The sequence below is a fragment of the Nostoc sp. JL31 genome, assembly GCF_017114965.1.
In the GTDB taxonomy this organism is placed as follows: Bacteria; Cyanobacteriota; Cyanobacteriia; order Cyanobacteriales; family Nostocaceae; genus Nostoc; species Nostoc punctiforme_A.
In genome coordinates, this window is the sequence record NZ_JABXKO010000034.1 from 1 (window position 1) to 230,686 (window position 230,686).

Below are 230,686 nucleotides of genomic sequence, written 5' to 3' on the forward strand. Positions count from 1 at the left end.
AAACTTCAATATACCTTATTTCTATTTTTCCTCTGCCTAGAGTGACAAAAGAGGGATAAGCAAGTGCCGAGCTAGCATGATGAACCTCATCAAGAATCAGAAATACTTTACCAGTTACGTCTTGGCTCAAAGCATCCGCCAACCACTTGGCATTACCTGGCTTTGTTAACCATTGGTAGCTAACAACTAATCCGTGATAGCCTGATACTAATAGCTCATTTGGTGTAGGCAACCGACCTAGCCTTTTTTGAGTTCCAGAATAAAAGAGATTAAGACTAAAAAGATTGCGTGCATCTTGAGCGTATTGTCTCTTTAAGTGTTCAGTAGGAACAACAACAACTAAAAAGCGCCAGTCCAAAACACTTTGCAAGGAGACAAAAGCATATAGCGCCCCGGCTGTTTTACCTGCTGCTGTGCAAGCCTCAACCAAAAAATTCTTTTTGAGGATGGTTTGATACTTTCTGACTAGCCTGTCTTGCCAATCTCTCGGTTTGAATCTCGCAGCCATAGTTTACTCCATTACTGATATTCTCTTAATGTCCATGTCACTCTTTGCTCAACTGGACATCCTGTATCTCAAAGATATCACGTCCGTATCTCAAAGATGATATGTCAAATAATGGGTAAAGATAAAGCTATATCGATAAGATTGTCCCAAGCTATGTTAGAGGCTCTGGACGCACGCGCTATTCTGGATGAGAAAGACAGAACTCAGTTAATCCGGGAAGCAATTTCTGTGTACTTAGGCTTACCAGAAGATGAGGACACGGTTGAAGACAGGGTTAGTTCGCTAGAGCGGAATCTATCTAATTTAAGTAAAAAAATTCAGACGACAGAGGGAAAAACCGACTCGTTAGAGATGCGAGTGAACGAATTAAGTCGTCTGATAGCGATCTTAGTGGAGCGATTATAATAAAACTATAAGATGACTCACGGCAAGTTTATGCTTCCAATTTGGACTGGCGGCAAGGTTATCGTTCCACAGGCAAGGTAACGAGGTAATTTTGTCTAACACAATATAGGCATTACAACCTTGTCTGCGGCAAACTTATGATTCCAAGCGCGGCAAAGTTATGGGTAAAGTCACATTCGATAAAAGGTATGGGTGGGTTGTATCTATAGATTTAGATACAACCCGCCCATATCCATATATCTATATATCTATGTATGGTCTTTTCTGGTTATAAATAAGTGATTTCACTGAACTATTTGATGAAGTATTAAACAATTTGTCTTTAATACTTTATTTATAGCCCTATTTAATCAAATTTATGTAAAAAGATGACTGAATTTCCGAATAATAGATTGATGCTCCTGTTCACCAAGGTTAAGCTGGTAATAATATGAACAGGAAGCCTTTTTGTCCTGATAAGTGAAATGACCGCTAATCGTTTATCAATTAGTCAGGAAAATCCCCATTGTGCTACATCTAACTCTAGCCAAATAGATGTGCAAACTACCCAAGAGGAGGTTTATAGCTTCTTTGTGGAAATTGTCAATAAATTGCCACCAGAGGATGTTTTACGTGAATTCAAAAGTTTATTTATAGACGGTCTTGATTCCGAATATTCTGATTATATACCTGGAATATATAGTGTTTTTCTAGATGAGCATGAACAGGAACTATATAATACATTGAAGCGGTGCTGCTACATCATAGTTAATAATTGGAAAAGTAATCGAAAAGACAAATATATCCAAGATTTAGTTAATTTATTTGTTAATGAAAAGCTGAAAATTAAAGATAATAATCCTCCAGTAGTAAAAACTTGTAAAATCTGGTTAGAGAATTTTTCCAAGAGCAAAGATTACAAGGATCTGAAATTATTTGCTACTAAATATGAAGAATCATCTAAAGGTCATTGGGCTAATCGCTACACTTCCTATTTATTGATCGATCAATCTGTTAATAATAAGAACCCTAAAGAACAACAAGAGGCTGCTAGGAGGCTTTCTAAACAGATAAAAGATAAATTTAAGTTTGAACTCGCAATGTATATTGCTCGTTCTCAATCTGCCGTATCAAACACAACACGCTATAAAAATCCCAGTATTTTAGGAGACCAAGCTCTGCGGTTAATAAAAGCAATTGTTTTAAAAAGAGGTGTATTTAGTCATGATAATATTGCCCATATATTTATCAAGCAAACTGAAAATCAAACCCTGAAAGAATTTAAAATAAACCTAGAAAAATATCTATTTATTTCTGTAGAAAATCAAAAATCAGTCGAGACTTGGCGGCAGCAGTTTGCACATAGTTTATCCTTATGGAAGACGGATTATAATCAAGAAATTGTCACTAAGGAATTTTTCTTGAGAACTTGTAATCGAGTGATTGATTACTTTACAATAGAAAATGCTAAAGAGCCTTCGGAATTATTTATATTATTAATTAACCAAGGTCATGCTTTAACCTTAGTAATTATATTATTAAAGATTATTTTGATTTGTAGAAATTCCCGGAGACATTTAGAAACTCGGATTGCTCATTTGATTCGTTTTTACGAAAACTATTCCGAAGAGGAATGCAAAGGGATAATAAATTTTATCGAGATTTTTAATATCACGTTTGCCATTTATGCAGAAAATGTAGAATATAACTTGATTAAGATGGAAGAAGAGGAACAAAGCAGTAATCAGCAATTAAATCTGGATAGTTATCGTGTGTTTTCACAGATGAAAGTAGATAGACAAAAATGAGTTTAACCTGATTCATGATTTTGCAAGGCGTTCATCTAACCAAGCCAGGGCAGCACCCGCAGTTTCAGCTAGAATACTAATGAGGCGATACAGAGCGATCGCACTAAATACTAAGGCAGCTGGAAAGTGGTGTCGTAAAAGTTCATAGGCAGTCGCTTCAAACACACCTAATCCGCCAGGCGCACCCGGTATCACAAACCCTAACAACCAAGCGCAACTAAAAGCCCCTAGCAACAAAGGAATTTGATTCGCATTCAACGAACCCAAGGCGAACATAGTTAGTATAAACCCAGTGGCGCGTAGTCCCATAAAGCCCACTTCTCCTAACAAAGGGCGTAAAGGGTAGCTTTTAAGACTGAAGGGAACAGTTGGTTGAGTGGTAGCAGCAGATTTTTTTGCTTTTAATTTGTACAAAAAGCGAATAACTGGGTTCAAAAACCAGGGATGAATCGCAGCAAGGACTACAGCTAAACTGAGAAATTGTAGTACTTGTATAACAAAGGTAGTATTCGCTGCTGCAAACTGGCTACTGCTGATGACAATGATGATTAAAGCAGCCGCTAACATAAGTAACGGTTCCAGCAAAACGCTTAAGGTGGCTGCACCTGTAGGAATATTGGCATTTTTGGCGGCGACAATTCGCCCGTAATGATGCCAGATATTACCTGGTAAATACTTAGCGATGTTCGTTTTTAGGTAAACCTGGATGAATTGGGGAGATGATACAGGTTGATTTAACTCTTGCAAAATCCAAGTCCAGATCCAGCCTGCCCAAGTATGAGCTAGTAAAGTTACCCCTGTAGCGATCGCCATAATTGCCCATCCTACATCATCAATGCGGATAGCAGTCACTCCAATCCAATTATCCTTCAGAGCTTTTCCTAAAAAAAACAGCGTCCCTCCCAAAATTATCCAGCGTAAAAATTGCTTCATGAATTTAGTCATTTAACGTTGAGAGCAACAAGGGCTGAATACCTCAAAGTTTATGGTGTATCAGCTATATATCCAAATATTTTGAAGTATCAAACAGCTTGATGTGGTTATTTTTACGAAAAGTATATTACTTTATTTTATATCTCTCTAGAGTTAGATAAAAATATTATTTTTATACTCATTAAAATGTAGCCTGCGCTAGAGGTAAAGAGCATTTTATTATTCATATCCTGAATACAGGTTATCGAAAGTGAGCGAACCAAAACAAGCACAATAACTTGCTGACCAATCCAATGATTTCAGCAAATTGTTAGTTTATTAATATTTTGTAAGGAGGACATACGTGAACGCTGTGAGAGTATTCTTGAAACAAATAAGATTGCGCCAGATATTAACTATCTTTTTAGCTGGACTATTGTTGATAGTTAGCACTGCTTGTAGTGGGGCAAATGCTCAAGGTGCAAATCCGCAAAATCCTGCTGTACAAGCCGGTGGAGCAAACAACCCTTATAAGAATGGTGGAGACAAGTATAGCAACTACAGAATGTCTACCGATCCGAAAATAGCCAACCCAAAAGCCAATCAGGGACGCGACCAAGCTAGCTTACAACCAAGTTCGCAATTGTTGATTGCTACAAATAGAGAATCTGAGATACTTTATCCTGGTGGCGAGACACCAGCAGGTCGAGTCCAGAAAGAAGCAGAACTGCCATTCATCACAGATAAAGACTTCCGCCAGCCTGAACCCGGTGGTTTGATTCAGAATGAATCAAATGTAGGAGATCGGGTTAAAGATCGGCTTGAGACTGTAAAAGGGGCTATTGAAGAAGCTTCCGGCTTTTTGAATAACAAGGCAGATGAAGCGGGTGCTAGACCGGAATTACAAAAAAATCCCGCAGTAGGCAGATAGAAGCCTTATTTTGTCTCACTGCTTGAGATTTAAAATAGATTGCGAATGCCATCTTGGTTGAAGTTTAACTTAGTCACAAAAAAGCAAGGACTTAAAAGTATGAAAAAAGCAATGACTTGGCTGAAAAATATTCGTCCCTTAAAAGTTTTAACAGTTTTTTTGGCAGGGATATTCTTATTTCTGACACAAGCTTGTGGTGCCCCAGGAATAGCAACACAGCCACCACAACCTGGTACTCAAGCACCTAATACCGAACGATACGATTCGACAAAAGATTATCCTCTGAATTCTCCTGCTGGTGGGATGAATAACTTTAGTGATGTAGATCCCAGAGCGAGAGATGAAAAGGCAGCTAATGACAGAGCTGATGCACTGGCGAAAAATGCTCAAAGAAATATTGACCAGAAGTCAGTTGACAGCGCAGGGCAATATGGTGAAAATTACAAACAAGGTACACCCCTTGGTGAAAGAGTGAAGAACCTGGGTGAAGATATCGGCAGTTCAGCTGAAGAAGTTCGCAAAGGTGTTGTTAAGGGAACTCAGCGAGGAATTGAAAATCTCAAGGGTAATACCCAAAATGCAGCCGAAGACGTGACAACAAATGTTCAGCGTGGGGCTGAGGATGCTGGAAAAAATGTTCGGCGTACAGCTGACGATGCAGGCAATGCAGTGAAGAGGGCGGTTGATTGAAATTAGTCATTTAATTCTTGTAAAAATTTGAAACCGCCCACAGACTTATAGTCTGGTGCTACTAAAACAAAGCCTGCATAGACAGGCTTTGTTTTGGTTTGAGATGGGGTTTAATTCCCTTAAACTTTATTATTATAGATATCTCTAGAAATTAAATATGCATTATCTAGAACCCTTGTAGAGATATAGCAGTGCTACGTCTCTACATTATTTTTCATATCTCTAATGAGTCTTTTAGCTCCGTGAACGAGTCTTTGAACTCCGTGAACGAGCCTTTGAACTCCATTAACGAGTCTTTAAACTCCGTTAATGAGCCTTTGAACTCCATTAACGAGTCTTTGAACTCCATTATTGAGCCTTTGAACTCCATTAATGAGTCTTTTAGCTCCATTAATGAGCCTTTGAACTCCATTAATAAGCCTTTTAGCTGCGTGAGCAATTTTTTTGTGCTGTCGGTAATTGCCTGCAACTGCGCTGTAGTAGAGTGTAACTAATTGATAGCGCTGTGAATAAAATCCTAATTTGTTGGAATCGCAATCCGCTTTTTATGTGGAACGCTCATCTGATGCACTTACTTTAGAGACTATTGAGCGGCAGGGTGTGACAATTACAATTAAAGTCCCCCGGCAAATGGGCAAAAGTTCCCTGTTAATCCGCACAATTAATACTGCTGTGAATGCAGGGAAGCGCGTTGCTTTGTTGGATTTCCAATTGTTTGATAAAGCCGCCTTAACTAATGCTGACCTTTTCTTTCGCCAGTTCTGTACTTGGTTAACCGATGAACTGGAAATGACTGACAAAGTTGATGAGTATTGGAATATGCCTTTGGGCAATAGTCAGCGTTGTACTCGCTATGTTGGCCGCTATTTGCTTAAGGAGTTTGGCAACCCCATTGTCTTAGTGATGGATGAAGTGGAAAGGGTCTTTGATACAGATTTTCGCTCTGATTTCTTTGGAATGCTGCGAAGCTGGCACAATAGCCGCGCCACTAATCCCATCTGGAAGCAACTGGATTTAGCGCTGGTTACTTCCACCGAACCCTACCAGCTAATTGATAATCTCAACCAATCCCCTTTTAATGTTGGGCTAGTAATTGATTTAGAAGATTTTACAGCAGTACAGGTTGCTGATTTAAACCGCCGTCATGGTTCACCCTTCAACGCTAGCGAAGAAAAGCAATTAATAGCGTTGCCAGGTGGACATCCTTACTTAGTAAGGCTTGCACTTTACTCAGTTGCTAGCGATCGCCTCTATCCTACCGAATTATTTGCCAATGCGATCGCAGATAATGGCCCCTTTGGCAATCATTTGCGTAACCACCTCTTTCGGTTGCATAACAAACAGGAGTTGGTTCAGGGTATGTTCCAAGTAATTCACCAGAACACCTGTGTAGATGAGCGCATCTTTTTCCGCTTGCGGGGTGCAGGTTTAGTGCGCCGGGAAGGGCGTGTGGTGTTTCCGCGTTGTCAACTTTACACCGATTATTTCCGGGAGCATCTTCGTGGGTAATCCAACCATTTACACTGTAGGCGGGACTGTGCAAGCTGGCGGTGGCATTTACATTCCCCGCCAAGCTGATGAGGAATTACTCGGTTTATGTCGGTCAGCAATATTCGCCTATGTTCTTACGCCGCGCCAAATGGGTAAATCTAGCCTGATGGTACGCACGGCGCAAACCTTAACGGACGAGGGAATTTGCTCAGTAATTGTTGACCTTCAGGAATTGGGGGCAAATGTCACAGCCGAACAGTGGTATTTTGGCTTTTTGGTCAAACTGGAAGACCAACTCATGTTTGATACAGATGTGGTGAGTTGGTGGCAAGAAAACGAGCATTTGGGAGTATCACAACGGCTGACACAGTTTTTTGAGAAGGTTTTGCTGGCTGAGGTTGAGGGGCAAGTTGTGATTTTTGTGGATGAAATTGACTCTACCCTCAGCCTGGATTTTACCGATGATTTTTTTATCGCCATTCGTTATCTCTATGTTGCCCGTGCGACTAATCCTGAATTTGGGCGGCTTTCTTTTGTCTTAATGGGGGTAGCGACTCCCGGCGATTTAATCCGCGACGCTAATAGTCTCAAATCACAAAACCTGATGGCATCAAATTTAGAACTTGATGCTTTAGTTACAGGCTTGAAGGTAGGAAAACGACTTAAAACACCAAATAAAACTGTAGAACTAGATACCCGTGTTTTGGCAGTAGCCACACTCCAGCAGGTAATTTATGGAGTCAAAGAACTTAATCGGCTAGAAGATCATAGCAATTCGGTTAGGGGCGTGGCATTTAGCCCCGACGGTGAAACCATTGCCTCTGCAAGTGATGACAAGACGTTGAAGTTGTGGAATCGCCAGGGGCAGGAGTTACAAACTCTCAAAGGTCATAGCAATTCGGTTAATGGCGTGGCATTTAGCCCCGACGGTCAAACCATTGCCTCTGCAAGTGATGACAAGACGGTGAAGGTGTGGAATCGCCAGGGGCAGGAGTTACAAACTCTCAAAGGTCATAGCAATTCGGTTAATGGCGTGGCATTTAGCCCCGACGGTCAAACCATTGCCTCTGCCAGTGATGATAAAACGGTGAAGCTGTGGAATCTCAATTTGGATGATTTAATAGTTAAGGGTTGTGCTTGGGTACGCGATTATTTGCAAAATAACCCCAATGTGAATGAGAGCGATAAGCGTCTATGTGATGATATTGGCACACGCAGGTTTTATTAATTCGTAGCAAATTAAATTTTGCAACCCCCTGCAATGTCAATGCGTCGGCTAACAATGCCATTGCGTTGGCTAACAATGCCATTGTGTCGGCTAACAATGCCATTGCGTTGGCTAACAATGCCATTGCGTCGCCTAACAATGCCATTGCGTTGGCTAACAATGCCAATACATTCCCCTGCATTAAATAACGCTACGCTTTACGCAAAACTGTACCAAGAAACTGCGTAGGCGTAGACATTGCTCAATCACCACCAATACTACAAATACTTCTGCAACAATAACCCTAACTTTTCCTTCGTCGCGGCTGGTGCTTTATCCAACTGAGTTAAAATCGCATACTGCAACGCCGAATGCGCCTCACTGGTTGGCGGATTTTCACTCAAGCGCCGCACAGTTTCTTGAATCACCTTTTGAGCATTCACAGCATTCCGCAGCAAATTGCCAATCACCATCTCTACCGTCACACTGTCATGGTCTGGATGCCAACAATCATAATCTGTCACCAGCGCTAAAGTTGAGTATGCAATTTCTGCTTCCCTTGCCAACTTCGCCTCTGGTAAATTCGTCATCCCAATGATTGTTGCATCCCAACTGCGGTAAAGATTCGATTCTGCCTTAGTGGAAAATGCTGGCCCTTCCATGCACACATAAGTACCGCCGCGATGGAGAGTAACTTCTGGTAAATTGAGAGATGCGATCGCATCTGCCAACACAGCAGCCAAGTTCTTACAAATCGGATCGCCAAAGGCAATGTGAGCCACAATTCCCTCACCAAAAAATGTTGAAATCCGATTTTTCGTTCTGTCAATAAACTGATCTGGCACTACCATATCCAGTGGTTTCGCTTCTTCCTTCAAGGAACCCACAGCACTAGCTGAAATTAAATACTTCACACCCAATTGCTTCATCGCATAGATATTAGCGCGAAACGGTAACTCAGAGGGTAAAAGCGTGTGATTGCGGCCATGACGCGCCAAAAAGGCTACCCGTGTACCATCCAAAGTCCCCAGAATCAAAGCATCAGATGGTGAACCAAAAGGAGTCTCAACTCGCACCTCTTCGACATCTTTGAGGGCATCCATTTTGTAAAGACCGCTACCACCTATAATCCCAATACTAGCTTGAGCCATGATTCTGAACCTGTTCCTTGCCGATCTACTCAGTTATTTTATCGAAAAGGGGAGTAGCAGAAAACAAAGCGATGTCTACGATGAGCTAGGCGATCGCATTTCGTGCCGCTAACACTATTGAATTTTTACCCATTCATTATTTATTCAGGTATAGATAGCAGCGATCGCCCACTTATTCGAACATTAATTAATAATTTTTAGCAATCAAATTTCCGATAATTTTTGCAGATTAAATGCTTATGATTAACCCTTAAGTCAATTGTCACCATAGTGTATAATCGATGCTTTCTGTATACAAATGTTAATTAGATGCACTCCTACGCACGGAAACAAAGCAAGCGTTATACTTTTGGGAAAAGGCTTATTTTAACCTTTGCTTTTAACATTTTCATAAATCAATGACTCTCAATTTTCGCTTTGCGGTAGTCAGCGACTTACACCTGGCACTTCCTCACACAATCTGGGATCACCCTAGCCGCTTTCATCTGGTAGAAGTAAGTATCTCAGCATTTAAAAGTGTACTAGAACATTTAACACAACTCGATTTAGATTTCTTGTTGTTGCCAGGAGATTTAACTCAGCACGGCGAACCAGAGAACCACGCCTGGTTGCAACAATGTTTAGCCCAGCTACCTTTTCCCGTCTATGTTGTACCTGGCAATCATGACGTTCCTGTAGTGTTGGCCGATCAGCAATCGATTGCTTTTGCAGATTTTCCCTACTATTACACGAAGTTTGGCTATGATGACCCCCAGCAAATGTACTACATTCGTCAATTGCTGCCTGGAGTTAAGCTGATTGGACTAAATTCTAACTCCTTTAATGAGCAAGGTGAGCAGGTGGGGTGTTTAGATACCAAACAGCTACGGTGGTTAGAAGAGGTGCTGGCGGCATCTGGTGATGAATTAGTTTTGGTGATGGTGCATCATAATGTGGTGGAGCATTTGCCCAATCAATCGAACCATCCACTAGCAAATCGCTATATGTTATCCAATTCAGCAGAACTATTGCAGCTGCTGAGGCGCTACGGAGTCAAGCTAGTATTTACCGGGCATTTGCACGTTCAGGATATTGCTTACTCAGATGGAGTATATGATATTACCACTGGTTCTTTAGTGAGCTATCCTCACCCTTACCGAGTGCTAGAGTTTCATCGGGATAACCAAGGTAAAGAATCGCTGCAAATTTTATCTCATCGAGTAGAGTCAGTGCCTGATTTCCCTGACTTACAACAGTCATCAAGGCAGTGGATGGGCGATCGCTCTTTCCCTTTCCTAATCAAGCTACTAACTCAGTCTCCATTAAACTTACCATTATCACAGGCAAAAAAATTAGCCCCTGGTTTGCGCGATTTCTGGGCAACTATTGCCGATGGTGATGCGGTATTAGATTACCCTCATTTTCCCCCAGAAGTGCGGCGCTACATTCAAACATATAGTGCATCACAGTCTAACTCAGCGATCGCCACTGCTGGAAGTTTGACGATGATTGATAATAACAGCACACTTTTGCTGAATAAGAGTTAGGAGTTAGGAGTTAGGAGTTAGAAGGTGATTCAACACTCAACACTCAGCACTCAGCACTCATTACTGATTTTGGCGACAAATTCCAAATGCTGAAGTGTAGGCGTGTAAAAAGGTTCTGCCACCTACAGGGCCAATTTCACCGCCACAGAAAAAACCACCTACAGGAATACCGTTGAGGTAGCGCTGAAATAGTTCAGAATCGAAGTTGGGTTTACCATAAAGTCCTTCACCTCGTCCCAGACAAGAAAACATCAAAGCAGCTACGGCAGAGGGTTCAGATTCTCGTTGGTGTTGATAACTTTGGAGGAGTAATTCGAGGTCTTCAGCAGAGGCTTGGGCATCGCGGAGGTGGAATTGCAGCCTTTGACCAGGACGAACGCGATCGCCAATTGCGATCGCCCCAGCATTTGGATCGACCCCAAGAATACCACGTATTAAAAAGTCTCCTTGCTGCAAAGCCAGCTTAAATTCATCCATTGCCACACCAACAAACAGAGAATGCTGTGCTAAAATCCTTTCTTGTTCGCTGAGACTAGCAATCAAATCTCGCAATACCACTAAAGGTACTTTCTCATCTAACTCTAAAATAATATTGCGATCGGCCTTTGTAACTTGCAATGGCTGGCCAATTGGTCGACATCCTTGGGCGACAATCGTTTCCAAAACAATATTGCCAGTCAAAGCTATACCAATAGTACCCTCACGATACAAGTTTTGCTGTTTTTCACCGTTAGTATCGTTACAAAAAAGCGCAACGCGACCACCCATACCTCCACCACTAGCCTGTCCCCCCACGATCGTCGATCCTGGATAAGCAAAATCCAGCCCTTGCAACAAATCGTTGATTCCAGATGCGAAAGAACTAGACAGCAAGATGAACTGCGGTGTCGGTGATGGTGGTACACCGATCAAATCAACCCAAGCATCTGGTGAACTATCTAAGTCAGGTAATTCTTCCGCAACAATATGAAAAACTTGAATCTTTACTCCTGGAAGGTATGCTAAAGTCAAGCTAATAGCTGGTTCAGCTTCCAATTCTTGGGTTTCTCCGCTCACTGTCGTCCCAATTACACCACCACCACTACAGCCAATTAGCACAGGCACAGAAAGTTTTTCAGCTAACAAGGGTAACAGTCGGGAATACTCACTCGCAAAAGCAGACGAAATGAATACCAGTCCTAGATCCGCAGGTGCTGTTAACGATGAAACAGCTCGTTCTACCACATCTGTAACAGCGGCTTCCAGAGAATGACGGGTTGATAGGGCATTTGCCCACTGCATTTGGTCTGCCATTAGTTTTGAGCTTCTTTCTCTTTTTAGGCTAGTAGATTTTGACTTTTTATTTTGGGAAGAATTGCATCTTACAAGAATTGATGCCAGCCCTTTGTCTCCTCCATCCCAAGAAGCTGGGGTTGTCATTCCCTAATATAGGCATCTAAATATATTGTATGATTATTTATCTATGCTACTAATTCCACAAAATCTTAAAAAATAAAGGTAAATGTATTATAGATACGGTAGCTTGCTGTATTGGTTATAAATCAATAGGCTAAAACACTAACTTATGATTGGCTAAATGGTTAGAATGGTTAGTAATCAAGAGAAAAACTGCCATTTCTGAACATTTTCTATACTAGTATTAACAACACACAACGAGACTAAAGCTAATGACCAACATCCAAGAAACAGCAAAAGGCGACATCCAAGAGAAAATCCAAGAAGAAGTGGAACAAGCGCGTACTGTCTGTGATATTAACGGTAGCAACTCACCAGAGTGTGCTGCTGCTTGGGATGCAGTAGAAGAATTGCAAGCCGAAGCTTCCCACAAGCGCCAAAGCAAGCCAAAAAATTCTCTAGAACAGTATTGTGATGACAACCCAGATGCAATTGAATGCCGGGTTTACGACGACTAGAAATTGAGGCAACTGGATTTTCTGTTGTTTGGTCAGCAAACAACCAACATTGACCAAAGAAGACGCCCAGAGTGGAGGACGCAGGGACTCACCAATGTCCTCCACTTGCAAGCGTTTTATTTAGAGCTACCAATTTTAGTTGTGGAAACAAAAAATAAATTCCTTATTTGAATCAATAGGCTTCTTCCAAAGGGATAAGTTGCGATTTCCATAAATTAAACAACCAATTAATTGGTATTAGGGGCGTACAGATGTACGCCCCTATAAATTTTTTATAATACTCGTGACTTCTAGTCATACGAGGTTCAATAAACTATTATCAAGAAGAATTCAGGATGAACGGGAGTTCGACTGACTGCTGAATAAAAGGGTTTAATATCCCTGCCTTATTTAGCAGTCTAGAATCCATTAGTAGTATAAAATTTTACTTGATTGATTATTTGAACTCCTGACTTCTTTTTTATCTATTGTTTGAGAAAAAATATGGACTATGATATTTGGTTTCGACCTTTCGTCTGGATTGATTACCGACTGGCAGTATTATTTCTGGTAATTATTCCGCTAATTCTTCTGATTTGGGCATTCGTACAAAAAACAGAAGGCATACAACGCTTATTGGCTATATACTGGCGAGTATCAAGCTTGGTGGCAATCACGATTTACTTAATGATTGCCCAGTATCCAGTTAGCTTTCTCTGTGGGTTGATGGCTCAGATTTTGATCCCGATTTCGCTGTGGTTCTGGGTGGATATCAACGATGAAATTGAGTATCAAACCAGTGGATCTTTGAAATTTATTTTTACCTCTTGGCGCTGGGCGACAACTGTTTATTGTTTTTTGGGCGCACTAGCCTTTATCCCTTTTTTGGGTTGTGCTTTTTCTGCTAGTGTGATGAAGAGTGCTTATTGTCGCGTCTGGTTTGAGATTCCGTTATTATTCAAAGAATATTTTCATGCTAATAGCAAAGCTGAGTTCTTAGGTTTTCTTGGTATAACTAGTTTAGTCATTTATGTGGTTTACTTAAGCTATTTTGTTCTGATTAAGCTGGGCAAACAGGGACGCTCGGCTACACCACAGTAACCCTCGCTGCGCCACTTTACTCCTACTCTTAAAACAATGAATTCTATTGGTAAGCGACTGGAACAATACACCGCTAAACGCACCAAAGAAGTCCTAATTGTAACGGTGGAAATTGCCGATGAGGAAGATACAATTGCTATTTTCAAAGGCTTTTCTAGTTCTTTGATGCGTCCAACGGCATTTGATGCAGATGTACCAGTTCTACCAGATGGGGCAAACATCCTCAACATTGACCGAGTAGCCAGTCCTTACAATCCTGAAGCACCCCGTTATATTCAACAAGGAATTTCTTGGAAAGCTATGGAAGCTCTATTCTCAGAAGTGGGAGTTTAACTAATTCGTAATTTTGCGTCACGGCTAACTTTGAGATTGTTGATGGAGCGATATGGTTTCTTGTTTGAAGTTGAGGAACTTATTGTTGAAATGGCAGACCTTTGCATAGGATTGCTTGGCTCTGTGAATAATCAGATATGATTTAGACATGGAGTTTGAGTGGGATGAGTCAAAAGCAACAGCTAACCTAACAAAGCACGGTATCAGCTTTGAAGAGGCTAAGACCGTCTTTGATAATATGCTGGCAGTTATTTTTGATGATGAAGCTCACTCAGTAAGTGAGAAGCGAGAGATTATTATTGGGCACTCCCGAAACAATCGCTTGCTATTGATTTCTTTCACCGAACGTTCTAATGCCATTCGCATTATCAGTGCCCGTTTAGCCACTCGAAGGGAGCGTGAAGATTATGAGCAAAACGCCTTTTGATGAGTCACACAATTCAGATGACGAGCTTTTAGCTGAGTACCACTTTGATTATAAAAAGGCGAAGCCCAACCGCTTTGCTGCTCAAAGTAGAAAGCAACTGCTAAAAGTTGTGGTTCTAGATGAAGATGTAGCTCAAGTTTTTACAACACCAGAATCGGTCAATAAGGTGCTAAGGGCACTAATTGAGTCAATGCCACAAGTTGCAGACGGCGACAAAGCCTAACAAGCGCAATACAGCGGACGGACGAAAGCCACTGGTGCTGAGTTTAATGTTGCTTATATCCTTTGACCAGGAACGTTACCTTGAAAAAAGCAAGCTACAGATTGGTCTAAATTGCCGTGTGAAACTGTCTTCTCTACGAGACGCTGCGCGAACAATTTTAAATAATTATTTTGACTTTTAAACTTACAAAATGTCCCGTTCTGGATACACACTTCCCGTCTTTGCGTGCGCTGCTGCTGTTGCAGCTTTACACTGGTTACACGATCGCAAACCCCTAACTTTAGCATCTGTAGATTTGATTGAACCGGCTCAAATCGCAGAAATCCCCATTGAACAGGTAGCGGGAATATCTGATAATACAGCTCTGGCGATCGCTCGCAGCGATCCCGGTGATAATCTCGATTTGACTAAAGATACACCGATTTGGGCATTGGTGGAATGGCGCGAACAGGGTGATGATGCAGTAATTATTAAAGGTGGCGAAGGGATTGGTAGGCAATTAAACGCTGATGACAAGCCTGCTATTTATGCTTACGCTCAAAGACTGTTGCAAGAGAATTTGCAACGAATGCTAGCACCGGGAGAAAAAATCACGGTGACGATTATTTTACCCCAAGGGCGATCGCTTGCTGTTCGGACTTCCAATTCTGCCTTTGGTGTGGTTGAAGGACTTTCGCTTTTAGGCACAACCGGTATTTCTCAACCCTTAAGTACACCAGATCAGCTTGCGGTTTTTCGGGCGGAATTACAAAATAAAGCCAGTCGTTTTGAGAGTTTAGTATTCTGCATTGGGGAGAATGGCCTAGATTTGGCGCGTAAACTAGGGATTAACCCCGAACAATTGGTCAAAACTGCTAACTGGCTTGGACCAATGTTAGTAGAAGCTGATGTGCTGGGTGTCAAAGAAATCTTATTATTTGGCTATCACGGTAAGCTGATGAAGTTGGCTGGGGGAATTTTTCACACCCATCACTACTTGGCTGATGGACGGCGAGAAATTTTAGCAGCCCACTGTGCGATCGAAGGTTTAAAATCACCTGATATCCAAGCTGTATTTAACAGTGCAACTGCTGAAGCAGCACTAACATACCTAAAATCCCTAGATGCTGCAACTGGTAATGATTGGGTAAATAAAGTTTACAGTGCGATCGCCGAAACTATCGATGTTCGTTCCCAAGAATACATTCAAAGTCATAGTGAAAAAGGCACAAAAGTAACAGTCTGTGGCTCTATTCTCTTTGATCGTGATCGCAAAATTATCGTGAAGAGTAAAACTGCTGGTCTGTTGATGGGAAAATTATGTTAATTTATTATGAATAATCGTAAACAATCCAAAAAAATAATCCTTTAAGTAACCACTCTAGGGTAGATTTATCGTTTTAATACCATCTCCACCTCCGGGGCTTGACAAATGCACGTAAACTAGCTTTTGTCAAGGCTTTCTATACCATTATCAGCCTATCCAGGCTGGATAATAGCATCACCATAGACCACAAAGCATCTATTTATCCTTAACAGATATAACACTCCCGTCATGAATACAGCGGTGACTCTACCAACAGAACAAGCGCCCCAAACATTGGAAACTTTTGGGCGGCTTGATCGCCAATTGATTGTAATTCTGGATTTTGGCTCTCAATATTCTGAGTTGATTGCCCGTCGCATCCGCGAGACTCAAGTATACTCCGAAGTTTTATCGTATCGCACTACTTCTGAACATTTGCGCCAACTCAATCCCAAGGGAATCATCCTCTCAGGTGGCCCAAGTTCAGTTTATAGTGATAACGCTCCCCATTGTGACCCAGAAATCTGGAATTTGGGAATACCCATTTTGGGTGTTTGCTATGGGATGCAGTTGATGGTAAACCAACTTGGTGGGGAAGTGGCAAAGGCAGATCGAGGTGAATACGGCAAAGCCTCATTATATATTGACGATCCCACAGATTTGCTTACTAATGTTGAAGATGGCACTACCATGTGGATGAGTCATGGAGACTCAGTAACTCAAATGCCATCGGGGTTTGAATTGCTAGCACATACAGAAAATACTCCCTGTGCTGCCATTGCCGACCACGAAAGGAAACTTTACGGCGTTCAGTTCCATCCAGAGGTGGTGCATTCTGTTGGTGGTATAGCATTAATCCGCAATTTTGTCTACCATATCTGCGATTGCGAACCCACTTGGACAACAGCAGCTTTTGTCGAAGAAGCAATTCGAGAAATTCGCGCCAGAGTTGGTGAAAAACGGGTGCTGTTGGCGCTGTCTGGTGGAGTGGATTCTTCTACCCTGGCTTTCTTGCTATACAAAGCAATTGGTGAGCAACTGACTTGCGTGTTTATCGATCAAGGCTTTATGCGAAAATATGAGCCAGAGCGATTGGTAAAGCTGTTTCAAGAGCAGTTTCACATTCCTGTTGAATATGTTAACGCCCGCGATCGCTTTTTAGCTAGAGTTGCTGAGATCACCGATCCTGAAGAAAAACGCCGCCGCATCGGACACGAATTTATCAGTGTATTTGAAGAAACATCCAAGCGCCTCGGTCACTTTGATTATCTAGCTCAAGGAACTCTTTATCCAGATGTCATCGAATCTGCTGACACCAATGTAGATCCGCAAAGTGGTGAGCGGGTAGCGGTGAAAATTAAGAGTCATCACAATGTTGGCGGTTTGCCCAAAGACCTAAGATTTAAATTGGTCGAACCACTGCGGAAACTATTTAAAGATGAAGTTCGCAAACTTGGACGTTCCATTGGTTTACCAGAAGAAATTGTTCAACGGCAACCTTTTCCTGGGCCTGGTTTAGCAATTCGGATTCTGGGGGAAGTTACATCTGAGCGGTTAAATATTTTGCGCGATGCTGATTTGATTGTACGGCAAGAAATTAACCAACGCGGTATGTATCATGATTTCTGGCAAGCATTTGCTGTATTGCTGCCAATTCGTAGTGTTGGCGTTATGGGGGATCAACGTACTTACGCTTACCCCATTGTTTTGCGGATTGTTACCAGTGAAGATGGCATGACTGCTGATTGGGCGAGAGTGCCTTATGATGTCCTGGAAGTGATTTCTACTCGAATTGTGAATGAGGTGAAAGGGGTGAATCGGGTGGTTTACGACATCACCTCTAAACCGCCTGGAACCATTGAATGGGAGTAATCAAGTTTTGAGTTGACTTAACTAAAAGCTCATTACTTTTTGCTATGCTTCAGATTACTTCCAGGAGTTTAGATTCGCATACAGCAGTTTGCAAGTTAATAGTCAAGTATATTACTTCTGACTCCTAATTCCTGACTTGATCTGGAGCGTCTTTACCTACGTTTCAATGAGCTTGAGTTAAGGGTTATTGGTGTAGATAATTGGTCTTTCAAGACGCAATTTATCGCCTCTCTACATCTGGGTTTTGACCTTATCTGAACTGTATTGATTTAAAAATGACAATGCCGACCTGACTCGTTTTAAGACTCGGTATTGTCTATTTTTTTGACTTTTTTCAAGCTCCATCAAAATCCAAACCTGTTAGTAATAAAGCAGTCAGTAGCTAGTCAAATTATTTTTGAACTTAAACTATTCGTTAAAGTTAATTTTTTAATGTAAAGGAATTTAAACACTAACATAATTTTATCCAGTCGATAATTATAAATGCCAGTGAATAATTAAGCATCAATTGCATGGTGACAAGACAAATTGAGTTATTTTCTAGGAAAATCGGCGCGATCGCAGTAAAATTACCAATGGTATGGTGACAGAGAAAAAACAAGCAGCTCAAAATTAGAAATACATTTCATTCGATCAACATTAATGGAGATGTTATGGAACCTGCTCTTCCCCTTGCTGGCTTAAACATCCTCGTAGTTGATGATGATGATGATAGCCGCTTTTACATTACTACTGTGTTGGAAGCTGATGGAGCCACCATTATGGCAGTTTCATCGGCGGCGGTAGCATTAAAAGTATTACCTGAGTTGCAACCAGATGTCTTGATTTGTGATATTGCTATGCCTGATGAAGATGGCTACACCCTGATCCGCAAGATCCGGGCACTGAAGCCTGAAATTTATGGAAAACTTCCGGCGATCGCTTTAACTGCTTATGGCGATAGCGAGTATCGTAGCCGTGCTTTGGAAGCGGGTTTTCAGACTCATGTACCTAAACCAGTCGATCCCGGAGAACTAGTTGCGATCGTCGCAGAATTGGTTGCTTCTTATAAGAGTTAATGCAAAGATACAGTTATTTGTCGGTCGTTATTTGTTATTTTCCCGATCGTATTTTTTAAACGAAGAAATTAAGGTTATAGAACATCACTTTTGGTAAGGTATTGGCTTGGGAAAAAATGTTGGAAATAATACAATATACTTCGATTCAGGCTTGATCCTCCCTAACTCTCCTTTTTAATGAGGGAATTAAAGCAAGCCTTTTTAAGGGAAACCAGCATAGTATAGGGCATGATTTAGAATTTCTGAGACTACTTTGCTCCAGTTTCAAAGCTAATTTGCTCAGACTTATATGCTGGTGGCTCGACGTGAATTAAAATTCTCACTGGACGAAATCGTTCTTCTAATCGGCTTTCTACTTCTTCAGTGATGTGGTGGGCGGTTTCTACGTCTACTGCATCCACTATTAAATGCATTTCAATGAATACTTGACGACCAAGAACGCCGCGAGAAGCGATCGCATGACAGTTAATAACACCTGGAACAGAAGTAGCGATCGCATGTATTGCTTCTGGTGCGATCGCCATTTGATCCACAAGCCAAGGCAAATTCTCTTTTAAAACTGACCAGCCACTCCAAAATACCAACAAGGCGACAGGAAAAGCTAAGACCAAATCCATCCATTGATAACCTAGCCAAACTCCTATCAAGCCACCGATTACAGAGATTGTCACCCAAATATCGCTCATGGTATGTGTCGCATCAGCGATGAGAATTGAGCTACCTACCCGCTTACCCACAGCACGTTCATAAAACGCCACAAAAATATTCACGCCCAGCACAATTAGTAATAACCACAACTCAGGTGGCGATATTTTTATCGGTTCACCACCACCTTTGAGAATTCGTTCGATTGCTCCTTGCAGAATTTCAAAACAGGCTATTCCTAAAAATGAGGCAATTCCTAGAGCGCCCACAGCTTCAAACTTGCTGTGTCCGTAGGGATGCTCGCGATCGGGTTGTGGAGAAGAAAATTTACTCGCAACTAATCCTAAAACATTGTTGGCACTATCTGTCACACTATGCAAGGCATCAGCTAATAAACTCAAAGAACCTGTCCAGTAGCCCACAAGTGCTTTCAATCCCATTACAAACAGGTTGAGCAATAAGGTAATAATTAAAACCTTTCTTACTTCGGCGCGGTTATCGTAAGTCATAGATAATTTATCACATCAAGTTCTATGACTTCTAATGTAGACATCAAAACATCAATAAACACAAATAAAATGTATCAAAGTCTTACGCAGTAAGAGTTAAGTCTCTCTATAATCTCTAGATTTTATGCCAATTATTGAGATAGTTTTTAACTAACAATGGCTATAAGCTAGATAGACATTAGTAATAGCTTTAAAGATGACAGCGGATATTTAGCATTAATTCCAGGAATATTTTCATTAACTTTGTTATTAATACATCAACTGAGATCGTATTGAATTGTATTCAAAGATATTATGCCGACCATCAGTGGTCTGTATTTACTCTAAATTACCGATCGGCTTAATGAGTGTTATTTACTGCCTGATAAGGACAAGTAAGCTCATGGTTTATTCAGAAAATTGTCAAAATTTGAGGAGCGCAATCTGACAGTTTCCACCTCAGATGTCCATGTGATACCAAATAGGCACTATCTTTACTGCGGCCACGCTTGCAACGCTGTCTCCACAACCTGCAGGAGTTCTGTTCGGGTAGCTCCGGTTGCCGCCAGAACTGATATTCCACAATTGACCGTCACAACAAAGCGAGCGAGAACTGCTGGATCTGAATCGGCTGGTAAATCCCCCTCCGAAATCGCTTGCTCGAAACGCTTACGCAGAGAAGCTTCACTCGATTCTCGGCGTGCGGACAATTCCTGCCGGATCGGATCGGCTGGATCTCCGCATGAAAGCGTGCCATGAACCCAGAGACATCCGGGTGGATTACGTGGATCGGTTCCTAAGTCAACGACCCCGTGCATCATCCTCTCAGCGACCTGGCGCGCAGTTGGCTCTTTGAGAGCTTCACGAAGATAAGCTGATGGCCCGTCGGCATAGCGATCCAGCACTTTGCGGAATAGAGATTCCTTATTACCAAAAGCGGCGTAAAGGCTAGGACGATTAATGCCCATAGCCTCAGTTAGATCCGAGAGGGATGTGCCTAGATAGCCCTTGCGCCAGAACACATACATTGCAAGATTGAGCGCGTCATCGGTATCGAACTCGCGGGGTCGGCCTATGGCCGCAGTGGTTTTTTCCTGTTTCATACTCATCAGTATAATAATTTCTTGACAGGCTTACCCCCATGCTTTATATCTATACCAGACGATACAAAACTTTAACGACAAAAGAATACTATGAGCAACAAAAAACTTACAGGTAAGGTGGCATTGGTAACAGGTGGCTCACGCGGTTTGGGGGCAGCGATCGCTAAACGTCTCGCACAGGATGGGGCAGCTGTTGCCCTCACCTACACTAGTTCGCCGCAAAAAGCTGATGAGGTGGTGCTTGCGATCGAAACAGCAGGTGGGCGAGCCTTGGCTATCCACGCCGACAGTGCCAATGCTGAAGCGGTGAAAAATGCTGTCACCGAGACTGTGAAAACCTTTGGTCGTCTCGATATCCTCGTGAACAATGCGGGGATCGCCACCTTGGCCACTATCGACGAGTTCTCACTAGATGATTTTGACCGAATCATCGCGGTTAATATTAAGGGCGTGTTTGTGGCAACTCAAGAGGCTGTCCGCCATATCGGCGAGGGGGGACGGATTATTATGATTGGCAGCGTCAATAGTGACATCATGCCATTTGCTGGTGGTTCCGTCTATGCTTTGACCAAGGGTGCGATCGCTAGTTTTACGCGCGGTCTGGCCCGCGATCTCGGACCTCGTGGGATCACAGTAAATAATATCCAACCCGGCCCGGTGGATACCGACATGAACCCAGCGGAGGGTTCCTTCGCCGACACCATGAGAAGTATGATTGCCCTCCAGCGCTATGGTCGGAGTGAAGAAGTAGCCGACATGGTTTCCTATCTCGCCAGTGCAGAAACCGGTTTCGTCACTGGTGCGAGTCTGAAAATTGATGGCGGCTTCGCAGCCTGATTCGGCGGTAACAGAACGACCAGGTAATACTGTGATTGCAAACTGATGAGAACCTGCTACGTAGTAAGCACTTCAGTGCTTAACACAAGGACTAAAGTCCTTACTACAAACTTATTTACCCAGGAAAAAATACTTGTCTTGACAGACTAACGAATTACGCCAAGCGGTACTAATGGTCTTTGAAGAAGACACCGAGAACTATCAGAGTAGGATTCAGACCCCTTCTTCCGGTAATATAAGGACTTATCAAGAAGTTTTAATAAAAAAATATGTCTTCAATTCCTCTAACCTTGAACTTAATTGAAGGTTCAGTCTCCTTCAGTTTTTCACCCCAAGCAGCACAAGAATTAAAGACAGCGACGGATCAACTGATGGAACGCCTAAAAGCGATCGCCGCTAAACCCACTCCTGGCGGTGGTAGAGTCACTCCCCAGCCTCCCCTGGAATATCGTTATACGGGTGAAGTATTTTTAGAAGTTTTTTGTAATCCTAATATCTGGCCAACGCCCTTCGCAGCCAAAGTTTTGCTGACTGTCCGCAATGTCAACATTCGCTTGACTACTGAAGCTGAACTTACTCGCATCATTGAAGACATTAATCAATATTTAGAGCAAGTAGGATAATAGTCAAGTAAAGGAGGTAGGAGAGGGAACCACCTATTAGGGGTGGAAATATCAAGATGATTTTTTATGCTTACCGAGATTTTTTCTGAAAAAATACTATACAAATTTTGGATTTTGTGGAGGTTGAGCCAGTTGCTGGCGGAGCTTCCCTTTGTAGTTGCAACTGGTGTCGGTTAGCCCGACTTAGCAAACTTTTCTAGACGGATTTTGGTTTTGCACAGGAAGCAGGTTATCACTTGCTTGAGGAAAGCGATGCAATAAATTGCTAGTCAAAAGTGAAGTTCCTACACTTCTGTCGGATCGATGTAGGAACTTCGCAGAATCTACAGACTAAGCTCAAGTCGTGACACCAGATGTACGGAACAAATGGTTTTGATGCCTTCTTTAACTTGAAAAGTTGTATAAATTCAGACTCAAATGCTTCTGTAGTTAATCAAAAACGCAAGATTCTGTATAGGGCAATGCTCATTCAAAATTAGAGATTATCCCCCAGATTGAGCCTTGAATCGTTGATGGTGACATCTACACATCAAAAACAAGCTCCCAATCCCAAACCGGAAATCAAACATTGATTAGTCGTTGTCCCACTGTTCGCGACCAATTAGGTCGCCAATGCGATCGCGTAACAAAAAGTCACATTTTTCTAATTCACATTCAACGCAAACCCACTCTCTCGCTGGAATGTATTGGCAGAGGCTATATATTGGCTGTTGTCGGCTAACCATTCCCTTTTGCACCAGTCGGCGTGCTTCGTCTTGAATCACATCTAGAGAGTAGTAATTGATAGAAGGCACCGTATTCACACTCATGTTTTTTACTCACAAATTAACACTTACGATAGTGTTCCCGTTAATAATTAGGAACAAACATTACAGAAATTAGACTTGTGGCTAGGATTTTGTAGTTTGCTATACGGAACTATTTTTATTTTGACGCTACATCTCCTGAAATTATCTCAAGAAATGTTAAGAAAGTCAACGAATCCTGACATTTTTCGAAAATCCGCTTTACAAAAAAAATTCCAAGTAGTTAACTTAACCTGCTTATGTAGCTGTATGGTTTTGATGCCACAAGTATGAAAGTCTTGCCATTACTGTATTTAGGCAAGATTTGGTAGGTGGGAAGAGTTTATATTGCTATCGCTTACATATCAAATAATCACCTTAAAAGCTGGATTTATAACTGCGGGTATTCATCTAAGGTAAACAACACAATAATATTTGTCAGTTACTAGGGTATAAACTGTTGCAAAACATAACGGACAAAGTATACTACGAAGGCTTTAACCATAGCATCTGTTAACAATTTCTTAAGTAAGCCTGTAATTTATTAGTTAATTTCAGCACTAACACCATCCAGTTTTGTTTTGAAAAACATCTGTAAAAGGGTCGAGTAATACTCTAATTCGTAATCAGGACACACTTAACAATTCAAAATTCAAAATGACGCTCTCTACGAGACGCTGCGCGAACGCGGACTCGCTCTAAGCGTTCGCGCTAGCGTCTCTAAGAGTTGCCATGCCGTTGGCGTTCGCGTTAGCGTCTCTAAAAGAGAAGCCTCTCGTTCGCGTAGCGTCTCCCTTTGGGAGAAGAGAAGGCTTTACGCTGCGCTAACAAAATTCAAAATTAAAGACATTTTCAGACGGGGATTTAAACCCCGATTGAAACTGGCGCTACCTGTATTTTTGGGGTCTTAAACCCTTTGATTTGCGATAAACAGGAATCAGAATTTCAGAATTAGTGAATATTCCACCCATAAAAGAATGGAGTTTTAGCAAGGAAGAATGTTTAAACCTTGTTTCGCCTACAAGAAGAGAAGTGTCTTGCTGAATTGGGTTATGTTCACATTAAAACAGACGCGATCTAGTCACGTCTGTAAACTGTTTGGCGGATTTGCTGAGATTAATTGTTCTGAAGTTACATTGTTGTTTTAGTTACTTATTCGGAGAATTCTTCATCATTTTGAACAGTGCTGTCTTCTACTGCTACCAGATTTTCTGGCGGGCGATCGTGGTTAAGTTGGTTTAGTAGTGCCAATACTTTATTACCGCGTTCTATAGAGCGATCTTCGAGAAATATCACCTCTGGTGTACGACGTAGGCGTACCCGCGCCCCAAGTTCGCTGCGGACATAACCTGTAGCCGACTTTAAGCCTGCCATTGTTTCTACCTTAGCTTCATCTGTACCATAGATGCTGACGTAGATTTTGGCGTGTTGGAGATCGCCGGAAACATCAACATCAGTCACACTGACCATTCCAGTACCCACACGGTCATCTTTAATTCCGTTGAGTAGCATTTGGCTAACTTCCCGTTTGATCAGTTCAGCAACGCGGGAAACCCGACGATTTGTAGCCATAAAAATTTCGCCTCATCACAGAGGTTGTACGACAAAAATAGATGCAAGTTCGGTAGACAGTACTCAGCGCGAGCAACGCCAAGAGTAACCGTCTGTGGGGCATAGCCCCGATATAACGCTAGTCTAGATTGTACTCAAGCCCAGCATTGCCCGTAGGGTAAGAGTAAGAAAGACTAGGCTGCTCACAAATAAACCCAAGATAGCGATCAAGGTGATAGGGCGTTTCAACAATGGCATTAATGGCGCAAAGGTGTTTAGAAACAAGCCTAAGACGATCGTAATTAAGTATCGGGGGTAGCGAAAGACGTTATCCCAAAATCCGTCAAACATCTGAATGTAAACTGCCTTGTTATATACTTACGTTTGTTTTGATATGCTTTATCTACTCAATTGTAATATATGCGGCTGGAAAATTAGCCAGTTAATCTAAAATTTGGCTTGTCGGTTATATTGGCTTTATTTAGTCATAATTATTTTCAGTTAAATTGTAAGTAAATGGTAATTCAAGTCTCGAAGGAAACTAGCCCGCGTCCATTTTTGAAGTGGGCAGGGGGTAAAAGTCGGTTGATACAGCAATATATTCCTTATTTTCCCAAGAGTTATAAAAATTACTATGAGCCATTTTTAGGTGGTGGTGCTGTTTTTTTCTATCTCCAACCAAGTGCAGCCATTTTAACTGATATTAATGCCGAATTAATTAACACTTATTGTTGTGTTAGAGATCGTGTAGAAGAATTAATTTATCTATTAAAAGAGCATAAAATCCGACATGATAAAGATTATTACTATAGTGTCAGAAACAATTATAATGGTACTGATATAGAAAAAGCGGCTCGTCTAATTTATCTTAATAAGACTTGTTTTAATGGTCTTTATCGAGTCAATTCACAGGGAAAATTCAATGTGCCATTAGGCAGATATGACAATCCCAATATTTGTGATGAGGTTTTACTAAAAGCAGCCTCCGAAGCACTTTCCCATGCAGAAATTAAACAAGCATATTTTACAGAAGTCCTAAATCATGCTACTAGCAGTGATGACTTTGTATTTTTTGATCCGCCTTACCATCCTATCAGTGATACTAGCTATTTTACTGCTTATAGTCAAAATTGTTTTAGTAAAAAAGACCAAGAAATTTTAAGAGATACTTGTGCAGAGTTAGCAAGTCGTGGTGTCAAAGTTATGGTATGCAATTCTGATAGTGAATTTATTCAAAAAATTTATACTGATATCAATTTTGAAACCCATAAAATTAAAGCAGCGCGTTCAATTAACTCAAATATAAAAAATAGAGGCGCTATTAACGAGCTATTAATTACATCTTTCTTTTAAAGATTTTTATTTGCCCAAGCAATGAATCTATCTAAGCTATAGACTGCTAATAAATTATGGTTATCATTAACTCTTGCTTTCAACCATTTGCTTGCGCCTTCTCGCATACCTTCACCGCCTAAAATTACGATAGTTGGTGCTGGGTAATAGTGCTGAATATTCATGTTTAAGTAAGGAAACTTTTCATCAACCGAACCGGGGCTTTCTTGCCATTTGCACTCGAAAATTAAACCAGATGGCATTGCAGATGAGCCGACAACATAAAAATCAACCTTCAGATAGGTCTGATAAATTCCAGTTCCAATATAAACTTCTTTGCCATAACGTTTTGGCAATAAAGTAGCATTTAGTATAAATTCTTTTTGGACATAGTTCCCTACTTGGAAATAATTATACCCATGCAAGATTGCTTCTACATTTGCTTCTAAAATATTCCCGGACTTATTTGCCCGTCCGCCTTGAGTCAGAGCCATCTTCAATCCCTCTGCCAAAAGTCCCGCTTATTATAGGATTTCACAGAAGCAGTAAAAAAGGTTCAGTTGCTTAATATGAATTTTTGATTTTGGCTAAATCTGGTTAGATTAATACGGTAAAAAATCTGAATTAATTGGTATTTTTGTACTAAACAAATACAAATGTATTAATAATTTGGATTAGGAACGAGTTACTAATTCAGGTAATAGTTAAAATAATGGATTTATCTTTAGTCTCAAAGAGCAACTATTGCAAGCGACTCCCCCATTTTTCTGGGTCTTGGGAACAGTGGAAAACAGCGTAGATAATAATCTTCTGTTCATTAAACTCGTAAAAAACGACGTAGGGAAAACGCCTAATTGTAGCGCGGCGATAGGTTTCATGAACAATCTGGTATGTGTTGGGGTGACGCTGAATTAAATTCAGGCAGGCATCAATACAGCGTAGGAACTCAGCGCCTAACCCTAATTCGCGCCCCTCGTACCAGTCATAAGCTTCAATAATGTCCAATTCTGCGGCTGTAAGGATAGTTAAGTTTCTAGCCATGCCGTTGATAGATTCTGGCTTTTATATCTTCCCAACTGTTGCCAATAGCTGGATTTTGCAGATATTCGGCTTTGCGACGGGCTAGCTCTTGTTTCTGCCAATCTAAAACTGGGAGTGCTGCTGGTGTAGCGGCAATTTCATCCCATAAGTCTTCTACCAGTTGAAGTTTTTCCGCTCTCGAAAGACTAGAGAGTTCGGGAAATACTGGGTTCATGGTCTTCTCTATATTTTATTCACCTTTATTTTAGCCTGTCTGGGCTTCAGTATGACCGTTGCGGATAGACCATGCTATTTCTAAAAGTTGAGTCCAGCGCTTTTGCAGTTGTTTGGGGGTGCATTTGATAGCTTTGGCGATCGCAACGTCGTTTTCCCGTGCAGTTTTTAACTGTAATATTTGCTGTTGCTGTTCTGTGAGTTGATTTACAAAGATTTCCCACTGCTGGGAAGATAAACCCAACTTTTGCTCTAAACCCGCACCTAACCATTGATGTACTAATTGCCAGTGGTGTTGCTTGGCAAACTTCTCTACGTGGTATTTAAATCGTTGTTGGAGATAATCGCGCTGACGGCTGGTTAAACCGAGAATTTGGTCAATTTCTGGGGCTGAAAGGTCTTGAAGTTTCAAGCTGAGGTAGTTCATACAATCAGATTGACCTTGAGACTCCAGGTATTTCATCAATTCAGTGATGACGCGATCGCGTTCTGATTCTTCAGATGGATCGAAATTAGTTTGAGCAATCATCTGCGATCGCAGCTGTTGCACCGCCGAGTTACGCTGGTAAGATTCTGCTTCTTCACCTTTAGCAGACTCTACCGCCATTTCAATATCCACGGTAGTTTCTTGGGGCTGACGACGAGCAAAACCTTGGGCGCGCAAGATAATCAATTGCTGATTTGCACCACCAGGTAAATTGATCCGGCGTTTGGCATACTGCTCTGTAAAGGCCATATATTCAGCTAATTGCAGCTGAGTACGCGGCGTGTGATTTTCTGGTAGTTCGTTTTCTCTACGGAAAGCTTTAATTGCTTCGATGTAAAATGCTTGTAAAAAATCTTCAATCAGGCTGTAACGAGCATCAAAGCCCAACTCAGAGCCGGACATAGTTACATGACGGTAAACCATAGCACCCAAATTGCTATGTAATTCCACCCGCCCTTGTTTGGAGCCTAGTTGGTAGTAACGTAAGCACTTTTGCATCCGATGCCTTCCCAACGTCATCTGCCAGGACTTGATTTCCCCAGATGTTTGAATGCGGGAGCTTTTATCGCAAATGCGTTCTACTTCTACGGCTATGCGCTTTGCTAAAGCTTCTACACACTTGGGTGTTGCTTTCACTTGCGCTTGCATTTCCTCAGACAGCAATTGAATCAAGCGATCGCTGCTGCTATCTGAAAATTCTTCAGTTGAAACGTGGTTCTCAAAAATGGGTGTAGAGTTTGGTAGATTGACGACGTTAGCTTTCATGACTTTTCCAGTAGTATTGCACCGTAATTACAACGCAGACACAGCAATCAAGACCGTCCAAGGCTTGTGAATCTTTAGGCATTCATCCATCAAGACTTGCCGTATATAATGCTCACATCTAAAGCTCATATATCAAAACTATAGGAAATACGAAAGAGTTACAGTTCTGGCAATGTGTCGGTTTTCTTCACAAGCCACCATATTAACGCTGGCACACGAGTACCTGCCATTTTCTTAAAGTTGTCAAATACCTTACTGTGCCAAGTTTTGCCCCCATCCTCTTATATCCACTGTTTCACCAAACAGCCCATCCTAGACATCGCTTTTAAATATGACAATTTTAAAACTGGAGTTATTTTTATCACAATTTCCGAAACGGAAAGGTGCGCCTGTGAAGTGGAATTCTTATACCCATGCGGCTGCTGTTTCCCAACCTAAACCCCTCCGTATAATTGCTGCTTCCTCTCCAGTCATATCCAGGATGGTAGATACTTCATAAGTAGGTTCCTCACCAGTGTCTACAATTATGTCTACCAACTTGTCCAAACGATCAAATAGCTCTACCCGCGACTGAATCATTTCTGGATCTATCCGAACTATGCCATTATCTGCTTCATCTGGTGGCAGATGTGCTGAAGTTGAAATAATCGGATTGCCCAATGCTGCCAGCAACTCCAAACATACAGTATGGTTTGGTACTCTAATTCCAGTAGTTTTCCGCTTGGGGCTTTGCACCAATCGCGGTACTAACTTCGTAGCTGGGAGCAAAAACGTGTATGGCCCTGGAATCAGGCGTTTCATAATCCGATAAGCTGTGTCACTTACGAAGGCATAAGTTGCCACATTTGAAAGCGAGGGACATAAAAATGTCAATGGTTTATCGTTTGCTAGCTGTTTAATTTGCCGCACTCGTTCTACCGCCGACTTAGCATTCAAATCACAACCGATGGCATAGACTGTATCAGTAGGGTAAAGCATGACTGCGCCACTAGAGAGCGCCGACTTTATTTCCTCTATTCGGCGAATTTGAGGATTATCCGGATGAACTGGGAAAATTTTTGCCATAACTCGGTGAGTGGGGATTGGGGAGGGGAGTAGGGGAGCAGGGGGAGTAGGGGAGCAGGGGAAGCAGAGGAGAATAACCAATGCCCAATGCCCCATGCCCCATAACTAATGACTAATGACTAATGACAAATTTATTATGAATAAAATCGCTTATCTTCAATGTCCGACAGGAATTTCTGGTGATATGTGCCTGGGTGCTTTGGTAAGTTTGGGTGTTCCTGTGGAGTATTTAATTGAAAAACTGAATGGGTTGGGTATTGAACAGGAATATCAGTTAAGGGCAGAACTTGTCCAACGGAATGGTCAACAGGCGACTAAAGTTCATGTGGATTTAGTACACGATCACCATCATCACCATCACCACGATGGCGAACACAGTCACGATCACACACGCCATTTGCCAGAAATAGAGCAGATGATTCTCAAAGCGGGGTTGCCATCACGGGCAGAAGCTTGGAGTTTGGCGGTATTTCGGCAGCTAGCGGTGGCAGAAGGGGCGGTGCATGGCATTTCGCCTGAAAAAGTTCATTTTCATGAGGTGGGTGCTATAGATGCGATCGTAGATATTGTGGGTACTTGCCTGGGGTTGGATTGGTTGGGGATTGAGAGCAATCAGGAAGGATTGCCCCTACTTTACTGCTCGGCGTTTCCGACTGGTGGCGGCACTGTTCGGGCTGCACATGGTCAGATGGCAGTACCAGTTCCAGCGGTATTAAAGCTGTGGGAAATGCGGGGTTGTCCAGTTTATAGTAATGGCATTGACAGAGAATTAGTAACACCAACAGGAGCCGCGATCGCCACTACTTTGGCAAGAGATTTTGGTTCACCACCTGCGATCGCTATCAAGCAGATAGGATTGGGAGCAGGAACCATAAATTTACCCATTCCCAATATTTTACGCCTCTGGTTGGGTGAAAGCACAAGTTTACAGTCAAATTTCAGTGATTATGAAGAAACTAGCTCAAATTTGGAAACCATCTCGGTATTAGAAACCCAAATTGATGATTTAAGTCCACAAGCGATTGGCTATGCGTTTGAGGCGTTGTTTGCGGCTGGTGCGCTGGATGTTTTTACCCAAGCGATCGGTATGAAAAAGTCCCGTCCGGGGATTTTGCTAACTGTGATTTGTCATCCAGAAAATTTACTCAGTTGTGAAGCCGTCATATTCCGTGAAACTACAACTTTAGGCATTCGGCGAACAACTCAGCAACGCGCCATTTTACAACGGGAAATTCAAGAAGTGGAAACGGAATATGGCAAAGTGCGTGTCAAGATAGCATGGAAAGGGCAATCACCAGAAAAAGTTATTGCAAATGTGCAGCCAGAATATGAAGATTGTGCAGACTTAGCTCGAAAGCATAATATTCCCTGGCGCGAAATTCAGCGGTTGGCTCTACAGCATTGGTATTTAGTCAATACCTGATCCCAATTCCTCATTCCTCGTTCCCAGTCTCCGACTGGGAACGAGGAATTTGACTAAGTTAGAGCTTTCATCAAATATTGTGTCAATGTAAACGCATCTACACCTAACTCGGTACGCTCTTGGGCTGCTAGAATACCTGCTTGGGAATGCCACCATGCAGCAGTTGCCACTATCTCTTCTACAGGAATCTGTTTAGTTGCTGCTTGTGCCAACAAGCCACCCAGTAGTCCAGTTAACACGTCGCCGCTACCGCCACGCGCCAAGGCGGGTGTGCTTTCAGGAACAATCCAAACAGCACCTTGAGGGTTTGCGATCGCAGTTCTTGCTCCTTTCAACAATACTACTGCCTCACTTTGTGCGGCTGCTTCTTGTACTGCTTTCACTCTGTCGTGTTTGGCATCGGCGACATCAGGAAACAATCGCTCAAATTCGCCAGTGTGGGGCGTGAGTACGGTTACTGCTTGGCGTTTTTTTAATGTGGCGATCGCTCCCATTTGTGCCAAGATATTTAAACCATCGGCATCGAGAAGCAAAGGGCGTTCGCTGTTGATCGCTTCTTGCACAATGGGCGTAGCATCTCGTGTTAAACCAGGGCCACAAGCGATCGCATTAAAAGAACTTAGATTGGTGTTTTCTGGTAGTTGTAGGTGGGCTATCGCTCCACTTTCCGTCTCTGGGCAACCGACAATTAGCGCTTCTGGTAAGTGTGACACCAAAAGAGGTTTTAGGGATTCGGGTACGGCAATCGAAAGCATTCCTACACCACTAGCCCTAGCACCCAAACCAGTTAAAATTGCCCCACCTGCATAGCGCCGCGAACCGCAAATCAGCAGTAAATGTCCTTCTTTGTATTTGTGAGTAACTGCTGGACGGCGTAAAGGTAAAGTAGCAAGTGCCTTTGCTCGTGTAATAAGTTTAATTTTAGGTTCATCTTTGAGAACAGCTTCTACATCAGCTAAAGGAATATCAAAATCGATTAACTCAGCTTTACCAAGATATTCCAACGCTCGATCTTGGAAGAAAGCGAGTTTCCATAAACCTAAGCAAAATGTGTGAGTGGCGCGAATGGCAGTTCCCAATACTTCGCCTGTGTCGGTGTGTAAACCTGAAGGTAAATCGATACTATAAATCGGTATAGATAATTCATTTAGCTGATTAATTGCAGAGGCAATGGGATCGGTCAGGTTTCTTTCTAAACCAAATCCAAACAAGCCATCAATCAACAAATCAGAATCTGGCAGTTGTTCAATTGTTTGATAAATTGGAATGCCCAAACTCTGGGCATATTGCAAGTGCTGCGAAGTTAATTCTTTAAGCTTAGAAAAAGGAGAATAAATCCAAACCTTATACCCGCGAAAGTATAATTCACGGGCTACCACTAAAGCATCGCCACCATTATGACCGGGACCGACAAGAATTCCCACACGAGATCCCTTTAACAAAGGGGTGTTGGCAGGAATCTCTGGAATGCGACGAGCAATTAATCCCGCCACCTTTTCCATCAAAGCAACTACAGGCATTCCCGCTGCAAAGATTTGCTTTTCAATATCGCGCATCTGCCCAGCAGTCACTACCACTTGCGAAATTTGTTCTTGCCTATCTTGCATTAGTCTTGAGTGGTGAGTTATGAGTTTCGTATTAACTCTTATTTTGAGACTACCAAAATTGACTCATATTCCACTCAAAAAAGTTACAAACCGATTTCCACATCTTCAAGGATGCCGAGTGCATCGGGGATGAGGACAGCTGCGGAGTAGTAAGCGGTGACGAGGTAAGAGATAATGGCTTTTTCGCTGATGCCCATGAATCGGACAGACAAACTGGGTTGGTATTCGTCCGGGATACCAGTTTGATGTAAGCCAATCACACCCTGATCTTTCTCACCAGTGCGGAGTATAAGGATAGAACTGGTCTGATTCTTGGTAATCGGAATCTTGTTACAGGGAAGAATTGGTACATTGCGCCAGGTGATTATTTTGCTCCCATCCATATCGATGGTGTCTGGATAAATGCCTCGACGGTTGCACTGGCGACCGAAGGCTGCAATAGTCCGGGGATGAGCCAGGAAGAACCTCGACTTCCGCCGACGGGTGACTAATTCATCAAGGTCATCGGGAGTGGGGGGGCCGCTGCGGGTATAGATGCGCTGTTTGAGGTCGGCGTTGTGCAACAATCCAAATTCGCGGTTGTTGATCAACTCGTATTCTTGACGTTCCCGCAATGCCTCAATCGTCAACCGCAATTGTTCTTCCGTCTGGTTGTATGGTTGATTGTACAGATCCGCAACACGAGTACTTACTCGCAACATAGTCTGAGCAATGCTTAACTGATATTCGCGGGGTGAAAGTTCGTAGTCAACAAATGTTCCCGGTAATGTCGTCTCTGTGCTATGACTGGTTGACAACGCGATCGCAGCTTCTCCATACTTGTTTTGTGGAAGTTCTGCGCGAGTCCTAAATTGCTCAAGTTGAGCCTGCAACGCCTGCGACTGGTTGAGCTGTTCTCGAAATGCCTGTTGTGGTAGCGCCAATACCGTGCATCGGGTAACAGCTTTGACCGTGAATTTCCAATTACTTTCTGACTCCACTAACACGCGATCGCCAAAATAATCACCGTCAGCTAGCATATCCAATAGAGGCTGCTCGTCATACTTGCCAATACCAATCTTGTTTACCTTGCCATGTGCGATCAAGAAAAGCTGATTGGCTGGCTGACCTGACTGGACTACGATATCACCAGGCGCGAACTCCTGCTGAACAAACCGACTTGCCAACGCCCTCAGCACCTCGGTGTCTTCAAATCCTCGCAGCAAGGGCAACTCACCAAGTTCTTGGGGAATCACCTGCACCTCGGCTCCGGTGTTAGAGAAACTTAACCGTCCATCACCCACCGTATAGGTCAACCGACGGTTCAGCCGATAAGTGCCACCCTTCGTCTGCACCCACGGCAACATCTTCAACAACCACCGCGACGTAATTTCCTGCGTCTGCGGTGCAGATTTGGTGGTCGTGGACAAAGTACGCGCAGCATCTTTACTCAAACTCAGTTGAGGTTGTCCACTCTCAACATTTAAATTTGATTCAATAAAATCCGTCATCACCCCATCCTCTAGTTACTAATAAAAGTGCCATTCAGTGCCAATACGGTTCGGTTAAGGTTTTTTGATGAAAATTCTAGATCCAAAGACGCGATAAATCGCCGTCTCTACAAAAGATTGATCCTTGTAGAGACGGCGATTTATCGCGTCTCTTGCCTTAACCAAACCGTATTGCATTCAGTGCTGAGTGCTGAGTTCCATTAGCGGTAGCGGTGCGTTGAGCCAGTGCTGAGTCAAAAGACCGCCCACTTTCTTGCAGGGTATCAACAGTCAGCTATAATTTTTACTCACTCAGCACTTAATACCCACATTCCTGATATTTAGCGCCCGATTTCAACATCTTCGAGGATGCCAAGTGCGTCAGGAGTGAGGACGGCTGCGGAGTAGTAGGCGGTGACGAGGTAGGAAATGATCGCCTTTTCGCTGATGCCCATGAATCGAACAGACAAACTGGGTTGGTATTCATCGGGGATACCAGTTTGATGTAAGCCGATCACTCCTTGTTTTTCTACACCAGTGCGGAGCAAAAGGATAGAACTGGTGCGGTTATTGCTGATGGGGATCTTGTTGGAAGGAAAGATAGGTACGCCGCGCCAAGATGTTACCTGAACGCCGTTCACATCTACGCTTTGTGGATAGAGACCCAGGCGGTTGGCCTCACGACCGAAGGCAGCGATCGTGCGGGGGTGAGCTAGGAAGAATCCCGGCTCTTTCCATACTGTCGCCAACAGTTCGTCGAGATCATCGGGGGTGGGTGCGCCACTACTGCTGTAAATACGCTGTTTGAGGTCGGCGTTGTGCAGCAATCCGAATTCGCGGTTGTTGAGCAATTCGTGTTCTTGACGTTCCCGCAATGCCTCGATAGTGAGCCGCAGTTGTTCTTCTGTCTGGTTGTACGGTTCGTTGTACAGATCGGCTACCCGCGTACTGACTCGCAACACTGTTTGAGCAATGCTCAACTCATATTCCCTGGGTGTGAGTTCGTAATCGGCGAAGGTTCCCGGCAACTCAGCCTCTTGGGGATGATCGGCTGCCAGCTCAATGGCAGCTTCACCTTGGGGAGTCTGTGGCTGGCTCAGGCGGGTGCGGAACTGTTCAACATGGGTTCCTAACGCCTCAGACTGAGCGATCGCCCTTTCAAATGCCGCTTGAGGTAGTGACAAAACGATGGTTCTGGTAATCGCCTTGAGGGTGTACTGCCAAGTATCCTCCGACTGCACCACAGTTTCATCGCCGAAATGGTCGCCATCAGCTAGTACATCGAACACGATCTGCTCGCCATACTTGCCAACACCAATTTTGTTTACCTTGCCACGAGCAATCAGAATCACGCGATCGGCAGGCTGGCCAAGTTCAACGATTACATCATCTGGAGCGTACTCCTGTTGAACAAACTGGTTTGCTAACCCGATCAATACGTCAAGGTTGTTAAACCCTCGCAGCAAGGGCAGCTCAGTCAGTTCCAGAGGAATCACCTGCACCGTTGCTCGTTGCTCCGGTGTTGGTGAAAGTCACCCGTCCATCACCCACGGAATAACTCAACCGACGGTTGACTCGATAAGCACCACCTTTCGTCTGCACCCACGGCAATAACTTCAATAACCACCGCGATGTAATTTCCTGGGTTTGCGGTGCAGATTTGGCCGTTGTCGCCAAATTACGCGCCGCTGCTGTACTCAAGGTTAAATGGGGCTGCTGATCTTCTACCAAATTGGGATCGTTAGAATACGTCACAACTTAATCCTCCACTTTTTAGTTACTAAAAAACCGATCTCACGCGATCGCATACTGACCTTGAATTAACTCACCGACAAAAAAACCTGACTTTATTGACCGAGTAATGACCTTAAACCCTCACCGATCCAATACGCCTAGCTGAAGTACCCAGCCCTCTGGGACCGCTAAGTAGCCGCCCTGCTAACGAATTACGCAATTCAAATTCCTTATAGCGGTCTACTGTTATATGCCACTTGAGTACGCCACACATCCACTGCTCTAGTTTCTTGACGTATCCGAGCAGTTTCTTGCGGGTACTTGCATCCAGGTCGAAATCATCGAAAAGAACTGGCAGTTCGGTAGCGACGATGTGTTGAAACTGGAGCGCCCGAGCGGTCATCAGGTTGTTGACGACCTCAACGGCCTGTGGTTTACCGCAATTGAGGAAATTCTGAACGACCAGCACGCAGTTATGGATTTCACCCTCGAATTCGATTTCTTTCTGATAGGAGAAGATATCATTTGTAAAACAGGCGAAGTCGGCGGCGGAATTATCGAGCGATCGCATCGTTCGGGTACGGTAAATCTCCTGCGGGATCTCGTTGCCCTGAGCTAGTCGCGACAGACTCATGGTCAGATCCGAGCCAAAGGTCTTACGGCGCATCTCAATATAATCTATTGGGTCGGGAATCCGATTTTGGATCTGGTTGGCGAGTTCCCACACCCAGCTGTCAGTCATATCCTGGATTGCGCGGCGGAACTCACGCCGAGCATTTGCGGACATCGGGCCAGCTGTGCGAGACCAAATATCTGCCAAGCCTGCTTCCACCGGATTGGTCGGAACCTCGCTGGGGGTGGAGTCATCCAGAGGCATAAACGCCGACAGTCGGGCATTGAACACTTTCGCACCAGCCATGTTGCGGTTATTCCCGTAGAGTGCCGGGAAGTAATCGTCGGCATAGGTTCCCCAAACAAGCCAGCACGCTGTCAAATTCAGTTCAGCACCAGACCCATTCGGATGGATCAACGCACCGCATAGAGCTACGTCGGCAACATCAAACTTGTGGTCATCCCAGATGACGGCATCAGGAATCCCAGGTAGTGATTCCAGCATCCCCATCTCGCGCGCCCATTCCTTGGAATGCTTCCGCGCAGCATTCAGATGGGGATTCAAGCTTGTAGTGAAGGGCATGTAAAACTTCGGCAGTGTTACTGGCCCGACAGCCTGGTATGGAACGTGAGTAAAGCTTTTGAACCTTCCCAAACCCAAGGCGGCGTATAAGGATTGAATACGCGCAGCCGATGTACCTAGCCCTGTGGGGCCTCCCAGAACTGTAGATGTCGAAGAATTGTCTCCTCCCTTGTTCATATAACGGCTCGATCGCATATGCCACTCGTGACCGCCCGATTGCCAGTCCTGAAGTCCTTTGATGTAAAGAAGAACGTTCACACGAGCCACTGGGTCTAGTCCGTACTCCTCAAAGAGGGGGGGCAACTCGGTGACGGCAGTGTTATCAAACTGGTATAACCGCGAGGTTAGCAGTTCGTTGGTAAGGTTAGCCGCCTCCTGGGTACTCACATTTAAAAAGCGCTCCAAGACCAGCACGCAGTTGGCGTTCTCACCTTCATCCTCTACTTCTCTCTGGTAGGAAAATAAATCGTTGCGAAGATGCACTCCATCGGCAAATGTGTCTTTGAGGATACGCATTGGCCGAGTCGAGGCGATTTCGGCTGGAATCTCTATAAACACGGCGTGTTCGACGAGATCCGCTGACCACGGAGCGCCGCCAACTTTGCGGCGCATCTCGATGTATTCGATGGGGTTGGCGACTCGATCTTGGTTGATATTGGCGAGTTCCCACAGAGACTCTTCTAGGAGGTTCTTGGTACTTTCAAAGAATCGAAGTCGCCAGTCTACAGATTTAGTAAAGGCAGTGCGAGACCACAGGTCAGCCAAGCCGCGCTCTACTGGGTTGGTTGGAACCGAAGGGGTATCAGTGGGATGCACTGGCATAAACGCTGGCAATCGGTCAAGGTACTCCTTTGCCCCAGCCATGTCTTGGGTGCGCTTATAGATTTCCAGGAAGTGATCGTCGAAGAAAAACACCCAAACATACCAGTCGGTTACTAGGTCAAGCTCCGCTCCCGGCGCATCTGGATGAGTATAAGAGCAAAGCAAGGCGTAATCGTGGGAGTCAAATGTATGTTCATCCCAGATCACCGAGGTTTGCGCTTCCTCTTCTGAGCCAAGTATCCCCATCTCGTAGGCCCATGCTTTGGAATGGACTCGTGCCGCTTCCAGGTTTGGGTTCAGCCGTGCGGGCCAAGGCGTGTAAAATTCTGGCAGTTCAAAGGGTTGCATGATCTGCGCTAAACCTCCTCTGGGGTCTTCTTGCTATCTTTGTTTCGTGGCCGATCTGAGCATCGTTGCAGTTCACAAGTATCATCACTACCCAGCTAGATCCCTACATCTGGTTTGCTTGTGGTGGCTCGTTTCAAGGCGATAATATTAAGATGCTCCTAATCTAAAGAATGAGTTATGTATGTTTTGTTTGAAGTTTCCCATAGCGAAAGATCAAGCATTTGAAAAAGCTGTTTAAGTCATTACTTATTTCCGATGTTGGCAGATAAATTTTTAATACTGGATCGTCGTGTTCTCATAATTTTTCATAGTTGTAAATAAAAAGCAATCCGTACATTAAAGCCGTTAAGCAGATAGTTAAATCAAAAATTGAAGAATTAGGAGACAGTTAAGACAGTTAAGACAGTTAAGCAGATAGTTAAATCAAAAATTGAAGAATTAGGAGACAGTTAAGACAGTTAAGACAGTTAAGCAGATAGTTAAATCAAAAATTGAAGAATTAGGAGACAGTTAAGACAGTTAAGACAGTTAAGCAGATAGTTAAATCAAAAATTGAAGAATTAGGAGACAGTTAAGACAGTTAAGCAGATAGTTAAAAGATTTAAGATAGTTATTAAAGAATAATTACTAATTATTAATTTTTGCAACTAATGTCCATTAAGCCATCACCGTGCCAAAACCGGAAAATTACGCGTTCACCTGAAACCACATCAGGATAAGCATTTGTGGCTTATAGCAATTCAAAAATATTTGCATATCCTGCGCACCCTCCCTGATGTCTTGGCTACGGTGTACACACAAGTCGAATTACCCCACTTAATCCCCCGATATATTGCTACGGTGTATACAGAAGTCGAATTACCCCCCTTGGAAAGAAGGGAAACCAGAAAATCTAGTTTCCTCCCCAATACATACGGGGAGGGTTAGGGTGGGTAAAACCGTAATTTATCAGCTATTTTAGACTTGTGTATACACGGTAGGACATATTGCGAGAAAACATGAAATTTAGTTTTCTCACGTTCACAAAGGTAGAGAAAAAACTGACGCAAAAACCTTTGTATTCTTTTTTAAAATTGGTATTAGCGATTTCCAAAAAATAAACTACTACTATTTAGAGAGTGGGCCGGAAAGCCCGCTTTCTAGAACTAGCTCACAATAAATAATTGGATATTTTTTATTTGAAATGTGACTAATATGCCTGTGAAATGCTTATAAGGTTTTAAGACGAATGGCACGAAGAAAAGCCCAAAGGCTTGTGTTGTCTTGTTCCCAGCCTCCAGGCTGGGAATATATTTAAAGTGGGCTTCTGCCTCTTGTCAAGCTACTGGAGGCGGAGCCTCCCAGAATGGGTTCCCTGCCTAGAGGCAGGGAACCAGTCAGAGTAAGGGCTGTATTTTTTCTTAGTGCCATTCGGTTTTAAGACAGCTAATCATCGGAAAATCCCAAAAGGGCTGAAAAAGTTTTCTTCTCCTACTCCTCACTTGCTTTTTCAGGGTAACTGAAAGTTTAGGGTTCAAGCTAGTAGTAAAAAAGTATTGCTGTCACTTTGGCTGAAAGCTAGATACCATTAGATTCGTCGTGTTTACTGCTCGGGAGTGCCAAAATGTCTAAACAGCTGGGTCAAAAAATTGCACCCACACCGATATCAAATGATATCAATGTGGTGGATTTGATCGATCAATACTTCACCGCTTACAATTCAGCGCGGTTGCGGGAAATCTGCCAACTACTGAGTCGCGATGTACTAACGGAAGGTGTCACGGTGGGAGTTAGCCTTTCCGGTGCGATGACGCCAGCAGGATTTGGGGTTTCAGCGCTTGCACCCTTAATTCGCAACGGCTTTATTGACTGGATGATTAGCACTGGTGCAAATCTTTACCACGATATGCACTATGGTTTGGGTTTTGAACTTTTCGCTGGTAATCCATTTTTGGATGATGTGAAACTGCGCCAAGAAGGCACTATCCGCATTTATGACATTATCTTTGGTTACGATGTGCTGCTAGAAACTGATGCGTTCATCCGCAAGATTCTCCAAGAAGAAGCGTTTCAAAAGCGGATGGGAACGGCTGAATTTCACCATTTACTAGGTAAATATGTCCGAGAAGTAGAAAAGCAATTGGGTGTGCAGCATTCCTGCTTGCTAGCTACAGCTTATGAATATGGCGTACCGATTTATACGTCTTCTCCTGGAGATAGCTCAATTGGGATGAATGTGGCGGCTTTAGCATTGGAAGGTTCGCAGTTGGTGATAGATCCATCAATTGACGTGAATGAGACAGCAGCGATCGCATATAATGCCCGTGAATCAGGAGGAAAAAGTGCGGCTGTAATTCTCGGTGGTGGTAGCCCTAAGAACTTTTTGCTACAAACTCAACCGCAACTTCACGAGGTTTTGGGATTAGAAGAACGAGGACACGATTACTTTGTGCAGTTTACCGATGCGCGTCCAGATACAGGCGGTTTGTCTGGAGCAACCCCATCGGAAGCCGTCAGTTGGGGTAAGATTGACCCGGAGGAGTTACCTAATACAATCGTTTGTTATACCGATAGCACGATCGCTTTACCACTAGTGACAGCGTATGTTCTTAACAAATGCCAACCTCGTCCCCTGAAACGTATATACGACAGGCGAGAAGCCATTTTAGATAAACTGCAAAAAGACTATCTAGCAGCCAAAACCCAACCATCAGATCAGGTTCCAGCAGCAGTTGCTGAAAATGCTTCACAGCCAACAGCGACTTATCCCTGTGGTCGGATGATTCCGAATTCTCACTAGGGAATAGGCAGGGGGAGAAATCAATTCAAAATTCAAAATTCAAAATTCAAAAACTTCTGCCTCCTGCCTCCTCTTTCCCAATGCCCTCATCTCTTCTGTCCAATCAACAAATAAGTTGTCATCTTCCCTTTGCTTTTAACTTCAATTTCGCCTTGTTTTTCAAATAGAAATTCATCACACAAGTACTTATAAGTATTTTCTGTAACTTGGATTTTACCAGTAATACCTTGGTATTCCATACAGCTAGCGATATTTACTGTGTCTTTACAGAGTTCATAAGTAAACTTATTCGGATCAATGACTCCCCCCACTACCGAACCGCTATGGATGCCGATACGGATGCTGAAATTTTGGTTATTCTCAGTATTAAATAGAGCGATCGCAGTTTGCATATCCAGTGCCATCAGAGCGATCGCTTGAGCATGATCTGGGCGGTGTGTGGGTAAGCCACCAACTACCATATAAGCATCGTTAATGGTCTTGATTTTCTCTAAACTATGTTGTTCGGTGAGGCGATCAAAAGCTGAGAAAATTGAGTTGAGTAAGTTCACTAGTTGAATGGCACTCATAGAAGTAGCAATTTCAGCAAAGCCGACGATATCTGCAAATAAAACTGTGACATCAGTAAAGTCTTCGGTAATCCTAGCTGGTTGTTCTTTGAGTTCTTTAGAGATTGCACCTGGCAAAATATTCAGCAATAAACATTCGGTTTCTTTCTGCTGATTGCGAAGTGTTTTTTCTGCTACTATTCTCTGGGTTACATTGCGAAAAATGCCGCGAATCGCAACTGGATGACCTTCAACAAATTTACAATTAATATTACCTTCTAGAAATATTGTTTGACCGTCTTTAGTGACGAATATAGCTGTTACTTGCCCAAGCTTTTCTCCTGATAGCACGCGATAAAATCTTTGCAAACAGCTTTGTTTAAACTCTGGATGTATAATATCGAAAATACTCATATTCGCAATTTCAGCTTCGCTATATCCCAAAGTTTCTCGCCATGCACGATTGACATACAAAAAACGACCAGATGGGTTGACAGATTGAATCAAGTCATTAGCATTTTCAAATAAATCTCGATATCGTTCTTCACTTTCTACAAGAGCATTTTCTGCTTGTTTGCGTTTGATAAATTGAGCAATTTGGCTACCAATAGAACCCATCATTTGCAATAGGTCTTTATCTTTTGGTAGTAACTCCCGACTAAAGAAAACCATCACTCCTAAGATTTCACTATCGTCTAAAATGGGGAAGCCAAAAGCTGCGTGTAATCCAGCCTCTACAGCAGGTAGCGATCGCCTTTGATCTCCATCTACTGTGATATCTTTAATCCACAAAGGCAAACGTCTGATCCAAATTCTACCAGGTAAGCCAACACTAGGTGTATAAGTAGTTTGCCAGGTGATTGCTTTAAACTCTCGGACAGAAACTAATCGACTTGACCAAATTTCCACACACCTTAGTACTGCATTGAGACTATCTCCTTGTACCGAAGTGCCAATATATTGGCTTGGTGTCCAAAGTTCGCCTAAATCCCATCCCAAGTTTTGACAAATCGACTGCAAAATTTGCGGAATCGCCTGCTTGATGCTCTGTGATTCTGATAATATGCGAGTAATAGAATACTGGGCGCTTGTACGCTGTTCCCGGCGTTGCCAAGCAGTAATATCCCGACCAATATAGACAATATCTTCTAGCCCTTCTGTTTTTTTTGGAATCACTGAGCAAGAAAAAGCAATCAACAGTTTTTCTCTAGTTTTTGTTCGACAAACTACTTCTAGATTCTGTGAATTACGCTTTAAATAAGAATGCTGATAAATAGCTTTAATTAAAATCTGATTGTCATCAATAATTAGTGATATTGGTTGATTTATTAACTCTTCTTCCTGAAAACCAAATAACTTTTGAGCGGCACGATTTACTTTTTTTATTTTTCCGGAATTACTGGTTACTAACAAAGCATCTGCCATTGAAGTAATTACTTGTTCCATGTAATTTCTGTATAAGATTAAAGTACTTGATAGCAAATTCGCTTTTTTGGCTTGCTGTGCTAATTTTTGCTTTAAAATAAACCTATCGGTAACATCTTCAATTAGGACTATTAATTTATTTTCCTGCTGTTCACCGATAATATATATATCTATATATAGACGGAGTTTATCCTCTAAACATCGTTCAATCGCTTCTAATTCAAACAGTTCTTGCTCCCCTTGTACAATAGCTTTCAGAATATCTTCAAGTCCGATAAACTCAGGAAAACTTAACCGGACATCTTTTCCCTGAATCACCTTATCAGGACGCTTTGCAAACCGTTGTACTTGCTCGGATGTATCTATGATGCAGAAATTATCATCTAGTTCTAAGCGTTCAAATTTAAGGATAAAAGAAGGTTTGTTAAAAATCTGATCTAGTACTTGGCCTTTCATTATGGTATAGAAACAAGCTTTAGAGTTATCTTTAAAAGAAAGATTCTGAGGAAAGAGAATATTTCAAGCGATAGGAAAATAAAACCTCTAATCTTTGCCAGATTAAGCTATCATCATAGTAATAAATAATAGCTCATTAATCACAACTACGATTTAATAATTAAGTATAACTAATGATTATTGTAGCTATTCTTGTAAATGTTTGATTAATATAAGCCTATTTGTCCAAAATCTGCATAAGTTACTATTACTCAGTTTTTTTACTAAATGCTATTTTTTCACATCAATCGAGTATTGTTGAGTAAAAACTACTAGTTCGCTGTGGCGGAAGCTTACCAACCTTTAACAAGTTGTTCAGAGTAACTTAATCTGGTTAATTGAGATAGTAGCTAGATTTCCGTCATGCTGTACTAGTACTTTGTCAAGGTAGTGGAAGAGGGTTTGTAGTGAGTTAGCGTGGTCTTCTCTACGAGACGCTTCGTGATCGCATAGCATCTCGTAGAGAAGGGGCTTTCCTATGAGCGACTAACAAACCCATTCGCACAGCATCTCCGTTAGTAGAAGGGTAAGTACTTTAGTCCTTACTACAAACTTGCTTACCCATTAATTTAAACTAAATAAGCTTGATTAATATTTATAATATACTTCTTTTGGAGGATTGACAGCTGAATATAAGATTGCTGTTTGACTCAGCTTATACTTAACAGTTGCCTTCATATTTAATTTTAATCCTATGTGGTATTTTACAAAAGGGCGAATTAGATTAATATTGCAACTAAATATTGCTGGAAACACCTTTTATTAGTTTCGCTATCTTGAAAAATGAACTTTCAAGATAGTGCGATCGCCACTAGGAAATTTGAAACCCGTCACTTTGTAAGAGAGTAGCGAATCTGTAGGAAAATCTCGCCACTCCTTATTCTTCAATTCCATCAATGAAGTTTATGATTCTGCGCTGGCTACGATTTGATTCCAGGCTTTGACTGCTGTCTGTAAATTCTTTGGCAGGTTATTTTGAGAAATATCATTGTACTGAACCGTACCTTCTTGGCTGGTGAGCGTATAGGTGATATAATCAGCAGCACCACTGGGAGCTGGGTAACTCAGATTTCGAAATTTACTAAAGTGAGAACGTTTTAGCGATCGCAAAAATTCTTGTACCTGTTGCACAGAAACACGGCGAATACTACGTTCAGAATCATTGGCATCACCAATCCGCACGCGAATCAGTCGCCCATCTGTGAGTAAAACAGTCTCATAGGTTCTGCCAGCAAAACCCCCACTGGAGATTTGGCGAAATACTATACCTCGATCTAACGGTGGTGGTAACTCGCTAGCTGGAATTTTTATAGGTCCCAGCGTAGTTTCGTTAGTTTTTTGATTCAGTCTGAGTGCGGAACCTGTTTGATTAGTATGATAAACCAAGGTTTGGTCAACTCCGCCGACAACCACCCGCCAGCCTGATACCAAAGCTTGGGTACAGAATTCATCAGCATTAGCTAATTCTAAACAGCTATCTTTCCAAGTTTGCTGTTGAGCCTCAATAATGGTTAACTGAGAAATTGGCTGTTGCAAACGTCTGGATGCGGCTTGTAAAACCGCATTTTTTACAGATGTAGATAATTTATTTGGCAGATTTTCTGAGGGAGTGTTTGCCGAAGCTAAACGTAGCGATCGCCCATTATTATTGGTATGATAAACCCAGTTTTCTCTGCCATTAGATACCACAATCCGCCAACCCGGAACTAACGCTTGGGTGCAAATTTCATCAGCTTGAGGTAGTTCTAAGCAACCATTGCGCCAAGTCTGTTGATTGTAGTCAATAATTTGCAGTTGTCTAGTAAAAACTCCCTGTCTGCGCGCTAAATCTTGCAGTACTGCATTAGCTACTGGACGTGGCAAGCGGTTTAGTTTAATATTGTCTTTAACAACTTCATTGCTTGTTTCTAAAGAGAAGTTCGCAGAAGCGCCTGTAGCACTTTTAATAAGTGTTAAACTGCTACTAACAGACAAAATCCCAGTCAAAATTAAAGCAGTGAAAATTCGTGTTTTATTGATGTTAAAGTAGTTTTTCAGCATGATTTTCATAGTAAAAAATAAATAGTATTCAGCCACTAATAGACAATAAAATATATAATTCTATAACTTCACTATGGGCAATTAGTTTAGTATCTATATTATGAAACAGATATAAAGACAGACGCTGATGTACTGATTGTTTGTTCCTTATATAAATTCTGCTTGAAGAAGAATTCAGGAGTCAGAAAATCAGTGGGGGATACCCTGTGGGATCTTACTACAGACCCGCCACTGATTGAAAACCACTAAATCTTCTCTTTCAGAGACGCTGTTCGCGTTTAATTTAGTGGGGTTTTAAACCCTCTTATTCAGACGCTTGATGACTCGCTACCGCTGCGCTATCCGCCAGTCGTACAGAATTAATTCTGTTAGCGGATAGCTAAGGTTTAGCCCATTCTGACTCCTGACTCCTGAATTCTATTTGATAAATCCATAAAATTTGCCAGCTTGTAAACTACCCGCGCTCCAACATTACCATCCCACTCCGCATCACCGACTTCGCAGATATCAAAGCCAATTATTTTTCTTCCACTATTGACCAATTCTCGGAACAGACAAAAAGTTTGCTCTAATTCCAACCCACCTGGAACAGGAGTACCCGTACTCGGACAGAGTTTTGGATCTAAACCATCTACATCAAAGCTAATATAAACATACTCAGGTAAATGACTGATCATTTCTCGGCATAAATCAATCCAAGTTGTGCCAGAGTAAAGCTTTTGCTTAATAGCCGGATCATAATAAGCAATAATGCGACTATCAGATTGGTCAATCATTTGCACTTCATCATGACTAATATCACGCAAACCTACCTGTACTAACTTAGAAATTTGCGGTATTTTCATCGCATTAAACATAATCGACGCATGGGAAAATTCAAATCCCTCATAAGCATCGCGTAAATCTGCGTGGGCATCAATGTGCAAAATGCCATAGTTTGAGTATTTAGCTGCTAATGCTTGGAAATAACCTAAAGGCGAACTGTGATCTCCACCAATTACTGCAACTCGCTTACCATTATTAATTGCTGCCTGACAATTTTCAAACAGCCATTGATTTACCTGTTGACCAGCCTGATTAATTTCTGTCAAGACAGGTGTTAAATCTGGTGTATCTGAGAGTTGTTTACCTTGGGCTAATCGCTCGATAATTTTTGCTGCTAAGGTGCGGTAATATGTGTTTTTCTCTAAAATACCTTGGGGAATTTCTTCCATAAAAATTCCCTGCTTCCAACCATCAGGGTTATCAAAATCGAACAAATCTAATTGAGTCGAAGCATCTAGAATTCGCTGTGGGCCATTAGCAGTGCCAGCACCATAGGAAACAGTGACTTCCCACGGTACACCAAAGACAATCAAGTTTGCAGACTCATAATCGCAGGGCAAACCTAAGAGGTTGCCATTGATTTCACCTACGCCGCTGGGATTGTAGTCTTTTAATTGATTACTCATTGAGTATCTTCTAGATTTACGTGGATAGACAGCACGCCGCCTAGTGGACATCTGCATTGTAATCAAAATTTTTCACAGACAGTAAACTGCTTCAAAGGATGAACAGGAAAAAACCATGAGTATACATATCGCTTCAGCATAGTTTATAGGGTACAGAGGATAGTTTTTGTTTCCTATGCCCTTGTTAACTCCCTACTCAACCCGCTTAACTTTAAATCCTCGCAACCCTTCTGGTACTTCATACTCAACCACAACATCTTTAACTACAGCAGCTGGTGGTCCAGAGTGACACCAGCGAACCATGTCATCTACAACCTCTCGCGCCCCTTCAAAAACTGCCTCGACTCGATTATCGGGGAGATTCCGCACCCAACCGGTTAATCCCAACTGGCTAGCTGTATCGACAGTGGAATAGCGATAGCCGACTCCTTGGACTCGGCCAGAAATGAATACATGGGCGCGGATAATCTTTGGCAGTGCTGTGGAATTCTGCATAGACTGGTCTAATCTTTACGATTTCCAGTCTACCTAGTTTGTGTATACACAATCTGTTTTTAACTCCAATTAGCGAAATTAATTTCAGTCTTTCTTAATACCTACTAGTTTTTGTATATCTCTAGCGCTTTTCAAGTAATTAAACTACCCTACTCCCCATTTAAGTTCTAGTCTAAATACCTAAAAACTGCTGTAATTTAATCAGTAGTAAGTTTTCCACTTGGAATTTTAAATTGTTTATGTCTAACCTGCCACCACTTAATACAGAAACAATTTGGGCAATTCTTAACGATAAACTTGATGATGCCACAGTCAACCAGTTGCTATGGCATTATTTAGGCTATCGCTATGACTCATCAATTGCACAATGGGACACTAGCCAAGTTGCACCAGAATGGCAGGGTGAGTACCCACAACCACCAGATTTCATTGAATCTCGCCCCGCAACTGTCAAGCTGACTCGTTCTATTCCTGCTGAAAATAAACAAATGCTAAAAGAAAAGCTGGGTTTCAAAGGTTACAAGATTGGGGAATTTGGGCCTCGGCAAACTCGCAGGGCAACAGCTGCGAATTGGTTGTTAAGTTATCTGCAACAAACTAACAATAAAAAAGAGTAATCTTACAGTAGATATTTGGTAAAAAACATCCTATTCCTTTCACCAAATATCTAGTTGTTTGAATATTACAAAAACTATTGTATGATTGAAAAATTGTTTGCAGCTAGATGCAATGTTTTAAAAGTATTAGTTTTATCTACCATGTTTACAATGTAGCAAATCCGTATCTTAGTGAATAACTAAATACTAGAAACAGTCAAAAATAAAAAAATACAATTAAGTTTTATAAAATAATTATAAATTATTCCTGAAGATAGAAGCACTCGCTATTTAATTATTTCTCTAGAGCTATTTGCAAATTCAATTGAGCATCAGAGAATATTTCTATCAACCCTTGATATTACAAACACGTTCTATGGCAAAGCCAATTGAATTTAATTTATTTGCACCTTACAACAAAGGAGCCGCATTAATTGGTTCTTTTTCTGATTGGCAAGAAATTCCAATGAAAAGAGGTGATGATGGTTATTTTCGCACAAGTGTTGAATTAGAAGATGGCGTTTATAAATATAAATTCCGCGTTCAATCAAATTCATGGTTTTTTGAACCAGAACAATGGGTTGATGTTACAGACCCTTATGCAACTGACATAGATGAACAAAGTGGAAAAGATGATGGCGTTATCCGAATCAAAGATGGGAAGAGGATTACTGATACTTATGTTTGGCAACATGATGATAAACCTTTACCTGCTGACCACGAATTAGTAATTTATGAATTGCACGTTGGTGACTTTTCTGGTGGCGAGGACGATCCTTATGCACGAGGTAAATACAAACACGTCATTGAAAAGTTAGATTATTTGTGTGAACTGGGAGTCAATGCTATTGAGTTGATGCCACTTAAAGAATATCCTGGTGATTATAGTTGGGGCTATAATCCGCGCCACTTTTTTGCAACAGAATCAAGTTATGGTTCTACGGCTGAATTAAAAAAATTGATTGATGAGTGTCACGGCAAAGGTATTCGTGTAATTCTTGACGGTATTTATAACCACTCAGAAGCATCTGCTCCCTTAACACAAATTGACCACGATTATTGGTATCATCACGAACCTCGTGACCCTGATAATAATTGGGGGCCTGAGTTTAATTACGAACATTATGATGAAAAATTAGATATTAAGCCAGCCTGGAAATTTACTGGTGAGGCAATCCGTTTTTGGATATCAGAATATCATCTTGATGGTATTCGCTATGATGCGGCGCGGCAAATTGCTAACTACGACTTCATGCACTGGATTGTTCAGGAAGCTAAAAAAACTGCTAGCATGAAGCCTTTTTACAACGTTGCCGAACATATTCCTGAAACTCCCAGCATTACCAATGTCGATGGGCCAATGGATGCTTGCTGGCATGACAGTTTTTATCACTGCATTCTAGAACACATTTGCGGTGATACATTTGATTTAGAGCGTCTCAAAGATGTCATTGACTGCAAGCGCCAAGGCTTTTTGGGTGCCACCAATGTGGTAAATTACCTCACTAACCACGACCATAATCATGTCATGGTTGAACTGGGGAACCGTGAGATTTTTGACGAAGAAGCCTTTAGGCGGGTTAAATTAGGAGTAGCCATCCTAATGACTGCTGTTGGTGTGCCTTTGATTTGGATGGGAGAAGAATTTGGCGAGTATAAACCCAAACAACCTGAATCATCCAAAATTGATTGGACGCTGTTAAGTAATGATTTAAATCGTAGTTTATTTGATTCATACAAAGGCTTAACCAACCTGCGTAAAAGTAATCATGCTCTCTACACGGAAAATATTGATTTTATCCACGAAAATGCAGAGGCAAAAGTATTAGCTTATACTCGTTGGAATGATGAAGGTTCTCGTGTAGTTGTAATTGCAAATTTCTCAGGAGATTTTCTAGCTGGCTATCATGTTCCTAACTTTCCTAGCGCTGGTACATGGCACGAGTGGACAGGCAATTATGATGTCGAATCTGGTGATGATGGGATCATCACAGACTTGGGGCCATACGAAGCGAAAGTGTTTGTATGGCAGTGATTATATACACTACCACTGAATCAGTAGTCTAATAGCAAAGAAAAGGGGAAATATCTTTTCCCCTTTTCAGTTATTATCTTAGTTCACTCATAGCTTAATTAGAAATTTGTCAAGTAAAAAATAAGCTATTTTAAAATTTCATGGGTTTGTGTTACACTTCTGAGTTGAAGTGCGTATATAAAATTGCCAGAGCATCCCCATGCACAACAAATTATTTAATAGTAATATCGACAACGCTAACATTGAGAACGATCGCATTTTATTAACTCCCAATGAAGTAAAGTCAAAATTACCTTTAACACAATTAGCCGAACAAAGAGTTTTAGCATATAGACAGGAAATAGAAGATATCCTCGATTTTCAGGATCGCAGGAAATTTATAGTAGTTGGCCCATGCTCAATCCACGACCCAAAAGCAGCGCTCGAATATTCTGAGAGATTGAAAATATTGTCCGAGCGAGTCAAGGATAACTTGCTATTAATTATGCGAGTATATTTTGAAAAACCAAGAACAACCGTAGGCTGGAAAGGTTTAATTAACGATCCAGATATGGATGATTCTTTCCATGTAGAGAAAGGTTTATTAATTGCACGGGAGCTACTATTAAAAATTACAGAGTCGGGATTACCTGCTGGCACAGAAGCACTAGACCCAATCATCCCTCAATACATCAGTGAACTGATTACATGGTCTGCCATTGGCGCACGCACAACTGAATCACAAACTCACCGCGAAATGGCAAGTGGACTTTCGATGCCTGTGGGTTTTAAAAACGGTACTGACGGCAATATTCAAGTAGCTTTGAATGCCCTCCAATCAGCTGGAAACCCGCATAATTTTCTAGGAATTAATCAAAACGGACAGGTCAGCGTCTTTCAAACTAAAGGTAATGGGTACGGTCACGTAATTTTAAGGGGTGGTAGTCAACCCAACTTTGATCCAGCAAATGTCAAACTGGTAGAAGAGAAATTAAAACAGGCAAATTTACCACCGAGAATTGTGATCGATTGTAGCCACGGCAATACTAATAAAGATTACAAATTACAAGGTGCTGTCTTAGAAAATATTATTCAGCAAATAGTTGATGGTAATACATCAATTGTTGGCATGATGCTGGAATCGCATTTGTATGAGGGTAGTCAACCAATTACAGGTAAACAAGAAGAATTAAAATATGGTGTTTCTGTAACTGACAAATGTATTAGCTGGGAAGAAACTGAAAAAATTATTTTGGCTGCTCACGAAAAACTTAAATGAGTAGTCAGAAGTCAGAAGTCAGAATTCAGAATGTAATGAATGGGAGCATCCCGTTTTGGCAGATCGCCGGCGCACGCTACGCGAAGAGAAGTGAAGTATGGGGCTATAACAAACTTTCGTCCGCCTGCGCGGACTCTATAAAACCCAAAGCAGGCGGGTTTAGTCTGTATAGCCGCGATTTCCAATCGCCCAGTGTTTCTTCCAAAAGTGGATGCTCCCTAATGAATGGGGGATTTAGAGGATGTTTGTCAAGTCTGAAAGTATACTAAAAACCCCGTTTTCATTCCTCTCACTGTTTCGGCTACAGTCAGAAAATGGAGATAAATCTAATGTTTTCTGCTTTTTCCTAATGTACAACTTTAGGCTTGCCAAGCCACTACTGGCGTGACGCAGCTAAAATGTTGCAAAAAAATTTGTAGGTTGGATTGAGCAACGCGAAACCCAACCTACATTTCATACATCATTTTAAGCTTGCCACGCCACTACAAAACTAATGACCTGGAAAAACGCCCAAGTGGTGGCAATAAATTTTATCTGTCGAGAGAAAAGTTTTAGATTTGCAGCGTCAGCTTCTTGCAGGGTATGAGAGTTCAGTGGCCCCAAATCAGTAGCAGTCGAATCCCCAACAGAAGAGCTACCTCCTGCCATCTTTAACCTTTAAGATATACCCAAGATAGATGTAATAGGATCTAAGATGTGCTAGTTACTCAATACTACCAACTGTAGGATTGAAAATTAGTATTTTTCTACATAAAATTAAAAATCTAAAATTAAAAATTGGTAACACTGATGGTTAGGAGTGTTAGAGTTTCAAGAAATTCACCGAAACTTTTCAGCGGGTATTCATGCTGAAGAAACTACAGAAAAAGCAAATTTCGATAATTGCGGGTGCGGCACTGTTTGCCTTTTTAGCTGGGGCAATGGTATCAGCACCTCAGATTGGCAAGTCTCTGGGGAAATGGCTCAAACTGAGTCAAAATCAAACAGAGCAAACATCAGAGGGTAGCATTGCTCAATCAGCCGTCTTTCCACTGATATCACAATCTCTACCAGAACGGGCGGCAAAACTAGCAGCGATCGCTCAAGAATCGCGATCGCCCGATCGAAATCGCGCTCGTTATCTTTTGGCGAGTGATTATATTGAAAGAACTCAAGGGCAAAAAGCTCTAGTTTTACTCCAAGGACTAGAGAAAGACTATCCCATCCTCGCGCCCTACATTTTGCTCAAACAAGCTCAGGCAGAGGATATGCTGGGCGAGGACGGCAAAGCCTCGGATCTCAGGCAAAGGGTGCTGAAACAGTATCCCAAAGAAGCGGCCAGTGTGAAAGCGCTATATCTGATTGCTCAACCAAAGCAACAAGAAACTGCGATCGCTCAATTTCCTTCTAATCCTCTAACTTGGGAAATTATCCGCAAACGCTTGCAAGAAAATCCCAATCAGCCACAATTACAATTGATTTTGGCTAAGTATGCCTACGATCAACCAGGTATAGTGGGCGTTTTGGATCAGCTAGTAAAACAGCCCAACCTCAAACCTGAAGACTGGGAACTCATTGGTACAAGCTATTGGGAAAATAGTCAATTTCCCAAAGCGGCTAATGCTTACGCCAAAGCACCCAAAACATCGCGCAACCTCTACCGTACTGCACGGGGGTTACAGGTGGGAGGCAAAGATAAAGAAAAAGCGATGCCTGCGGCGGGCTACGCCTACGCCACCTATAAACAATTAGTGCAGCAATTTCCCAATAGTGAGGAAGCTGGTACGGCACTACTGCGGTTAGCAGAAACCGCAAAAACACCTAAAGACGGTTTACCCTATCTTGACCAGGTAATTAGTAAATTTCCCAAACAAGCTGGTACTGCACTGGCACAAAAAGCCAAAATCCAAACTCTCAAGGATCAAAAGTCAGCTAGCGCAGCGTGGCAATTACTCATAAGTAAATACGGTAACTCTGACGAAGCAGCAGAATACCGTTGGAAAATTGCCCAAGATAAAGCCGAAGCCAAAGATTACGTCGGTGCTTGGCAATGGGCAGAACCAATCGTCACTAATAATCCCAATAGTATTTTGGCTCCAAGAGCGGGCTTTTGGGTAGGTAAATGGGCGGCTGCACTGGGGAAACAGCAAGAATCTAAAACTGCTTATGAGTATGTGATTAGTCAGTTTCCCTACTCTTACTATGCATGGCGAGCCGCGACCATGTTGGGGCTAAATGTTGGCAACTTTGACAACGTGCGCGTTATGAACCCAGAAGTAATCGCACCCCAGCGTCCAGTACCGCCTGCTGGTTCTGAAACTTTCAAAGAATTGTATCTGCTAGGTCAAGACCGCGATGCCTGGTTACAATGGCAAACAGAATTTCAGAACAAAATTCAGCCAACGGTAGCAGAGCAATTTACTGAAGGGTTGATGCGGCAGGCTAAAGGAGAAAATCTCATCGGAATTGATGAAATTTCTAAATTAGAAGACCGGGAAATACCAGCCGAACTTGCCCAATATCAGATTCTGAGTAAACAAATTACCTACTGGCAAGCGCGTTATCCATTTCCTTATCAGCGAGAGATTGAAAAGTGGTCTATTGACCGTAAACTTAATCCTCTGCTAGTAACTGCTTTGATGCGTCAAGAGTCACGGTTTGAACCAAAAATCAAGTCTGTCGCTGAAGCTACTGGTTTAATGCAGGTGTTGCCGAGTACAGCTAAATGGATCGCCCCACAAATCAAGGTGGATTTCAAAACAATAAACTTAGAAAATCCCAACGATAACATCATGCTGGGTACATGGTATTTGGGTCATACCCATGATCAATATAACAATAACTCTTTGCTGGCGATCGCTAGTTACAATGCTGGCCCCGGCAATGTCTCCAAATGGTTGCAAACTCTAACTACAAAAGATCCAGATGAGTTTGTTGAACAAATTCCCTTTGATGAAACTAAAAACTATGTGCGGCAAGTATTTGGCAACTACTGGAATTATCTAAGGCTTTACAACCCTGAGATTTCTGGCATAGTGACAAAATATTCTGTTCAACACCCACAGCTACTGGCGCGATAAAGTTAAAAAGTTACAGCTATTTTCAGGTAAATAGACCACGCGCTAGGGGCGCAAGGCATTGCGCCCCTACTGGAAATTGTGCTGGAAATGGGGTTAGGAAACACACTTTTTGCAGAGGCGATCGCTAATAGGTTGAGTTTATTTCATGTGTAGGCGTTAATATATCTTAATGTATTTAGTATTGCTTATTTAGCGCCCCAATGGAGTTAACTTCAAAAGAATTTAAATCAGAACTGATATTAGAAGCCCAAGCCTGCCTGCAATTAGCAGTTCCCTTGGTAATTACTCAAATATTAGAAGCGGGCATTCCTTTACTGGATGGGGTGATGATGGGTTTACTTAACAGCCAAGCTTTAGCTGCGGGTGCTTTAGGTGCTGTTACCTTTTCTACCCTAGCTTCCGTTTGTCGTTCTGTTCTTTCAGCTGCGGGTGTCAGCGTCGCCAATGCTTTTGGTGCAGGAAAGATAGACCAAGTGAGCCGTGCTACCGGTCAAGGAATTTGGTTAGCCGTGACGATGTGCTTACCTGTGATGTTTATCATTTGGCACTTTGACTATATCCTGCTGCTGACTGGTCAAGAAGAAAGCAATGTGTTATTAGCTCAAACATATTTGCGGTCTATTGTTTGGGGTTTTCCGGCTGTACTCGGTTTTTGTATCTTAAAAGAAGTTAGCTCTGCCCTAAATCGCCCCCAATTCTTAACAGTAATTACGGTAGCTGGACTATTATTAAATGGGATTGCTAATTATGTGTTAATGTTCGGCAAATTTGGTTTACCAGCCCTTGGTTTAGCTGGTATCGGTTGGGGAAGCACACTCATTTTTTGGCTAAATTTTCTCGCTGCTGCCAGTTGGATTTGCTTTGATAAGTACTTTAAAGACTATCAGCTTGATTGTGCTTTGCATCAGTTTGATAAAGATATGTTTATAGATATCTTCCAAACTGGGTGGTTTTTGGGCTTGCAGTATGGGGCAGAAATTGGAGTATTCACTGCCACTGCTTTAATGATGGGGTGGTTTGGAACAGAGACGTTAGCAGCCCATGAAATTACCGTCGAGACAGAAAGTTTTGTCGAAACAGTGTCTATAGGTATTTCCTATGCCGTCACGATGAGAGTAGGACAGTTGAGGGGACAAAATGATCTCAAGGGTGCAAGCAGAGCGGGATTAGTCTGCATTGCGCTTGTTACTCCTTTTGTGAGTATTGTGGCACTAATTTTTTGGCTGTTTCCCAACTATATTGTGGCAATGTATTTGGACACCAGTAATCTAGATAATATCGAGATAGTTAAAACGGCAACTTCTTTCCTCGCTGCGGGGGCAATAGTTCAAATATTTTATTCTATTCAGACTATTGCTGCTGGTGCTTTAATCGGGTTGAAAGACACCAAAGTGCCAGTGTTAATTACTATGTTCGCTTACTGGGTAGTAGGTCTAGGTGGTGGCTCTCTGATGGCATTCACTTGCGGCTGGGGTGCTATAGGTTTATGGTTGGGTTTAGTACTAGGGCTACTTATGGGTGCAATGCTTTTAACTGGGCGTTTTTATCTTTTGACTTCTGAGATTGAGTCTGTTTGACTAAAAAATGTAGAGAGACAAGGGAGGAGAAGTATAGTTTATTACACAACTCTCGGAAAATAAAGCATAGAAGTAAGTGAGATAGGTAACTCAAATGCTGAGAAATGAGTACCTCAAACAGTGGCCGCGCATTGTATCAAAAATGCCCACTTCTCATTACTTTCTCATTACTATTGAGGAGGTCTAAGTCTATCCCGCCAAGATGGTGGTGACGATGAAGAACCTGAAGAACCTGAACTATTTGCAGGAGACGACTCTCGCCGAGTTCTTCTCGGCGGGGGTGAATCAGATTCTACTCTTCTAGAACGTCGCCGTGGAGTAGATGATTCTGAGGAGGAGTTACTAGAACTTGATTCGCTGCGATCGCGCCTTCTGCGTTTTGGGGTATAATCGCTCGATTGCTGTTCTTCTTGAGAATAGCTTCTTCTGCTTCTACGTCTGCGAGATGAACCACTCTCATCAGAATTTCTCGCGCTTTCCCCTTCTGAGTCATCATCATTAGAGGCAATAGAACGATTCAGCATTTGTTTGGGCTTGATAGACTGGGCTTTGATAGTGCCTTTGCGACCGTCTAACTTGGGTCGTTTGGGAAACTTTTCTACAGGCATCCCCTCTACAGCTTTTTCCATAAATTCGTGCCAAGTGTAAGCGGCACTACTACTACTGCCATAAGTGGGGCGGTTATCATCGTTACCTAGCCATACCCCTGTCACCATTTGAGGAATGTAGCCAATAAACCATAAATCGCGGGCTTCGTCGGAGGTGCCGGTTTTGCCTGCAACTTGTCTATTATCTAATTGGGCAGCACCGCCAGTTCCCGCTTCGACGACGTTGCGTAGCATCCAAGTCATGATGGCGGCACTGTCAGCATCAAGGGCACGTTTTGACTTGAAATTAGCTGACCAGATGACTTTGCCTTGGCGGTTGAGGATGCGGGTAATACCATGAGGTTCTGCGTGCAATCCCTGAGTCGCAAAACTGCCATAAGCGCTGGTTAACTCTAACAGATTGACTTCATTTGAACCCAGAGCCAAAGAGTAGGTGGGCTTGAGTTCAGATTTTATCCCCATCTCATGAGCAAGTTTAATGGTTGGTGTAAATCCCACATCAATCAACACCTTGACCGCAACAATATTAACAGAGCGAGTGAGGGCATCTCGGATGTTCATTGAACCCCGGAAGTTTTCACTATAGTTTTTCGGTTCATAGCCGTCTACGACAAAGGGCGCATCCTCGTAGCTATCGTAGGGGCTCTTGCCGGTAGCGATCGCAGTGGCATATACAAACCCTTTAAATGTCGATCCTGGCTGCCGTTGTGCTTGGGTAACTCGATTAAACTGGTTTTTACCAAAGTCTTTTCCCCCAACCATTGCCTTAATTTCACCGTTGCGGGGGTCTATGGCCACCATTGCCGCTTGCTTAAAGTTTTCCCAGCGTCCTTGATTTCGCAATGTTTTTGCAACTGCCTCTTCTGCCACTTTCTGCCAACTTGGGTTGAGGGTGGTTTCTACTAGTAAACCCCCACTTTTTAGCACATTAGCAGAAACATACTTGGGCAATTCTTTTTGGATATAGCTGGTAAAGTAGGGTGATTCTACTTGGACTCGTTTGGGTGAACTGCTTTTGAGGGTTAATGGCTCCTGAACGGCTGCTTGCCTTTGCTCTGGTGTAATTACTTTATCTTCCTGCATCCGTAGCAATACTAAGTCCCGCCGCCGTTTTGCCGCTTCGGGATTTTTGTCTGGGGCGTATAAGCTCGGAGCAGGAGCTAATCCCGCAATCGTTGCCATTTGGGCGAGAGAAAGTTGATCTGGCGACTTACTAAAGTATACCCAGGCGGCATCTGCCACACCATAAGCTCCAGATCCCAAATAAACCAGATTCAGGTAACGCTCTAGAATCTGATCCTTGGTTAATTCTTGCTCCATTTTTTGGGCTAGGCGGACTTCCTTGAGTTTGCGCCAGATTGTCTGCTCTTGTTTTAAAAATAGAATCCGCGTTAGCTGTTGAGTGATGGTGCTACCACCTTCTACCACACCTTGCGATCGCAAATTATTCAAACCCGCTCTGACAATCCCTTGCGGATCAACTCCGTTGTGTTGCCTAAATCTTCTATCTTCTGAGGCAATGAAAGCTTTTTTTAAATTATCTGGTATTTGTTCCAGCTTTAGCTGTTCTCTGGTTGCTTCGCCTTGTTGTTGTAATATGCTGCCATCAGCAGCTTTAATAGTCAGTGTTTGCTCTCGAAACACAGCATTCAGCTCGGACTGATCTGGCAAAGTCCGATCTATTAAACTGATGCCGTAGATCGAGGCAGCTATCCCACCACTAACACCTAAACCTGCCCAAAACCAGAAGCGGCGATAGAGTGGTTTAGTGCCAGTTGCCCGATTGGCCCTCATCTTAGATGGTAAAATTTTCATTTTGCTCAGTAACTGCCTCGTCTGCGCCAGATGTGTTGGTGGTAAGCTCTCATTCGTTCCTCCTTGTCCAGAGTCACTCAAATATAGTTGGTCTTCGCTTGAACCAGGAGGTAAGCTTCCCCACGTCAGTTCCTCGCTCAAAGTAGTAAGCAGCAATTATATAACCACTATCAATCAACTTTGGGGTTATAGCACTACCATTGTGTTAGTATAATATCCTATAAATAATTAACTGAATTCACCATAAAATAATGTTTTTTAAATTTGGTTAATTTAGTTTTGTAAAAAAGCTTTAATTTCGATAAATACTGGGAATATAAAAGCTATTGACAAGCATCCGCAAAGACAGCCCTAAAACGGCTTATTTTAGGAAAGTATGATGCCTACACCGGGCTACGACGAAGCATTAAGACGAAGCGCCGTTGCTCTTGGTAGTAATATCGGCGATTCCCAGACAATTTTAGAAGCAGCTATAGAGACTTTAGCCCAAACGCCAGGTATTGTTTTAGAAGCCAGATCCCATTGGTATCAAACCAAAGCTGTCGGGCCACCACAGCCAGATTACCTCAATGGCTGCGTCACCTTGCAGGTAGAAATACTCCCCCAGCAGTTATTAGAAATTTTGTTAGGAATTGAACAACAATTTGGGCGTGTGCGTCAGGAACGCTGGGGGCCACGAATTCTAGATTTGGATTTGTTATTATATGATGACATTACTTTGGATACACCAAATCTCCAGATTCCCCATCCACGAATGCGGGATCGGGCCTTTGTATTAGTCCCACTGGCAGAAATTGCCCCAGATTGGATAGAACCAGTTTCCGGGTGTGTTATTAAAGAGCTGCTGAAAGAGGTAGACTGTTCTGATGTACATTTATGGATGGACAATTAAAAACACCATCCTTAAAACCAGAAGAACACTGATTTTTCCTCTGTATTCACAGATAATCAGATTTTACTATGCCATTAGGTAGAGAATTACCACAACTGCTGAGACAACGCCTGTTTCATAAAGGACGCAAGTTTGATTTTGAAGTTAATCGCTTGCGTTTACCGAATAAATCGGAAGGAGAATGGGAATGTATTCGTCACCCTGGCGGTGCTCTAGCTGTGCCAGTGACAGCGGAAGGTAAACTTATACTGGTGCGCCAGTACCGTTTTGCGATTCAGGGACGGATATTAGAATTTCCGGCGGGGACATTGGAAGGAAATGAACAGCCTTTAGAAACAATACAGCGTGAAATTGCCGAAGAAACTGGCTATAGTGCCCATAAATGGGATAAATTAGGCGAATTTTTCCTAGCTCCTGGCTATTCTGATGAAATTATCTATGCTTTTCTGGCGCGAGATTTAGAAAAGCTGGAGACACCACCACCACAAGATGGAGACGAGGATATCGAAACTGTGTTTATGACTCCTGAAGAATTAGAAAAAGCTATTCTGGAGGGAGAGCCGGTAGATGCAAAATCAGTTTCTAGCTTTTTTCTGGCGCGTCCGTTTTTAGTTTAATACCCTTATGCTGCTAGAGTTAGCGATCGCAGATGCCTACGGTGCAGGCTTTGAATATGCAGACAAAATGATCGTTAATAACGATTTGAGTCGATACGTTCAACATCCGCGTTTTCGACTCAATCCTGGCAGCTACACCGACGACACCCAAATGAGTATTGCCATTGCGGAAGTGATTGTCGCTCAAGCACCGTGGACGGCAGAAGTTTTAGTCGATAGCTTTGTTACAGCCTTCAAACGTGATGAGAGAGAAGGTTATTCTCGAAACTTCTACCATTTTCTCAGAGAAATTCAGGATGGGGAAGAGTTTTTAAAGAAAATTAACCCTGATAGTGACAAAAGCGGGGGAGCAATGCGTGCAGCACCCATTGGCATCTATCCCACACCAGAAAAAGTGATTGAGGCAGCAACAATTCAAGCGGCAATTACCCACAATACAACCGATGGGATCAATGCTGCCGTTGCGGCTGCCTTAATGTCGCATTATTTTATCTATCGACTGGGAGCAAAACGCAAATTAGGACGGTTTCTGGAAGGTTATGTATCTGGAGAGTGGAATAAACCGTGGGAAGGTAAAGTCAAGTCTAAAGGCTGGATGAGTGTCAGAGCAGCGATTACTGCGGTGATGCGAAATGACAGCATGAGCGAACTTTTACAAGATTGTATCGCTTTTACTGGGGATGTAGATACAGTAGCCACAATCGCTTTGGCTGCTGGTTCTTGTAGCGAGGAATATTACTCAAGACATTCCTAATCATCTTGTCACAGCGTTAGAGAATGGAGCTTCCGGTAGAGATTACCTCATCGAACTGGATAAGCAGTTAATGAGTTTGGTGGGTAAAAAGATTGGCTAAATCTAATACATCAGAGTAGCACTAGTAATCTTAGTTTTCTAATTTTGGAGCGAGTTGAGTTCAGATGCTCAAAAGGCTAGATTTTAGTGTTTAAAGTTATATATCACCTCTTTTTTCAACATTTAAAACCTTTGGGTTTAAGTTATTTATTTACAGATATACAACTAACATATTATATGTTAAATATCGGCAAAGGTCGTAATTTGCGCGATATAGAAATAACTCAAGAAAATGCTACAAAATATTGGATACAATTATTGAAATGTAATATTACCAAATATCCATATTTAGGTTAATTTGGTGTTTTTTAAAATATTTAAAGAAGCAACGCATAGCATTTCGTAGAGAAAGTGATTTGATAAATTAAGCTTTTTAGTGAATTGCGCGTAAATCGTGGTTTTGTTTGTATCGTTGCAGTTGACAACCACCTTTTTAAAGTTCTTATACCAATTCTGTATGAAGATGCGCCAAACTATATGAGGAACGAACCGCAAAGGGCGCATACTCCTACGGATAAGCAAGCTACGCGCAGCGTCTCGTAAGAGTTGGACACAAAGAAGAAAGAAAATTTGGCGCAGCCTCACAAAGAAATGGTATTACTCATTCCCTACGTAGTCAAGAAAGCTGAAAATTACTGTAATCTTCAAAGACTCAGCTAGTTTTAGTGTCAAATAGCTATTTGTTTAGTATTTAGCCGTCCTTCTATATTTGCAGATATATATCGAGATAAACACTCTTATAGATAGAAACATATATTTCTTATATAGCCTAGTTTAAATATCAATTTATACCTTGTGTTCTTTCAAAAAAAGCTCCATGATTGAGAAAGCTCATAACTATAGGTTGGTTAGTTAATAAGTATGCCGATATAGTTCATAAATATTTCTGGTTCATAGCAAGAAAATATCTGATATTTATCTCAAATTTACTTAGGTTGGAGTTTGATTAACTCATGCTAGAAGGATGGATTCAAATTATATTAACGCTACTAATTGTAGTAGCAATTACTCCTGTTTTTGGGCGCTATATGGCGCGTGTCTACCTAGAACAAAGTACTTTTCTCGACCCAATTTTGAATCCCCTTGAGCGAGTGCTTTATTCTTTGGTTGGCGTTAAAACTAAAGAAAATATGACTGGCTGGCAGTATGGCCGGGCAATCCTATACAGCAATGTAGCAATGGGGTTGCTGATTTTCTTGATTATTATGAATCAAGGATGGCTGCCATTAAACCCAACCAAGATAGATGCCCCTACTTGGGATACAGTGCTGCATACGACTATTTCTTTTATTACTAACACCAACCAGCAGCACTATTCTGGTGAAACCTACATGAGCTATGGCAGCCAAATGTGGGGACTTGGCTATCACATGTTTACCTCTGCTGCCACTGGTTTAGCGGTGGGAATTGCCTTTATTCGCGGATTGACGGGGAGATCGTTAGGCAACTTTTATGTAGATTTAATTCGCTCGATTACCCGAATTTTGCTGCCTATTTGTATTGTGGGTGGCATTGCCTTAATGGCAGCTGGCGTTCCCGAAACACTGGCGGGTGCAGTTGTATTCCCTACCTTGGAAAATCCGAATATTAGTCAAGCGATCGCTCGTGGCCCTGTTGCCCATTTTGAAATTATCAAGCAATTAGGGGAAAATGGCGGCGGTTTTTTCGCCATCAACTCCGCACACCCCTTTGAAAATCCCAACGGATTTTCTAACTTGATTCAGATTGTCGCCATGCTTTCGATTCCTACTTCCCTAATTTACACTTACGGGTTGTTTGCGAATAACACCAAACAAGCTTGGTTAGTCTACGGTATGGTAGGCGTTCTCTATTTAGTATTTATCATCGTCACTGCCATTGGTGAATACAACGGCAATCCGGCTGTGAATGCACTGCTGGGTAGTCAGCAACCAAACTTGGAGGGAAAAGAAGTCCGGTTTGGTTGGGCACAATCTGCATTATTTGCAACGAGTACAACTGGTACTATGTGCGGTGCAGTCAACAGTTTACACGACTCCTTCATGCCCAACGGCGGTTTTATTACCCTTTCCAATATGTTCCTGCAAATTATTTGGGGTGGACAGGGTACAGGAACCGCTTATCTATTTGCTTACCTGATTTTGGCTGTGTTCGCCACAGGGTTGATGGTGGGACGCACACCCGAATTTCTCGGACGCAAAATTGAGAAGCGCGAGGTTGTCCTTGCTAGTTTCCTGATTTTGCTAGTTCACCCGATCGCAATTATGATTCCCGCAGGTATCGCCTTGGCGTTTCCCGATCAACTAGCAGGAATTAGTAATCCCGGTTTTCACGGCTTTGCTCAAGTCATCTATGAATATGCCTCCGCTGCTGCTAACAATGGTTCTGGCTTTGAAGGTTTGGGAGATTCACAACCTTCACCATTTGCGATCGCTACAGGTACAGCACCAACTTTAACCGCTCTGTGGTGGAACTTGAGTACCTGTTTCAGTTTAATTGCAGGGCGTTATGTTCCCATCATCGGTTTGCTGTTTTTAGCAGATAGTATGTCTCGTAAACAAGCGGTTCCTTACACCACTGGTACATTGCGAACCGATACCGGACTATTTACAGGCGTTACCGCAGGCGTGATTTTAATTCTGGGCGCACTTACATTTTTCCCAGTCTTAGCATTGGGGCCCATCGGTGAAGCTTTCTTTATTGCCAAAGGTATCGGCTAAGGGGATGGGGATGAGGAGACAAGGGGACAAGGGGCATTGGTGTTAACTTAAGCTCAAACGCTTATTCTACAGGCGTTTTACCCCCCTTAATCCCCCCTTATAAAGGGGGGAAACAAGAAAATCCAGTTCCCTCCCCTTTATAAGGGGAGGGTTAGGGTGGGGTAATACAGATCGTGATGGGAAGCCCGTTTGGACAAGGGTTTCACGTTAAGTTGACACCAATGGACAAGGGGACAAGGGACAGGGGGAATTAGAGACTGATTCATCACTTCGGAACTCCATTCATCGACCTCAGAACTCCATTCATTGACCTCAGAACTCCATTCCTTGATCTCAGAACTTCATTCATCGACCTCGGAACTCCGTTTATCGATTTCGTCACTCCGTTTATCGATCCCGGCACTCCGTTTATCGATTTCGTCACTCCGTTTATCGATCTCGTCACTCCGTTTATCGATTTCGTCACTCCGTTCATCGACCTCAATGACTCATGCTCAAAATTTAATGTATGCCAATTACTACTGATTCTCCCTCCTCCCGTATTCCATCTGGAACTCGTGACTCGCGCAAACACACCCCCAAGACAGATATGGGGGGACTTTACCAGAGAGCAATTCGTGAGTCATTTATTAAGCTCGATCCGCGAATTACTGTCAGAAACCCAGTGATGTTTGTTGTTTGGGTAGGGACAATTGTCACCTTGCTTGTTACCCTTAACCCAAATTTGTTTGGCACAATCCAAGCAGATGTTAACCAACAACGCGTCTTAAATGGGTTAATTACCTTTATTCTTTTTTTCACCCTCGTTTTTGCCAATTTTGCCGAAGCCGTAGCTGAAGGACGCGGTAAAGCACAAGCTGATTCACTGCGATCGACGCGATCGGATACGATCGCTAATAAAATCCTCCCCGATGGTTCGATACAACAAGTCAATTCTACGGAACTGCGACGGGGCGATTTGGTAAAAGTCAGTGCTAATAATATGATTCCCGCCGATGGGGATGTAATTAAAGGCATTGGTTCAGTGGATGAGTCGGCAATCACTGGGGAATCTGCCCCGGTACTGAAGCAACCAGGTACAGATATAGCCAGTTCAGTGACAGGCGGTACACGCCTACTTTCCGATGAGTTGACAATTCGCATTAGTGCTGACCCTGGACAAGGCTTTATCGATCGCATGATTGCCCTAGTAGAAGGAGCAGAACGCAGCAAGACTCCCAATGAGATTGCTTTGACGGTATTGTTGGCTGTGTTAACGCAGGTGTTCTTAATTGTGGTGGCGACAATGCCCCCATTTGTCGGTTACATCGCCAGCTTTATCAGCACAGCCTTTGGAGTTGAGGCAGGAAACAGTTTGCGGGCGGGTGCTAGCGTTGCTATTCTCATCTCGCTACTGGTAGCTTTAATTCCCACAACTATCGGTGGTTTACTCAGTGCGATCGGCATCGCTGGCATGGATAGAGTTGCCCAATTTAACGTCATTGCTACCTCTGGTCGAGCAGTAGAAGCTTGCGGTGACATCAACACCTTGGTGCTGGATAAGACAGGCACAATCACCTTGGGAAATCGGATGGCTGACGAGTTTATTCCCCTGGATAACCACTCAATAATAGATGTGGCGCGAGTCTCCCTAGCTGCTAGCTTATTTGACGAAACGCCAGAAGGCAAATCGATTGTGATATTGGCAGAAAAGTCCCAGGCTGGGGTAGATTTTAACATTGATAAAGCCGAAGGTGTAGAATTTTCTGCGAAAACCCGGATGAGTGGCACGAATCTACCCGATGGTAAACAAATTCGCAAAGGTGCAGTAGATGCCATTAAGGGATTTGTCCGTTCTCGTGGCGGTAATGTTCCTGATGATATAGATGCAGCTTATGAGCGAGTTTCCCGGTTAGGCGGTACACCCTTGGCTGTTTGCCAAGATGAGAAAATTTATGGTGTCATCTACTTGAAAGATATTGTCAAACCTGGTCTGCGGGAACGATTTGACCAACTCCGGCGCATGGGTGTTCGCACCATCATGCTCACAGGTGACAATCGAATTACCGCTTCGGTGATTGCCCAAGAAGCTGGGGTGGATGATTTCATTGCCGAAGCGACTCCAGAAGACAAAATTGAGGTGATTCGCTCGGAACAATCTCAGGGTAAACTGGTGGCAATGACCGGGGATGGTACGAACGATGCGCCTGCTTTGGCTCAAGCAAATGTGGGTGTGGCGATGAATTCGGGGACGCAAGCTGCCAAAGAAGCTGCTAACATGGTGGACTTAGACTCAGATCCCACGAAGCTAATTGACTTAGTAACCATCGGTAAACAGTTGCTAATTACTCGTGGAGCCTTGACAACATTCTCCATCGCTAACGATATTGCCAAGTATTTTGCGATCATTCCGACTATTTTTGCTGCTGCTGGAATCGGCGCACTGAATATTATGGGATTAAAGAGTGCCCAATCTGCGATCGTCTCAGCGCTAATTTACAACGCCTTGATTATTCCGGCACTAATTCCGCTGGCACTTAAAGGGGTGAAGTTTTTACCTTTAACAGCAGATCAACTGCTACGTCGCAACATCTTCATCTTTGGTCTTGGCGGTATCGTTGCTCCGTTCATTGCCATCAAACTGATAGATATTATCCTACCTTTGTCTTAATTTACTATGAAACCTATTCAGATCCGACGCACTATTCTTGCATCCCAAGTATTAGAAGAAATAACTGAAATCTGGTGTCAATGGCGTAGACAAAAGCTGCCACTGTATTTGTTCTTGGCGATGTGTTTCAACCTAGTGGTTGCACCTCTAGTCTATGCCGCTACTGGCGAACAACTTTCCCGCAGTCAATCTTGGGGATTGGGGTTGTTAGGACTGGTGACACTAGGGCTTTCCATCTATTTATTTTTTGTAATGTTTGTACCGGAGAAATTCTAATGAGTTTTGCACGTGAAGCCGGTAGAGCTGTTCGGTCTACCTTAGTACTCTGGGTTATTGGAGCGATTATTTATCCTTTTGCGATGATTGCCATTGGGCAGATTGTGTTTCCATTTCAAGCAAACGGTAGTCTCCTGAAAAATAGCACAGGTCAAGTTGTCGGTTCTGCTTTGATTGGTCAACCTTTTAGTAGCGATCGCTATTTTAACAGCCGTCCCAGTACCACCAGCTACAGCACAGCCGATCCTAAAAAAGATGATGCGGGAGTTTTGCAAACCGGAGTTTCTGGTGCTAGCAACTTAGCTCCCAGTAATCCTGCATTAATGGAACGCATTAAAGGTAAAGATGACCCAAACCCCAGCAAAAAAGTTGAAGGTGACTTCAATCGTCTGAAAAAAGCAGGTGTGCAGCCGACTGGCGATTTAATCTACACCTCCGGTTCTAGCCTTGACCCTCACATTACTCCCGAAGCTGCGATCGCGCAAGTTGCACGAGTCGCCAAGGCGCGGGGAGTTCAACCAAACCAACTCGAAACTTTAATTTCTCAAAACACCGATGGTCGCTTTCTTGGCATCTTTGGCGAGCCTGGAGTTAATGTGTTAAAGCTGAATTTAGCTCTGGATAAGATTAAGGGGTAAAGGCTTGGAAAAAAAGTGAGTCTTCTTGATTATTGCTACGTCTCATATTCGGAATAGTTATCTATAGTAATCGTTAATGATTACTTAAAATCTCAAGGCTTAGATTCTCGGCTTATTTAATAGGTCGAGAATCTTGTTTTTAGTAAAGATATATCACATCTATATCTCTAAATATATAACTGTCTAGCTAATTAATAAACATATATTTTATATAATTAATACATTTTATATATCTTCAAAATATATCCTAAAAAAAGCATATTTTTCCTGAAAAGTATTGCACAATACTATGAGAGTTAAAAAACATTTTGTCTTGAGAAACGAAAAAGCTTTAGAACCAAGCCTATTTGGGGTTTTAATCCAAACAAATAGTATTTACTGCGGCATCCATTTAGCTGAAATTCAGTTACCCGAAAAATGTTCTTTCTTGGGAATTTTAAGAGAAGCTAAAGTCATTTCAGCAACAGATAATCCTACTATTTTCAGCGGAGATTACATTTTAGCAATAGCAACCCATCCCATGATGGTTCCCGCTCTCAAAGTTACTCTTAAAAAAATCCATTCAGTTTACTATTCCCTGAACAGTTGCTTATTGGAAGCTAGACCAACAGACAGCCAATCTGTTAATTCAGATTACTCAGACCTATTAAGTACTTTCAATTCCACATATTATTAGACAGATGAAAATTTACCATAGAAATGTAGAGGACAGTTCGAGCTTGCGGCAGCAGGAATAAAATATGTTTTTGCCTCCTGCCTCCTGCCTCCTTAACTTTACTGAACCTGATTTCGACTAACTAAAGGTTTTTAATATGCATACTTCGGAGCTTTTCCGACTTTATGTATCTGCTCAAAAAAATGTTCATCAGTCCACCCTGATTGAAGCTAACCTGGCTAAGGCAACACATAGTGATACCAAACCCCAGGACGGAGACATTCCTTTTATAGCAGTGTTTTTGGCTCACATTTCCTTCATGATTGTTTGGGCAATTGTTGTTTTTATCGTTTCATCTGTCTGCAAGGCATTAGAAGATCCACCAGAAAATGCGGCACAAGATAAAGATGAAATAGTAAGCATCAAACATTCAGAGCAACATACCTGTAAAAAATGCCAATTTTTTAACAATAATTATTTTCTAAAGTGTGCAGTACATCCTACCACTGCTCTAACTAAACAAGCACTAAACTGCTCTGACTACAAACCTAAGTAATCCTAAAATAACTGTAGCCACAGCGATGCAGTGATTATTAAACCGATAAGGTTTGAATTGAGTTTAAAGCCTTAAAACTTCGTTTGAAAAACCTGAACAAATTTTATGAAAACCAAAGAAACAGTATTTGTTATTCCGACTCATCGACTGAGAGATGTGGCACAGACCATCGAAAAATATGATGAGAATTTCTGGGCAAATGGTCATGCTTTAAAAATTATCATTTTTGACGATTCCAGCATTGCCAACCACGAGAAATATTATCCACTTTTAGAGCAGACTAAGACAGTCAATGACGTGTTTTATGTTGGGCCACAACAGAAAGAGCAATTTATTACATTTTTAAACGAAAGACTGCGCGATCGCAAGCTAGAATCACTAGTCAAAAACTTATTCCGACCTAGTTATGGAGGAAATCGCAACTTCACGCTGATGTATACCCTTGGACATTTAATGGTTAGCGCAGATGACGATATGCGCCCAGATGCCTTAATTGAAACTAGCCCAGAATCTTTATCAGGTGATGAAATATGTCGAGGAAAATTAATCAAGTCTAGCCAACAAGGTGGCTACGTCCATAAATCTTTTGACTTACTCACGGCTTTTGGTGATGTTCTAGGTCAAAAAGCCAGCCATGTACCAGAAAACTTCGAGGCTGGAGAATTGGTTCTTGATACAGCAATGGATTTAGAAACCAATACAACTAAAGGTTACTTTCGAGAGAACAGCCTTTTATTACAACAGGGGAGAGTATTGAATAATGCGATCGTTAAGATTGCCCAAACTTTTCGCACAGGAACTAATGATATCGATACACTTGATTTTATTCACATGTATCTCAATGATGAAAACCAAATTAGTCCAAATGACTTAAATGATTTTTATATTCTTACCAATTTTCGACCCGTTATTACTAATAAAAACTGGAGAATGGATTGTGGAGTCGCTGGATATGATAATCAGCTAGGTTTACCACCATTTTTTCCCACTCGACTCAGGTTTGAAGATTATATCTACAGGATTTGGATACAGCAAGAAGGGATTGCAGCTGCACACGTTGATGCTGTCCAAAACCATATTAGAAATAACTATATGCGTAATCCTTTAGCTAGCGAACTATTTAATGAAGAAATATGTAGCTTGCTGAAAAAGAAGATTAAAAGTAGTGTTTATCATCTTGACGATTTGGGAATCAAGTTTGATTACTCTGGCGAAGTCACTTTACAAGATTCTGAGGAAATCCTGGAAAAAATCTCTGCTATCCACAGGCAGGTAGTCAAAGCATCAATATCTACTCAGAATGACGAACGCAAGCAGTCACTTCAATTATTTGCTGAGAACTTATCGAGAGTCTTTTATGGATTTGAACCGGACTTTTTTCAGCAAAATGTTTCCAGAATTATCGATGATGTTATTAGCCAATTTCACGGTTCTCTAGAAATATGGCCAACTCTAGTAGAAATCTGTTACTTTTACAAAGACAAAAAAGATTTACCACAAATTAGGGTAAAAAACAAGAAAGTAAAGTCTAGAAATGGCACAAAATCGAGCGAAATTATTGTATAAATATGACCTTTGGCAAATAAGCAATCTGTAAGATTTTATGATTCTTCATCCAGGGAAATTCTCTTAGTACACAGTTTCGTAAATTCGTTACCAATTCAGGGTTTAAGTTTTAACGCAGAGGGACACAGAGTATGGCGCAGAGGAGCGCAAAGTTTGTTTGAGTCCATTTGCTACGAACTTAGGCAAAGCTGTACTTAGACATATTCTTTCAATACTTGGGGATTTGCAAATAAAAAAATATCCCAAATTTTCTTGTGATATGGGTGTCCTTACTCATCTCATATTCAGGGTGGGCAGGACTTCGGCGTGAGCGCTGAGTCAAATACTGCCCACCCGACAAGATTAGATAATTTATTTGTTGGAAATACCTTATGCTAGGATACTTTATAGGTAGTAAAGACAAGCTTAACCAAAATCAATAACTGCAAAGTGGATGACAACATAACTTATTAACAAAGATAGAACCGAAAAATTTAAAGTAGCAGATAAATTATCTAGGTGCTATTCTAATTGCAAAAATGTTCTATAAAGTCGTTAATTAAGTATGTATGCAAACATTAATTATTGATAATTATGACTCTTATACTTTTAATCTTTACCAGATGATTGCTGAGGTAAATGGTAAACTACCTCTGGTAATTTATAACGATCGCCTTAACTGGGATGAATTACAAGAAATTGCATTTGACAACATTGTGATTTCACCTGGCCCCGGTCGTCCAGAAAGATCAGAAGATTTTGGAGTCTGCCGACAGATAATTGATAATGTGGATCTGCCCTTGCTGGGAGTTTGTCTGGGGCATCAAGGACTTGGCTATCTACATGGTGCAAGAGTGATTCATGCACCGGAAGTTCGACACGGTAGACTCAGTAAAATTTATCATAATAATTCGGAATTATTTCAAGGTATTCCTAATCAGTTTTCTGTAGTGCGCTATCATTCGTTGTTAGTTTCTGAAGAACTACCTGAGTGCCTAGAAAAAATTGCTTGGACTGAAGAAGGGCTAGTAATGGCATTGCGTCATCGCCATCTACCTTTTTGGGGCGTGCAGTTTCATCCAGAGTCTATCTGTACAGAATATGGGCAAAAATTACTAACAAATTTTCGAGATATGACGCTGCAATTTACAGAGAAATCGTCAAGGAGGCAGGAGGCAGAAGGGGCGGGGCTTGAAAGCCTCTTGGCAGAGTCAAGAAGTCCACAAAAGCAATATTGGATTGGATTTGGATCTGTTACTCCTGTTATAGATCAACCCCGCCTTCGCGCAGCGTCTCGTAGAGAAGAACTGGAAGAGAAGTTTGAATTGTATACACGTAAGTTAGATATCTGCCCAAATACAGAACAAATATTTGTACAGCTGTTTGGGGATGCAGCAAATGTTTTTTGGCTAGATAGCAGCCGTGTAGAACTTGGTCTATCTCGCTTCTCGTTTATGGGTGATGGCAGTGGGGTAAACAGTCTATTGGTGCGATATCATACCCAAAACCAAGAACTCATCATCACACAGTCAGATACCGTGATTCATCGCACCGAAAGTATTTTTGAGTATTTGAAGCGGGAAATAGACTGCCGATTTTGTCAATCTGATGAGTTACCTTTTGATTTTAACTGCGGATTTGTTGGCTATTTTGGCTATGAACTCAAGGCGGAATGTGGCTCGTCATTGGTGCATTCTTCACCATTACCTGATGCAATTTTCTTACTTACCGATCGCATGATTGCGATCGATCATCAAGAACAGTGTCTTTATTTGCTGCAATTAATCAAAAAAGGACAAACAGAACAGGTAGAAACTTGGTTTGATACTATCCAGGAACAACTCGAAACTCTAGATCCTCTTTTTTCTCTTGTTCCCCAAGAAAATTGTCAGCCAGTTAAGTTTCGTTTGAGTCGCAGTTATCAAAATTATATCCAAGATATTTGCCAATGCTTAGACGAAATTCACGAAGGGGAAACTTATCAAGTTTGCCTGACAAATCAGCTTTACACCGATGCAACCCCCGATCCATTGACGTTCTATCGCACATTACGTAAAATCAATCCGGCTCCTTATTCTGCATTTTTACGCTTTGGTGAAATTGCGATCGCCTGCTCATCTCCAGAAAGATTTCTACGGATTGATCGCCAAGGTTGGGTAGAAACTAAGCCTATAAAGGGAACCCTACCACGAGGAGAAACCCCCGAAGCCGATTTCGTCCTCCGTGAGAAGCTACGCAACAGCGAAAAAGACCGGGCTGAAAATCTCATGATTGTCGATCTGTTACGCAATGATTTGGGGCGAGTCTGTGAAATTGGTAGTATCCACGTACCAAAATTAATGGATGTGGAAACATACTCAACAGTACATCAGTTGGTGACAACAGTACGCGGGCGCTTACGTTCAGATTTACAAGCGGTGGATTGCGTGCGGGCTGCATTTCCCGGAGGATCGATGACTGGTGCGCCGAAAATCCGCACCATGCAAATTATCGATCGCTTGGAACAAGAGGCGCGGGGAGTGTATTCAGGTGCGATCGGTTTTTTAGGCTTGAATGGTTCAGCCGATTTGAATATTGTAATTCGGACTGCTGTTTTGACTCCCAATCAAACCTCCATTGGTATCGGTGGCGGAATTATAGCCCTTTCTGAGCCGGAGATGGAATTTCAAGAAACGCTGCTTAAAGCCAAAGCCTTAATTGATGCTATGCTTCTGACGATGCACGGAACATCTGAACCAGATGTGTATCCCATTTTGGGATTAGAAGCAACAACTTCTGATAGTTATGAAAAATTATCTGCCTAAATTACGGGCTTAACAAAGTCCCAAAATAATTAATCATCAATACAGCAGATTTCAACTAAAGGAAGTACACAAATCGTCTCAAAGCCAGGTATAAAGCCTGTTTTGCTTCTGTTAGCGCAGCGGGGCGTAGCCCATTCTGACTCCTGAATTCTGAATTCTCCTGTAATTACTAATTTATAATCAAAACCCCATATTAACAATTCAAAATTCAAAATGACGCTCTCTACGAGACGCTAAAAGCGAACGCGGACTCGTTAACGTTGCGCTAACAAAATTCAAAATTAAAGACATTTCAGACGGGGATTTAAACCCCGACTGAAATGGGTGCTACATATAGATTGCAGGTTCTTAAACCCTTTAATTTACGATAAATACACTTCCTTGATTCAGGAATAAATTTAAAGATAAAAAGCAACTAACGCAAATCAGGGTTAAAAACAAGAAGCTAAAGTCCATAAATAGCACAAAAACGACCGAAATTCCCTTATTATAAACTCAACCTTTGGTCAATAAGATATCTGCAAAACTTGACAATTCCCGATCTGGAAAAATTTTCTTAGATATATAGCTTAGGTAACAGCAATCTGATAAGATTCCCAACAAGTAGAATAATCACTTGTTCTCTTTTTCTTGAACCAACTGATTTTGGTTATTTTTTGGGAAAGGAAAATAAAAATGTCTCATCTATTGTGGAAAACTCTGGTACTAAGTCCAGTAGTTTTGGGAGTGACGGTGTTGGTTTCCGCTAAGGCTATGGCTGCTGCTGAAGTAGCAAGTTCTTCTGAAGATACAAAGCTAAAAGCTGCTCAGACAGAAGCACCAATAGCTGCTAATGCTTCAATATTGATTCAAACAGAGCAACCAAAATTTAATCAGCAATTGGTTGCTCAAAAGACTGATGAAAATAAGGTTTTAGAAGAGGTTAATCGCTACAGCAACGAAGGCAAAAATCAGAATTCACTGTCTCAAGTCACATCAGTTTCTCAATTTTCTGATGTACAGCCGACTGATTGGGCATTCCAAGCTTTGCAATCCTTGGTTGAGCGCTACGGTTGTATTGCAGGATACCCCAATAGCACTTACCGTGGCAATCGGGCACTGACTCGTTATGAGTTTGCCGCAGGTTTGAATGCTTGTTTAGATCGAGTTAATGAACTGATTGCCACAGCAACTGCTGACTTGGTGACAAAACAGGATTTGGCAACCCTCCAACGTTTGCAAGAGGAATTCTCGGCAGAACTGGCAACTCTACGCGGTCGAGTAGATTCTGTAGAAGCACGGACTGCTGAACTAGAAGCTAATCAGTTTTCCACTACCACAAAATTGGTGGGTGAAGCTATTTTTGCCGTTACTGATATTTTTGGCAATAATACTGGGGATGTTAACAATACTGTCTTCCAAGATAGGGTACGTTTAGACTTGCAAACCAGCTTCACGGGTAAAGACGTTTTACACACCCGTCTTGCAGCCGGGAATGCACTAGCCTTTACTCAAGTAGGGAATAATGGTGTTGGGATCGATACTGCTGAAGGTACGCAAACATTTCAAATCGGCAGCACTAGTAACAACAGTGTCATTATCGACTGGTTAGCTTATTATGTACCCATAGGCCCAGCCCAAGTTTACTTTGCGGGCACTGGAGGTATTCATAGCGATTATGTGCCTACTAATAACCCTTACTTTGAGGATTTTGATGGCGGTAATGGTGCTTTGTCTACCTTTGCTTCTGAAAGTCCGATTTATCGGATTGGTGGTGGTGCAGGTGCGGCACTGACTTTACCCTTTGGTAGTAGTGGCAGTTTTTTCAAACCTTCATTGACTATAGGCTACTTGGCATCAAATGCTAATAATCCTGGGGCAAATCAAGGTTTGTTAGAGGGTAACTATGCAGCTCTTGGACAGTTGAACTTTAGTGTTGGCGATCGCTTATCTATAGGTGCTACCTACGTTCACGGTTATCATGGTGCTGGAGGCGGTAATTTATTCGATCTAGGTGGTGGTTTGGGTAGTACTAACCGCGTCGTAGGTACCGGTCAAGCTAACACTCTAAGTGCCCTAAACGGATCTTCCAGTAATTCTTATGGGATATCGGCAGCCTTCAAACCCAGCGACAAACTCTCAGTTAGTGGCTTCATTTCTTACCACGATATCACAGGCTTTGGCGCTGGTGATGATTATGAAGCTTGGAGCTACGGTCTTGGGGTAGCCTTACCTGACTTCGGTAAAAAGGGTAACGTTTTAGGGATTTTTGCTGGTGCAGAACCTTATGCCCGTAACCGAGGAGGAGTTTTTGCTGGTACTGGTAATGATATACCTTATCACTTTGAAGGCTTTTACAAGTATCGCTTGTCAGATAACATCTCAATCACTCCTGGTGTAATCTGGTTGACTTCTCCTGGTCAAAACAGCAATAACGATGATGCAATTATCGGTACGCTGAGAACAACTTTCACCTTCTAAAGGTTTACAGCCATTTGCTTTAGGGACGCATAGTTATGCGTCCCTTTTGACTTCCACCTTGCGCTACTGGGGATCTTTTTCACAGCCAATTACCGATCGCTTCTTCTTTTCGCTTCTGTTCATCTAATACCAATTTGAAAAATGATTGCGACAGCTGGAAAACTGAAACACTTATCCAATGGATGTTTCACAATCCAAAATCTAAAATCTAAAATCCAAAATGGTATTAGCTCTTATTTGTCTGGGAAGCCAACTAAATGAAATTTAAAAGCGAGATTTCTAGATTGAGGGCGTTTATAATTCAGGCTTGATGTGAATTATAAATTTCAGGGTTGACACAATTAGCCAAGCGATCGCCTCTCAGTCCCGCGATTAAGTTAACGATCGCCATTGTTGCCATTTTTGAGCGCGTTTGACGGCTGGCACTGCCAATATGCGGTGCAATAATTAGATTTTCTAAGGTCAACAACAGGCTATCGCTGGGAATCGGTTCTGGTTCGGTGACATCTACAGCCGCAGCAGCGATTTGACCACTGGCAAGGGCGCGATACAGAGAATCTGGATCTACAATAGTTCCCCGCGCTGTGTTAATCAAAATAGCCGATCGCTTCATCAATTCAAATTGGCGATCGCTAATTAGATGATAAGTATCATCAGCCGATGGTGTATGCAGTGTCACAAAATCTGACTCTTGCAGTAAGTGTTCTAACGTAGCAAACTCCACACCTAGAGATTGTTCTAATTCTGGGCTGCATCGTTGCCTACTCGTATACAAAATCCGCATTTCAAACCCTTTGGCACAACGAGCGATCGCTTGACCAATTCGCCCAAAACCAACAATCCCCAAGGTAGCACCTGTAACATTTGGCCCCAATAACAAATCTGGTTCCCAAGTCTGCCACAAACCTGCACGGGTAAACCGATCTGCCTCCACTACGCGCCGTGCAGCTGCCATTAGTAATGCCCAGGCAAAATCTGCGGTAGCATCGGTTAACACCCCAGGAGTATTACCGACGGGAATTTGTCGTGCTGTAGCGGCGGCAATGTCAATGTTATCGTAACCCACCGCCATTTGACTGATGACTTTGAGTTTCCCGGTTTCTATGAGTTGCCGATCGATTTGGTCAGTCAGCAGACATAGCAATCCATCTATTTCCTTGACTTTTTCTAGTAAAATTTCGTATGGAGGGGGTTGGCGTTCTGGCCAAACTTCGACAGTAGCGAGCGATCGCAGTTGCTCTAATTCGATGGGTAGGCGACGAGTAATAAAGACTTTAGCCTGAAGCATAGTTTTAAAATAATTTTTGGATAAAGGGACGCTTCTTGCATCAGTTCTCCTTAAAATATCATGGCGTAAATTCAAAACCTGATAAAGTTGGTTTTTGTTCTGTGAAAATGAGCCGTGATGTTCCAATCAAGCAGTAGAAAGTCTACAGACAATCATCACAAGCCATTGGAATTCAAAAGCTTGTCGAAATGTTCTGCCAGAAACTTACTTGGTGAAGTAGACCTTCTGAGGATTGCTGCAACCTTGAAACAGGATCAAAAGCAAAAAGGAAAACTAGGCCAATTTTTGACTCCTGCTCCAGTCGCAGAATTAATGGTTGAGATGTTTTGCAAATTCGATCGTCCTCAAATATCTCTACTTGATGCTGGAGCAGGAGTTGGCTCATTACTTGCAGCTTTTGTGGCTAAACTTTGTCACAGCCAAAAACGCCCAGCCAATTTAGATATTGTTGCCTATGAAATCGATCCTTTTCTAATTGGGTATTTGCATCAGACATTGAAATTATGTGATAGAGAATGTCAAATAGCTGGGATCTCTTTAAACTATGAGATCCGAGATACGGATTTTATTGAGGATGCAGTTAGACTTCTTCAGCCTAGTTTGTTCGATAATCCTGACAATTACAGATTTACCCACGCTATTCTCAATCCCCCATATTTAAAAATTAACGCTCATTCCAAAGTTCGTGATTTGTTACGTTCTATAGGATTAGAAGCCAGCAATCTATATACAGGTTTTATCGCTGCTACGGTTCAGCTTCTTGAATCAAAAGGAGAGCTTGTAGCTATTTCGCCGCGTAGTTTCTGTAATGGGCCATATTTTAGAGATTTCCGTAGAATGTTTTTGGAAATGATGGCTTTAGACCAGATACATCTTTTTGATTCCAGACAGGAAGCTTTTAGTGATGATGAAGTTTTGCAGGAAACAATTATTATTCATGCTGTTAAACAAAAACCAAAATTTGACAATGTAATCATCAGTACAAGTTCAAATGCTGATGATGATTTTATTCTCTCAAATTCCTTAGCTTATACAGATATAGTTATTCCTAACGACTCGCAACAATTTATCCACATTATCCCCGATACACTAAGTCAACAGGTCATTGAAAAAATGGCTAATTTTACCTGCACATTAAAAGACCTAGAATTAACTGTATCAACGGGGCGGGTAGTAGATTTTCGTGCTAAAGAATATCTTTGTTTAACACCAAAAGAAGATACTGTTCCCTTGATTTATCCCTTGAATTTTTCAGCAGGATATATTGATTATCCCAAGGTAACGAAAAAACACCAAGCTCTGGTATATGCAGAAGAAACTATATCTCTTTTAGTACCCAATGAACATTATGTTTTGACTAAACGATTCTCCTCCAAAGAGGAAAAAAAACGAGTTGTTGCTGTTGTATATGATGCTAACAAAATAAATTGTTCTTGGGTAGGTTTTGAAAATCACCTGAATTATTTTCACAAGGATGGAAGAGGGCTTAATCTTACCCTAGCACGCGGTCTTGCTGCTTATCTTAACTCTAGCCTCGTTGACGCATTTTTTCGGCTATTTAATGGACATACTCAGGTTAATGCAACTGATTTACGAAATTTAAAATATCCGACAATAGCACAACTAATGACTGTAGGGCTATATATTACTGAGCATTTTCCATCACAGAAAGAAATTGATCAACTTCTGCAAGAAGAGTTACTGAGTATGAGCAATCAGTCTGAAAACAACCCCTTAATAATTAAAACCCGTATTGATGAAGCACTGCAAATTCTAATTGAACTTGGACTTCCACGGGCACAACTTAATGAGCGTTCAGCCTTAACCCTGCTGGCTCTACTTAACTTAAAGCCAACAGATCCTTGGGAAACTGCTGCATCTCCCCTAATGGGAATTACGCCAATGATGGAATTTATGGCACTGCACTATGGCAAAACATATAAACCTAATACACGGGAAACTGTTCGCCGCCAAACAGTCCATCAATTCTTAGATGCGGCTTTGATAATTGTAAATCCAGATGCACCTGAACGCCCCGTTAACAGTCCGAAAACAGTATATCAGATTGAAGAAAGTGCGCTTGAACTCTTACGTACTTATGGAACTACTGAATGGAAAAAGAGTATTCATACTTATCTGGCTTCAGTTGAAACTTTGAAAAAACGATATGCTCAGGAGCGGGAGCTATCACGTATTCCGATAGTGATTGAAGGAGAGGTGAAAACTCTATCGCCAGGTGGACAGAATATTCTGATCGAAAAGATTATTAAGGAGTTTGCAGAACGTTTTACACCTGGAGCAAAACTGATTTATGTTGGTGATACAGATGAAAAATTCGCGCATTTTAATGAAGTGGCATTGAGAGATTTAGGCGTTACTATCGATTCGCATGGGAAAATGCCTGATGTGATTATCCATCATCTAAAAAACGATTGGCTAGTTTTAATTGAAGCTGTAACTTCTCATGGGCCAATTAACCCTAAACGGAAGAAAGAACTTGAAGTTATCTTTGCTGATATCAAAATTCCCCTTGTAATGGTAACAACCTTTTTAAGTCGGAAAGCAATGGTGGAGTATTTGGCTGAAATTGCTTGGGAAACCGATGTTTGGGTTGCGGAAGATTCTACTCATCTCATTCACTTCAATGGAGAATATTTATTACAGGCTTACAAAGTGGATAGAGATTATAAAACAGAATAAACTATTCTTAAAAATAAGCGATCACTAGCTTAGAAATTGTCCTTAAAGCGATATCGCTATCAACAATATTGTCATATAGATCCAATAGTTCATGCAAAGCGTAGTAGAGTTAAAGTAAGAAATCTGAAGGTACGTCGATCGCTCCCAAAGCAAGATTGTCGCCATGACTAACTCAACTCCAATGGATGACGAGAAAAAGCTCCCCAAGAAGAAAGGCAAGTCGCTTCCTCCCAAGCTGATTATCTGGGTAGGAAAGTTTGTCTGGACGACTATGTGGCAGATAATGATGTCAAATCTTGCTCCTCGCAATCAGTCTGGAGCATATATTCGTCCTAATAGCCAGTTTCGCAAATTCATCGGCACAGACGAAGGAAATCCCCACCCACCAGCAACGGGGCGCTACAAACTCTATGTTGGATTGGGTTGTCCTTGGGCACATCGAACTTTGGTTGTGCGATCGCTTAAAAAACTCGAAGCGGTAATATCAGTATGTATCGTCTCTCCTTCGCCCATTGAAGGCGGTTGGATATTTAACGATGAAGAAGAAGGTTGTCGCACACTGGCTGAATTTTATCAAAAGGCAGAACCCGGCTACAGTGGGCGCTCTACAGTGCCAGTACTATGGGATAACGAAACAAAAACTATTGTTAATAATGAAAGTTCAGAAATTATCGTCATACTGAACTCTGAGTTTAACGAGTTCGCCAACAATCCGACGTTAAATCTCTACCCAGAAGAACTTAAAGAGAAAATTGACTGGTGGAATGAAAAGATTTATCACGCGGTAAATAACGGTGTGTATCGCTGTGGCTTTGCCCAGACTCAAGAAGCATACAATCAAGCCTGTAATGAACTGTTCGCAACTCTCGATGAGATTGAACTTGCATTGCAGACTAATCGCTATCTCTGCGGTGAACATCTGACACTTGCAGATGTGCGGTTATTTACGACATTATTTCGGTTTGATAGTGCCTATTATGGGCTGTTTAAATGCAATAAGCAGCGAATTCGAGATTATCAGAATCTCGGAGCTTATCTACGTGACTTGTATCAGCTTCCAGGTGTGGCTGACACTTGCGACGTAGAAAGCGTGAAGCGGGACTACTACGGGAACCTATTCCCACTCAATCCCGGCGGAATTATTCCCAATGGCCCTGATATGTCTTATCTTAATCAACCACACGATCGCGATCGCATCGGCAAGGTGAATGCTTCATGAATCAGATTAATCGGGTTGCAATTGTCGGTGGAACTCATGGCAATGAGTTTACAGGAGCCTACCTAATCCAAAAATTTGCCCAATTTCCCAATATAATTACTAGACCGAGTTTTGAGACAGTCACCCTGTTAGCAAATCCTCATGCTTTTGCCGCCGGGAGACGATATTTAGAAAAGGATTTAAATCGCTGTTTTCTCAAGCAAGATTTACAAAATCCGACTCTGAATAGTTACGAAGAGTTGCAAGCTAAATTAATCCAGAATACCCTAGCATTAAATGGGGATAAACAAGCAGATTTCATCTTAGACTTGCACAGTAGTACAGCTAATATGGGTCTGACAATTATTCTTGATAACAGTCATCCCTTAAATTTAAAATTGGCTGCTTATCTAAGCCAGCTTAATCCTTTAGTTAAGGTTTATCGCTGTTCTTTTAAATCAATTGCAGAAAACCCATTTGTAAATTCTCTGTGCGAATTAGGCTTTGCGTTTGAGGTTGGCCCAATTGCCCAAGGAATTTTAAAAGCAACGCTGTTCCAACAAACCGAAGAACTTGTTTATTCAGTTCTGGACTACCTAGAACAGTTTAACCAGGGTAAAATTCCATCAAATAACGAAACCTTGATTCTCTATGACCACTTGTCAGTTGTAGACTACCCAAAAAAATCTGATGGTTCAATCTTTGGAATGATTCATCCAGAGCTTCAGGATAAGGATTATCAAGCCTTAAACCCAGGAGATCCAATCTTTATAACTTTTGACAATAAAACAATTATTTATGAAGGTGCATCTACTGTTTGGCCAATTTTTATTAATGAGGCAGCTTACTACGGAAAGGGAATTGCCATGTGTTTGACTAAGAGGCAGCAAATCAACATCTAGGATGTGGCTAAACTTTTTTGGATAATTGCTTTTAACTGGAAGTGATGATAAAAATGGAATATCTAAATTATTAATAACTTCATATATCTAGCGCGATTACTAAAAATTACTTGTGTAAGTTTATATGTATCTTGGTTATAATATATTAATGAACAGTAATTAAATATCAGGGTAAAAAGTTGTCAAAGGGTTCGATAAATCGATATCGAAGGAGCGCTGAAAAACCATTATCTAATTCATTGGTAATATTTTTTAGAGAAGCAGATATAAATTTGGTTCACTAATCTGGGCAATGTTTATGAAATGCTGCTCTTAAAGTAACTCTTTATTTTGAAAAGGAGGAAATGCAAACATTTTGGCTTGAGGTTTCTTCTAAACTCAGCCCTGAGATTAACTATGGAACTTTACTGATAAAATTCAACTCTAACAATATAATTTACGCTTAAAATTGTCTAAATACTTGAACTCATAATGAAAATTAAGCAAAAAAGAAATAAACCAATAGCCAGTCTTTCTTTAGATTTGGATAATATTTGGTCTTATTTAAAAAATCAGGGCGCTCCGGGTTGGGAGACTTATCCTTCTTACTTGGATATTGCAGTACCTCGTTTCTTAGATATTCTCAAGCAATGGGATTTGACAATCACAGTATTCATTGTCGGTCAGGATGCAGCACTAGAAAAGAATACCAAACCAATACAAGCGATCGCTAGCGCCGGTCACGAAATTGGCAACCATTCATTTTATCACGATCCTTGGCTACATCTGTATTCAGAGAATGAGATTGAAGAAGAGGTGGCACTGGCCGAAGAACATATCAAGCGCGTCACTCATCAACATCCTATTGGCTTTCGGGGGCCAGGATACAGTTTTTCTCCAGCAGTCTTGAAAGTCTTAGCACGACGGGGATACGAATATGATGCTTCGACTTTTCCGACATTTTTGGGGCCCATAGCACGAGCATATTATTTAATAACTTGTAAATTGAGCAAGGAAGAACGTAAAAAACGGGAAGCGCTGTTTGGCGGTTTTAAAGAGGGTTTGCAGCCTCTAAAACCTTACAAGTGGCAACTAGATAAGGATAAACTGACTGAGATTCCTGTTACTACCATGCCAATTTTTAAAGTGCCAATTCACTTCAGTTACATAATGTTTCTGAGTACATTTTCTTCGGAAGTGGCTTTACTCTACCTGCGAATTGCCCTGTGGCTGTGTAAAGTTACACGCGTCCAGCCTTCTTTGCTACTCCATCCTACAGACTTTGTAAGTCAAGAAGATGTGCCAGAACTCTCATTCTTTCCTGGTATGAGTATTCCCACCTACAAAAAGCTGGCAATAGTAAACAAAAGTTTAGAAATTATATCGAGTCAGTTTAATGTTTTGACTGTTGGACAACACGCTAAATTTGCAGCCGATGGACGTACATTGCCTGTATTAGTGCCTCAAAAGAAGTAAAAATATCATTTATGCGATTATATTAACAAGAATTCAGAACTCAGGAGTTATATCATGTCCGGTTAAAGACTTATCATTAAGAAGGCAGGGGAGCAGGGTGCAGAGAGAAAGAGTTAGAGACAAATCGTTTGTATCAAGTATTTCGTGAAATGGTATCACGCTAAGTCGCAATGAGTATTGCTGTGCCCCTACCGCATGGTATATTTACCTGAAAATCGCATCTAAACTTGCACAACAAAATCTGATGCACTCAGAGTTGGCGCACCAGTCAGAGTTGCAAATAGACCGCCACTACCAAAACCAGCTGCACTGCCATTTTGGTTGTAAAATAACTGTCCACTCACAGCGTCGTAGATAATTAATTTTCGCTGTGCTGGTTCCCCTATGAGAAGTGATTTGAAAATCACTCTTGTTACTAAAACCTGTTCCAACAGTTGAAGCGATTACACTAAAGGTAGTTTTATCTAAAACAATCTTATCACCTTGGGAACTGTTGAAGTCAGCGTAGGCGTAGCCCGTCGTAGACATCGCATCTATACCAACAGCAGTCGCGCCAAAAACTGCATCGGTGTTGTAAACGAAATAGTCAGCGCCAGCACCGCCAACGAGAGTATCATTGCCAGCACCGCCGACGAGAGTATCATTACCAGCACCGCCTCGCAATAGATCGTTGCCACTCAAGCCATAGATAATATCATTACCCCCTTGAGCATTAATCACATCGTTGGAGTTTTCAAAACCTGTGATGCGATTATTCAGGTCATTGAGGAAAGTAACTGTGTTCTTGTTAAATAGTGTAGTTTGAGTGGAGTTGTCATCGAAGACATCAAAGCTGTCGGCGATGTTGGTTTGCCCATCAAACTCTATATTGCCAATCGCAGGTCTTGCTCCAGAAGCAGGCAGATTATCGAGGCTTTCTAATTTGAAGTTTTGCAGAGTGACTTTGGTATTAGCAACATTTTCAAAGGTAACTTCTAAGTTGTTAGCATTTTGAGTTAATTGCAGATTTTGGGCAGTTAAACCTGAACCTATAAATTGTAAGGTGTCCAAAGAGGCGATCGCTGCTGCCGTCGGCTTTGTGCCTTTACCAATGCCACTAAAATCGGTAATGGTATCATTGCCATCGCCAGGGCGAAACACAAATTTATCTTGACGGCTGTTGGCCGTCAGGGTTAGATTACCAGGAGTTACCGTCGGGTTAAAGGCATCGTCACTGTTTATATTCGTTCCCCCAAACACCACATAGCTTTGCCCAGAAGAATCTTTGCCGTTGGGGGAGGCAAATGGTACCCCAATAATCACGTCATCAATACCATCACCGTTGATGTCCGCCGCATTGCTGAGTGAGTTGCCTGAAGAGAAAATAAAGCCATTAGTGCCATTCAGGTCAGACAGGTTAAAAGTGCCGCTACTGCCCAGATTCGTTCCCCCAAACACTACATAGCTTTGCCCAGCACCAGAGTTGCCGACATTATATGACCCAATAATCAGGTCGTCGATGCCATCGTTGTTGGTGTCCCCCGCGCTGAGTGAGTAGTATGGGTACTGAATATTAGCCTTAATTAAAAAGCCATTAGTGCCATCCAAATCAGAGAGGTTGAAGGTGCCTCCACTACCCAGATTCGCTGCCCCGAACACCACATAACTTTTCGCAGCCTCATCCACACCACCTTCTGCGCCAATAATCAAGTCGTCAATGCCATCATTGTTGATGTCTCCTGCATTGCTGACTGAGTAACCTAATCCGGCAATATCAGAAAAGCCATTAATTAAAAAGCCATTAGTGCCATCTAAATCAGAGAGGTTGAAGGTGCCGCCACTGCCCAGATTCGTCCCCCCAAACACTACATAGCTTTGCCCAGGACCAGAGCTGCTCTCGGGGTAGCTATTTTCTGCTGCCCCAATAATCAGGTCGTCAACGCCATCGTTGTTGATGTCCCCCGCATTGCTGACTGAGTTGCCTAAGTTGTCACCTTCTGCAATGCCGTTAATCAAAAAGCCATTAGTGCCATCCAAATCAGAGAGGTTGAAGGTACCGCCACTGCCCAGATTTGTTCCCCCAAACACTACATAGCTTTGCCCAGGATTATATTCGCCGTTGCGGTCGGCACTACTTGCCCCAATAATCAGGTCGTCAACGCCATCGTTGTTGATGTCCCCCGCATTGCTAAGTGAGCCGCCTGAAAAGTCATCTGCTGCAATGCCGTTAATCAAAAAGCCATTAGTGCCATTCAAATCAGAGAGGTTGAGGGTGCCACCACTGCCCAGATTATTTCCCCCAAAAACTACATAGCTTTGCCCAGCATTATCAATGCCGTTGGGGTCGGCACCTGATGCCCCAATAATCAGGTCGTCAATGCCATCGTTGTTGATGTCCCCCGCATTGCTGACTGAGCCGCCTGAAGAGTCATCTGCTGCAATGCCGTTAATTATAAAGCCATTCGTGCCATTCAAATCAGAGAGGTTGAGGGTGCCGCCACTGCCCAGATTCGTCCCCCCAAACACTACATAGCTTTGCCCAGCACCAGAGTTGCCATTAGGGTCGGCACCAAATGCCCCAATAATCAGGTCGTCAATGCCATCGTTGTTAATGTCCCCCGCATTGCTGATTGAGAAACCTGAGTTGTCACGTTCTGCAATGCCGTTAATTATAAAGCCATTCGTGCCATTCAAATCAGAGAGGTTGAAAAAAGAGTTGGCACCCGCATTACCAACAAGGGTATCATTGCCTGCACCACCAACAAGGGTATCATTACCTGCACCACCTCTGAGCATGTCATTGGCACTCTTGCCGTCGATGATGTCGTCACCCCCCTGACCATTAATCACATCAGCAGAGTTGTCAAAACCCGTGATGTTATTGTTGAGTTCATTGAGGAAAGTCACTGTGTTCTTGTTGAATAGCGTAGTTTGAGTAGAGTTGGCATCGAAGACATCAAAGCTGTCGGCGATGTTGGTTTGCCCATCAAATAAGATATTGCCAGAAGCTTTGAGATTATCCAAGTTTTCTAACTGAAAGTTTTGCAGAGTGATGGTATTAGGTACATTTTCAAAGCTGACTTTTAAGTTGTTACCATTTTGAATTAATTGCAGATTTTGGGCAGTTAAACCTGAACCTATAAATTGCAAGGTGTCAGCATTGGCGATCGCTGCTGACGTTGGGGTTGTGCCTTTACCAATGCCACCAAAATCGGTGATGGTATCATTGCCATCGCCAAAGCGAATAATAAATTTATCTTGACCACCGTTACCTGTTAGGGTGTCATCACCAATTAACCCATCAATGATGTTGTTACTAGGTGTGCTAAATAAGGTATCTGCATAGGGAGTTCCAGTCAGGTTAAAAGAGATGTTGCTACTGGCAATATTCGTCCCTCCAAACACCACATAGCTTTGCCCAGCACGATAGTTGCCGTTGCCAAAGGCAGATGGTGCCCCAATAATTAAGTCGTCAATGCCATCGTTGTTGATGTCCCCCGCATTGCTGACTGAGATGCCTGAAAAGTCATCTGCTGCAATGCCGTTAATGAAAAAGCCATTAATGCCATTTAGGTCAGAGAGGTTGAGGGTGCCGCTACTGCCCAGATTCGTCCCCCCAAACACCACATAGCTATTGGGGAAGGCATTTCGTGCCCCAATAATTAGGTCGTCAATGCCATCACCGTTGATATCCCCAGCATTGCTGACTGAGATGCCTGATTCACGACCTTTAACAATACCGTTAATGAAAAAGCCATTAGTGCCATCCAAAGAAGAGAGGTTGAAACTGCCGCCACTGCCCAGATTCGTCCCCCCAAACACCACATAGCTTTGCCCAGAATCTATGATGCCGTTGGGGGAGGCATTGAATGCCCCAATAATCAGGTCGTCAATGCCATCACCGTTGATATCCCCAGCATTGCTGACTGAGTTGCCTAAACGGTCACCTTCTGCAACGCTGTTAATCAAAAAGCCATTACTGCCATTCAAATCAGAGAGATTGAGACTGCCGCCACTGACCAGATTGGTTCCCCCAAACACGACATAGCTTTGCCCAGTAAAATTTTTGCCGTTGGGGGAGGCATTGAATGCCCCAATAATCAGGTCGTCAATGCCATCGTTATTAATGTCCCCCGCATTGCTGACTGAGTTGCCTGAGTTGTCAGTGAGTGCAATGCCGTTAATCAAAAAGCCATTACTGCCATTCAAATCAGAGAGGTTGAGACTGCCGCCACTGCCCAGATTCGTTCCCCCGAACACCACATAGCTTTGCCCAGCCAAATCTTTGCCGGCATTCTTTGCCCCAATAATCAGGTCGTCAATGCCATCGTTATTAATGTCCCCCGCATTGCTGACTGAGTTGCCTGAGCTGTTACCTTCTGCAATGCCATTAATCAAAAAGCCATTACTGGCATTCAAATCAGAGAGGTTGAGACTGCCGCCACTGCCCAGATTCGTTCCCCCAAACACCACATAGCTTTGCCCAGCACCAGTGTTGCCGTTAGGGGAGGCACTATATGCGCCAATAATCAGGTCGTCAATACCATCACCGTTAATGTCCCCCGCATTGCTGACTGAGTTGCCTGAGTTGTCACCTGGTGCAATGGGACTAATTATAAAGCCATTAGTGCCATTCAAATCAGAGAGGTTGAGGGTGCCGCCACTTCCCACATTGGTTTGCCCAAACACTACATAGCTTTGCCCAGGATCGCGGATACTGTTAGGGTCGTAATTCTTTGCCCCAATAATCAGGTCGTCAATGCCATCGTTGTTAATGTCTCCCGCATTGCTGACTGAGATGCCTGAGTTTTCCTCTACTGCAATGCCGTTAATTATAAAGCCATTTGTGCCATTTAAAGAAGAGAGGTTAAGCAGGTTGAATGATGAATTAGCCATAATTTTCTCCTGTGTTTATTTGTTGTTAATCAGCGAGTGGGCTTTAAGGTTTTATGCTTGAAGTTCCGTGTTCTAAGTAGGGGCGTATAGATTATCCAGCAGCTAAAACACAATGAAATTCTCAGGAATTTTACTGAACCATCAAAATAATAAATATTACTAAGATATACATAAATATTGTCAGGATGCTGAATATGTCAGATATGCCGCTTCAATGCAAAAATTTGAAAGAGCAGGTTGAATCTATATTACAACTATTACAACAAGAACCAACGCTACGTTCCCCAGATATTACACCTGTACGAACTTCTTTAATTAAAGCGATTTCTCCGAAGTTTGAAATTGTATTTGCAGGTGCTTTTAGTGCTGGAAAATCAATGCTAATCAATGCACTATTAGAAAGAGAATTACTCTACAGTGCAGAGGGACACGCTACAGGTACAGAATGCAAAATCGAGTATGCAGAAGTAGATAAAGAACGTGTTGTTTTGACGTTTTTAAGTGAAGCAGAGATTCGGGAACAAGCAGTTTCTTTGTGTCAGCAACTAGGATTTCAGACAGTCACTAATATTAACCAAGCTGAGGTAATTAGCCTACTACGTCAAGGTTCTGAAGCGATTATTCAACAGGAGGGTGGTGAGAGTAAATCAGAACGTGCAAAACAGGCGAAGGCGTTAATGTTGTTGCTAGAGGGATATATGGCAAACCGCGATCGCATCTACACGGTTAATAATGCTACATATTCAATGGAGCAATTTAACTTTTCTAACCTTAAGGAAGCGGCTGGATATGCCCGCCGTGGTAGTAATAGTGCGGTATTGAAGCGGATAGAATATTACTGCAATCATCCTTTGCTACAAGATGGTAATGTAATTATTGATACGCCTGGTATAGATGCGCCAGTAGAGAAAGATGCCCAACTAACTTATGCCAAAATTCAACATCCTGAGACTTCGGCGGTGGTGTGTGTGCTAAAACCTGCTTCGGCGGGTGACATGACAAAAGAAGAAACCGAACTTTTAGAATTAATGCGGGAGAATGGGGGAGTACGCGATCGCGTTTTCTATGTCTTCAACCGGATCGATGAAACTTGGTATAATACTCAGCTACGGCAAAGATTAGATAATTTAATTAGCGGGCAATTTGGTAATTCAAACAAGGTTTATAAAACCAGTGGATTATTAGGATTTTACGGTAGTCAAATTAAACAGACAAGCCCACAAGAGAGATTTGGTTTAGATTCTGTTTTTGCAGAAAGTATTAAAGGTTTAGATGGTAAAGAAGAAACACCACAATTTGTCTATGCGTTTAACAACTACTGTGTAAATTCAGGAAAGCTATCTTCCAGTAAATTCCGTGTCTCTGTTAATGGCTTTGAAACTCCAAATCAAAATTATGTGCGAATTCTGGGAGATTGGGGAAATGAACTGATAGAAAAGCTAATTCAAGATAGTGGTACTGAAGAATTTCGCACAGCTATTACTCGTTACCTTACAGAAGAAAAGCGTCCCCAATTATTTAAAAACCTTGCTGATGATTTGGAAGATATTTGTATTAAGCTCAAAAAACATTATCAGAGTGTCCAACGCGATTTAGATAGTCAGCCCCAAGAAATTGAGACAATGAAGGCGCAAGAGTTACAACGCCTAAATCAGCAACTACAGCAAATTGGGAGAGAATTTAGCGAGCATATCACAGAAGAAGTTAACCATGTAATTAATAATTCTTGTGATGCTTTTGAAGCAGATTTTAAGCAATTGCAATCACGAATGATTCTCCGTTTAGATGAATTGTTAGATACTTTTTCTGTAGCTTATGCTTATCGACGTGCAACTATCAGCCATCCTCGCAATGCTACTGCACCTTTGATTGCTATTTTAGTAGAGGCATTTTATTACTTAGCAAATCAATTGGAAGATATTTTGATTGAATCTTCTCAGCAAGTAGTGGCGAATTATTTCCAGCGATTGATTGATAAGATTCGCAAGTCAGAATATTATCGCCAGTTGTATCGTTTATTAGATAATGATGGCGGCATTGAACAAGAGATTAGAAATTTAGAAAAAAGCGTTACTCAAGCATTAGTAAGTGCAGCTAGTGTAGAGTGCGATCGCTTTGTGCGAGAAAGCCCTAGATTTTACGATGAAGGCACTTTTTCAATATATCAATGTCGCCAAACTTTATCACAAACTTCTCAAGGTTACGACGCTGAAAGCATTGTGGAAGTAGAACCAGCAATTAGACAATTATTGAAATTGGATTTTGAGCCAAAAGTTTCCCAAACTATTCGTAAATCTTTTCGTCAAACCATTAATCAAACATTGAAAACTCAATTGATCCCAATGGCAAATCAACAAGCAGATGAGATATTGCAGCAATACCCCCAGGCGCGTGCTTATTTAGAAAAAACATTAGAGCAAGAAGCTGAAGAAAAAATTGCGAATAATCGCCGATTATTGAATAGTCTCGAAGAAAATATTTCAGTATATAATTTAGCAGCTTTTAGTATCAATACTTGTTTACAAGATATGCAATTATCTGACCATCTTTTGCCTGTAATTGGTAATACAGATATATCTATTACCAATGATTTATTAGACACTAATGGCAAATTTGCTAATAATGGATTTGTCAACTCAGATGGATTAGCTGGTAAGGCCGCAGAGGTTTAGTATGAATCGCAGATAAACTACAGATAATTTTGAATTTTTGTAGCTTGTAGTTAGTAGACTTCTTGGCATTGTGGGGAAAAGGGTAAAGGTATGGAATTTTCCTTTACCCTTTAACCTTTAACATGCATCCCAATATCTTGCAAAAGTTACTTTTGCAAGATGTCTTTTTATGAATAGATTTAGGCGTTGCTATAACCTATTAAAATTCGTCACTATCCCAATCTCCAGTCTCCAACTAAATGGTTATGAATATCAAGCGTCGGGAATTTCTTGCAACCTGTGGGCTGGCTACCTTAGCCACTCAAATACCAACACTTAGCGCCCAAGGTAAGCCATCTCCAAACACCATCCGCAAGCCGCCCCGCCTGCAAGCTGGCGATACCGTAGGGTTAATCGCCCCTGCGGGGATCGTTGACGCCAAAGACATCGAAGCAGCGCAGAAATCAATTTCGCAGTTAGGGTTAAAAGTCAAGCTGGGGAAGCATATTTTAGACCGTTACGGCTATTTAGCAGGTAAAGACAGCGATCGCGCCCAGGATGTAAACTTGATGTTTAGCGATCGCACCATCAAAGCAATTATCCCCATGCGTGGTGGTTGGGGTTGTAATCGCATTTTACCCCTACTCAACTACTCACTGATCAGCTCAAATCCGAAAATTATCATCGGTTACAGCGATATTACGACGCTATTGTTAGCAATTAATGCCCGTAGTCAGATGATTACTTTTCATGGGCCAGTTGCTACGTCTACCTGGAATCAATTTACAGTCGATTACTTCAAGCGCATCCTATTTAGTGCTGAAGCGGTGACTATGCAAAATCTCAACCCTAGCGAAGTGCGGATGGAGATCATAGCACCGGGAAAGGCGAGAGGTAAACTTGTGGGTGGAAACTTGTCAGTCCTATCAGCAATGCTAGGTTCACCTTACCTACCTACTTGGAACAAAAGCATTCTGTTTGTGGAAGAAGTTGGCGAGGATGTTTATCGTATAGATAGGATGCTGACGCAGTTAAAAACTGCTGGGATACTTCATCAAATTGCTGGCTTTATCTTTGGGCAATGCACTAAATGTAGTCTTGGAGATGAACCGTCATTTACATTAATGCAAGTATTGCAACAACACATACTTCCTTTAGGTATTCCTGCTTGGTATGGTTCAATGATTGGTCATATTAAGGATAAATTTACCTTGCCAATCGGCGTGGAAGTGGAAATAAATGCTGAACTTGGGACAATACGAATGTTAGAGGCAGCTGTTAGCCTTGTGTGAATGAGCCAGAAGGTTGGAATAAAAAATAGTGGCTCACATTTTATCTAAATTGCAAGCCACTAAATTTCAGACAAAGAACTATGTGTATCAAGTTTGGAAATGCTTACTTATGACGACCAAACCATTTAGAGGCAATCGCTCCTAAAGCTGCTCCAACCATTGGATTACTGAGAAACTTAAGAATCGCTGGTTGTTCAGCCATCACCTCTTGGAAGATGTCAGGATGGCTATGATATGTGAAAGATGCCAGCTTGCTGAGGTCATCTGCACTTATGCGGTTAGGGTTGTGGGTAGAAAGCCCCAAATCTCGCTCCAGATGCCGCTCGTCTAGACCTCTTTGCTTTAAGTGCTTGAAAAATGCCCGTGCAACATCATCCCGTTCGTTAGGCTTAATCTGAGCGATCGCTTTTTGGAGTTCTGGCTCCAGTTGGCTTGGTGGAATGCTGTTATGGTTGAAAGATTGACTAAACAATTGCCGACGTTGATCGTGAGATGAACGCTGGGCAAAATCGTCAAAATTTTGGTATTCCTGAGTTGGGTCAGATGAAACATCATCTAAAGACTCTGTATTACCGTGAGCCAACTCGTTGAGAATTTCACGTTTATACTTGTCACTGCTGCTCATTTTAAATGTCTCCTTTTTATACTTGCAATCAACTGAATTAACTCAGGTTTTCTCCAAAAGATGAGTCCCTATTTATACTCAACTTGCTGAGATTGCACATCATACTGAGCCGTCAAAATCAGTTTTTTGTCTGGTGCATACATCAAAACTTTTAAGTCTTGATTGGGGAAATTTTTGTGAAAACCTTGGAGTAAGGATTTTGCTAATGGTCGCACTTCGGTCGGACGAACTTTAGGCGCAATCACGACACCTAACTTATTGTTGTCACGCACGTAAGCATCTTGGACAATTCCCTTGGCTGTGCTGACAACCCAGTTCCCAAAATCTTGACCCTGTACACTGTTACCGCGTGACAACAAGGCATAGTCGGCGCTATCACTGATTCCAGACGGTAATTGAGTTGGTTGTTTAGCTTGAACAGTACCACTACAGGCGGCAGTCGTTGTTAGTACTAATACCAAAACTAAAGCTGTTAAAACCCGACGAAACTTTTGAATTATTTTCAATTTAACCACCTCGTCTAAACTAATGACTCTTCTGCAATATCAATCTACTGAAAGTATTTCGAGTAGAAGTAGATAGAAAACCTGCTCCTACTAGCTCAAAAGTAATGACCTTCGTAGCTTAAGTAGGTTAACCCCGGTCAGTTTTATTCTCTATTCGAGTTCCATCAGTATCAACATCTAATTATTCCTTAAAATCTTGCTGTGTCTTTTTATAAATTACACAATTTAGTTTATATACATCTTCTCTCCGAGGATTGACTTAAATTATCTTGATCTTTAATCAATCGAAGTAATTAAATATATTTTTATAACCCACAAGTAGGATATAAAAAAACTTTTTAGTATCAACGTATTACTTTTCATAAAATTTATTTAAACTAATTTTTGTAAATACTGTGACTAGTTTCTAGCATATATGTGACTAGTTTCTAGCAGTAAATTTCAAAACTAAACTTAGCTAAATCAATACATACCATCAAACCTAGCTACTTTGATATATCTATTAACACCTTACACTTAAAAAAATATCCTTACATTATTAAAGATTTATTTGTTTAAGTTGTAATACTTGCTCTATCACACTTCTAGAAGAGAAAATCTATGCCAAAAGATTGATGAGAAGGAAATTTAAAAATGCCTAAATATTATTAAAGTCGTAATAAATTTGCAAAAAAATATTTAGCTGTGCTGCTAAGGAGTAAGAAATCTAGTTATAAAGCAACCGTTGCAAAAATCGATAATAACAAGGTGTAAACTTTAAAACTGCTCTCATTGCAGAAAATCAGGAGATAATTATGGATACCGAATTACAGCAAGATCAGTATGTCGATACTGCCTCCCCAAACCAGATAGAAGCACTTAAAGGTTCAGAGTCTGGAAACCTGGCAATGTTGCCACCCGCCTCGGAAAATGAAGAACAATGGCAAAAAATTGGTAGACAGATTTCTATATTTTTGGCAAAAATACCTGAGTACATAGGTAGTTTTTACCAAGAATACAAATTGCTGATTATCAGCTTTGCGTTGCTTGTGATAACAGTTACGGCACTAAGGATTTTTCTGGCGGTACTCAACGCCATAAATGATATTCCCCTAGTTTCTCCATTTCTCCAATTAATTGGACTTGGTTACACAATTTGGTTTACTTCCCGCTATTTGCTCAAAGATTCCACTCGGCAAGAATTAATAGCAGAAACTCGCTTGCTTAAAAAACAAATTCTAGGCAGAGAAGAATCACAGACTTTAAGCTAACTAAAGTATCGTGGCGGATACAGTGTATCTGAACTTTTGGTCAAGTAAAAAGCTGAATTTTGCTTGACCATTGTATAGAACTGTAGACTCTTATACCACATCAGCTAAATTAGCAGGAAAAGGAAATGTATGATCAAGACAAATAAATTAGCTTCGCTGACAACAACAGTATTTCTTTCAACATTGCTAACAGTCCCTCTGCTTAATAGCTGCGGCAGAGGTTCCCAAAATGCTACGCCACCTCCAATTGACGATACTGTTGGTAGAAATTTAAATAATCGCGCCCCCGTAAATCAACCCCAAGCTAGGAGGGGATTAAGTACAGGCCAGAAAGTGGCAATCTTGGCAGGTGCTGCTGGACTTTACTACCTCTACAATCAACGAAAGAATGCCCAAGGAACGGGAGCGCAAGGGAAATACTACCTTTCTAAGAATGGGCGTGTTTACTATCGAGATGCTCAAAATCGCCCTGTCTGGGTAACACCGCCACAAGAGGGCATTCGTGTTCCAGAGGAGGAGGCACAACAATACCGGGACTTTCAAGGATATAACAACAGTCCCACAGGGCGAGACTTAAGGGGTTTGGGTGCAGGTACTGTTCCGACAAATTAATTTTTGTACAGATTATAAACTCGACTTTATCCAAAATTAATAACTCGGTTTTATTGATACGGCAAAAACCCTGGTCTTTTGGCAAATACTTTTTTCACGTCATAGATTATCGATAAAGTGAAAAAAGTAAAACTACTGTCTCACAAGGGTTTCAGCATAAGCGTTCACGTTACGACAAAAATGGATAAAGTCGAGATAAATAGATGACGTTTAACCGTCATTCTATTTTTTAATAGAAACTTTTTCCGTATTTAAAGTTAATAAAACTCCTAACTGTCTTTTATTACTGTGAAAAAGTTGATGCAAAGAGGCAACCAAGGAAATTACGGGCAGTATGGTAACGTCCGCCCAGCTAGCGAAGACCCCTGATCCGGCTAACCAACAGTATCGCTAGTAACCTCAAGCAGCAAAGCTGCAATTCGTAATTACAATCAGTAAAAGCTTGAACTCATCACTGATAGTTATGGTCAAGTAAAAATCATTTTTTTTACTTGACTACTTTTTATTAGATTGGTATCACCTAGTGGAAAATCTCTTGCATTGGTGGTGATTGTTTAAAGCGACGAAAAGCGGCTGAGAGTTATATTCTAGCAAGGGCAATTAGAAGAAACTCAGGCTTTATTTCATCATTGTAAATTCCCTACGTGAGCAGCAGATTGGTAGTAGGAAAATGAAACAGTTAGCAAAAACATTATATAGTAAACTTCTACATCTATTTCACCAGGTAAAGGGAATTACCATTTCCCATAATCCAAATCATAAAGAAACTAATGTTGCTCTTGATGAAAAATCCTTAGAAGACCCAACTACTCAATTATCAAAGCAAATTCCTCTTCAAGACAGAGTTAATAAATCTGAGCAAAACTTACAATTAAATTACCAGAATTCAGCAAAACCTCGGCAATTTAAAAAAGCTTCTTTATTTCCTGATAGTAAGACTAATGTTGCTGCTTTGTCGCTAGTTTTGTCTGGAGTTGCTGAAGTCTTATCTCAAAAAATGAACTTGTCATGGAATAAAGTAAATAATACTTTTAGTTACGAAAAAGAAGCTGAAACTGGAAAAGGAAAATTTTTTTACTATGTAACAGATAATCCCGAAACTCCACAACCAGAAACACTGGCAGAAGAGGCAGCTTTAGTTGTTATAGACGAATTTGATCCAAGAGCGTGTGCTATTCACCTGATTTACTGTGCCTTAGTCGCTAGCCTAGATAAACCTTGGTCAGGCAATTTTGTAATTGATGAAAAGCAGCTATTTGAATACACAGGGCTTGTTAAACGCAGGGACTTATGCAAACATGAAAAATTGAGTATTTTGTACCACTTGTTACGGCAACCTGCTCAAGTACTAGCTTGTATTGCATGGCCTAAACAGGAGAAAGCTGGAGCTTTTACTGTTGCTGATTTAAAGATTTGGGACATCAGCATAATTCGAGATTTTGAAACAGATAAAGCTGGCAATAACAAGCTAGTGGGTTTAAAGGTGATAGGTCAAGCTGGAGTATGGACAAAATACTTCCTCAACAAATCTAAATACCACTACCACACTGGAATTATTACCAAGAAAACTGTACAGAAACTATTTAGTATTGGTAAACAAAATGCTGGCGCGGCTAGAATGCTAGTTTGGCTAACCTTCCAAATCAAACCGGAATTCCAGGATTGTGTAATGGGCAAGACTCTGATGGAGATTGCTTACGGCAAAGACAAAGTGTCAACAGCAGAGCAAGACAGACAGCTTAGACGGCAAATGGCTGATGATTTGGAAACCGACTTGAAAGTTGTCAAAGAAGCTGGATGGCAAGCAGAACTGGAAACAGGCCCAGCTTGGTTAACAAGCAGCAAAACTGCTAAAAGACCTATAGGTTACTGGAATCAAATACTCAATTCTAGATGGCGTTTTCATTTACCAGCAGAAGTACAGGAACGCTTGACGGTGGACTCGAATCAGCTAAGTGCAAACAATATCCAGCCTCTATCAGGTAATGTCATTAGAGAAGCGAGAAAAGCAAAAGGCTGGTCTAGAGCATTTTTCGCTACAACGATGGGGAAAAGCGTTTCCTGGGTTGATGCAGTCGAGACGGGTACACGTCAGGTTTCTCAAAAGGACTTGCCCAAGTTGCTCAATACACTGGAACTACACGTTAACAGGTATTGATTTCAACTAAACTTTTCTTGTTTCTCTGAGGTAATTTGTGCTATGTATTATTACTCATTGCAACTGTGTCGGGAGGGAGATTAGGTTTTTCGTGGGTTTTTCCATGACGTGAAAAGTCAGTGTTTATGTAAGGTTTCGCCAAAAGGCAGTATTCGTCCTGCCTCCTGCCTCTCTTGTTAATATTTTGATAGACAGTATGCATTTCTCCTCGCTATGTTACGACTAACAGAAGTAAAGCTCCCGCTTGATCATCCTGAAGATGAAATCAAGACTGCCATCCTCAAAAAGCTGCAAATCACGGACGAAGATTTGATCAGCTATTCCATCTTCAAGCGTAGCTACGATGCCCGTAAGAAAGGAGAGATCGCTCTTGTTTATATTCTGGATGTAGAAACGACTCAGGAAACTCATCTACTCAAGCGCCTGAAAAAAGATCCTCATGTAATGGTCACTCCAGACATGAGTTATCGCCCAGTGGCAAAAGCACCGAGCAATTTGGCGATTCGCCCCATTGTGATTGGTACTGGGCCTTGTGGATTGTTTGCGGGTTTGATGCTGGCGCAAATGGGGTTCCGTCCCATTATTTTAGAACGTGGGAAAAAAGTTCGCGATCGCACCGTTGATACCTTTAACTTTTGGAAGAAAAAATCAGACTTCAACCCAGAATCCAATGTTCAATTTGGCGAAGGTGGGGCGGGTACATTCTCCGATGGCAAACTCTACAGTCAAGTCAAAGATCCTCAGCATTATGGGCGCAAGGTACTAACCGAACTCGTCAACGCCGGAGCCTCACCGGAAATTCTCTATATCAACAAACCGCATATCGGCACCTTCAAATTGGTGGGAATCGTCCAAAGTATGCGTGCAAAAATCGAATCCCTCGGCGGCGAAATTCGCTTTGAAAGCCGGGTGGAAGATATTAACATCGAAAATGGACAAGTGCGGGGAGTCACCCTCGCCAGTGGGGAATATATCGCCAGCGATTATGTCGTTCTGGCAGTGGGGCACAGCGCCCGCGATACCTTCCAAATGCTATACGATCGCGGGGTTTACATCGAGCCTAAACCTTTTTCCATTGGCTTTCGGGTCGAACATCCTCAGACTCTCATCGACCAATGTCGTTTCGGCCCTCAAGCTGGTCATAAGCTTTTAGGTGCTGCCGATTACAAACTGGTTCACCACTGCCAAAATGGTCGTTCCGTCTATAGTTTCTGTATGTGTCCGGGAGGTTTGGTAGTTGCAGCCGCATCAGAACCGGGGCGACTTGTCACCAATGGGATGAGCCAATACTCTCGCAATGAGCGCAATGCCAACAGTGCAATCGTTGTGGGCATCACCCCCGAAGATTATCCGGGCAACGCCTTGGCGGGAATTGACTTTCAACGGCGCTTAGAAGAACAGGCTTTTAAATTGGGCGGTGGAACTTATGAAGCTCCGGGGCAGTTGGTGGGAGACTTTCTCAACCATCGCCCTTCTACAGCATTCGGCACAGTTAAGCCGTCTTATACACCTGGGGTACATTTGGGTGATTTGAGCCAGAGTTTACCAGATTATGCGATCGCAGCCATCCGCGAAGCCCTTCCCGCTTTTGACAAACAAATTAAAGGATTTGCGATGGACGATGCCGTGTTGACTGGGGTAGAAACCCGCACTTCATCACCAATTCGGATTAAACGCAAAGAGGATTATCAGAGTTTAAATACAGTCGGTCTTTATCCAGCTGGTGAAGGCGCGGGATACGCAGGGGGAATCCTCTCGGCTGGTATCGATGGGATTAAGGTAGCAGAAGCAGTGGCTTTAAGTATATTGCAAACCGTAAATCACAAAATCTGATGACAGCAGGTATAGGAAAAACTAAATTTTGGTGCGTGTCAGAGTTTGATCGTCTTGAAATATTTTACCCCACAAATGTTCTTATCTCAATCCCCTTGAGTTAAGGGTTATTGGTGTAGATAATTGATCTTTTAAGACGCGATTTATTGCGTCTCTACATCAGGGTTTCCTTGCCATTTCGCCTTTCTGATGAAAGCTAGGCTCATAGCATTTTATGAGTTGTAGATGCTTCAAAATTTCTTTTATAAGAAGTAGCTTATGAACGTGACCAGCATTTTATCAAACACCCAGATAACAGAAAAAGTTCGGATTTTGGTTGTTGAAGATGAGTCTATCCTATCCATGAATTTACAAGAAACTTTAGAACTGCTGGGATACACTGTTTTAGATATTATCGATACGGCAGAAACGGCAATTGAGAAAGCTGGTGAATTACTCCCAAACTTGGTTTTGATGGATATTCAGTTGCGGGGTGAGATGGACGGTATTCAGGCGGCGGAGCTAATCTGGAATCGTTTTCAAATCCCTGTGGTCTATATTACCGGGCATTCTGACAAAAGCACTTTGGATCGGGCTAACATGACATTTGCTTTTGGTTACATTCTCAAACCTGTCAAGGAACAACAACTTTATGTTGCTATTCAAACAGCACTCAATCGTTATCAACGAGAGCAATTGTCACAATCTCAACGGCTCAACCAGTTGAAAAATAATTTTCTAGCAACCGCCTCTCATGAAATGCGAATGCCCTTATCGAATATCAAAATGACAATCTCCGTGCTAGAAAATATTCTAGAGCGAGAGGGCATTTTAAATTCAGAGCTACTTTCTCCATTTGAGTCCCTAGCTGTCTAATTGGTATGTAAAGCAGGTAAGCTAAAAAAGGAATCTACCAATGGCGATCGCCGCATAACATAGTCCCTGAGGTAGACGAGGTCAATAGGAATAGCTAAATCTTGGTTTTGACTGAAGTTCAGGTATTACTGAAGCCGCTCAGAATAAACATCCTCTAAGACTTACTTAAGTTAATAATTACGTATATTTACGGTTTACAATACCTTCGTAAATTTACGAGGGTGAGTTAATGACGCTTTCACTATTAACTCGCTGTTCTCTGAGGTTTGACAAAAACAATAAGTTCTTTAAGGTTTCCCATAAGGTTCCCCACAAGGTTTTTTTAACGTATTGACCGCAGTATAAGGGTTTGAGATGACAAACTACCTTTTAAGCGAAACGCTTATTTATGAGTAATTTTGCCGATTTTGCCAAAATTTTTCTAGGCTCTTATTTTGGCAAAGGTATTGACATTACTGAATTGGAGAAATAACTATGGCTACTTACAATTTAACCATCAACAACGATACCATTGTTGGCACCACAGGCAATGACACATTTAATGGGACTTATGATGGTGCGGGAACGGATACTTTTAATTCTGGCGATTCCCTCAATGGTGGATTAGGTATAGATACGCTGTATATTGAACATCTTCAGGCCGGTGTGATAGCACCGCCTGATGCTCTCTGGACTAATCTAAGCAATATCGAGAATATTGTAATCAATACGACAGGTGATGGTGCACAAACCATTACTACAGGTACTAATTTTAACACGGCATTTATAGCAGGCGTAAACCTAACAACAGAAACATCTGGGGCCGGTGTGATTAACATCGCCATGACCACATTCACCGGGATGGCAACCCTCGAAACAATATCCATAGCGGGTGCACAGAACATTGTAACGGGTTCAGGTGCTACCACGGTGACAGCAACCTCTGGCGCCGGGGCACTGAATATAACAGGTGTAGGTCTTAAATCAGTTTTTGCAACTACCACCGGAGCGGGGGCGCAGACGATTGGTGACGGTATTGGTAATGGTGTAAATCTTGTCGAAGTGAAGGCCACATCTGCTGAAGGCGCACAAACCATAACCAGTACCAGCACAAATGCAGTTGTAGTGAACGCAACCTCTACTACGGGCCAGCAAATTATTACAACTGGTTCTGGTGCAGATATCGTCAGGGCATCTACAACCAGCGCCATTAACACCATTAATACAGGGAATGGCAACGATAGGGTTACCATTTTAGCTACGGCTTCGGGTAACTACACTATCGATGGCGGTGACGGGGATGACACCCTAACTGGTGGAGCAGGAAATGACAATCTGATTGGTGGTTTAGGTGATGATAGTTTGGACGGAGGTGCCGGTAATGATAATTTGGACGGGGGTGATGGCTCCGACGTTTATTATGTGGACAGCGCTACAGATGTAGTAACTGAAACTAATGCTTCTGTTGCAGGTGGCATTGATACAGTCATTAGCTCTCTTGCAGATTATACATTAGGTGCGAACTTAGAAAACCTCACCTTAACAGGTACAGGTAATAGTAACGGTACAGGTAATAGCTTAAATAACCGCATCATAGGAAGCAGTGGCAATAATATCCTGAATGGTGGTGCTGGAAACGATACCCTAGTTGGGGTGGCTGGTAACAGTTTTGTTGGAGAGTTCGACATACTGACCGGAGATACCGGCTCAGATACCTACATTCTGGCCAGCAATACCAGTATTTACTATGACGATGGCATCAGCACCACTACCGGAAATAGCGACTACGCCCTGATTGTCGGGTTCAATGCCCTAGAAGATAAAGTTCAACTTCTCGGTTCGTCTAACCAGTACCGCTTAGACATCGTTGGTAACAACACAAACCTCAGGATTAACAAACCCGGTAGCGAACCCGATGAACTCATTGCGATCTTTGAAAATCGCACTGGGTTAGACCTTAACTCTGCTGCCTTTCAGTACCTTAATACCGCCCCAGTCACCACCGCCACCGCCACCGCCCTCACCTACACCGAAAACGCCGCTACAGCCATCGACTCTGGCATCACCGTCAGCGATGTAGACTCACAAAACCTCACCAGCGCCACCGTCAAATTTACCAACGGTTTCGTTACCACAGAAGACATCCTCGCCTTCACCGACCCAAACAACATTATTACTGGCACTTATAACAACGGTGTCTTAACCTTAACTGGCACTGCCACCGTCGCCCAATATCAAACTGCACTGCGTTCTGTTACCTATCAAAACAGTAGCGACAACCCCACTACCACTACCCGCACCATCAGCTTTGTCGTCAATGATGGCACCTTAGATAGCAGTCCTACTACCCGCAACATTAATCTGACTGCCGTTAATGATGCCCCAGTCACCACCGCCACCGCCACCGCCCTCACCTACACCGAAAACGCCGCTACAGCCATCGACTCTGGCATCACCGTCAGCGATGTAGACTCACAAAACCTCACCAGCGCCACCGTCAAATTTACCAACGGTTTCGTTACCACAGAAGACATCCTCGCCTTCACCGACCCAAACAACATTATTACTGGCACTTATAACAACGGTGTCTTAACCTTAACTGGCACTGCCACCGTCGCCCAATATCAAACTGCACTGCGTTCTGTTACCTATCAAAACAGTAGCGACAACCCCACTACCACTACCCGCACCATCAGCTTTGTCGTCAATGATGGCACCTTAGATAGCAGTCCTACTACCCGCAACATTAATCTCACTGCCGTTAATGATGCACCCACAGATTTGGAGTTGAGTGCCAACACCGTCAATGATGAAGCCGCAGCCAACACCGTCATCGGTACATTCAACAGCACCGACCCAGATCAAAACGATAATTTCACCTACAGCTTAGTTTCGGAAATTGACGATACTGATAATAATGCCTTCACCATTGATGGCAATACCCTCAAAATCAACAATTCTCCAGACTTTCAAACTAAGCCTACTTACAAAATCCGCGTCCGCACTACTGATAATGGTAGTCTCAACTTTGAGAAGGAGTTGACTATTAATGTTAACGACGAAATACCCAGCCGTCTGACTAACCCCAATGATGATATCTTCAATATCACAGGCCAGGATGACAAAGCCACGCTGGAAATCCAACTGACTGGACACAATTCTCCGGTAGTGAATGAACTGGGTTTATTTACTGTTGATGATCTTCAAGGTACGATTAGTGGTATTGCTCCTGGTGCTGAAGGTTATGTCCAAGCTGCAATACTTCGCTCACAAGTAATTTTATCTGCGATCGCTAATAACCCCAATGGTTTTGATACTAATAATCTCACCAGGCTGCTGCAATTGGATTCTGGTCAGAATTTTAGATTTTTGTTAGTTCAAGACGGTACGCTTGATGCTGTACGCAATGATCCTAATTCCATTGGCAAGTTACTGTTTTCTAGTGTCTCAACCCAAAAAATTACCGACTTGGGTGATAATAGTTTCTCTTTAGGCTGGAAGGATGCTTCTGGTAATAGTTCTACAGATTTTAATGATCTGGTGGTGAAAATTAACCAGACTGATCAAGCTTTACCTTTGGGTACAAATCTCCAAGGTCAATTTCAAGGTGAATTGATTGATTTGCGAGATGTCCAACAATCAGTTCAAGCGGAATTTAATGTTTACAGAGAGGCGTCTTATAACAATTATGTCGGCTTTTATCAGGTGACTGATGAAAATGGGGGAATTGATACCAATGGCGATGGTAATGCTGATGTTCTCACGGGACAGGCTGGTTATATTCAGGCTGCTGTGAGTAGTCGGGTTGCTGGTATTGATTTGAGTGTGAGTAATCAAGGTTCTGCTAGTTTTACTGGTACTTTCCAACCTGGTGCGATTTTTGCTCCCTTCATGATTGTGAATGCTACTCCTGATGCGCTTTTAGATAACAATTCTAGTAATGATCCGGCGGTTTATTTCCCGTTCTTGGGTGCTAATTCTGATAATACGGATCACATTAGTTTGTTAGCTAGTAATACTTTTGGCTTTGAGGATTTAGCCAATGGTGGCGACAAGGATTTCAATGATCTGATTATCAAAGTTAATTTGGCAACCACAATTTAGTCATCTTATCGAAGAAAGGCTTTTTGTAAGGAGGCAGAAGGAATTCTGACTCCTGACAAAAAGCCGTGAACGAATGTTCAAGGGTTTAAACCCGAATGGCACTAAGAAAAGCCGAAACGCTTGTGAATGCTGCACAAAGTAATCCCGCAACTCTTGGAGACGCTGCGCGAACGTTGCTGGCTGAAAACCAGAATTGTGGTGTTGAGCCAAGAGACTGTCATGTTCGCGTAGCGTCTCGTAAAGAAGGTACTGGTTCCGCCGTGTCCGTCGCCCAAAATGAATTTTCTTTAAATTCTGCGATGTCTAGCGACAAGCCGTTTCACGTCTACGCTAATCAAACACAGACGCAAGTAAAAGCAGGTAATCCCGCTTTGTTGTTAGTTGAAAATTCAGTTTCATGTGTAGAAGTCACAACAGTTCATGAGGGTGAAAGTTCCGCCGCGCCCGTGCCAAATCCTGAAAAATGTTCACATGAGGCGATTGTAGCGAGGTCAAATATGCGACCGGGGCGTATGCAGAAACTGAAAGTTGCGGCGAATTCGGGGCAGAATCAGGGGTTTGAATTCTTGCAGGAGTGCTGGGAAGATCCGGCTTTGCAGATCGTGATCAAAAAGCTTTTAGCGAAGTTTCCGCAGTGGGGTATTGCGATTGTGGATGGGGTGTTGGTTGATTGGGAGAAGTAAAAATCACACTGTCTCAGAATAACGTGCAGCTAAAGTGATTGCTGCTTGATGGTGCTTGTCTACTAACACAGAAGGTGAAATCATTTGAGCTTTATCCATGTGACGATAAACCTATAAACTAAAAAATTAACTCCTTGTAAGAGCAGCACAGGTTAATGGTTGTTGCACCTGATTAGAAGATTTATTTGCAACTAACCCCTGGCTGTCTAATCAGTATTTAAGAGCTTGAGACTCAAGCACAGAGAGAAGTTCCGTATGTTGATTGACCAAAGCTTGTATTGTGCTGGCTGGATTACGATGAAGGCGACGTTTTTGTTGACGAGGAGCTTGGGCTAAAGCTAATCTACGACGTTGAGTTTTATACTCTGTTACAGGTACTTGCTGAATTTGTGCAAGTAACTGAAGTTCTGTTTCGGCAAGAAAGAGAACTTGATATTGCCCAAATCAAACCGCCATGTTCATGGGCTGTGGCAGCTAATTTCGAGTAGCGTATGTGCAATCGTTCCACACCCAACAGTGCCAGAAATTGACGGTATAGCTTGCCTACGTTCCGCTCATTAATTTCGATCCCACGCTGGTTTAACTTTTCTTGGATCTCAATTAATTGTTGATGTTCATGTTCATGTTGCCAACCTATAAATGCCAGCACATCTAAACCATAAGTACTACTGGGCAAGCTATACTTCAATACACCACTTGCGTAGTAGTGTTTATTAAAGTGCGTACAGAGCCGATTCTTACATTCTTTGCTTTTACCTGCTACAAACACTGCTCCACTCATAGTTTGAACGGTTTTACGCATATGCCAGGCTCTGTGGTTAACTAAATTGTTGTCACAATGAATACACTTATCTAACTCACATTCCACAATTATGCGTTGGGCATCAGGAAAACTTCGTTGTGGGCGATGACGTGGCTTCTTTACTATCACGCTTCTTTTGCTGCTGGTAGATTCCTTTTTCAGCTTACCTGCTTTACATACCAATTAGACAGCTAGGGGTTGAGAGCGATCGCCTTCAACATACTACAAACCGACAATTGTCTTAATACAACTCATATTTCATTAACTGACAAGGCAACGCTCCGTTGTACACCGCAATTCGCTGGGATGATTTTAGTCCAATTGATTGAGACAGTTCCTTGTTGCCACTGAGGACAAATGCAGTCCAGCCTTTGAAGCGTTGTTTCAGCACGTCGCCCAAAAGTTTGTAAAATGCCCCTAAATCGCTATCTCGCCCCAGACGTTCGCCATAGGGTGGATTGCAGAATAAAATCCCACTGTCTGCGGGGGCGACAACATCAGCAAGTTCCATTTGAGAAAACCATACATGGTTATCAACGCCGCAGTTTTGAGCATTATTAATCGCTTGCTCGATTATATTTTCATCGCGATCGCTTCCCCAAATAGGTGCGCTCAGGCTATCAAGTTGGCTGTCCTTAGCTTCTTGGAGCAGTTCTTCTAAAAGGGACAGATCAAAATCGAGCCAATTTTCAAATCCAAAGGATTCACGAAACAGCCCTGGTGCTATATTCAGCGCCTTTAAGCTAGCTTCCAAGGGTAAAGTGCCAGATCCACACAGAGGATCGTAGAACATTTGGTCTGGTTGCCAGCCTGAAAGTTGAATCAGGGCAGCAGCGAGAGATTCCTTGAGAGGGGCTGCTCCAACCGCAGGACGGTAGCCTCGGCGATGCAGACTATTTCCAGAACTGTCGAGTTTAACGGTACAAAAGTCGCGTTCAATATGAACATTAACCCGCACATCTGGTTCATGAAGCTCTACATTTGAACGCTCGCCCAGATTTTCTTTCTGTTGGTCAACGATCGCATTTTTGACTTGGAGAGATGTGAAGTGGCTGTGGTTGAGGCGATCGTTTTTGCCCGTGACATTCACCGCCAGCGTCATCTCTGGCGTCAGATAGTTTTGCCAATCGATAGTCTGGATACCGCGATAGAGATCCTTGGCATCAAGGCATGGAAACTCATGGATATTCACCAAGATTCGGAACGGCAACCTAGCCCAGAGATTGACGCGATAAAGTAGAGTGCGATCGCCCTCAAAGGCTACACCGCAAAACCCCGACTCTACGGAATGGGCACCCAGTTGCTCTAACTCCTGAGCCGCGAGGGTTTCTAATCCGCGAGCAACCGTTGCAAAATACTGATTCATCCTATAATCCAAAGCATTATCTTCACTGCTCACCCATTAACGCACTTTAGCTTAACTCATATCTTGTGACATTCTTCTTCGTTAAGTCTGCAACTATAACCTTAGTAAGCTAGAGGCAGGAGGTAAACCTCCTAAATTTCTTTATGGGTTTCGTTTCAACAAGGAGGCAGTAAATATTCGCTACGCACCTCAAAATACATATTTTCTTCTTTCTTGTCTACGACACACTACGCAAACATAAATAAATTTACTTGTTCTAAAAGAAAGTGGCAGAGGGTAAAAATATATTTTCTTCCTCCTGCCTTCTGCCTTTCTTCGGTAACTCACCACAAGCCCCAGACAAACTAAATCAAGCCTGAGTCAGGACACAGCAAAGATTTTTTGAAAGAGATTATATTTTCTTCAGTTTAAGTACTATCTTAAATCAATTAACCTTGCTAATATCAAGCTGAAATAGTATTCGGGCACTTTGCAATACAACCCATTAATAAAAATAGTCAGAGGGAAAAACTATGACTTTAGTATCTGATCTTGTTTTGCTACAAGACTTAACATCGTCATCTGATGAGAATTTAATCCAGCTTAAAACCGTACTTCCTGCGACGGTAAATCGCTTAACCAACCCGACATTAGAAAAGATATTTGGTAATGACCTGAAATTTGGTATTGCCTCTTTCAAGGATAAGCCAATACTGCCTTTTGGGGGTTACGCTGACTATGTATATCAAGCAGAAGTCGCTTTGACAAATAATGTCACAACCGTTAAAGACAAAATCTTTGACTTTCAAGCTTTTGGTGGCAATGATGGGTCAGAATCACAATTAGATGCACTCTTGTTCGCAGCTTTAGATAGCGGTGGCAGTCTTGGTTACAGAGTAGGTTCATTTCGTGTTGTTATAGTAGCCACCGATAGTATTTATCACGTTGCCGGCGATCGCGCAGCAGCTATTCCAAGTGATACTATTGCCAATAATGGAGATGGGATAGCTGATGCTTATGAAGATTATCCACAGATCGGACAAGTAAAAACTGCGCTAGAAGCAAATAACATTATTCCAATTTTTCTAACTACGAGTAATGTTGCAGCCGATTACGAGACACTAGTTACCCAGCTTGGTCGAGGTGGTGTACTGACTCTTGGTTCTAAAAGTGAGAATCTTGCTGATCTCATAAAAGAGGCAGTTGCTCGAGCTAGAAATGTAATCAGTACTGATGTCGCTACAACCAAGGGAGACGATACCTTTAGTTGGGGGGATTTTTCGGCTGGCAATAAGGTTATTTTTGCTGGGGATGGTGATGACAGTATTTCGCTTTCTGGTGTTATTGGTAATCATTACATTGATGGGGGGGCAGGTTGTGACATCCTTGTTGGTGGAGCTGGTGCAGACAAAATAGATGGGGGTAGTGATGACGACAACCTTCTGGGGGGCAAAGGTGATGATATTCTTTTTGGCAGTAGTGGCAAAGATATTCTGATCGGGAATAAAGGCAACGATTACCTACAGGGAGATAGTGGGGACGACTTACTAGAAGGAGGCGCTGGCTCAGATAAGTTTGTATTTGCAACAGGATCAAAGTTTAATATTAGGGAACTCGGAGTTGATACTATTAGTGACTTCACTCCTGAGAAAGACAAGATCCAATTATCTAAATCTACCTTTACTGCTCTAAGTAACTCAGTCTTCCCGACTAAATTAAATTCCGCAGACTTTGCCACAGTGACGGACGATACTTTAGCTGCAAGTAGTAGTGCAGCGATCGTTTATAATAGCGCAAATGGTAGTCTTTTTTATAACCCTAATGGTTCGGCAGATGATTTTGCTGAGATTAATTCCGGGGGTAAATTTGCACAATTGGATGCTACCTCTTTCCCGGCTCTAACTACCGCTAGTTTTGAAGTAGTTTTTTAAGGAGGCAGTAGGAAGAAAGTAGAAATTCTTTGTGTCTGATTTTGAGTCCGGCATTTTGTAACTCATCTAACTGAAAAGTGCTTTAACAAAAAAAGGAGGCTATCAACAGGGGCAAATTAATATTAATCTATATTTTTCTAAAATCAATCATTGTCTGACGATAAGCATCTGGCAAACCTGTATCAAAACACTTGCCTTTAACAACATATCCTGTCATTCCCTCTTCCTGACGCAATTTTTCCAGACAAGATGTTAACTGAAATTCACCTCGTTCTCGGAAATTTTGGTTGATATGTTCTGCTAGAAAGTCAAAAATTTTCGGCGTTAGTAAATATAAGCCAAATATACCTAAAAAATCATTTTCTGAAATTCCCTCTACACGTAAATGCTGTTGTGCATACTCAATAGTAGGTTTTTCATAGAGTTGTGTAACTGACAAAATCGAGTTTACCTCTTGCCAAACTCCTGTTATACACCCAGCTTTATGAATAATTTCTGTTGGCATTGTAGTTAAGCCAACAACGTTTTGATTAACTTGTTCGTAAACATCTAAAACTTGGCTAGCACAAGATTTTTCAATGTCAGATGCATAAATGTGGTCGCCCAACATGAGCAAAAAAGGCTCATTTTGTACCCAATCCTTGGCACAAAATACTGCATGACCATAGCCTAATTGTTCCTCTTGTAACAGAATGGTAATTCTGCTACCTAAATCTTCGAGATATCGGCTATATTCTTGATTTTGTGGAGAAAGTTTTTCTAAAAGTTCTTTTTTGGGTGGTTTTTTCAAGAAATCTGCAAATATTTCTTTGTCATCTGGCTGCACCACAATCCCCACTTCTGTAATTCCAGCACTAATTGCCTCTTCAATAATTGCAAGAATCACAGGTTTTGCCCTACCATCTCGATCAATAATCGGGAAAAGTTCTTTTTTGACAACTTTAGTAGCTGGAAACAAACGAGTCCCGAAACCAGCTACCGGAATCACAGCTTTTTTAACTTTATTTTTTTGCATAAGCAGTTCATCACCCCAACTTCTCAAACAATTCCCCCAACACCACATTAGAAAACAAAAACCCTTGGGGATCAATCAAACGCAATCTTCCCTCTACAATTTCCACCCAACCTTTCTCAAAATACAATTGCAAATACCTGCAAATTTCCTCCACCTTCGCTTCACCATAAGCTGCCGCCAACGCCGCCAAACTCAAACCCTCTGCCAAACGCAACCCCAACATTAACGTTTCTAACAATACTTCCTTTGGGGGGGTAACATCACAATCAATGACACCGCCAGCTTGTACCCACTGGTAATACTCCTTAGTTTTGCGCGGACGAGTGAATCGTTTCCCCTCAACATAACTCGCCGCACCCATACCAAAGCCATAATAAGGGCGGTTTTCCCAATACACTCGATTATGCCGACACTGATGACCAGGTTGAGCATAATTAGAAATTTCATAATGCTCATAACCGGCACTAGTTAAAACCTGCTGACCCATCTGGTACATTTTGACTGTGGCTTCATCCGTAGGTAAAGGAGTATCGCCAGGTTTGTAATAACGACCAAAGGCTGTACCTGGTTCGATGGTAAGATCGTAAATGGAAATGTGAGTCGGTGCGATCGCTACGGCTTTTTCTAGGGAATATTGCCATTGATCTAAAGACTGATGCGGCAATCCAGAAATTAAGTCTAAGCTAAATACGGGAATCTCGACTTGGTGGATTAGTTCCACAGCTGCAAAAATATCTTCAACTGAGTGCGATCGCCCCGCCCTTTGCAATAATTCTCCTTGAAAGGCTTGTACACCCAAACTTACCCGGTTCACGCCTGCATTGCGATATCCTGCTATGTGGGCTAAATCAAAGGTGCCTGGGTCAATTTCCATAGAAATCTCTGCCCCAGACGCAATCCCAAAATGCTTCTGTAGCTCTGTGACTATCCGTTGTAGCTGCTCTATTGAGAGCAACGAAGGAGTACCACCGCCGAAGAAAATTGTCTTTAGGGGTTGACCAAATGCTGGTGTAATGGCAATTTCTTGACATAGCACCTCAACATATTGGGAAATAGTACCAGATGTTTCGCCCCGCAAGCGATCGCCTACAACAGAGACAGGGAAATCACAATAAAAACACCGCCGTCTGCAAAAGGGAATATGCACATAAGCAGAACTCGCAATTCCAGAAATACTAAATTTTTTACTCATTTTGAGAAAAGTTTTAAGTTAATCCAACTGCGAATTAGAGACAATGAAAATAAGTAGTTTATTTACAAGTTTTTGTCTTTTTACAACAAAACAATGAAAAATATTAAGATAAAATCCTTTGGTTATAATAATTGCAGATATTGTCAGCCTAAACCCTTAGTGTAAGTCAATATTGATGAGTTTATCTTACCGATGAAATAAAAAATACTTAACTTTATCGGTTAACACAGTTGCAGGAAAACAAGACAACCATGCTTGACGCCATTATTATTTTCTCATTTATCTTAGCAGCGTCGGGAATAGGGTTCTACAGCATTGAACTACTACCCAATGGGGCGCTAGATCAGGTAACGAATCTAGAAGCTCTACGCTTAGTTGTTGCCGTCTTTGCCGCTATTATTGGTGGTGCGATCGGGCTGAGTTTCCAGACGACATATCGTCGCCTAGAATCACAAGTCAAAGAAATGCCTCTAGAAGTGATTTTAACTCGTGCGATCGGCTTAGTGATTGGGTTATTACTAGCCAACCTGATGCTAGCCCCACTATTTTTGCTCCCGATCCCGGCGGATTTTGGATTTATTAAGCCATTGGTGGCAGTTGTTGGTAGTATTATCCTCTCCGTTACTGGCATGAATTTGGCAGACACCCACGGGCGAGGCTTATTGCGGTTCATTAATCCCAACACCGTTGAATCGATGGTAGTGGAAGGAACATTAAAACCAGCCAATACCAAAGTTCTAGATACTAGCTGTATTATTGATGGTCGTATTGAAGCCTTACTAGAAACAGGGTTTTTAGAAGGGCAAATTCTTGTACCGCAGTTTGTCTTGCAAGAACTCCAACAAGTCGCGGATGCTAGCAAAGACCAAAAGCGTGTACGGGGAAGGAGAGGACTAGAAATTCTCAACCGTATTAAAGAAGATTATCCTGATCGCATCCTGATTAATGCAGTTGACTACGAAGATATTCCCACAGTGGATGCCAAGTTGGTGCGCTTCGCCCAAGAAATTAGCGGCACATTGCTAACCAACGACTATAACTTGTCTAAAGTCGCCAGTGTTCAGAAAGTACCTGTTTTGAATGTGAATGATTTAGTGAATGCCGTCCGTCCCAGTTATTTACCTGGCGATAACCTGGATTTAAAAATTCTCAAGGAAGGCAAAGAACCCAGTCAAGGCATTGGCTATCTAGATGACGGCACAATGGTAGTCGTTGAAGAAGGTAGCAATTATGTGGGTGGTGAACTGCGAGTAGTAGTTACCAGTGCTTTACAAACTACAGCAGGAAGAATGATTTTTGCCAAACCCCAAGCTTCAGCATTGGCGTGAAACAATGGGATGTTTGTTCAATGCGAATGACACTTGGTAATCGGTGCAGTCAACCTGCACCGATTATTTATTGATTGGAATCACGAGACTCACTTACCTGTAAATACTGTAACTGCTCAATTGATAACCCTGTGACTCTGCCGATTTGCTCTAATGGCATACCAGTACTAAATAGATTTCTTGCCACTTCGAGTAACGCTTCAGCCTTGCCTTCAGCCTTGCCTTCAGCTTTTCCTTCTTGTAGAATGTCTTGATAAATCGCTGACTCGCGCATAATATCTGACCTCAAAACTCGTTTAATAACCTCTTTCTCTAATACTAAACTAGCTAAAATCGCTGTAGAAGCAGCAATATTACTTTGAGTTCTTAATTCTGTAATAGCGTTAATTTCGCGTGCCACTTCATTAAGTATAACTTCTGGTTCAATTGTACTGCTTAACACCGCCAAAGGTAAAAGTCCAGGTGTTCTCAAAAATACTTCAGTTGGTTGTTCCCAAAGTCTGATAACTGCAAATTCATGTCGTGTCCCAGCAATTGTAAATGTATTTTGTTGCACCAAATTTGAATTTGTCTGCTTGAGGTAAATTACGACTTGATGCATTGCTTTGTCTGGAAAGCGGCGATATACTCGCAATCGATAGTCAATCATCCGAAAAGGAATTTCCGCATCGACTTGGGTTTGAAATTCCAAATGCAATATGCTTTGCTCCGACTGCAACAGAATTAGAGCATCAGCCCGAATGGGTTCGAGAGATAATTCTTTTGGACTTAGTTCTGTTAAATTAATAGATTCGCCTAATAACCATGTAGCGAAGTCACTGGAGAAGTTCTCAACTAAAAACTTACAGATATTGTCAAACATCTGAATTAGTGTAGTTGGTGCAGATGGGTTCGCATGATGCTGGAAACCTATCTAATACATTGTTTGTATATTGTGTACGACTATATGTCCATAATTCCATCAAACTAAAGTCTACGGCTACACAAACAGAGTTATAGATTAGCAGGCTAATTATCTTATGGTCATTTACACAAACATCATATAACTAAAAGTGACTTTTATTTTAGGGCTGATTTGTTGATTGCGTACATACCTTATTTAGCAGCATCGTTTTTTTAGAATTTATACGGCTTAAAGGTGCTAAGAGTGCAAAAGCGTTAATCCCAAAATATACGGTTGCAGTATTGATTATTGCTATACCAAAAGCTAAAACCGATCTTGATATCGTAGACGACTACGAACAACCACTATATATTTTGTAAATCAGACAGGATGCTTAACATACAATAATAGTGCTATGCCTTTGTAGTTAGAAATTTTAATAAACCACGAAGGCTTAAAAAAATCACAAAGCCGACTTTTGCAACATAACCGTATTTGATGGCTAAATCAATTGTTTCAACAAAACGGCTCGGCAACCAGTTAATCCATTGGTTGCTTGAAGAAGACCGACGAGAGAAAAAAGGGCCTTATCGCAAAGAAGAAGCACATCGCCAGCATTCTTGGTGGCAGGTTATGTGCTTGACTGGTGTAGATTATTTCTCGACCCTTGGCTATCAACCAGGGATTGCAGCACTGGCAGCTGGCGCTCTTTCTCCTATAGCTACCCTGATTCTGGTTTTGCTGACGCTCTTTGGAGCGTTGCCAATCTATCGGCGCATTGCTGCCGAAAGCCCTCATGGTGAAGGGTCGATCGCAATGTTAGAGCGTTTACTTCCCTGGTGGCAAGGCAAATTACTTGTACTGTGCTTACTTGGCTTTGTGGCAACTGACTTTATTATTACCATTACCTTGTCAGCAGCTGATGCCACAGCCCATATCATCGAAAATCCGCTGACACCAATTTGGCTTCACAATCAGACGATCGCAGTTACCCTGATATTAGTTGCATTACTAGGTGCAGTTTTCTTGAGAGGTTTCCGAGAAGCCATTGGGATTGCAGTGGTTTTAGTGGGAGCTTATCTGCTATTAAACTTCATTGTCGTTGGCGTCGGTGTGTATCAGATATTAACTCACACAGAAGCGATCGCTAACTGGCAAACTGCACTTTTTGCACGCCATTCTAACCCTTTGATGCTAATCGGCATCTCTCTCATCATCTTCCCCAAACTAGCACTGGGATTGTCAGGTTTTGAGACTGGTGTTACCGTTATGCCTCTGGTTAAAGGCAGTAGTAACAGCACTTCGCAGCATTCCAAAGGGCGGATTCGGAATACACGCAAGTTGCTCACCACTGCTGCTCTGATTATGAGCTTCTTTCTGCTTACCACCAGCTTTATAACCACTCTACTGATTCCAACCGCAGAATTTGCATCGGGGGGCAAAGCTAATGGACGGGCCCTTGCTTATTTAGCACATCTGTATTTAGGCAATGCTTTTGGCACAATTTACGATTTAAGTACTATTTCTATTTTGTGGTTTGCAGGTGCATCTGCAATGGCAGGGCTGTTAAATATCGTGCCTCGCTACCTACCACGCTATGGCATGGCACCGAATTGGGCACGAGTAACCCGACCTTTAGTGTTAGTCTACACAACAATCGCTTTTGTTGTCACAATTATCTTTAAAGCAAGTGTAGAAGCCCAAGGTGGAGCTTACGCAACTGGTGTGCTGGTGTTGATCACCTCAGCTGCCTTTGCCGTCACCCTATCAGCCCACCGTCACCGACAGAAGCGGGCCAGATTCGTTTTTGGCATCATTACACTGTTATTTTTATATACCACCATTGTTAATATCATCGAAAGACCAGAAGGGATTAGGATTGCTGGGTTTTTCATCGGTGCGATCATTTTTACCTCGCTGGTTTCTCGTGTTTGGCGTTCAACAGAACTGCGAGCAGAGCGGATCGAAGTTGACGAACTTGCTAGCCAATTCTTTGCTGAAGATAGCCAGGGAACAATACGACTGATTGCAAATCGGTTGAATACGGGCGATGTCCTAGAGTATTTTATGAAAGAGAAAGAGGTACGCGAAGACAATCATATTCCACCCAACGATCCAATTCTGTTTCTAGAAATTCATGTATCCGATGCTTCGGAATTTGCGGATGTGATCGTAGTAAAAGGGGTACAAGTTGGTGACTATCGCATCCTCCGGGCTGAAAGTGCAGCAGTACCCAATGCGATCGCCGCTTTACTACTTTACATTCGCGACCAAACAGGTAAGATTCCCCATGCTTACTTCGGCTGGGTTGAGGGAAATCCCATACAATACCTATTGCGTTTTATCTTGTTTGGCGAAGGTGACATTGCTGTAGTTACCCGTGAAGTACTGCGGCGAGCTGAAAAGAATCCCGAGATGCGACCTGGTATTCATGTTGGGGGTTGATTGAGGAGTGCTGAGTGCTGAGTAAATTAAAATCACTCAGCACTGTTTCATTAACAGAGTTCTTTTTTCTCCTTGTTCCCTTGTCTTATAAAGGTGCGGCAAATAAATCAAGTTTGAAGAAATTGTCTTAAAATTTATGTAAATATGAGTCGCTCAATCTGAGATTAACTTTAAAATTATTTAGCTTTTTAGAATGCCAGACGCGGAAAAGTTCCACAACCAGCTGGCTAATCACAAGCTGCTGCATCGGCAAGTTAGTAAAAAGGCAAATTCTTCGCTAGTAGCCAGTGGAGAAGAAGGAATGGTGCTTCAGTTGGCTGATGGCACTATCCAGGCTTGTAATACCGCTAGCGATCGCATTTTGGGACTGACCGCAGAACAGCTTGTGGGGCAAAATTTCCTCGATCCCAAGTGGCAATTTATTCATGAAGATGGCTCTCCTTTACTCAGTGAAACTCACCCTGCGATCGTTGCCCAAAATACAGGTAAACCTTGCTTAAATGTGGTGTGTGGCTTTTATAAGCCAAATGGTGAGTTAGTCTGGCTCTTGTTGTCCTCGCAACCTCTGTTTCAAACTGAAGCAAGTAATCTGTATGCGATCGTGACAACTTTTTCGGATATTACGGCATCTAAGCACGCCCAGTTCGCGGATGACTGTAGTTGTGAACAAGATACTCAACAAGTTGATGCAGATGAATTTCAGACACTGTGGGATAGTCACCGTTTGTTTCAACAAATTGCTGGGACTCTTCCAGGGATCATCTACATTTATGACCTAATTGAGCAGCGAAATTCTTACGTTAATTACGAAATTGCCCAAGGTTGGGGCTACACACCACCAGAAATTCAGGCGATGGGAAAGGAGTTATTTACCCAACTTTTACACCCTGAAGATTTGGCTCGACTCCCTAGCTATTTTGAAAAATTTAATTCTGCTTATCAGGGTGAAGTCCTCAGCTTTGAATACCGAATTCGACACGCTAATGGAGAGTGGCGCTGGTTTTGTAGCTATGACACTGTACACAGCAGAACTGCTGATGGATTGCCGCAATATCTTTTGGGAATCGCTTTTGATATTACAGAGCGACGATACATAGAAATTTCCCTACGGCAAAGTAACGAAAGGTTTGAACTAGCGGCGGCGGCGGTTAATTGCCTCATCTATGACTGGGAAATTGGCAGAAATACTGTGGAAAGAACTCAGGGACTAACCCAGGTTTTTGGCTACACACAACAAGAAACCGAACCTACTTTCCAGTGGTGGCAAGAACGCATCCACCCCGATGACCAACAAAGAGTTAATGACCAATTCATGGCTAGTATGGCCAATGGAAACCGTTATGGCATCGAGTATCGAGTGCGTCACAAAGATGGTCGCTATTTGTGGGTGAAAGACCAGGGGTTTGCAGTTCGGGATGCAAATGGTCAGGTACATTAGGGTAGTTGGTGCTAGTACTGATATTACCGAACAGCAAGCTGCCCTATGGGAACGTCAAAAAATTGAAACAAACCTGCGCGAGAGTGAAGAACGGATTCGGTTGGCCACTAATGCTGCTGAACTGGGTATGTGGTTTTGGAATATCACCACCAACGAGGTAATTTGGACAGACAAATGTCGGCAGCTGTTTGGAGTGTCCTTAGAAGTCGAAATCAGCTTTGAGCTTTTCCTTAACTGTGTATATCCAGAAGACCGCAAATGCATTCATGAAGCGATCGCCCGCTCTATTGAGGAAAAAATTGAGTGTGATATTGAATACCGCATCCTTTGGTCTGATGGTAGTATTCATTGGATTTCTGCTAAAGGTCGCGTCTTTTATGATGCCGAGGGTCAGGCAGTACGGATGATGGGAACTACCCAGGATATTACCCAGCGGAAACAGGTAGAAAATAATTTGCGCCAGCGCGAAACTCAATTAAGGCGGTTAGTAGATTCCAACATTATTGGCATTATGTTTGCCACTCCTGATTACATTACTGAGGCGAACGAGGCTTTTTTAGAAATGGTGGGTTATACACGAGAGGAACTTTTAGCGGGTAAGATACGCAGACAACATATCACCCCACCTGAATATCATGCTCTCGATCGGCAAGGGATAGAACAACTTTTAACGGTTGGGCTATTTACTCCCTTTGAAAAAGAATACATTCGTAAGGATGGTTCCCGTATTCCGATACTAATTGGTGGTGCCTTGGTGGAGAGAGATCCCGCATCTTGGATCTGTTTTATTCTTGACCTAACCCCCAGGAAGCAATTAGAAAAGGCACTCAGGCAACAAGCAGAGGAACTCAAACAGGCAAACCGGAATAAAGATGAGTTTCTCGCTATTCTCTCCCATGAATTGCGATCGCCCCTCAACCCGATTTTAGGGTGGTCATCGCTACTCAAAAGCCGCAAATTTGATGAAGTGACTACAAGTCGTGCTTTGGAAACCATCGAAAGAAATGCTCAATTGCAGATTCAATTAATTGATGAGTTGCTGGATGTCTCCCGAATTATTCGCGGTAAGTTGAACCTGACTTTTGCCACTGTTAACCTAGTAGCTGTAATTGATGCTGCATTAGAAACAGTCCGGTTAATTGCCGAAACCAAATCTATCCAGATTAAAGTACAAGTTGACCCCAAGGCTGGTAAAGTGTTGGGCGATTACTATCGGTTACAGCAAATTGTAGGGAATTTACTCTCGAACGCAGTTAAGTTTACTCCCTCTCGTGGTTCAGTGGAAGTCAGCTTATCATTGAGTGGTGAATTAACTTCCCACTCAGCAATAATTCAAGTTAAAGATACAGGTCAAGGTATTTCCCCTGAATTTTTACCCCACGTATTTGAATATTTCCGTCAAGCCGATAGCAGCACAACCAGGAAATTTGGCGGACTGGGGCTGGGATTGGCAATAGTTCGTCACTTAGTAGAGTTGCATGGCGGTACTGTAAGAGCAGCCAGTCCAGGAATTGGACAGGGAGCAGTTTTTAGTGTCAGACTGCCCGTGATGAAGGACAGTGAGGGTGCAGGGGAAGCAGGAGGAGCAGGGGAGAAATTTAACTCGTCAGTTCTGCGTGGACTACGGGTATTAATTGTCGATGATGATGTAGACACACGGGATTTTCTGCACTTCTTGCTACAACATAATGGGGCGTTGATAACTGCCGCAGCATCGGTAAATGAGGCGCTTGCAATTATATCACAGGCTGTACCTAATTTATTAATCAGTGATTTAGGAATGCCAGAAATGGATGGCTACAGCTTGATTAAGATGCTCAGAGCCATGCCTAAAGAGGAGGGCGGGGAAATTCCGGCGATCGCTCTTACCGCCTATGCTGGAGAAAGCGATCGCGATCGAGTTTTAGCAGCTGGTTTTCAGAAACATATTGCCAAACCAGTACAACCAACTGAATTACTCACCTCGATTGCAGATTTGCTAGGGCAAAATCATGGCTAAAACTTGCGATCGGATGTTATGTAGAGTCAATAATCGAGAAAGTGGTTAATCCAGCAAAATCAACAAAACTTAATCTAACTCTCGCCGTCCTTCCAACGCCCTCGCCAAAGTAACTTCATCTGCGTACTCCAAATCGCCACCCACAGGTAAACCAAAAGCAATCCGCGTCACCTTGGTAAATGGTTTCAATAGCTGACCGATATACAGGGTTGTTGTCTCCCCTTCTACACTCGGACTAATTGCCAGAATTACCTCTTGAGGTTTTTGCTGACTCACCCGACGCTGCAAAGCTAGTATATTCAACTGATCTGGACCAATTCCATCAATTGGCGAAATCACCCCGCCCAAAACGTGATACTTGCCTTTGTATTCGCGGGTTTTTTCCAGCGCAATCACATCACGAGGATCTGCAACAACACAGATAGTGCTATTGTCACGGTTGGCATTGCGGCAAATTTCACAAACAGGTTCAGCAGATAAGTGAAAGCAAACAGAACACAAGCCTATCTGTTTTTTTGCCTCAACTAAAGCTTGTGCCAAAGCTTCTACTTCTGCTTCTGGTCGCTTCAAAATATGCAAAGCCAGTCGTTGGGCACTTTTGGGGCCAACTCCCGGTAGGCGTTGCAATTGTTCAATTAACCGTGCTAAAGGGCGTGCGTAAACCGTTGTCTTGTCTCCAGAATGTTTTCACTTTAACTATGATGACATTTTTTGAGTACTTCCATCAGGCGCAACACTTCCAACTCGCGATCGCTAAGTTCTGGATTTTGCAGCCACTCAAGATATATGGTTGTTTGCTGTGAACTGCCCAAATCGCTTTCATTCTTAGTTTTCAAGCACGCCCTAGCTAAAACTTATCCTAACCACTCAGGATTTTTGGCTGTACTATCAAATTGGTTAGTAGTTTTAAACAGTTCATACTGACCTTTAAGAGCAGCTTGGCGAGTCCGATTTAGTAATGCTCTAACTTGTTCCTGGCTCATGGGTGTAAAAGTACGTACTGCCTCGAAAGCCTGGTTTAAGATGGGCATACTTTCAATGCCTGTAATCACTGTTGAAGTTGGCAGATTCATTGCGTAATGCAGACATTCGATCGGTTTGACCACATTGCTTTTGAGAATGTTTTGGTCGCCCATTGATTTCATCCCCAATACAGCAATTCCATCTTGAACCAGTCTGGGTAAAACTTGCCTCTCAAAACTGCGGAAATGGGCATCCATAACATTTAACGGCATCTGCACTGCATCAAAACGGAAGTTGTTTTGATTGGCAACTTCCAACATTCTCAGGTGTACCAAAGGGTCTTTGTGTCCAGTAAACCCTATGTAGCGAATCTTGCCAGCTTTTTGTGCTTCCACCACTGCTTCCATCGCACCACCAGGGGCAAAAATCCGGTCTGGGTCTTCCATACGAATGACTTCATGATGCTGCAACAAATCAATGTGGTCTGTTTGTAAACGTTTTAAAGATTCATCAATTTGTTTAGCAGCAGCCGCCTTTGTGCGACCGTCGATTTTAGTCATCAGAAAAGCTTTTTGACGATAACCATTTTGCAGAGCTTTACCCATGCGAATTTCGCTACCTCCATTATGGTAATCCCAGCTATTGTCCATAAAATTAATCCCGCGATCGAGAGCAGTACGGATCAGATTAATACCCTCTTGTTCATCTTTTGGTCTACCAATATGATGACCACCTAAACCAATTACAGATATTTGTTCTTTGGTGCGTCCTAGTTGCCTGTAGAGCATTTCCCCTTTTTTAATCTGGAGTGGGGTAGACTGATTTTGCGCTAAAACTTGTTTGGTTAAACCTTGTAAAGCAAATACCCCGGCTCCACCTAAACCAGAAGCAGAAACTACCTTCAGTAAATTTCGTCTGCTAATATCCACAATTTTATCCTTTTGCCACAGTATGAGAACTTGCCTTCATAGCTTTGCATGGAGCTAAATTCGCTGCTTCTAACTGTTGAAGGATAAAAGCAGTGAGGTAGAGATAGATTTTTGATAGAGCGAAGGTAATAGAAAAATCTTCCATCGCTGTGTAAGCAGAAGAAGCATTGGAGACATCGGCAGCAGAGGAAGAATCTGATATAGGACTCCTATTTGATTTTTAAACAAGATTCAGTACACATCTATACCCTTCTTTTCTGTTCCCTGTTCCCTATTCCCTGTTCCCTACCTACGCAGATAATTTCAGGAATCAAATCGGATTACTATATAGCGTTTCCTGATATTGTTTCAGTGGTTCAAATGTCAACTCAAACACAATACCTTAGTCCGAAAGTTTTCTTTGAGAATTGTTTCTAAATGTTGGCAAATATTATTTGTATTTCTAAATATTACTGGCAAGATTTCTAAACATTTAGTGTGTCGTTCAGGAGTTGATAGAATCCAGAAAATTCCTTTAGAAAAATCGTAATTTTAAACTTGATTGCGATAATACATTTAGGTAACTCAAATCTGTTTATCCTAAACTATTAAACGCCGTGTGCAGACTTTCTCTCAGACCTAACCCCCAACCCCTTCCCTACAAGGGAAGGGGAGCAAGAATCAAAGCCTCTCTCCGTTTCGGGGAGAGGAATGGAAGTGGGGTTTCAAGAATAAGTTGCACATCGCGTCATTAAAGCTCCCCGTACTAAACATGAGTAGAGTCAATGACTGCTTCATCACCAGAAAATTCAATTAGCTCATCAAGTACTCATACTTTAGATATAGCTAGGCAAGAGTATCAATATAACTACACCCATATTCCATCTATTGCGATGCTAGATCGGCTTTCTATTGCCGAAGAGTTCGCTACTAACTGGTATTTTTTATTAGCCCAGCAGTTACGAGTTGTGTTTATTAATACCTTGATTGTCAACAGAGGCAATCAAGGTTCTAAATCGATTCGTGATGATGTCGAAAGGTTTATTTTAGAAGCCTTTCTCAAGGGAGCAGTACCAGCAAAAATCAGTATTCTGGCAAGAATCCTGCAAATTATCCCTCAGTTTTTGCTCAAAAGCATATCTAAAGATGTTAGAGAACTCGACGATCTTTTTTATTCTATTTTGAAAGAAAACGGACTTGTAATCCTCAGAGATGCCCTAAATAGGATAATTAACCTTCTATATGAAGGACAGCCTACAGGACATGCAACCAGTCTCAAGGACTATGAAAATTTGTTTCCAGTGATTGGTGTACCAGCGATCGCTAAAACTTACCAAGAAGATGAAGTATTTGCCTATATGCGAGTGGCTGGCTACAATCCCGTCACGATCAAGCGGGTAAATACTCCAGGCGATCGCTTCCCAGTCACAGACGAACATTACCAAGCAGTGATGGGAACTGACGATTCATTAGCAGCAGCCGGACTTGAAGGCAGACTCTACTTAGCTGACTATAAAATTTTAGATGGTGCGGTCAACGGTACATTCCCACACGAGCAAAAATATCTCTATGCTCCCCTAGCACTGTTTGCCTTACCCAAAGGCTCAGACCCCACCCGTCTATTGCGTCCGATAGCCATTCAATGCGGTCAAACCCCAGACCCAGATTATCCAATTGTTACCCCTAACTCCGGTAAATACTCTTGGCTTTTTGCCAAAACAATTGTCCAAATAGCAGATGCCAACTACCACGAAGCTGTTACTCATCTAGCAAGAACTCACTTGTTAATTGGTGTTTTTGCGATCGCCACCGCTCGACAACTACCACTCACCCATCCTCTAAGAATTCTACTGCACCCGCATTTTGACAGCACTTTAGCAATTAACGATGCCGCCCAACGGATTCTCATAGCTCCAGGCGGTGGTGTCGATAGATTACTCTCATCATCAATCGACAACTCTCGCGTTTTAGCAGTGCTAGCCTTGCAAAGCTATGGTTTTAATAGCGCCATCTTACCTAAGCAATTCCAACAGCGCGGTGTAGACGATCCCAACCTCTTGCCTATTTATCCTTACCGGGATGATGCACTATTAGTCTGGGATGTCATTCATCAATGGGTTGCAGACTACCTGAATCTTTACTACACCAAGGATGAAGACATTCAAAAAGACAGAGCATTGCAAGCGTGGGCAGCTGAAATCTCAGCTTACGATGGTGGTCGCATCCCCGATTTTGGCGAAGATGGGATCATCAAAACGCGCAATTATCTAATTGATGCCACTACGCTGATTATTTTCACTGCCAGCGCCCAACACGCTGCGGTTAACTTTCCGCAAAAAGATTTTATGGGCTACGCCGCAGCGATTCCAATGGCAGGTTATTTACCAGCCTCAACTCTCAAAAGAGAAGTTACTGAGCAAGACTACCTTAATTTGCTCCCTCCCTTAGATCAGGCGCAACGGCAATACAACCTACTCAGCTTGTTGGGGTCTGTGTACTATAACAAGCTGGGCGAGTATGAGCAAGGATACTTTACAGACCAAAAAGTAAAACCATTCTTAGAAGCATTCCAAAGTAATCTTCAGCAGGTAGAAGATACCATCAAGCAACGTAATTTACACCGTCCACCCTATGAGTATCTACTTCCTTCTAAAATTCCTCAAAGCATCAATATCTGAATTAGAGACAAATGACAAATGACCTATGACAAATGACTCAAAATAAATACTATGACACTTAAAGATAAAGTCCTCAAAGGTCACGATCGCCAGCTTTGGCTTGCACCTATACTAGCCAAAGTAGGTTATGACACTGCGATCGGCAAGTTTCTACGCTTGATTTTTTATTACATGGATGCGTCAATCATGCTCAACGCATGGCGGGACTTTCTCTACATCCGTAAAGACAATATTGGAGACAAGTATTTTGCAGTAGATCAAGCAATTATGCATTCCTCTCACTCGCAGGTGAGAGAACTAATGCAAACCCAACCACAACTGCGGGGAAATGATTTAGGCATCATCAGAATATTAGCTCCTAGCTATCTGTTGGATAATCCTCTGAGCTTGGGAACAAACGGTAACGAACACACAGGACTACGTACTGTAATCTTACAAGCCTTACCGGAACCATCTCAAAAAATAGACTTTTTAGGGGATTTAGTAGAGCAAAGCCTGTTAGAAGCTGCTAAACAAGGCAAATTACACATCGGCAACGATTTGCCAAAGATTATGCTGTCGATTTTGCACCAACTAGTTTTTCAGATATCTTTATCTGAGGAAGAAATCACAGCATCCAATAGTTACATTAAAGGCTTGGCTCTTGCATCCTTGCCTAATTTTATCAGCAAGTATCTGCTGGCAATATTAACAGCGCCAAAAATTCGGCATCGTCAATATTTAACTAACCGATATAAACAATCAGCTAAATGGGCATCTTACTTTGAAACAGGCGCTCAGTATCAGTTGAACGAACACCAAATCGCTAATACCCTTTTTGATATGATTCATATCGCTGGTACTGCCGGCACGAGTGCGCTTTTAGGATCAGTTATTGGTGTTCTTTGCTTAGATAATACTCTCAGAAATGATGTAATGTCAGAAGTGAATGCAGTCTGGAATGGTAAGAAAACTTTAGACTCAGACGCTCTAGAACGGTCAACACTTCTCAATCAAGTGATTCTAGAAACAGCTCGTCTCTATCCACCTGTGCGATTTGTTAGCCAACTGACCACTGAAGCCGGTGAAGTCGAGATTGGAAAACAAAAATGTCCATTCCAAAAAGGTACTCGCTTGCTTGGCTCTATTCTTACAGCTAATCGGGATGCCAATAGATACCAAAATCCAGATGATTTTGACCTAACACGAAATTTTTCAGATATCTTATCTTGGAACGGCGAAGGGCACGAGCGAGCCTGTCCTGGTACATCGTTATCAATTGGCTTTATCAAAATTTTCTGTTTACATCTGTTTCACAACTATCAATGGGACTCAATTACAGAAGTCAAGTGGGATTTTGAAAAAGTGACTGCCGTTACTCCTAATAATTTGGTACTACAAGGTTTTGCTCAACGACTGTGAGTAAGAGACTTCAAGTAGGGGCGCACAGGGAGCATCTCACCTTTGCAAATATACCAGGCGATTAGAAATCGCGGCTACACAAACGTTCGCGTAGCGTCTCGCAGAGAAGTCCGCCTACGCGGACTCAAAGGATTTGAAACCCACGGAGGTGGGTTTTGTTTGTATAGCCGCGATTTCCATTCGCTAGGGCAAACGTGTTTTTACTCATCTTTTCTCTGACTCGGTTCGTTAAAAATTTAGGTATTCTTTTAGCTGAAAGGAAGTAATTACAAATTATATGGCTGAATTAATTGAAAAAAAGCAACTTAATAATATTGCAACCTGGATGATTCCAATTAAAGAAACAAACTTACCATCTGTCCTTAAAGGTGTATTTTTTATGGATGGCAATCCACTGCCAGATACTTGCATTACTATGTACAATTTAGAATGGGATATACAGAATAAAGCTTTGCTTTTACCGATATTTGCCCCGTTACAGTGGACTTTTCATGACTCGATTGCTGGCTGGATATTACTACGTTTAATTCAATGGTTTAAAGTAAGTTACAAAATTCAGTTTGAAGATGAAACTTTGCAACAAGCTCAAGTCACACCTGTTTTACTAGGAATATCAGTTCCAAAATCGATTGTCAGTTTCACAATGTCCCAAGACAAAAATTCTCTCAATGGAGATATTTGGCACAGAAAAAACGTTTGGTTCGGCGGACTTTCTCGGGCTGGTGAGTATACTCTCCGTAGGGTTGTTGATAAAGATGGTTGTTATACTCCTGCTTTTAACGATATGCTTACCAGAGTACAAAATGAATGTTTAGTTATTGGACACTAATTAAATTGATCCGGCTCATGTTAGTCAGCTAAAGCTTACAGCCTTGTCGCCCTACTATCACTAACTTTAAATAGAGATTTAATTCTTTTTTGATTTCTGTTTTTGCCGATCTGAAATTGCATTTTTTGTACTCAAAATTCCCAAAGCCAGCAACCCGAATATGACAGAGGGTTCTGGAACAGAATTAACTCGACGGAATTCAATGGGTGTGGCCACAAGTAAATTGCCTTTCTTGTCAAAAATTTTGTCTAAGGAGTCGATGCTACTTTGCTCAATAGTTATATCAGAAACTACTTTGAAGCCATTATTGGTTGTACAGCCATTGGGAGCGTTATTCCCAATGTAGCTGTTCTGCTCCCAAAATAATTGCAGATTACAGGTGTTATTCTCAACATTGTTAATACTAAGCTGTCGCCTAGACTGAGAATGATTGCATAACCCGCGTACAGTATTTTCATTTAAAAAGCTGCTAATACTTAGATTCACAGCCGAATTTCCTTGATTAAAAGAATAAAGGCGTAGCCGCTCAAAACCTGGGCTTTCTTGCTCTAGATAAACGTTCTGTGTTTCAGCCAGAAGATTAGTACCATCCAGTTGTACATTACAACTTGATATAGTAATTAATGGCACAGAGGGGCTATTAGCAACCTGTTGAGCATTATCAAAAAAACCAGTGAACCACTGTGCTACTTGCTGAACCTGTGTCTTAATTGGTGGCGCACTGGTATCAGCATGGCTTTGTTGAATAAATGAAAATGTAGTGACAAAGAATGTCAAAATTGATACTTTGACTAAATGCATAGAGGTTCGGATTCCAACAAGAGCAGATTACAGACTTATGGATAAATAATTTACACCATCAAGCCCCATTTTCCCTCATGAAATAAATCTCTTAGCTGTTGGCTAATAACTCTTGTGTCATTTTCCAGATTAAGCAAGTAGTAAATAACTTCAATTATCCAGATTAGCCACTCAGTTTAAACTCAAAGAGAACCTATCAATTAGTTAGCTATTATACGCAAATATCAAAAATTCAGTGCCTTCATAGATGAACTCTGCCATCTTGCACATACCCATCTTTTGATGTGCCTGAAGTGATGCTTTGTTATTTGCCTTGATGAACAGTATTCCTTCCCGCTTTGGTAGAAAATCTTTCAACTTAGCAAACATTACCGCAGCAATACCTTGCCCACGCATAGTTTCATCAACACAAATGGGGCCATACAAGTAAGCATCTTTTGTACCAGGATAGGCTTGTAACATCACCGTTATAATTGGTAAATTAGCAGTTGTCTTTGACCAACTGAGTAAGAATCCTACAACTTGATCATTTTTTCGGGCTACAACGCTCGGCATTTGCGAGATAGTCATCATCACAGCCTCTGGCTCAAGATGACCTAACAACATACCATCATGTTCTGCGTCATTGGCTTGGGCCAACTTGACGATTCCAGTAACATCACTGGGGCTGGCACGGTCAATCACTACATCATTGAGACACATACCTGGTTAATATAAATAGGAGAAAGACTTGGATCAAAAGAATTTTCTTTTAGAAGAATAACAGAAATGACTTTAAGATTGACTACTTTACTTTATAAGCCAGTAGTCTTTATGATATTTCTCGTTCAGTTTCAGTCAAAATTTTAACTAAACCTCCTATGCCCACCGTTGCGATTATCTATTTTTCTGGTGCAGGTCATACTCATCTTATGGCCCAAGCTATTGCTGAAGGTGCAAGTAAAGTTAAAGACACCACTGTTGAACTGCTACGGATTACTGGAGAGCAGATAGTCAATGGTCGTTGGAAGAATGATGAGGTAATAGCAACTCTCAATCAAGCTGATGCAATTGTTTTTGGCTCTCCTACCTACATGGGTGGTGTTGCGGCTCAGTTCAAGGCATTTATTGATGCTGCTAGCGAAGTTTGGTTCCGACACGGATGGAAAGATAAAATCGCTGGGGGTTTTACCCATTCCAGCTCTCCCAGTGGCGATAAACAAGGTACACTCCTCTATTTAGCTACCAATGCAGCCCAACATGGCATGATTTGGGTAAATGTGGGAGACTTACAAAGCTTTTTATCTGGTAAAGATGATGGGGTAAATCGATTAGGAGGATTTCTAGGTGTAATGGGTCAAAGTCAACTCGACATGAGTGGCAAAGAACCAGTGCTAGATTCGGGCGATTATCTGACTTCACTACGCTTTGGGGAACGCATTGCAGAGGCAACTAAACGTTGGGTTAAGTAGTTTTTGACACTTGTATTTGGTTATAGCATCCTTGTATTTGATAGAAAATTCAAAGAGTCAAAGTTGTACTAAAGTAGCGATCGCTTGCAACAGGCAGTACACTGCTACTATGCTAAAACTTCCAGAATGCGTAGGCGTAGCCCACCGTAGGCATCGCTGTTTTTTCTACTAGTAAGAGTGCTTTTCTAATGGGAATACTTTATATATAGTAATTCCAACAAATAGAACAATAGAACTCCTGTAGTATGAGCTACTGTACCAATATTGATTGCCTACGTCCCCAAAATTCTAACACTTCTCGTTTTTGCAATAGTTGTGGTCAGGAATTATTACTTAAACAGCGATATCGTCCACTCGCCGTCATTGGAAGCGGTGGCTTTGGGAGAACATTTTTAGCTATTGATGAACATCTTCCAGATCAACCAAAATGTGCGGTCAAACAACTATGTTTTCAAAAGGAAAATACTGAGATTTGGCATAAAGCAGTCAATTTATTTCATCAAGAAGCGCTTCGTCTCAATGAACTAGAACACTCTCAAATACCCAGATTACTAGCGCACTTTGAACAAAATCAAAAGTTTTATATCGTTGAAGAATTAGTCGATGGACAAACACTCGCACAGGAATTAAAAAAACAAGGAGTTTTTCAAGAACCGCAAATTTGGGAGATATTAAAAAGCTTATTGCTCACATTACAATTTATCCATTCCCGACAAGTAATTCACCGAGATATTAAACCGGAAAATATTATGCGCCGTTCGGGTCGAGGAGACCTGGTTTTAATCGATTTCGGAGTTGCTAAATTAGCCAATAACATGAAGCAACTTCGTACAGGCACCATAGTAGGTAGTCCAGAATATATCGCTCCCGAACAAATGCGAGGAAAGGCATTACCAGCCAGCGATCTTTACAGCTTGGGTGTAACATGTATTTACTTACTTACCAATGTTTCTCCCTTTGATTTGTTCGATATTGCTAACGATCGCTGGGTATGGCAAGAATATTTACCAGCAAACAATACTGTTAGCGTTCACCTTGGTGAAATCTTAGATAAACTTTTACAAAATGCTGTTTCGCAACGCTTTCAATCGGCAACAGAAGTTTTACAGATACTGGAGCAACAACCAAAGAAATTGCTAAATATTTCTAATTATCGTACAGTAAATACTATTGATTATACACATTTGCGTGATTTATTAGCAAAAGGAAAATGGGAATTAGCAGATCGAGAAACTTGGGAACTAATGTGTCAAGCACTAGCAAAGCCTAGAGGTAGCTATATATTTAATAGTGATCTTGAGAAACTTCCCTGTCAAGATTTGCAAACCATTGACCTTTTATGGGTGAATTACAGTCATAAACGCTTTGGTTTTAGCATACAGACACTTATTTACAAAAACGTCAATGGAGACTATGGAGTTTTTTGTAATCAAGTTGATTGGCATACATACAATTATAGTTATGCAAATTCAGAATTCAATTTTAGTCTCAAAGCACCAATCGGTCATTTACCGTCACGTATTTGGATTGGTGGTTCTCAACCGTGGCGCTACCCTGATGCTTTAGCTGTAAAATTAGCAGCTTGTGGTATTAGTTAGTTTTGATCAAAAAGATTGTTGAATAATATTACTAATAAACTCCTGGTTCGTAGTGAGCGATTCATCGCTCAAAGCAACGATAATTAGGACTAAAGTCCTCTCTACGAGACGCTATGCGTAGCTTGCTTCCCCAAAGGGGTACACTACAAACTTTAATTGATTTACGTCTAGCTACTTATAATTTAACAGTGAGCTTTGTTGATCGCTCTTCATTTTTATGCCCCAGGTATCGCTCCCCCAATCGTTCTATCCACACCTACCCCTCACCGCTCTTGCGCCTATGCAGGATGTGACCAACCTCTGGTTTATGAAGGTGATTGCCCACTACGGCAGCCCTGACTACTTTTTCACCGAATATTTCCGCGTTAATGATACCTCACGGCTCAATCGTAGCATTCTGGCAGCAATCACCGAAAACGACACGGGTCGCCCCGTTTTTGCGCAAATGATTGGTGAAAGCATTCCAGACTTAGTAAGAACAGCAAAGGAACTCTGCAACTACAATATCGCTGGAGTTGACTTGAACATGGGCTGTCCAGCACCTAGAATCTATCGCAAAAATGTTGGGGGTGGATTGCTGCTCTTGCCGGAAAAAGTGGATCGGATTTTGGGAGAACTGCGGCAGGCAGTCAACGATCGACCTTTAACCGTCAAGATGCGCGTAGGCTTTGAAAATACAGATAATTTTTACAAAATTCTAGATATCATCAATCGCCACAGCATTGATTTGCTGAGTTTGCATGGTCGCACGGTGAAAGATATGTACCACGGGGCAGTGAAATATGATTTAATCGCTGAAGCCGTTAGACGAGTTCATTGTCCAGTGCTTGCTAATGGCAATATCAACTCGGCAACAACTGCTGTTGAAGTGCTTTCTCAAACGGGCGCAGCGGGTGTGATGGTGGGACGCTGGGCGATCGGGAATCCTTGGCTTTTTAATCAAATTCGCCAAGCTTTGCGAAGAGAACCGATCGCACCCGTTCCTTTAGCGGAGGTACGCAACTATATCGATCGTTTATGGCAAACTCCCACAGCAGCAACTATGCCAGAGCGATCTCGCGTAGGCTACCTGAAAATGTTCCTCAACTACATTGCTCTGAGTGTTGACACTGAAGGTCATTTTTTACGGTTGATGCGACATACTTCTACTGAGGCAGAACTGTTTAACCTCTGCGATCGCGTTCTCCTGACTGATTTGACGAAAACTTTAGCTCTAGCACCCTCCTTGAGCGTGTAATATCGGGCGTTGTAGATTTAGCTGTGATTGTAGTAGTTCACAACCACTGGAATCCCTATTATCTAACTCGAAGGGGTCAATCACGCCTTGTGTCGCTCCAAGGCTTCGAGAACTCAAAGCCTTGGAGGAAATTGAGCAAGAATCTTGGTAATGTCTCTGTTTTTTTTCTAAAGTACTACTAGCTAGGCAGTTACAAAATTTCTGGCAATAGTAATGTAAAATAATTATCTGGATGATGTCTGGTTGAAATCTATAACCTAAACAAAATCTAAATTACTCAAGGCTGGGAGTTGGGAAACTCCGGTGAAATTCCGGGACTGTGCCGCAGCTGTGATGGGATGACCCAAGTCAGAATGCCAACTCTCAGGATGTTCTCAAGACACACTCACCGTCTACTCCCTGCGTTGCACGGGGAAGGAGTTCTAAATTTGGTTTCTGGATTTGCCACTTGTCCTGGCTTGTTTTATGCTACTCCCGCCGCAGATGGGATATTATCTCGCGTTAGAATACCAGGTGGAATTATTAGTAGTCAGCAGTGCCGTGCGATCGCAGATATAGCAGAACAGCACGGTGGCGGCTATCTAGATGTGACTAACCGAGCTAACCTGCAAGTTCGTGAAATCCGCACAGGGATAAATGCTGAGGTTCTGAAGTACCTACAAAATATGGGATTGGGTTCTGACAATACTGTTGTAGACCAAATCCGCAATATTATGACCAGTCCAACTGCTGGTATCGATCCCCAAGAATTAATCGACACTCGCCCCTTTGTCCAAGGTTGGGATGATTATATTGCTGCACATCCGGCGCTTTCGGGACTGTCAGCCAAATTTAGCGTTTGCTTTGATGGTGGTGGGATAATTCAGGTGTGCGATCGCTTGAATGATATCGCCTTTGTAGCTGTCTTACTTAACGATAATGTTTATTTTCGCCTCTATCTCAGTGTTGGCAAGAAGGGTCAACCGCCCACCGATACGGGAATTTTGTTACCACCAGAGGACTGTTTGCCCGTCTTAGCAGCTTTGACGGATGTCTATCTAGCTTATAGTCATACTACGAGTAAACGGCGGCTACGTTTGAGAGAGTTATTGAATACTTTGGGTTGTGAAAATTATCTCCAGGAAGTTGAGCAGCGTTTACCTTTTTCTCTTTTGTACAGTGAAATAAGAAAAGACCTAACCCCCCAACCCGCTTCCCTTGCAGGGAAGGGGGAGAAATTCTCCCCTCTCCTTGTAGGAGAGGGGTTGGGGGAGCGGTCAAATGCGAAATATCAGCATATTGGCATCCATCCCCAACGTCAGCAAGGCTTATTTTACATTGGTGTCGTCTTGCCCCTTGGCCGATTGGAGAGTAGACAGATGCGGGGTTTAGCAGATTTAGCAGCAAAATACGGTAGTGGAACTCTCAGGGTAACCCCTTGGCAAAATTTGCTCCTTACAGATATTCCTCAGCAATGGGTTGCTGATGTCCAAAGTGAAATTGCTTTATTAGAATTAGATTCTTCTGCAACCAATATCAGGGGTGGATTAGTTGCCTGTTCTGGAAAAAAGGGTTGCGCCGCTTCTGCCACAGACACTAAAAGTCATGCGTTGGCATTGGCAGAGTATCTTGAAACTCGTATTACTCTCGATTACTCAGTTAATATTCACTTCACTGGCTGCGAAAAATCTTGTGCCCAGCATAGCAACAGTGATATCACTCTCCTCGGCGTCAGCATTGAGGCTGAAAATACAACCGTGGAAGGCTATCACGTTTATGTTGGTGACAGCAATCAGAAATTCGGACGTGAACTATATCAATATGTAACTTTAGCCGAACTACCTGCATTAATAGAGCGGATGCTATATGTATATAAAATTCAACGCTTAAATTCTAATGAGTCCTTTGGAGAATTTGCTAATCGATATGCACTAGAACAATTACAGCAATTATTTAATATAATCCCTCAATCAATTGCGAACAACAAGATTGCCACCTTTTCAGAAAACTGGGCAATCTGAGCCTTTCGATTTTTATATGTCAATCCAAAATTTAAAATCTAAAATCCAAAATTGAATGTCCGACTATATCCGAGATGCCAACGAAATTTACCGTAATTCTTTTGCAATTATCCGGTCAGAAGCGAACTTAAATGTGTTGCCACCAGATGTAGCAAAAGTTGCTGTGCGTCTAATTCATGCCTGTGGGATGACGGATATTGTCACTGACTTGGGATATTCACCAACAGCAGTAAAATCCGCAAGGGCAGCACTGGCAGCAGGAGCGCCAATTCTGTGTGATTGCCGAATGGTTGCCGATGGCGTTACCAGGCGGCGGTTGTCTGCAAACAATCAAGTTATCTGTACCCTTAACGAACCAGAAGTGCCAGAACTTGCCCAGCGTATGGGTACTACAAGGTCGGCGGCAGCTCTAGAACTATGGCGATCGCACCTGGAAGGATCGGTAATTGCAATTGGCAATGCGCCCACAGCCCTATTCCGACTGTTAGAAATGCTCGATGAAGGAGCGCCCAAACCCGCGATTATCTTGGGCTTTCCAGTGGGGTTTGTCGGTGCAGCGGAATCGAAAGCCGCACTGACAGCAGATAGCAGGAATGTACCATTTTTAACCTTACACGGTCGGCGCGGTGGAAGTGCGATCGCGGCAGCAGCAGTTAACGCCCTGGCAACGGAGGAAGAATGAATATGCAACCCAAAGGTCGTCTCTATGGAATTGGTGTCGGCCCGGGCGATCCCGAATTATTGACTATGAAAGCGCTGCGGCTATTACGTGCGGCTCCTGTGGTAGCTTATCAATCAGCCACAGATAAAGAAAGTATCGCTAGAGCGATCGTGGCGCAGTATCTTCCTGGCAATCAAATCGAGGTGCTATTTCATCTCCCCCGCGCTTTGGAACCAGAAAAAGCAAAGTCTATTTATGACCAGGAAATTGAACCAATCGCCGACCATTTAGCAGCAGGTCGAGATGTTGTAGTGCTATGTGAGGGCGATCCATTTTTCTATGGTTCCTTCATGTACCTGTTCACGCGGTTATGTGACCAATACGAAACAGAAGTTGTCCCCGGAGTTTCCTCGCTAATGGCTTGTCCGGTAGCCTTGGGTGTACCTTTCACTTACTACACGGATATTCTCACAGTCTTACCCGCTCCATTGCCAGCAGAAGAACTGACTACACATTTGTTAATGACTGATGCAGCAGCAATTATGAAACTAGGTCGTCACTTTACCAAAGTACGAGATATCCTGCATAAATTAGGGTTAGCATCACGGGCAAGATATATTGAGCGGGCATCAACATCACAGCAACGCATTATACCCTTAGATGAAGTCGATCCAGATAAAGTACCCTATTTCTCAATGATTGTGATCCCAACTAAGAATCGACTATAAACCAAAAATCAATACAGTTGAGTTAAGCATTTCTTCGTTATCTTCTTTTTTTTAATTTTAGCGATCGGATTTGCTGGATTTGGATAAATTTATAATACGTACAAAACTGATAAATATAAGACGCGATGAATCGCGTCTCTACAAGGGGGATCAAAAAAACGGTCGCATTCCCATTCTGCAAACAATATTAATTGGCGTAAATGCCGAAAACCGCGTTCGCATAATGACCAACAAGTAGGCATCATTGCATCGTGAATGATGCCAATTGCTTTGCGATGATTTAGACTTTACCATAAATACTTCAAAAAAAATTGATGGCTTCTAATAGCACCTTCACTCCTGATACGATCGCTGCTGGCTTTCATGCCCTGTCTGACCCCCTACGGATTCAGGTATTAGAACTGCTACGCTCTCAAGAACTATGCGTCTGTGACCTGTGTGACCACCTGGGAACCACGCAATCTAAACTGTCTTTTCACCTCAAAACCCTGAAAGAAGCGGGTTTAGTTCGCGCTCGTCAAGAAGGGCGCTGGATTTACTACAGCCTCAATTTGCCCCAATTTGTTGCTCTAGAGCAGTATCTAGCAGAATTCCGCCGTTTTAGCCCCATATTACCTATTCGTCCCCCCTGCGAGCCTTAAATAAATATTCATCAATTTTTTTTGTAATATTTTGTTTAATTTTAGTTTTATCGGCATTTACAAATCAACTTTTTTTGAAATGATAGATATATACTCTTGATATAACTCACGAATTTTAGATTTTCAATTTTGGATGTTGGATTGAATAATCTGAAATTCCTGCTCAAAGCTCCTGCATTCATGTATGGGGTTAATTGTAATGAACAAAAAAACTTCAAAACGCCTCTCCTTTATTGACCGCTTCCTAACCTTGTGGATTTTTTTAGCAATGGCTATCGGTGTTGGTCTAGGCTATTTCTTTCCTGGAGTAGAAGCCTTTATCAACCAGTTCCAAGTGGGAGCAACCAATATACCGATCGCCATTGGGTTAATTCTGATGATGTATCCGCCTTTAGCCAAGGTGCGGTATGAAGAATTAGGGGATGTATTTCGCAACGGAAAAATTCTTGGTGTTTCACTAATTCAGAATTGGATCATTGGGCCAATTTTGATGTTTGCTCTGGCAGCTATCTTCTTACATAATTACCCAGAATACATGACGGGATTGATTTTGATTGGATTAGCCCGGTGTATTGCAATGGTAGTTGTGTGGAGTGACTTGGCACGAGGTAATACAGAGTACACGGCTGGATTGGTTGCCTTTAACAGTATCTTTCAAGTCATCTTTTATAGTCCTTATGCCTGGTTTTTTATTACTGTACTGCCGCCACTGTTTGGCTTACAAGGCAGTGTTGTTAATGTCAGCATTGCTGAGATTGCCAAAAGCGTGTTTATCTATCTCGGTATTCCCTTTTTAGCTGGATTTTTCACTCGTTACTTCTTAGTAAAAGTGAAAAGCAAGCAGTGGTATCACGAGGAATTTGTGCCTAAAATCAGCCCCATCACACTTATTGCTTTATTATTTACAATCGTCGTTATGTTCAGCTTGAAAGGGAATTTGATTGTTCAGATCCCCTTCGATGTGGTGAAGATTGCAATTCCGTTGATCGTCTACTTCATCATCATGTTTTTGATCAGCTTTTACATGGCTTGGCGCGTTAAAACAGACTATTCTAGAGCCGCAAGTGTAGCATTTACATCAGCAGGAAATAATTTTGAATTTGCGATCGCAGTGGCGATCGCAGTATTTGGCATTAATTCGGGTGTTGCTTTTGCCGCCGTCGTCGGGCCTCTGGTGGAAGTGCCTGTATTGATTGGTCTGGTTAATGTGGCTTTCTGGTTTGAAAAACGTTATTTTTCGCTATCTGAATCGAGAACCTTTTAAATTTAGTCAAATTATTCGGAGGATTTGAACCATGAAACGTGTGATGTTTGTCTGCAAAAAGAATTCTGCCCGTTCCCAAATGGCGGAAGGTTTTGCTAAAACTCTTGATAAGGGAAAGATTGCAGTGATTAGCTCTGGTTTAGAAGCAAGTCAGGTTAGACCAGAAGCGATCGCAACCATGAAAGAAATTGGTATCGACATTACCGATCAACACTCCAAACCCCTGAGTGATTTCCAAGCGAAAGACTTTGATGTAGTGATTTCTTTGTGTGGCTGTGGCATGAATTTACCGCCTGAGTGGGTTGTGCGGGAAGTATTTGAAGATTGGCAGTTAGACGATCCAGCAGAACAACCAGAAATTTTTCCGAGAGTCCGCGATGAAATCAAAGAACGGGTCACTCAATTAATTGAGTCTGTAAATCAAGAATTTACAACTGCTTGATAAATATTACTTGTAGCACTGGGATTACACTAAGACTCGAACCAATGTTCAACCAATTTCAGAGAACCTCTGGTGGGTGATTTTTGCGAGAGTTGGAAAAGAATAAGCAATTACCATGATGACATTTGACCATCCCCCCAGAATTTTATTTTTGTATGGCTCCTTGCGTGAGCGTTCTTATAGCCGCCTTTTGGCAGAAGAAGCCGCACGCATCATTGAAGAATTTGGGGCAGAGGTAAAGTTTTTCGATCCCCGTGAACTGCCGATTTACGGCAGCGTACTTGACACCCACCCAAAGGTGCAGGAGTTGCGCCAATTAAGCTTGTGGTCAGAAGGCCAAGTCTGGTCTAGCCCAGAGTTGCACGGTCAGATTTCTGGCATTATGAAAAATCAAATTGATTGGATTCCGCTTAGTATTGGAGCCGTTCGCCCGACTCAAGGGAGAACTTTGGCTGTGATGCAAGTGAGTGGAGGCTCTCAGTCTTTTAACGCTGTCAACACATTAAGAATTCTTGGACGCTGGATGCGGATGTTCACTATCCCCAATCAATCCTCAGTGGCTAAAGCATATCAGGAGTTTAACGAAGACGGGACTATGAACGATTCGCTCTACCGCGATCGCGTTGTCGATGTTATGGAAGAACTTTACAAATTTACCTTGCTATTGCGTGACAAAGTTGATTATCTCACAGACCGCTATAGCGAACGTAAGGAAAAAGCTGCCAAAGAGACAATCATGATAGCCTCTCAATCTCTTGAAATTAACTCTAAAACAAATTAACTATTGAGCATCCAAAAAAAGATAACCTCCTGGCAGATTGAACCAGGAGATTTAAAAAAATTGATTCATCTTTACAAGCGTTGTAGCAGACTCAAACCGTGGCTATCAGTACCACAGGTATTGAAAAGAAAGTATTCATCAGCCAACTTTTGCACTTGTTCTGATTCCAATACGCTGGGTTTCCAGGGGTTAGGGTTATTGTAGGCGTAGAAAGTTTCCACGCCATCGATCCCCTTTTGGGCCGCAGCTGGAATCAAGTCGAAATGCGATCGCTTGTAACGAGCTGGATGAGCCAGAACTGCCAATCCCCCAGCCTCATGAATAGCGGCAATCACGTTACTTGCCTGATATTCTTGCCCTGTAGTCGGCCTTCTTTGCAGATAGGGTTTCATACTAGGGTGTTCTATGGCAAAAGCGTAAGCCAAAATGTGAACTTCTATATTCAAAAGGTTGGCATTGATTTCCACGCCACTCCACAGGTGAGGAGTTGTTGCATGAGGATTATTCCACTTCCAATCTTCTAACCAAGCAAGGCCTGCTTGATAGCCGATAATACCATGATGATCGGTGATGGCTAACCCTTTTAGCCCAATAGCGATCGCCTGCTCCATCAATGCACTAGGCTGCAATCTACCATCCGAGTAGACAGTGTGCATGTGAAAGTTGAATAACCTTGGACAACTATGTGCATCAATGTTACGGAATACTTGCTTTAAAAGTTCTGCCGAAGTTGTAGTACGGGCCAAATTTACAGCCATAACCCCCTCTGAAGAAAAATATATATCCTTAACACACCAAAATGCTACATCTCTGGATGAGAAAGAACCAACACTAAAAATTAGTATCGGCTGCTACTTTCTCAGCTTTTTCAGCAAATTTTTCAATATGTTAAGACTACGTTAGCAAATCTTAATCTCAGTAGTCATGGGTAATTTGCACTACTTTTAAATCTAGTAGTAGTAAATATTACACCTAAATTTTCATAAATGCGCCTATAACAGCTGTGTTAAATGACTTATAAAATAAAGGTTTAGTAGAGTAATCATTTCTAATCAGCCTGAAATTTAAATTGTTTTGATGTGTAAAAAATATTATTTATCTCAGTAATTACAGCTTTTTTCTAATCAATAATGACTTTAGCGACCGCATAAGTGAGTCTAAAATAGCTTTGAGAAAACTGGCGATGTCTACGACAGGCTATGCCTACGCTTGGGCTGCATTATACCCCTCGCGCAATTCCAAAAGAATCTCCCTTCAAGGTGACTCCAAGGGGTTCTACCACTACCTCGCGGGAAAGGGACGCTTCAACTCTTCCGGCAATCACAGCCGAAAGTTGATGTTCTTTTGCAAGCATGACAATTCGCTCTGCATCCTGCTTTGACTCTGTATAGAATGCGAATCCTGCACCGTAATTGAACACTGAAAGCATCGTCTCGGCCCCGCCCTCAAGATGACTTTCAACAAATGTAAATATCTCAGGTACTGGGAGCATCGTTTCGATGACATACCGAAGCGGCTTCACCGACCGCATCAGCTTTTGCCAGCCATGACCAGTTATATTCTCCATCGCCGTGGGACGAATTCCTTCGCCAAGCACCGCCTGTACAAGCGGCGTGTAAAGATACGACGCAGCATTCATTGCTTCCCAAAACTCCTGCCCACTCGGAAGTTGTGTTCTATAGCCATCAGGAAGCGATTCGGCAAGCTTTCGCAGTGGGGTAAAGCCGTTCTCATGGGGGCCTGAACTTTCGACCAGAACAATGGTATTTCCGGCATCCAGACGCGAACTATCAATAGGAGCGACACCAGCCGGCATAACCCCAAAAACCGAGCCGGCGATGTCGAGCCGCCCTGGAATCATCTTGGTTTTTAGTTGAGGAGTTTCCCCTGAGAGATAGACACACCCGACTCGTTTGCACCCCTCAACTACTCCATCAAGAAACCCATCAAGGAAAGCGGGGGTAAAAATTGTTTCAGGAGTACTCGACGGCAGATAAAGACCGAGAAGTATAGTCTGCATACCTGAAGTTGCGGCATCGTTCGTCAGACACGAGATGATCTTAATACCAATATTCCACCAGAATCGTCTAAGTTCTTCTTCGGAAAGATCGTCAGGGCGGGTATCGTCTGCGGTGCCCAGTCCTTCGGGCACAAGTGTCATCGAAAGTTCTCTAGCCCCAGCCTCTAGAAACGGAGCGAGGTTGAAGCTGAAAGCGTTAGCACTTGCTCCAAGACCCGATGCGGGGACGATGCCATAAGCGCTTGCAAAGCCAAGTGTGCGTTTTGCGGCATCGATGAAGCGTCGTTTTGCAGCATCGAGAGTATCGTAATCGACTTGATCGAGAGCTTGAGCCATCAGGTTGCGTTTTAAGTTAGGAGTTAGGAGTTAGGAGTTAGGAGTTAAAAGTTAGGAAAACTCATAACTCATAACTCATAACTCCTCACTTTAAAATACCTCATCTTCAATACCACGCCACCATTCACCCAATTTCATCAAGTCTTGGTAAATATCTTCTAATTCTTTGGTGTAGACATCATTTGTCAGTGTGGCTCGACGCTCTTGCAATTTTTTGAGGCGAAGTTGTACCAATACCCAAGGTTTAGAGATACTATTTGTTGCTTCGATGTATTGCGCTAGTTCTTTGCTATCCATATATTTTATATTTTGATTTTCCACCATCCCCTCAATGCCTAACCAAAAACAGTCACGATACTAGTACAATGTCCAAGCTAGTTTTCAGGGTTTGTAGTAAGCACTTCAGTGCTTAGAAAATAAGGACTAAAGTCCTTACTACGAACTCATTTACCCATCAATTTAAACTTGACTGACTACTGTCGTGACTGCTGACAAGGGTGTTAACTGAATATTTCTACTTTAAATATCTGGCACAATCTACGTAGCCGCAAAGCAGCTGGCTAAAACACATTGCAGCCAGTTCAAAACTGCCAAGTAATTAAGCTTTAGCCAAGTTTTCAGCAGCAAAGTCCCAGTTGACCAAGTTTTCTAAGAAATTCTTGATGAACGCTGGACGGGCGTTTTTATAGTCAATGTAGTAGGCGTGTTCCCAAACATCCAAGGTTAGAAGTGCCTTCTTACCATGAGCTAGGGGATTTTCCGCATTTGGTGTTTTGATCACCTTTAGCGTACCACCATCATCGATCAGCCAAGACCACCCACTGCCGAATTGAGTTGCAGCCGCGTTAGAGAACTCTTCCTTGAATTTGTCAAAGCTACCAAAATCTTTATCGATTTTGGCTGCGAGTTCACCTGTGGGTGCGCCACCACCTTGTGGTTTCAAAGAATTCCAGAAGAAAGTGTGGTTCCAAACTTGGGCAGCGTTGTTGAAGATTCCCACCTTAGAGGAGTCTTGGAAGGAAATTTTGATCACTTCTTCGAGAGACTTATCAGCAAGTTCTGTACCTTCAGTGAGCTTGTTGAGGTTGTCTACATAAGCTTTGTGATGCTTGCCATAGTGATACTCGAAAGTTTCAGCTTTCATGCCAAAAGGCTCTAAAGCATCCTTTTCAAAGGGTAGTGGGGGCTGTACAAATACCATTGTGTCAAATCCTCTCTTTACCGGTTTCCAGTTTTAAGCTATTGCAGAAGTTTGAGAAATTAATAGCTTTTATTTTTAGTGGTTTTATGTCTTTAATCATGGAACATAAAACTTAACATCGTCATTCTACTACCAAAGTGAAGATAAAGTGAAGACGGAAACAAAGTACTTTGGTGATAAGTCAAATCGCTATCAATTTCTGACTATAAATAAAAATGACTAATGTTTTATAGGGAAAGGCCAATAACTAACTAGCATTTAGCAATTAAAGCTTTCATACTTCTATCTTTAGTAGGATTAATTACGATGTGAAAAATGAGTCGAAAGCGAGATGATTTAATATTTAAATAAAATTAATATAAATTAACACTTAGAAAGTGTTAATTTTCAACAGAAAATAGCCAATAGTCAAATTATCTATTTTATTTTGATAGCAGTTTTCATGTATTTGAACCACACTTGTTGTAGGTAGGGTAGCAAGACTTGCGCCCCTACCGCGTGGTCTACTTACCTGACAATAGCTGTAAATACAGTTTTGAGGATGGTATGAATAATCTTCACCCACCAGCCTGTGAAACTAAAAAACTAACAGCAAATAGCAGTAATTAAAACTGAGATAAACGCTGTTGGTAATAGTTAACAATTTGTGCCGTGACTTCAGACACGTCCAAACCATCAGTTTGTACTTCGATCGCATCTACTGCTTTTTGCAAAGGAGAAACTTTGCGTGTACTATCCTTCCAGTCACGTTCGGCAATGTCGTGTTCCAGCTGCTCTAGACTCACTTCAGGTTGACCTTGGGTGTTAAAGTCTTGCTGGCGGCGACGGGCGCGTTCACTTACAGAAGCGGTTAAGAAAATTTTCACTTCGGCATCAGGAAATACGTGAGTACCAATATCCCGACCTTCAGCAACTAAACCACCTTTTTTACCCCAACTTTGCTGTTGTTTAACCAGTGCTTGGCGGACAGCGCTTTGTGCCGCGATCGCAGATACTTGAGATGTTACCTCAATGGTGCGAATTACCTGGGTAACATCAGTACCGTCAATCCAAACCCGCACAGATGATTGTAAATCCTGGGTGGGAGTAAGTTCAATTTTACACAGGTTAGTTAATTCAGCGATCGCACACTCATCGTCAATAGCAATCCCCTTTTGTAGTACTAACCAAGTGACAGCACGGTACATCGCTCCTGTATCTAAATACACTAAATTCAGGTTTGCTGCCACTTGCCGCGCCACTGTGGATTTTCCAGCCCCGGCTGGGCCATCAATGGCGATAATGGGTTGACGATCGCGCAATATAATATTGTCAATCAAACGTGTAGCACCAAGACGAGCTGCGATCGCCAACATTCCTTCCTCCTCAACTTTTTCTAAAGACATCAACGTAGTCGGTTCAACCAATTCAATATATTCCACTGAGACCGTGCTGACCATTGCCACTTCTTGCTGTACCACTGCTATCAACTTGTTACTATTGCGATCACCTGCTTTGAATGCAGTTTCAGCTCGTCGCAAACCCCGATATAACACCGCTACTTGCTCTTTTGCCGTTGCAGTCAAATATTGATTGCGAGAACTGAAGGCCAGACCCGACGCTTCCCGTACTGTTGGACAAGCAACAATTTCTACTGGCAAATTTAAGTCAGCTACTAAGCGTTTAATAATTGCTAGTTGCTGACCATCCTTTTGACCAAAGTAGGCACGGTCAGGCTGTACCAAGTTGAAAAGTTTGGTAACAATCGTAGCGACACCCTGAAAGTGACCTTGCCGAGAACGACCACACAAGCCTGTCATCATAGCAGATGGGGGGATAACTTGTGTAACCTTTGATTCTTGTATACTCTTCTGAGGAACTGCCATTTCTTCCGGAGTCGGTGCAAAAATGGCATCTACCCCAGCTTGTTCGCAAAGTTGTTGGTCTTGCTCTAAAGTGCGGGGATAGCGTTGATAATCCTCATTAGGAGCAAATTGCAGGGGATTGACGAAAATACTCACAATCACCGTAGAATTTTCGTGCCGCGCCCGTTGGATTAAGCTTAAATGACCTTGATGCAAATTTCCCATCGTTGGCACCAGACCGACTGCCGTCTGATACCAGCCAGTCATTTCATCTAGTCTCAGATCCTCAGTAACTGCAATTAGCTTGTTTTCTGAGCAGCGTTTAGTTAAATAGCAGCGTAAAGCTGCGACTGTTGTCAGCAGGCGCACAAAAATACCCCTAGTTCTTATCGATCCCTCCCCCGTTAGTTTATATCTGAAATAGAGGGAAGAGTTGATTGAACTAGGGGAATTAAGTGATACGGAACTGAGATTGGGTTTAGGGGAAAGGTTATAGGTGACAGGTGATAGGGAATAATCTTTTCCCTGTAACCTGTAATCTGTAATCTACTCGATTATTTCCCCAAGACTTCAATATGTACTGGTGCAACACCACTGCCCATCATCCCCAAAATTCGAGCCGCGCCAGCAGACACGTCAATGATTCGACCTCGAATGTATGGGCCTCGGTCATTAATCCGCAACACTACAGAACGACCGTTGCGGGTGTTGGTTACACGCACTTGCGTACCAAAGGGTAAGCTGCGATGGGCGGCAGTCATTTCTTCTGGATTAAATCTCTGACCGCTAGCAGTGCGATTACCAGAACCGTCATAGCCGTAATAAGAAGCCATGCCTCTCAAGGTGGCTCGCACTACTCCGACGGCAATCTGTTGGGGTAGCTTTGGTATTGATATTTGTTGACGGACTGGTAAATTCGCAATCTCTTTTAGGGGAGATGCATTGCCTAGTAGTCTCCGCAAGCGATTGGTTGCTTGCAATGCATCTTGCGCTAGATCGTTGGTACTACCTGCTAATCGCGTACCTTCGCTGATTTCGACCAACTCTTCGCCATTAATTTTAATTACATAGCGATCGCCATTTTGTTGGACAGGGACGCTTTTGTTTTGCGCTTGATTGGCAGTAGATTTTTCCCCTGCTTTCCAACTAACGGTAATCTTACTCCCGTCCACGTTTTCCCGATTCAACTGGTTGATCTTAGCTGCGATTACACCAGCTATCTGAACCGGGTCATTGTCAGCGGAGCTAATCTGGTTACTCGCATCTGTTATGTTGCCAGTATTTAATGCATTTGATGAATTGCTAGCAATAAGGGCGTACCCTTGTACGCCCCCAGTATTGCCAATTGCACCAACTTTTTTAGTCTCAAGATTCGTATTTGATACAGAACTCAAAAAGGTGAGAACAGGTATATTTTTGATAAAAAGGGTTGCCGCCTTACGTCCTCTAATGTTGTGAGGATGAATTTCTGTAATCACAGCATCCAAGGTTTGTTTCCCTGCTCTGGATTGGTACTCTCCCACCTTAACCACGTCAGGGGCAGGTGATTTTTGGGATGCTAGCGCATTTCCCTTGGTGGTTTGAGTGCAACCGACTGAGGGTATTCCCAAAACAGTGAGAAACAGGGCAACAATAGTCCACAAATGTCTTTGATTCATGCGTCCGTTTTTGAAAGCGACTGTAGAACTTAAAGTTTTATAACTCGCGGGATTTACCACTAATGAAAGTGATTTCCCTTTTGAAAAACTCGAACTTGTTCCGTTTTCACTTTGTTCTTTATAACTGCAACAGACTAGCACGAACCTTTTGGCTTGGGGATCAGGGTTTTAGCGTAACTATCTGCCACTTTCTCAAATTTCAATTCCAATTTGAAGGGCGAAACCTTTCTCAAAAGCGGACTTTAGCTATGTAACGCTTTTTTCCTTAAGTCAAAAATTTCTTCAAAAAAATTTACGCTTATTTCACATTAAACTGGCGATACCCTATTTACATCAGTTCTAAAGGCTCGCTACTACCCGTGTATTCTATGTCACATCTTATAGGGCTATTCCCTATAAGAAATTAATATAACTTTAATTAAATAGCATCGGCATAAATGCTTAAAATCATTTATTTAATGAAATATTTAGATTTAACTATGAATAAGTGGTGATATGAGTTACATCTTAAATAATTATGCAAATTAGTTTGAGTTTAATATCTTTTTTCAAAGTTTTTTCTACTTACATCAATCATTACTTTTGTTCTCTATGACTAAACTGATATTAGTGATAAATATCACCATCTAATACCGTATTGCTGAGTATAAAAAAAAGGACAATACTCAAATTAATATTTTTCAGGATTAATGACTTAAAAATTAAGAAAACTTTGCGATCGCACGGATAACAGATGTTGCGTGTACTAAAAATGACAGCCTATATTGTCTATCCTCAGTAATTGCTCAAGTATGATCTTTTATATCAAGCTATTTTTGACAAAATCTTTGTAACAGTAGGGATGTACACCTGCACCTCTTCTATATATAGTAGGTATTTTGGGAAATGCTATCAGCCTAATGACAAACCAAATACATTCAGGAGATTTAGAAATAGAACCATCGCCATTAAAAGCTTTTCTCAACGAGTTGCATTCCCAGTACAAGTCTTTGCAAGAGGGTGCAGTAGCGAAATACATTCCCGAACTGGCAAAGGCAAACCCAGATTTGTTCAGCATTTGCATTGTGACAGTAGATGGTCAGGTTTACAAAGTTGGGGACTACGAGCAACTTTTTACCATTCAGTCAATTTCCAAGGTGTTTGCTTATGGACTTGCTTTAGAAGATCATGGACTGGATTATGTTTTAACTAGAGTTGGCGTTGAACCGACGGGGGATGCATTCAACGCGATTGTTTTGGATGAGCAATCGAAGCGACCTTATAATCCAATGGTAAACGCTGGAGCGATCGCCACCACTAGCTTAATCAAAGGTTCCGGCCCTACCGAACGCCTCAATCGGATGCTAGATATGTTCCGGCGATATATTGGCCGTGACGTATTCGTTGACATTTCAGTTTTTACCTCAGAACGCAGTACAGGGCATCGTAACCGCGCAATGGCGCATTTGATGCTTAACTTTGGCATGATTGACCGAAACATCGAAGAGGCGCTGGATCTTTATTTTCAGCAGTGTGCTGTGATGGTGAATTGTCAAGACTTAGCAGTGATGGCGGCTACCCTTGCGAACAGAGGTATTAACCCCATCACCAAAGAACGGGCGGTAGATAAGCGTTACATCAAAGATATTTTAAGTGTTATGTATACCTGTGGAATGTACAACTTTGCAGGTGAGTGGGCTTATAAAATTGGGATTCCGGCGAAAAGTGGGATTTGTGGTGGGATTATCGCCGTTGTACCCAATAAAATGGGCATTGGAGTTTTTTCACCGTTGTTGGATATGCGTGGTAATAGTGTGCGGGGGGTAAAGGTTTGTGAAGAACTTTCCCAACGGTTAGGTTTACATCTATTTGATTGTTCAGGTCAAGAGTGAATTGGAAGGTATTGGGTAGAGGGGAGATTAAGAATTCAAAATTCAAAATTAAAGACATTTTCAGACGGGGATTTAAACCCCGACTGAAACTGGCGCTACCTGTAGAGGTAGGGGTCTTAAACCCTTTGATTTACGATAAATACTGTCTCCCAACTCCCAACTCAGCACGGGCTAAACCCTAGCTATCCGCTAACAGCACTCATCACTCAGAACTCTTCTGCTTGCGGAAGTGGGAAGATTTCACCAGCTAAATAAGCTTGAAAGTGCTTTTGGAAGTACAACCAGGAAGTCATATCTTCCCCATCTATCAATGCTTTTGGGGCTTGTTTATATAGAGGAATACGGTTATTAATTTCGTCTTGTAGCACGGGGGGCAGTTCTGTTAAACCATTGACTTTGCTACCAACAGCACTGTAGATCAGTTGACCAGGGCGATCGCCCATTTTCATCCAGGGAAGCCATTGACCAATCCGATCCCAACTTAGTTTGAGTTCAGAAACAGAGGGAAGTGCTGGGTTGAATAAATCTGCGGTTGGCACTGTTAATTTAAACAATTCCGCTGCCTGATAAATTGGATTAGGGCTGTATTCGGCAAATTTGCGATCGTCTGCTAGGGGATTGGGGTAATAAGGAAATATATCAAAAACGAAGGTTGTGCTGTCACTGTCTACTTGTGCGGGGAAATTTCCCTCAAACTTTCCCTGTACAGGATTATTGGCAACGTGAATCACCGGAACTGTCTCGCCTGTCCAAGGATTCTCCCATTTGGGTAAAACCTCATCTGTTTTTGGGTTGAGGTAGTAAGTTAGTTCCCTAGAAGTAAAATCCCAACTACCTTCTGCTGTGGGAATACATCGGCTAACGCTTAATCCCAGCATCTTAAACAAGAGTTGTCTTTTCTCACCGGGGATAAAGGCGTAAATTTTACCTTTCCAAATCAGGAAAGTGGATTCAGTAGGGTCAAGGGAAGAACGAGTTTTAACCCAGTGCTGCGCTTCAAGTTCTTGAATTTGGGCAACCATCTAAAGCATCCTTAGTATTTGGATAACAAAAGGATAAGCTAACCAGCATTCAAGTTGCATCTTTAGAAGTTAAAAGGTAGGGGAGGGATAAAATAAATATATTTTGGAATACAACAATGAGTCTTTGGGGACTTCCAGTTAAAAAAATACCCCATCGTAGGGGCGCAAGGCCTTGTGCCCCTACTAATTTAGAAATAATTTGGGATAATTTATTTTTGCAAGTCCCTTGATACTCGCTGATGAGTCTTTAATACTCGTGAATGAGTCTTTGATACTCGCCGACGAGTCTTTAAACTCCATTAATGAGTCTTTGATACTCGTGAATGAGTCTTTGATACTCGCCGACGAGTCTTTAAACTCCATTAATGAGTCTTTGATACTCGTGAATGAGTCTTTGATACTCGCCGACGAGTCTTTAAACTCCATTAATGAGTCTTTGATACTCGTGAACAAGCATAAAAACTCTACTCTTTTGCCCAATCCCCCATGCCTTTATCAATTAAACTGGTTCAGAAACCTGCTCATCCAGACGGCGAAACAGAAATACCCAAAGAGGCAGAGAACTATTAATCGCAATTAGTCGCACTAAATGACCAGTTGTGACAATTTCAACATTATGATTCAAAGTCAGGGAAACCAGAATCATTTCTGCTGATCCACCTGGTGCTGTGACTAAGAGACAGGTTAACCAGTCCCAAGAGGTTAATTGCATCGCAAGTATAGCAGCGATCGCTCCGGCTACGAGAGTCATCCCTACAGACATCAAAGCATAGCCGACAGTCCGCTTTTTAAAGTCGGGTTTATCTCCCCAATATTCACCAATAGTAATTCCCAGGAGCATTTGACCCAATAAGTTTATTATTGGCGGCGGACTAAAGCTAATATCACCCACAAAAGGCAGCCAATGTAGCAAAGGATTAAACCCGATACCAATCAACAATGCACCAAAGAAATCGCCGGCGGGAATTTTAAATAATATAGCTGGATAAACTACTAATGCAGTGATTAGGAGTACTAACAAGAGTAATTCTAGTTGAGATGGATCGAGATTGAGCCAAGCAGCGTTGATTGGGACTGTTTGTGGATAGTAATTACCAGATGATGTTCTAGCAATGAAGGGAATTAGAACAACTACAGAGGTGACGCGAATCGCCTGTACTAGGGCAACCAAGCTAACATTTTTATTGTAATCGGCTGCGATCGCAGCCATAATTCCTACACCACCAGGAACTGTAGCCAGCATTGCTGTAAATAGGTTGGTTTTGCTAACGCGGGAGTAAATGTAACCGATACAGCTTCCACTCAGCAGCAAAAACAAGGTAAGAAAAATAAATATAGGAATACCGGAAGCAATACTAGCTAGATTAGCATTGGCATTGGAAGCGCCGACACTTAAGCCGACAAGTGCCATTCCCACTTTTCTAGCAGTGCGGTTAGGTTGGGGAAAATATTGATAAAAAATTCGACACCCTTGGAGAATCACTGTACCAGCTGCAATCCCGCCAAATATCCAGGCAATCCTGCCAATGTGGAACTTTGCGAGGAGTAAACCTAGAGGTAATGCCAGAAGCATTTCCAAGACAAGGACAATTAGTTGCTTCCTAAATAGCTGTTGTTTCGTAGCAACAGGATTTTGATGAGTGTGTTCTTCCAGGCTGGGAGTACCACTTACACTTTGATTCATCGATACTAAGCTTTTTTTTAAGTCTAAGCTATAGGTGCAAAAGTGGATCTTCTGGGATGCGATCGGACATTACCAGCAACAAGCAAATTGATACAGGTGAAGGGTTTTAATTCTAGTGGTGAGTTTATTTTAGATTTAGATTTAAGTCAGGTTTGGTAACTCACATCTTGCAGCAGACAATTAAAATAGTGCCAGAGATATTCTATATCCACGGACAACATTAAATATATGAACACAACTCACTCTAAAAGAGAAACAGATGAAATACTCAAGTGGTTAAATCGTAACCGCCAGATATTATTAGATTTATATAAAAATCAATATATAGCTTACAATGCAAATGGAATAATTGCTCATAGCGAAAACTTACGCGAAGTTTTAGCATTAGCTAATGCTTCAAAACAGCCTTTTTTAATTTACCTAGTTCCTCGTCGCACCGCTTCTGTAGAAATAAATTTTACCAATTCGCTTCCATCAACCCACGTTTGACAGCTTCGCTTAACGCAGTGGCTTTTCTTAAAAGTCCTTCTTGATAGACTTGCATTAGGGTTTGTAACTCTGAGCGATCGTTTTTAGTAAGAGTCCCTGATTGTTGGCGATCGAGCAGTTCGCTTAACCGAGCATCCTGTTCCGATTCCATTTGCAGTTCAGTCAGCACCAGGACTTGTTCATCAGAAAGGACAGAGACAGGCTCAAGGTCGGTAATCTCGCCACTGACAGGCGGAATTGAAAGTTGAATGGTATCTACTAAAATGCTGGCAACATCACGATTTGCCAACCGGGCAAAGCGTTCTGCACGTTGGTAAATATCGTCTGGCAGGGTAATGATGATTTTGGTACTCATAGCTCCTGTAAATACTCCTCTCCTCTCTATTTTCACTTGTAATTATTAATTAAATTATGTGTCTTAGGGGAACAGAAACTGAAGAGCGTAATTTTAACTTCATTAGATATTTATTTGTAGCGCTCACAGACTAATACATTTTGGGCAAACTAACTTAGTAAGCAACCTTTATATCACTAAGTGGAAATAAAAAGTTATGAAGTTAAATCTAAACTATAAAGATATGTCAATTTTATCCTATATTCATCGGAGAGAACTGCCATCCGTGCCTGGCATTTATTACGTGGGTAATTATAAATGCCCAGTTATGTATATCGGTCTTTCACGCAATTTGAAAAAACGCCACATTAATCATCATCGTCAGATACAGTTTGAGAGTATCGATAACCCCGTTATACGCTACCAGATTTTACCAAAGAATTTATTAACTAAAATCTCAAACTTGGAAGCCGCTTTAATTAGGTTAGAGAAGCATAGATTACTATAAGCCACCTCTCAATTACACACCCTTACCAAATCAACCAAGATTTAGAACATCACATGGCCCGATTTATATTCAAATCCATAAAGTTAGAGAAGAAGGCTACTGTTTACACTTTGATGCTCAAGATGAGGACGAATTGGCAATAAACACAAGTAAATTATCTTTACTGACTAGAGCTATCGAAGAAAAGCGACCCATATTTTTGATAGCATCTGGGTATTACGAAGATTATGAGATGGCAAATTATCCCAATCTATCTAAACTTACTTCCTAAAGCAATGATAGAATTTATCTTCTTGTAAGTCGTTTCATACCTTATGAAGAAGATCAGTCTGACTGCCCCGGTTACAATTATGTTGTTTATGGGGCAAGATCCAAAGTATTTATCAACCCTTATATCATCCTCAACAACAGACCAGGATTTGATGAATTTAGAAGAAGCTATTTAAAACTAGGATTTACTAATTGTGAGCGCTCCCCCTTTGTCAAGGAATTGCTGCGTTTAGGCGAATTCAATTTACTCTAGCCTATATATTTGTGTTTCCGTGATGACATAAACCATTAAAAATCGGGACTGAGAAATACATCTCAGTCCCGATAAAAAAGCGGGCTAACCGCTATTTATATGGTTAACCCGTGCAGCTTTGGGAACGCGCAGAGAAATTGTTATTGCAATACCAACTTCACATTGGCGTTTTGCAGACCGCGCTGTTTTACTTCAGCCAAAGTTTTGTTAACGGCATACTTTTGGTTGATTGAGTTGATCAACTCGGTTTGGTTGTGCTTCTTAGCAACGCCCCACAAGTCAGCGATTAGGTCAAAAGAACCATCGCCATTGCGAGACCAGCCGAGGTCATATTCGCCTTCCAACACGGCAACGATGTCAGAACGGACACGCTGACCGTTATAACCACGGACATCAGCTTCAGTCTTTACGCTGATACCGAGGTCGCGCAAGGAAGCCTTGAGGATTTCGGCATCGGTGATTTTGGTACGCAGGGTGCTAAAGTGAGACATTTGGGTTTCCTCCAATGAGAAGATTGAGAAAAACGACAACGGTTTGTTTTGGGCGAAGCCGCGCTTAACAGGATGCGGCTTTTCTTATAACTGCTAGCATTTTCAGCTAGCCTTTCCCCCTGGGATGGCAGAGGAAAGCTTTTAAAACTCCATTCGCTGATATTCAGCTACGGAGGATGCTGCGGGGCGTGCGCGCTGTCTGGCCCAATCTCTCAGAGCCGTTACTTGTTCTTGCATCGTTCGAGACAGCGGCAATGTTGCCTTCAGTGCAGCAATAATATCTAGTTGGGTGAACTCCCGATCTTGGGCAAAAGCTTCATACATTGCCGCAACGATCGCTTGCTCAACTTCTGCCCCAGAAAAGCCATCAGACATCTTGGCTAATTGCTCAAGATCGAATCGAGAGATGTCTTCACGGCGCTTGGTCAGATGAATATTGAAAATATCTTGCCGTTCTTCTGGTGTTGGCAGATCGACAAAGAAAATTTCATCAAAGCGTCCTTTCCTCAAGAATTCGCCAGGTAAACGTTCTACTCGGTTGGCAGTTGCCATCACGAACACTGGTGACTTCTTATCTTGCATCCATGTGAGGAAAGAGCCGAAGATTCTACTTGAAGTCCCCCCATCAGAATCAGATGAACCTCCACTACCAGCAAAGGATTTATCTAATTCATCGATAAACAATATCGCTGGAGAAATAGATTCTGCTGTTTTCAGGGCGTTTCGCAAGTTTGCTTCACTTCGTCCCACCATTGAGCCGTCGTAGACTCGCCCCATATCTAACCGCAACAGTGGTAAACCCCACAGTCGGGAAGTAGTTTTGGCAATTAATGACTTACCGCAACCGGGAACTCCTAAAATTAACATTCCCTTTGGTTGAGGCAAACCATACTCTCTCGCTCTTTCTGTAAAAGCGTTAGAGCGCTGCTTGAGCCATCTTTTTAACTCTTCTAAGCCACCTACAGCATCAATAGTTTCATCTTCTTCAATGTATTCTAAGATGCCATTGCGCCGAATTAGTTGCTTTTTCTCAGATAAAACGATGTCTACTTCATCTTCCGTCAAACGCTCTTTAGTTACCTGTGCCTTACGGTAGACTTTCTCAGCTTCATCTTTAGTTAGACCCAAAGCAGCTCTGAGAAGTTTTTCTCTGGCTTCTGTTGTCAGTCGCCGACCACGATTTTGCTCTATATGGTGAGTTAAAACTTTATTCAACTCAGCCATATCTGGCAATGTAAAGTCGAGAACAACAACTTCTTTTTCCAGTTCTATAGGTACTTGCTGCATCGGAGACATCAAAATGATGTTCTTTTGCATACCTTTGAAACTAGCGATCGCATCACGCAATGATCGGTTAGTTGCAGGCGCATCTATAAAGGGGTGTAAATCTTTAAGAATAAATATACTTGGTTCTTTCTGCCGGATGATCCACTCAATCGCCGCCTCTGGAGACACGGTATTATGTTGGGTGACATTCCGGGGTTGACCATACTCAACAATCCCGTGTGTTACTGTCCAAACAAATACTCGACGCTGGGGCTTTAATAACTGGGCGATTGTGGAAATTGCTTGCTCGGCCCGCTCTTCCTCGGAGGTCACAAGGTAGATTAAAGGGTATTGAGCTTGAATTAGGATCTTGAGCTCTTCGTTCATACTTCGACCTACTTGAGACCTTATAGAGACAGTAGAGACATTGCTTCTGGTAAAGAAAACCGAATCATAAATATCTATTTAGCAAGGAACTAACTCTTCCTCACCCTTGGGATTGGTTTCATTTTCATCCATCTCATCTAGAGAAAGATGCTCTTGACCAACCACTCCTGGTTGATTGCCTAAAGTAACCAGTTCCCCATCACGTAAGACTAGCGAGCTATCACAAGTTGGGCATGAATAAACTCTATGAGTCCGCCCATAAGTAGAATCTTCTAACTCGTCAACTAACTCTTGATTAGATAGGTAAAAACCAAGGGCACGTTCGGCAAGTTCTGACATTGGCTCGGAATCAACTGCTGAACGAATTTTCAGTTTTCTGTGCAACTCTGGCGATAAATACAAAGTGACCTTTTGCTTAGTTTGCGTTTGCATATAACTCTTTAACGGTCTTACCCGGGTATGTATATCAAGTTATCTGTTCTTTTATTGGTTGTCAAGACAGTAAAACGTTTTAACGTCTATTTCGTTACATTTATTTACATTTCGGTTTGCTGGCATCATCACATTTGATGGGTTGTACTTGATCATTAGTGGCTCTAGCCCTTGAAATTTAGCGATAAATCGCTCACTACGAATCTCTTAAAATTGATGTGGCAGACTACTAGTTAGCTGATTGAGAATAGTGCAATATCAGAGTTTCTGGTATTTCTATAAAATCAGTAACTTTGGCGAAATGTGTGATGTAAATGGCTACTGCTAATAAAATCTGTAGTTTGGGGCGAAGAATTTATCGGTTTGCCGCCAGCGTTAGCGGAGTCATTGCCCTGTTAATCATGCTGTGGGGTTGTACTGCAAATGATTTTAACGCCGGAGCGATCGCCTGGAAAACTTATAGCAACTCCCGTTATGGCTTTGAATTTCCATATCCGAGTAACTGGACTTCTTTAGCAGCCTCAGAAAATGGTGATGGAATTGCGTTTATTTCACCACAAAATAACTCCGTGCAAATTCGGGGGTGGGCAAGTCAGCAGCTACCAAACGATCGAGAGTCAGTGAAAAAGATTAAATCCAACTTTCAGACCGCCCAAGGAGTATCTGGGGTGCTGGTTGTAAAAGTAGATCAACGAGGAGGTTCAATGAGACTTATAGTAACTCAGAGTCCAGTGAAATACTATTGGCAGGGACAAAGCAAGAGCCAAGATTTTCAAGATTACTATCGTTTGTTTTATTACATTGCCCAGCAGTATCGCATTCCGAAGTCCTGAGTCAGGAGAATTCCCTGCATTTTCCCCATTTTCCCTTGTTCGCTGCTCTCTAAATCCACATCTCTCTCAGAATGATGATTGAGAGGGGACAGAAACCTGATAGATTTAGCTATCAGCGAGTAAAAACTGGTGAAGATGAAAGTCCTGGTTATTGGTGGTGATGGATATTGCGGTTGGGCAACTGCTCTTTACCTTTCCAATCGAGGTTATGAAGTTGGAATTTTAGATAGTTTGGTGCGGCGGCATTGGGATAATGAACTTGGTGTCGAAACTCTCACTCCGATCGCACTAATTCAACAACGTCTCCAGCGCTGGCAAGATTTGACGGGTAAATCGATCGACTTGTTCATCGGCGATATTACGAATTACGAGTTTCTCCATAAAACATTACAGCAATTTCAGCCAAATGCCCTGGTGCATTTTGGTGAACAGCGTTCGGCCCCATTTTCCATGATTGACCGAGAACATGCAGTTGTTACCCAGGTCAATAATGTAGTTGGGACGTTGAACTTGCTGTACGCCATGCGGGAAGATTTCCCCGACTGTCATTTGGTGAAGCTGGGGACGATGGGTGAATACGGTACACCCAACATAGATATAGAAGAAGGGTATATCACCATTGAACACAATGGACGCAAGGATACCCTACCTTATCCCAAGCAGCCCGGTTCGATGTACCATTTAAGCAAAGTCCATGATAGTCATAACATCCACTTTGCTTGCCGGATTTGGGGATTGCGGGCAACGGATTTAAATCAAGGTGTAGTTTATGGCGTTTTAACCGAAGAAACGGGGATAGACGAACTATTGATTAATCGGCTGGATTACGATGGTGTGTTTGGTACTGCACTAAACCGCTTTTGTATTCAAGCAGCTATTGGACATCCGTTAACTGTCTACGGTAAAGGTGGACAAACTCGCGGATTTTTGGATATTCGGGATACAGTCAGATGTGTGGAATTAGCGATCGCTAACCCTGCCGAAGCTGGTGAATTCCGCGTATTTAACCAATTTACCGAACAATTTAGCGTCGGTGACTTGGCATTGATGGTGAAAAAAGCTGGTAACGCTATCGGATTGAACGTAGAAATCAATCATTTAGATAATCCCAGAGTTGAAAAAGAAGAACATTACTTCAATGCTAAAAATACAAAATTGCTTGATTTAGGTTTGCAGCCTCATCTGCTCTCTGATTCTCTCCTCGATTCTCTGTTAAACTTTGCCATCAAGTATCAGACGCGAGTCGATCACAAACAAATTCTGCCTAAAGTCTCTTGGCACAGAAATTAAGGTAAACCCCAGTAAATCGTGGGTCTAAAAATGGTCGTCGTATTTTAGCACAATATGACGACCAACTATTTATTATTTATCAGGCGTATCTTCCAGCTACTACTAAATTTACTGTTTACTGTTTACTACAGTTATTTTAATTGTGCAGAATTGATTACAGGACGCGAGACAGTTTACTCTGTGTTTAATAGCAAAATGCACTCTTAAGCTGAGATTATCTGCCTGGACTGAATAGTTTTTTATGAGAATTGCTCTATTTACCGAAACCTTTTTACCCAAGGTTGACGGCATTGTAACGCGCCTGCGTCACACTGTTGACCATTTACAGCGCAGTGGTAATCAAGTGTTGGTCATTGCCCCCGATGGAGGCATTACAGAACACAAAGGCGCTAAAGTTTACGGCGTTACTGGCTTTCCTCTGCCATTGTATCCAGAATTGAAAATGGCACTTCCCCGCCCAGCTATTGGGTACGCTTTAGAAGAGTTTAAGCCTGATATTATTCATGTCGTGAATCCAGCCGTTTTGGGTTTGTCTGGTATATTTTATAGCAAAATCCTCAAAATCCCCTTGGTGGCCTCTTATCATACCCATTTACCCCAATATCTCCAGCATTACGGCTTAGGGATGCTGGAAGGTTTTCTTTGGGAACTGCTCAAAGGCGCTCATAATCAAGCAGCTTTAAATCTGTGTACCTCCACAGCAATGATAGAGGAACTGACAGCACACGGTATTGAACGTGTAGATTTATGGCAGCGTGGGGTAGATACAGAATTATTTCACCCCGATTTAGCTAGTGTAGAGATGCGATCGCGCTTATCGCAAAATCATCCAGAAAGCCCATTGCTACTTTACGTGGGGCGACTTTCCGCTGAAAAAGAAATTGAGCGCATCAAACCAATTTTAGAAGCAATTCCCCAAGCGCGGTTGGCATTGGTTGGAGACGGGCCGCACCGTCAAGCATTGCAAAAACACTTTGCTGGCACAAATACTTATTTTGTTGGCTATCTTATGGGGCAAGAGTTAGGTTCTGCATTTGCGAGTGCTGATGCCTTCATCTTTCCTTCCCGCACAGAAACACTAGGCTTAGTGCTACTAGAAGCGATGGCTGCTGGCTGTCCCGTGGTAGCAGCCCGTTCCGGCGGAATTCCTGATATTGTCACAGATGGGGTAAATGGATATCTTTTTGAGCCAACAGCAGATGTTCAAGGAGCGTTAGCTGCTACTATTCGACTCTTAGAACAAAAACAACAAAGAGACATCATCCGTCAAAATGCCCGCCAAGAAGCAGAAAGTTGGGGTTGGGCAGCTGCGACCAGGCAGCTACAAGATTACTATCAAAAGGTTATATTTTCTGAACAGTTGGCAAAATAAGAGGTAGGGAGTGGGGAGATGAGGTAGCAGGGGAGGCAGGGGGAGCAGGGGAAGAAGAATTAATAACCATGCCCTATGCCCAAAATCTAAAATTCTCATGACCGAAACAGACTCATGATACAAGCCCATTTATTTATGGGGATTATTAATTTTGAATTTTGAATTTTTAATTCGGAGCGAAGCGACGTGACACTCCCCAACTCTGGCAGCGTCTTGGCTACATTAACTGAACTGACTCAAGTTAATCGTGCTCACGCCCTACTGCGTCGCGTCAAAGACTTATCTGTTAATGAATTTGTTTGCTTACTCGACTTTATAACTGCTGAGTTCCAGCAATTTCTGAGAGCTATTGAACTGATCAATAATGAAGCTCTAGAAACTATGTTGGAGAAAGTATTAGAAGCTATCACCCTCAAAATTGGTCAAATTCTCCAAGCAGAACATACAGCCATTTTTTTAGTTGACTATGACAAAGGTCAACTGTGGTCAAAAGTTCCTCAAGATAATACCCAAAAATTCTTAGAAATTCGTACTCCCATTACAGTAGGTATCCCTGGCCATGTTGCTAGTACAGGTCAATATCTCAATATATCTGAAACTTATACTCACCCCCTATTTAGCCCAGAACTTGAAAAACAAATGGGCTACAAAATCCGTAATATTTTATGTATGCCCGTTATCAGTAGCAAAAACCAGACTGTAGCGGTAGTGCAACTAGCTAATAAAACCGGCAATGTTCCGTTTAATCATGATGATGAAGAACGTTTTCGAGACTTTGCGGCTTCGATTGGGATTATCCTGGAAAGCTGCCAATCTTTTTATGTAGCGGCTCGTAATCAAAGAGGTGCAACAGCTTTGTTGCGGGCAACTCAGACACTGGGGCAAAGTTTAGATTTAGAAGCAACTTTGCAGATAGTCATGGAACAAGCTCGAATTTTAATGCAAGCAGACCGCAGCACACTGTTTTTATATCGTAAAGAGCTAAACGAACTCTCGACGAAAGTTGCAGTGGCAGCAGATGGCACAAACTTGATAGAAATTCGCATTCCCGCTAACCGTGGCATTGCTGGCTATGTAGCTTCCACTGGTGAAGCCTTAAATATTTCTGATGCTTATAAAGACCCCCGCTTTGACCCAACTATAGATAAAACAACTGGTTATATAACTCGCAATATCCTATGTTTACCAGTATTTAATTCTGCAAATGAATTGATTGGTGTTACACAATTAATTAATAAGCAACAAAACAGTTTTACTGCTTCTGATGAAGAGTTTATGCGGGCTTTTAATAATCAGGCAGGAATTGCCTTAGAAAATGCTCGGCTGTTTGAAAATGTGCTGTTAGAAAAACAGTATCAAAAAGATATTTTACAAAGTCTGTCAGATGCTGTGATATCTACAGATATGGCAGGACAGATTGTCACGATTAATGATGCAGCCCTAGAGTTGCTGGGTTGTCCAATAGGAGACGCTAATAGTAAAAACAACAAGATTTTGTGGGAACAAAATTTGATTGGTCGCCTAGTTTGGGAAGTTGTGCCAATTGAAAATCTCCAAATGCGACTAGAAGATAGTCTCAAAACTGGAGCTAAACATTATGTGCCAGAGCAAAGTTTGATGCTGGGACTTTATCAAGCGCTAAGTGAAAATCAGGACGAGCTAAACCCTAGCTATCCGTTAACAGGACTTAGGAATCAGCACCCAATTTTAGCACTGCGCGATCGCACTAACCCCGATATTTTTATTCCCTGGAATCAACCTCTGACTCCCCAATCTGAGTTTCTCACTTCTAATGAGGTACAAACATTAGAACGCAATATCAATCTTACTGTTAATCCCCTGACTAACCCAGAAGGCAGTGTACGCGGTGGTTTGGTGGTCTTAGAAGACATTACTCAGGAAAAACGGATGAAAACTACCATGTCCCGCTACCTGACGCCCCATGTCGCTGAACAAGTTATGGCACTGGGGGAAGATGCTTTAATGGTAGGCGAACGGAAGGAAGTAACTATCTTATTTTCTGATATCCGAGGCTACACAACACTTACGGAAAATCTCGGTGCAGCTGAGGTGGTATTGCTGCTCAATCAGTATTTTGAAACGATGGTGGAGGCGGTTTTTAACCACGAAGGCACTCTTGATAAATTTATTGGTGATGCCTTAATGGCGGTATTTGGTGCGCCGCTACCATTGACAGAAAATCATGCTTGGAGGGCTGTGCAGTCAGCGTTAGATATGAGACGCCGCTTAGAGGAATTTAACCAACGGCGAATTATCCAGGCGCAACCACAAATTCGTATTGGCATTGGGATTAGTTCAGGGGATGTGGTTTCGGGTAATATTGGTTCCCGCAAACGGATGGATTACACCGTCATTGGAGATGGTGTAAATTTAAGTTCGCGTTTGGAAGCGGTAACTAAAGATTACGGTTGTGATATTCTTTTGAGTGAATTTACTTACCAATTGTGCAGCGCTCGCATTTGGGTGCGCCAGTTAGATAAAATTCGAGTCAAAGGGAAACACCAGGCAGTTAATATCTACGAGTTAATTGGCGATCGCACTACTGAGTTAGATGCCAACACTCAAGAGTTTTTATTTCATTATGATACTGGACGCGCTGCTTATTTATCGCGCAACTTCTCACAAGCGATCGCTTGTTTTGAGTCCGCCAAATCTATCCAACCCCAAGACCGAGCTGTTGATATCCACCTAGAGCGTGCGCGTAATTACCAACAAACGCCGCCTCCAGAGTCCTGGGATGGTATTTGGACAATGCTTACTAAGTAGTCATTGGTCATTTGTCATTTGTCATTTGTCATTTGTCAGTTCCTCATATCCAATGGCCCATTCAATCTTTAGTCTCTCCCTGGTCATCTTGAAACGGATCTTCGCCAATTCCTAGCTCTTTTTTTGAGCGTTTCAACTGTTTCCACAGATCCTTTATTTGTTCGTAAGCTGCACCTGGAGGCACTTTTCCACCTGTTTCTAAGTTGCAAATGTAACTTACCCGTTGAGCAAATTCCTGGAGATTTGCATTAAAAACTAAGTTTTCTGGCTTAACTTGACCGTAGTAGCGACCACGAGGGAAGAGAAAATCATCCTTGTTCACTATCTTTTTCTCCATTTATTCAATTCACCTTATGTTTGGGTTTATGAAGCTGAATCACTAGCTAGCTTAATCTTTACTTTTGTCAGATTGGGGTAAATGAGATCATCCAACTGCTTTTCCAATTGTTGATATAGGAATTGGTTGATTCAGATTTTGAGACTAGAAAATAAAGCTTGCAATATTTGGTGTTGTAAATATTACAAAAAAATTTCCACTAACGTAACTAGAGAGAATATTTGATTTTCCTCACGGTTGTCAATTTATCTCATCTTAATTTATGAAGTTAAAATTGTAATTAGCTTCAGTTGAAACCTTTAGATACAAATTATTATGACATACCAGTATGTCTTGGTAACTTATTTTCTCAAAACTAATTAAAATCCTGATAGTAAAACTACTTAGGTGAGGGTACTAGATACGAAAGCAAATTGCCCTCTGTTAAAAGTTAGAGATTTAGTTCTAAATATTTGGTAACTGGCTATTAACCAGCGATCGCGCAGATAAAATTGGTCTGGACATTGGTAATTAATTATTTTACCCTGCACCACCTTCCTCTTAAATAGTCACCAATGGCTAATAGTTAATAACTAAAGATAAAATGGTGAAGCCTCCAAGGACAAACAACTTTTGTCCATCGCCTAAAACATTACCTGCCACCATGTCTGTTAATTCCAAGTTATACGAAGGCAAAGCAAAAATTCTTTATACAACAGACGATCCAGAAGTCTTGTTGGCTGATTTTAAGGACGATGCCACGGCGTTTAACGCCCAAAAGCGTGGCAGCATCGAAGGTAAAGGAAAAATTAATTGTAGCATTTCCAGCCAGCTTTTTAAACAGTTGGAGGCTTATGGTATAAAGACTCACTTTCTCGATAGCCCTGCCCCAAATCAAATGCGGGTGAGGGCAGTAAAGATTTTACCCTTAGAAGTAGTGATCAGAAATATTGCTGCTGGCAGTTTGTGTCAGCAAACAGGTTTACCAGTGGGTACAATTCTGAAACAGCCTTTGGTTGAGTTTTATTACAAAAACGATCAATTAGGAGATCCTTTGCTTACACGCGATCGCCTGTACCTCCTAGAACTAGCGACTGCGGAACAAGTAGACGCAATTACACATCTAGCATTGAAAATCAATGAATTTCTCAATAACTTTTGGCAGCGGTGTGGCATTACCCTAGTAGACTTCAAACTAGAGTTTGGTTTGGACTCACAACAGCAGTTGCTCTTGGCAGATGAAATTAGCCCCGACACCTGCCGTTTGTGGGATACCGCAGAAAAGGACTCAAACCGCCGGGTAATGGACAAAGATCGCTTTCGCCGAGACTTAGGAAATGTAGAGCATGCCTACCAGGAGGTCTTACAAAGAGTGCTAAAAGCAGTAGAAACTATAAGTTAACCAGGTAAAAACCAAAAGGTCAGAAGGAATTATATTTAACTTTTGCCTTTTGCCTTTTGCCTTGTAAAGTAAAAAAGCAAAAGAAAAAAAATTATGTTTTGAGTTTTACCTTTGGCATAAGGGCATTATTGCCTTGTGATGGTGTGTGTGTGGTCGTGAAGAGGAATATAAGTAAAATGCGTTTATCTCCCGTATTGCTGGCAGCAGTAGCAATTGCAGCCCCGTTGGGTGGTTCATTGAGTGCAAATGCAGAAACCGCCAACAGTTCAAAACAGACAACAGAAGTTTTGACACTAGAAACAAATCAGCAGCCAGAAAAGGACACTGGTCAGGTTCACTCTAGTAAAAGTCTAGAATCTCGACCTAAATCCACAGGAGTTATAGAGGCGGAGCGTCCCCAATCCCGCGTCGTCGCAATTTACCCTGCCAACCCAGCAGCGATGCCTGCGGCGGGCTACGCCTACGCGACCCCAAAGGTAATTGTGCCAACCTCCACAACGCCAACAACTGCACAAACCCCTGAAATCAATCCCAGCCCTACTCAACAGCCATCTCCGGCTCCAGATATTCCACCGCCAGAAATTCAACAACCAACGCCTTCTCCAACTCCTGAGACCACTCCAGTTCCAGAAAATGTCAATCCACCGACAACGGAACCTTTATTACCCACAACTCCAGAACCATCAGCTACTCCAGACATTCCCCCCCCAGCTAATCAACAAAGAACACCTGCGCCATTCCCAGGCACTACTCCCAGCCCCCAAAATGTTAATCCGCTCCCAGGCACTACTCCCAGCCCCCAGAATGTTAACCCACCGACAACTCCGGGCAATACTCAACCCAGCACAGCCCCAGAAGCCAATGATCCCCGCGTACTGGTATCGGAAGTAGTAGTTAGATCCCAGGCTGGCCAACTATCACCAGAACTGGAAAGCCAAGTTTACAGAGTAATTCGTACCCAACCAGGACAAACAACCACCCGCAGCCAACTGCAAGAAGATATTAACGCCATCTTTGGTACTGGCTTCTTCTCCAACGTCCAAGCAGCGCCAGAAGATACCCCCTTGGGAGTGCGAGTTAGCTTTGTTGTCCAGCCTAACCCTGTCCTCAGTAAAGTAGAAGTGCAAGCCAATCCTGGCACTGGTGTCGCTTCTGTACTACCAGCTAACACTGTGGATGAAGTCTTTCGGGAGCAGTATGGCAAAATTCTCAATTTGCGTGACTTGCAAGAGGGCATCAAGCAGTTAAACAAGCGGTATCAAGACCAAGGTTACGTCCTAGCCAACGTGATTGGAGCGCCACAAGTCTCTGAAAGCGGAGTTGTTACCTTACAAGTAGCAGAAGGGGTAGTAGAGAATATTAGAGTCCGGTTCCGCAATAAAGATGGTCAGGAAACAGACGAAAAGGGACAACCAATTCGCGGACGGACACAGGAGTACATCATTACCCGAGAAGTGGAGTTGAAGCCAGGACAAGTATTCAATCGCAACACAGTGCAAAAAGACCTACAGCGCGTGTATGGACTGGGACTGTTTGAAGATGTGAATGTGTCCCTTGACCCTGGTACTGACCCCAGCAAGGTGGATGTAGTAGTGAATGTAGCTGAACGCAGCAGCGGTTCTATTGCGGCTGGGGCAGGGATTAGTTCTGCTAGCGGACTTTTTGGAACAGTTAGCTATCAACAACAAAACCTGAACGGTAGGAACCAAAAACTGGGAACAGAAATACAGGTAGGAGAACGGGAACTGCTGTTTGACGTGCGGTATACTGACCCCTGGATCGCAGGAGATCCTTACCGGACTTCCTACACAACCAATATTTTCCGTCGCAGTTCTATTTCGTTGATTTTCGATGGTCAAGATGAAGACATTAGGACGTTTAATCCAGGTAATCCCACTGATGTCGATTCTCAGGATCGCCCCCGGATTCTCCGTCTAGGTGGCGGTGTTACCTTTACCCGTCCCTTGTCTGCCAATCCTTATAAAACTTCTGTCTGGACTGCCTCAGCGGGTTTACAGTATCAACGAGTTTCCGCCCGTGATAGTGATGGCAATCTGAGAAAAACAGGAGCGGTATTTGATGATGATACTGGAAACCGCCTCAGTGATGAAATTCCGCTGACCCTCTCTAGCAACGGGCAAGACGATTTACTACTGTTGCAAGTGGGGGCACAGCGCGATCTCCGTAATAACCCCCTGCAACCCACTAGTGGTTCTTATCTCCGCTTTGGAGTCGATCAATCAGTACCTGTGGGACTAGGAAACATTCTTCTCACCAGATTTCGGGGTAGCTACAGCCAATATTTACCCATTAAGCTGATTAGCCTCAGCAAAGGGGCACAAACTTTAGCATTTAACCTGCAAGCAGGAACAATCCTCGGTGACTTGCCTCCCTACGAAGCTTTTACTCTTGGGGGTAGCAACTCCGTTCGGGGTTATGAAGAAGGAGCATTAGGTAGTGGACGCTCTTATGTGCAAGCATCAGTTGAGTATCGGTTTCCAGTTTTTTCAGTAGTCAGCGGTGCACTATTTTTTGATCTCGGCAGCGACCTGGGAACTAGTACTAGGGCTGCTGAAGTGTTGAACAAAAATGGCAGTGGCTATGGTTATGGTCTTGGCGTTCGCGTCCAGTCTCCACTGGGGCCAATTCGGATTGATTACGGTATCAACGATGATGGTGATAGCCGGATTAATTTCGGGATTGGCGAAAGATTTTAATTTGTCATTAGTCATTGGTCATTGGTCATTGGTCATTGGTCATTGGTCATTAGTGAATCACGAAGGACAACTGACAAAGGACAAATGACAATTAACTTTTCTGGATTAGCTTGCTAATTGTTGCATTTACCTCAATACTGTTCCGATAAAGGGATTAATGACATTTTTCAGGGAATATCAGGGTTTTACCAAAACAGACGATGAACAATACTAAAGGAAATATATTGACTTTTCGGCTATGCGACAGCACACTCTAGCAGCCCAAATTACCCAAATAGGGGTGGGACTGCATAGCGGTGTGAATACCCAGGTGCGGATATTACCAGCCGAGGCTGGTAGTGGACGCTACTTTGTGCGGGTGGATTTACCGGATTTGCCGATCATTCCAGCCCAAGTTGCAGCAGTTAATCACACTGTTCTCTCAACTCAGTTGGGTAAGGGTGAGGTATATGTTCGCACGGTAGAGCATTTATTGGCAGCACTTTCGAGTCTGGGCGTGGATAATGCCCGGATTGAAATTGATGGCCCAGAAGTTCCACTTTTAGATGGTTCAGCAAGTGTGTGGACAGCCAATATTGCCCAAGTTGGCTTAGTCTCACAACCCGTTAACAACCAAGTTCCCTTGGCTATTACAGAACCAATATGGGCCCATCAAGGGGATGCCTTTGTATGTGCCCTTCCAGCACCAGAAACCCGCTTTAGTTACGGTATTGATTTTGACCTGCCCGCCATTGGTAATCAATGGTATAGTTGGTCACTAACCGCTGAACTAGGAGAAGCTTCTGCTAGCTTTGCTACGGAAATTGCTCCTGCGCGTACTTTTGGGTTACTGCATCAAATTGAACACTTACAAAAAACAGGGTTAATTAAAGGTGGCAGTTTGGATAATGCACTCGTTTGTGGCCCAGAAGGCTGGCTAAATCCACCGTTGAGATTTGCAAATGAGCCAGTCCGTCATAAAATCTTGGATTTAGTAGGAGATTTGAGTTTACTAGGAACTTTTCCTCGTGCTCATTTTTTAGCGTATAAAGCCAGTCATAATTTACACATTCAACTGGCTCAGAAAATTTTAGATTTTGGATTTTAGATTCGATCTAAAGTTTCCATCCAAGATCATTAAGGCTTTGGATATACGCCTGCCTACTCAACTTTTAGATAAAAAATCAACTACACGGCCAATGTCAATCGTCACTGAAGTGAATAGCATCGATACGACTACACCTACATCTACCGAACCACAGGGTATAAATGAGATTACAATTAGTTCTGAGATTAAAACAACTTTCACATCTGAAGAAATTCAAAAATTGCTACCCCATCGCTACCCATTTTTACTTGTAGACAAAATAATTGACTACGTGCCAGGTAAAAAAGCTGTTGGGGTTAAAAATGTCACTATCAACGAACCCCATTTTCAAGGACATTTCCCTGAACGTCCACTGATGCCAGGGGTGCTAATTGTTGAATCAATGGCACAAGTTGGAGGCATTGTGCTAACTCAAATGTCTTCGGTAGAAGGCGGGCTGTTCGTCTTCGCTGGTATCGATAAAGTTCGCTTTCGTCGCCAGGTCGTGCCGGGGGATCAACTAGTCATGACAGTGGAACTGTTATGGGTAAAACAACGTCGTTTCGGTAAGATGCAAGGTCGTGCCGAAGTTGATGGTCAACTTGCTTGTGAAGGGGAATTAATGTTTTCTTTAGTTAGCTAAAAGTTTGCTTTCGTGGTATGGGTATAGCCGTGAAATGCCCCTACTGAATCCTGTTTCAGGATAACAGTAAAAAAATCCACAACAGCATCTGAATAATTTCTTGATTTTCGCCGCCCTCTCTACGAGACGCACTCACAAACACACTTAACTTGTTTTGCCCGACACTTTCGTTCACTGAAATATTTCACACTCAACAACGCCAGTCGCCTCAATGGGGCGGTAGTCGGTACAACTCTCTTAATCAGAGTAACGCGCTGCCTCAAAAACCCCGCCTGGCGCTGGATTATTAAGACAGTTCTGGAGATTCACCCTTGAAAACGCTAATTCATCCAACTGCTGTAATTCATCCGAAATCGGAACTCCACCATACAGTGCAAGTCGGTGCCTATGCTGTGATTGGAGCGCATGTCAAAGTGGGCCCTGAAACAATAATCGGCGCTCATGCAGTGCTAGAGGGGCCTTGTGAAATTGGGGCGCAAAATCAGATTTTTACAGGTGCAGCCATCGGCATGGAACCCCAGGATCTGAAGTTTGTAGGAGAACCAACCTGGGTCAAAATTGGTGATAACAACTTAATTCGTGAGTACGTTACCATTAACCGCGCTACCGGTGCCGGTGAAGCGACGGTAATTGGTGACGGTAATCTTTTGATGGCTTATGTCCATGTGGCTCATAACTGCGTCATTGAAGACCAAGTAGTGATTGCTAACTCTGTGGCGTTAGCTGGTCATGTCCATATAGAGTCACGCGCTAGGCTCAGTGGAGTTTTAGGTGTCCATCAATTTGTGCATATTGGTAGACAGGCAATGGTGGGAGGTATGGCACGTATTGACCGGGATGTGGCCCCATATATGCTGGTGGAGGGAAATCCAGCACGGGTGCGAACTCTCAATCTTGTCGGACTCAAACGGTCTGGTATGGACTCAGCAGATTTACAAATGCTGAAAAAAGCCTTCCGCATTCTCTACCGTTCTGATTTATCTTTTAAGGATGCTTTGGAACAGTTGGAATTGTTAGGGGATAGCGAAGAATTGCAGCATCTGCGACGCTTCCTGCTACTTTCTCAGATGCCTGGAAGACGTGGCTTGATTCCCAGTAAAGGGAAAAAAGGCGCAAGTGATGAATCGTGAGTTAGGAGTTAGGAGTTAGGAGTTATGAGTTATGAGTTGATAAATTAAATTTTTTAACTCTTCACTCCTCATTCCTAACTCTTCACTTTTAATTCCTCACTTTTAATTCCTAACTCCTAACTTTAATTATCAAATGCGGATATTTATCAGCACTGGCGAAGTATCTGGCGATTTACAAGGATCGCTACTAATTTCAGCGCTGAAGCGTCAAGCTGTGGCGATTGGGTTGGAATTAGAGATTGTGGCGCTGGGTGGCGAAAAAATGGTAGAGGCTGGGGCAACTTTGTTGGGAAATACCAGTAGTATTGGCTCAATGGGTATTCTAGAAGGAGTGCCTTATATTTTACCGACTCTTCAGGTGCAACGTCAGGCGATCGCTTCCTTAAAGCAAAATCCACCTGACTTGGTAGTGCTGATCGATTATATGACTCCCAATCTGGAAATTGGGACTTATATGAAACAGCATCTGCCAGATGTACCAGTGGTGTATTATATTGCTCCCCAAGAGTGGGCTTGGTCAATAAGTTTGCGGAGAACTAACCGGATTGTTGGTTTTACAGATAAGCTGTTGGCAATCTTTCCACAAGAAGCCCGTTACTTTCGCGAGAAAGGCGCAAATGTTAGTTGGGTGGGACATCCTTTGGTTGACCGAATGCAAGATGCTCCTAGTAGGGAAGCAGCTCGTGCAACACTGGGAATTGCTCCAGAAGAAATTGCGATCGCACTCCTCCCCGCCTCTCGCCACCAAGAACTAAAATATCTTTTACCAATTATTTTTCAAGCTGCCCAAACTATTCAAGCTAAATTACCTGAAGTTCGTTTCTGGATTCCACTGTCGCTGGAAGTTTATAGACAGCCAATTGAAGAGGCTATTGGGCGTTACGGTTTACGGGCTACAGTTCTATCAGGTCAACAAATGGAAGTTTTTGCCGCAGCTGATTTAGCCATTAGCAAATCTGGTACTGTAAATCTAGAACTTGCTCTGTTAAATGTACCACAGGTTGTAGTTTATCGCCTCAGTCGTTTGACTGCTTGGATAGCTCGTAAAATCCTCAAAGGTTCAATAACCTTCGCATCGCCACCTAATTTAGTCGTGATGAAGCCGATTGTGCCAGAATTTTTACAAGAGCAAGCCACAGCAGAAAATATTACCCAAGCAGCGATGGAACTGCTACTCAATCCCAGTCGCAGAGAGCAAACTTTGCTAGATTATGAAGAAATGCGGCAAAGTTTGGGAGAAGTTGGGGTTTGCGATCGCGCTGCTCAAGAAATTTTGCAAATGCGACCAAATATATTGAGGTGTCATGGCTTATGAGATGAAAAAACAAAGAGCGATCGCAGTTGACTTATTCGCTGGTGCGGGCGGTATGACTCTTGGCTTTGAGCAAGCTGGTTTTGATGTGCTAGCGTCTGTGGAAATCGACCCGATCCATTGTGCAACACATGAGTTTAACTTCCCTTATTGCTCAGTGTTATGCAAAAGTGTTGTGGATACAACCGGGGAAGAAATTAGGAATCGATCTGAGATTGGCGATCGCGAAATTGATGTGGTTATTTGTGGCTCACCATGTCAAGGATTTTCCTTAATTGGTAAAAGGGCTGTTGATGATCCCCGAAACTCTTTGGTGTTTCACTTTCATCGACTGGTTTTTGAGCTAAAACCAAAATTCTTTGTGATGGAAAATGTTCGGGGGATAACGGTTGGTGAACATAAACAGATCCTCCAAACATTAATTAGCGAGTTTAGAATTCACGGCTATAAAGTAGAAGAAAATTATAAAATTCTCAACGCTGCAAATTACGGAGTACCACAGTCCCGTGAGAGATTATTTCTTATAGGTGCAAGGGAGGATGTAGAGTTACCGAAATATCCTCAGCCGATTACTAAACAAGCATTACCAAATAATTTAAATTCAAAAAATATATCTGACATTCCATCGAGTCCTACAGTATGGGATGCAATTGGAGATTTACCTGAAATAGAAAAATATCCAGACTTACTAACAAGAGATTGGGTTGTTGCAGACTATGAAAAGCCTAGTAACTATGCTCTTGTACTTCGCGGTATCAAATGTCTAAATGATGATTATTCTTACAAACGAGAATATGATTTGCGAATACTTTCTTCAAGTTTAAGAACCAAACATTCTGCGGAAACTGTTAAACGTTTTCAGGAGACTCAACAAGGCGAGAGAGAAAAAATTAGTCGCTTTCATAAGCTACATCCTGGTGGTGTCTGTAATACTTTAAGAGCCGGAACGGATAAGTATAGGGGTTCTTTCACATCTCCTAGACCGATTCATCCATCTACGCCGCGCTGTATCACCGTCAGGGAAGCGGCGAGATTGCATTCTTACCCCGATTGGTTTAGATTTCATGTAACCAAATGGCATGGATTTCGACAAGTTGGTAACTCTGTACCACCGTTACTAGCAAAGGCTGTAGCGTCAGAAATTATTCGCAGTTTGAATATTTCGCCTTTTAAGCCGAGTTTGGGATACAAGTTGCCAGAGGAGAAGCTATTACAATTTAATATGTCGCAAGCGGCACAATATTATCAGTGTGATTAGTCAGTTTTAATATCTGCAAGATTTCACTATCTAAACCCATCGTTAAACCTTTCAACTAATTAAACAGCCTCTCCACTACTACCCAGTTTTTTCTTGAGTATCTCTTCCATTGCCCTCAAATCCTCGTTAGTCTCAGGGAATGGATATGTTGGACTATTAGGATTTCCCCGGCGGATCAATGCTTCAATCGCTTCATCATCTTCACGATGAGCTAAAATATAGGCTCTAAGTTCTTGTCGGGACATTTTGCTAAAGTTGGGCTTCGTCATCGTTAAACCCCCATTGACCATCGGAAAATGAATTTGGGCAATGTAAACCATACAATTTGGCTTGATTTGATAGTTTGCGGCTTGATTTGGACATTTTTTAGTCGGGCTAAGTCCAAGCACGGAAGAATGTACTATCTTCCCAGACATTAGCAGCCCGCCCTGCGATCGCTGTCAATTCTGGCTCCTTCAAGGGTACAAAAGCCCGCGCTATCTTGACATTGTTTTCTAACTGTGGAACTGTCTGTGCTGCAATCACGCAACAATGAACCCCAGGCTGAGACAGTGTGTAACCTAAAGCTTCCTCCATACCTGTCAACGCACCTGATTTAAACAGCCGACCATAAGCCAGGACTTTCATTGCAATTACACCGACATTTTTTTCTTGAGTAACTGGTAGAACCACTGGAATAAATGGACGTGGGTGGTGTTTGTCGGCAGCATTCACAGGTATGAGTGTAGTGTGAAAAGGATAACGACGTAACCCTTCGGCAATTACTTCAGGGTCGTGATGTCCGGTGATCCCAGCAAAACGCACCAATTTTTGTTCTATGGCTTCTTCTAAAGCTTTAATCGCACCAGATGGACTAAAGATGGTGTCGAGTTCTTCCGAAAAAGAGACGTGATGCAACTGCCACAAATCGAGATAATCTGTATTGAGACGTTTAAGCGATCGCTCCAATTCTCGCCATGCACCATCCCGATCTCTTTGATCGGTCTTGCTGGCTAGAAACAGCTTTGAGCGATGGGGTGGTAGCACTTTACCTAAATAATCTTCACTCGGCCCATAACTAGCGGCTGTATCAAAGTAGCGAATGCCAAGTTCCAGCGCTCTTTGAACAATCGCTGTCGCATCACCCTTTTTTCCTTCGCCGCCGGATAGTGGCATTTGTCCTGCTCCAAACCCGAAGATAGGCAGATTTACTTCCGTGCGTCCCAGTACCCGTTCTGGCATAGTTGATGGCGGTGTTGCAGTGTTGGTAGTATTTTGCTCAAAAGCATTAGTTGCCACAATACCTCCAGTTACAGCAATGCTAGTAATTAGGAAATTACGCCGCGTTTTTCCTTCTGTCATGATTGGCTTCGGGGGCGAAATTACTTTTATTACTTTTATTATAAAATTTTAGCTAGGGAGAATTAACCGGATATCCTTCTAAAGGATAAATCCAGATGTTGATATGGAGGTAAAAGTCTACGCCTTGAATAGCATTTATAATTTTAGCGTTACCGATCAAATATATGAAAAGCTCACGCAGAGAGAAATAGAATATTTAGCTTTTTTCAACTAAGTTTTTGGAATAGTTGATATTCAAATTCAGGAATGCCAAAATTTTTATGCATCTCGTTCTTGGCGAATAAACTTATCCACTTCTTTGGGTGTGGCAAAACTGCCTTTAGAAGAACCGATAAAGCTACTTAGAGGTTTTTCAGAATGCTTTGCGGGTGACTCCAGAAGTACAATTACTTCGACAGTTGCACCTGCTGGAAGTTCTGGAGAAGAGATTTCTACTACCCCACCAGTTTTGACGATCGCCTGTTGCCTGAGTCCATTAAGCATGATAATTTATCCTCATTAGTGTCAGAATATCGCACTCCTTTTTCTAGTTTAGCTTTGAGGTGCGATCGCACTGCCTTTTCTACCTTAATTTTGAGGTGCGCTCTTGTCTTTGCAAACAATATCTAGTTTTTTTTACTGAGTTTTAATCCAAGCCATACAGACAAAAACACCGCTTATTATTAATGAAATTCCAGCAAAAGCGTGTAAGATAGAACCATTTGGTGCAAGTGAAACAAAAACAAAAGATACAATTACAGCTATAAGTAATGGTTTTATTTTCTTGCTCCAGAAAATTTTCTCTGAGGTTATTACCTTTTCTGCTGCTTCCTTATGATCTTGAAATCTTAATTCTCTAAGTTTTTTAAGCTCTAAAAATCTAAGTTTATCAAAATCAAGAGGATCAGTATCTATTACACTATTAACATATCTCTTTATTTCCTCAAATTCAAGTTGCTCTAACTCGCTGAACATAACAGTATTTTCATCACTTACAGCTGCGAACACTCCGCCTTTTGATTCAATCCCACCCTGGATAGAAAACTGTAAGTATCCTTTTGTCAAAGCATCAGCACGCTTAAATTGCATAGCTGTAATTCGACTAATAGGAATTTCCTTATCACCTTTAAGTCCTTGAGTTATAAATGCGGTTGTTCCTTTCCTTGAAATAATTATACGATTATGAGTTAATCGTATTTGACCATTACTGCCTTCAATTTCGTAATATATATTATTATCTCTTAAGTTTTCTGACGCAATTTTCGATTGCAAATTTCTATGAGTAACTACAGGTGGCTCTAACTGTTGGTTCTGGTCATTGGATAAAGTTGAATAAGTATTGATAGGAGACGGTGTTGAACTAGCGTGTACTACTAACTCAAACTCTTGATTCCAAGCAGGAAACTCCTCACCTATTTGTCGCCCATAAACTTTAACTCTCTCAATAGATGCAGCACCTAAGCCAGTTATACCTTTACGGATAAATGCAACCAAGGCTTGCTGATTTGGTACTTGGGCGGATTCTAGCATTATCTGTAAACAAGCATCCTTGAGCGCTACTTTTACTGTGATACCCTTGGGTTGTAATTGACGGTTCATCAGAGATGCGATCGCTTGTGCATCTCCCTGTTTAGCAAGTTCTAAAAGAGTCGGCTGTGTCATAACCAATAAATCAGAAAACTAAGATAATATCTTCTATCTCAGGTTTCCCTATTCACAGGAAAAAGCAACATTTTCCAAATCTTTGAAGCCTTATATTAAAAATATACCTGAATTTATTATATTTATGACAAAAATACCGCTTTGAGACTATTTTTTGTGCCTCTGCGTAAGCCAAATTAAATACTAGCGTTCCTTTGTAATCACTGAACTACCATTACTAATACTTACTTTTTGGATAAAAACGTCATTACAAGATGATAAAATATCAGTGCTAATTTGATTAGCTATAAATTCAAAATCTTGGTTTGTTATTCCCTGTGCAGTATCACCACTGAAGTTAATACAAATAGTTAGAATTTGAGGATTACTGGAAGACTGTTCATTATCTACTGCGTCTGTTTCAGCTTCCACTATGCCCAAATCAAACTCTTTACTCCAAGCTGGAAAATCCTTATCTGTTTGTTGTCCAAAAACTTTGACTCTTTCAATAGATGCAGCCCCTAAAGCCGTTAACCCTTTGCGGATAAATGCAACTAAAATTTGCTGATTTGGTACTTCGGCAGATTTTAGCGTTACTTCCAAGCAAGCATCTTGGAAAGTAACCTTTGCAGCGATACCTTTGGGGTGTAAGTGGCGGTTCATCAGAGATGCGATCGCTTCGACATCTCCCTGTTTTGCAAGTTTTAGAATATTTTGCTGTGTCATAACCAGTAAAAGAGAAAATCTAGAAAAATAAACTTATATTCTCAGGATTCCCTCTTGACAGCCTTAAGTAACATTATGATGCCAAATATCAGCTAACCTGGGCTAAAATATTTAGTATAAAGATAGTCATTCACAGACTTTTACAAAAATATATTTTCCCTGTATCAACATCAAAAACTAGTGTTTTTGTGCTTGCCAAATTAACAGGATTAATATTAATCAATTTAATTCCAATTCTAAATATGAAGTTTTATCGAGATCATGCTTGGCCTTCGACACTAGAAGAAGCCATAGTTATCCAAGAAACGCTGCAAAATCAAGTAATTACTGAGGATCAACTGCAAGAACCTATCCAGTACGTTGCTGGAGTGGATATGGGTTTTGAAGCTGATGGAACAATTAGCCGTGCTGCTGTCGCAGTCCTGAGTTTTCCTGATTTGCAAGTAATCGAGACAAGCCTAGCACACCGTCCTACAACCTTTCCTTATGTTCCTGGGTTCCTCTCATTTCGGGAAATTCCAGCTGTCCTCGATGCCCTGGAAAAGATTAAAACAACACCAAATATCATTCTGTGTGATGGTCAGGGAATTGCTCATCCCCGCAGATTAGGTATAGCTAGCCATTTAGGGTTACTTATAGATATGCCGACAATTGGTGTAGCTAAGTCGAGGTTGATAGGTAAGCATGAAGAATTGGCAGAAACCAAAGGCAGCACACAACCACTTATATATAACGGTGAAACCATTGGGGCAGTTTTGCGATCGCGCACAGGAGTAAAACCACTGTACATCTCCAGTGGTCATCGAATTAGTTTACCGACAGCCATTGACTATGTATTACGCTGCACGCCCAAATATCGACTGCCAGAAACAACACGCATTGCTGATAAATTAGCGTCGGATAGATAAAGCTTGTTGAAGTTTTTTCTAAATACTTGCTTCCACCTACTCAATCATGTTAGGAATCGCACAGGAAGATGTTGAAGTAGCTAAATACGATTTACGAAGTTAGAACCATGAACGCACTAACTTTACAGTGGCACGATGCAGGTCAAAATAAAACTCAGAGCATTTACGAACAACAGCCAAGTCAAAATCATGGCACTGTCCGCATCGGTCGCGACCCCTTCCGGTGCGACATTGTTCTGAGTCATCCTACTGTGTCTGGACTGCACGTTGAAATATTTTTTCATCACCAGCAACAGCGCTTTTATATCAGAAATTTGCGATCGCAAAATCCCCCCGTTGTCGATGGAAGGCAATTAGTCCAAGGTGAAATGCCTTTAACTGAGGGCACTAGCATCTCTTTGGGACAAATAAAACTCAACGTTACAAGCGTTTCCACAGGTAGCATTCCAGCAACAATTTTGCTACCACCCAATCCAGCAGTAAATCTCGGACATCACCACCATCCACTAACACCCCCCGCACCACCGCCAGGAGTTTATGGCTTAGAATGCCCCAAATGTCATAAAGTTTCCCCAGCAGAGAATCTACAAATTGGCTGTCATTGGTGTGGGACATCTTTAGCTGCGGCTGTGAGTGTGTTGGTAGCACGGGGTAGTTGAGAAGGAGGGCAAGGGAGGCAGAGGCAGAGGAGCAGAGGAGCAGAGGAGCAGAGGAAGAATTCCTAACTCTTGACTTAATAACAAATGACAAATGACAAATGACCAATGACAAATGACAAATGACCTACAAATCCAATTGAGTTGGGACGAACCTGCGACGGGTGAACGGCGAGAACCACTGTTGAATATGCCGATCGCTTTTGGTCGAGAATTTGCTCGCTTACCTGCTGAACTCAGGGGAATGCGGGTTTCTCGGATGCTGCTTAACAGTAATGAAGTTTCTCGCTACCATGCCCTAATCGACTGGGAACAAGATCATTTAGTAGTGATTGACCAAGGTAGCGTTAACGGTGTCTATGTCAACGGTCAACCACAAACGCGCAGTGTTTTGGTTAATGGCGATACCTTGCAAATTGGCCCGTATTTGATTGCAGTGACATTTGGTGCTAGCGCCTCTGCACCAGATACCAGCCCCCCTTCAACGATTCACTTCAACGCAAATACCAATCGCCCAGACCCCAGTTTGCCTGTAGTTCAGCCGCTAACGCCCGTGGCAAGTAATTTCCCGCCATTGGCATTTCAGGCACAAAAGGTTTCTGTGCAAGCACTTCATGCTACAGGATTACCAGTAGATGAATCTGATTATCTAGCGATCGGGGCGGGATTGGGTAGCTTTTTATGGGCTGATTTGTTGCGAATTAGTGGTGTACGTGCTGACAAAATTGTAGCTTTGGGATTAGAGGCGGAACCTTATGCCCGTTACAAGCGCCTCTGTCTGAATTCGCAAATTCCTTTATATGAAAGACTGCGTTCTAATTCTGACTCTTGTCCCGATAATATTTGGGGTTGGCCTAGTTATGCTTTGCGTGAAGCTTGGGGAGACTTAGCCAAGGGAGAGATAAAGTCAGGATTCAAGTATTTGTGGCAAGTTTTTGCTGAACCAACATTTGCAGAAACTTATACTCCTCGTGCGGGTAACGTCTTTGATTCCATAGATAGGGAGACAAAGCGCATTGGCTGGAATCAAATTTATCGCTATGGGCGAGTTAGGGTAATTCGCAAAACTGATGATGGCAGATATTGCGTAGCCTATTCTCGCGGCCCAGGAAATTATGCTTTTTTAGTTAGTCGTTATTTACATTTAGCTACTGGATATCCAGCAATTCAGTTTCTCCCAGATTTGCAAGCTTATAGGGAAAAATATCAAGACTTTAAATCTGTCGTCAATGCTTATGAAGCTCACGATCATGTTTATGAGCAACTAGAGCAACATGGTGGTACGGTATTGATTCGGGGGCGAGGAATTGTGGCTTCGCGGATTGTGCAGCGAATTTATGAAGCTAGAAAACGAAATCGGAATATTGCAGTTTTGCATTTAATGCGATCGCCTAAACCCCAAGGTAACAAATTTCAAAATACCCAGCGCCTAGTCAAAAATCATTACGAATTTCAACCCTTTAACTGGCCGAAAGCCTGTTGGGGCGGCGAACTCCGGGCAATGTTAGAAAAAGCCACCCCCGACGAACGCAAGCGTTTACTAGCAGACTGGGGTGGAACTACCACCGCCGACCGCCAAGACTGGCAGCAAATTACTGCCCAAGGGTTAAGCGAAGGCTGGTATCAAATTACCTTCGGTGAGGTGCTGGATGTGGAACGAGATGCCCAAAACCGGACTATTACCCGTATTCGAGAGCAAAGCTTTGGGGAAATGAAATTGCTAGCTGACTTTATTGTTGATGCTACTGGACTGGATGCCAAGGTGGATGCCAATCCTCTGTTAGCAGATTTGGTGAAACATTACAATTTACCAGTGAATCATCTGGGGCGATTGACTGTAGCGAACAATTTTGAATTGGTAGAAATGCGTAGCGATAGAGGTCAAATGTATGCGGCTGGGGCTATTACTTTAGGTGGACCTTATGCAGCAGTTGATAGTTTCTTGGGCTTGCAATACGCCGCATTAGTCGCCGTTGATGGACTGGCCGCAGTTCGTGCGCCTGGAGTCCAAAGGTTGAATACTATAAGTTCCTTTAGGCAGTGGTTGAAGTGGGTGTTAAATCAGTCACCTTAGTATTAGGAAGTAGAAGGCAGGGGGCAGAAGGGTTAACAATTCAAAATTCAAAATGACGCTCTCTACGAGACGCTAAAAGCGTAGCTTGCTTCTCTGTAAGAGTACGCGGACTCGCTCTAAGCGTTCGCGCTAGCGTCTCTAAGAGTTGCCATGCCGTTGGCGTTCGCGTTAGCGTCTCTAAAAGAGAAGCCTCTCGTTCGCGTAGCGTCTCCCTTTGGGAGAAGAGAAGGCTTTACGCTGCGCTAACAAAATTCAAAATTAAAGACATTTCAGATGGGGATTTAAACCCCGACTGAAATGGGTGCTACATATAGATTGCAGGTTCTTAAACCCTTGAATTTACGATAAAGTCTTTATCTCTAATTCCTCTCTTCTTGCTTGAATTTTTTCTAATTTTACATTTTCGGCTTCCTTGCAAAAAACTGGGACGCTATTAAACTCAACGGTTAGGGGTTAGGTTTTTGCAGGCTTTTCCATAGAACGTTAGAAGTCAGCTTAATTGTTCGTTTTTAAGAACTTAGATAAAACTTATAAAAAAATTGCTGCTTCTGATTTCAAAGTACCTACTTTACGAAAATTTACCTTTTGAGCGGCTAGAGATGATCCTTTAGAGTACGGAAAGCCGCCCAAAGAGGTTTATACAGTTTATTGTTTAATTAACATTTTAAAATTAGAGAATTGACAGTCATAAATAGAGCTTTTTTACCCAAAATTATCTTTTAATAGCAGTATTATACGATTCTCAAAAGTTCATATTTATAAAAAAACTTCTATTGGAAACTGCCATAAATCATATAAAAATTAATAAACATAGAATTCAGCTACCTCTTTAGGAGTGGGTAATTTCCGTACTAGGATAGACAAAAATTCTAGAAGTAACAGCATAAAATTTAAAGGCACTTGTTAAGAAGTTTAGTAGCTGAAGTTCCTTTCTTCATGCCAAGTGAATCAATTACAAGCACTCAAACAACAGAAATAAAAAACTTTTAATTCAATTTTTATTTTTTAGGAGGTTTATGATGCGAATTGCTCAATTAGCTCCACTGTGGGAAAGAGTTCCGCCTCCAGCTTATGGTGGCGTAGAGTTAGTAGTGGGGTTACTGACCGATGAATTAGTCCGACGCGGACACGAAGTAACTTTATTTGCATCGGGAGATTCTATTAGTCTGGCAAAACTAACGTCAGTTCATCCCCGTGCCCTCAGACTCGATCCTACTATCAAAGATTACGGCATTTACGAGATGCTAAATCTAGCTTCGGTGTATGAACGCGCAGAAGAGTTTGATATTATTCACTCCCATATCGGGTATGGGGCACTGCCTTATGCAAATCTAGTAAAAACTCCTACGGTTCACACGTTGCACGGTACTTTTACCCCTGACAACGAAAAGATGTTTAGTTTTGGTAAAAAACAACCCTACGTCAATATTTCCAATGCACAACGAGAACCAAGGTTAGGTTTAAACTCTATAGCAACGGTTTACAACGGAATTGATGTTAGCAGCTATGAATTTCACTCCCAACCAGAAGATTCTCCTTATTTAGCATTTTTAGGTCGGATATCTCCAGAGAAGGGAGCGCACTTAGCCATAGAAATTGCCAAAGAAACTGGTTGGCATTTAAAAATGGCAGGTAAGATAGATGTCGTTGATGTGGAATACTTTGAGAAAGAAATTAAACCGCACATTGACGGAGAGCAAATTGAGTATCTAGGCGAAGCCAACCATGCTCAAAAAAATGCCCTGATGGGTGGTGCAGTAGCAACTCTGTTTCCGATTACTTGGCGAGAACCCTTTGGATTGGTGATGATTGAGTCAATGGCTTCAGGTACGCCAGTGATTGCGATGAAATTGGGGTCTGCTGAGGAGGTAATTTCTCAGGGTAAGACGGGTTTCCTGTGCAATAATATTCAAGAGTGCATCAGTGCGATCGATTGCGTCGTAGAGTTAGACCGCTATGCTTGTCGTCAGTATGTCGAAAATCTTTTCAGTGTTAAGCACATGACTGATGGCTATGAGGCGGTTTATCAAAAAATAATCGCAGAACGATTTTCTCAGAATGGGCATTTCCGCAGTTTGGTTGATTTAGCTAGCTAGCGATCGCATTTGTGTAATCTTACATCTTTTTAACTAAATAGAATATAGACTCTCGTCGGGTAGCACAGTTGTGCTACCCTACCAAGTCAAACGTTCGCTCCATTTTTCTAAAGTTCTAGCACTCATTCCTGGAACTCGCTCTAAGTCTTGTAAAGATGTAAATTTTTGCTGTTGACGACTAATAATTATTCGCTGTGCTAACTTCTTACCCACGCCAGGGAGAGTTGCTAATTCTTCTAAACTTGCAGTGTTGATATTGACTTTTTGAATCGCTTTTAACTCAGTTGATGAAAAAGTTTTTATCTGGGGACACCTTGTTTGTTCTAATTTGATTTTTTCTTGAATTGCTGGTGGTAAACCGGGTTTGACTTTGGTATAAAGACGAGCAAATTCTCGCACATAATGGGCAGCAACAACCGGATTTTCAATCACTACAAGCGTCTCATCGTTACCATTATTGGCAGCATCTGACCAATTATGAGAACCTGTAATTACTGTTTGACTATCAATAACACCAAATTTGTGATGCAATAAATCGCCTTTGGGTAATACAGGTACGCCTACGGTTGTAATTGGATTTTGCCAAGGATGATTGTCAATTTCATATTTACATTTGTTACTCAGAGCAACCCCCATCATATCTAAGGCTTCGCTGTAAGGACGGTAGGCGAATTGTGGTTCAATTAAAGCGCGAATTTGCACACTTTGTTGATGGCGCTTTTCTAAAATATTGGCAAGAGGCTGTTCAGAAAAGACAAATAACGCCATATCAATAGACTTGGTTGCTGAATCTAAAGTTTTACCAATTAAACCGTTACTACTGTTATTCCAAGGTTGAGTTGGAGAAGTAGGCGAAAATTGCACAGTAATTTTGGTATTACCCAAAGTTATTTGTTTAGGTAAACGTATCGGCTTTTGCAAACCAAATCGACTATCTGCTTGACCTCCCGGCCCGTCACCCCACATAATGTTAAATTCTTCTGTAAATAAAGATGCTAATTCTGGGCTGTCAATCTGCAATAAATTATTGGCATTGCCTAAACTACTAGGATTTGTAAAATCACCCGAAGTATCACTTAATGTAAAATTAGCTGAAGTAATAATTACGAGGCGATTGTCCACAATCACAAATTTATGATGCATCAAGCTGCTACCCGCTGAACCATCAGCTCGATCGTCTAGCCAGGGAATTTTGGCATTCTGCAAAATCATTAAAGCATCTCTTTGATTGATTTCAGTTAGACTGAGTTGATTATCGTGGTTAAGATCGATAAATTTGCGAAATTCGTTGTAACGTTCCTGTTCTCTTTTATCTAACTTACCTACTTCAGCAGATGTTAAGCTACTCCAAGGTCGGCTATAAATATTTTCTAAAATTATCCTGACTTTTACCCCAGCTTTTTGTCTATCAACCAATGCTTGGGCAACTTTGGGTAAACGTAATTCTTGCACCGCTACATCTACTGTGGATTTAGCATTTGTAATCGCATCCACAATCTGTTTTTCTAAATCATCCCCCAGGCGAGTTTGCTGACGGTAAGCTTCTTGGTATTCTGAAGACTCAGAATGGTTAAAGTAAGCTTGAATTAACGGGTCTTGTGGTAAGGGTGCTGGACGCTGATTGTAGGACTGGACTCGTTGACAACCAGCCAGAGAGAATATCAGTAAAAAGATATATAAAAAATATCTTTGTCTAGAGATAAGTTGCACTGTAATCTGTTAAAAGTGGATTGGGAGTGGATATATTTATCATTCCCAAAATTTTGTATTCAGAATTAAGTAGAAAAATAAGTTTCCAAGTCAAGGAAAAAATTCACTGCTAGATGTAAAATTACAGATATTTTTTTTAGGATTTGTCCACAAAAACTGTATATCCTGACAAATCCGCAGTCTATCACCAACGTGTGTTCTCACTATTATCGGTTATATGCAAATTTATCTAGATTACAGCGCCACTACTCCGACTCGAAAAGAAGCGATCGCAGTTATGCAAACAATCCTCACTCAACAGTGGGGCAATCCTTCCAGTTTACATGAGTGGGGACAACGGGCGGCAACGGTTGTAGAACAAGCCAGAGTCCAAGTTGCTGGTTTAATTAACGCCGCTACCCCTGAATCGATCGTTTTTACCTCTGGTGGCACTGAGGCAGATAATTTGGCAATTATGGGTGTAGCTCGGTTGTATGCTGTACCTCAACATATAATTATTTCCAGCGTTGAACATTCCGCAATTTCTGAGACAGTACGGTTGCTAGAAGTGTGGGGTTGGGAAGTTACGCGGTTGTCTGTAGATATTAAAGGCAGAGTTAATCCTTTGGATTTAAAAGCGGCGTTGCGACATAACACAGCCTTAGTTTCTATAATTTACGGTCAAAGTGAAGTTGGGACTGTGCAACCGATCGCAGAACTGGGTAAAATTGTGCGATTGCATGGAGCTTTGTTCCACACAGATGCGGTGCAAGTTGCGGGACGCTTACCTATAGATGTGCAACAAGTCCCAGTAGATTTACTTAGTCTTTCCAGTCATAAAATATATGGGCCGCAAGGTGTAGGGGCGTTATATGTGCGTCCTGGTGTGGAGTTGATGCCCTTGCTGGGTGGTGGTGGACAAGAAATGGGACTGCGTTCTGGTACGCAAGCAGTACCGATAATTGCGGGGTTTGGTGTAGCAGCAGAATTAGCAGCGCAAGAATTAGCTACAGAAACACCACGGTTAATTGAATTACGCGATCGCGCCTTTGCCCAATTAGCTGAGATTCCCGGTTTAATTCCTACAGGGGATACTTGCGATCGTTTACCTCACCATGTGAGTATGTGCTTAGAAAACGCTGATGGCAAAAAACTCAGCGGTAAAGCCTTGGTACGACAGCTAAACCTTGCTGGCATCGGCATCAGTGCTGGTGCTGCTTGTCACAGTGGTAAACTTAGCCCTAGTCCAATATTGTTAGCGATGGGTTATTCCGAAAAAGCTGCCTTGGGGGGAATTCGTATCACATTGGGGCGTGATACCACTGAAGCTGATATAGATTGGACGGTAATGGTATTGAAGCAAGTTTTGCAAAGGTTGACACCGGATTTATCTTTAGTTAAGCGTTAAATTATTGGCAACGCTACTAAGATTTCAACCGTGTAAAGTTATATGTCAAAAATTAACCAGATCCAAAACGAACTACGGGAACAAAGCGGTGAAAAGTTCCAAAAGATTGCTGATGCTTACCTTCACAAAAAAGGATATGAGCAGATTAATCCCCTTGGATCTGTAATTGGCGCTGACAAAGTGAGGACAGGAACTCCAGATACATTAGTAGTGCTACCTAATGGAAAGTATGTCTTTGCAGAATACACAACAGAAAAAAAAGGGGTTGCTCAGAAATTTAAGAAAGACCTCGACAAGTGCTTTGATGAAGCAAAAACTGGAATATCTGTTGAAAAAATCCAAGAGATAGTTTTATGTCACACATCGATGCTTTCCCCAGACGAAGAAGTTTTATTGAGGGAGGAATGCCAGAACCGGGGATTCAACCTTAATATCTTTGGTCTTGGCCCTATATCTTATGATCTTTACCAAAAATATCCAGGTATTGCAAGAGATTTCCTTGGAGTTGAGGTAGATACAGGACAAATCGTTGATCTTGATGACTTTATTAAGGCTTACGATAAAAAAGCGGCTACCCCTCTTAATACAACTTTCCACTTTCGAGAGCAAGAATTAGAGCAAGTATTGCAAGGATTGAATAACAGTAATCTTGTTATTGTGTCTGGCAAAGCAGGCATTGGTAAATCTCGATTGGCGCTCGAATCTTGCAATCAATTTTTAGTAAGTCACCCTGAATATCAGGTTAGATGTATTTTTATTCGAGGAGCAGATATTTTTGAGGATCTCCGTGTCTATTTTTCAGAACCGGGTTCTCACCTCATTTTTGTAGATGATGCGAATCGAGTCAACTCATTTGAGTACTTCATTCAAATCCTTCATGACCAACGCGAAGATCAACAAATCAAGGTCATTGCTACTGTTCGAGATTATGCCTTTGAAAAAGTTAAAGAATTAGCGCATTCATATAAAAATCGGACTGAGATAGAACTAAACTCTTTGGATGAAAATCAGATAAAGCAAATACTTCAGGATGAGTACGAAATTATTAATTCCCTCTATCTCAATAGAATTGCCGACATTGCACAAGGCAATCCTCGTCTTGCAATCATGGCTGCACTGTTAGCAAAACGAGAAAATAGACTTGACAGTATTAATAATGTATCTAATCTTTACGACGAGTATTATTCTTCAATCCGAAAAGATTTGCAAGAACTCGGTGATGAAAACCTCTTGAAAGCTGCTGGTATTGTTGCATTTTTTAGGACGGTAGATAGTTCAAATGAAAAGATGATGGAGGAAATTGAGACAGCATTTGGTATTAGCCAAGAAGTTTTTTGGAAAGCTGTTCGCCAGCTAGATGATCATGAATTGCTCGATATGTACGAGAATGAGATCGTGCGAGTCTCTGATCAAGTTCTAGCTACCTATCTTTTTTATCTTGCCTTCTTTAAGGAAAAATTACTCAATTTTGGTACTCTCCTAAATCACTTTTTTCCTCAGCTTCAGTATCGAATTGTTGACGCTCTCAATCCTGTTATGAATACTTTTGATAGTGAAAGAATCATAGATGTAATGCGTCCACACGTTAATCAAGCATGGCAAACATATCAAAATGTAGGAGAGGAAAAAAATCTGATGCACTTCATACAGGTGTTCTGGTTCCTTAAGCAAACAGACATCCTTGTATATATTCATAACTGCATTTCCGCAATGGAACCGGAATTAGGAGACCTCTCTAAATTGAAAATTGAGCCTAACTCTAATATTTCATCACCTTCTATCCTCAGCACACTAGGGTTATTCAACCATTCAAATGAGAATAATCTTCAAATGGCATTAGAGCTTATTTTGGAATATGTCACAAAACGATCGACCGAAATATCGCAAGTGCTTTACCTTCTTACTGAACGATTTGGGTTTGATCACGAATCTTATCGTTATGGATTTGCTATTCAGCAGATAGTAATTGATGTACTGTGGGAACGGGTTAAAGATGGTGAAGACATAATGTTTTCAAAGCTATTTCTCGCGGTGGCTGAACATTATCTTTACACCGACTTCAACACTACTAGGATGAAAGGGAAAGGGATCAACATCTTTAACTTCACCTTACCACCAACGTCAGAACTGGCTGAACTTAGACAAAAAATTTGGCAGAGGGTATTCCAACTTTATCAAGTACCTATTCTCAAGGAAGATGTGCTTAATCTTCTTTACAAGTACAGTACATCAGGCTACAAAGTCTCAGTAAATGAAATAATTATCCAAGATTCATCTCAGGTGCTTCCTTTTATTGAGTCATATCTGGATACCAGTAGCTATTCTCATTGCCTGATAGTTCAAAGCTACTTAGATAAATTAGAGGCTCAAAAATTAGAAATCTCTAAAAATGACCATAAAACCATTGTTTTGATTAAAATTATGGCTAATTTATGGAGATGTCTATTGTGTGAAGCTTTGCGCGATTTATTTACAAATAAAACCTATGCAATATCTGAAGTTCTTATTTCTGATCAACTAGAGAGACGATATCTAAATCTAGAATATGAGGAATACGAGCAACTTAGGCAACAACGAATTCAAGACTTCTTTGTAAACTACAACTTGGAAGACTACAAACAATTCTTTGAGCAATGCCTTAAAATTCAGGAGCAAAGAGAACGCCAAAATCATAATATATTCCATCTTCCAAGTCAAGTAGCCAGAGTACTTATTGACCTGGCGGATCGAGATCCACAACTCTATGCTGATGCAGTCAAAAATTACATTATTCTTGGAAATCCACTGAATATTAATGATTCTCGACTTATCAATCACTTAATTCAAATTTTAGGCATTGATAAAACTTATGAAATTCTCAAACTAAGTTCTTATTCTTTAAGAAGAAAGTGGTTATTTGACTTTTATCGTTTATTACCTGAAGAACTGATTAGAGAAGAACATCTAGTTCAGCTTTATAGCCTCTATGCAGAAAGTCAGGCATATGAGATACCAGACGATTTGAAGTTCGTTATAAAATATCATGTGCTGGATGAAAATATCTTACTTAAGATAGTCAAAAATCTCCTGGAAAATACTTTTAAAAACTCTAATATATCTTATCCCTTATCATGCTTATTTGATAGATACGAAGTTAGTACAGTTTTGCTTAACTTATTTGATAATCAATTGGATGTTTTAAAAAAAGCTTATCTTCAAGTACTGAAAAATGACTGGGATCTAGATGAAAATGGACAATACTTTGCTTATATCCTGAAACGCGATCCAGAATTCATCCTTGAATACATGGATTGGATTTACCACCAAGATTATCAATCACATCATTTTGATAATGGACGAGATTATTCCTTCCTATGGCGATGTGACAACTATGAGAACCTAATGACGCAGATAATTGAATATATTTATCAACGGGATGAGGAGTATCTTAGCTTAGGCTCTATTAGACTTAGCAAATTCTTCATTCTCAGTGGAGATTTAAAAGATCATGAAACTTTGTGGGAGCGGCAAGATAAGATCCTGATGAAATTACTAGAATCTCGATGTAATGACATTCCGTTTACCGAATTTATATTTGATATAGTTACAAACTTCTCATATAAAAGAAGACGTTCATTTGTAGACTTTTTTATCAATAAAAATCAAAAATTCGATGACTTTCAAAAACTTAGCCTAGAACCTAGCTTTTGGAGTAGTTCAGGAATTCGGGTTCCCGTATATCAGAAGCAGCTTGAGTATTTAGAGTCGCTGCTTCCACTTTTCAGTAAAGTAGCTTTTCTACAACATAAGCAATACGTAGAAGAACTTATTAAGAGGTTATGGGAAGAAATTGAAAGAGAAAAGAAGCGAGACTTCATGCACGACTAGGTTATCAAATACTAGCTAATTTCAGGACAAAAACACCATGAACACTGCTAAACTCACCACTGATGGCACTCACCAAATCGTTATTTTACCCGAAGACTTTCAACTTACTGGGACTGAAGTTTATATCAAAAAAATTGGTAACGCCATTGTCCTGATTGCCAAAGACAACCCTTGGGAATCCCTCATTGATAGTCTAGACAATTTTTCTGATGACTTTATGACTACTAGAAATCAGCCACTCCTCGACACCAGCGAGAGCTTTTAAATGCGATACCTGCTTGATACGAACATCTGCATTTACCTGATAAAGCAAAAACCCCAAAAAGTACTGGATAAATTTCAAACCCTTAGCATTTCTGATGTTGGTATCTCCTCTATCACCATTGCCGAACTAGAATATGGAGTTGCCAAAAGTCAACAGCAAGAGAAAAACCGCATCGCCTTGATGCAATTTCTGCTACCTCTAGAAATTGTCGAATTCAATCAAGCATCTGCAACGATTTACGGCAGCATCAGAAGTGATCTCGAAAGTAGAGGACTTATTATTGGTGCAATGGATATGCTAATTGCTTCTCATGCGCTGAGTTTAGGAGTTACCCTAGTCACCAATAATGTGCGAGAGTTTTCTCGTATTCCTACGCTTCCATTAGAAAACTGGGTTGAGTAGTTGTGAATAGGCGAGGTGTGATGACATTGCGTTGCGAAGATTTTCCCGGTTGTAATCATTTTGGAGCGTGATACAACTGAAGCTGATATAGATTGGACAGTGATGGTATTGAAGCAAGTTTTGCAAAGGCTAACACCGGATTTATCTTTAGTTAAGCGTTAAATTAAATATCATAAATTACGTACCTGCGTGATAAAAAATATTGCGTATTGAGCGTGTTTATGGTTAGTTTTAGTATTTATTTATCACTATGTGAATATCCCAAAATAGGATATTTCAAGTTCTCCTAGCTTCAGTAGTTAGGCACGGCTGCCGAAATGGTTAAATAATTCTTTTCCCAAAAGTTAATATTTTGAGTCATAAAGGAGCTTAAGCATGACTTATTTTAATTACTTTTGAGGCTTTTTTTGAATGAATAAATTCATCATTGGGATTGGGATGTTTGTTGGCTCTACGATTGGTAGCTACATCCCTGTATTGTGGGGTGGAAATTTGCTATCGTTCACCTCGATCCTGTTCAGCGTCATTGGTGGCCTTGTAGGAATTTGGCTTGGGTATCGCGTATCAAAATATCTAGGTTTTATCTGATCGGCGCTCTATGTTACTGTCGCTGAAAGCCTTAAACGAGTCTTTTACCAACAGATAAAATTTTGAGTGTGTCTTCTATGCGATCGCAGTTTTTGTGCAAGTTCCTGAATAAGTGCGATATTTATGCAGTTTGCGATCGCATCCTGTAATATCAATCAAAATAACTTTAAGATCGGCATTATGAGTATTATCGTCTTCGGCAGCATCAATATAGACTTGGTAGCAACAACACCCCGGTTGCCAGTTGCAGGAGAAACGTTGCTAGGAGAAGATTTTTTTAAAGTTTCGGGAGGAAAAGGAGCCAATCAAGCCGTAGCATTAGCAAAATTGGGCATTCCTACCCAGATTCTCGGGCGTGTAGGCGCAGACGATTTTGGTACAGAACTTGTTAACAATTTGCAAGCATCTGGTGTACAGACTGATAACATTTTTGTGGATGAAACTGTTAGTTCTGGAGTTGCGATCATCACCGTGAGTCAGACTGGTGAAAATCAAATCGTCGTCATTCCTGGTGCAAATGGGCGCGTCAATCAAGAAGATGTAGAGCGATTATCCCACTTTTTACCAGAAGCTACAGCACTACTTTTACAATTAGAAATTCCTATTACTGCCGTGGTTGCTGCTGCTAAAGCCGCAAAAGGTGCAAACATAAAAGTAATTTTTGACCCCGCACCCGCACAATCTAATTTACCAGATGAATTGTATCCATTGGTAGATATTATTACACCGAATGAAGTTGAAGCAGCGCAGTTGGTTGGTTTTCCTGTGAATGGAGAGGAAGAAGCCGCCAAAGCAGCTGCGGTTTTATTGCAACGGGGTGTGAAATGTGCGATCGTCAAACTAGGTGCTAAGGGTGTTTTTTGTGCCACTGCTGAAGAAAAGTTTTTTGTACCCGCGTTTTCAGTTCATGCAGTTGACACAGTAGCCGCAGGCGATGCTTTTAATGGTGGTTTAGCGGCGGCACTTTTTGAAGGATTTCCCTTACATCAAGCAGTTGTTTGGGGTGCAGCAGCAGGTGCTTTGACAGCGACAAAACCAGGCGCACAAACTTCGCTACCGGATAGGTTTACATTTGATACATTTCTCAAGGAAAGGGGAATGGATAGTAGTTTTCAGGGGTAGGTATTTAAAAAAGTATAGAATAAACAGGTAAAATGCTTATCCGATCGGGATTGGCAGAAATATCAGTGCGGAGCTTCTGAACGATGTAGGGTATATAGCAGCAGAAATGCAGGTAGCAAAAGTGAGGAATTAAGTATGGCACTATATCTAGACTCCGCGATCGCAACTCATGAATTTTCACAAAAAACTGTTGAAGAATTCGCTAAAGGAGGCATTGGTTTAAGTAATTCGTAATTCGTATGTGTTCAATAAGTGAATTTAGCTAAACTATAAAAATCAAATTTACTCAACATCTCCAAAAAGGTGAATACCGCAGGCACTCGCAGGGCATTAGATAAAGTTGCAGTTGCAATTACTCTTTCGAGCGGTGCAGGTAAACTGTATACTTGCACCTTTGGGGGAATTGGTACAGCTGCTAAACGAGGCATAATAGCTGCTCTCAGTCCTTGATTCACCATGCTAACGACTGTGGAATCTTCTTGAATGTCGCTAGCAGTATGAATTGGAATTGCTAAAGTCTTCAGGTGGTTGTGAAGAATGCGTCCACAGGGTGTACAAGGAAGCAAAACCGGCGGATAGGCTGCGATGTCTTCCCAAGTAATTTGCGGACTGCTAATTTTGGTATCTGGTGGTAGTAAAGCTATATACTCATCCCGAAAAATTTCCCAGGTTTCAAATTCTTCACCAGTTGGTAGACAGGTAATACCAATATCGGCACGTCCATCATGCAAACACTGCTCTACATCTGTGAAAGCAGCACACTCTATGATTGTGACAGCAATCTCTGGGAATTGATTGTGAAATTGGGCGATCGCTTTTGGTAATAGATGAGTAGCAACGCTCCGAAAAGCTGCAATTCGCACATGACCACCATGTAAACCTTTATGCAGGTTTGCTTCGTGTTGCATCATCTTCAGATGCTGCATTGCTTGACGTGCATGATACAAAATGCGCTCTCCAGCAGGTGTCAGCACAGCACCGTGACGACCTCTAGCAAATAATGGCACACCTAATTCTTCTTCTAGGGTAGCGATCGCATGACTAATTGCAGGCTGGGAAAGCTGCAATTCTAAGGCTGCTTCACTAAAGTTACCACGATCTGCGACTGCAACTATGGCTCGGAGTTGGGAGAGTTTCATAGGCAATTGATGAGAACAAGGGTATACACATCCTGACTTTATTGTGGCAAAAAGGTTGTATTAGTGATTTTTCATATCTATAAATCCCATTTATAGAACCTATGCAAGCCATGATTTGATTCTTAACTGAGATGTTGTTACTGTTTTATTTACTGAGCAACTTTCAGGAATAATTTTATGAACAATAACATTAGGTGTCTATCAAAAGAAGATATAGAAATAAATTGTAGTCCGTCATTCCAGAAAAAAATCCACTCAAACTTCTGGAAATCTCTGCATCTGATTTGGAAAAATTTTATCAAAAAACTCCTAGCAGATCCGAATGAATTACAAGTTTGGCAAAAGGTTGACCGCCACGGTAATATCTATTGGCAAGCTTACGACCCGGCAACCGGAAAATCTTTTTCTTCTGGTTCTGAAACTGATGTGTCTATGTGGATTGAACAACTTTATCGGTATTAAAAACATGACACAACTTACTTTGGTAATCGGCAACAAAAATTATTCATCTTGGTCACTTCGTCCTTGGTTAGCGATGAAGCAATTCGGTTTGGAATTCAATGAGATTCGGATTCCTCTCTATAACAACCCAGATTGTTCATCGAAAATTCGGCAATATTCATCATCAGGAAAAGTACCTGTGTTATTGCACGATACGCAAACGGTATGGGATTCTCTCGCTATTTGTGAATATCTAGCTGAAACTTTTCCAACCCTGCAATGGTGGCCAGAGGATAAGGCTGCAAGAGCATTAGCCCGTTCTGTCAGTGCGGAAATGCACTCAGGATTTCAAAACTTGCGTCAGAATATGCCGATGAACTGCCGTAGTAAATATCCTGATAAAGGTTTAGAAGCCGGCGTACAACAAGACATTGACCGCATTACTAGTATTTGGCAAGAATCACGTCAAAAGTTTGGGAATGGTGGCAATTTTTTGTTTGGCAATTTCACGATTGCCGATGCATTTTTTGCCCCAGTTGTGCTGCGGTTTATCGCCTATGATGTGCAGTTAGATAGTATTTCTAGAGATTATGTTGAGTCAATTTTGGCACTTCCAGCAATGCAAGAGTGGATAAATGCAGCAAAGAATGAGATAGAAGTTATTCCCCAATATGAATTTTAGTGAAATAACAAATAAGAAAAACTTAAATTCTAGATGCAAATCAAAGAGATATTGCTACTAGATATTTCCAGAAATTAAATATGTGTTATCTAGAACCCTTATGCCGAGACATAGCAATGCTATGTCTCTACATTCTTTTTTAGACAGGACTTACGCAAAAACTCTCTCAAACTCTTATTCCTTCGTGTTCTTTGCGTCCTTCTCTAACGAGACGCTGCGCGAACGCGGTTCGTTTTATCATAGTTTTGCGTAAATCCTATTAGATATTGATAATTTGAAAGAGTTATAACCTTCCTATAGTCCCTTTGATGCTTTGGCGAGATGACGTTAGCTAGGACGTGAATTTTTTTACAAATCATTTAGGATTGCGATCGCTCTCTTAAGCCACTCTGGTAAACTGTAAGGTCTATCCAGGAAAATCGCCCGATCCATCCTGACACTGTTCAAGCTCTAGTGCTTATGGAGCATAGCTTATAGCTTTACAAACGTGCTATTCTTCTCTAACGACTGTTTAATAGCGTTAAGCTAGAATAAATCCATTTTAATATTAGTAATGCCTAATATTCAAGAACACGTAAACACTCTAGTTACGAAATTTGTTCCGGGTTATAGATTTTTTCGTTTACAAGAACTCACAATTGATAAAAATAATTCCATTCAAACAGAAATTAATAGTCAATCAATTAAAGTTCTTAGTTGGAATATTGCTAAACAAAACTATAATAACACTTGGCTAGAAGATTTTTCACAAATAATTGCAACTTATCAACCAAACCTCATATTTTTACAAGAGTTCTCTTTAAAGTTAGAGGCAGACGAATGGGCAAAATGGTTGAAAATGAATTGGAGTTTTGCTCCTAATTTCGTAGATATTCATCATCAAACTTATTCAGGAATCTTTACAGCCTCGACAATCAACCCAATTACCAAAAAAGTTATAACTACTAAACATTATGAACCGATTGTTAAAACTCCTAAGATTTCTTTAATCACTGAGTATCTGCTATCTGAGCAAAGCATAACTCTCATGACAATCAATACTCATCTGATCAATTTTGTAGATTTAAATAAATTTAAAATCCAACTAAATGAATTAGAGCAAGCCTTATCTATGCATCGGGGGCCACTAATATTTTCAGGAGATTTCAATACTTGGAGTCGAAAAAGAGCAGTTATTCTCAATCAAGTAACAACTCAATTAGGATTAAAGCCTGTAATTTTCGCACCTGATGAGAAGGAGAAAATTAAACGCTTCCTGTTGTCACCCCCTTTAGATCATATCTTTTATCGAGATATCAGTGTGAAGAAAGCCAGTGCTAAGGTGCTAGACCAAATTTGTTCATCCGATCATAAGCCATTGCTGGCAGAATTTACTTATACCAATACTCGAAAAAATTAAGATGCTTGTAGATGCTGGTGTTCTCGCTATTTTTAGCACAGCTACAGTTGTTGTTCATGTCGTGGGAGTTATACATGCAGCCCATGCAGTGATGAATGTGCGTTCTTCTCAAGGGGCAATTGCCTGGAGCATTTCTCTAATTACCTTTCCCTGGCTAGCGATTCCATTGTATTGGATTTTAGGAAGAACTAAATTTCATGGATATGCTGAAACACTGCGCTCAGTCTATGCACAACACTATAAGCTTTTTCATTCGACTTATAGCGAACTGATTAAATTTCAGGTTGCACCACCAGATAATCTAGTCCAGTTGCAACCCTTAGCGGAGGCTTTTACAGACATTTCTTTCACATCAGGGAATGCTGCCGAATTACTGATTAATGGTCAGCAAACCTATGAAGCGATGCTGAAAAAGATTGCATCGGCGACAAATTATATTTTGTTTCAATTCTATACTGTTAACGATGACGAATCAGGTAATGAGTTTAAAGAAGCGTTGATTGCTAAAGCCAAGCAAGGAATAAGTATCTACTTTCTCTACGATGAAATTGGTTCCAAGAAACTATCTCGCCCTTATATCCAATCTCTACAACAGCATGGAATTGCAGTGAGTGCATTTAACACCACTAAAGGTCAGGGTAATCGGTTCCAGTTTAATTTTCGCAATCATCGAAAAATTTTGGTGGTGGATGGAGAAATCGCATTTGTAGGTGGACTAAATATTGGTGATGAATATTTAGGAAAAAATCCTCGCTTGAGTCCCTGGCGCGACACTCATATCATGCTTGACGGCCCAAGTGTACAAAGCCTACAAAACTCCTTTGTACGAGATTGGTATTGGGCAACTCGAAAACTTATCGAAGTTAACTGGCAGGTAAAAATTAATCGGGAAACAAATCAAACTGTATTCATACTTCCTACAGGCCCGGCAGATCATCTGCCAGCTTGTAAGCTTTTTTTCGTTGAACTAATTAATCAAGCTCAAACTCAACTCTGGATTGCTAGTCCATATTTTGTGCCGGACGAGGCAACATTGTCAGCCTTAAAACTGGCAGCAATGCGAGGTGTCGATGTGCGAATTCTCTTACCAAATCGACCCGATCATTTATTTGTTTATTTATGTTCCTTCTCTTACTACACCGAAATGGAAAAAATCGGTATCAAGTTGTATCGTTACAAAAATGGATTTATGCACCAGAAAGTTATAGTCATTGATGAGAATCTCGCAGGGGTAGGAACTGTTAACTTAGATAATCGCTCTTTTTCTCTAAATTTTGAAGTTATGGGTTTTGTTACCGAGTCTGGGTTTGTCCAAAGTGTGAAAAAGATGTTAGAGGATGATTTAGCTGTCTGTGTTGCTGTCGATCTTAATGAGTACGATAAAAAACCTTTTTGGTTCAAGTTAGCTGTGAGAGTCTCTCGATTGCTGACTCCTTTACTTTAATCACTAATATATGGATAAATAGAATAATCAATCAGGCAAAGTTAGGGTAATTGGCTCAGTGGTGTCGCTAAACCATCAATGCTGACAAGATTTTTCTTCTGTTGATATTCTCGAACTCCCTCTTCGCCTTTTTTACTAGCCCAGTTTACTAGAGTCTGGCGCTGACCTTGATATTCATAGAGTGGTACGCCAAAACCACAGGAAGTCTGGATTTTTTCAATGTCAGCGACGATAATTTGACGAGTTCCAGGTATCGGCAAAAACTGAGAATACAACGAGTCCCACTCTGGAGAACTCGGTAAAATCGTGGTTCCTTGACCGTAAAGACGCAAGATAGACGGAGGTTCTTGAAAGGCACAAAACATGAAAGTTATCCGCCCATTTTCTTGCAAATGGGCTGATGTTTCGTTACCACTACCTGTGAGGTCTACATAAGCTACTCGGTTGGGAGACAAGATACGAAAGCAGTCCTGACCTTTAGGAGACAGGTTAACATGACCTGTAGGACTCAAAGGTGCAGAGCCAACAAAGAAAAGGTGTTGGGCAGCAATAAAGTCTTGCAGTTCGTCAGTAATACAGTCAAATAATTTAGACATAGACTGTCTGATTTATATTTATAAATTTATCATGTTCTCAGCCTATGTCTTAGCTAAAAATCTAGCAAGGTATAATTACTGATGTCTGGTTTATCGGAAGGGAGTGGGGAGTTGGGAGAAAACTGTTACTGTCTCATATATCGACTAGCCATTTGGATGGCATCAGCAATATCGACATCACCATCACCATCAGCATCCAAGAAGGAATTTAAGACAGGATTTCCACCAGCTTGGGGATTTTGAGCATTGGCACCTGATTGCAAAAACTTTAGCACCAAAGGTACTGCCAAAGGCAGCAATTGTTGAACGATACCAGCATCCAACCCAGTGCGTTGGGCAGCAACTTGAGCTACTTGCTGTTGTATCTGAGGAGAAAACAACGAATTGACGGCTTGGAGGTTGGGAGAAGTACCAGCATATTGACTAACTAAATTTTGTGTGGCTTCATTACCATCTGTGGCTTGTTTGTCTTGTAAAGCAGAACGCACTTGACCACCCACAATTGACAAAACTGATTGGATGGTAGAAGGATCTGCGCCTGTGCGATCGCTCAACTGCTGTACACTATTAACAATGCTTCCTATTTGACCTAAGCTGCCCTGTTGATTGGGATTAGCGACAGCACCAAGAATTTGATCGAAAAGTCCCATAAGTTTGTTTCTCTCTTTGTTCTCAAAAACTTGCCAAAACTGGCTGGAAGTTTTTTTGTGTACACGGACTTTTGTAAGTCTACTAAAAGATTAGAACACGCAAGCTTCATAATGAACGAATAAAATTTCAAAAGCTACTAACTCAAGGATGAGAAATCGATCAATTACAAATTCTGTGCTTCGATTTAACTCAGATTGGCAAGTAATTTTACCCTGATGTTTTTCTACCACAATCTGAAATGCGTAAGCGTAGCCCGCCGCAGGCATCGCTAGCTTTAAACCCTTAATCCATCGTGGCTTGGTTGTCAAAAATACTTCAAAGTTCCCACTCAAAAAAATAAATCGCTGTCTGTAGAAGAATGTTCATCTATCTTGCAAACAGCGATCGCAAAACGCTCAACTTATTTGACCGATATTTGCTCTACGCTAATGCCGCTACTTTCTCTAGTAAGCCTTGAAACAGCCTCAAGCCATCACTACCCCCTAGCATTGCGTCTGATGCCCTTTCTGGGTGCGGCATCATTCCCAACACATTACCCCGGCGATCGCTAATCCCGGCAATGTTGTTCAGTGAACCGTTGGGATTCTCCCCTTCATAGCGAAATATGACTTGCCCGTTATCTTCAATTTCTGCGAGAGTGGCTGTATCAGCGTAGAATCGCCCCTCTCCGTGGGCAATGGGCAAAGTGATAACTTCACCAGTTGTATAAGCGTGCGTCCATAGATTAGTACGTTCAACTTTCAACGGGACGCGATCGCAAATAAAATGTAAATCCCGGTTTCTGGTTAACACCCCTGGCAAAAGTCCTGCTTCAGTTAATACCTGAAAGCCGTTGCAAATACCTAGGACAAACTTACCCTTTTGGGCGTGTTCCACAACTTGCTGCATCACAGGTGAAAAACGCGCGATCGCACCACAGCGCAGATAATCCCCGTAACTAAAGCCACCAGGAATAATCACGACATCCAAATCAGCAATATCTGTTTCTTGATGCCAAACCATGCGAGTTGGCTGCCCCAGTAAATCTCTGGTTACATAAGCAACATCGCGATCGCAATTAGAACCGGGAAAAACAACAACACCGAATTTCATGATTAGTTAGGGGAGCGAGGAGCAGGGGGAGCAGGGGGAGCAGGGGGAGCAGGGGGAGCAGGGGAGGCAGGGGAGGCAGAGGAGGCAGGAGAAGAAGTACTATTGATGCCCCATGCCCAATGCCCCATGCCCAATCCCTAAAATACCCCAGTTTGAGTTTCGACCTCAATTAATTCAAAGCGGTAATTTTCAATTACGGGATTTGATAGCATTTGGTCACAAATGGTATCAAGGTCTTTACGCGCTTTTTTCTCTTCAGTTGAGGTGATGGTGAGTTCAATGTACTTGCCAATCCGCACCTGGTCAACGTTATCGTATCCCAGTTGCTTAAGACCGGATTGTACTGCCACACCAGCGGGGTCTAAAACTGAAGGACGAAGGGTCACGAAAATTTTGGCTAGATACTTGGTTTGCACGGGCTTTTGCTGAATGCTGCGATCGCTATACTATAACTTTCTGTTCCAACTGAGTGAAAATAAGATTACGAAGCGGTTAAAGTTAATCGATCGATTAGCTCATCTAACAGCTTCAAACTACAGTGGCATACTTAAATAATTGTCTATGAGAGCTATACGCACCCGCAGTCAAGAGCGTATTTTCAACCTGCTGAAAACTATCAAAAAAGGCATTTCCGCCCAAGATATTTACGTAGAACTACGTAATACAAATCAGAGCATGGGTTTAGCAACAGTTTACCGTTCTCTAGAAGCCTTAAAACTAGAAGGCATGGTACAAGTGCGGAATTTGGCTAACGGTGAAGCCCTCTATAGCCTAGCGCAGCAAGATAAACACCACCTTACTTGCTTGCAATGTGGTGTCTCAATTCCGATTAATCAATGCCCAGTTCATGACTTAGAAAACCAATTAGAATCAAGCCATAAGTTTAAAGTTTTTTACCACACCCTAGAGTTTTTTGGGTTGTGCAGTCAATGTCAGGCGAATCAAAGTACTGATATTGGTCAATAGTCATATCAATTTTATATGGTGTTGCACTTTATTCTCCTACAAACTAAAGCCTGTGGCTACCAGAACATAGAAGCAAATCGGCTACCCGCAGGTAGCCTGCTTAGACTGCTAATGATATGAATTTTCATAAATAAATGGTGTGAGCAGGAAATTTTTTTTAATCTTCAAGCTTAACTACAGGAGTAATGCAGTGTTGAGAATTAGCGTTGAAGAAGCAACTATGAATTTAAAATCTCTTTTGGAACGAGTAGCTAGGGGAGAAGAAGTAATTTTGCTAGAGCAAGATAAAGCTGTCGCTCGTTTAGTTCCTCCGCTACAAAAAGAAGAACAATTAGCAAGTATGAAGCAATTTCGTGATTCTCTTGCGATTAAGGGTGAATCATTGAGTACAACTGTCATAAATGCACGTACAGAGGAACGTCGTTGATTTATATAGATACAAGCGTCATTGCTCCTTTGTATTGGACAGAAACTGCTTTATTCAAATAAAACTAATTTACAAAGTATCAAAAATTGATTATTTTCTCTTTAGAAGAATGTAATAATTAGAGGATATTTTAAAACTTCGTGATTGATGTATCAAATATTTTTTTATCCCTCCCTAACCCTCCCCGTATGTATTGGGGAGGGTTAGGGACTTTTCTTGTTTCCCCCCTTTACAAGGGGGGACTAAGGGGGGTAACAACGTAATTAAAATCACAGTCAAACACTTTTCAAACATCCTCTTAGTGCGTAGGTGTAGCCCGTCGTAGAGATCACATTCTTTTCACTAGCTATTGTAATTTTATCAAATAGGTCAGATTAAATATTAGGCGATCGCAATAATAGCGTTAACGATCTGTTCTAGGTTAATTATCATTATTCTTTGGGCATTGGGCATTGGGCATTGGGCATTGGCAACAGACAAAGAGACAAGTTTCTTTCTTGTCTCTTTGTCCCCACTCTCTATTTCTACTTCTAACTAGGGCGGTTATTTTCTAACCCTGGGATTTGCTTAGAAAACAATTCGTTAGAATCAATCTGACCATTTGAGATAACAGAACGCATACCCTCGAAAGCAGCAGGAATAGTGCGCGGATCTATAAATAAGACCTTGCTGCTATCGCTTCTACCAATTGTTGCGCCCATATCTAAATAGCCCAAAGCAAACAGTACTTCCACTGCTTTATTGGCATTGGGATTCGTCTGGAGTTTTTGGGCAATAATTTCTGCTGATTCTGCGATCGCTTGGGCTTTCAAAACCTGCTGCTGACGTTCTGCTTGAGCTTTCAGAACGAGCGACTTTTGTTCAGCTTCTGCTTGCAGAATTGTCGATTTTTGACGAGCTTCTGCATCCAATATTTGCGCCTCAGCTTTACCTCTGGCGCTATTGACAGCAGCTTCGCGTTCACCCTCAGAAGTTAAAATTGCTGCCCGTTTGCGTCGTTCTGCTGACATTTGCAATTCCATCGATTCTCGCACTGCCTGAGACGGAATAATATCTCGCAGTTCTACCCGTGTCACTTTCACACCCCAAGGATCGGTAGCAACATCCAAATCCTGTAATAAAAGCTCACTGATGTGGGAACGAGCAGTAAAGGTTTGATCCAACTCTAGTTGTCCCATTTCGGCGCGAATTTGAGTCAGCACCATATTTACCATTGCCGACTGGAGATTTTCTACCCTATACCAGGCTTTTTCCATATCCACGATGCGCCAGTAAAACACTGCATCTACCTCAATACCAACGTTGTCACGGGTGATGCACTGTTGAGGAGGAATATCTAAGACTTTTTCTTTGATAGTTTCTCGGTAAACAACTTTATCTAGGAAAGGAACAACAAAATTTAGTCCTGGTTCCAGTTTTTTATTATAACTACCCAATCTTTCAACCAAAGCTTGATTGCCCTGATTGATGACTTTCACAGAACCTGCCACAGCAGAACCACCAAGAGCTAAAAATACTAGTAAAAAGAACTGTTCCATTGTGAATCTCCTAATTTTTAATAAAGGGAGTGCGGAGTGGAGAAGGTGAATGAGGAAGTAGAGTCAGAAAAACTATTGAATTTTGACAAATGACAAATGACAAATAACAAATACTTAAGAATTCAACAAATTTTCTGGTACAACAATCAAAGTAGTACCTTCCCTCCTAACCACATAAACTCTTTGATGCGGTGGTATGGTAAATTTGTCATCGTCACATCTTGCTTGCCAAGAATTTCCCTCATACCGCACCCGCCCTGTTTTCCCAGGCAGAATTTCTGTTAAGGTTTCAGCTGTGACTGCATCCCGAATTTTTGATTTGCGTTGTCTTGGTTGCAAAAACCGACGAGAAAGTACGATTATAACTGTGGAAAGCAAGAGCCAAACCACAATTTGCAACCATGCACTTCCCATACCCACTCCAGACAGCAGCGCCACCACAAAAGCGCTAATTCCCATCATGAAGGCGACAAACGCCGATGGTAAAAACAGTTCTGTTAAACACAAAACTGCTCCTGCCAGAAGCCAGATTAAGGTAAAACTTGGCATAGCGCCATCCTAGTCTCTACATTGACGTAAATGCATTTCTACGATTAGATACAGCCAGACATAAGTTATTTACAGAAAACAAAACTGAGTATTTATACCAACAATTTTGATTGATTTCAGTAACAAGGTGTAGCTAGCGGTACATAAGTCCAGTTTATTCTAGCCTTCAATTCATTGCCAGCTAAAGTTAATCGAAGTTTATGTATCAAGAAGAATTCAGAACTCAGGAGCCAGTATAAATTCTGTAGACTGTTTGATAGCGCAGCGGTAGCGCAAAACAAGTATTAGATATTACAATTCTCAAACTCTATCCCTTTTTGGGTAGAGTATTCTAAATTCTAACTCCTGAATTCTGACTCCTCAATTCTAAATTCTGACTCCTGAATTCTGACTCCTGACTCTTGTTTTATGATTTCTACTCAACTGATAGTTTTTTGTATAAATCCACGCTGTAATAGCCCCATTAATCCTATGGGAGATAACGTTTGTGCCAGTTGCCAAACTCCTTTAGTTCACCGCTATCTTTGGGCGACTGGCTCATTGTCTGTTTACATCCCCCCAGGCACAAAGGTAGCAGATAGGTATGAGGTAATTAAACAACAGATTTGGCTGGATACTCAACCGGGACTACCCCCAGATGTACCTGAAGAATTGCCAACCGAAGTAATTCCTTATTTACAGTTATATCAAGAGCGGTTACATCTACCCCAGGCTTATGGATTTGTTAGTAATCTTGAGCAAGATACAACTGATATTCTCTTATTGGAAAATGCGCCGATAGATAAGACAGGAAATATCTATCCAACTATTGTTGAGGTTTGGGAGGAAGCCACGGCAGTACGACAAGTTTATTGGTTGTGGCAAATTCTCCAACTTTGGACACCTCTAGCAGAATTGGGACTTAGCCACAGTTTACTAGTAATAGACAACTTGAGAGTCGAAGGTTGGTGTGTGCGACTTTTGGAACTCTACCAAACACCAAATGATGAAAAGTTGAGTTTACAAAATCTGGGGGAGTGTTGGCAGTTTTGGGTAGCTTCTGCAAAGCCATCAGTAGCTAAGGGGTTACAGAACATTGTCCAGGAGATGTGTGAAACTGAGATTGAGTTAGAGGCGATTAATATTCAACTCAATAATTTATTACTAGCAGCTGCGGCAGAATTGCCATTAGTCTTGAAGGTGGCAGGTTCTACAGATATTGGCCCAATGATGGCGCAAAATGAAGATGCTTGCTATCCCAATAGTTTGAGTGATTTAGATGAACCTTTATTGCGCCACTTGTCGATTGTTTGCGATGGCATTGGCGGACATGAAGGCGGTGAGGTTGCGAGTCAGATGGCAGTGCAGTCTGTAAAGTTGCAAATTCGCGCTTTATTAACTGAGGTGACAGAACAAACTGCACTTGTACAACCTGAGTTGTTGCAGGAACAATTAGAAGCAAGTTTACAGGTGGTAAATAATGTAATTTGTGCCCGCAATAACGAACAAAAACGCCAGGGCAAAGAACGCATGGCTACAACTATTGTCATGGCGTTGCAAGTTCCACAACGAGTCCAAACAAGTACTGGGTGGCAATCAAATAATACCCATGAGCTTTACTTGGCTAATGTTGGCGATAGCCGCGCCTATTGGATTACTCGCAATTATTGCCAGCTACTGACAGTAGATGATGATGTGGCAACGCGAGAAGTACGCCTTGCTAAAAGCTTGTATCGAAAGGCACTTTTTAGACCAGATGCAAGTGCCTTAACTCAAGCGTTGGGAACAAGAGATTCAGAATCTTTGCGTCTCAAAGTTCAGCGATTTATTGTGGAAGAAGATGGCATTTTGCTACTTTGTTCTGATGGTTTAAGTGATAATAACTGGGTAGAGCAATCTTGGCAGGATTACGCAATACCAGTGTTAACAGGGCAAATGACAGTTGAAGATGCTGTCCGCAACTGGATTAACTTGGCAAACGAAAAAAATGGACGTGATAATACTTCGGTTGTTCTCACTTATTGCCGTGTCTCTCCAGAATACTTAGTACCTGTGACTCCGGCGTTGCCAGAAGAGATTATAGAAGCAGAAACACAGGAAGAAGAACTAGAAGAACTAGAAGAACTAGAAGAACCAACTTCTTTTACAGAAAGTTCGCAAGCTTTGCTAGATTTGGATCTAGATTTAAATTTAGATTTGGATCTTTCAGAGGAACCACCTCTCAACCCAGAAATTCCACCAACTTTAATTACAAAACCGAAGTGGGATAAACGTTTGGTAATACTGGGGGGAGTGTTGGCGTTACTTGTGGGGGGTACAAGTCTGGGATTATTTGCTTGGTGGCAAGTTAATCCTCAAGGATTCCAGCAGATGTGTCGGCAACTTCCCCAAAAAGTACAGTCAGTGTGTCCGGCTGGGAAATAGGTTATGCCAAAAAATTCTAATGTTGATGATAAATATTGCAGTATTTATAAGGAATATTGTAATGTTGATGAGAAATATTACAATACTCCTTATGGATGGCGTAATGTTGATGAGGAATATTACAGTATTTATAAGTATTATTGTAATGTTGATGAGAAATATTACAACATTCCTTATGGATGTTGTAATGTTGATGAGGAATATTGCAATGTTTCTCCCAAACATTGCAATGTTGACAAGAACTGCTTGTATATTCAAAGTGATGGAAAAGAAAGTAGCGATCGCTAGTGAGTCAATATAAGTTAGCGATCGCACTACAGATGACTCTACAATCGGTTGAGCATAGAGACAAAACCGATCGCTTTCCAAAGCTTGAGAAATGCGGTTAGCCCACTGCATCTCCCCGCGCTGTTGCAGTCGCTCCTAGTCGTCAGCCTCAGCAACATATACGCGATTGCGCCCCCGCCTCTTCGCGGTATAGCAAGCTGCGTCAGATGTGCTGATAATCTCTGCTAGGCTCTCGCTATTTGCGTCGATTCCGACCAAGCCGATACTTACTCCAATTAAGAATACCTGCTCTTGCCAAACAAACCGGAACTCTTGAATACACAAAAGCAGCTGATGGGCAATTTTTGAAGCTTGCTCCAACGTACACTGATTGAGCAATATACCAAATTCATCGCCCCCTAACCGTGCCAGTGTGTCAGTTTTCCGAATCTTCTCCGGCAATAGAGCAGTCATTTGACGCAGTAATTCGTCTCCAGCCAGATGACCACAGGTATCATTGACGATTTTGAAGTTATCGAGATCCAAATAGCACAATGCATGAACCTGGTAGTCTAACTTGGCAAAGTGCAATGCTTGTTCAACCCGCCGCTCAAACTCCTGGCGATTCACCAATCCGGTTAAAGCATCATGGGTTGCCTGCCAGGATAGCTGATGCGAAAGCTTGCGGTTCTGAGTCACGTCATGAAACACCATAACCGCGCCAATTATTTGTCCCTCACGATTGCGAATGGGCGCGGCTGAATTTTCAATTGCAATCTCTTGATTATTCTGATTAATTAAGACGGCATTGTTTGTTAAACCAACAATTTGATTTGACTGTAAAGCTAGGTCAATTGGGTTCTCAACTGGTTCGCGTGTAATTTCATCCACAATTCTAAAGACTTCTACTAACGGCAACCTTTGTGCCGATGCTTCAGTACATCCAATCAGAGATTCTGCAATGGGATTGAGGTATTGAATCCTGCTAAAGGCATCTGTGGTTATAACTGCATCTCCAATCGATTGCAACGTCACCTGAGCTAATTCTTTTTCTTGAAAAAGTTTTTCTTCTATTTGCTTAAGAGTTGTGATATCGCGTCCCACCGATTGAAATTCGATAAAGCATCCTTGCTCGTCCAACAGCATTCGGTTATGCCACTGAGTCCAACGCACCTGATTTGCCACAACGACGCGATTCTCAACGATCACAACAGGATTATCGACACTAATTGAACCGATTAATTGAGCAACTCGCTGCCGATCTTCCTCAAAGATAATCGGTTCATAGCGGCTGCCGATCAATTCCTCTGCCGATCGCCCAAAATAAACTGCAAAAGCTTGGTTGACAAAGGTGAGTGTACCGTCTGCTAAATATCGGGTAATGAGTTCAGTCTGATCTTCGACAATGGCACGGTAGCGAATCTCGGTTTGTTTGAGAGCAATTTCTGCTTGCTTGCGTTCTGTAATGTCTAAAATAGCTCCATACAGTCTAATAGTCTTACCTTGAGTATCATAAGCTACCTCTGCTCTCGACTCCAGGTAGCGCAATGAGCCATCAGGTCGGATAATGCGATATTCAAGATTGAAAGGGTTTCCGTTGGCGATCGCTTGTAGTAGATGCCTCTGCAACACCGGTCGGTCTTCTGGGTGAAGCATCTGAAGAAATGCAGTCTGTGTCGGTGCTGATTCAGTAAGATTTAGACCAAAGATGCGGAAGGTTTCGGCTGACCAAATTTGTTTTTGAGACTCTAAATACCATTCCCAACTGCCCAGATGGGCAATCTTTTGAGCAGTAGCTAGCAGCGTTTCACTACGTTGGAGTTCTTCCTCAGCTTGTTTGCGTTCGTTGATTGCGACTTGCCGTTCTGTAACATCTTGGGCAGTTCCATAGAGGCGAATTACTTTTCCATCCGCGTTGAATTCTGCATGTCCAATCCCCTCAATATAAATAGTAGACTCGTAAGTTGGAGATGCGCGCAGAATGAGTTTGTAGGATTCGCCAGTTGACATTGCCCGCTCAATTGCTTGGGCTAATTTTCCTGCATCTTCTGGCCAGTACAGTTGCAGATTTTCTTGGTAGTTCGGCTCAAGAAGTGCAGGATCTCGATTTAAGAGGTCGAATAGTTGCTTTGACCAGCTAATTTTGCCAGTGACAATATCAAACTCCCAATTACCGAGACGAGCAACTTGCTGAGATTCTTCTAATAAGGCTTCATTCTTGCGTAGTGTTTCTTCAGCAAATTTGAGATCGGTGACATCCACTACCAGCCCATCCCAAACCATGCGGCCATCCTGCAACTGGCGTGGCGTCGAACGAAAATGTAAACATTTAAGCCGAGCGCTGGGCGTTTGGATTTGCAGTTTTATATCAAACACCGAGAGATTCCGCAGGGATTCATCGACTGCTGCCAACAGGAGTGGTACATCCTCTGGGATAAATTGGCGATAGATCAAAGTTGCATCTTTCAGTGCATCTTCTGCCCTGACTTCCATCAGTTTTTCAATCCCCGCACTGATATAAGAAAAGCGATCGCTGCCATCAATTTCGCGAATTACCTTATAAATTGCCCCATTGGGCAGATTATCGCTAATTCGCCGCAACATCGCTTCCCGCTCTTTTAGTGCGAGTTCTGCTTGTTTGCGTTCACTAATTTCCCTCTCCAGTTCTCGATTGGCTGCCTCCAGTTGTGCAGAACTGGGGAGAGCAAGTGCTTTTGGTACTAAAGGTATAAGTTCACAAGCTGTGTACAGTGAAACTATGGCTGTAATAGCTTTAAGGCAACCACTCAACCAATAAGTTGGATACCAGAGCGTCCAAATCTCCATTAGGTGAGTAGTGCCACAAGTAACAATAAATGTTGCAAATAGTAGAAATACCCAATTGAAGGGCAAATCTTGGCGCTTGCGGACAAAATAAAGTAGCGTGATGGGAATCGAATAATAAGCAAGGGCAATTAAACTATCAGATACAATATGCAACCCCAATAATTCCGGTTTCCAAAGATAGCAATGACCGTGGGGGATAAACTGTTCATAAGTAAAAAGGCTTTTGCCAAATTCCAGCATCACGTTATTTCAAACACAACTTGTTTGCTCTAAGTATTGATTACTTGTAATACTAAGGATTGTTCAGTATTAAGTAGCTTGCCGCTATAGGCATCGCTGATACTTTATCATAGTTGGCAAGCCCCGTAACGGCAAAAGTTCCATCCTCGCCAATTACGCTATAGAAAATTATTGTATTATTTATTACAAGATTACATAATGAGGAAAAATCGGGACATTATATTAGGGACTGACAAAAAATAAATTATCCCAAATTATTTTTATATTTGTAGGGAAGCACATCTGTGCGCCCTTAAGTTCGCAAAGCGTCCCGCAGGGATGGGATGTTTTTTTCACAGGAAGTCCCTTAGCTCTACAGGTGCAGGTGTACGCGTAAAATTCCTTGAATTACCTGTTGTACAGCTTCTTTACTCAAGCTGCCATCTACCCGCACAATTCTTGAAGGATAGGATGCTGCTAACTCTGCGTATCCTTGCTGAACGCGGCGATGAAAAGCGATTGTCTCTTGTTCAATGCGGTCTAGTCCTACTTGGTCTGAGAGTTTGCGGGACAGTCCCACTTCGACATCGACATCTAGCCAAATAGTTAGGTCACTTTCTAAACCACCAGTAGCAATATTGTTCAGCTGATTGATTAAACTCATGTTCAGACCGCGACCATATCCTTGGTAGGCAATGGTAGAGTCAGTGTAGCGATCGCATAAAATATATTTCCCAGCTGCGAGATTTGGTTTGAGTTCTTGTTCAACGTGTTGCGATCGGTCAGCAGCATACAATAAGAGTTCTGTCACTTCTGCAACTGGTTTATCCTCTGACTTTTCTAGTAGCAAGCGGCGAAGATGTACACCTAACTCTGTTCCCCCTGGTTCACGAGTTACCACCACAGAAACACCGAGACTTTCCAACCACTCAGAACAAAGCTGCATTTGGCTGGTTTTGCCACAGCCTTCCACCCCTTCAAATACAATTAATTTCCCACCCATGCTTTTATTGTTCGCTGCTATAAACTGATTCGCTGACGTTTCATCAGATCAAGAATAGCGCGAAGTGTAAAATTATAAACTGCAATTGCGTAGGCGTAGCCCATCGTAGATATCGCAGTTTATGATTCAATACAGTTCAGATAAGACCAAAACACTTGTAGAGACGGCGATTTATCGCGTCTTTAAAACTCGAAACCTACGATTTAGTTGCCTGAAAATTGCCATAACTGAGACGGTATAGTATCTCGCCAGCCTTGGGCACAAGTAAAATGCCTTCATCTTCTCGGTTAGCCCATTCAGTAGGTCGAATAGTCGCCGGGTCACGATAGTTTAAGTTATGAGCAGCACAGCGTTCAGCAGAAATGCCAGTCGCTAAAGTAACGCGAATTCGCGCTTGTTCCCCTTTTATCGGATCAAAAATACCCATCCCTTTTAAATGAGTACTATGGGCCAGCACTCCAGCAGGATACTCTTGAAATTTATCCCACTGCTTGAGAAAGTAATCCCGCACATGATAGCCAATTTGGGATAGGATTTCGCCGTGTGTATAGCTAAATTCGGTAATGTGAGGCGCATATATAATTACCTCGCCTCCATCGGCCACTACTGGCTCTAGCTTGTACATTCCTTTAGCTGCTGTCCAAATGTCATCATACATTTGGGGCATGACTGAAAGCACTTGTTTAAAAGGTCGATCTACATATTTAATATGCAGTTTAGCTGATAATTTTGCAGCGTCTTCCCAGGCTGATTCTGGTTGATCTATATAAAGTCCAGCTAACTGATTAGTTTTGGGTGCGACTACCATCGCCAAACAAAGCTTTGGAGTAGAAATCAGGCTAGCGGCTCGGTTAATCAAACGCCGAACTGGTGTTATTCCCAGCGTACCAATAATTTCATAACAAGTAATTAAAGCACCTAACCAGTGGGAGAGATTAATTACTTCTTGACCACCAATACCAGGAAAAAAATATTTATTGCCACCAGAGAAACCGACAACTTCGTGGGGAAAAACTGGGCCACAAATCACGATTAAATCATATTCTTTTACAAGCTTATTAACACGTACATCAACTGACTGATGTAGCATTCCACCGCTAATCTCTGTTATTTCGTCTGCCGAAATTACTCCACAAGAAATAAAGGTATCTGGCTCGTTCCAAAGGTGGTTAAAGATGCGAACTTTTTTAAAAGTTGTCTCTCGCTCCTCTGGTGTCACTCCTATCAAGTGATTGATTTGTTCTTCACTCATCGGATTATGTGTTCCCAGAGCAATTAAAAAATCCAGAGCCGCTACCCTTTTACCCAACTCCTGATGAAGCAATCGAAATATTTGCGGGATGGGAGCAGTGCGAGTACTATCTGGAATTAACACCAAGATGCGCTGTCCATCCAACTTAGGGTCTGCTAAAGCTTGATGAACTAGCTCCGAAACTTGCTCATCTGAAAGTATTCCGTTATTTACAGCCAGTGAATACATGATTAAACTCCACTGTAGATACTAAATCCACCATCTACCGGCACAACTACTCCGTTGACAAAACTAGAACCAGAACTACATAACCAAATCAAGGTGCTGAGTAATTCATCTGGTTTTCCGAAACGTCCGGCGGGGGTATGGTCAATAATTTTTTGCCCACGTTCAGTTAAACTGCCATCAGCATTTAGAAGTAAATCTCGATTTTGTTCGCCAATAAAAAAACCTGGTGCGATCGCATTTACTCGCATTCCATCACCATACTTTTGGGCGAGTTCTACGGCTAACCAACGAGTAAAGTTATCTATCCCCGCTTTCGCAGCTGAGTAGCCAACCACCCGACTAATTACCCGAATGGCAGACATAGAAGAAATATTGACAATGCAACCGTGGGGCTGACTTCTTTCCACCATTGCTTGACCAAAAACCTGACAAGGTAGTAGAGTGCCAACTAAGTTGAGGCTAACCACTTCCTCAAAAGCTGTATGTGACATATCAAAAATAGTCGCATCAGCAGTAATCGTGGCAGCCGGAATATTACCGCCAGCCATATTTACCAAGATATCTATTTCACCCCAACGCTGTATAATAACATCCCTAGCGATTTCTAATTGGGAGCGATCGCTAACATCTGCAACCACAGCCATACTTTCTCCACCACCAGCAGTAATCTCAGCCACCACCGCTCCCGCCCTGACTTCATTACGACCCAAAACCACAACTCGCGCTCCAGCCAGAGCCAAACCCCTTGCCATAGCCCCACCAAGCACACCAGAACCACCTGTAACTACCGCTACCCGCTCCTTCAAGCTAAAAAGTTTACTTAAAATCAAAATGATTCCCCCACTTAGTAAAATTCTCTGCGTACCTCCGCGCTTCCCTTTGCGCCCCTCTGCGTTGAAATTTCCCCCTCAACTCCCCTCAAACTTATAAGCAACCTTAGCAAGGTCATAAGCCAAAGCACGAGCCATCTCATACCCTTCCTCCTCCTCAACCAATCCCCGCGCAACCAATCCAGCCAACCAATTACAAGCTACCCGCCGCCAGACATTATGACGAGCCGGAATCGAAACAAAAGCCCGCGTATCATCATTAAACCCAGCAGTATTATAAATTCCCGCAGTTTCCATTACCTGATTGAAATAACGCTCCATACCATTTACGCTGTCGTGAAACCACCAAGGCGGGCCGAGCAATACACTGGGATAATGACCAGCTAACGGAGCCATCTCGCGGCTATAAGTGCTTTCATCCATACCAAAAATGATTAAATGGAAGCGGCGATCGTTACCGTAAGCTGATAACAACGGGTGCAGATTTTGAGTCCACTCTATTTTTACGGGAATATCAGCACCTTTATCAGCTCCAAATTTCTCAAATAAAGCCGGGTTATGGTTACGCATTACACCACAATGCATTTGCATCACCAAGCCATCTTCCACACTCATCCGCGCCATTTCCATGAAGATATGACCGGTAAAATTTTCTACATCACCTGGATTCAGCTTGCCGATTAATGCTCTGGCAAAGATAGCTTCGGCTTCTTGGTCAGAAAGGCGTGTGGTATAAGGTGTAGCTGCACCTTGATCGGTAGCCGTCGCGCCCATTTTTTTAAAGAAAGCTCGACGTTCTTCTAAAGCTTGCACAAAATTGGCATAAGTATTAATTTCTCTACCGATACTGCTTTCCAATTTGGTAAGATTTTCGCGCCAACCAGGAGCATCCAGGTTAACTACTGCATCAGGGCGAAAAGTTGGTCTAATTTGAGTAAAACCTTCTTTGTGGAGCGATCGCTGATTCTCTAGGTTATCACTGGCGGCATCGGTAGTACAAAGTACTTCGATGTTAAAGCGTTTGAATAAAGCACGGGGGGAAAACTCCGGTGAGGCTAATAAACCTTCCAGATAATCATAGATACGTCCGGCATTGCGAGAGTTTAAAGGTTCATCCACCCCAAAGACGTTAGTTAGTTCCTCTTTCAACCACAACCCAGACGGAGTACCCTGGAATAGATAAAAATGGTCAGCGAACAATTGCCAGATTTTGCGGTGGTCAGTCTCTCCTGGTGAACCATCATTGCTTGGTATGCCCAAAGCTTGCAGAGATACGCCCCGACTATAGAGCATCCGCAAAAGGTAGTGGTCAGGGATAATCAGTAATTCCGTGGGCGAACCAAAACGGGCTGCGGGATTAGCCAACAAAGCTGGATCTACGTGTCCGTGTGGACAAACTAGAGGTAACGCAGATATGCTATCAAAAAATTGATGGGCTAATCGTCTTTGAACTGGTTCTGGAGAAAAGCAACGATCGGGAGATAAACTCGGTTTTTTAGTTAACATATTTTTGTCCGATTAAAATTTTAGTGTTGCTGAGTGCAAATAAGAATGATATTGAACAGCCTACTCTTTCTCTCTTGGCGTACTTGGCGTACTTGGCGGTTCGTTTAATAATTAAGTCCATCTTCACAACAAATTGGTATGAAATTATTTAATTAATTCGGTACTACTTCCACGCTGTACTAGAAAAGGAGATAAAACGCGGTTTTCCACAGTTTTTTCTTCTATTAAATCGAGTAACATTTGCATGGCATAGCCACCAATTTCCAACATTGGCTGACTAATTGTGGTCAGCGCCGGCGTAACGTAACAACCCAGAGCAATACCATCAAATCCGACGAGACTTAAATTTCGCGGTACTAAAATACCTAATTCTTGGCAAGCTAATAAAGCGCCAACCGCTACCATATCGTTGTAACAAAAAATGCCTGTAACTTCCGCAGCCAATAATTTAGATAGCATCTTTTGCCCAGTGATAACATCGCTGGTTCTGGTATCATATTCGTCACTAATTGAAACCCAATCAGTATTTTGGGGAATACCAGCTTCCGCAAGGGCCATTTGATATCCTTCTAGGCGCTGCTTATTTGACCTGCTGCGATCGCCTACACCCAGATAACCAATAGCAGTGTGTCCCAGACTAATTAGATGCTCTGTCGCTAATTTAGCACCTAAGCGATCGTTTATTGCTACTGAGTGAAATATTTCTGATTGGTCTTCAGTCTGACTATTAATTAAAACTGTTGGCACAGCAATTTGTGTGAGTTGTTTAGTATGCTGTTTACTAATTCGTGAGTCGGCTATTAAGATCCCGTCCACCCTACGGCGATGAAAAGTATCAATAGCTGCCATTTCCTGCTCAAAATCTCGGTGTGAAGCACTCAATAAAACACTCAAACCTGCGGGTCTGGCTATCTTCTCGATTCCCTCTACCACCTCACCATAAAAAGGATCTGAAATTGAAGTTACGACTACACCAATAGTATTAGTACGTTTATTTTGCAAGCTTTGAGCAATAGCATTCGGTACATAACTCATCTCCTCTGCCAGTCGCTTAATTTCTTCTCGCACTTTCGGGCTAATGAGAGCATTATCTCGCAAAGCGCGTGAAACTGTAGAATGAGAAACGCCTGCTCTGCGGGCAATATCTTCAATTGAAATTCTTCGTTTATTCATTATTTTATCTTAGCTTAGAAATCTTGCACACGTGTGCATTTGTATGTATTATAGAAAATAATCGTTATTTGTCAAGAGATTTTAATACAACTCACATTTTGCATGAAAAGGAGTTAATAGTCCTAGCTTTTACCTCCATTCATGATTACAATTACAAATTCCGAATTAGTTGAACTTTTATTAAGAAAAAAATGATTATTATCGTCATGGGTGTATCTGGTTCTGGAAAAACCACCATCGGAAAACTACTAGCAGACTCCTTAGAATGGGAATTTAGCGACGCTGATGCTTTCCACTCGCCAGAGAATGTTGAGAAAATGCGGCGCGGTATCCCTCTGAGTGAAGATGACAGAATGCCTTGGTTACAAGATTTGCAAACAGCTATTAAACACTGGTTACAAGAAAATAAAAATGTGGTGCTGGCGTGTTCGGCTTTAAAAGATAGCTATCGGCAATTTTTGGTATTGGATAGCGAACGCACCAAATTAGTTTACCTCAAAGGGTCTTATGAGTTGATTCAAATGCGGTTGCAAGAGCGTAGCAATCATTACATGAGCGAAAAACTTCTCGCTAGCCAGTTTTATACCCTTGAAGAACCAGTAGATACTCTATGTATAGATGTTGCACAGCCGCCCCAGATAATTGTCCAAAACATTAGAACTGCCTTGGAAATTTAGCTTACTAGTGACAACCGGAATATTAAGATTAATCACATATTTAGGAAAACACAAACTTTTGGCAACTAAATCACATATGTAAGTCTCAAGAAATATCAAAGCAAGCAGATAACTGTAATGGTAGGAGAAAACTAGTGTTTCTAAGATTAGCGCAACAGCATCAGGAATTCGTCCAAGACTTGGTAATGAACCTGCAAGCCTTGACAATTATACTTGAGCGGCGTGGCTATACTGCGTCTTGTTATACATGCGGCGACCAAATGAAGAGTGCTTCATTTATGGTTAGTCTAAGAGAAAAGCACCTGATTCGGTTTTTAGTGTCTGATTACGGTATTACTTGGATGGAATTGTGGGACGATCGCGAATTAATGAAGTTGGAGGGTGCAGAAGCGATAAACCAGTTACAAGAGTTGGCTAATCTTGTTAAGTATTCCACTACTGTACAATTGACAAATTGATACTAAGCTTGTTGAGTCAGGCATTATATTTCATAAATATAGCTTTTGCACAAGTGGATAAGCTAAAAGATTAGCTTATGCTTAGTAAGTTCGTGTATAGATGTGCAAAAAACAAAAACACTATTTTTAATCTGAACCCAAACAGATCGGATAAGACATTATAAGTATGCAAGGACGAAATGAAACTTAACACACGTCTTTGCACACGTGTGCAAAAATAGATAATAAGTCCAATACAGCTTTGCACACCTGTGCATAAAAGAGTGCAAAAGTACCATTTAACAAATACAACATCGACAAGTAGGAAGATATGTCTCAAACTCTAAATAATGCCATTCTTCAGGTTGAAAACAATCCCTTACACTCACTAGAAGAATGGGAAGAAGACTTACTTAATCGTTATCCCGATCCAGATAGCATAGTTAAAGAAGGTAAAACCACCGAAGAGTATAGGAATTACGAAACGACTATCAGAGATATGGTGAAAGAGTTTTATCGGTTAAATCATATTAATCAAACATATAATTTTGTACTTCAAAAAGAAAAAGAATTTTTGAAGTTTGATAAAAAAGAAATGTCTGTTTGGGATGCGGTCGAATTTTTGAATCAATTAGTAGATGATTCTGATCCTGATACAGATATGGGTCAGTTACAGCATTTATTGCAAACATCAGAAGCCATTCGCGCCGATGGTCATCCTGACTGGATGGTACTTACTGGCTTCTTTCACGATATGGGGAAAGTACTTTGTCTATTTGGTGAACCTCAATGGGCTACTGTAGGCGATACTTATCCTGTAGGTTGTGCATTTTCTGATAAAATTGTTTTCTCAGAATTCTTCAAAGAAAACCCTGATTATAATAACCCCGATTACAACACTAAATATGGCATTTATGAGCCTAACTGTGGATTAAGTAATGTACACATGTCATGGGGGCATGATGAGTATTTTTATCAGATCATGAAAAACTATTTGCCCGAACCTGCATTGTATATGTTTCGCTATCACTCATTTTATCCTCAACATCGTGAGAATGCGTATGAGCATTTGATGGATAAACATGATAAAGAAATGTTTAAATGGGTACGTTTATTCAATCCCTACGATTTGTATTCAAAAAACCCTATTCCTCCTGATTGGCAGAAATTAAAACCATACTATGAAGATTTGGTGGCTAAATATTTACCCGCAACATTAAAGTTTTAAACTGCTTGGAGAAGAATTCAGGAGTCAGAATTCAGAATTCTCTCTCTCAAGGGATAAAGTAAGAACAAAATATTGATATGCAAATGTTCTTTATCCCTAATCAGGCTTAAAAATATTATGTTGTTTACTCCTCTATTGCCTTCAAGTGATGGAGGAGGGATAACAAATAAATACGCTTGTCAGGCTGATTGTAGTTGATTTGAAAATCTAACCAAAGGATGTGTACATTTTTTAAAATCTAGCATTAAAATCAAAAAGCTCTCTACTTTAACAGCATCTTTTTTGAGGGATATTGATTGAGAAATGTTAACGCTTTTTACATTGAGCCTAATATGGAATAGGCTCATTTATGCGAATGCTTTGTAAATAAGAGTTTGGACTATCTTGCAAGATTTTAAATCTTTTTAATTTGTTCTTTTTCATTTGTAAAGTTCAATAAACAAAAATAATTTTTGTACTCAGTCGGGATAAAATGAAAAAAGTCAAAACAAATAAAGTTTTACAAGCTTAATAAAACTAATTTTTCGAGGTTGCACTTAAAAGGTTTTATCAGGCTATGCACTACGAAGTAATTTTACTAAAAAGAATGTGATTATTTCAAGTAGTGTAATGTTCATAATTGTGCTTGAAGGATAAACCATTTTTTTGTGAAGCTAATAGCAACAACTCCAATCACGTCAAATTACAAAATCTTTGGAGTTTAAGTTACCTAGTATTAACGCTAGGTTAGGTCTAACTTTTTCAGACCTACTTTATCTTGTTATGACCTTTATCAAATTTAAATCAGTTGTTAAAAACAGATGAATATGAAGAGAATTTTGCTCATAGTTGGCATATTAGGTTTCGCGGTTGTTGGTTGCACAAATGGCGCTCAAAATGGCAACACCGCTACTAATACTACTAACAAGGCTACTAATATAAGTGCAGAGAGTCTTAATACGCCAAATAGAAAATTGCAAACAATCGGCGTAGCTTTGGGTGATTTAGGCAATCCCTTCTATAATGCAGTGCAGAAGGGAGCTGAGACAGAAGCTCAAAAAATCGGGGGTAATATCAGAGTTAATGCAGTTTCTAGTGCCTTTGATTTGAACCAACAAAGCAATCAAATCGAAAATTTTACGGCTGCCAATACTGACCTAATTATCCTCAGTGCTGTTGACAAAAAAGGAGTTAAACCAGTTATTGATCAAGCAAGGCTTGCAGGTAGGGTTGTTATTGCATTAGATTCAGCCGTTGATGCAGATGTGGATGCGATGATTAGTTCCAACAATACCCAAGCTGGTGAGATTGGTTGCCAATATATTGCCGATCGCCTCAAAGGTCAAGGTAGTGTAGTCATCCTCAACGGTACTCCAATGGACTCAATCAATCAGCGAGTGAGTGGCTGTGAGAAATCATTGTCTAAATATCCGAATATTAAACTCATCTCTAAAGAGCAAAACGCTGAAGGGACAAGGGATGGAGGACTGAGAGTCATGAGCGATTTGCTGACAACCTTTCCGAAAATTGATGCCGTTTTTGCCACTAACGACCAAAGCGGTGTCGGCGCAGATTTAGCAGCTAAACAAGCAAGACGTAAAGAATTTTTTATTGTTGGGGTTGACGGATCGCCTGATGCAACCAAAGCAATGGAAGATAAAGATGGTGTATTTGCTGCAACTGCGGCTCAAAATCCCGCAGGGATGGCTCAAAAAGCGGTTCAGATTGGCAACGATATCATCCAGGGTAAAAAAACTGAGTCACCAAATATCCTGATTCCAGTCAAGTTGGTTACTAGAGAGAACCTCAGCAGCTATCAAGGCTGGTAATTTATAATTTGTAATTCGTAATTCGTAATTCGTAATTCGTAATTCGTAATTATAAAACATACAAAAAGGCTTGATACAGGAGGGTTAGAACATTTTATCCTGTTTTTTTAATACATCGTTTCCAAAATTTGTGTAAGTCAGAATGACTTGTAGGAGATATATGAATGTGAAAAAGATTACGATCGCAGCTAGCCTAATAGGTATCATCAGTGGCAGTCTTATCAGCTGTACAAATGGTTCTCCCGATGGCAACACAGCTACTAACACTGATACTAAACCTGCTACCAATACCAGTGCAGAGACTCAAACTGCCACTGGCAATGGAAAATTAAAATCAGTTGCCTTTACCGTTGGTGATTTAAGTAATCCCTTCTTCGTCCTCATGGGACAAGCAACTGAAGCAGAAGCCAAGAAAATCGGCGGTAAGGATGTCAATGTTACCGTAGTTTCCAGTGCCTATGACCTCAATCAACAAGCTAATCAAATTGAAAATTTCACGGCTTCCAATACTGACATCATTATCGTCAATGCTGCTGATAAAAGTGGCATTAAGCCAGCAATTGAAAAAGCGAAACAAGCAGGTAGAATTGTCATTGCGGTAGATACAGGTGCGGAAGGAGGTGTAGATGCCACCATTACGACTAATAATGTCCAAGCTGGAGAAGTTAGTTGCAAGTATATTGCTGACCGCCTCAAAGGTAAAGGTAATGTTGTCATAGTTAACGGGCCGCCAGTGGACTCGGTGACTCAGCGAGTTAGTGGCTGCGAGAACGTATTGTCTAAATATCCCGATATCAAAATACTCTCCAAAAACCAAAATGCAGAGGGTAGTCGGGATGGAGGACTCAGAGTTATGACTGATTTGCTCACCACCTTTCCGAAAATTGATGCGGTTTTTGCCATCAACGATCCCAGTGGAGTCGGTGCAGAACTAGCAGCTAACCAAGCACAACGTAAAGATTTCTTTATTGTCGGGGTTGATGGTGCGCCAGAAGCAATAACTGCGATCGCCAATAAAGATGGTATATATGCAGCAACTGCTACTCAAAATCCGCGAGGGATGGCCGAAAAAGCAGTTCAAGTTGGCAACGACATTTTAAATGGGAAAAAACCTAGCAGTTCCACCATTTTGATTCCAGTTAAGTTGATCACAAAAGATAACGTCAGCACAGAAAAAGGCTGGAAGTAATAGAAATTGTGAATTTGCAATGGGAAATTATGTCTTTTGATATAAGTCCTTTGGTGCATTTGTAAAGTTTTTGCACATACCTAGAATGTCCAGCAGTTTTCATTTAAATTAATACCAAACGTCATCTTTATGCCTGTCTTTTATTTAATAGAAAGATGGGTTTAGAAAGAGGTAAAACTATGCTGTACCAAATCAAGAACCGCTATGTATGTGCATCAGCGGAGAGTCTGAGTGTGCATTTCTAGCACTCAGACTTTCCCAACAATCTTTATAAACTAACGTTAACAACAAAGGATGAAAATATCTCTTTTCCACTCCTAATCAGCTTTTAAAACATGATTTTGCGATCAATGAAATATGAATTTATTAATTTCTAATTCAGGTTCGCAAATTTTAAATAGTTTTTACAGGTTTTGCTCATGACAACAAATATTGAAACCTCACTTTCTGATATACCAACTAGCACCCCAGTGTTAGAAATGCAAGGAATTACAAAACGATTTCATGGTGTATCTGCGCTCCAAAATGTTAATCTCACGATTTATCCGGGAGAAGTTCACGCCCTCATGGGTGAAAACGGCGCAGGCAAAAGCACATTGATGAAAATCCTGGCTGGGGCTTATATTGCCGACGAAGGAGAAATTCGCATCAATGGTCAACTCTTGAAAATTACCGATCCGGCGACAGCACGCAAATCGGGTATTAATCTCATTTATCAAGAACTGAATGTTGCACCGAATTTAACCGTTACCGAAAATATGTTTATGGGTAGCGAGTTGCGGCGAGGTCAGCTTTTAGACCGCAAAGCGATGCAACTGGAAGCAGAGGAAGTACTGGAAAGCCTGGGAGCCAATTTTACCGCGCAGACTATAGTTGGTACTTTGTCCATCGCCGAACAGCAGCAAGTGGAAATTGCCAGGGCGCTGAAGGATAAAAGCCGCGTTTTGGTGATGGATGAACCAACAGCAGCATTGTCTGACCGCGAGAGCGACCATTTATTTGAGGTCATTCGCAAACTGCGGCGTGATGGTATTGCCATTATTTACATCAGCCATCGCATGGAAGAAATCTATGCCCTAGCTGACCGGATTAGCGTGTTGCGCGATGGTCAATATATTGGCAGTCTGACACGCAGCGAAATTTCTCCCCAGCGATTGGTGCAGATGATGGTTGGTCGTTCCATGCAAGATTTTTACGAACATCAACGGCAAATGAATCCTGGCCCAGTGGTGCTGTCAGTCAGAAATATGAGCGACGCCCGCAAGAAGATTGAGCCGGCTAGTTTTGAACTTCATGCTGGAGAAATTCTGGGTTTAGCGGGGTTGGTTGGTGCCGGACGCACAGAACTATCGCGGCTGATTTTTGGTGCAGACCGCAAAGCTAGTGGTGAAGTATTCTTGAATGGCAAAAAACTGGAAATTAATACGCCCAGTGATGCCATTGAAGCGGGAATTGGTTACGTTCCAGAAGACCGCAAAGACCAAGGTTTATTTCTGGAGATGAGCGCCCGCAAGAATATTGCTATCAATACACTCAAGCAGGATGCAAGGGGTGGAATTGTTAACTGGCCTTCAGTGAATCGGCTATCAACAGACGCGGTGGAAAACTTTAATATCCGTCTAGCCAATTTGGAAATTAGAGCATTGGATCTTTCTGGTGGTAATCAACAGAAGCTACTGCTAGCGCGTTGGTTAGCCATTAAACCGAGAGTGTTGATGTTAGATGAACCGACACGCGGCGTAGATATCGGTGCTAAAAGTGAAATTTACCGAATTATGAGCGAATTAGCAGCACAAGGTGTTGCTATTTTAATGGTTTCCAGCGAACTATCGGAGATTGTCGGCATGAGCGATCGCGTCTTAGTGATGCGAGAAGGACAGCTGGTAGGCGAACTGGATGGCAGTCTTGGCAAAGAAATCACCCAAGAAAAGATTATGCACTATGCAACTGGAGCATCGGAGGTATCAGCATTATGAGTCAGACAGTCAGACCGCCTATCAATAAATCAGCCAACAATCCCGCAGCCCGCAACCGGAAATCAATCAGCACTCTGTTGGAAGTTGCGGGTATTTTGCCAATCTTAGTAATTATCTGCATCTTATTTGCATTCCTTTCTCCCAACTTCCTCACCGGCGGTAACATCGTCAATATCTTGCGTCAGGCATCAATCAATATTGTGCTAGCGACAGGAATGACCTTTGTAATTCTCACCGGGGGTATTGACCTTTCAGTTGGGTCAATATTGGCTGTTTCTGCGGTAGTTGCATTGCTAGTATCGCTACTGCCGGCTTTAAGTTGGGCAGCCGTACCTGCTGCCTTGCTAGCAGGATTGCTGTTAGGCTTACTCAACGGTGCGCTCATTACCTTCTTGGATGTGCCACCTTTTATTGTCACGCTGGGTTCACTTACAGCCTTGCGGGGTGTTGCCTTTTTAATTGCCAAGGGTACAACCCTGATTAACCGGGACATAAATTTTGCTTGGGTGGGTAATACATATATCGGCCCCATTCCTTGGCTAGTGATAATTGCGCTACTGACTGTGATAGCTAGCTGGTTTGTATTGCGGCAAACTGTTTTAGGGGTGCAGATATATGCTGTGGGTGGTAACGAACGGGCAGCCAGATTAACAGGGATTAAAGTTAATCGGGTGCTGCTATTCGTCTATGGTATTAGCGGATTACTGGCAGGCTTAGGAGGAATCATGAGCGCCAGCCGTCTTTATAGTGCCAGTGGTGTATTGGGTCAGGGTTATGAATTAGATGCGATCGCAGCTGTTATTCTAGGTGGAACCAGCTTTACAGGTGGTATTGGTACCATTGGTGGCACACTTCTAGGTGCATTAATCATTGCGATTCTCAACAACGGTTTAACTTTGTTGAACCTATCTTACTTCTGGCAACTAGTCGTCAAAGGACTAGTAATTATTTTGGCGGTAATGATCGATCGGTTACGCAGACGTTCCAGACGTTGAAGCATGAAATGGATTAGTAGTCTGTCAAATTCATTTTGACGGTTAGAGACGCGATAAATCGCCGTCTCTACAAGAAATTTATCCATCAATTATTTATTGACAGACTACTAGAGACTGGGGATTGGGGAACGCAAAGAATAACTAACTATGCCCAATGCCCAATGCCCAATTCCCAATTCCCAATTCCCAATATTTAAACTATGTCTTCTACTACTATTCGTCGTAAAGCCAACACGTTTTATGTAATTTTGATTGCTGGTGCTGCCGCACTCGGTGGGTTTTTATTCGGTTTTGATACTGCTGTAATCAACGGCGCGGTTTTATCTCTAGCAAAAGCTTTTAATACCAGTAGTTGGGTGACAGGGCTGGCAGTATCCCTAGCATTGCTGGGGTCTGCGGTAGGAGCCTTCTTTGCTGGACAGATTGCAGACCGTTATGGTCGAGTCAATGCAATGGTGGTCGCTTCGGCGTTGTTTACTATCAGTGCCATTGGCTCTGGGATGGCCTTCACTATCTGGGATTTTATTTTTTGGCGATTATTGGGTGGGATTGGCATCGGCGTTGCTAGCGTCATCGCCCCAGCATACATTGCCGAATGTTCTCCCACCCATTTGCGGGGAAGGTTAGGATCTCTGCAACAATTAGCGATCGTAGTGGGAATTTTCGTTGCCTTATTGAGCGACTACTTTATCGCTACGTCAGCAGGTTCAGCAGACTCGCCGTTTTTGTTTGGGGTTGCAGCTTGGCGCTGGATGTTTTGGACAGCAGTCCCACCAGCAGTATTCTACGGGATGGTAGCTTTAACGATTCCTGAATCTCCCCGTTATTTGGTTGCCAAAGGACGAGAATCAGAAGCTGCTAACGTTTTGACCAAGATTTTAGGAGGTGACGTACTGCCAAAAATCGAAGAAATTCGGCAGACAGTGCTTCGTGAACGCCAACCCAGGTTTTCTGACCTCTTAAGCAGAAGTGGCGGACTCCTCCCAATTGTTTGGATAGGAATAGGCTTATCTGTATTACAGCAATTTGTTGGGATTAATGTAATCTTCTACTACAGCAGCGTTTTGTGGCGTGCTGTTGGGTTTTCCGAAAAAGATTCCCTATCAATTACGGTGATTACAGGAGCCGTCAACATTATTACAACACTGATTGCGATCGCCTTCGTAGATAAATTTGGCCGCAAACCCTTACTCATAATCGGGTCAATCGGTATGACCTTGACCTTGGGGACGATGGCTTATCTCTTTGGTAATGCTCCCCTCGATGCTGCTGGGAACCCCAATCTCACCGGAAGCGCCGGGACTATGGCTCTCATTGCAGCCAACCTCTATGTCTTTTGCTTCGGCTTCTCCTGGGGACCAGTGGTTTGGGTACTGTTGGGAGAAATGTTTAATAACAAAATTCGAGCCGCCGCACTTTCGATTGCTGCTGCTATGCAATGGGTTGCTAATTTCGTCATTTCCACAACATTTCCTCCTATACTGCAATATTTCGGTCTAGGTTCTGCCTATGGACTCTATACAATTGCAGCAGCTACCTCATTCTTTTTCATTCTCTTTTTTATTAAAGAAACCAAAGGAATTGAGTTAGAGGATATGTAATTTGTAATTCGTAATTCGTAATTCTTAATGGGCTGCGCTCTAAGCAAAGCTATGCCGCAGGCTTTACGTAATTTGTAGAGGAGGAGAGGTATTTTCTCTCTCCTTGCTCTCTTCTGCGATCATATATCCAGGAAACAAATATCAGATAACAACTAAATACAAACTCTCGCTTCAGTCAATCACTAAAAAGATGGAAACTATCAATACGGCTCTTTGTTCATCTGGTTTGTCCGGCATGGTATTTCATGCGCCGTTTATTGATTTACATCCCGGATTTAAATTAGCCGGTTCTTGGGAAAGAAGCAAAAAGCTGATACAAGAACATTATCCCGATGTCAAAAGCTATCCTTCTTTGGAAGCATTACTAGCAGACGATCGAGTAATCTTAGTGGTCGTAAATACACCCACTTATACCCATTACGATTATGCTAAACAGGCATTGCTGGCAGATAAACATGTAGTGGTAGAAAAAGCATTCACCACAACGGTAGCAGAAGCGAAAAACCTGAAAGAATTGGCACAAAAACAGGGGAAAAAATTATCTGTATATCAAAACCGCAGGTGGGATAGTGATTTTAAAACAGTCAAAAAAATTCTTCAAGAAGGCTTATTAGGTGATATTGTTGAAGCAGAATTTCAATTTCAAAAATATAAACCAACCCTCAGTCATAAACAACATGTAGAAGTTCCAAGTCCGGGGGCAGGAACATTAAATAATTTAGGGCCGCACTTAATAGACCAAGCTTTGCATTTATTTGGGATGCCTGATGCTATTTTTGCAGACATCCGCATAACTAGGCTGCGATCGCAGGTAGATGATTATTTTGAGTTGATACTATACTACGACAAACTGCGCGTCAAATTAAAAGCAAGTTTCCTTGTGCGTGAACCTGCCCCTGCCTATATCATACATGGCACTAAAGGTTCTTTTCTCAAAAGCAGAGCCGATAAACAAGAAGAGTATTTAGTGGCGGGTATGAAGCCTAACACACTTGATTGGTATACAGAGCCGGAAAGTGAATATGGCTTGCTGCATACAGAAAAAGACACAAAAGTAATTCGAGAAAAAGTCAAAAGTTCACAGGGGAGCTATTTAGGTTATTACGATGCGGTGTATAAATCTATTGTTAATAATCAGCCAATTGCTGTTACTGCCGAAGACGGAATTAATGTAATGCGAATTATAGAAGCGGCTATAAAAAGCAGCAATGAGCAAAAACTCATAGCGTTGCTTTAAGTGACCTAAAACCCCAGATCAAAATATGTAGATTAGCTCATAAGCTACAAGCTTTGGTTTGAGTGTAATCTCTTTCGTTACAAAGTCATAATTCAACCATTTTCAACTAATAAACCAATGATCAAAATTCTTTTTAATAGCTTTTTTCTCTTATTTTTAGCAATTCCAGCAGTTTTGGCAGTACCTCCAGAAGATGATCCGAATGCAGCAGATGCTAATAGGAGTTTGCAAGGACAAGTCACTTCTGTTTCCCAATTTTCTGATGTACAACCAACTGATTGGGCATTTGGTGCATTGCAATCACTGGTGGAACGCTACGGCTGTATTGCAGGTTATCCCAATTCCACCTATCGCGGAAACCGTGCCTTAACCCGTTATGAGTTTGCCGCAGGTTTAAATGCTTGTTTAGATCGGATTAATGAGTTAATTGCCACAGCTACTAGCGATTTAGTTAATAAGCAAGATTTGGCAGTGATGCAGAAGTTGCAGCAAGACTTTGCCGCAGAACTGACAACTCTGCGCGGACGAGTAGATACCTTAGAAGCACATACAGCAACATTGGAGGCGCAGCAGTTTTCCACAACTACTAGGTTGAATGCTCAAATTATTACTGCTATTAGTGATAGCTTTGGTGATAGAGTCGGTGGCGAAGATGATGAATCCCGCATCTACTTTGCAAATCGGGGTCGTCTCAACTTTGAGAGCAGTTTTACTGGCAAAGATTTATTACGAGTTCGGCTAGAATTTGGTAACTTTGCGAATTCCAATGGTGTCAGCCAAATTGCCGCAGCCACAGGCACAGGCACAGGGATGACACGCCTGAACTTTGATTATGACAGCAACGAGACACTTCTTGTCCCTCACATCCGTTATTACTTCCCAGTCAGTGAATCCCTTAACTTCGTTGTTGGGCCTACAGGCATTGGTTACACCGACATTTCAACTACCGTCACTCCTCCCACAATTGCTGACGACGGTAATGGGGTTCCCTCACTTTTTGGATCGTACAGTCCCTTATTCCGGCGAGGTGGCGGTGGTGCAGCCGCTAACTGGAACATTACCAAAGACTTGGTTCTCACCTTGGGCTATTTAGCAAACAGTCCCAATGTGCCATCGGGGAGCAACGGGTTATTTGATGGCGGCTACAACGCCCTAGCACACTTAGCCTATTATGGTAAGGAAGGAGCAATTGGTATTGCCTACTCTCATGGCTATAGCCCTGGTGGAGTACCCGATATCTCCGCTGGGACAGGTAGCGTCCTGTCAAACGCTCCTTTTGGCAACAACATTGCTACTTCCAATGATATTGTCGGCACACAGGGATACTATCGCTTCTCCCCGAATTTCCAAGTCCACGCTTGGGGTGGATATATTTGGGCAAATGCCGAGAGTTCTGGTTTGAGTGATATTTCCAATGGTAGGGGTGGAACAGATTCTCTATTTGTGAACAATGGTGCCAATGCCAATGTCTGGTTTGGGGCGATTGGTGTGTCGTTTCCCGATGTGGGTGGTAGAGGCAATCTCCCAGGAATTCTCTTTGGTATACCACCCCATGTCTCTAACAGTGATATCCGTCAAGAACGAGACAACGCTTATCATATCGAAGCATTTTATCGTTATCGACTAAATGACAACATCTCAGTTACTCCTGGTTTTTGGGTGATTCTCAACCCAGAAAACGACAGCAGAAATGATACGCAGTATGTGGGTGTGCTTCGGACAACCTTCGATTTTTAACTGAATAGACCTCTTGCAAAAATCCTTGAATCACCCCTCCCCAACCCTCCCCTTGTGAAGGGGAGGGCGCAAGATTTCAAGTTTCCCCCCTTTATAAGGGGGGATTAAGGGGGGTCTATTCGACTTATGCAAGAGGTCTAATGTAATTTTTATTGCCATCTTCCTTCAGTTGCTATGGAATTGGAAGTAATGTTTGGTGGTTGAAGAAAATAGTCCCACTTAATTTAGATTAGGATTTACAAATTATTCTTCTGTTACTACCAAATTCCACAGCGTATCAATCCCATTTCCTACATATTTTGAATCCTGGTGTTGTAAAATCCATTCGGCGACAGTAGCAGTAACATTGCTGGAGTTTTTGCCCAACTTGCCCAATGCTTCAGCAGCAGAGTAACGCACAATCTCACTCTCATCTTTGAGTAAACCCAGCAGTTCTGCCAATACTTTCTGTTGTTCACCTAAAGCTGCCCGATATTCTCGCAGTCGCCCTTTATCTATCAAATCTGCTGATGCTTTCAACAGTTGTAGTGTTTGAGCTTGAAACTGGGTTTCATTTAAATTGCAAAGAATTTGAAAAACTTCTGATTGAACTTTGTCACCTACTCGTTGAGAATCGCTAACTTCAAACTCAACTAATCTCTGCAAAATATCTGTGATCAAATTGCCATCAGATAATTTTAAATCTTCCGCTAAACAAGTCCCTGCAAATAAAAGATTGCGATGCAGCCATTCTTCATAAGGACTCTCTTGTTGGAGAATTGCTTCAATAATTTTTTTCGAGTTCTTTGAATTTTGTTGAGCTATTAACAGCAACAACACCTCTCGCCAGTGGGAATTGTGTAGATAATCTCGAATGTGATTTAGTACTTCGTTAAAGTCTCCTGATTGGCGATCGCGTATTTCTTCACCTGCCAAATATTCCTGAAATGTCTTATGCACAAAGGCATATCTATCTTGACCTTGTTCGTTTAATAAACCACAGCGTTCTGTAATATGGTCAACTAAGCGTTCTGCTTCGGCTTTAGCTTGATGACTCTTAACTTGATAATTAAATTCACAAATATATTGGCTTAATTGCCTAATTAACTCATCTCTATCAATTAGCGTACCACCTTCTTGATCGCCAGTTTCCCCTTGAGAATGAATCCAATAAGCTAGGTGTTGCATCAATATTTTGATATCGTCCAATTGAATATAATTCAGCTTACAAGACTCAAGACCCTTGTTTTCATCCCAGTTAATCAATAGTGTATCAACTGCCTGTTCATAGAGTTTATGTCGCTGTCTAGGCAAATGTGCATCATAGCGATGAATCAAAGCAATAATTGTCAGTAGTAAAGGATTGCGTGCTAATAATTTGATGCGTTTTTGTATTGCTAATGCTTTTTTTAAGCTTTCTTGACGCTCTTGTGCTTTTTCTGGGTTGTTTGGCAGTCTGCTGTTATACCATTGCTGAATAAATAAATCAATTTGACTATCATCAAATTTTTCCAGATGATAATGAGGGAATTCATCTGTACCAAAAAACTCTCGACTATAACCTGCTGGACGCGAAGTTATAATTGCCCGATTTTGAGAATATTGTCCGAGAAAGCTGTGAATTATCTTTACAAACTCATAGCGATCGCTCGGTTTAGCGATTTCATCTAAGCCATCAAGTAAAATTAACGCTCTCCCATCGTCTAACCAATGTTCAAAGAAACCTTTTGGCAATTCTTTAACATGAATACTATTGGCAAAATTGCGTACATATTCTAAAAGATTCTTCGTTGAAGCTTTGCCTAAGTCTCTAATTCTAATCAAAATTGGCAGTAACTCTAAGTCTGCTGATAAACCGAGTTTTTCAGTCTGCTGTTCAGCCAGCATTACAGCAAAGTAACTCATCAAAGTTGTTTTACCAATTCCTGGTTCTCCCAACACAACAAATTTATTGCGTGTATTTTCTTTCAGCAGTTCTTTAGCTGAGAATTTCTTGCCACTACTTTGTTGTTCCCAAAGTAAATTTTGCTGACGTTGCTGGTTGGCTGTCTCTTTCAAAGCCAAATCTAGATTATTTAATTTTAAAACCGTGCTTTCTCTAACTTCCACCTGCTCAACTACATTAGGCATCACAAAAATTTGTGGTAGTTTAGCATATTTTTCTTCTTCTTTTGTTTTTACCTTTATCCCGACAAATTCAACACCATCAAAATAGTGTGACAGTTGTTTGAGATAATCGGATTTAGCAATTTGAAATTTTAAATATGTATTGGTGTGTTCAAAATAAGCATCTGCAAACTTTTTCAGCCAATGTTCAATACTTTCATCACGAAACTTTAAGTTTGGCTTTTCTGATTTAATTTTGTCGAATATTTTAACTAAAACCTGTAGATTTGGGGTTGTTTTTTCTGTAAAAGGCTTCTGTAATTCTTCTTGAACCCCTGTATCTTTGAAAAATTGGTCTATAAGTTCTTTAGTTTGTTTGTCGTCACAATGATAGAACAACTGCTGTTCATAAGATTGCTTGTTATCCCATTCATCAGCAGATTTGACTCCTGCTTTCAAAGCTTTTTCTAAGTCTGTAGGATTTAATGCACTATTAATTTTTCTAGCAATTTCTGGAGCTACTGCTTTTACTACTGGGGCGACAATAGTTAATAACTCTACACTCATATTGCTTGGTATATATAGTTTATATACATACTACACGCTTATTAGCTTTGTCGTCGCTGTGCGAATTTTACAATCGATTCAAGGACGGGGTAATCCTGATTTGCCTGCAACTGTTACTTTTTTCCATGAGCAACAGCAATTAACCTATCCTACTATTCTAAAAATCCCTAATTCTTCTTGTAGAATGTGCCTAAAAACTTTGATTTTTCGTTTTTAGCGCTCACTCAGCTTAAGAGGTTGTTTAAAAAGTAGTTGGCTGTGATTTTGATCGCACTATTACCCCCCTTAATCCCCCCTTGTAAAGGGGGGAAATAAGAAATCTTGTTCCCTCCCCTTTGCAAGGGGAGGGTTAGGGTGGGGTAAAACTGACGCGAAAACCAAGTGAGTAAGCTATTTCTGGCGAACGCATTTGCTATTTCGGCGTACTCATTTGCTATTTCGGCGTACTCATTTGCTATTTCGGCGAACGCATTTGTTATTTCGGCGAACGCATTTGCTATTTCGGCGAACGCATTTGCTATTTCGGCGAACGCATTTGCTATTTCGGCGTACTCATTTGCTATTTCGGCGTACTCATTTGCTATTTCGGCGTATTTTAGCCAATATGCGCTACTTCTGCATATTCCGCTTCATTTGCTCTAACTCATCCTGAGTTTCCCAGCTACGGAACTTCTCTTCTAAGTCATCAAACCCACTAGAAAAATTACTAGTTTGATTCGACCAGCCAATACTTTCCGAACGCTGCTGGGTTTGCGCTTTAGCACGGGCTGTTTGTGCTTCGGCGGCTTTAGCTTGTACCTCCTGTCGCCGTTGCTGAATTTTTTGCAGTAGTTCTTGAGATTGGTTAATGCGTTCTTTCAGCCCTTGCATGTGTCCCCAGCGCTGATTTCCTTCGCGCAATAGGGCTGCTTCTCGCTCACCCGCCGCCGCTGCCAAATCCTCTCTATTGGCGTTTTTGGCTTTTTGAATACGGATATGCCAACGCTGAATTTCTTGAGCGGTGGAGAGAATTTCTTCTTCCGATCGCTTCTCTTGTAATCTTAAATCTGCGATTAGCTTTAATGTATCTTCTTCTTGCTCACGCAGCTGTTCTAGCAGCGCCTCTAGCTCCAAATGTGGATTATTACGCAAGAATTCTTCTAAACGGTTTTCTAAAAACCGACTCAAATCATCAAATAAACCCACTGCTAGAACTCCAGAGATCGGGTGCGTGACTATTTTATTGTAGTAGTCAAGTGGACTTCTGGGTGTTAGTTAGATTTCAAAGTTGGGAAGAATGTATTTAGTGAAAATACGCAAGTAACACTGACTAACAACATAAGGCTTTATATCAGCATGAGTTCTGACTTTCAACCACCACCTAAGAGCTTGTCCATACTAGCTACTGTAGGAGGAGTCGTTACCGCTGCGATCGCGATCGCAATTTTAAATGGTTGGTCTAAACAATTTTCCAATACTTCTATAAAAAAAGCTGAAATATCAACATCCCCAATTGCTTTACAACCAGAGAAACCCCAACCCCCTGTCTCTAGTGCAGAAGATGCTGAAATAGTTGCCAGCCTTGATGCTCAATCCGTAGTTTTGCCAGGTCAACCCATTCCTAAGAACCAACTAACAGTAGCTATAATTCCCTATATTGCTCCTGGAGTTGGAAAACTGACCCCAGAAGAAATGACAACGGCACGTATTGCTTGGTCATACTTCCAGCGCAACTGGAACGATGAAACTGGCTTAGTTAATTCCGTTGATGGCTTTGCCTCTGTAAGTATGTGGGATCAGACAGCAGCGATCGCAGCCTTAGTCAGTGCTAGAGAACTCAATATCGTGCCTGTGGCTGAATTTGAAGCCAAAATGAGCAAAATGTTGAATACACTGGCGTCAATGCCTTTGTATAAAGGAGAACTACCCAACAAAGTTTACAATGCGAAAACTCTCGTACCTGTTAATTATGGTCAACTAGAAAAACGGGAAGAAATTGGTTGGTCAGCCATTGATTTAGGAAGAATGGCAATCTGGTTGAAGATTGTCGAGGCAAAGTATCCAGAAATGCGATCGCAAACAGGAGCAGTTTGGAAACACTGGCAAGTCAAGCGTCTGACCACAAATGGCCAAATGTACGGTACTGCCGTGATCAAAGGCAAAGAACAGTACAATCAAGAAGGTCGCTTGGGCTATGAGAATTATGCTGCTTATGGTTTGAAGCTTTGGGGCTTGGATGTTAAGCAAGCCTTAGATTATCAGTCCCATACTGCCTTTGTCGATCTTTACGGAGAGGGAATTCCTTACGACAAACGGGACTATAAAAACTCTGGAGCCAATAACTACGTTCTTAGCGAACCCTATATCTTGGATGGCATCGAAACTGGGTTTCAAGCTTTGCCTAAAGCTTATGCCGATCGGATTTTAGCTGCTCAAGCCGCGCGTTATGAAGCGACAAAACAATTAACCGCCGTCACCGAAGATAACTTAGATCGCCCGCCATACTTTGTTTACAGCAGCCTATTTGTCAACGGAGAACCTTGGGCAACCATCGCAGATACCAGAGAACAGCACAACAATTTGCGATTCCTCAGTGCCAAAGCTGCGATCGGCTGGCATGTACTTTATAACACTGCTTATACCCGTCAGTTATTTGATTTTGTTCAAGGCAACCTTAAGTCTAAAGAAGGCTGGTATAACGGCTTTTATGAGTCTCTGCGTCAGCCAAATAAAACTCTCACCGCTAATAATAATGGTGTAATTCTGGAGAGCTTACTGTATAAGCAAGTCGGGCAGCCACTTACTGTTTGGGCAGGAGTCAAGAGTCATAAGTCAACCGGGAAGACTATAAAAAGGCCGTAAGTTATTTCATATCGGTGATAATACCCCTCCCTAAAGCATCAGCTATGGTATCACACAAGTCAAATTACCCCCCTTAATCCCCCCTTGGCAAGGGGGGAAACAAGAAAATCTAGTTCCCTCCCCTTTGCAAGGGGAGGGTTAGGGTGGGGTAAAACCCTGGTTAATCAGCTACTTCAGACTTTTGTGTATACCGTAGCCTTAGCAAGAGAGGGTGCGCGTCAGCGCGGGTGGGATTATCTGTTGTAAACATTTTTTGAATTGGTATAAGTTGCTATTTTTCAAGGGTTTTCGGCATATTTCTTATAATAAAATGCCTTCAGTTGGTGAATACCCTAAAATTTGGTGTCTTACTCATGCTCAGACGCTTACGCAGCCGAAAAATTTCCTCAGTAGCTATGCTTGTGCTTGTTATATGCTTTACTCTGGTAAGTGTGCGTTCCTTTGGGCAAACAATTATGACATCAGTACCCCAACTGCTCACCGACCCATTTTTGCAATTGCCAACTGCAACTTCAGTACGAGTAGTTTGGTTTACTGAATTTGCTGGTGTTAATCACACAGTAACCTATGGTGAAAATCTCAAACAAACTACTAAGGCAAGTACTACCAAACTCAGTCGCACACGTGAAGACCAACAATCAAGAGTTGCAAACCAAACCAAAGACGGACAAGTTTATCAAAAACCCGTCCAACGGGACATTTGGCGACATGAGGCTGAGGTAACTGGGTTAACTCCTGGTGTGCGGGTTAACTATCGTGTCACGAGTGTACAAGAAGACGGCAAAAGTGTTGAAAGTGATGTTTTTACCCTTGCAGCTACTCCAAAATCGGATACACCACTAAAAATTCTACTTACTTCAGATCATCAATTAAAGCCGATGACAGCGGCAAATCTGCAAAAGGTGATAGAAACAGTTGGACGAGTTGATGGCGTGTGGTTTGCTGGTGATTTAGTCAATGTTAGCGATCGCGCCTCAGAATGGTTTGATGATAATGTTGGTGGTGCGTTGTTTCCCGGTTTACAAGGTCGTGCTAAATATGAAATGACGCACAACGACGTTAAGACAACCTACACTGGTGGACAAATAATTCAACACGCACCCATGTTTACTTGCATTGGTAATCATGAGGTGATGGGGCGCTTTGCCAGGACGGGAAGTTTAAATGATGAATTTGATGATACAATCCCGCGTGTAGTTGCTCAAAAAATCTACCCAGATAAATCTTTAATCGATAATTCTTTTAATACTAATACCTACGAAGAGATTTTCTCTTTACCAAAAAGTAAAGAGGGTGGAAAAAGATATTATGCAGTTAGTTTTGGTGATACGCGTTTGGTGGTACTGTACGCTACGAATATGTGGCGGACTCCCAACTTAAATGGAAAGCGTAGGGGTAGATATCAGGAAGCTGAAAAGGATTTAAATAATCCTGAAAATTGGGGTTATGGACAGGTGATTTATGAGCCAATTGCTAAAGGCAGCAAGCAATATAATTGGCTAGAGTCGGAACTTAACAGCCCTGAGTTTCAACAAGCAAAAAACAAAGTTGTGATGTTCCATCACCCACCCCATACTTTGGGTGATAATATAGTTCCTGCTTATACAGAACCAGTACAGATAATTGAACGGGATAGCGGCAATATCAAAGCAGTGCGTTACGAGTATCCCAAAGACGCAGATTATATTATCCGCGATGTTGTCCCAATACTTGAAGCAGCTAATGTGCAATTGGTATTTTATGGGCATTCCCATTTGTGGAATCGCTTTGTTAGTCCCAGTGGAATGCACTTTCTAGAAACATCTAATGTGGGTAATACTTATGGTGCTGCTTGGGGT

The 230,686-nt window shown here is 41.9% G+C and carries 184 protein-coding genes, 1 pseudogene and 1 riboswitch (1 of these 186 cut by a window edge); of the genes and pseudogenes, 111 read left to right on the top strand and 74 right to left on the bottom strand.

Annotated features, from left to right (window positions below):
• The coding region (locus tag HWQ43_RS06310; RefSeq protein WP_292731356.1) for a DEAD/DEAH box helicase at window positions 1–508 on the bottom strand (508 nt) is incomplete at its 3' end.
• A gap of 111 nt (window positions 509–619) precedes the next feature.
• On the opposite strand from HWQ43_RS06310, the gene HWQ43_RS06315 reads away from it, so the two are divergent.
• Together HWQ43_RS06315 and HWQ43_RS06320 are read left to right on the top strand one after the other, a co-directional pair.
• Window positions 620–913: a ribbon-helix-helix protein, CopG family gene (locus HWQ43_RS06315; RefSeq protein ID WP_292731736.1), complete on the top strand. Its 294-nt coding sequence runs from the start codon at window positions 620–622 to the stop codon at window positions 911–913.
• 464 nt (window positions 914–1,377) lie between these two features.
• The gene (locus HWQ43_RS06320; RefSeq protein ID WP_292731358.1) at window positions 1,378–2,700 is read left to right on the top strand and encodes a hypothetical protein; all 1,323 of its coding nucleotides are present in this window, start codon (window positions 1,378–1,380) and stop codon (window positions 2,698–2,700) included.
• A 12-nt stretch (window positions 2,701–2,712) separates the two neighbouring features.
• On the opposite strand, the gene HWQ43_RS06325 is transcribed toward HWQ43_RS06320, so the two are convergent.
• Window positions 2,713–3,633 carry a lysylphosphatidylglycerol synthase domain-containing protein gene (locus tag HWQ43_RS06325; RefSeq protein WP_292731360.1) on the bottom strand — a complete coding sequence of 307 codons (921 nt, stop codon included), beginning with the start codon at window positions 3,631–3,633 and terminating at the stop codon, window positions 2,713–2,715.
• Between the two features lie 343 nt (window positions 3,634–3,976).
• Here HWQ43_RS06325 and HWQ43_RS06330 point away from each other — a divergent pair, with 343 nt between their 5' ends.
• Both HWQ43_RS06330 and HWQ43_RS06335 read left to right on the top strand, forming a co-directional pair.
• Window positions 3,977–4,543 carry a DUF6658 family protein gene (locus tag HWQ43_RS06330; RefSeq protein ID WP_292731361.1) on the top strand — a complete coding sequence of 189 codons (567 nt, stop codon included), beginning with the start codon at window positions 3,977–3,979 and terminating at the stop codon, window positions 4,541–4,543.
• Window positions 4,544–4,642: 99 nt separating this feature from the next.
• Window positions 4,643–5,233: a hypothetical protein gene (locus HWQ43_RS06335; RefSeq protein WP_292731363.1), complete on the top strand. Its 591-nt coding sequence runs from the start codon at window positions 4,643–4,645 to the stop codon at window positions 5,231–5,233.
• Between the two features lie 296 nt (window positions 5,234–5,529).
• Here HWQ43_RS06335 and HWQ43_RS33730 read toward each other — a convergent pair whose 3' ends face one another.
• Window positions 5,530–5,673 (bottom strand): hypothetical protein, encoded by a 144-nt coding sequence (locus HWQ43_RS33730; protein ID WP_366932795.1) that lies wholly within the window; start codon window positions 5,671–5,673, stop codon window positions 5,530–5,532.
• A gap of 85 nt (window positions 5,674–5,758) precedes the next feature.
• Here HWQ43_RS33730 and HWQ43_RS06340 point away from each other — a divergent pair, with 85 nt between their 5' ends.
• Genes HWQ43_RS06340 through HWQ43_RS06350 form a run of 3 tightly spaced genes read left to right on the top strand, consistent with a single transcriptional unit; the run spans window position 5,759 to window position 8,180 of the window.
• Window positions 5,759–6,742 carry an AAA-like domain-containing protein gene (locus HWQ43_RS06340; protein WP_366932792.1) on the top strand — a complete coding sequence of 328 codons (984 nt, stop codon included), beginning with the start codon at window positions 5,759–5,761 and terminating at the stop codon, window positions 6,740–6,742.
• A complete protein-coding gene (locus tag HWQ43_RS06345; protein WP_292731365.1) occupies window positions 6,735–7,952 on the top strand; it encodes an AAA-like domain-containing protein in 1,218 nt (405 codons plus the stop codon). The genes HWQ43_RS06340 and HWQ43_RS06345 overlap by 8 nt, the downstream gene beginning before the upstream one ends.
• An 18-nt stretch (window positions 7,953–7,970) precedes the next feature.
• The gene (locus tag HWQ43_RS06350) at window positions 7,971–8,180 is read left to right on the top strand and encodes a hypothetical protein (RefSeq protein WP_292731367.1); all 210 of its coding nucleotides are present in this window, start codon (window positions 7,971–7,973) and stop codon (window positions 8,178–8,180) included.
• Window positions 8,181–8,209: 29 nt separating this feature from the next.
• On the opposite strand, the gene HWQ43_RS06355 is transcribed toward HWQ43_RS06350, so the two are convergent.
• Window positions 8,210–9,082: an S-methyl-5'-thioadenosine phosphorylase gene (locus HWQ43_RS06355; RefSeq protein WP_292731369.1), complete on the bottom strand. Its 873-nt coding sequence runs from the start codon at window positions 9,080–9,082 to the stop codon at window positions 8,210–8,212.
• Window positions 9,083–9,480: 398 nt separating this feature from the next.
• Between HWQ43_RS06355 and HWQ43_RS06360 the strand changes: the two genes are divergently transcribed.
• Complete coding sequence (locus HWQ43_RS06360) at window positions 9,481–10,608, top strand: metallophosphoesterase (protein ID WP_292731371.1); 1,128 nt, start codon at window positions 9,481–9,483, stop codon at window positions 10,606–10,608.
• Between the two features lie 60 nt (window positions 10,609–10,668).
• On the opposite strand, the gene HWQ43_RS06365 is transcribed toward HWQ43_RS06360, so the two are convergent.
• Window positions 10,669–11,901 (bottom strand): FIST N-terminal domain-containing protein, encoded by a 1,233-nt coding sequence (locus HWQ43_RS06365; RefSeq protein ID WP_292731373.1) that lies wholly within the window; start codon window positions 11,899–11,901, stop codon window positions 10,669–10,671.
• Between the two features lie 374 nt (window positions 11,902–12,275).
• On the opposite strand from HWQ43_RS06365, the gene HWQ43_RS06370 reads away from it, so the two are divergent.
• The 8 genes from HWQ43_RS06370 to HWQ43_RS06405 all read left to right on the top strand — a co-directional run bounded on the left by HWQ43_RS06370 (window position 12,276) and on the right by HWQ43_RS06405 (window position 18,799).
• A complete protein-coding gene (locus HWQ43_RS06370; RefSeq protein WP_069074399.1) occupies window positions 12,276–12,521 on the top strand; it encodes a Calvin cycle protein CP12 in 246 nt (81 codons plus the stop codon).
• 483 nt (window positions 12,522–13,004) lie between these two features.
• A complete protein-coding gene (locus HWQ43_RS06375) occupies window positions 13,005–13,601 on the top strand; it encodes a DUF3177 family protein (protein ID WP_292731375.1) in 597 nt (198 codons plus the stop codon).
• 36 nt (window positions 13,602–13,637) lie between these two features.
• Window positions 13,638–13,934, top strand: a complete 297-nt coding sequence (locus tag HWQ43_RS06380) for a hypothetical protein (protein WP_292731377.1) — start codon at window positions 13,638–13,640, stop codon at window positions 13,932–13,934.
• Between the two features lie 148 nt (window positions 13,935–14,082).
• Window positions 14,083–14,361, top strand: coding sequence for a BrnT family toxin (locus tag HWQ43_RS06385; protein ID WP_292731378.1), 279 nt, complete (start codon window positions 14,083–14,085; stop codon window positions 14,359–14,361).
• Entirely contained in the window at window positions 14,342–14,584 is a 243-nt protein-coding gene (locus HWQ43_RS06390) for a hypothetical protein (protein ID WP_292731380.1), read from the top strand. The genes HWQ43_RS06385 and HWQ43_RS06390 overlap by 20 nt, the downstream gene beginning before the upstream one ends.
• 190 nt (window positions 14,585–14,774) lie before the next feature.
• Window positions 14,775–15,890 (top strand): cobalt-precorrin-5B (C(1))-methyltransferase CbiD, encoded by a 1,116-nt coding sequence (gene cbiD / locus HWQ43_RS06395; RefSeq protein ID WP_292731382.1) that lies wholly within the window; start codon window positions 14,775–14,777, stop codon window positions 15,888–15,890.
• 228 nt (window positions 15,891–16,118) lie between these two features.
• Window positions 16,119–17,741, top strand: a complete 1,623-nt coding sequence (guaA, locus tag HWQ43_RS06400) for a glutamine-hydrolyzing GMP synthase (RefSeq protein WP_292731384.1) — start codon at window positions 16,119–16,121, stop codon at window positions 17,739–17,741.
• Window positions 17,742–18,394: 653 nt separating this feature from the next.
• Complete coding sequence (locus tag HWQ43_RS06405) at window positions 18,395–18,799, top strand: response regulator (protein WP_292731386.1); 405 nt, start codon at window positions 18,395–18,397, stop codon at window positions 18,797–18,799.
• Between the two features lie 248 nt (window positions 18,800–19,047).
• Here HWQ43_RS06405 and HWQ43_RS06410 read toward each other — a convergent pair whose 3' ends face one another.
• Both HWQ43_RS06410 and HWQ43_RS06415 read right to left on the bottom strand, forming a co-directional pair.
• Window positions 19,048–19,953 carry a cation diffusion facilitator family transporter gene (locus HWQ43_RS06410; RefSeq protein ID WP_292731388.1) on the bottom strand — a complete coding sequence of 302 codons (906 nt, stop codon included), beginning with the start codon at window positions 19,951–19,953 and terminating at the stop codon, window positions 19,048–19,050.
• 473 nt (window positions 19,954–20,426) lie between these two features.
• Window positions 20,427–21,035: a TetR/AcrR family transcriptional regulator gene (locus HWQ43_RS06415; protein WP_292731390.1), complete on the bottom strand. Its 609-nt coding sequence runs from the start codon at window positions 21,033–21,035 to the stop codon at window positions 20,427–20,429.
• A 90-nt stretch (window positions 21,036–21,125) separates the two neighbouring features.
• Here HWQ43_RS06415 and HWQ43_RS06420 point away from each other — a divergent pair, with 90 nt between their 5' ends.
• Window positions 21,126–21,872, top strand: a complete 747-nt coding sequence (locus tag HWQ43_RS06420) for a 3-oxoacyl-ACP reductase family protein (RefSeq protein ID WP_292731392.1) — start codon at window positions 21,126–21,128, stop codon at window positions 21,870–21,872.
• 269 nt (window positions 21,873–22,141) lie between these two features.
• The gene (locus tag HWQ43_RS06425) at window positions 22,142–22,495 is read left to right on the top strand and encodes a hypothetical protein (RefSeq protein ID WP_292731394.1); all 354 of its coding nucleotides are present in this window, start codon (window positions 22,142–22,144) and stop codon (window positions 22,493–22,495) included.
• A gap of 572 nt (window positions 22,496–23,067) precedes the next feature.
• Here the strand turns inward: HWQ43_RS06425 and HWQ43_RS06430 are convergent.
• The 3 genes from HWQ43_RS06430 to HWQ43_RS06440 all read right to left on the bottom strand — a co-directional run bounded on the left by HWQ43_RS06430 (window position 23,068) and on the right by HWQ43_RS06440 (window position 25,182).
• Window positions 23,068–23,304, bottom strand: a complete 237-nt coding sequence (locus HWQ43_RS06430) for a DUF4327 family protein (RefSeq protein WP_094347157.1) — start codon at window positions 23,302–23,304, stop codon at window positions 23,068–23,070.
• A gap of 1,128 nt (window positions 23,305–24,432) precedes the next feature.
• Window positions 24,433–24,852: a 30S ribosome-binding factor RbfA gene (gene rbfA / locus HWQ43_RS06435; RefSeq protein WP_099099512.1), complete on the bottom strand. Its 420-nt coding sequence runs from the start codon at window positions 24,850–24,852 to the stop codon at window positions 24,433–24,435.
• 123 nt (window positions 24,853–24,975) lie between these two features.
• Complete coding sequence (locus tag HWQ43_RS06440) at window positions 24,976–25,182, bottom strand: DUF751 family protein (protein ID WP_292731396.1); 207 nt, start codon at window positions 25,180–25,182, stop codon at window positions 24,976–24,978.
• Window positions 25,183–25,347: 165 nt separating this feature from the next.
• On the opposite strand from HWQ43_RS06440, the gene HWQ43_RS06445 reads away from it, so the two are divergent.
• A complete protein-coding gene (locus tag HWQ43_RS06445) occupies window positions 25,348–26,184 on the top strand; it encodes a DNA adenine methylase (RefSeq protein WP_292731398.1) in 837 nt (278 codons plus the stop codon).
• Here the strand turns inward: HWQ43_RS06445 and HWQ43_RS06450 are convergent.
• The 5 genes from HWQ43_RS06450 to HWQ43_RS06470 form a co-directional block, all read right to left on the bottom strand.
• Window positions 26,181–26,657 (bottom strand): PD-(D/E)XK nuclease superfamily protein, encoded by a 477-nt coding sequence (locus HWQ43_RS06450; RefSeq protein WP_292731399.1) that lies wholly within the window; start codon window positions 26,655–26,657, stop codon window positions 26,181–26,183. The two genes, HWQ43_RS06445 and HWQ43_RS06450, sit on opposite strands and share 4 nt — an antisense overlap.
• Before the next feature lie 247 nt (window positions 26,658–26,904).
• A complete protein-coding gene (locus HWQ43_RS06455; protein ID WP_292731401.1) occupies window positions 26,905–27,204 on the bottom strand; it encodes a type II toxin-antitoxin system RelE/ParE family toxin in 300 nt (99 codons plus the stop codon).
• Entirely contained in the window at window positions 27,197–27,418 is a 222-nt protein-coding gene (locus HWQ43_RS06460) for an addiction module protein (RefSeq protein ID WP_292731403.1), read from the bottom strand. Before HWQ43_RS06460 ends, HWQ43_RS06455 begins: the two co-directional genes overlap by 8 nt.
• Window positions 27,419–27,448: 30 nt before the next feature.
• Window positions 27,449–28,669: a HetZ-related protein gene (locus HWQ43_RS06465; protein WP_292731405.1), complete on the bottom strand. Its 1,221-nt coding sequence runs from the start codon at window positions 28,667–28,669 to the stop codon at window positions 27,449–27,451.
• A 405-nt stretch (window positions 28,670–29,074) separates the two neighbouring features.
• Window positions 29,075–29,734, bottom strand: coding sequence for an L-threonylcarbamoyladenylate synthase (locus tag HWQ43_RS06470; RefSeq protein WP_292731407.1), 660 nt, complete (start codon window positions 29,732–29,734; stop codon window positions 29,075–29,077).
• A gap of 136 nt (window positions 29,735–29,870) precedes the next feature.
• On the opposite strand from HWQ43_RS06470, the gene larC reads away from it, so the two are divergent.
• On the top strand, window positions 29,871–31,157 hold the full coding sequence (gene larC / locus HWQ43_RS06475; protein WP_292731409.1) for a nickel pincer cofactor biosynthesis protein LarC: 1,287 nt from the start codon (window positions 29,871–29,873) through the stop codon (window positions 31,155–31,157).
• 53 nt (window positions 31,158–31,210) lie between these two features.
• Here larC and HWQ43_RS06480 read toward each other — a convergent pair whose 3' ends face one another.
• The 4 genes and pseudogenes from HWQ43_RS06480 to HWQ43_RS06500 form a co-directional block, all read right to left on the bottom strand.
• Window positions 31,211–32,764, bottom strand: coding sequence for an NAD(P)H-hydrate dehydratase (locus tag HWQ43_RS06480; RefSeq protein ID WP_292731411.1), 1,554 nt, complete (start codon window positions 32,762–32,764; stop codon window positions 31,211–31,213).
• A gap of 83 nt (window positions 32,765–32,847) precedes the next feature.
• On the bottom strand, window positions 32,848–34,254 hold the full coding sequence (locus HWQ43_RS06485; protein ID WP_292731412.1) for a family 2B encapsulin nanocompartment shell protein: 1,407 nt from the start codon (window positions 34,252–34,254) through the stop codon (window positions 32,848–32,850).
• A 320-nt stretch (window positions 34,255–34,574) separates the two neighbouring features.
• Window positions 34,575–35,988, bottom strand: a pseudogene (locus tag HWQ43_RS06490) (family 2B encapsulin nanocompartment shell protein).
• A gap of 112 nt (window positions 35,989–36,100) precedes the next feature.
• Window positions 36,101–38,332 carry a family 2 encapsulin nanocompartment cargo protein terpene cyclase gene (locus HWQ43_RS06500; RefSeq protein WP_292731418.1) on the bottom strand — a complete coding sequence of 744 codons (2,232 nt, stop codon included), beginning with the start codon at window positions 38,330–38,332 and terminating at the stop codon, window positions 36,101–36,103.
• A 1,603-nt stretch (window positions 38,333–39,935) separates the two neighbouring features.
• Between HWQ43_RS06500 and speY the strand changes: the two genes are divergently transcribed.
• Window positions 39,936–41,111 (top strand): deoxyhypusine synthase, encoded by a 1,176-nt coding sequence (speY, locus tag HWQ43_RS06505; protein ID WP_292731420.1) that lies wholly within the window; start codon window positions 39,936–39,938, stop codon window positions 41,109–41,111.
• Between the two features lie 86 nt (window positions 41,112–41,197).
• Here speY and HWQ43_RS06510 read toward each other — a convergent pair whose 3' ends face one another.
• The 4 genes from HWQ43_RS06510 to HWQ43_RS06525 all read right to left on the bottom strand — a co-directional run bounded on the left by HWQ43_RS06510 (window position 41,198) and on the right by HWQ43_RS06525 (window position 47,565).
• Window positions 41,198–43,540: an adenylate/guanylate cyclase domain-containing protein gene (locus HWQ43_RS06510; protein ID WP_292731422.1), complete on the bottom strand. Its 2,343-nt coding sequence runs from the start codon at window positions 43,538–43,540 to the stop codon at window positions 41,198–41,200.
• Window positions 43,541–44,482: 942 nt separating this feature from the next.
• On the bottom strand, window positions 44,483–45,628 hold the full coding sequence (locus HWQ43_RS06515; RefSeq protein WP_292731424.1) for a hypothetical protein: 1,146 nt from the start codon (window positions 45,626–45,628) through the stop codon (window positions 44,483–44,485).
• Window positions 45,629–46,005: 377 nt separating this feature from the next.
• Complete coding sequence (speB, locus tag HWQ43_RS06520; protein WP_292731425.1) at window positions 46,006–47,070, bottom strand: agmatinase SpeB; 1,065 nt, start codon at window positions 47,068–47,070, stop codon at window positions 46,006–46,008.
• Between the two features lie 192 nt (window positions 47,071–47,262).
• Entirely contained in the window at window positions 47,263–47,565 is a 303-nt protein-coding gene (locus HWQ43_RS06525; protein ID WP_292731427.1) for an acylphosphatase, read from the bottom strand.
• Between the two features lie 239 nt (window positions 47,566–47,804).
• On the opposite strand from HWQ43_RS06525, the gene HWQ43_RS06530 reads away from it, so the two are divergent.
• The 3 genes from HWQ43_RS06530 to HWQ43_RS06540 all read left to right on the top strand — a co-directional run bounded on the left by HWQ43_RS06530 (window position 47,805) and on the right by HWQ43_RS06540 (window position 51,454).
• Window positions 47,805–48,182, top strand: coding sequence for a DUF1823 family protein (locus HWQ43_RS06530; protein WP_292731429.1), 378 nt, complete (start codon window positions 47,805–47,807; stop codon window positions 48,180–48,182).
• 355 nt (window positions 48,183–48,537) lie between these two features.
• Window positions 48,538–50,196, top strand: coding sequence for an alpha-amylase family glycosyl hydrolase (locus HWQ43_RS06535; protein WP_292731431.1), 1,659 nt, complete (start codon window positions 48,538–48,540; stop codon window positions 50,194–50,196).
• Between the two features lie 199 nt (window positions 50,197–50,395).
• The gene (locus HWQ43_RS06540; protein ID WP_292731433.1) at window positions 50,396–51,454 is read left to right on the top strand and encodes a 3-deoxy-7-phosphoheptulonate synthase; all 1,059 of its coding nucleotides are present in this window, start codon (window positions 50,396–50,398) and stop codon (window positions 51,452–51,454) included.
• A gap of 465 nt (window positions 51,455–51,919) precedes the next feature.
• Here HWQ43_RS06540 and HWQ43_RS06545 read toward each other — a convergent pair whose 3' ends face one another.
• Window positions 51,920–52,102 (bottom strand): hypothetical protein, encoded by a 183-nt coding sequence (locus HWQ43_RS06545; protein WP_292731435.1) that lies wholly within the window; start codon window positions 52,100–52,102, stop codon window positions 51,920–51,922.
• A 197-nt stretch (window positions 52,103–52,299) separates the two neighbouring features.
• Between HWQ43_RS06545 and HWQ43_RS06550 the strand changes: the two genes are divergently transcribed.
• Both HWQ43_RS06550 and HWQ43_RS06555 read left to right on the top strand, forming a co-directional pair.
• Entirely contained in the window at window positions 52,300–54,513 is a 2,214-nt protein-coding gene (locus HWQ43_RS06550) for a transglycosylase SLT domain-containing protein (RefSeq protein ID WP_292731437.1), read from the top strand.
• Between the two features lie 200 nt (window positions 54,514–54,713).
• Window positions 54,714–56,090, top strand: coding sequence for an MATE family efflux transporter (locus HWQ43_RS06555; RefSeq protein ID WP_292731439.1), 1,377 nt, complete (start codon window positions 54,714–54,716; stop codon window positions 56,088–56,090).
• 170 nt (window positions 56,091–56,260) lie between these two features.
• Here HWQ43_RS06555 and HWQ43_RS06560 read toward each other — a convergent pair whose 3' ends face one another.
• Window positions 56,261–58,513, bottom strand: a complete 2,253-nt coding sequence (locus tag HWQ43_RS06560) for a transglycosylase domain-containing protein (RefSeq protein WP_292731738.1) — start codon at window positions 58,511–58,513, stop codon at window positions 56,261–56,263.
• A gap of 379 nt (window positions 58,514–58,892) precedes the next feature.
• On the opposite strand from HWQ43_RS06560, the gene folK reads away from it, so the two are divergent.
• The 12 genes from folK to HWQ43_RS06620 all read left to right on the top strand — a co-directional run bounded on the left by folK (window position 58,893) and on the right by HWQ43_RS06620 (window position 75,158).
• Window positions 58,893–59,405: a 2-amino-4-hydroxy-6-hydroxymethyldihydropteridine diphosphokinase gene (gene folK, locus HWQ43_RS06565; RefSeq protein WP_292731740.1), complete on the top strand. Its 513-nt coding sequence runs from the start codon at window positions 58,893–58,895 to the stop codon at window positions 59,403–59,405.
• Window positions 59,406–59,473: 68 nt separating this feature from the next.
• Window positions 59,474–60,022 (top strand): NUDIX hydrolase, encoded by a 549-nt coding sequence (locus tag HWQ43_RS06570; RefSeq protein WP_292731441.1) that lies wholly within the window; start codon window positions 59,474–59,476, stop codon window positions 60,020–60,022.
• A gap of 7 nt (window positions 60,023–60,029) precedes the next feature.
• The gene (locus HWQ43_RS06575) at window positions 60,030–60,776 is read left to right on the top strand and encodes an ADP-ribosylglycohydrolase family protein (RefSeq protein WP_292731443.1); all 747 of its coding nucleotides are present in this window, start codon (window positions 60,030–60,032) and stop codon (window positions 60,774–60,776) included.
• A gap of 1,052 nt (window positions 60,777–61,828) precedes the next feature.
• Entirely contained in the window at window positions 61,829–63,574 is a 1,746-nt protein-coding gene (gene kdpA / locus HWQ43_RS06580; RefSeq protein WP_292731445.1) for a potassium-transporting ATPase subunit KdpA, read from the top strand.
• 508 nt (window positions 63,575–64,082) lie between these two features.
• Window positions 64,083–66,224: a potassium-transporting ATPase subunit KdpB gene (gene kdpB / locus HWQ43_RS06585; protein WP_292731447.1), complete on the top strand. Its 2,142-nt coding sequence runs from the start codon at window positions 64,083–64,085 to the stop codon at window positions 66,222–66,224.
• Window positions 66,225–66,230: 6 nt separating this feature from the next.
• Complete coding sequence (locus HWQ43_RS06590) at window positions 66,231–66,500, top strand: potassium-transporting ATPase subunit F (protein WP_292731449.1); 270 nt, start codon at window positions 66,231–66,233, stop codon at window positions 66,498–66,500.
• A complete protein-coding gene (gene kdpC, locus HWQ43_RS06595) occupies window positions 66,500–67,138 on the top strand; it encodes a K(+)-transporting ATPase subunit C (protein ID WP_292731451.1) in 639 nt (212 codons plus the stop codon). The genes HWQ43_RS06590 and kdpC overlap by 1 nt, the downstream gene beginning before the upstream one ends.
• 289 nt (window positions 67,139–67,427) lie before the next feature.
• Window positions 67,428–67,814 (top strand): TrkA C-terminal domain-containing protein, encoded by a 387-nt coding sequence (locus HWQ43_RS06600; protein ID WP_292731453.1) that lies wholly within the window; start codon window positions 67,428–67,430, stop codon window positions 67,812–67,814.
• Window positions 67,815–67,950: 136 nt separating this feature from the next.
• Window positions 67,951–68,349: a hypothetical protein gene (locus HWQ43_RS06605; protein WP_292731455.1), complete on the top strand. Its 399-nt coding sequence runs from the start codon at window positions 67,951–67,953 to the stop codon at window positions 68,347–68,349.
• A 105-nt stretch (window positions 68,350–68,454) separates the two neighbouring features.
• Complete coding sequence (locus HWQ43_RS06610) at window positions 68,455–69,915, top strand: hypothetical protein (protein ID WP_292731457.1); 1,461 nt, start codon at window positions 68,455–68,457, stop codon at window positions 69,913–69,915.
• 548 nt (window positions 69,916–70,463) lie between these two features.
• Window positions 70,464–72,698 carry an aminodeoxychorismate synthase component I gene (pabB, locus tag HWQ43_RS06615; protein WP_292731459.1) on the top strand — a complete coding sequence of 745 codons (2,235 nt, stop codon included), beginning with the start codon at window positions 70,464–70,466 and terminating at the stop codon, window positions 72,696–72,698.
• A gap of 675 nt (window positions 72,699–73,373) precedes the next feature.
• Window positions 73,374–75,158 carry an iron uptake porin gene (locus HWQ43_RS06620; protein WP_292731461.1) on the top strand — a complete coding sequence of 595 codons (1,785 nt, stop codon included), beginning with the start codon at window positions 73,374–73,376 and terminating at the stop codon, window positions 75,156–75,158.
• 301 nt (window positions 75,159–75,459) lie between these two features.
• Here the strand turns inward: HWQ43_RS06620 and HWQ43_RS06625 are convergent, their stop codons facing one another.
• A complete protein-coding gene (locus HWQ43_RS06625; protein ID WP_292731463.1) occupies window positions 75,460–76,446 on the bottom strand; it encodes a D-glycerate dehydrogenase in 987 nt (328 codons plus the stop codon).
• Window positions 76,447–76,689: 243 nt separating this feature from the next.
• On the opposite strand from HWQ43_RS06625, the gene HWQ43_RS06630 reads away from it, so the two are divergent.
• The 4 genes from HWQ43_RS06630 (at window position 76,690) to HWQ43_RS06645 (ending at window position 82,701) form a co-directional block, all read left to right on the top strand.
• On the top strand, window positions 76,690–79,146 hold the full coding sequence (locus HWQ43_RS06630) for a BsuBI/PstI family type II restriction endonuclease (protein ID WP_292731465.1): 2,457 nt from the start codon (window positions 76,690–76,692) through the stop codon (window positions 79,144–79,146).
• A 163-nt stretch (window positions 79,147–79,309) separates the two neighbouring features.
• Window positions 79,310–80,365: a glutathione S-transferase family protein gene (locus HWQ43_RS06635; protein ID WP_292731467.1), complete on the top strand. Its 1,056-nt coding sequence runs from the start codon at window positions 79,310–79,312 to the stop codon at window positions 80,363–80,365.
• A complete protein-coding gene (locus HWQ43_RS06640; RefSeq protein ID WP_292731469.1) occupies window positions 80,362–81,246 on the top strand; it encodes an aspartoacylase in 885 nt (294 codons plus the stop codon). The genes HWQ43_RS06635 and HWQ43_RS06640 overlap by 4 nt, the downstream gene beginning before the upstream one ends.
• A gap of 471 nt (window positions 81,247–81,717) precedes the next feature.
• A complete protein-coding gene (locus tag HWQ43_RS06645) occupies window positions 81,718–82,701 on the top strand; it encodes a polysaccharide deacetylase family protein (RefSeq protein ID WP_292731471.1) in 984 nt (327 codons plus the stop codon).
• Between the two features lie 291 nt (window positions 82,702–82,992).
• On the opposite strand, the gene HWQ43_RS06650 is transcribed toward HWQ43_RS06645, so the two are convergent.
• Window positions 82,993–87,576, bottom strand: coding sequence for a hypothetical protein (locus HWQ43_RS06650; protein ID WP_292731473.1), 4,584 nt, complete (start codon window positions 87,574–87,576; stop codon window positions 82,993–82,995).
• A 194-nt stretch (window positions 87,577–87,770) separates the two neighbouring features.
• On the opposite strand from HWQ43_RS06650, the gene HWQ43_RS06655 reads away from it, so the two are divergent.
• Both HWQ43_RS06655 and HWQ43_RS06660 read left to right on the top strand, forming a co-directional pair.
• The gene (locus HWQ43_RS06655; RefSeq protein ID WP_292731475.1) at window positions 87,771–90,248 is read left to right on the top strand and encodes a dynamin-like GTPase family protein; all 2,478 of its coding nucleotides are present in this window, start codon (window positions 87,771–87,773) and stop codon (window positions 90,246–90,248) included.
• Between the two features lie 245 nt (window positions 90,249–90,493).
• On the top strand, window positions 90,494–91,519 hold the full coding sequence (locus HWQ43_RS06660; RefSeq protein ID WP_292731477.1) for an LD-carboxypeptidase: 1,026 nt from the start codon (window positions 90,494–90,496) through the stop codon (window positions 91,517–91,519).
• Between the two features lie 103 nt (window positions 91,520–91,622).
• Here HWQ43_RS06660 and HWQ43_RS06665 read toward each other — a convergent pair whose 3' ends face one another.
• Together HWQ43_RS06665 and HWQ43_RS06670 are read right to left on the bottom strand one after the other, a co-directional pair.
• Window positions 91,623–92,144, bottom strand: a complete 522-nt coding sequence (locus tag HWQ43_RS06665; RefSeq protein WP_292731479.1) for a hypothetical protein — start codon at window positions 92,142–92,144, stop codon at window positions 91,623–91,625.
• Between the two features lie 68 nt (window positions 92,145–92,212).
• Window positions 92,213–92,650 carry a hypothetical protein gene (locus HWQ43_RS06670; RefSeq protein ID WP_292731481.1) on the bottom strand — a complete coding sequence of 146 codons (438 nt, stop codon included), beginning with the start codon at window positions 92,648–92,650 and terminating at the stop codon, window positions 92,213–92,215.
• 794 nt (window positions 92,651–93,444) lie between these two features.
• Between HWQ43_RS06670 and HWQ43_RS06675 the strand changes: the two genes are divergently transcribed.
• The 7 genes from HWQ43_RS06675 to HWQ43_RS06705 all read left to right on the top strand — a co-directional run bounded on the left by HWQ43_RS06675 (window position 93,445) and on the right by HWQ43_RS06705 (window position 104,124).
• Window positions 93,445–93,900: a CAAD domain-containing protein gene (locus HWQ43_RS06675; RefSeq protein ID WP_292731483.1), complete on the top strand. Its 456-nt coding sequence runs from the start codon at window positions 93,445–93,447 to the stop codon at window positions 93,898–93,900.
• A gap of 129 nt (window positions 93,901–94,029) precedes the next feature.
• Window positions 94,030–94,512, top strand: a complete 483-nt coding sequence (locus HWQ43_RS06680) for a hypothetical protein (RefSeq protein ID WP_292731485.1) — start codon at window positions 94,030–94,032, stop codon at window positions 94,510–94,512.
• Window positions 94,513–95,182: 670 nt separating this feature from the next.
• Window positions 95,183–96,670 carry a helix-turn-helix transcriptional regulator gene (locus tag HWQ43_RS06685; RefSeq protein WP_292731486.1) on the top strand — a complete coding sequence of 496 codons (1,488 nt, stop codon included), beginning with the start codon at window positions 95,183–95,185 and terminating at the stop codon, window positions 96,668–96,670.
• Between the two features lie 213 nt (window positions 96,671–96,883).
• Window positions 96,884–98,503 (top strand): NAD(P)/FAD-dependent oxidoreductase, encoded by a 1,620-nt coding sequence (locus tag HWQ43_RS06690; protein ID WP_292731488.1) that lies wholly within the window; start codon window positions 96,884–96,886, stop codon window positions 98,501–98,503.
• Window positions 98,504–98,761: 258 nt separating this feature from the next.
• Entirely contained in the window at window positions 98,762–99,358 is a 597-nt protein-coding gene (locus HWQ43_RS06695; protein WP_292731490.1) for a response regulator, read from the top strand.
• Window positions 99,359–99,832: 474 nt separating this feature from the next.
• Complete coding sequence (locus tag HWQ43_RS06700; RefSeq protein ID WP_292731492.1) at window positions 99,833–103,441, top strand: DUF4114 domain-containing protein; 3,609 nt, start codon at window positions 99,833–99,835, stop codon at window positions 103,439–103,441.
• Between the two features lie 95 nt (window positions 103,442–103,536).
• Window positions 103,537–104,124: a hypothetical protein gene (locus HWQ43_RS06705; protein WP_292731494.1), complete on the top strand. Its 588-nt coding sequence runs from the start codon at window positions 103,537–103,539 to the stop codon at window positions 104,122–104,124.
• 358 nt (window positions 104,125–104,482) lie between these two features.
• Here the strand turns inward: HWQ43_RS06705 and HWQ43_RS06710 are convergent, their stop codons facing one another.
• Together HWQ43_RS06710 and HWQ43_RS06715 are read right to left on the bottom strand one after the other, a co-directional pair.
• A complete protein-coding gene (locus HWQ43_RS06710; protein WP_292731496.1) occupies window positions 104,483–105,055 on the bottom strand; it encodes a hypothetical protein in 573 nt (190 codons plus the stop codon).
• Window positions 105,056–105,167: 112 nt separating this feature from the next.
• The gene (locus HWQ43_RS06715; protein ID WP_292731498.1) at window positions 105,168–106,292 is read right to left on the bottom strand and encodes a THUMP domain-containing protein; all 1,125 of its coding nucleotides are present in this window, start codon (window positions 106,290–106,292) and stop codon (window positions 105,168–105,170) included.
• Window positions 106,293–106,804: 512 nt separating this feature from the next.
• Between HWQ43_RS06715 and HWQ43_RS06720 the strand changes: the two genes are divergently transcribed.
• Window positions 106,805–108,202, top strand: coding sequence for a hypothetical protein (locus HWQ43_RS06720; RefSeq protein ID WP_292731500.1), 1,398 nt, complete (start codon window positions 106,805–106,807; stop codon window positions 108,200–108,202).
• Window positions 108,203–108,329: 127 nt separating this feature from the next.
• Here the strand turns inward: HWQ43_RS06720 and HWQ43_RS06725 are convergent, their stop codons facing one another.
• Entirely contained in the window at window positions 108,330–109,217 is an 888-nt protein-coding gene (locus HWQ43_RS06725) for a UTP--glucose-1-phosphate uridylyltransferase (RefSeq protein ID WP_292731502.1), read from the bottom strand.
• Between the two features lie 10 nt (window positions 109,218–109,227).
• Entirely contained in the window at window positions 109,228–110,409 is a 1,182-nt protein-coding gene (gene hemW, locus HWQ43_RS06730) for a radical SAM family heme chaperone HemW (protein WP_292731504.1), read from the bottom strand.
• 251 nt (window positions 110,410–110,660) lie between these two features.
• Here hemW and HWQ43_RS06735 point away from each other — a divergent pair, with 251 nt between their 5' ends.
• Window positions 110,661–111,737 carry a PIN/TRAM domain-containing protein gene (locus HWQ43_RS06735; RefSeq protein WP_069072181.1) on the top strand — a complete coding sequence of 359 codons (1,077 nt, stop codon included), beginning with the start codon at window positions 110,661–110,663 and terminating at the stop codon, window positions 111,735–111,737.
• Between the two features lie 67 nt (window positions 111,738–111,804).
• On the opposite strand, the gene HWQ43_RS06740 is transcribed toward HWQ43_RS06735, so the two are convergent.
• A complete protein-coding gene (locus tag HWQ43_RS06740) occupies window positions 111,805–112,599 on the bottom strand; it encodes an Rpn family recombination-promoting nuclease/putative transposase (RefSeq protein WP_292731506.1) in 795 nt (264 codons plus the stop codon).
• 519 nt (window positions 112,600–113,118) lie between these two features.
• On the opposite strand from HWQ43_RS06740, the gene HWQ43_RS06745 reads away from it, so the two are divergent.
• From HWQ43_RS06745 to HWQ43_RS06755, 3 genes are all read left to right on the top strand, one after another.
• Window positions 113,119–115,065: an amino acid transporter gene (locus HWQ43_RS06745; protein WP_292731508.1), complete on the top strand. Its 1,947-nt coding sequence runs from the start codon at window positions 113,119–113,121 to the stop codon at window positions 115,063–115,065.
• A 193-nt stretch (window positions 115,066–115,258) separates the two neighbouring features.
• Entirely contained in the window at window positions 115,259–116,503 is a 1,245-nt protein-coding gene (locus tag HWQ43_RS06750; RefSeq protein ID WP_292731510.1) for a bifunctional diguanylate cyclase/phosphodiesterase, read from the top strand.
• Complete coding sequence (locus HWQ43_RS06755) at window positions 116,487–118,502, top strand: PAS domain S-box protein (protein WP_292731512.1); 2,016 nt, start codon at window positions 116,487–116,489, stop codon at window positions 118,500–118,502. Before HWQ43_RS06750 ends, HWQ43_RS06755 begins: the two co-directional genes overlap by 17 nt.
• Window positions 118,503–118,571: 69 nt before the next feature.
• Here the strand turns inward: HWQ43_RS06755 and recR are convergent, their stop codons facing one another.
• From recR to HWQ43_RS06770, 3 genes are all read right to left on the bottom strand, one after another.
• The gene (recR, locus tag HWQ43_RS06760) at window positions 118,572–119,129 is read right to left on the bottom strand and encodes a recombination mediator RecR (protein ID WP_292731513.1); all 558 of its coding nucleotides are present in this window, start codon (window positions 119,127–119,129) and stop codon (window positions 118,572–118,574) included.
• 65 nt (window positions 119,130–119,194) lie between these two features.
• Window positions 119,195–119,338: a hypothetical protein gene (locus tag HWQ43_RS06765; RefSeq protein WP_292731515.1), complete on the bottom strand. Its 144-nt coding sequence runs from the start codon at window positions 119,336–119,338 to the stop codon at window positions 119,195–119,197.
• 18 nt (window positions 119,339–119,356) lie between these two features.
• Entirely contained in the window at window positions 119,357–120,394 is a 1,038-nt protein-coding gene (locus HWQ43_RS06770) for an aldo/keto reductase (protein WP_292731517.1), read from the bottom strand.
• Window positions 120,395–121,158: 764 nt separating this feature from the next.
• On the opposite strand from HWQ43_RS06770, the gene HWQ43_RS06775 reads away from it, so the two are divergent.
• From HWQ43_RS06775 to HWQ43_RS06785, 3 genes are all read left to right on the top strand, one after another.
• Window positions 121,159–123,051: a lipoxygenase family protein gene (locus HWQ43_RS06775; protein WP_292731519.1), complete on the top strand. Its 1,893-nt coding sequence runs from the start codon at window positions 121,159–121,161 to the stop codon at window positions 123,049–123,051.
• A gap of 51 nt (window positions 123,052–123,102) precedes the next feature.
• The gene (locus HWQ43_RS06780; RefSeq protein ID WP_292731521.1) at window positions 123,103–124,452 is read left to right on the top strand and encodes a cytochrome P450; all 1,350 of its coding nucleotides are present in this window, start codon (window positions 123,103–123,105) and stop codon (window positions 124,450–124,452) included.
• Window positions 124,453–124,729: 277 nt separating this feature from the next.
• Window positions 124,730–125,281, top strand: a complete 552-nt coding sequence (locus HWQ43_RS06785) for a hypothetical protein (protein ID WP_292731523.1) — start codon at window positions 124,730–124,732, stop codon at window positions 125,279–125,281.
• Between the two features lie 78 nt (window positions 125,282–125,359).
• Here HWQ43_RS06785 and HWQ43_RS06790 read toward each other — a convergent pair whose 3' ends face one another.
• A complete protein-coding gene (locus HWQ43_RS06790; RefSeq protein ID WP_292731525.1) occupies window positions 125,360–126,082 on the bottom strand; it encodes a CpcT/CpeT family chromophore lyase in 723 nt (240 codons plus the stop codon).
• Window positions 126,083–126,286: 204 nt separating this feature from the next.
• The gene (locus HWQ43_RS06795; RefSeq protein WP_292731527.1) at window positions 126,287–126,784 is read right to left on the bottom strand and encodes a GNAT family N-acetyltransferase; all 498 of its coding nucleotides are present in this window, start codon (window positions 126,782–126,784) and stop codon (window positions 126,287–126,289) included.
• Window positions 126,785–126,942: 158 nt separating this feature from the next.
• Here HWQ43_RS06795 and HWQ43_RS06800 point away from each other — a divergent pair, with 158 nt between their 5' ends.
• From HWQ43_RS06800 to arsH, 10 genes are all read left to right on the top strand, one after another.
• Complete coding sequence (locus HWQ43_RS06800) at window positions 126,943–127,533, top strand: flavodoxin family protein (protein WP_292731529.1); 591 nt, start codon at window positions 126,943–126,945, stop codon at window positions 127,531–127,533.
• A 245-nt stretch (window positions 127,534–127,778) separates the two neighbouring features.
• Window positions 127,779–129,131 carry a serine/threonine-protein kinase gene (locus HWQ43_RS06805; RefSeq protein ID WP_292731531.1) on the top strand — a complete coding sequence of 451 codons (1,353 nt, stop codon included), beginning with the start codon at window positions 127,779–127,781 and terminating at the stop codon, window positions 129,129–129,131.
• 217 nt (window positions 129,132–129,348) lie between these two features.
• On the top strand, window positions 129,349–130,368 hold the full coding sequence (locus HWQ43_RS06810; RefSeq protein WP_094347465.1) for a tRNA-dihydrouridine synthase family protein: 1,020 nt from the start codon (window positions 129,349–129,351) through the stop codon (window positions 130,366–130,368).
• 254 nt (window positions 130,369–130,622) lie between these two features.
• Window positions 130,623–130,748, top strand: a riboswitch (cobalamin riboswitch).
• Window positions 130,722–132,368 (top strand): precorrin-3B synthase, encoded by a 1,647-nt coding sequence (gene cobG / locus HWQ43_RS06815; RefSeq protein WP_292731741.1) that lies wholly within the window; start codon window positions 130,722–130,724, stop codon window positions 132,366–132,368. It overlaps the preceding riboswitch by 27 nt.
• 55 nt (window positions 132,369–132,423) lie before the next feature.
• Window positions 132,424–133,050, top strand: a complete 627-nt coding sequence (locus tag HWQ43_RS06820) for a precorrin-8X methylmutase (RefSeq protein WP_292731534.1) — start codon at window positions 132,424–132,426, stop codon at window positions 133,048–133,050.
• Between the two features lie 2 nt (window positions 133,051–133,052).
• Entirely contained in the window at window positions 133,053–133,757 is a 705-nt protein-coding gene (locus tag HWQ43_RS06825) for a precorrin-2 C(20)-methyltransferase (protein WP_292731536.1), read from the top strand.
• A 314-nt stretch (window positions 133,758–134,071) separates the two neighbouring features.
• Window positions 134,072–134,398, top strand: a complete 327-nt coding sequence (locus tag HWQ43_RS06830) for a metalloregulator ArsR/SmtB family transcription factor (protein WP_292731538.1) — start codon at window positions 134,072–134,074, stop codon at window positions 134,396–134,398.
• 199 nt (window positions 134,399–134,597) lie between these two features.
• Complete coding sequence (arsB, locus tag HWQ43_RS06835; protein ID WP_292731540.1) at window positions 134,598–135,662, top strand: ACR3 family arsenite efflux transporter; 1,065 nt, start codon at window positions 134,598–134,600, stop codon at window positions 135,660–135,662.
• A gap of 31 nt (window positions 135,663–135,693) precedes the next feature.
• Window positions 135,694–136,104 carry an arsenate reductase, glutathione/glutaredoxin type gene (gene arsC, locus HWQ43_RS06840; protein WP_292731542.1) on the top strand — a complete coding sequence of 137 codons (411 nt, stop codon included), beginning with the start codon at window positions 135,694–135,696 and terminating at the stop codon, window positions 136,102–136,104.
• 115 nt (window positions 136,105–136,219) lie between these two features.
• Window positions 136,220–136,885 carry an arsenical resistance protein ArsH gene (arsH, locus tag HWQ43_RS06845; protein ID WP_292731544.1) on the top strand — a complete coding sequence of 222 codons (666 nt, stop codon included), beginning with the start codon at window positions 136,220–136,222 and terminating at the stop codon, window positions 136,883–136,885.
• A 71-nt stretch (window positions 136,886–136,956) separates the two neighbouring features.
• Here arsH and HWQ43_RS06850 read toward each other — a convergent pair whose 3' ends face one another.
• The 6 genes from HWQ43_RS06850 to HWQ43_RS06875 all read right to left on the bottom strand — a co-directional run bounded on the left by HWQ43_RS06850 (window position 136,957) and on the right by HWQ43_RS06875 (window position 143,944).
• On the bottom strand, window positions 136,957–137,643 hold the full coding sequence (locus tag HWQ43_RS06850; RefSeq protein WP_292731546.1) for a PHP domain-containing protein: 687 nt from the start codon (window positions 137,641–137,643) through the stop codon (window positions 136,957–136,959).
• Between the two features lie 461 nt (window positions 137,644–138,104).
• Window positions 138,105–139,241 carry an AIR synthase related protein gene (locus tag HWQ43_RS06855; protein ID WP_292731548.1) on the bottom strand — a complete coding sequence of 379 codons (1,137 nt, stop codon included), beginning with the start codon at window positions 139,239–139,241 and terminating at the stop codon, window positions 138,105–138,107.
• A 90-nt stretch (window positions 139,242–139,331) separates the two neighbouring features.
• Window positions 139,332–139,538 (bottom strand): hypothetical protein, encoded by a 207-nt coding sequence (locus HWQ43_RS06860; protein WP_099099470.1) that lies wholly within the window; start codon window positions 139,536–139,538, stop codon window positions 139,332–139,334.
• 301 nt (window positions 139,539–139,839) lie between these two features.
• On the bottom strand, window positions 139,840–140,442 hold the full coding sequence (locus tag HWQ43_RS06865) for a superoxide dismutase (RefSeq protein WP_292731550.1): 603 nt from the start codon (window positions 140,440–140,442) through the stop codon (window positions 139,840–139,842).
• Window positions 140,443–141,047: 605 nt separating this feature from the next.
• Complete coding sequence (locus HWQ43_RS06870) at window positions 141,048–142,655, bottom strand: bifunctional pantoate--beta-alanine ligase/(d)CMP kinase (RefSeq protein WP_292731552.1); 1,608 nt, start codon at window positions 142,653–142,655, stop codon at window positions 141,048–141,050.
• Window positions 142,656–142,840: 185 nt separating this feature from the next.
• The gene (locus HWQ43_RS06875; protein ID WP_292731554.1) at window positions 142,841–143,944 is read right to left on the bottom strand and encodes a septal ring lytic transglycosylase RlpA family protein; all 1,104 of its coding nucleotides are present in this window, start codon (window positions 143,942–143,944) and stop codon (window positions 142,841–142,843) included.
• Window positions 143,945–144,843: 899 nt separating this feature from the next.
• Between HWQ43_RS06875 and glsA the strand changes: the two genes are divergently transcribed.
• Window positions 144,844–145,815, top strand: a complete 972-nt coding sequence (gene glsA / locus HWQ43_RS06880; protein ID WP_292731557.1) for a glutaminase A — start codon at window positions 144,844–144,846, stop codon at window positions 145,813–145,815.
• 206 nt (window positions 145,816–146,021) lie between these two features.
• Here the strand turns inward: glsA and HWQ43_RS06885 are convergent, their stop codons facing one another.
• Window positions 146,022–146,837 (bottom strand): DUF1838 domain-containing protein, encoded by an 816-nt coding sequence (locus tag HWQ43_RS06885; RefSeq protein ID WP_292731559.1) that lies wholly within the window; start codon window positions 146,835–146,837, stop codon window positions 146,022–146,024.
• 499 nt (window positions 146,838–147,336) lie between these two features.
• The gene (locus HWQ43_RS06890; RefSeq protein WP_292731561.1) at window positions 147,337–148,521 is read right to left on the bottom strand and encodes an AbrB family transcriptional regulator; all 1,185 of its coding nucleotides are present in this window, start codon (window positions 148,519–148,521) and stop codon (window positions 147,337–147,339) included.
• A 228-nt stretch (window positions 148,522–148,749) separates the two neighbouring features.
• Here HWQ43_RS06890 and HWQ43_RS06895 point away from each other — a divergent pair, with 228 nt between their 5' ends.
• On the top strand, window positions 148,750–149,010 hold the full coding sequence (locus HWQ43_RS06895; protein WP_292731563.1) for a DUF5678 domain-containing protein: 261 nt from the start codon (window positions 148,750–148,752) through the stop codon (window positions 149,008–149,010).
• Here HWQ43_RS06895 and HWQ43_RS06900 read toward each other — a convergent pair.
• From HWQ43_RS06900 to HWQ43_RS06915, 4 genes are all read right to left on the bottom strand, one after another.
• Window positions 148,979–149,365, bottom strand: a complete 387-nt coding sequence (locus tag HWQ43_RS06900) for a hypothetical protein (protein ID WP_292731565.1) — start codon at window positions 149,363–149,365, stop codon at window positions 148,979–148,981. The two genes, HWQ43_RS06895 and HWQ43_RS06900, sit on opposite strands and share 32 nt — an antisense overlap.
• A gap of 1,150 nt (window positions 149,366–150,515) precedes the next feature.
• Window positions 150,516–150,866, bottom strand: coding sequence for a DUF1257 domain-containing protein (locus HWQ43_RS06905; protein WP_094350625.1), 351 nt, complete (start codon window positions 150,864–150,866; stop codon window positions 150,516–150,518).
• 141 nt (window positions 150,867–151,007) lie between these two features.
• Window positions 151,008–152,519 carry an AAA family ATPase gene (locus tag HWQ43_RS06910; RefSeq protein ID WP_104906609.1) on the bottom strand — a complete coding sequence of 504 codons (1,512 nt, stop codon included), beginning with the start codon at window positions 152,517–152,519 and terminating at the stop codon, window positions 151,008–151,010.
• Window positions 152,520–152,597: 78 nt separating this feature from the next.
• Window positions 152,598–152,951, bottom strand: a complete 354-nt coding sequence (locus HWQ43_RS06915) for a hypothetical protein (RefSeq protein WP_292731569.1) — start codon at window positions 152,949–152,951, stop codon at window positions 152,598–152,600.
• Between the two features lie 314 nt (window positions 152,952–153,265).
• Here HWQ43_RS06915 and HWQ43_RS06920 point away from each other — a divergent pair, with 314 nt between their 5' ends.
• The 4 genes from HWQ43_RS06920 (at window position 153,266) to HWQ43_RS06935 (ending at window position 159,233) form a co-directional block, all read left to right on the top strand.
• Window positions 153,266–153,784: a hypothetical protein gene (locus HWQ43_RS06920; RefSeq protein ID WP_292731571.1), complete on the top strand. Its 519-nt coding sequence runs from the start codon at window positions 153,266–153,268 to the stop codon at window positions 153,782–153,784.
• 135 nt (window positions 153,785–153,919) lie between these two features.
• Entirely contained in the window at window positions 153,920–155,074 is a 1,155-nt protein-coding gene (locus HWQ43_RS06925; RefSeq protein ID WP_292731743.1) for an NAD-dependent epimerase/dehydratase family protein, read from the top strand.
• 241 nt (window positions 155,075–155,315) lie between these two features.
• The gene (locus HWQ43_RS06930) at window positions 155,316–156,446 is read left to right on the top strand and encodes a glycosyltransferase family 1 protein (protein ID WP_292731573.1); all 1,131 of its coding nucleotides are present in this window, start codon (window positions 155,316–155,318) and stop codon (window positions 156,444–156,446) included.
• Between the two features lie 186 nt (window positions 156,447–156,632).
• On the top strand, window positions 156,633–159,233 hold the full coding sequence (locus tag HWQ43_RS06935; protein ID WP_292731575.1) for an adenylate/guanylate cyclase domain-containing protein: 2,601 nt from the start codon (window positions 156,633–156,635) through the stop codon (window positions 159,231–159,233).
• A gap of 61 nt (window positions 159,234–159,294) precedes the next feature.
• On the opposite strand, the gene HWQ43_RS06940 is transcribed toward HWQ43_RS06935, so the two are convergent.
• The gene (locus HWQ43_RS06940) at window positions 159,295–159,570 is read right to left on the bottom strand and encodes a hypothetical protein (protein ID WP_292731577.1); all 276 of its coding nucleotides are present in this window, start codon (window positions 159,568–159,570) and stop codon (window positions 159,295–159,297) included.
• Between the two features lie 643 nt (window positions 159,571–160,213).
• On the opposite strand from HWQ43_RS06940, the gene purC reads away from it, so the two are divergent.
• From purC to HWQ43_RS06975, 7 genes are all read left to right on the top strand, one after another.
• Entirely contained in the window at window positions 160,214–160,951 is a 738-nt protein-coding gene (purC, locus tag HWQ43_RS06945) for a phosphoribosylaminoimidazolesuccinocarboxamide synthase (protein WP_292731745.1), read from the top strand.
• 176 nt (window positions 160,952–161,127) lie between these two features.
• Window positions 161,128–163,668 (top strand): BamA/TamA family outer membrane protein, encoded by a 2,541-nt coding sequence (locus HWQ43_RS06950; protein ID WP_292731579.1) that lies wholly within the window; start codon window positions 161,128–161,130, stop codon window positions 163,666–163,668.
• 238 nt (window positions 163,669–163,906) lie between these two features.
• On the top strand, window positions 163,907–164,755 hold the full coding sequence (gene lpxC, locus HWQ43_RS06955; protein ID WP_292731581.1) for a UDP-3-O-acyl-N-acetylglucosamine deacetylase: 849 nt from the start codon (window positions 163,907–163,909) through the stop codon (window positions 164,753–164,755).
• 91 nt (window positions 164,756–164,846) lie between these two features.
• The gene (fabZ, locus tag HWQ43_RS06960; protein ID WP_292731583.1) at window positions 164,847–165,377 is read left to right on the top strand and encodes a 3-hydroxyacyl-ACP dehydratase FabZ; all 531 of its coding nucleotides are present in this window, start codon (window positions 164,847–164,849) and stop codon (window positions 165,375–165,377) included.
• Between the two features lie 311 nt (window positions 165,378–165,688).
• Window positions 165,689–166,507: an acyl-ACP--UDP-N-acetylglucosamine O-acyltransferase gene (gene lpxA, locus HWQ43_RS06965; protein WP_194046773.1), complete on the top strand. Its 819-nt coding sequence runs from the start codon at window positions 165,689–165,691 to the stop codon at window positions 166,505–166,507.
• Window positions 166,508–166,640: 133 nt separating this feature from the next.
• Window positions 166,641–167,822, top strand: coding sequence for a lipid-A-disaccharide synthase (gene lpxB / locus HWQ43_RS06970; protein WP_292731588.1), 1,182 nt, complete (start codon window positions 166,641–166,643; stop codon window positions 167,820–167,822).
• The gene (locus tag HWQ43_RS06975; protein WP_292731589.1) at window positions 167,812–169,077 is read left to right on the top strand and encodes a DNA cytosine methyltransferase; all 1,266 of its coding nucleotides are present in this window, start codon (window positions 167,812–167,814) and stop codon (window positions 169,075–169,077) included. The genes lpxB and HWQ43_RS06975 overlap by 11 nt, the downstream gene beginning before the upstream one ends.
• A gap of 59 nt (window positions 169,078–169,136) precedes the next feature.
• On the opposite strand, the gene HWQ43_RS06980 is transcribed toward HWQ43_RS06975, so the two are convergent.
• From HWQ43_RS06980 to HWQ43_RS07000, 5 genes are all read right to left on the bottom strand, one after another.
• Complete coding sequence (locus HWQ43_RS06980; protein ID WP_292731591.1) at window positions 169,137–169,397, bottom strand: hypothetical protein; 261 nt, start codon at window positions 169,395–169,397, stop codon at window positions 169,137–169,139.
• 55 nt (window positions 169,398–169,452) lie between these two features.
• Window positions 169,453–170,418: an aldo/keto reductase gene (locus HWQ43_RS06985; RefSeq protein ID WP_292731593.1), complete on the bottom strand. Its 966-nt coding sequence runs from the start codon at window positions 170,416–170,418 to the stop codon at window positions 169,453–169,455.
• 258 nt (window positions 170,419–170,676) lie between these two features.
• Window positions 170,677–170,901 (bottom strand): hypothetical protein, encoded by a 225-nt coding sequence (locus HWQ43_RS06990; protein ID WP_292731595.1) that lies wholly within the window; start codon window positions 170,899–170,901, stop codon window positions 170,677–170,679.
• Window positions 170,902–171,033: 132 nt separating this feature from the next.
• Window positions 171,034–172,059, bottom strand: coding sequence for a DUF4429 domain-containing protein (locus HWQ43_RS06995; protein ID WP_292731597.1), 1,026 nt, complete (start codon window positions 172,057–172,059; stop codon window positions 171,034–171,036).
• Between the two features lie 183 nt (window positions 172,060–172,242).
• Window positions 172,243–172,764, bottom strand: a complete 522-nt coding sequence (locus tag HWQ43_RS07000) for a hypothetical protein (RefSeq protein WP_292731599.1) — start codon at window positions 172,762–172,764, stop codon at window positions 172,243–172,245.
• A 242-nt stretch (window positions 172,765–173,006) separates the two neighbouring features.
• On the opposite strand from HWQ43_RS07000, the gene nfi reads away from it, so the two are divergent.
• The 4 genes from nfi (at window position 173,007) to HWQ43_RS07020 (ending at window position 178,498) form a co-directional block, all read left to right on the top strand.
• Window positions 173,007–173,672, top strand: coding sequence for a deoxyribonuclease V (gene nfi, locus HWQ43_RS07005; protein ID WP_292731601.1), 666 nt, complete (start codon window positions 173,007–173,009; stop codon window positions 173,670–173,672).
• Between the two features lie 107 nt (window positions 173,673–173,779).
• Entirely contained in the window at window positions 173,780–174,331 is a 552-nt protein-coding gene (locus HWQ43_RS07010; RefSeq protein WP_292731603.1) for an FHA domain-containing protein, read from the top strand.
• A 112-nt stretch (window positions 174,332–174,443) separates the two neighbouring features.
• Window positions 174,444–176,402: an FHA domain-containing protein gene (locus tag HWQ43_RS07015; protein WP_292731605.1), complete on the top strand. Its 1,959-nt coding sequence runs from the start codon at window positions 174,444–174,446 to the stop codon at window positions 176,400–176,402.
• 1,019 nt (window positions 176,403–177,421) lie between these two features.
• Window positions 177,422–178,498, top strand: a complete 1,077-nt coding sequence (locus HWQ43_RS07020) for a glycosyltransferase family 4 protein (RefSeq protein WP_292731747.1) — start codon at window positions 177,422–177,424, stop codon at window positions 178,496–178,498.
• A gap of 78 nt (window positions 178,499–178,576) precedes the next feature.
• On the opposite strand, the gene HWQ43_RS07025 is transcribed toward HWQ43_RS07020, so the two are convergent.
• On the bottom strand, window positions 178,577–180,208 hold the full coding sequence (locus tag HWQ43_RS07025; protein ID WP_292731607.1) for a DUF655 domain-containing protein: 1,632 nt from the start codon (window positions 180,206–180,208) through the stop codon (window positions 178,577–178,579).
• Between the two features lie 217 nt (window positions 180,209–180,425).
• Here HWQ43_RS07025 and HWQ43_RS07030 point away from each other — a divergent pair, with 217 nt between their 5' ends.
• The 5 genes from HWQ43_RS07030 (at window position 180,426) to rbsK (ending at window position 187,839) form a co-directional block, all read left to right on the top strand.
• A complete protein-coding gene (locus HWQ43_RS07030; RefSeq protein ID WP_292731609.1) occupies window positions 180,426–181,595 on the top strand; it encodes a cysteine desulfurase family protein in 1,170 nt (389 codons plus the stop codon).
• A 42-nt stretch (window positions 181,596–181,637) separates the two neighbouring features.
• On the top strand, window positions 181,638–185,462 hold the full coding sequence (locus HWQ43_RS07035) for a hypothetical protein (RefSeq protein ID WP_292731611.1): 3,825 nt from the start codon (window positions 181,638–181,640) through the stop codon (window positions 185,460–185,462).
• A 37-nt stretch (window positions 185,463–185,499) separates the two neighbouring features.
• Complete coding sequence (locus HWQ43_RS07040) at window positions 185,500–185,727, top strand: AbrB/MazE/SpoVT family DNA-binding domain-containing protein (RefSeq protein ID WP_292731613.1); 228 nt, start codon at window positions 185,500–185,502, stop codon at window positions 185,725–185,727.
• Window positions 185,728–186,129, top strand: coding sequence for a type II toxin-antitoxin system VapC family toxin (locus HWQ43_RS07045; protein WP_292731615.1), 402 nt, complete (start codon window positions 185,728–185,730; stop codon window positions 186,127–186,129).
• Window positions 186,130–186,897: 768 nt separating this feature from the next.
• Entirely contained in the window at window positions 186,898–187,839 is a 942-nt protein-coding gene (gene rbsK / locus HWQ43_RS07050) for a ribokinase (protein WP_292731617.1), read from the top strand.
• Between the two features lie 245 nt (window positions 187,840–188,084).
• Here the strand turns inward: rbsK and HWQ43_RS07055 are convergent, their stop codons facing one another.
• Window positions 188,085–188,978 carry a LysR family transcriptional regulator gene (locus HWQ43_RS07055; protein WP_292731619.1) on the bottom strand — a complete coding sequence of 298 codons (894 nt, stop codon included), beginning with the start codon at window positions 188,976–188,978 and terminating at the stop codon, window positions 188,085–188,087.
• 177 nt (window positions 188,979–189,155) lie between these two features.
• On the opposite strand from HWQ43_RS07055, the gene HWQ43_RS07060 reads away from it, so the two are divergent.
• The 4 genes from HWQ43_RS07060 (at window position 189,156) to cls (ending at window position 192,944) form a co-directional block, all read left to right on the top strand.
• Window positions 189,156–189,440: a hypothetical protein gene (locus HWQ43_RS07060; RefSeq protein WP_292731621.1), complete on the top strand. Its 285-nt coding sequence runs from the start codon at window positions 189,156–189,158 to the stop codon at window positions 189,438–189,440.
• Between the two features lie 4 nt (window positions 189,441–189,444).
• Window positions 189,445–190,101: a glutathione S-transferase family protein gene (locus HWQ43_RS07065; RefSeq protein ID WP_292731623.1), complete on the top strand. Its 657-nt coding sequence runs from the start codon at window positions 189,445–189,447 to the stop codon at window positions 190,099–190,101.
• Between the two features lie 553 nt (window positions 190,102–190,654).
• On the top strand, window positions 190,655–191,500 hold the full coding sequence (locus tag HWQ43_RS07070; RefSeq protein WP_292731625.1) for an endonuclease/exonuclease/phosphatase family protein: 846 nt from the start codon (window positions 190,655–190,657) through the stop codon (window positions 191,498–191,500).
• A 1-nt stretch (window position 191,501) separates the two neighbouring features.
• On the top strand, window positions 191,502–192,944 hold the full coding sequence (gene cls / locus HWQ43_RS07075; protein ID WP_292731627.1) for a cardiolipin synthase: 1,443 nt from the start codon (window positions 191,502–191,504) through the stop codon (window positions 192,942–192,944).
• 41 nt (window positions 192,945–192,985) lie between these two features.
• On the opposite strand, the gene HWQ43_RS07080 is transcribed toward cls, so the two are convergent.
• The 5 genes from HWQ43_RS07080 to purS all read right to left on the bottom strand — a co-directional run bounded on the left by HWQ43_RS07080 (window position 192,986) and on the right by purS (window position 195,699).
• A complete protein-coding gene (locus tag HWQ43_RS07080) occupies window positions 192,986–193,540 on the bottom strand; it encodes a pyridoxamine 5'-phosphate oxidase family protein (protein ID WP_292731628.1) in 555 nt (184 codons plus the stop codon).
• A 125-nt stretch (window positions 193,541–193,665) separates the two neighbouring features.
• Window positions 193,666–194,190: a DUF937 domain-containing protein gene (locus HWQ43_RS07085; RefSeq protein ID WP_292731630.1), complete on the bottom strand. Its 525-nt coding sequence runs from the start codon at window positions 194,188–194,190 to the stop codon at window positions 193,666–193,668.
• A gap of 90 nt (window positions 194,191–194,280) precedes the next feature.
• Window positions 194,281–194,499: a hypothetical protein gene (locus HWQ43_RS07090; protein ID WP_292731632.1), complete on the bottom strand. Its 219-nt coding sequence runs from the start codon at window positions 194,497–194,499 to the stop codon at window positions 194,281–194,283.
• Between the two features lie 112 nt (window positions 194,500–194,611).
• Window positions 194,612–195,283 carry a phosphoribosylformylglycinamidine synthase subunit PurQ gene (gene purQ / locus HWQ43_RS07095; RefSeq protein ID WP_292731633.1) on the bottom strand — a complete coding sequence of 224 codons (672 nt, stop codon included), beginning with the start codon at window positions 195,281–195,283 and terminating at the stop codon, window positions 194,612–194,614.
• Between the two features lie 137 nt (window positions 195,284–195,420).
• The gene (purS, locus tag HWQ43_RS07100; protein ID WP_099102896.1) at window positions 195,421–195,699 is read right to left on the bottom strand and encodes a phosphoribosylformylglycinamidine synthase subunit PurS; all 279 of its coding nucleotides are present in this window, start codon (window positions 195,697–195,699) and stop codon (window positions 195,421–195,423) included.
• Between the two features lie 145 nt (window positions 195,700–195,844).
• Between purS and HWQ43_RS07105 the strand changes: the two genes are divergently transcribed.
• Both HWQ43_RS07105 and HWQ43_RS07110 read left to right on the top strand, forming a co-directional pair.
• Window positions 195,845–196,249: a Fur family transcriptional regulator gene (locus tag HWQ43_RS07105; RefSeq protein WP_292731636.1), complete on the top strand. Its 405-nt coding sequence runs from the start codon at window positions 195,845–195,847 to the stop codon at window positions 196,247–196,249.
• Window positions 196,250–196,439: 190 nt separating this feature from the next.
• On the top strand, window positions 196,440–196,676 hold the full coding sequence (locus HWQ43_RS07110; protein WP_292731637.1) for a type II toxin-antitoxin system Phd/YefM family antitoxin: 237 nt from the start codon (window positions 196,440–196,442) through the stop codon (window positions 196,674–196,676).
• Between the two features lie 530 nt (window positions 196,677–197,206).
• Here HWQ43_RS07110 and HWQ43_RS07115 read toward each other — a convergent pair.
• Together HWQ43_RS07115 and HWQ43_RS07120 are read right to left on the bottom strand one after the other, a co-directional pair.
• Window positions 197,207–198,214, bottom strand: a complete 1,008-nt coding sequence (locus tag HWQ43_RS07115; protein WP_292731638.1) for an SPFH domain-containing protein — start codon at window positions 198,212–198,214, stop codon at window positions 197,207–197,209.
• A gap of 114 nt (window positions 198,215–198,328) precedes the next feature.
• Window positions 198,329–198,763 (bottom strand): NfeD family protein, encoded by a 435-nt coding sequence (locus HWQ43_RS07120; protein WP_292731640.1) that lies wholly within the window; start codon window positions 198,761–198,763, stop codon window positions 198,329–198,331.
• 408 nt (window positions 198,764–199,171) lie between these two features.
• Here HWQ43_RS07120 and HWQ43_RS07125 point away from each other — a divergent pair, with 408 nt between their 5' ends.
• Window positions 199,172–201,166, top strand: coding sequence for a protein phosphatase 2C domain-containing protein (locus HWQ43_RS07125; protein WP_292731642.1), 1,995 nt, complete (start codon window positions 199,172–199,174; stop codon window positions 201,164–201,166).
• A 3-nt stretch (window positions 201,167–201,169) separates the two neighbouring features.
• Window positions 201,170–201,454: a hypothetical protein gene (locus HWQ43_RS07130; RefSeq protein WP_292731644.1), complete on the top strand. Its 285-nt coding sequence runs from the start codon at window positions 201,170–201,172 to the stop codon at window positions 201,452–201,454.
• 135 nt (window positions 201,455–201,589) lie between these two features.
• On the opposite strand, the gene HWQ43_RS07135 is transcribed toward HWQ43_RS07130, so the two are convergent.
• The 6 genes from HWQ43_RS07135 to HWQ43_RS07160 all read right to left on the bottom strand — a co-directional run bounded on the left by HWQ43_RS07135 (window position 201,590) and on the right by HWQ43_RS07160 (window position 210,470).
• Window positions 201,590–204,499, bottom strand: coding sequence for a PAS domain-containing protein (locus tag HWQ43_RS07135; protein WP_292731749.1), 2,910 nt, complete (start codon window positions 204,497–204,499; stop codon window positions 201,590–201,592).
• Window positions 204,500–204,851: 352 nt separating this feature from the next.
• The gene (tmk, locus tag HWQ43_RS07140; RefSeq protein ID WP_292731646.1) at window positions 204,852–205,481 is read right to left on the bottom strand and encodes a dTMP kinase; all 630 of its coding nucleotides are present in this window, start codon (window positions 205,479–205,481) and stop codon (window positions 204,852–204,854) included.
• A 196-nt stretch (window positions 205,482–205,677) separates the two neighbouring features.
• Complete coding sequence (locus HWQ43_RS07145; protein ID WP_292731648.1) at window positions 205,678–206,961, bottom strand: lactate racemase domain-containing protein; 1,284 nt, start codon at window positions 206,959–206,961, stop codon at window positions 205,678–205,680.
• Window positions 206,962–206,963: 2 nt separating this feature from the next.
• On the bottom strand, window positions 206,964–207,791 hold the full coding sequence (locus HWQ43_RS07150) for an SDR family oxidoreductase (RefSeq protein ID WP_292731650.1): 828 nt from the start codon (window positions 207,789–207,791) through the stop codon (window positions 206,964–206,966).
• Between the two features lie 78 nt (window positions 207,792–207,869).
• Window positions 207,870–209,297, bottom strand: a complete 1,428-nt coding sequence (uxaC, locus tag HWQ43_RS07155) for a glucuronate isomerase (protein WP_292731652.1) — start codon at window positions 209,295–209,297, stop codon at window positions 207,870–207,872.
• Window positions 209,298–209,441: 144 nt separating this feature from the next.
• Window positions 209,442–210,470, bottom strand: a complete 1,029-nt coding sequence (locus HWQ43_RS07160; RefSeq protein WP_292731654.1) for a LacI family DNA-binding transcriptional regulator — start codon at window positions 210,468–210,470, stop codon at window positions 209,442–209,444.
• Window positions 210,471–210,661: 191 nt separating this feature from the next.
• Here HWQ43_RS07160 and HWQ43_RS07165 point away from each other — a divergent pair, with 191 nt between their 5' ends.
• The 10 genes from HWQ43_RS07165 (at window position 210,662) to HWQ43_RS07210 (ending at window position 223,355) form a co-directional block, all read left to right on the top strand.
• A complete protein-coding gene (locus HWQ43_RS07165; RefSeq protein ID WP_292731656.1) occupies window positions 210,662–211,147 on the top strand; it encodes a gluconokinase in 486 nt (161 codons plus the stop codon).
• A 134-nt stretch (window positions 211,148–211,281) separates the two neighbouring features.
• Entirely contained in the window at window positions 211,282–211,605 is a 324-nt protein-coding gene (locus HWQ43_RS07170) for a DUF1815 family protein (RefSeq protein ID WP_292731658.1), read from the top strand.
• A gap of 310 nt (window positions 211,606–211,915) precedes the next feature.
• Window positions 211,916–212,812 carry an inositol oxygenase family protein gene (locus HWQ43_RS07175; RefSeq protein WP_292731659.1) on the top strand — a complete coding sequence of 299 codons (897 nt, stop codon included), beginning with the start codon at window positions 211,916–211,918 and terminating at the stop codon, window positions 212,810–212,812.
• A gap of 806 nt (window positions 212,813–213,618) precedes the next feature.
• The gene (locus tag HWQ43_RS07180; RefSeq protein WP_292731661.1) at window positions 213,619–214,620 is read left to right on the top strand and encodes a substrate-binding domain-containing protein; all 1,002 of its coding nucleotides are present in this window, start codon (window positions 213,619–213,621) and stop codon (window positions 214,618–214,620) included.
• 160 nt (window positions 214,621–214,780) lie between these two features.
• Window positions 214,781–215,809, top strand: a complete 1,029-nt coding sequence (locus HWQ43_RS07185; RefSeq protein ID WP_292731663.1) for an ABC transporter substrate-binding protein — start codon at window positions 214,781–214,783, stop codon at window positions 215,807–215,809.
• A gap of 419 nt (window positions 215,810–216,228) precedes the next feature.
• Entirely contained in the window at window positions 216,229–217,785 is a 1,557-nt protein-coding gene (locus HWQ43_RS07190; protein WP_292731664.1) for a sugar ABC transporter ATP-binding protein, read from the top strand.
• A complete protein-coding gene (locus HWQ43_RS07195; RefSeq protein WP_292731666.1) occupies window positions 217,782–218,780 on the top strand; it encodes a ribose ABC transporter permease in 999 nt (332 codons plus the stop codon). The genes HWQ43_RS07190 and HWQ43_RS07195 overlap by 4 nt, the downstream gene beginning before the upstream one ends.
• 200 nt (window positions 218,781–218,980) lie before the next feature.
• On the top strand, window positions 218,981–220,381 hold the full coding sequence (locus HWQ43_RS07200; RefSeq protein ID WP_292731668.1) for a sugar porter family MFS transporter: 1,401 nt from the start codon (window positions 218,981–218,983) through the stop codon (window positions 220,379–220,381).
• A gap of 190 nt (window positions 220,382–220,571) precedes the next feature.
• Window positions 220,572–221,618 carry a Gfo/Idh/MocA family oxidoreductase gene (locus HWQ43_RS07205; protein WP_292731670.1) on the top strand — a complete coding sequence of 349 codons (1,047 nt, stop codon included), beginning with the start codon at window positions 220,572–220,574 and terminating at the stop codon, window positions 221,616–221,618.
• Between the two features lie 117 nt (window positions 221,619–221,735).
• Entirely contained in the window at window positions 221,736–223,355 is a 1,620-nt protein-coding gene (locus HWQ43_RS07210; protein ID WP_292731672.1) for an iron uptake porin, read from the top strand.
• Between the two features lie 243 nt (window positions 223,356–223,598).
• Here HWQ43_RS07210 and HWQ43_RS07215 read toward each other — a convergent pair whose 3' ends face one another.
• Window positions 223,599–226,007 carry an NACHT domain-containing protein gene (locus HWQ43_RS07215; protein WP_292731674.1) on the bottom strand — a complete coding sequence of 803 codons (2,409 nt, stop codon included), beginning with the start codon at window positions 226,005–226,007 and terminating at the stop codon, window positions 223,599–223,601.
• 609 nt (window positions 226,008–226,616) lie between these two features.
• Window positions 226,617–227,192, bottom strand: a complete 576-nt coding sequence (locus HWQ43_RS07220) for a TIGR04376 family protein (RefSeq protein ID WP_292731676.1) — start codon at window positions 227,190–227,192, stop codon at window positions 226,617–226,619.
• Window positions 227,193–227,342: 150 nt separating this feature from the next.
• Here HWQ43_RS07220 and HWQ43_RS07225 point away from each other — a divergent pair, with 150 nt between their 5' ends.
• Both HWQ43_RS07225 and HWQ43_RS07230 read left to right on the top strand, forming a co-directional pair.
• On the top strand, window positions 227,343–228,848 hold the full coding sequence (locus HWQ43_RS07225) for a DUF3131 domain-containing protein (RefSeq protein WP_292731678.1): 1,506 nt from the start codon (window positions 227,343–227,345) through the stop codon (window positions 228,846–228,848).
• 455 nt (window positions 228,849–229,303) lie between these two features.
• On the top strand, window positions 229,304–230,686 hold the 5' portion of the coding sequence (locus tag HWQ43_RS07230) for a metallophosphoesterase family protein (protein WP_292731680.1). Its footprint extends 258 nt past the window's final position; only the first 1,383 of its 1,641 coding nucleotides appear in the window; the start codon lies at window positions 229,304–229,306; its stop codon lies beyond the right edge, outside the window.

Coding starts and splice junctions, on each gene's coding strand:
- HWQ43_RS06315 (WP_292731736.1), top strand. CDS start 620: ATGGGTAAAGATAAAGCTATATCGATAAGATTGTCCCAAGCTATGTTA.
- HWQ43_RS06320 (WP_292731358.1), top strand. CDS start 1,378: ATGACCGCTAATCGTTTATCAATTAGTCAGGAAAATCCCCATTGTGCT.
- HWQ43_RS06325 (WP_292731360.1), bottom strand. CDS start 3,633: ATGAAGCAATTTTTACGCTGGATAATTTTGGGAGGGACGCTGTTTTTT.
- HWQ43_RS06335 (WP_292731363.1), top strand. CDS start 4,643: ATGAAAAAAGCAATGACTTGGCTGAAAAATATTCGTCCCTTAAAAGTT.
- HWQ43_RS06355 (WP_292731369.1), bottom strand. CDS start 9,082: ATGGCTCAAGCTAGTATTGGGATTATAGGTGGTAGCGGTCTTTACAAA.
- HWQ43_RS06360 (WP_292731371.1), top strand. CDS start 9,481: ATGACTCTCAATTTTCGCTTTGCGGTAGTCAGCGACTTACACCTGGCA.
- HWQ43_RS06365 (WP_292731373.1), bottom strand. CDS start 11,901: ATGGCAGACCAAATGCAGTGGGCAAATGCCCTATCAACCCGTCATTCT.
- HWQ43_RS06370 (WP_069074399.1), top strand. CDS start 12,276: ATGACCAACATCCAAGAAACAGCAAAAGGCGACATCCAAGAGAAAATC.
- HWQ43_RS06375 (WP_292731375.1), top strand. CDS start 13,005: ATGGACTATGATATTTGGTTTCGACCTTTCGTCTGGATTGATTACCGA.
- HWQ43_RS06380 (WP_292731377.1), top strand. CDS start 13,638: ATGAATTCTATTGGTAAGCGACTGGAACAATACACCGCTAAACGCACC.
- HWQ43_RS06385 (WP_292731378.1), top strand. CDS start 14,083: ATGGAGTTTGAGTGGGATGAGTCAAAAGCAACAGCTAACCTAACAAAG.
- HWQ43_RS06390 (WP_292731380.1), top strand. CDS start 14,342: ATGAGCAAAACGCCTTTTGATGAGTCACACAATTCAGATGACGAGCTT.
- cbiD (WP_292731382.1), top strand. CDS start 14,775: ATGTCCCGTTCTGGATACACACTTCCCGTCTTTGCGTGCGCTGCTGCT.
- guaA (WP_292731384.1), top strand. CDS start 16,119: ATGAATACAGCGGTGACTCTACCAACAGAACAAGCGCCCCAAACATTG.
- HWQ43_RS06405 (WP_292731386.1), top strand. CDS start 18,395: ATGGAACCTGCTCTTCCCCTTGCTGGCTTAAACATCCTCGTAGTTGAT.
- HWQ43_RS06410 (WP_292731388.1), bottom strand. CDS start 19,953: ATGACTTACGATAACCGCGCCGAAGTAAGAAAGGTTTTAATTATTACC.
- HWQ43_RS06415 (WP_292731390.1), bottom strand. CDS start 21,035: ATGAAACAGGAAAAAACCACTGCGGCCATAGGCCGACCCCGCGAGTTC.
- HWQ43_RS06420 (WP_292731392.1), top strand. CDS start 21,126: ATGAGCAACAAAAAACTTACAGGTAAGGTGGCATTGGTAACAGGTGGC.
- HWQ43_RS06425 (WP_292731394.1), top strand. CDS start 22,142: ATGTCTTCAATTCCTCTAACCTTGAACTTAATTGAAGGTTCAGTCTCC.
- HWQ43_RS06430 (WP_094347157.1), bottom strand. CDS start 23,304: ATGAGTGTGAATACGGTGCCTTCTATCAATTACTACTCTCTAGATGTG.
- rbfA (WP_099099512.1), bottom strand. CDS start 24,852: ATGGCTACAAATCGTCGGGTTTCCCGCGTTGCTGAACTGATCAAACGG.
- HWQ43_RS06440 (WP_292731396.1), bottom strand. CDS start 25,182: ATGTTTGACGGATTTTGGGATAACGTCTTTCGCTACCCCCGATACTTA.
- HWQ43_RS06445 (WP_292731398.1), top strand. CDS start 25,348: ATGGTAATTCAAGTCTCGAAGGAAACTAGCCCGCGTCCATTTTTGAAG.
- HWQ43_RS06450 (WP_292731399.1), bottom strand. CDS start 26,657: ATGGCTCTGACTCAAGGCGGACGGGCAAATAAGTCCGGGAATATTTTA.
- HWQ43_RS06455 (WP_292731401.1), bottom strand. CDS start 27,204: ATGGCTAGAAACTTAACTATCCTTACAGCCGCAGAATTGGACATTATT.
- HWQ43_RS06460 (WP_292731403.1), bottom strand. CDS start 27,418: ATGAACCCAGTATTTCCCGAACTCTCTAGTCTTTCGAGAGCGGAAAAA.
- HWQ43_RS06465 (WP_292731405.1), bottom strand. CDS start 28,669: ATGAAAGCTAACGTCGTCAATCTACCAAACTCTACACCCATTTTTGAG.
- HWQ43_RS06470 (WP_292731407.1), bottom strand. CDS start 29,734: ATGGCAAAAATTTTCCCAGTTCATCCGGATAATCCTCAAATTCGCCGA.
- larC (WP_292731409.1), top strand. CDS start 29,871: ATGAATAAAATCGCTTATCTTCAATGTCCGACAGGAATTTCTGGTGAT.
- HWQ43_RS06480 (WP_292731411.1), bottom strand. CDS start 32,764: ATGCAAGATAGGCAAGAACAAATTTCGCAAGTGGTAGTGACTGCTGGG.
- HWQ43_RS06485 (WP_292731412.1), bottom strand. CDS start 34,254: ATGACGGATTTTATTGAATCAAATTTAAATGTTGAGAGTGGACAACCT.
- HWQ43_RS06500 (WP_292731418.1), bottom strand. CDS start 38,332: ATGCAACCCTTTGAACTGCCAGAATTTTACACGCCTTGGCCCGCACGG.
- speY (WP_292731420.1), top strand. CDS start 39,936: ATGTCTAAACAGCTGGGTCAAAAAATTGCACCCACACCGATATCAAAT.
- HWQ43_RS06510 (WP_292731422.1), bottom strand. CDS start 43,540: ATGAAAGGCCAAGTACTAGATCAGATTTTTAACAAACCTTCTTTTATC.
- HWQ43_RS06515 (WP_292731424.1), bottom strand. CDS start 45,628: ATGAAAATCATGCTGAAAAACTACTTTAACATCAATAAAACACGAATT.
- speB (WP_292731425.1), bottom strand. CDS start 47,070: ATGAGTAATCAATTAAAAGACTACAATCCCAGCGGCGTAGGTGAAATC.
- HWQ43_RS06525 (WP_292731427.1), bottom strand. CDS start 47,565: ATGCAGAATTCCACAGCACTGCCAAAGATTATCCGCGCCCATGTATTC.
- HWQ43_RS06530 (WP_292731429.1), top strand. CDS start 47,805: ATGTCTAACCTGCCACCACTTAATACAGAAACAATTTGGGCAATTCTT.
- HWQ43_RS06535 (WP_292731431.1), top strand. CDS start 48,538: ATGGCAAAGCCAATTGAATTTAATTTATTTGCACCTTACAACAAAGGA.
- HWQ43_RS06540 (WP_292731433.1), top strand. CDS start 50,396: ATGCACAACAAATTATTTAATAGTAATATCGACAACGCTAACATTGAG.
- HWQ43_RS06545 (WP_292731435.1), bottom strand. CDS start 52,102: ATGGCAGGAGGTAGCTCTTCTGTTGGGGATTCGACTGCTACTGATTTG.
- HWQ43_RS06550 (WP_292731437.1), top strand. CDS start 52,300: ATGCTGAAGAAACTACAGAAAAAGCAAATTTCGATAATTGCGGGTGCG.
- HWQ43_RS06555 (WP_292731439.1), top strand. CDS start 54,714: ATGGAGTTAACTTCAAAAGAATTTAAATCAGAACTGATATTAGAAGCC.
- HWQ43_RS06560 (WP_292731738.1), bottom strand. CDS start 58,513: ATGAAAATTTTACCATCTAAGATGAGGGCCAATCGGGCAACTGGCACT.
- folK (WP_292731740.1), top strand. CDS start 58,893: ATGCCTACACCGGGCTACGACGAAGCATTAAGACGAAGCGCCGTTGCT.
- HWQ43_RS06570 (WP_292731441.1), top strand. CDS start 59,474: ATGCCATTAGGTAGAGAATTACCACAACTGCTGAGACAACGCCTGTTT.
- HWQ43_RS06575 (WP_292731443.1), top strand. CDS start 60,030: ATGCTGCTAGAGTTAGCGATCGCAGATGCCTACGGTGCAGGCTTTGAA.
- kdpA (WP_292731445.1), top strand. CDS start 61,829: ATGCTAGAAGGATGGATTCAAATTATATTAACGCTACTAATTGTAGTA.
- kdpB (WP_292731447.1), top strand. CDS start 64,083: ATGCCAATTACTACTGATTCTCCCTCCTCCCGTATTCCATCTGGAACT.
- HWQ43_RS06590 (WP_292731449.1), top strand. CDS start 66,231: ATGAAACCTATTCAGATCCGACGCACTATTCTTGCATCCCAAGTATTA.
- kdpC (WP_292731451.1), top strand. CDS start 66,500: ATGAGTTTTGCACGTGAAGCCGGTAGAGCTGTTCGGTCTACCTTAGTA.
- HWQ43_RS06600 (WP_292731453.1), top strand. CDS start 67,428: ATGAGAGTTAAAAAACATTTTGTCTTGAGAAACGAAAAAGCTTTAGAA.
- HWQ43_RS06605 (WP_292731455.1), top strand. CDS start 67,951: ATGCATACTTCGGAGCTTTTCCGACTTTATGTATCTGCTCAAAAAAAT.
- HWQ43_RS06610 (WP_292731457.1), top strand. CDS start 68,455: ATGAAAACCAAAGAAACAGTATTTGTTATTCCGACTCATCGACTGAGA.
- pabB (WP_292731459.1), top strand. CDS start 70,464: ATGCAAACATTAATTATTGATAATTATGACTCTTATACTTTTAATCTT.
- HWQ43_RS06620 (WP_292731461.1), top strand. CDS start 73,374: ATGTCTCATCTATTGTGGAAAACTCTGGTACTAAGTCCAGTAGTTTTG.
- HWQ43_RS06625 (WP_292731463.1), bottom strand. CDS start 76,446: ATGCTTCAGGCTAAAGTCTTTATTACTCGTCGCCTACCCATCGAATTA.
- HWQ43_RS06635 (WP_292731467.1), top strand. CDS start 79,310: ATGACTAACTCAACTCCAATGGATGACGAGAAAAAGCTCCCCAAGAAG.
- HWQ43_RS06640 (WP_292731469.1), top strand. CDS start 80,362: ATGAATCAGATTAATCGGGTTGCAATTGTCGGTGGAACTCATGGCAAT.
- HWQ43_RS06645 (WP_292731471.1), top strand. CDS start 81,718: ATGAAAATTAAGCAAAAAAGAAATAAACCAATAGCCAGTCTTTCTTTA.
- HWQ43_RS06650 (WP_292731473.1), bottom strand. CDS start 87,576: ATGGCTAATTCATCATTCAACCTGCTTAACCTCTCTTCTTTAAATGGC.
- HWQ43_RS06655 (WP_292731475.1), top strand. CDS start 87,771: ATGTCAGATATGCCGCTTCAATGCAAAAATTTGAAAGAGCAGGTTGAA.
- HWQ43_RS06660 (WP_292731477.1), top strand. CDS start 90,494: ATGAATATCAAGCGTCGGGAATTTCTTGCAACCTGTGGGCTGGCTACC.
- HWQ43_RS06665 (WP_292731479.1), bottom strand. CDS start 92,144: ATGAGCAGCAGTGACAAGTATAAACGTGAAATTCTCAACGAGTTGGCT.
- HWQ43_RS06675 (WP_292731483.1), top strand. CDS start 93,445: ATGGATACCGAATTACAGCAAGATCAGTATGTCGATACTGCCTCCCCA.
- HWQ43_RS06680 (WP_292731485.1), top strand. CDS start 94,030: ATGATCAAGACAAATAAATTAGCTTCGCTGACAACAACAGTATTTCTT.
- HWQ43_RS06685 (WP_292731486.1), top strand. CDS start 95,183: ATGAAACAGTTAGCAAAAACATTATATAGTAAACTTCTACATCTATTT.
- HWQ43_RS06690 (WP_292731488.1), top strand. CDS start 96,884: ATGTTACGACTAACAGAAGTAAAGCTCCCGCTTGATCATCCTGAAGAT.
- HWQ43_RS06695 (WP_292731490.1), top strand. CDS start 98,762: ATGAACGTGACCAGCATTTTATCAAACACCCAGATAACAGAAAAAGTT.
- HWQ43_RS06700 (WP_292731492.1), top strand. CDS start 99,833: ATGGCTACTTACAATTTAACCATCAACAACGATACCATTGTTGGCACC.
- HWQ43_RS06705 (WP_292731494.1), top strand. CDS start 103,537: ATGGCACTAAGAAAAGCCGAAACGCTTGTGAATGCTGCACAAAGTAAT.
- HWQ43_RS06715 (WP_292731498.1), bottom strand. CDS start 106,292: ATGAATCAGTATTTTGCAACGGTTGCTCGCGGATTAGAAACCCTCGCG.
- HWQ43_RS06720 (WP_292731500.1), top strand. CDS start 106,805: ATGACTTTAGTATCTGATCTTGTTTTGCTACAAGACTTAACATCGTCA.
- HWQ43_RS06725 (WP_292731502.1), bottom strand. CDS start 109,217: ATGCAAAAAAATAAAGTTAAAAAAGCTGTGATTCCGGTAGCTGGTTTC.
- hemW (WP_292731504.1), bottom strand. CDS start 110,409: ATGAGTAAAAAATTTAGTATTTCTGGAATTGCGAGTTCTGCTTATGTG.
- HWQ43_RS06735 (WP_069072181.1), top strand. CDS start 110,661: ATGCTTGACGCCATTATTATTTTCTCATTTATCTTAGCAGCGTCGGGA.
- HWQ43_RS06740 (WP_292731506.1), bottom strand. CDS start 112,599: ATGTTTGACAATATCTGTAAGTTTTTAGTTGAGAACTTCTCCAGTGAC.
- HWQ43_RS06745 (WP_292731508.1), top strand. CDS start 113,119: ATGGCTAAATCAATTGTTTCAACAAAACGGCTCGGCAACCAGTTAATC.
- HWQ43_RS06750 (WP_292731510.1), top strand. CDS start 115,259: ATGCCAGACGCGGAAAAGTTCCACAACCAGCTGGCTAATCACAAGCTG.
- HWQ43_RS06755 (WP_292731512.1), top strand. CDS start 116,487: ATGGTCAGGTACATTAGGGTAGTTGGTGCTAGTACTGATATTACCGAA.
- HWQ43_RS06775 (WP_292731519.1), top strand. CDS start 121,159: ATGACTGCTTCATCACCAGAAAATTCAATTAGCTCATCAAGTACTCAT.
- HWQ43_RS06780 (WP_292731521.1), top strand. CDS start 123,103: ATGACACTTAAAGATAAAGTCCTCAAAGGTCACGATCGCCAGCTTTGG.
- HWQ43_RS06785 (WP_292731523.1), top strand. CDS start 124,730: ATGGCTGAATTAATTGAAAAAAAGCAACTTAATAATATTGCAACCTGG.
- HWQ43_RS06790 (WP_292731525.1), bottom strand. CDS start 126,082: ATGCATTTAGTCAAAGTATCAATTTTGACATTCTTTGTCACTACATTT.
- HWQ43_RS06795 (WP_292731527.1), bottom strand. CDS start 126,784: ATGTGTCTCAATGATGTAGTGATTGACCGTGCCAGCCCCAGTGATGTT.
- HWQ43_RS06800 (WP_292731529.1), top strand. CDS start 126,943: ATGCCCACCGTTGCGATTATCTATTTTTCTGGTGCAGGTCATACTCAT.
- HWQ43_RS06805 (WP_292731531.1), top strand. CDS start 127,779: ATGAGCTACTGTACCAATATTGATTGCCTACGTCCCCAAAATTCTAAC.
- HWQ43_RS06810 (WP_094347465.1), top strand. CDS start 129,349: ATGCCCCAGGTATCGCTCCCCCAATCGTTCTATCCACACCTACCCCTC.
- cobG (WP_292731741.1), top strand. CDS start 130,722: ATGCCAACTCTCAGGATGTTCTCAAGACACACTCACCGTCTACTCCCT.
- HWQ43_RS06820 (WP_292731534.1), top strand. CDS start 132,424: ATGTCCGACTATATCCGAGATGCCAACGAAATTTACCGTAATTCTTTT.
- HWQ43_RS06825 (WP_292731536.1), top strand. CDS start 133,053: ATGCAACCCAAAGGTCGTCTCTATGGAATTGGTGTCGGCCCGGGCGAT.
- HWQ43_RS06830 (WP_292731538.1), top strand. CDS start 134,072: ATGGCTTCTAATAGCACCTTCACTCCTGATACGATCGCTGCTGGCTTT.
- arsB (WP_292731540.1), top strand. CDS start 134,598: ATGAACAAAAAAACTTCAAAACGCCTCTCCTTTATTGACCGCTTCCTA.
- arsC (WP_292731542.1), top strand. CDS start 135,694: ATGAAACGTGTGATGTTTGTCTGCAAAAAGAATTCTGCCCGTTCCCAA.
- arsH (WP_292731544.1), top strand. CDS start 136,220: ATGATGACATTTGACCATCCCCCCAGAATTTTATTTTTGTATGGCTCC.
- HWQ43_RS06850 (WP_292731546.1), bottom strand. CDS start 137,643: ATGGCTGTAAATTTGGCCCGTACTACAACTTCGGCAGAACTTTTAAAG.
- HWQ43_RS06855 (WP_292731548.1), bottom strand. CDS start 139,241: ATGGCTCAAGCTCTCGATCAAGTCGATTACGATACTCTCGATGCTGCA.
- HWQ43_RS06860 (WP_099099470.1), bottom strand. CDS start 139,538: ATGGATAGCAAAGAACTAGCGCAATACATCGAAGCAACAAATAGTATC.
- HWQ43_RS06865 (WP_292731550.1), bottom strand. CDS start 140,442: ATGGTATTTGTACAGCCCCCACTACCCTTTGAAAAGGATGCTTTAGAG.
- HWQ43_RS06875 (WP_292731554.1), bottom strand. CDS start 143,944: ATGAATCAAAGACATTTGTGGACTATTGTTGCCCTGTTTCTCACTGTT.
- glsA (WP_292731557.1), top strand. CDS start 144,844: ATGACAAACCAAATACATTCAGGAGATTTAGAAATAGAACCATCGCCA.
- HWQ43_RS06885 (WP_292731559.1), bottom strand. CDS start 146,837: ATGGTTGCCCAAATTCAAGAACTTGAAGCGCAGCACTGGGTTAAAACT.
- HWQ43_RS06890 (WP_292731561.1), bottom strand. CDS start 148,521: ATGAATCAAAGTGTAAGTGGTACTCCCAGCCTGGAAGAACACACTCAT.
- HWQ43_RS06895 (WP_292731563.1), top strand. CDS start 148,750: ATGAACACAACTCACTCTAAAAGAGAAACAGATGAAATACTCAAGTGG.
- HWQ43_RS06900 (WP_292731565.1), bottom strand. CDS start 149,365: ATGAGTACCAAAATCATCATTACCCTGCCAGACGATATTTACCAACGT.
- HWQ43_RS06905 (WP_094350625.1), bottom strand. CDS start 150,866: ATGTCTCACTTTAGCACCCTGCGTACCAAAATCACCGATGCCGAAATC.
- HWQ43_RS06910 (WP_104906609.1), bottom strand. CDS start 152,519: ATGAACGAAGAGCTCAAGATCCTAATTCAAGCTCAATACCCTTTAATC.
- HWQ43_RS06915 (WP_292731569.1), bottom strand. CDS start 152,951: ATGCAAACGCAAACTAAGCAAAAGGTCACTTTGTATTTATCGCCAGAG.
- HWQ43_RS06920 (WP_292731571.1), top strand. CDS start 153,266: ATGGCTACTGCTAATAAAATCTGTAGTTTGGGGCGAAGAATTTATCGG.
- HWQ43_RS06925 (WP_292731743.1), top strand. CDS start 153,920: ATGAAAGTCCTGGTTATTGGTGGTGATGGATATTGCGGTTGGGCAACT.
- HWQ43_RS06930 (WP_292731573.1), top strand. CDS start 155,316: ATGAGAATTGCTCTATTTACCGAAACCTTTTTACCCAAGGTTGACGGC.
- HWQ43_RS06940 (WP_292731577.1), bottom strand. CDS start 159,570: ATGGAGAAAAAGATAGTGAACAAGGATGATTTTCTCTTCCCTCGTGGT.
- purC (WP_292731745.1), top strand. CDS start 160,214: ATGTCTGTTAATTCCAAGTTATACGAAGGCAAAGCAAAAATTCTTTAT.
- HWQ43_RS06950 (WP_292731579.1), top strand. CDS start 161,128: ATGCGTTTATCTCCCGTATTGCTGGCAGCAGTAGCAATTGCAGCCCCG.
- lpxC (WP_292731581.1), top strand. CDS start 163,907: ATGCGACAGCACACTCTAGCAGCCCAAATTACCCAAATAGGGGTGGGA.
- fabZ (WP_292731583.1), top strand. CDS start 164,847: ATGTCAATCGTCACTGAAGTGAATAGCATCGATACGACTACACCTACA.
- lpxB (WP_292731588.1), top strand. CDS start 166,641: ATGCGGATATTTATCAGCACTGGCGAAGTATCTGGCGATTTACAAGGA.
- HWQ43_RS06975 (WP_292731589.1), top strand. CDS start 167,812: ATGGCTTATGAGATGAAAAAACAAAGAGCGATCGCAGTTGACTTATTC.
- HWQ43_RS06980 (WP_292731591.1), bottom strand. CDS start 169,397: ATGGTTTACATTGCCCAAATTCATTTTCCGATGGTCAATGGGGGTTTA.
- HWQ43_RS06985 (WP_292731593.1), bottom strand. CDS start 170,418: ATGACAGAAGGAAAAACGCGGCGTAATTTCCTAATTACTAGCATTGCT.
- HWQ43_RS06990 (WP_292731595.1), bottom strand. CDS start 170,901: ATGCTTAATGGACTCAGGCAACAGGCGATCGTCAAAACTGGTGGGGTA.
- HWQ43_RS06995 (WP_292731597.1), bottom strand. CDS start 172,059: ATGACACAGCCGACTCTTTTAGAACTTGCTAAACAGGGAGATGCACAA.
- HWQ43_RS07000 (WP_292731599.1), bottom strand. CDS start 172,764: ATGACACAGCAAAATATTCTAAAACTTGCAAAACAGGGAGATGTCGAA.
- nfi (WP_292731601.1), top strand. CDS start 173,007: ATGAAGTTTTATCGAGATCATGCTTGGCCTTCGACACTAGAAGAAGCC.
- HWQ43_RS07010 (WP_292731603.1), top strand. CDS start 173,780: ATGAACGCACTAACTTTACAGTGGCACGATGCAGGTCAAAATAAAACT.
- HWQ43_RS07015 (WP_292731605.1), top strand. CDS start 174,444: ATGACAAATGACCTACAAATCCAATTGAGTTGGGACGAACCTGCGACG.
- HWQ43_RS07020 (WP_292731747.1), top strand. CDS start 177,422: ATGCGAATTGCTCAATTAGCTCCACTGTGGGAAAGAGTTCCGCCTCCA.
- HWQ43_RS07030 (WP_292731609.1), top strand. CDS start 180,426: ATGCAAATTTATCTAGATTACAGCGCCACTACTCCGACTCGAAAAGAA.
- HWQ43_RS07035 (WP_292731611.1), top strand. CDS start 181,638: ATGTCAAAAATTAACCAGATCCAAAACGAACTACGGGAACAAAGCGGT.
- HWQ43_RS07040 (WP_292731613.1), top strand. CDS start 185,500: ATGAACACTGCTAAACTCACCACTGATGGCACTCACCAAATCGTTATT.
- HWQ43_RS07045 (WP_292731615.1), top strand. CDS start 185,728: ATGCGATACCTGCTTGATACGAACATCTGCATTTACCTGATAAAGCAA.
- rbsK (WP_292731617.1), top strand. CDS start 186,898: ATGAGTATTATCGTCTTCGGCAGCATCAATATAGACTTGGTAGCAACA.
- HWQ43_RS07055 (WP_292731619.1), bottom strand. CDS start 188,978: ATGAAACTCTCCCAACTCCGAGCCATAGTTGCAGTCGCAGATCGTGGT.
- HWQ43_RS07060 (WP_292731621.1), top strand. CDS start 189,156: ATGAACAATAACATTAGGTGTCTATCAAAAGAAGATATAGAAATAAAT.
- HWQ43_RS07065 (WP_292731623.1), top strand. CDS start 189,445: ATGACACAACTTACTTTGGTAATCGGCAACAAAAATTATTCATCTTGG.
- HWQ43_RS07070 (WP_292731625.1), top strand. CDS start 190,655: ATGCCTAATATTCAAGAACACGTAAACACTCTAGTTACGAAATTTGTT.
- cls (WP_292731627.1), top strand. CDS start 191,502: ATGCTTGTAGATGCTGGTGTTCTCGCTATTTTTAGCACAGCTACAGTT.
- HWQ43_RS07080 (WP_292731628.1), bottom strand. CDS start 193,540: ATGTCTAAATTATTTGACTGTATTACTGACGAACTGCAAGACTTTATT.
- HWQ43_RS07085 (WP_292731630.1), bottom strand. CDS start 194,190: ATGGGACTTTTCGATCAAATTCTTGGTGCTGTCGCTAATCCCAATCAA.
- purQ (WP_292731633.1), bottom strand. CDS start 195,283: ATGAAATTCGGTGTTGTTGTTTTTCCCGGTTCTAATTGCGATCGCGAT.
- HWQ43_RS07105 (WP_292731636.1), top strand. CDS start 195,845: ATGAGAGCTATACGCACCCGCAGTCAAGAGCGTATTTTCAACCTGCTG.
- HWQ43_RS07115 (WP_292731638.1), bottom strand. CDS start 198,214: ATGGAACAGTTCTTTTTACTAGTATTTTTAGCTCTTGGTGGTTCTGCT.
- HWQ43_RS07120 (WP_292731640.1), bottom strand. CDS start 198,763: ATGCCAAGTTTTACCTTAATCTGGCTTCTGGCAGGAGCAGTTTTGTGT.
- HWQ43_RS07125 (WP_292731642.1), top strand. CDS start 199,172: ATGATTTCTACTCAACTGATAGTTTTTTGTATAAATCCACGCTGTAAT.
- HWQ43_RS07130 (WP_292731644.1), top strand. CDS start 201,170: ATGCCAAAAAATTCTAATGTTGATGATAAATATTGCAGTATTTATAAG.
- HWQ43_RS07135 (WP_292731749.1), bottom strand. CDS start 204,499: ATGCTGGAATTTGGCAAAAGCCTTTTTACTTATGAACAGTTTATCCCC.
- tmk (WP_292731646.1), bottom strand. CDS start 205,481: ATGGGTGGGAAATTAATTGTATTTGAAGGGGTGGAAGGCTGTGGCAAA.
- HWQ43_RS07145 (WP_292731648.1), bottom strand. CDS start 206,961: ATGTATTCACTGGCTGTAAATAACGGAATACTTTCAGATGAGCAAGTT.
- uxaC (WP_292731652.1), bottom strand. CDS start 209,297: ATGTTAACTAAAAAACCGAGTTTATCTCCCGATCGTTGCTTTTCTCCA.
- HWQ43_RS07160 (WP_292731654.1), bottom strand. CDS start 210,470: ATGAATAAACGAAGAATTTCAATTGAAGATATTGCCCGCAGAGCAGGC.
- HWQ43_RS07165 (WP_292731656.1), top strand. CDS start 210,662: ATGATTATTATCGTCATGGGTGTATCTGGTTCTGGAAAAACCACCATC.
- HWQ43_RS07175 (WP_292731659.1), top strand. CDS start 211,916: ATGTCTCAAACTCTAAATAATGCCATTCTTCAGGTTGAAAACAATCCC.
- HWQ43_RS07180 (WP_292731661.1), top strand. CDS start 213,619: ATGAAGAGAATTTTGCTCATAGTTGGCATATTAGGTTTCGCGGTTGTT.
- HWQ43_RS07185 (WP_292731663.1), top strand. CDS start 214,781: ATGAATGTGAAAAAGATTACGATCGCAGCTAGCCTAATAGGTATCATC.
- HWQ43_RS07190 (WP_292731664.1), top strand. CDS start 216,229: ATGACAACAAATATTGAAACCTCACTTTCTGATATACCAACTAGCACC.
- HWQ43_RS07195 (WP_292731666.1), top strand. CDS start 217,782: ATGAGTCAGACAGTCAGACCGCCTATCAATAAATCAGCCAACAATCCC.
- HWQ43_RS07200 (WP_292731668.1), top strand. CDS start 218,981: ATGTCTTCTACTACTATTCGTCGTAAAGCCAACACGTTTTATGTAATT.
- HWQ43_RS07205 (WP_292731670.1), top strand. CDS start 220,572: ATGGAAACTATCAATACGGCTCTTTGTTCATCTGGTTTGTCCGGCATG.
- HWQ43_RS07210 (WP_292731672.1), top strand. CDS start 221,736: ATGATCAAAATTCTTTTTAATAGCTTTTTTCTCTTATTTTTAGCAATT.
- HWQ43_RS07215 (WP_292731674.1), bottom strand. CDS start 226,007: ATGAGTGTAGAGTTATTAACTATTGTCGCCCCAGTAGTAAAAGCAGTA.
- HWQ43_RS07225 (WP_292731678.1), top strand. CDS start 227,343: ATGAGTTCTGACTTTCAACCACCACCTAAGAGCTTGTCCATACTAGCT.